The sequence below is a fragment of the Armatimonadota bacterium genome (assembly GCA_028871815.1).
Classification (GTDB): domain Bacteria; phylum Armatimonadota; class Chthonomonadetes; order Chthonomonadales; family Chthonomonadaceae; genus REEB205.
The window spans coordinates 56,131-286,816 of record JAGWMJ010000004.1; the positions used below are offsets into that span (position 1 = coordinate 56,131).

Sequence of the window (230,686 nt, forward strand, 5' to 3'; positions counted from 1 at the left end):
CAACGCCGCCCGGCGCCGCCACCGAGCCAACAGCCAGCAGGTAGGCGTGCGCCAAAGCCGCCAACCGCTCCGGCGCATCGGCATGCATTATCTCGAAACCGTGCGAGTTCTCCACGGGCATGCCCAGCGTAACAGGCCGTGCAACCAACCCGCGGGCCGCCGCGCAGGATGCGTCACTGCCGCCGCGTGAGAGGTACTGCCAGTGAATGTCGATACCGGCCCGGCTGGCGCACCGCTCGATAATCGCGCCGTCCTGGGCCTCCATTGCGGCGTACCCGTCGCGCACCCACACAACCGGGTTAGAATCGACGCCGAACTGGGCTTCCGGCGTAATGGGGGCTATTTCCAGCGCTACGCAGATGTCGCAATGAAGACGTGTAAGCAGATACTGTGCGCCGTCACCGCCCACTTCTTCCGACGCGGTGGCCGCAAAAACGAGTCGTCCGGCGGCCGGCGCCTCTCGCAGACGATTCAGCAGAAGCAGCCAGGACACCAAATCTGCGCGGTCGTCGAGGAAACAGGATGCCACGCACCCCGCGAACTCCGTAACCGAACGTCTGGATGGGCCCAGCACCACGCGCAGCCCGGGTCGTACTCCCAGTTCGACGAGCTGTCCGTGAGTTCGGCCGGTGAACAGCCAGACGCGGTCCCAGGTGAGTGGATTCCTGCGTGCGTGCTCAGCCGGGCTGTCCTCGGCATTTGTGTGGATGCTTCCAAACGAGAGGATGGCATCTATCGGCCCTTGTGGCGCCAGGATCTGCACCGGTCCCTCGCCCCACTTCCATGGATAGGCGCCGCCGGTGGCGGCCACCTTCAACGTTCCATCGTCCTCAACGCGCGTCACCATCAGCGCGATCTCGTCCAGATGCGCCGTCACAAGGATGGTAGGGCCCACTGACCCCGGCGGCGAGACATCCACCAGAAGGTTGCCTTTTGCATCGCAGCGAGAATCGAAGCCGAGTTCAGCAACCTGCGCAGAGATCCATCCGCGCACAGCCTCTTCCTCGCCGGGCGGGCCGGGTAATGCAACCAGTTCCTTCAGCCAGGCGAGCGGTTGACTCATCGGCGCCTCAGTCGCGGCAATCCAGCGCCGATGCCGCGGTTTTTCTCAAAGCGGGCAATTTCTTCCGGCAAATTACGCAGTTCCCTTGTAATAGGCTTATCAGTTCAGTATAATACCGGCCAGCACTCCATTCACCACACACTTGTAGGCGCATTTCATCCAGGTCAGCCGCCAGTGTTCCTCCGTTGGCGCCGCTGAATTGTTCCAATCTCTGTGATGGCGCGCACCTGCTATGTCTGTGGCTGCAAGAGGTTCCAGAGTGATCGTTGAACTTCATTCACATGCCTCGACGGTTCATGTCAAGTTCACGGATCTTGCTGACCGTGACGTGGTAGAACGAGCACAGCGAGGCGACGAATCCGCCTCCGAATTCCTGCTGTACAAGTACCGGAACCTGGTGCGGACCAAGGTGAAATCGTACTTCCTTGTCGGCGCGGAAAAGGAGGATCTGCTGCAGGTGGGCATGATCGGCTTGTGGCAGGCGATCATCGACTTTCGCAGCGACAAGGCGATCTCGTTTCCCGCGTTTGCCAAGGTCTGCATTCAACGGCACATCATCACAGCGATCAAGACCGCTACCCGCCAGAAACAGATGCCGCTGAACACCTCGCTGTCGCTGGAAAGTTCCAACGACGACACCGGAACCGATTGGAACCTGTCGGACATCATCCCCTGCACCGAATCGCAGGACCCTGAAGACTTGTTGATTGAAGGCGAGGATACGCGGGTTCTGCACGAAATGCTGCAGCAGATGCTATCCGAATTCGAGTGGCGGGTGCTGGCCGGGTACCAACTGGGCAAGTCGTATCGCGAGATTGCCGACGAACTGCGCTGCAAAACCAAGTCTGTGGATAATGCTCTGGCGCGCATCAAACGCAAGGTGTCCACGGTACCGCTCGGCTTCGCCGATCTCAGCCAGCTGCTGAGTCCCGTCGGATTGCATTAACCCCCTCTGCACCCCGCTCGGGCCCATTTGATGGAAGAGGAGTACGACGACGAAGAGTTGACCGCGGGCGCGCAGGCGCCTTTCGACGAAGAGGCGCTGGTGGACGAGGTGTTGGGCACAAATCCTCGTGCGGCAGAGATTGCCGGCTGGCGTGAGGTGCTGGAACAGCGCCTTGCCGGATTGCAGACCGAGTTGGCGCAGGCACTCGACGCTTCGGCCCAAAAGCTGTGGCGCCGCAGGATATCCGAACTTCGGGGCCAAATCGCCATCGCCGCGCAGGAAGAAGCCATCTCACGGTTTGTGGAGAACAGCGTGCGCGTTGCATTGCATAGGCCCGATGGCGACGGGCTGAATTAAGCCGGCCGAGGGTGCAAGCCGGTAGCTGCAATTGTTCACGCCATCGCTTCGACGGCGGCCAGCGTGGTCGAGTTGCCGTGACCCTCAGCGCCGTCAGGTCGCCGAATCCGTTCGTTCACGTGCGGCTTGGCACGCTCGGGCGCACGCTGAGGTTACCATAACGGTTAGCCGGCGCGCACCCGCTGGTGAGCTCCGGACGCGCGTGGACGTGCTGAGGCGTAGCGGCCGCGTCGCGCTCGTCGTTCCGGTCTATGCATGCGTGAACTGAAGAGCGGCCGCGGGCCTTCGTGTGGGACAGCCGCTGTGCGTTGCCGCCCCCGTCATCCCACGCCAACCATCTCGGGATAGCGGCGCACGCGTTCCGCCAGCATCGTAAACCGTTCGGTAACGTCGGCGTTTCGCACCGCGCGTGAGATGGCCCGCTTGTTGCCGACAAGCACGCACAGCTTTCGTGCCCTCGTCAGCCCGGTATAGAGCAGGTTTCGCTGCAGCATCACGTAGTGGCTGCTGTGGATGACCAGGATCACCGCGGGATATTCACTGCCCTGGCTTTTGTGAATGCTGAGAGCATACGCCAGCTGAAGGTCACCACAATCGGCGAACAGATACTCTACAGGCCTATCGTTGAACTGCACCGACAATGAGCGGCGTTCCGCGTCGATGCCGACGATCGTGCCGATATCGCCGTTGAACACGCCTTTGTCGTAGTTGTTCACGGTTTGGATTACGCGGTCGCCGGCGCGGAACGTGCGTGTGCCGAGCCCAAGCTCCAGCCGGTCCGACGCGGGCGGATTGAGCGCCTGCTGAAGCTGCGCGTTCAGATGGGCCACACCCAAATCTCCTCGGTGCATCGCCGAAAGTACCTGTATCTCCTCACGTGCGAAACCGAGGTTCGGGAGAGAAGTGCGCGCAAGCGCCACAACCTGCTCCGGCCCCTCTTCCGCCTCATCCACCTCAACCCATACGCAGTTGTTCTCGGCCCGGTCGCGCGGCGCCACCAGCACGGGAAACTCACCCTGACGCACGCGGTGGGCATTGGTTACGATCAGGCTGCGGGCCGCCTGACGAAAGACGTGTGTGAGCTGAACCGAGGCGATTCTGCCGCACGACAGCAGATCTGCCAGTACGTTTCCCGGACCAACCGATGGCAGTTGATCGGCATCGCCGACCAGCACAATCTGCGCGGTGCGCGGAATCGCCTTCATAAGGCTGGTCGCCAACTCGGTATCCAGCATGGAAACCTCGTCCACAATCACAGCGTCGCAGGCGATCGGATGCTCTTCATCTCGCAGAAAACCGAATGTGGCCGGATCGAACTTTAGCGCCATGTGGATGGTCTGTGCGTGCCGGTGTGTCACCTCCTGGAGCCGTCGCGCGGCCCGACCTGTGGGTGACAGCAGAACCACCTTTTTGTGTTGTGCCTCGAGCGCCGCGGCCACCAGGTTGGTTACGGTGGTTTTTCCGGTGCCCGGCCCTCCTGTGATAATCGTGATGGGATGCTGGAGCGTCAACGCCACGGCATCGTGCTGCTCCGCCGATAGCTCGATTCCCATCCTGGCCGTCTGCCGGGCCAGCCAGGCATCCAGCTTCTCACGAGAGATCGTCCTGGTAGGCGCCTCCAGCAGGCGCCGGCCGAACTCAGCGGCCAGGCTGGTCTCGGCCGCAAACAGCAGTGGATGGTAGACCGCGCGGAGTGCGCCATCCACCCGTCCGATTGCCGACACAACCACCTCATTCCTGTCGATGAGATCGCGCAGCGGCGGGCTGACGGCCGCAACCTCCAAACCCAGGAGGGCGGCAGCATCCATCGCCAGTTTGGGTTCCGGCAGAAACAGGTGTCCGTCGTTGGTCGCTTCGGAGAGCGTGTAGAGCAGGCCGGCCGCTATCCGATCCGGACTGTCTGGCGGCATACCCATTTTTCGCGCAATGGTGTCGGCCGTCTTAAACCCGATGCCGCGGATGTCGCGGGCCAGAACGAATGGATTCCGTGTCACCACGGAGATCGATGATGTGCCGTACTGGCGGAATATCCGAACCGCCAGCGCGGGCGACACCTCATACTCCTGCAGGAAGAGCATCAGTTCGCGAATTTCACGCTGCTCCGCCCACGCGCTGAGGATGCTTTCGGCGCGTGCCGCGCCCACGCCCTCCACTTCGGTAAGCCGGTCCGGTTCGTTCTCAATCACATCCAGCGTGTCAACACCAAACCGCGCGACCAACCGTTTTGCCATCACCTGGCCGACACCGTGGATCAAGCCGGACCCCAGGTACCTCTCAATGGCGAAAACGGTGGAGGGGCGCACCAACCGGTAAGAGTCAACTGAGAACTGCTGCCCGTAATCCTTGTGCGATGTCCATCGGCCGTCGCACTCCACCGACTCACCGATCACAGGGTTCTGAAAAGTGCCGACCACCGTAACCAGGTCATTTCTGCCCGGAACCGCCAGCTTGCATACGGTAAAGCCGGTATCTTCGGAATGGAAGGTGACGCGCTCGATGGTTCCGGTCAGCGAAGCTGTGCCGGCTGCGCCGGAAGGCGCCTCGATCGGTATTCGCGTCTGTCGTGCTCGCATCGTGGGTCAGTCAGCCGAAAGCCAGGGCGCAACCAGCCGCTGGATATCGACCGCGGCTCGGCTCACTCTATCCGGATCGGCAGGCGCCGCACCATTCCGATCAAACGGTTCAAAGGCGCCTCCACGCGTCATCATCACCTGTTTCCACAAAACCGTATGGTCGTGGCCGGCGCCCACGCGGAGCGCGGCGGCAACATCTGCCTCGGCGCGGCGCGCTCCCTCCAGATCACCCGCTCGGAAGCGTTCCGCCAGGCCGCGCAGTATCCATGGCCACATATTGCAGCCTTCACCGATTACACCACAGGCGCCCTGCTGCAGCGCTTTCAGATAGTAGGTCTCATCTCCCGCGATGAGAGAAAACGAGCTGCCGCGAGTGGAATCGGCGAGCGGGACGAAAACGTCATCGCTGGAGGTCGAAACCTTCATGCCGGCGATCCGTGGAAGCTCCAGCAGCCGCGACAACAGAGCGGTGGTCATCCGATTTTCGGCCCGGATAGAACCAGGCTGGTAGATCACCAAAGGGATATTCGTAGCATCATGGACGGAACGGAAGTAGCGGTAGTAGGCATCTTCCGTCGTCTCGCCTTCCCGCGGTGTGTAGGCCTCAGGCATCACGTGCACAGCGGCTTGTATGCCCAGATGCTCCATCTTCTGCGTAAGGCGCACAGCCTGCTCAAGGTATCGCTCCGGAACGCATGCCGGCCCGCCGCGCGCGATCTTATCGGTCCGTATGCCTGATGCCCCGGCGATTACATTGACTCGCCCGTTGGCGGCTGCAAGGGTTGTTTCGGCCAGTATCACGGCCTCGGTGGCGGTGAAGCTGTACATCTGGCCCATGCCGCTCCGCGCAAAGATCGTGTTGACTGCTCCAGTACGCGCCAGGTAGTCCACCATGCCGTGGATACCGGGCAGGCTCAGTTGGCCGGAGCGGTCCACAGGCGTGAACATCGGGGCGATAACGCCGGTGAGAAACTCCGGGTGGTGCATGCGGTCGGCTACTTCGGGCATCGGCTCAATCCCTCGCCAGCGTGCGCGGGCGGTATGCTATACTGAGGACCTAACGCTTCCATGAGTCACAATTCTCCGCAGGCCGGTATCCGGAACTTTTGCATTATCGCGCACGTGGATCATGGCAAGTCCACTCTTGCCGACCGGCTTCTGGAGACGACCAACACCATTAGCCAGCGCGCTATGCAGGCGCAGATGCTGGATACGATGGATTTGGAGCGCGAGCGCGGCATCACCATCAAGATGACTGCGGTACGGCTGCGTTATACCGCGCTTGACGGCCTGGAATACCAGTTCAACCTCATCGACACGCCGGGTCACGTAGATTTTACGTATGAGGTTTCACGCTCTTTGGCAGCCTGCGAGGGTGCCCTGCTGGTTGTGGATGCCGCGCAGGGAGTTGAGGCGCAAACCCTCGCGAACGTGAATCTTGCGTATCAGCATCATCTAGCCCTTATTCCGGTCATCAACAAGATAGACCTGCCTGCCGCAGACCCGGAGCGCGTTCGGGAAGAGATCGAGAACGTGCTGACGCTCGACGCGTCCGATGCCATACTCGCCAGCGCCAAACAGGGTGTGGGAATCCCCGAGATCCTAGAAGCGATTGTGCACCGCATTCCGCCTCCATCCGGGAATCCGGTTGCGCCCCTTCGCGCCCTGATCTTCGACAGCAAGTTCGATGCCTATCTGGGTGTCGTGTGCTACGTCCGTGTGGTCGATGGCGCCCTGGAGACGGGACAGCGTATTCGCTTCGCCGCATCCGGCGCCGAGTTTGAGGTTGACGAGGTGGGAACGTTTGCTCCGGAGCGAGTGATCGGCCGGCGCATCAATACCGGCGAGGTTGGCTTTGTGGCTGCCGGAGTCAAGACGATCGGCGATGCCCAGGTGGGTGACACGATCACGGAGGCCGGAAATCGCGACGTGCAGCCGCTGCCCGGCTACCGCACGGCAAAGCCCATGGTGTTTTGCGGCCTCTACCCCGTGGATGGCGCCGATTACCCAGACCTGAAGGAGGCGCTGCAGAGACTGCAGTTGAATGACGCTGCGCTCTCATTCGAGCCGGAAACTTCCGCCGCACTGGGTTTCGGCTATCGCTGCGGCTTCCTGGGACTTCTGCACATGGAGATTGTGCAGGAGCGGCTGGAGCGCGAGTTTGAGTTAGCGCTCATAGCAACATCGCCATCCGTGATCTACCGAATCTATCGCACCGATCAGAAGGTGCTGGAGATCGACAATCCGGCGCACTTTCCGAATCCCACCGGGATCACGCGGCTCGAGGAGCCGTTCGTGGCGGCGACGATACTGATGCCCAAGGAGTATGTGGGCACGATTATGGATCTTTGCCGCGATCGCCGCGGCGTATTCAAAAAGATGGAGTATCCCGCCACGGACCGCGTGATGTTGAGCTACGAACTCCCGATGGCCGAGATACTGATGGACTTCTTTGATCAACTGAAGTCGAGAACTCGCGGCTACGCCTCGTTTGATTATGAGCCGGCGGAGTATCTGGAATCGAACCTGGTGAAGATCGACATCCTGCTTAACGGGGAGCCCGTGGATGCGCTTTCGTTTATCACCCATCGTGACAAGGCGTACGGGCGCGGGCGGCAGTTTGCTGAGAAGTTGCGCGAGGTGGTGCCGCGCCAGCAGTTCGAGGTGCGGATACAGGCCGCAATCGGCGGCAAGGTGATAGCCGCCGAAACGGTCAAGCCCTTCCGCAAAAACGTGATTGCAAAGTGTTACGGCGGTGACATTACGCGTAAGCGCAAGCTGATGGAGAAGCAGAAAGAGGGCAAGAAGCGGATGAAGCAGGTAGGCAGCATCGAGATTCCGCAGGAGGCCTTCCTGAGTGTGCTGAAGATCGGCGGCTGACTGGCTGCGACCGTAAGAGAGAACGGTGATGATTCGCAAAAGTGAGACGATCAGCGGCATCCTGAGTGCGCAGCCTGGAGCGATTGTAACGGCGCATGGGTGGGTGCGAACACGGCGCGACAGCAAAGATGTGAGCTTTGCGCAGTTGAGTGATGGCAGCACGGCGCGGCACCTGCAGGTGGTTTTCGAGCGCGGATTCGAGCAGCAGGAAGAGCTTCGGAGCCTCACCACCGGCGCAGCTGTTGTGGTTACCGGTGAACTGGTGAACTCGCCATCCGGTGGCCAGCGAGTTGAGCTGCGCGCCTCTTCGCTGAGCGTGGTTGGGCCGGCCGACCCGACAACGTACCCGCTCCAGAAAAAAGGGCACACCATGGAGTTTCTGCGCGAGATTGCCCACCTGCGCACACGCTCCAACACCTTTGGCTCCGTATTTCGGGTTCGAAACGCGCTGGCCGCAGGTATCCACCGGTTTTTTCAGGATCGCGGTTTTTTGTACGTGCAGACGCCTATCATTTCAACTTCCGATTGCGAGGGCGCCGGCGCCATGTTCGGCGTTACCACCCTGGACCTTTTGAACGTTCCCCGCGAGGCCGGGGCCGGCTCGGTGGATTACGGTCGCGACTTTTTCGGTAAACCGGCGTGGCTCACCGTCAGCGGCCAGTTGGAGGCGGAGATTTTTGCGCTGGCCTTTACCAACGTCTACACTTTCGGGCCTACGTTCCGGGCGGAAAACTCCAACACTCCACGGCACCTGGCCGAGTTCTGGATGATTGAGCCGGAGATGGCCTTTTGCGACCTGGATGGTGATGCCGAACTCGCGGAAGAGTGTCTGCGGTGGGTTCTGCAGTACGTGCTGGATTCGTGCCTGCCCGATCTGGAGTTCTTTGATCAGCGCATCTGCCCAGGTGTGCTGGACACCGTCCGCCACGTAGCCGAGTCGACATTCGAGCGCCTCACCTACACACAGGCTGTGGAGCTGCTGGCAGCCAGTGGCCGCAACTGGGAGTTTCCGGCCCATTGGGGCGCCGATCTGCAAAGTGAGCACGAGCGGTACCTCACCGAGGAGGTGTGCAAACGTCCGGTGATCGTTACCGATTATCCCAGGGAGATCAAGGCGTTTTACATGCGTGCCAACGACGATGGACGCACGGTGCGGGCCATGGATGTGCTGGCACCACGAATCGGCGAAATCATCGGCGGAAGCCAACGCGAGGAGCGGTATGACGTGCTTCTGGAGAAGATCCGGCAGGCAGGCCTGGACGAGCGGGCTTACTGGTGGTATCTGGAGCTCCGCAAGTACGGATCTGCGCCGCATGCCGGCTTTGGGTTGGGGTTTGAGCGGCTGATGCTCTATCTCACCGGAATGGCGAACATCCGGGACGTGATCCCGTTTCCACGGGCGCCCGGCTCCGCGGAGTTTTAGCCCGGGCCCGTCAGGCGATCAGGCAAACATCCGCTCCACCTCGTCGGGTGCAATCGGCAGAGGCGGCCCAAGCCGCTGCAGGCCGGACTGCGTCACCAGGTAGTCATCCTCAAGGCGGATTCCAATGCGTTCCCGCGGCAGGTACAGCCCGGGTTCGATGGTTACCACGGCGCCTGGATAGAGGGCGTCGGTGCGAGCGCCCGGGTCGTGCACCTGCACGCCGAGGTGATGGCAAATGCCATGTGGCAGAAACCTATCCAGTGTCTGTTTTTCGCCCGAGGCATTCTCTGCCCGGAGGCCCGATTCGCGGTAGAACTCCTTACACCGATCCTCCAGGTCGAGAGGGCTGTCGATTCCGGCCACCGCACTCCCAACGACGCGCCGATGGGCCTCGGCGACGAGGCTGTACAACTCTCGCTGCCGCGGCGTAAAACGGCCCGAGATTGGCCATGTTCGCGTCACGTCGCCACAGTACCCGTGGAAGCGGGCGCCAATATCCAGAACAAGCAGGTCGCCGTCCTGCAGCGGCGCATCGTTCCTGTGGTAGTGGAGCACTGTGCCGTTTCGGCCACTGCCGACGATGGACGGAAAGGCCGGCCAGGCGTTGTGGCGCCGGTAGGTGGAGTAGATCAGGCCATCCAGTTCGGCTTCATTGGATACGCTTTTGGCTGCAAGCTCCTGCACAACGGCCCGGTGCGCTTCACCGGTGATGGCCACCGCTCGCTCGATCAGCGCAACTTCCGCGGATGACTTCAGCTTGCGCAGCTCCGTCAAGGTTGTGGTGGCGTCGCGCCAGCGAACCACCGGTGCGATTTCCGTAGTGCGGCGCATCATGGCGAATTCGCGTGTCAGGTTGGCGTGCGGACCGAAGGGCGTAACCGTGGCCAGCGTCTCATATTGAGCGGCCAGGGCCTGAAGCACGGCCCAGATGGAGCTCGAGTCGAGCGAATGTTCAATGCCTGTAGCGGCGGACGCGGATTTACCCGGCGAGAGTTGCGGTCCGGTCCACTGCTCCGCTGCAGCGCTGGCGCCCGGTAGAAAGATGACCTCGCGGACGGCTGCCGGCAACTGCCTGCTCAGCTTGCGCGTATCGGCGCCGGCCGGCAATATCAAGAGCCACGTGTCGGGCGTGTCGACGCCTGTTAGGTACTCCATAACGCTATTCTGGAGCATACCCGGCAGTGCTCCATCCAGCGTCTCGTCTGCCGCCACACCACGGAAGACAGCCGGCCATGGCGCCACGGCGGTGCGCACCGCGTCGCGCCGCGCAGCGTATTCAGCCGGACGGATGCGTCCCGGTTCTTCCGTGTTTTTCTGCGCGGTCAAAGTCGCCATGCATCAATCTCCGGTCCGATTATACGGCGCAGTCGTATCGGCTTCCTGCTGTTCGGCGCGGATCGGTCCGCCGAAGCGACGCCCGCGCTGCTATCGCGCTTGGCGCTGGGGTAGGCGTCCGCCAGATGGGACCAATGCGACATATAGGACATATAGGCCCAGACACGCGTGGCCGGCAAGCGGAGTAGCGGCGCTTGGCTGTGCGCAATGCTCCGGTTCCGAACCGCACAAGGCCTATCTATAGCATTTCAGCAAGCGTCCTGCCCTGCTATCGCGCTTGGCGCTGGGGTAGGCGTCCGCCAGATGGGACCAATGCGACATATAGGACATATAGGCCCAGACAGCCGTTTTCGGTCCCGCCTCAAGTGCGACCATCTCGTGCGGTTGTATTCCGACAAAGCTCTTTTACCTTTATTGTCCAAAAGCCTTGACGGCGCGAAAAAGGCGTTGTAGAATAATTCACATAGTGGCAAGTAAACATACGGCGTGCGGCGCCTCCGATTTCAACCGACCAAAATGACGGGCGGCACAACCGCCGTACGCAACAGTCACTCTCTTCTCTGAGAACAACAGCCGAGCTGGATGGTTTTCGCCGGGACACCTGGAGTCCTGGTGCGCCACGGTGAGCGCCGGCGTACCAGCGCAGGTGCTCGTCGGCGCCACGATCAACTTCACGCTCCTGAACCCTGTCGGAGCTCCGATCAATCTCAGCACGAACAGCGCCTTGACCAATAGCTGCGGCCAGGCAATCGTAACAGCCAGCGGATCCGCCCAAGGCGTAGCGACGCTACAGGCATCCTGGACTGGCCCGGACGGTACGGTGTACACGCAAGCCGGCGACGCGTATTGCCTCACCGCAACAACTAAGGACAACAGCGGGCCCGACGGGGAACTGTACCCACCGCTGACGGACCTTTGCGACGTCTGGTGGGCCTCAGAATCCAAATTCACCGCCGACATTGAGACCGCGCTGGAAAACTGGTATCTCAGCACGTGGGGGGACTTCTACTATGTGAATGACTACGACCCGTGGAACATTCTGTACTTCGACCAATGCGACGACAAGCTGAACGCCTACGCCAACACTACAGTGTCGGGGGTCGACCAGCGGAGTGTGGAGGTCAACACGCTATGGCTCGATCCGTGCGCAACCGGGGGCGGTGACGGCTGCCTGGCTTTTTTTCCGCCGGCCAGCGCCCGTCACCATCTGGTAGAGCTGTTCGCCCACGAGACCGGGCACGCGCTGGGCCTCGCGCACACCACCTATCCGACCGATCGGGCGGCGCTCATGTGGCCCGACATCTCCAACTGGTTTCTCTGTGGTACGGATGGGCCCGAGCCGGACGAAACGATGGGCATGCAGGCGCTGTACGGGCAACCGTGCCCGTAACCAAAAGGGGGACTCTGATGAAGAAGAAGCAACACGCTGTCGTTACCCTTGTGACCGGCGTAGCCGCTGCATTGGTTGCGTACGCCGCCGCCGCGAACCAGCGGGTGGGCACCGTCACGCCGGCGCCACCGTGGCGCATCGCGGTGGCGTTCCAGCGGACCCCTACGGGCTGGCGGTATGCCGGTGCGGCGGCGTTGTCGCCGCACCGCGATTACGCCGGCCTGCCGGCCGGGCGCGTTGTCGCCGACAACCTGCTCGAGCCACGGCCCGCGCGAGCCGATTATGAGGTCTGGTTGGAACGCGAAGGCGCTACGGGTATTGTGGACTGCGACTCTCACACCGGCGAGTGCCGGGCGCTCGTGGCCGGTGCGCACTGGCAGCCCGATCCGTGGCACATCGACCATCTGCTTGCCAGGCTGGCGCCAACCGTGGCCGGGCCGCCCCGGGCGGTCTCCCCGGCACTTAGTTCGGCCGAACTGCAGGCTCCGCCACTGAGTCTGGCGGAAGCCGTGTCGGACGCAGATGTGGTAGTTTCTGGGACGTTCGCAGCGCAGCTGTGCCAGCACCATGATCCGCGCGGATCCGGCTCGATCGACCAGAGTACCGTATATCTCCTGGCAGTCGATACGGCTATGAAGGGCTTTACGCGACCGCCGCCGTGGGTAATGAAAGTATCGGTGCCCAACGGCGACCTGCCGTGGACATTTATCCGCAATTCTGGAGCGGGCAGGCTGTTCGTGGACATGCCCGAGCCTGCTTTGGGCCGCCGGTACGTGGCGTTTCTGGATCGGGTCGGCGGCGCCTACGCCATGATGGGCATGTACGATCGGCTGGGATACATTCCGGGCGGCCGGCCCGGAAGGGAAGGTCGCGACGCCGAGTTGGACGAATACATCGTCGCGGACGCTGTCGAGGGCCTGGTGTTGGTGGAGCATGGGCTTGCCGTCGCCGCGCCGCTGCCGCAAGGGCGTGAGACTCTGCAGTGGCGATACGACATCGGGCCGCAACTACTCGGTCTACCGGTACAGTTTGCTTGCGAAAGGATTCGCGGTGCGGTGCGGGAGAACGCCGCAAAGGCGCGCGCACTCGACGCGGCCGCGCAGAACCATGTGCCCTCGGCGAGCGGTGCCAGCGGCGCGACCGGGATCCGCAAGCCGGGACGGTGATGCGAGGCCGGCTCGCATCATGGCCGGAGGGTTCGAGCGCGCTCTCGGCCGACTACGGTGAAGACGGTCACCTGCTGAGCCTGGCCGTGGGCGGCACAACCGCCTACGAATATGGCTATGCCTTCGACGGTGGACGGCGCTGGAAGAAAGACATTTCAGCTGCCGTCTGGACCTGGTTCCCATGTGGCGTCGCCTGCAGCGCCGGTGACCTGGTGGAGCAGACGAGCGACCTCACGGGCCAGTCATGGTCAACCAGCGCGGTCTACCTCCGCGGCATGGGCTGCGGCTCATCCATCTACAGGCGCAACTCGGAATGGCACCTCTTCGACGCCGGCGGAACGGCCGGCGTCATCACCGATGGCTCCGCCAACGTACTCAGCAACAACCTGTACGACGCGTTCGGCGTATTGATGTATGTAAGCGGCTCGGCCGCCACGCAGTGGCGCTTCGAGGGCCGGTTCGTTGAGGAGGGGCTGGTGGCAAGCGCCGGGGGCCGTGCGGACGTGTTGGTGGCGAGGGGAGCGGGAATCGGTGACCAACATCGCAACTGCCGCGGACTTTCGCAAGGTGCATGTTACGCGTGTGAGATGGCTCGAATGGCAGGCAAGGTGGACCCGACCTTGGCGTGCCTCGTCGCGAACCTCCACTGCGGCTCATGCAGACTGCACCCCACCGCCGGCGGCGGTGGGCTGCCGTTCGACAAGCTCAGATGCATGGGCTGGTGCGCAGAAGAGTGCGCGAGAAAATATCCGGTCGGACCGGCGTCCCTGTATGCGTTGTGCGTTACTTGGTGCTTTTGGCGCGAATGCGGGGTAACCGGCGATGCATAGACGCCGACACACCGAACATCGATCCCAAAATGGCGCGCGGTCACGCGGCTTGACCGCCGACTTCCACCGTCTGGGGGCTACACCGTATGAAGCAACAATGCGACGTTTTCGCGTCGTTTGAACCGATTGACGACGGATTCCTTAGGCGCGACTGGACGGTCGCTCAGCTGCCAGCTTCCTGGCTGGCCGAGTCCACCGAGCTCGCCGTTCAGCGCACACAGGAGCCGGCTGCGCGGCTTGACGTTCCTGTGCCGGGTGCTGCGCATCGACTGAACTGGCTCGCCGATGCGCTTCCGTCTATGGCGGTCCGGTTTCCGTGCGAGACACCGCCGGAGGAGCGGATGCCCGCCGACGTGTTGGCCGCGGTCCGTGGCATCACGCTGCGGCTCTTCCCCGACGCGCGGCCGGAAGAGTTATCCGATTCTGCGATGCTTGAGAATCTGGGCTGGCCCGATGTGTTCGAGTTAACTGCGGACATCGGCCGCGTCAGCCAGAGCATGGTATTCCGCGACGAGGCGGCGCTGCGGCACGCGGAGGGCGCGCTGAGCGGCTTGCTTGTGCACGGCCCGCTTACGGGTCCGACGCCGGCTGTACGCACCGCGCGTAGCCGCAAATTCACGTGCTTGGTAAGCGAGGCCATACCATGCGTGGTTTCGGTGTTGGCGCTATGCATGCCCACACCCCTTGCCGTCGATCTCGGACCGGTGTGGGCGGCGCTCGCGGCCGGAATTCTGCTAACGTGAGCGGTCGCGTCGCCTGCAGCGCCGGCGATCTGGTGGAGCAGACGAGCGACCTCACGGGCCAGTCATGGTCAACCAGCGCGCTCTATCTCCGCGGGATGGGCTGCGGCTCATCGATCTACCGGCGCAACTCGGAGTGGCACCTCTTCGACGCCGGCGGAACGGCCGGCGTCATTACCGACGGCTCCGGCCGGCACGCCGTCATGCCGCGTGCGACAATCCGGACTGCCCCTTCGATCAATGCCGCCTCCTGGCGATGTGCGACGACGCGGCAAGCGGACGGAATGGCGCCCGCACATGCAACCAGCGATGGCTGTGGTGAGCCCCATATGCCAGACACAAAAAGGTCCTTCATGCTGCCTGGCCGCCCCTGCGCCGCGAAAGCGACACAACCCCGCTCCGTCACGCATCCCCTCCTCGGTCATCCCGCGCGACGTCGCGCGCGCTGGTGATCGTCCCGGCGCCGCTGCCGGCCGGATAGACGGGTAGGCTGGCGCGCCGTCAAGTTAAATCGGGAAGGAATCCCGGTACATCCTCGCAAAATCTCTGCCATGGGGTCGCGTCCTGCCGGAAAGAGTGGCAGCTACACGGCTTCATTGAGACCGGCCGTGAGTTGTGCCGGCCCGGCCGTGCCGTGCCGCTTGAATACGCCTGCCGCAGGCGGGCGCCTCTACCGGCAGAATGCACCGGCAGGAGGAGATTGGTATGAAAAACGCCACACCGTGCGCAGTTTTTGGGGCACTGCTCTTCGTGGTTCTGCCATCGATAGCTCGTGCGGCGCCGCCACCGCCGCTCTACTCCGTCATCAATGTGAATCCGGTCGGGTCGTCAAGCGTGCTCGCATATGATCTCAACGACGACTATCAGGTTGTTGGTTACGGCTTCGCCGGCGCCAATGAACGTGGGTTCCTCTGGATGCCCGGCGTGCCATCTTTTGCTTACGACACGATCTCAGGCGACACCAAGTACGGCGCATACGCGATCAACGCCCTGGGGCAGATCGCAGGCGCCGGCTACAACTCCACGCTTAACAATGCGGCAAATGCAACTATCTGGGATCCCGTTGGATACCTGAGCACAGGCTACACAAAGGCGGTTGACCTCGCAGGCACGGGAACGTTTGGCTCAGCTTTTCACGGAATGGACCAGTTTGGTGAGGCCGTCGGCTGGCTCAGCGCAAGCAATACCACCGCAAACTCGCTCCTGTGGGCCAGCAACGCAGCCTCGCAGGGCGTGGCTGCCTATCGTCCATATGCCGTCAACTATTCCTATTTCGCGTCGTGTGGCTATAATCCGACCACAGGTCAGGCAACCTGGGCGCCGTCGCTCCAGTCGCCGGCGACCCCTACTCCGCTCACAGGCGGTACGTTTGGCGGCAGCACGTTCGCAAACTACTCCTATGCCTGGGCGCTCGATGAGGCAAACGATGTTGTTGGCGATTGCTTCAACAGCACGACAGCCGGCTACCAGGCGTTCGCATGGAACGGGATGACGGGCGCGCCATACGGCCCCCTCGGAAACCTGCCGAATACCAATACATCGCAGGCAGATGGCATCGATTCTGTAACCGGCCAGGTCGTCGGCCAGTCCGGCTACCACGCCTTTCTCTGGCAGGGAGATATCACCACCCCCTCCACCGGGACGATGACCGATCTGAACTCACTGATTGAAAACAACAGTGGCTGGCTCCTGGTGCACGCGTATGCGATCAACGACTATGGCGCCATTGTCGGGTATGGGTACTACCAGCATGCGGAGGCCGCTTTTCTCGCCATACCGGTGGTTGTCAGCAGTCTCACCATGGCCTCGCCATCCGTAGTTGGCGGCAATACGATTTCAGGTACCGTCACGCTGGACGCGCCGGCTCCGTTCGACATGAATGTCACCGTGAGTTCATACAGCTCCAAGGTGAACTTCGGCGCCGGCGTCTACTCAACCGGTGTGGTGATCTACTCCGGCAACACAAGCGCGGACTTCGTGGCGAACACCAGTACCGTCACGAGCGACACGCCGGCTGTACTGAAGGCCACGTTTGGCGGCTGGCGCCGGTACGCTACCATCCACGTCCTCCCTTAGCTCCCCGATACGGGTGATCACGGCTACGCCGTCATCATGTGCCGTGCGGCCGAGTTGTTCCGTCTGCGCCATAGCGCGCGATGGCTCTGGTGGCCGATCGAATCCGGCTGGCCCCCTCCGCGTCCGACAGCCGTCGCGGCAGTATAAGCTGGCGCTGCCGCTTGTGACAGGCGCGCATTCATGGCAAAACAGAGGAGCGCTCACGGGCCCCCGCGAACGGCTCCTCAGCATGGTGACCCGCCAAGAGATCGTGCGTATCGGCCGGGGCGTGCCGACCGAGTAGGGAACATCATGGTGCCCGCATGGAATACCGACTCGGTCACTGTAGTGTGCGTTGCTGCCGCTGTGTCGGCCACTTGCTATCGGTCATGCCCATCCGTTATCAAGGCGATCACCGTACGGGCAGGTGCCTGGGCTGCCCGTCACCGCGCCTTCACAGTGCGCACAGCATCGGTAACGGCAGACATGGCGAGTGCACCCAGCAGCCTCGTCACCGCGAAAGTACAGCACGGCAATCCGTTATCCAACGCCGCGGCCTCGGTTCGGCGTTCGGCTTCGCTATATGTGCGCAGGCGTCGTCAATGCGCCAGATTCGTGGCGCCATACTCCTTGGCAGCTTCAACCAGCGCTACGATATTTCCGAACGGCACATCGGGTTCAACCATGTGCGTTGGCGCCAGCAAGAGACCACCTCCGCGGCCGACGGACTCGATTCGTGCCCGCACCTCGCGCCGCACGTCGGCCGGTGTGCCGAATGGCATGGTGGTCTGTGTGCCGATCGTGCCCCAGAAGGCTAGATGGCCGCCATAGTGTCGCTTCAGCTCTGCCGGGTTCATGCACTCCGGCTGTACGGGATTGAGAATCTCGACGCCAATCTCAATGAGATCGGGGATGGCGTCGCGGACGTCGCCGTCACTGTGGTAGAAGATGAGGACATCCGGGCGTGCCGCGCGCGCCTCGGCGATCACCCGGGCAAGGCGAGGTTTGAGCCATCGGCGCCACATGGGAAGGCTCATCAACAGCCCACGCTGCGAGCCGATGTCGTCGCCGAACTGAACGATATCAACACCAAGTTCTGCGTACCGGCGTGCCTGGATCGTGCGCTTCTCGGTTATGCGGTCAAGGAGCGTTTCGGCGAACGCCGAGCCGTCCGAGAAGTCCATCAGCAGTCGCTCCATACTCCGCATATACCAGGCAACCTCAAAAACCGTACAGTGCATCATGGCGGAAACGGGAAACCCGGCCGCGTGCAGCTGTTCGATCTGCGCCGGCAGGTGAGCGTAGCGGTATTCGGCCTCGAAATCGGGAAGTGGGTAGTCGAGAGCGTCCTGGCGGCTCTGGAGATGAAGCATCGGGTAGAGGAAGCCGTCAAGGTGGGAGTGTCCCAACGCCTTGCTCTCCGTCGGCAGGTGGCCGATCCCCCACTCGTCAATCGTCGCGCGCGGCGGTAGATCGCGAAAGTAGCCGCGGAAGTCGGTTTGCAGCCGCGTCCGCGCTATGCCTACCGACCGGTGATCGGAGTCGAACCAGGCATTTGGGTCCGACTGTCCGGTGCGCCGCCGAAACTCCTCCAGCGCGGCTGGTGCGAAACCCAGACTGAAGTCGAACGGAACGCGGTCCGGCTCGAGGCGTCTCATCGCTCGGAGCACACGTTCCCGGTGACTCATGGCGCCTTGCAGTTTATCCAAGGTGGGCCGCTTCCTCACATGCGAAAAGATTGCGGTGGCGTCCCAGACAAAGCGGGACTCGCAGGGCCGAACGCGCCACCGGGATGACCGACACTACATGCTGTGCCGATAGCGGCGAAAAAGCCATCCGCCAAATGGCCGATTCTGCGCGAGGCGTAGCCATCCGGCATCCGCCACGATGACGACCGCGATTGCTCCTTGGCGCCGAGCCGCGCTGGAAGGCACACCGGTGGCGGCTTATGTGGGAGACTTGTGCGGCGCCGGGCCGATAGCCATTGCCATCGAATGGGTGTACGCGACGCCGGTCGCACTCACCATGTCCCGTTGCTGCTTGTTGCGGCCGCCCACCCATCAACCCAAGGGGCGGTCGGCTAGCTCCACAACCGGATCGTCAGGCGCCGTCCGGTATCGGCCGTCACGACCTCGCGCAGCGTAACCAGCGTGCGGCCCTCCGCGGTCGCCGAGGTGGCCGCCACCAACGTCCCGCCAATGTGGACCTCGGCATGGTCCCAGTCACCAGGCAGTCGAACCGTTGCCAGCCGCAGCCGTCCGTACTTCACATCCAGTGTGGCAAGCAGGCTCCTTGATGTCCGACGCTGGCTGTACGTTCCCCAGCCTTCGGCTGCCGTGAACGGCGCCCGGAAGTCTGCTCCGGGCATCCTGGGATCGAAGCCGATATGCCGTCGCGGGCCGCTGTATTCAAAGCCGCACGCGGTGATAAACGAGCCATAACTGGCCATCGCTCGCGAATAGTGGTCGCTGCACTCCACTTCGTTGAACGGATTCCGCCTGGCAGCGTGGTACCGGTCATGGATGGCGCGCGTAACCGCCAGCCCCTCGGTAAGCATGCCCTCGGCTATCATATGGCTGGCCGCTTGATGCTCAAATCCGCTCATGCACTCGTTGAAGTAGCCAAACTGCCAGGCGTTCGGATCGCCGAAGGCGTTGGGCGTATCCTGCGGGTTCGTCGCCATTATAAGCCCGGCGTCGCCCGCGAGCGCATAGGGCCGCCCCGCGGTGTACTTGCGGCGGAACGGGCCCACGTCCGGCGCGAAGTTGTAACGCCATAGCGAGCGGAGCGCGCTGACCGTTTTTTCGCGGTTCAGGATGCGTCCCAGGGCAACCTGCCAAGCCCAGCTCTGCCCGTGAACCTGGTCGATATGGCAGGTCTTGTACGTTCCCAGCGCGCCGGGATGCTCCGGGTCGGGAAGCTGGATGAAGTAGCGGCCATTGAACAGCTCGCTCTCCAGTGAGTTCCGAACCTGGTCGATCCTCTGTCGACACTGAGCAGCGAATTCACGATCCTGCATGTCGTCTGCCATGGCCTCGCCGGCATGCAGCGCGGCCAGGTAGAGTGAGCTGATCCATGCAATCTTGCCGAACCAGGCGGCGTCCAGCGTGTTATCTTGCGCGCCGCACAGCAGGCCATCGGTGCATGTACGCTTTTCCAGATACTCGATCGCCAGCTTCACATGCGGCCAAATCCGCGTCAGGAAACCACTATCCGCACTCATCTGGTGCTCGCGCAGGGCGCCGAGTATACGGCCAGCCTGACCATCCACTGCCTGGCCGGTGCCTTCACCGCGGTAGCCGATCATGCCGGTTCTGGTATCGAATGCCACGCCGAAATCGACCCGTTCCCGCGTGATGCGCTCCAGTTCGGGAAAGATTCGACCCATTGCCTGGGCGTAGTGCCACACGTGGCAGCAGGTCCCCTGGCAGCAGCCGACGCCCTCCCACGCCCAGAACCTTCCGCTGCCGAACCGGTGCGCGGTGCTTGTCGCCAGCGTGCAGGTGTTGCTGAATGTGCGCTCCAGGAACCACCATGGCAGCGTGGAGTTGTACCAGGTTCGGTTCCACGACATCGTGTCACGACGCAGTCGCCGGTATTCGCGCGCAACGTAGGCCGCGGCGGCGCCGGAATCGGCAAACCGCGCGGCATACCAGTTACCCGTCTCGGCATCGGTAACGGGCAGCCGCGTGTTCTTGAAGTGCCAGGTGACGGCAAACGACGCTGTACGCGTTGCGCCCGGCGGGATCCGCAGCTCGCTCGTGACCGCGCCGACCGGTCCTGGTGCGTCTGCCTGGCGTGAGGTTGTGTCGGCAGCCTCGTGGGCGAACAGCGCCGCCGGATCGGCGTCAGCGGTGGCGGTTCCACCGGATAAGCCGACCAGCGTCATCGTCCCCCAGTCGTGGCGAGCAGGTAACTGAAGGGGTGGGGCAGGACGATCGGTCTGCACGATGTCATCCACGCCAACGTTCCCCCAGCCGCCGGTTCCCGTGTCGTAAACCTGGATAACCGCCTCTTGCCCGGCAAACTCGGTGACGTCGAACTGAGCGAGCTGCATCTCGTTGGAATCGTGCCCCGAAGCCTGGCGTACGGTCTTGCCGTCTACCAGCAGGCGGATTCCTTCGTGGTTGGCGTCGGATCCGCCGCCGATGTAAAATGTGATGAAGTTGCGCTCGATGGTGAATGGCGGGCTGGTCAGCATGCCGGTCGCGGAGTCGCGCTGCTCCACGGTGCTGCCCGGCGCCGATGCGTGCGAATTGACCACGCGCGCGCCGATCCCGCCCAGGTTGCCCTGATACGCGGGTACGCTGGTTCGAAGAATAGGCCCCGATCCGAACGCGGCGCCTTCCACGTGCCACCTGCCGTAACCTTCGTGCTGAAAGTCGTCGATCGTCACGTCACGGCGGGCATTGACGCCTTCCGGCGGTGGTGGCAGCTCGAACCGGCATTCCAGCGCCGGCCTGTTGGCGATGGTGCGCGCCTGGTTTACGCGTTGGCCGCTGCCGGCTCTCGCGCTGTAACGGCTGCAGGCGTTCTGAAGCCAGCCGCCGACACGCACCGTAGTGGCGACCGCAGAGTGGTTGGTAACGGCAAACTCCATCACCGTCACCGGTAGCGACGAGTCGGCGGTGTTCAGCGGAATGAACGGTGTCCACGCGTTGAGCTTCACCGTCACCGGGCAGTCCGGGGCGGAGTACTCCACTTTGCCGGTGGGGTATTGGCCCTGGAATGTGATCTCACGCCAGTCCCCAGCCTCAAATCTGCGAAGGTGGCCGTCCACTTCAATCGCGAAGCCCTGATCGAATGGCGACTGCTCCAGGTGCGGCGCAACATAGGCGGCGCCGCTTCCGGCATCCACAGTTTCCATGTGTCCGGGCCGCGGATTATAGCCCGGCCATTTAGCGGTGCCGGGAATAACACCGAAAGGGTTGGCGTTGAAGACGTCCCAGTTCCACAAACGCCCGTCGCCGCCAAGGTACACCGTGCCGCAGCACAACCCGCCGACCGGCATACCGATATATCGCAGCTCGTTGCGGCTCAGCCGGTACGTGGTCGGCTCGCCGCGAGCATACAGTGCGCGAACCCAATCCGGATGCAGCTTCTTCTCCGGTGGGATCAGCGCGGCGAAGTCGGCGGCCTCAAACGGTCCCGCCATCACCGGCATCTTCAGCGCAGCCATCGACACGGCCGCTCCGCCCAGCTTGACAAAGTCTCGTCGTGGCATGCCAGACCGTTCGTTGTTGTTGCCTTCTTCCATTGCTGCACTTCCTACCGAATGCGCCAGGGCGCCATCGGGTACTATGCGATTTGCCGAACCTCTCCAATCCCACGAAGGAGCCAGCCGAATGACGACCGTGAGCGCCGACCCGATCGCACCATCCACCCAGTCCGATTCCCGCGAGTTTGAACGGCGACATATTGGCCCACGGCCCGCGGACGTGCAGCAGATGCTGCAGGCGCTCAACCTCGAATCGCTCGACGATCTGATCGCCGCGGCCATTCCACAGGATATTCTCCACGCCACGGTCCCGTACATGCCTGCAGTGGGAAACGGCATGTCGGAAGCCGAGAGCCTTGAGGAACTGCGCGATCTCGCCCGTCAAAACTCGGTGTGGACCAGTTGTATTGGCGCTGGATACAGTGGGACCATCACGCCGCCGGTTATCCAGCGGTGCCTCATCGAAGACCCACGCTGGTATACGCCATACACGCCCTATCAGGCGGAGGTTGCGCAAGGACGCCTGGAAGCCCTCCTCAACTTTCAGCAGATGGTGATGGATCTAACGGCCCTTCCGGTCGCCAACGCATCGCTGCTGGATGAATCGACAGCAGCCGCCGAAGCGATGGCGATGTGTCACGCGGTTTCGCGCAACAAAGATGCCCCGTTTCTCGCCGATATCGGGTGCCATCCCCAAACGTTGGCGGTTTTGCAGACCCGAGCCGATGCGCTCGGCCTGGAGCTGCTGGTTCGCAAGTTTAGCGATCGTCTGGACGAGCCGGCTTGCGGCATTTTGCTGCAATATCCTGCAACCGACGGAGCAATATACGACTATCGGGCGTTGATCGCCGATGCACACGAGCATGGCGCTGCGGTCGCCATGGCCTGTGACCTCCTGGCGCTCACCCTGATCACGCCGCCAGGTGAGCTTGGAGCCGACATAGCGATCGGCAGTGCCCAACGCTTCGGTGTGCCGCTGGGCTACGGTGGGCCACACGCCGCCTTCATGGCAGCAGCCGACGCGCTGAAGCGCCACCTTCCGGGACGCCTCGTGGGCGTCTCGCGTGATACCGAAGACCGGCCGGCTTTACGCCTGGCGCTCCAGACGCGTGAACAGCATATCCGGCGGGAAAAGGCCACCAGCAACATCTGCACGGCACAGGCGCTGCTCGCCAACGTGGCATCGATGTACGCCGTCTGGCACGGACCTGAAGGACTTAGAACCATCGCCGAACGCACTCGCGGTCTCGCGGTGAGCCTGGTTGCGGCGCTGCGAGGCGCCGGCATGGCGGTAACGAGCGAGCCCTTCTTTGACACGGTTCGCGTCGATATGGCGCACGAGGAGGCTGATCAGGCAGTGTTCCGGGCACACGCCATGCGCATCAATGTGCGCCGCCTTGGCCCAACCGCACTTGCCGTGGCGCTTGACGAGACCTCCGATGGCGAGCTGGTGGAGACTCTGATAAACGTGTTCACGGGCTGCCCGGTAGAAGCTTTGCCGGCAGCCTCACTTCCACTGCCGGAGTGGGCAGTCCGCACCTCGCCATTCCTCACACATCCCATCTTCAGCAGCATCCGGTCGGAGTCGGAGATGATGCGGTATCTCAACAGGTTGGCAAATCGCGACATCTCGCTGGCCGACTCGATGATTCCGCTCGGCTCGTGCACCATGAAGCTGAATGCAGCCGCTGAAATGCTGCCGATCACCTGGCCGGAGTTTGGCGCTGTTCACCCCTTCGCGGCAGAGGACCAGGCGCGAGGTTACGCCCGGCTGATCAAGAGGCTGGAGACGATGCTGTGCGAGATCACGGGCTTTGAGGCCTGCTCGCTCCAGCCGAACGCGGGTTCTCAGGGTGAATACGCCGGCCTGCTGGTCATCCGGAGATACCACACGGAACGTGGACAGGGTAACCGCGATCTCTGCCTGATTCCTGCCTCCGCGCATGGCACCAATCCGGCTTCCGCCGCCATGGCCGGCCTCCGGATCGTGGTGGTGAAAACCGATGCGGACGGAAACGTGGATATGGCGGATCTGAGAGCCAGGGCGGAAGAGCATCGAGAAGACCTGGCGGCGCTGATGATCACCTATCCATCTACCCACGGTGTGTTTGAGACCGGCATTCGCGAAATCTGCAGCATCGTGCACGCGTGCGGCGGGCAGGTCTACATGGATGGCGCAAACATGAATGCGCAGGTCGGTGTCTGCCGTCCGGGTGAGATTGGGCCGGATGTGTGTCACCTCAATCTGCACAAAACCTTCTGCATTCCCCATGGCGGCGGCGGACCCGGTATGGGACCCATCTGCGTGGCCGCCCACCTCGCGGCGTACCTGCCTTCACACCCCATGGCGGAAGTTGGCGGTGATAAGGCGATCGGCGCGGTCTCGGCCGCGCCCTGGGGAAGCCCCGGCATCCTGCCGATCTCTTACGCCTACATCCGCATGATGGGCGCCGAAGGTCTACGGACGGCCACGGCCACAGCCATTCTCAATGCCAACTACATGGCTGCCCGGCTGCAGCCGCACTACCCGGTGCTCTACCGCGGTCACCGCGGATTGGTGGCGCACGAGTGCATTCTGGACGTTCGTCCACTCCAGGATCGCTCCGGTGTGGACGCCACCGACGTCGCGAAGCGGCTTATGGATTACGGGTTCCACGCGCCAACAGTCTCGTTTCCGGTGGCAGGCACCCTCATGATCGAGCCGACGGAAAGCGAGTCGAAAGAAGAGATCGATCGATACTGTAATGCGTTGATTGCGATTCGGAGTGAAATCGAGGAGATCGCCAACGGAACGGCCGATCGAGACGACAACCTGTTGAAAAACGCGCCGCACACCATGACGCAGGCCGCGGCGGACAACTGGACGCATCCGTATTCGCGCGAACGCGCCGTTTTCCCCACAGACTGGACCCGGCGGCACAAATACTGGCCGCCCGTTAGCCGGGTCGACGGGGCGTATGGCGACCGTAATTTCGTTTGCGCTTGCCCGCCGATTGAAGAGTACGAGTAGCGTTCTCTTCAGATTTGCTCCGGGCGATTGTGCCGGCCACGCGCGTTCCGGCTTTGCCGCGCGCTCGGTGGCGCAAGCCGCCAACGTCAGCGCCTACGGTATTACCACGATGTGGGCATACTGCCGCCAACCACCAAACGTTGCCTTCAGTGTGACCGGCGTCGGTGCGGTAACCGTCGTAGTGCCGGCGGCGAAGCCGGCGCTGGTATCGCCTGCGTTTATGATGACGGACGTCGAGTAGATCCCGGCGCCGAAGTTCACCTTCGCGTTGTATGTCGTCAACGTGACGCTCATGTCAAACGGCGCCGGAGCGCTGAGCGTGATCGTGCCAGTGAAGGGCGATCCCTCGATCACCGTCGCTACGCTCAGCGTCATGCCATTGAGTACGGTGGGTATTGCCAGGAAGCCTGCCGGCGCCTGGTGATAGTATCCGGTGCCAACGATATCGCCGTAGTCATCAAGCGCCGTGGCGCGCCTCAGCAGCCAGCCGCTTCTGGGCTGGACCAGCGTGTTCAAATCGGTCATCGTTCCGGCAGTCGGATTGGTGAGGTCTCCCCGCCAGATGAACGCACGCTCGCCGGAAGATCCGACTACATAGCCGGCAACATCGTTCACGGCGTTGGCTTCGCTATCCGGAGCATGCGGCAACAACCCCAGCGGCCCATACGCCGCGAGCTGCAAGCCATTCCACGCATAGGCCTCCGGCTGGGTCGTGGTCAGGTTGTTCTGGTAACCTACAATGTCGTCGGCGGCGTCAATGCCTGACGACCGCGACGGCGCTGAGTAGGCGTTTCCGTTGAACGTACCGCCTACCGGCAGATCGCGGATTGCCGGAGTCGTGAACATATTGAGGCTGAATGCGGCCACTTCGCCGGTTGTATCATCCTGGATTGCAAGATCCTCATATACCGGGCTAACCCCGGTTGCCGTGCCGTACGGTCCTGTGACGACGCTCCCGGGTGGGACTTCAATCGTAGCATGCCCGTCAGCGTCCGAACTATCGGAAATCCTGCCTGCCGCCCAACCGTCGTCGTTGATCGCGAAGAAGGCACCCGGCGTGCCCGTGGTGGTGAGAAAATACCGCACCGCCAGCGAGTAAGCGGTTGAAAGATAGGCGGATGGCGCCCAGAGTGCTGGCTCGTATGTGGTCGCATTGAGCTCCGCGCCGCCGATCGTCCCCAGATTGTTGATCGCGTCGGCGGACCACTGTGTGGCGCCATCGGTATCGAAGTGGTACGACGGTACGCCAGGCATCCATACGAAGCCCTTTCCGGAGCTGTCGGTGCCCACAACCTGGCAGTCGTCATTGATTCCCGCCGGGGTGCCAACGAGGCCCACCGGGTTGATGTTGATAATCGAGTACTCCGGCAGCGCCTGGGCAAACGCGGACCGCGACAGCGCAGCCGCGGCAAGCAGCACAACGGCAAATGCCAACGCGGATTGCGATTTCATGCTAAGGACTCCTTTCAACACCGCGCTGCGCGCGGAGCGCTGGTCGGCAGCTTCCATGCGGCAGGCTCCTGGCGATGCGGTACCTGCCGCGCGTCGGCCATCCATCGCCGTTTGACGACAACTGCGATAACCGCATTCTACTTTAGCGCAAATGTAGCGCCGAACAGCACAAACCGCTGCAGCATTGCGTATACTAGACCTACGTATGATCAAAGTTCGTACAGTCGGTCGTCGGCCCGTAGTGTTGCGCATTTCCGCCGCCTGCCTGGCGACCGCCACCGTGGCAATGGGAATGCCATCACGCGCTGCGGTCTTGCAGTGCCCCGACGGCACGCGCTGCACGCCGCAAATGGCGTGCCGGCAGAGTCCGTCAACTTGCTCGATACCCGTGCGCACGCCGCGCTGCACGTGTACCTCTGCGGCACAAATGGGCGACTGCCCGAAATGCCATCCGTCTGCTGCCTATCACAACAGCAGCCGCGTTCAAGCGCGGGCCGAAGCGCGCCGTGGCTGTGTCTGTGTCGTTCGTCTGCCCCGCTCGCGCCAGCCGGCCTGGCTTAATGTTACCGGCCGGCTGACTGCCATCGCACTGCGCTATGCGCCCCTGCCGCAGCAGCCCTTCGCCTGCATCACGGGCAAGACAGTACGGTCGCCGGTTCGACCTCGCGCTCCGCCGGGAAACCGGTCTCGCCCCGCAACCGCCGCCCCTCCGCGCGCCCCGCCCACCCTGTAAGGCAGCTGACGGCTGATTTGCCGCGCCACCAACGGCTGCGACTGTATCACCTTGCTGCCTATCTGCACGATCGAGTCTATCCTCGCTCTTTGCCGGTCTCGCTACCACACCTGGCCTGCGGAGTGCGGCAGAGTGCGGAAGCACAGGGGGCCCGTTGAATGGGAACATCAGCACCGGAGAAAAAATGGCATCCATGGCGCACCGTTTTCGGTATCGCCATGCTGCTGGTTGCCTGGTTTGCCAGTGAATGGTTGGTAAAACGCTATACGCCGCCTGGCCACACAGATGTGATTGCCGCACAGGCGATGGACATGAGCGCCATTAGGCCGTCGACAGGCGCTGCTCCTGTGACGGTATCGACCGTCGTCTCAGGGTCGCTAGGCGCTACGGTCACCTACACGGGAGAGGCGCATAACGAAGCCTCCGTCATGATCGCCGCGCGCGTCGACGGCACGCTCACCGAGATGCCCTGGTATCCCGGCATGCACGTGAATGCCGGCGATCTGCTGGCGCGCATCGATCCGCGCGAGCTCGACTCACGCGTGCAGCAGCAGATCGCAGCCCTTTCGATGAGCCGGCACGAAGCGTTGATTGCCGGGATCAACGCTCGAGCCGCCCTGGCGACCAGCGCCGGCGCAGCCGCGGCCGTGGACACCGCGAAGGCAGAAGAAGCCCAGGCAGAGGCCGGAGTTGCCAATGCTCGGGCAGAGGCGGCCGCCGCGCTTTCCGATGTTTCAGCGGCGGAAGCGGCGCTTACCGCCGCAAAGACGGGAACGGTGAGTGCCCGGGCGGGCGTAAAGGCGGCGGCTGCCGCCGCACAGTCGGCAGCCGCTCAGGCAAGCCGCATGACGCTCCTCGTTGGGAAGGGCGTTGTATCTCAGCGTAAAGCCGACGTCGCGGCCGCCGAGAACGCCGACGCGCAGGCACGGCTGACACAAGCTACCGATGCTGTGGCGACCGCCGACGCATCGGTTGCGTCTGCAGCTGCGCAGGTGGCGCGCGCGAGAGCGATGGCGAAGGCTTCTAGTTCATCGGTTTCGGCTGCGCTTCAGGCAGGCGCATCTGCTCAAGCAAAAGTTCGGCAGGCGCGCGCTGCAGCCAGTGCAGCCCGCCAGAACGCGGCTGCCGTCGCACACGAGGTGCCACATACGCAGGCCGCCATCGCGCAGTCAGCCGCCAATCTGAACACCGCCAGCATTATCGCGGGCTACACGGTTATCCGTGCTCCGTTCTCCGGCGTGGTAACGGACCGCGATCTGGCGCAGGGAGCGCTGGTGCAGGCCGGCGCACCAATTCTGGATATCGCGCAGAACAGCATGATGCGCCTGCAAGCGAACGTCGCACAAAGCGACGCCTGGAGAATCCGGCCCGGCGACATTGTAACCGTCGATCTTCCGGGCGGCGGCGCACCCATTTCCACGCGGGTGAGCACGATCTTCCCGATCGCCGATCCAACGGCGCATACCTCGGTGGTGGAAGCCCTGGTACCCAATCCACAGGGTCGCATCCGATCCGGCGACTTCGTCACGATGCATATTCAGTTAGGTGAGGCGCGCACGGCTCTGTTGGCTCCGCTCTCCGCGATTGTGAAGGTTCCGGTCGCAACGACGCCCGTCCTGGCTACCGGTACGACGGCGGCCGTATGGACTGTGGTAGAGGGCAAGGCCGCCAAAACCATTTGGACCTGCTCGATGCACCCGCAAATCCGCGAGAACCACCCGGGCAAGTGCCCGATATGAGGGTGGAAGCTCATCCCACAGGCTGTGGGAGGAACGTTATCGGCGAAGTTGGTGCCCGTCACGCTCGGCAGCCATAACGGGAGCTTCGTGGATATACTGTCCGGCCTGGTGGCAGGGCAATCGGTGATCACGAGCGGCTACCGGAACCTCAAGGATGGAGACGCGATCACCACGGCCGGCGCGTCGGCGCCGCCACCGGCGGATCTGAAACGAAATACCCCAATGCCGGGAATGGCTGGGATGTCACAGTGAGTAGAGCACCGAACCCGCGCCGCGGTACCGGCGGCCTGAGTCGCATACCGCAGTGGTCCATCGAGCACCCGTATGTGGTAGTGCCGTTTTACGTTGCGGTGATCGCTGTAGCGATATTGTGCGTCCGGTCGGTGATACCGCGCAGGTTCGCGCCCTACGTCCCCAGCCCGGAGCTGGGCGTGGTGACTGCGATGCCCGGTCTCTCTGCCAAAGAGATGGAGCTTCAGGTTTCGGGCCCGCTCGAGCAGCAGCTCATCGACGTCCAGAACCTGCACTATGTGCGCAGTATCTCGGAAAACGGGATATCCATCGTTATTCTGGAGTTCAACTACGGCACCGATATGTCGAAGGCGCAGGCGAGCGTGCAAACGCTGCTTAATGTCGCACAGGCAAACCTGCCGGTCACCGGCGCCAACCTGAAGCCATCGTTCATCATCCCGGTTGATTCGTTGAATCTGCCGGTGATAACGTTCTCCCTCACCGGCGACGCGTCCCAGGGCTGGACGATGGCGAAGCTGCGTGAATTCGCCGACAACACGGTTGTAAGAAAGCTCAAGGCGCTTTCAGATGTCTTTGCCGTGGTGACGTTCGGCGGTTACCGCCGCCAGATCCAGGTGATCGTCGATCGAAACAAGCTCGCCGCATATGGTCTCTCCATCCTGAACGTTCGCGACGCCATCGATACATATAACGTCAGCGAGCCTGCAGGCACCATCACCACGAGCGCCACCGAGAGCATCATTCGGGTCGACAGTCGGGCGCGCTCGGCGGCCGACGTGGCAGCGTATCCGCTGACTGCGCACAACGGCGCCATTATACGTGTTGGTGATGTGGCCCATGTGGTCGATAGCTGGTGGGAACGGAAGAGCGCCTACAACTACCTGAGCCACGCGCCGGGAACAGCCGGCAGCGTAACGCCCTCCATCGAGGTCTCCGTTATCCAGAATCCGGGCGCCAGTTCGTATCAGGTGGTTCCCGGCGTCAACCGTGTCATTCATCAGGTGGAGCACCTGTATCCCGGCACACATTTTGCCGCCGCTTACGACAATGCCCACTTTGTCAACATCCTCTTCAACAACGTTTGGGAAGAGCTTGGCCTGGCCGTACTCCTCACGGCTTTGGTGGTGGTCTTCTTCCTCGGCGAGTGGCGGGGAACACTGATCGCGCTCATTACGCTGCCAACGGCGCTCGCTATGGCTGTATTGATGCTCGTTCCGTTCCACATGACGTTCAACAGCGGCACGCTCATTGGGCTGCTGCTTTCCATCGGACGCCTTACCGACGACACCATCATCGACATCCATTCTGTGGAACGGCACCTGAGAATGGGCAAAAACGCCAGAACGGCGACCATAGACGGCATTGCCGAAGTGCGGATGGCTGTGATCGGGTCCACGGTGGTGTTGATCCTCGCGCTATCGCCACTGCTGGTCTGCGGCGGCATCACCCAACTGATGTTTGTGGAACTGGTCTGGCCGATCATCTTTGGCCTGCTGGCTTCCATGCTCGTTTCATTTACGCTTACCGCGCTGCTGTGCGCCAACTGGCTGCGCCCCGAATCGGCGCGTGATGCCGACCGGAAGCACTGGCTGCTTCGGTGGCTCTACCTGCCGCTGGATCCGTTTCAGCACATGCTGGACCGGCTCGAGAAAGCCTATACACGAGCCATCCGGTCGCTGCTGCGCAACCGGTTCCTGAATGTCGCCGCCATCGGCGTCACCGTCATCATCGGTCTTACTGTCTATCACTTCATCGGCTCTGAAATGATGCCGCTGGCCGATGTGGGGCAGGCAAGTGGTGTGCTGGAGATGAAGCCGGGAACCAGCTTTGAGGCCACCGAAAACGCGGTCCACCAGCTGGAGCAGATTATGTTGAAGTACCCCGAGCTTCAGCGCGCCTCCATCGAAATCGGTACGGAAAACATGTTCGAGAGCTTCAGTCCCTACTTTACAGGGTATCAGATGCCGCAGGCCGACGGCGCTTCCATGATGCTCACTTTCATCGATAAGGATCAGCGACGCCGCAGCATCTGGCAGCTGATGGACGGTATACGGAAGCAGGCGCTCGCTACCATCCCCGGCATACGAAGGCTTCAACTCAAAGAGATGGGCGCCGACGTGATGGCTACGTCGGACGCGCCGGTTGATCTGATCATCTCGGGACCGAGCCTCAAGGAGCTTGCCGTGCTGGGGCGGCAAACCCGCGACATCGCCCGGCATACTCCGGGCCTGGTGCAAACCGCAACCACCTGGGCGATGGGTGTACCAGACTATGTGGTGCATGTGGATCCCGCGCGCGCGCAACAGGTGGGGCTTACGCCGGCGAGCATCGCGGAACAGACGTACTACGCCATGCATGGCGGAGTAGCGAGCCAGTTCTTCCAGCTGCCCAATATCCGGCAAGATACGATCGATATCCGTTACCGCGGGTCTCAGCGACTGACGCCGGATCAGTTGGGCCTGATGATGCTGGCCACGCCATCGGGAACCACAATCCCGCTTAAGGCGGTTGCAAGTGTGGAACTTCAGTCGGCGCCGACCGCCATCGAGCACGATGGCCTGCAGCGCGTCATCGGCGTTACCGGCTACTACCGCAAGGGGGGTCCGCCATCCATGGACCTGGCGATGAGCGTGATGATGAAGGCTATGGATACGCTGAACTTTCCACCGGGCTACAACATAGCGATGCGTGGCGATATGACGCAGATGATGGAGAGCTTCCGACGGCTGCTGTACGGTCTGCTCTTCGCACTGGTGCTGATGTATCTGGTTCTGGTTGCGCAGTTCCGTGGATTCCTACAGCCGCTCCAGATGCTGGCTTCGTTGCCGCTCGAACTCTCTGGTGTCTTCTTCGCGCTCTGGATTGCGCATCAGGCATTTTCAACTGTATCCATAATGGCCATCATAGTACTAAGCGGCATGGACATGACCGCGGCCATCCTCATGATCGATCTCGTGTCGAAGTACCGGGACCGCGGCATCCCGCGCGACCGGGCGATCGAGGAGGCATGCCCGCAGCGGCTGCGGCCCATCCTGATGACCGCGCTCATCACCATCGTGGTTATGGCGCCGGTGGCGCTGGCGCCCCGCACCGGTTTGGACGCTTATCAGCCGCTGGGCACCACCATTCTCGGCGGCCTCACGGTGGGCACACTCCTCAGCCTGTTCGAAATACCGCTGATGCACACGTACGTCGACGACCTGGTGAAATGGATCCAGAAAGTCTTCCTCAAACGTGACTGGACGTGGCCGGTTATCGATGAGAGCGCTGAAGAACGTGAAAGCGGGTAGGGCAAGCGCCGGCCACCCGTTGCCGGCGCAGCGTTGTCGTCAATGATTCGGCACCGGCCGCCTTACGTCTTCGCTTCGCTGCCCTGCGGCGGTGCTGGACCGTAGCGCTGCGCCCGGCCCCGCGCAAAACCGCTCGCCTTAAATCTGCGACCGATCCGACCGATTGGACCGATCGCGGTTACGCCCGTGTGTGGGGTTACCAGATATGTGAGACGGCAACCACTCTGCCCGCTTCTGCGCCTGAGTTGCGATCGCCGCCGCGAACCAATCTCAGCGGCATCGGTGCAGCGGAGGCAGGGCAGCCTTGCTCGGTCGTCCAGTTTCTGGGCGGTCATCACAACCAACACAGTTGGATCAACCGCTGATCGTTCCCTCGAGGCGCGCATCCCCAAAACAGCTTCCGGATGGCATGGCGATAACCACATCAGATACCGCGAGTCGCCAACGTCCGGGGAGGACAACACGGCGGCAATCTGGAACCGTACCTTTGCGCCGCCGTTCGGCTTCGGCGCCCGGTATTATCGGCACTCGCCACTCGCGGCCTTCGGTATCGGTATTCGCTGCCGCAGCCGTTTGCTGTTTAGAAAGGAAATCGACACCATGAAGTTTCGAAGACTTGGAACACTCATTGCTGTTGCCCTTGCGGCCATCGCAATTCCGCGCCCTGGCATCGCCCAGCAGTACTCGATCATCAATGTCAACCCGAGCGGCACAATCGGCACGCCAACCGGGGTCAACGATGACTACCAGGTTGTCGGGAACGATGGCACCGGTAAAGGGTTCGTCTGGATGCCGGGTGTGCCGTCGTTCCATTTCGATACGACCGTGTCGCATACACACTACTACGGCTATGCGATCAACAATCTGGGGGAGATCGGTGGAACCGCCTGGAACGCCACTGTGAGTGCCGCCGTTGCCCTCGGCGTGTGGGCTCCGATCGCGTACTTTAGCACCACGTATACGGTCGTTGAAAACCTGGGCGGCAGCAACGCTACGGATTGGCCCGGGGCCGCTCTCGGGATAAATGACGATGGCTACCTTTGCGGGACCATTCAGGATACCGCCAGGACGCCGGACACGTTCGATGGCATTGAATTCGCACCAGACACCAGCTACGCATACTATTTTGCGAACGATCAGTACACCGGCGTCTCGAACATATTTGAGGATATGTGCGGTACGGATATCGGCGTTACCCCGGCTCAGGCGGTATTCAGCTCCAACTTCTTTACCAAGGGATTCGGCGCCGTAGCGCTGACCGGAGGCAGTTTTGGCGGCGTGACGTACACCACACCCTCCACGGCAACCGGAATAGACGATTCCGATGACGTAGTCGGAAGCGCGCAGAGCAGCGTCACCGGCGCTGCCGAGGCATTTGCCTGGAATGGGCGGACGGGCGCGCCGTACGGTCCGCTTGGTTACCTGCACAACACCGACTACAGTGTAGCGAACGCCATCAATACGGCGAGTGGCATTGTCGTGGGACAATCGGGTAAGCATGCCTTCCTCTGGTCTGGTGATGTTACCAACCCGTCCGCAGGCACCATGACCGACCTGAACACGCTTGTAGAGAACAGCAGCGGCTGGCGCCTCGTCAACGCAACGGGTCTGAACGACTATGGCGCTATTGTAGGCACCGGTTACTATCAGCAGAAGCAGGCCGGCTTCCTGGCAATACCGGTAATCATCAGCAGCATCTCCACGACTTACCCAACCGTGGTAGGCGGCCAGACCATCAGCGGAACCGTAACGCTCGACGCACCCGCACCGTTCGATATGGACGTAACGGTGACGTCTTACAGCGGCAAACTGAACTTCGGCACCGGAGTCTACTCCACCGGCGTGCTGATTTCGGCCGGCAATACGAGTGCGGACTTTGTGGCAAATACCAGCACCGTCACTACCGACACGCCGGTTGTCCTCAAGGCTACGTTTGGTGGATGGCGGCGATACACCACGGTTCACATTCTGCCTTAGCATAGGACAGGTGTAAGCGCCTGATCCTTCGGCAGTCGATTCAGCGGCAGCTCGATGGATGGTGCATCGCCAGTACGATGGCTCGACCGGGGTTCGGGCGAGCCATCGATCTCAAATGTCGCGCCTGAGTCCTCAGGCAGGCGCCGGCGCGTCACCTCCCGTCTGTTCTTGACCGGCTAAACCGCCTGTGTTATAATGGAACGGCGGGCCACTCGTGCTGCATTGAGCGAGATTTCCTCAGGAGCCTTTGAAACTTTGACACAGGCCACCGTGTTTGACAGCGAGGATCAGCCCGGTCGTAGAATCGCCGAGCTGGAAGCGCAACTGGAGGAGGCCCGCCATCGCATGGCGGAGATGGAACGGGCAAGGCGCGCCGACGATGTTGGCGACTACACCGTGCCCATCAGCGAGTTCGAAGAGACGCTCCGCCGGCTGGTCCAGCGAACCGCCATGATCGTACAAGCTGAAAAGTGCGTGATCATGGTGCGCGATCGCGAAACCGGTGATTTGATAGCCCGGTCGCCGGCTTTCGGCATGACCGATGAAGAGGTGCGCACGTACCGTGTGCCGGTTGATATGGGCGTCTCCGGTATGGTGTTCCGCACCGGCGAGCCGACCATCTTCCACGATACCAACCACGACGACCGGCTGCTGCAGGAGCTGGTCGATCGCCTCAAAATACACAACGGCGTTACTGTTCCCCTTCTCGTGGAGCGGCGTGATGCCAGTGGAGCAACTGCGGAACGCATCGCCATCGGAGTGCTTCACTGTTTCAACAAGCGGTACGACGCGGAGTTTATCGACGAGGACGTGCGGCTGCTTGAACGCCTGTCGCGCAACGCGGCGTCGGTTATTGCGAACGCACAGGCATTTCGGGATGTACTCGAAGAAAAGCAGCAGCTGGTCCATACGCTGGAGAGCCTCACCGCGGGATTACTGCTGATCAACCACCGCGGGCGCATCGGCCAGATGAACGCCAAGGCGCGCGCCATGTTCTGCGTGGATGAGGCCATTGAGCCCATCGGCCGCGACTATCGGGAACTGATCCACCACGATGAGTGCCTCAGGATTCTCGACAATCTCCTGCAGCGCGCCGGGCTGCCGGCCGTAGCGCAGGAGCTGGACGACGACGGCAGCCGCCATGTAGATGAGATCACCGTAACAGGAGAAGAGGAGCAGTACTTCTACCAGGTGCATGCCGCCAATGTACGGGGCGATAACGATGAGGACATTGGCACCGCGTTCATCTTCAACGACGTGACCGACATTCGCAACGTGGAGCGCATGAAGACCGAGTTTGTCTCGATTGTATCGCATGAACTTCGCACACCACTCACCCCGATGAAGGGCTTCGTGAGCACGCTGCTCCAGGATCCTGATGAGGAGTTCTATACGCGCGCGGACCGGCGTGAGTTCTACGAAATCATCGATCAGAATGTTGACCGGCTGCGCCGGCTCATCGATGACCTCCTGAACGTTTCACGCATCGAAAAGACCGGAATCGCCGGGATCGAGATGACGTTCGAGATGGCCGATCTGCGCCAGGCCACCGACGAGGTTTTGGCAATTCAACGTGGGATGACCGACCGGCACACGCTCATCGCCGATTTTGATCCCGAACATATCCTGGCGGAGGTCGACCCCGACAAGATTCAGAACATCCTGCAGAACCTGGTCTCCAACGCCATCAAATACTCACCCGCTGGGGGCGAAGTGCGCGTCACCTGCAGGCTGGAGGCAGAAACGGAAACCGTGCTCATCGGCGTGAAGGATGAAGGCACCGGGATAGCGGAAGCCGCGCAGAAGAAGCTGTTCCAGAAGTTCTACCGTGTCGATAATAAGAGTACGCGCAAGGTCGGCGGCACCGGAATTGGCCTATTCCTGGTGAAAAACCTCGTGGAGGCTCACAACGGGTCTATCTGGGTGGATAGCAAGGCTGGCTGTGGATCCACGTTCTGGGTGCGCCTGCCCGTCCACCAACCCCGACCGGAAACCACCGCCGCAGCAGGGCAATGAGCGACGAAACGGCTAAGCCACCGCGCCTGGCGGTGCTCCGCGAAGCGTCGGCCCACGACTTGCAGCTGCCACGCTACGCAACGGCCGGCTCCGCTGGAATGGATCTCTGCGCCGACGTGCCGCGCGAAAGCCCCGTTGAGCTCCAGCCCGGCGAGTGGTGCACTGTCTCCACCGGCCTCCGAGTCCAGGTTCCTGTGGGCTTTGAGGCACAGGTTCGGGCACGCAGCGGCCTTGCGTCGCGGTCCGGTATCGGCCTGTTGAATGGGATCGGAACTATAGATTCCGATTATCGCGGCGTAGTTTCCGTCATCCTCATGAACTGGGGCCGAGAGAGTTTCGTAGTAAACCGTGGCGACCGCATCGCGCAGCTGGTTCTGGCTGCCGCCCCACAGGTCGAACTGGTAGAGGTAGCGGAACTCGCCGACACCAGTCGAGGCGATGGAGGCTTTGGCAGCACCGGCTGCGCCTCGCCGCGTTAAAACCAGCCTCCGGATCAAACCAATGCCAGCCTCCAACCGCTGCACGCAATGCAGTTCCACCAACGATGTTGACGCCGCGTTCTGTTCCCGTTGCGGCTCGCCTCTTACCGGCGGGGCGGGAACGACCGTTTCGGCAGGCCGGCCTGCTGTTGATGTTGCGGCAATTCTCGCCGCGGCAAATCTCAGCCGCGTCCGCAAAAGCTATCCGGAGGCCGTGGACCTCTGTGTGAACCTGCTGGAGGTCGCGCCTACAGACCGCGCTGCACACTCGCTGCTGGGCGACATCTACCGTGACATGGGCCGCCACCACGAAGCACAGAGGTGGTACCGGATGGCCGTCGACCTGGAACCGACAGACGGAGACCGCCGCAAACTGGCGGCAGCCGAACGTCGGGCAGGAATGGAAGCCACGACGCCGACGCCGGACTCGCTGAGCCGCATGGTTGCCGCAGATGGCTCGGTTATTGGCGGCACGGCGGCGCTGATGGGGCTGCCTCCGCAGCGGTGGTTACGGATTATAACTATTGCAGCTATAGCATTTTTAGCCACAATCGCCGTGATGATTCTCGTCATGGCGCCGAAGCAGAGGGCGGCGGCGCCACTGCCGCACGCGCTGGACCTTGCGCCATCTGGTCCGCCCATCATCGTCGGCTCGACAGGCACCGAAGGAGTAACCGCTCCGGACGATAACCAGCGTGCCGGCAGCAGATATTCGGCCGGCGGGTCCGGATTCGCACCGGATAGCGGGCCGCCAAACGGTGAGCAGCCGTCGGTGCAACCAGGCGCCGGCACGCCGGTTACCGCCGGCTCTGGCGCAGTCTTGCAGCCAGTCGCGCTACCGCAGGGCGTCACGATCACCTCACAGCGGACAGATAGTGGCGGACACACCACCAACATCACTGCCGAAGTGCAGGGGGTAACGCCGGATAGCATTAACGGCGCTCAACTGGCGCTGGCGCAGGGAGCGTTTGCCTGCGCCAGGAACGTGCTGTCGCAGGATCCTACGCTGCAATCGGCCGCGATTTCACTGGTGACACCCGCAGAGCCGGCCGGTAACCGGCTGCTGCTGAGCGGCACGATCAGTCGCGCTGCCGCTGCTTCAAACTTCCAGCAAATGACCGCCGACGCGCTGCTGGCACAAATCGACAACCTCCAATGGGGCAGCGGCGGGGAATCACCCTAGCAGGCAGCCAGCTTACGGTTCGTCGCCAGCATCGCTGTCGGCAACTCCCGGAATATCCAGCAAGTCGCCTTCCGACACCTCTTCCTCAGTATCCTCGTCGGTGTGAAGCCCGGATGCTACCCCGGACTCTAAGACAACGTCGGCTTCGTCCGCCACATCATCCGGGCTGGCGACGTGAGGAACCGGCGCCGGCATCGTCAGCAGCGCAGGACGTTCGGGCAGCGGAGGCAGGCCCGCTGCCGAGGTGTGTCGCTGCCGGACCTCCTCGCAGACGAACTTTACCTTCACGTCGGCCATCCATTGCGGAATCTTCGGCATCGCCTTGCCGGTTTCCGAGCACTTGACCTCTTTAACCTCTTTATCCGGTTCACGCATCTACCAGCATCTCCTGCAATGCGGCTACTTGCCGCGGACCTCTGTACCGTGCGCCGACGACTTGTCGCTGCTGACCCCACGTGCCTGCGGCGCGGATGGCGATTTGGCCGTGTGTGTCATCGAAAGATAGCCATTCAACAGCATCAGCGCACCGCCAAACAGATACACTATCGAACTCCAGGCGTCTACCGGGCGTCCGGGCGACTCAAGAAACTTTCCGCCGGTTGCAAAACTGATAAGGCTAATGGCTATTAAGGCAACACCAATAAGAACAAAGATATTCAGGTAACGCAGCATCTACTCCGCCTCGGACACAACTCGGGCACACATCGGCACAGGTTATTGTACCCTGCCGGCGCCCTCTGGCGCGCGATACGGTTTGGCCGGCGACTCCCGCTTACGCATTGGTTCACCGGATGGCCAGGCGGCCCAGCTATCGGCAGGCCGATCGAGGAACAGCGGTCCCAGGCTCTTTTGCGCCACATAGATGGCGCCGAATGCCTCATCGCGCGTTACCGGTTCGTTGGGCTGCAGCAGTAGATGGCCGTTGGGCGTCAGGGCGCTCCATGCGTCCCATAGCTCCGAGTCGATGCCCAGGCGCTCCAGTTCGGCGCCGGCGCGCGCGGTGGCCTGGTCATGAACGTCGGCGTACAGCGATGTGTCGACGCCGGCGCTGCTGAGGGCAAGGGTGGATGCAAGTTCACGCATGAACAGTGCGCGGGTCACAATCCCGGCGCCGCCGGGCCCCTGCAGCAGACGCACTGCCGCGGCGTTGGAAAGTGACTGCATCGGCCAACTTCCGCCATTCCACGCATCCGGAGCCGATCTGCCAAAGCCGTGCGCTGCAAGCACCCAAAGCAGCCGACCCAGCTCATGCCGCGTCAGGTTTGCGTGTGGCCGAAAGGCCGAGCCGGTGATCCGGAAGCCACGCACCGAGAGGCGCTGGATGGCGTCGAACCAGGGATCCTGGGGGGACACGTCGCGGTAGTACACCAGCCGCGCATCGGTTGCGCGTCCCGTCTCCGCCGCAGGCTGCAGCAGAATGTCCTGCACCTGTCGCGCCGGAACGCGGCATATCGGCAGCCCGTACCTCAGCGCCAGCCACGCCATTGCGCCGGCCGCATCGCCGCACTCCATGCGCACCATCTCCAGGCGATAGGTGCCAAATGCGGGATGTGTGGCCGAAACGGCTGTGGTGACCACCACGTTCTCCAGGTCGCGCGGAATAAGCATGCCCATCGGAAGCTCATGTACCGGCGTGTAGCGGTAGAGCCAGTACTCTCCCTCTCCCATGTCGGGCCGGGACCAGTCTGTCTTGGGCTCCACAGCATGGGAATCCATCGGATAGTCACCGATGCCGATACTGTCGCTGCGATCAAACTCGTTCGAGTCGGTCACATCCCATTCGTGCACCGTCTCTTCGCCTGCGATGCGACGGCCCTCGCGTACATAGAGCAGCGGCGGAAAACCTCCGCTGTCACGGTACTCATCGTCCGGCAGACCCAACTGCTTAAGGCCGAGCGCGGTCTGAAGATAGTAGAGGTAGCCGAGCATGTGCTGCCTGTAGATTGCCTCGATTCGCGCACGCTCCTGATAACTGCCGGCCGCATAGCCGTAATTGATGGCTTGAAGGTCGTTTCCTTGCGGATGCTGATTGAGCTCGAACTTGCCGTTTGGCATCCTCCCCGAAGTTACCGCCCACGATTGCTTCCATGGCGGCGTATGGATGTAATCGGCTTCGTGATAACCCGGCGGCTCCGGGATGGTGTGGTCCGTGCCGCTTCCGTAGTCCTTCACGGTGAGCAGATAGGCGTACGACATGATCCTGGCATCTGCAGCGCCGGTTGTGCCCGCCTCCAACCGGTCTGCCGCTCTGTCGTAGTAGATGACGCCATCGTGGGGGTCCAGCATGGAAGCTGCTTCGCGCCCGATGCGGAATCGAGCGCCGGCCATAGCGGCCAGGTCGCCACAGTCGGTTGCATCAACAAACACTCCGGCCTGCAGCAGCGCTCGTTGGCCGGTCGGCCTGCCGTCGGACCCAAGCTGCTGAATCACCACGCCGGTTACCCGGCGCCTTGGCGCCGGCGGCACGGTACGCTCTAACGAGTCAAACCACTCCGACGGCTCGCCAGAGGGGCTGCAGGCTCTCCGCAACTTCCTCCGGCCGAAACTGGATGTCTCTACCGACTCAAGCCGGGCAAGACGGTAGATCGTGATACCCGGCGTACCGTACAGAAGCGATTTCATCGCCTGCTGCGCTACACGCGGCTCGTACGAGAATCCGTTCGTGTGGATACCTTCAGCGGCGTAGATCCGCCGCACGCGCCTCGTAAACCGCAAAAGAAAGCCGGCGGCGTGGTAGTTTCGCCGGATATCGGTCGCGCTCAGTCCATTGACAGGCATGCCACCGAGCCGTGTTGTTGGCTCAACCAGCGCTACCTTCAAGCCCAGCTGCGCGGCCGAGATGGCTGCCGCCACGCCGCCTGAAGAGGCCTGCACAACTACTACGTCGAAGTGACGTGTGCCCATACGTCCGTGAGTTGCCGCCGGAAACTCCGCAAAGGTACGCTCTTCGTAGAGGGCCGGCGTGCTCCGCCCGTCGACGCCCTGCGCCGCGATGCAATATGTGTGCGTCGATCCGGGCGCCAATCCTTCGTCCGTCCAGATTCTGGCGCTGGACGGGAGGTGCGCCACTGTGCGTCCATCGCGAGTTATAACGTAGTCTGTCGCGCCGGCGTCGGCCGCCCAATAGAGGCGGATTTGCGTAGGAGAGGCAGCTATCGCTTCAAACTCGGCTGGCTGAGCGGGCGGCGCCGGCTGACCCCGAGCGCCGGCTGCAGCAAGCGGCGTCAACGCACCGAGGATTGCAACGGTGCGCTGGAGCGTTCGCGTCGAACCTGCGTGCATACCGGTGCGGGCTATCACACAGCGATGCCGTCCATGGTTTGGTGCCAGACGCGTGTCAACTCTGCCTGTTCGGCTGTTGTCGGCGGCCCGGCGCCGTATACCGCTGTGCCGACAGGCAGTCCGCGCATTGCAAGCAGGTACTTGATCGCAGCCACGGTTCCAAGTGGCTTAACCGCGTCACGCAACGCGGTCAGGCGGGGCTGCAGATTCCTTTCGCCGCTCCAGATACGCGAAACTAGCTCGGGAGCCACATTGGCCAGCGCCGAGATGAACCCCGCGGCTCCCAGCTCTGCAGCGCGGGCACAGAAGTGATCGCCGCCCGCGAATACGCGCGATCGCTCTCCGAACTTTTCAATCAACGTCGCCACTCGCCGTTCATCGCCTGATGAGTCCTTGATCCCGCTTAATATGCCGTCATCCGTCAGGCGGCCATAACTCTCCAGCGAAATGCCATTGATAGCCTGCTGAGGAATGTGGTACGCGAACACCGGCAGCGCGGCTGCGGCGGCGGCATCTGTGTACCACCGGTACACGTCGCAATCATCAACGGGATAGTAGATTGGGGGCTGCAGGAAGAGCGCGGCAGCGCCGGCGGCGGCCGCGGCCTGCGCAACACGGATCACGCCCGGCATGGTCGGCTGCCAGATGCCGGCGATAACCGGCACATTCGCCCCGGCAACAGCTACCAGCGACTGGTAAAGCCTGTACCGATCATGCTCATGTACAGCCAGGAACTCGCCGCTGCTGCCGCACGGGCACAGACCCCGCACGCCGCGCTCGAGGAGCCAGGAAGCATGTTGTGCTGCCGCAGAGCAATCCGCGGCCTCGCCATCAAATGGCGTCACAATCGCGGCATAGCAGCCGGCAAACCGGAACGGGTCGGAGTAGCTCATCTCGGTTCTGTCTGTTCGCGCGCCGGAGGCGCGGTTCCTGCACGGCCAGGCGCGCCCCGCCGGCCGGTTCCGGCCAGTCCAGCCGGTAAAATAAGCGCCAAGGCGCCACAGGCTCAAGCGGCCAAACTTTGTGGTTGCGCCAGGTGGGAAGCGATGCCGATCACGCAAAGGTACGGGGTTCGGGAGGAGCGTCGCTGCCGCCGGCCATGCTCGCTGGCCGCTTGAAAACGGCTGCTGCCGGCCGCATCGTCCTTCGTGTCGCAATCGGCCTTGCGGCAGCTTCCTCTCTGTTCGGCGCCGGGTGCAGCCCGCGTCGGTCTACCCCCGCCGGCACGTCGTTCACCGTCTGGTCGATGTGGAGTGGCCAGGAGGAGCGCAATTTCGAGGCGGTGCTCCAACGGTATGAACAGCTGCACCCCGGCGTGCACATCCGAAACCTGGGCGCCGTCGCAGACGACACCAAGACGATACGCGCGATAGTAGCGGGTGTGCCGCCCGACCTGTTCACACTCTCGGATCCCTCTTACCTCGGTCCGCTGGCGCGGGACGGCGCCCTGACACCGCTCGATTCGCGCTTTGCCGCATCCGGCATCAAAACTCACGACTATGTGCCGGCATCGCTGCGCCTGTGCATGTACAACGGCCATCTCTACGGCATTCCTTTTCTCATCGACGATGAGGCGCTGCTCTGGAACAAGGCCGAATTTCGCGCAGCAGGACTGAATCCCGACCGGCCACCACAGACACTGGGGGAGCTCGCCAACGACGCGGTACGGCTTACGAAGCGCACTCCCGCGGGCGCTATTGGCACGCTGGGAATGCGGCCCGTCAGCGATCTCTACACCATCTGCGCGCTCTTCGGTGGGCGGCTTGCCGATGCTTCCGGTCGGACGATAACGGCTGCAGACACAGGCAATATCGCTGCATTGACCTGGTACAAAAGGCTGGTTGATCGTGAGGGCGGCGCGGAGTCTGTGGACGCGTTCGCTACGGGATTCGGCAGCGATCAGGGCGGCAGCAATCCGTTCTTCACCGGCAAGGTAGCCATGATGATCAACGGCGAATGGAACCCCTACTGGATTTCGCGTTACGCTCCGAGCCTGGACTACGGTGTTGCACCGATTCCACCTCCGGCCGCCGATCCGCAACGGCTCGGAACGACCTGGGTGGGTGGCAACGTCTTTTGTATACCAAAGGAGAGCCGCCATCCACTGGCTGCCTGGCGGTTCCTGGTGTGGACGCAGTCGCGCGAGGCGCAGGTAATGTTCGCCCGCAGGATGAACAATGTGCCCAACATCCTGTCGGTGCTGAGCGATCCTGCGCTGCGTACCGGTGCGCCATTCCGCAGTCGTTACGCCATCTTTCTCAACCTGGCCGCTGGATCACAAACACTCTGCTTTCCACCCATGCCAGTGGCCAGCCTCTATAACAACCAGATGAGCAACGCGATTGAGCGCGTGCTTCTCGGAGATCTGTCGCCGACCGCAGCGCTTCAAGGTGTTCAAACACGTGTTCAGAGCGAGCTGAACCGCTCGTGACCACCGTGCCGGCACGGCGAACCTCCTCGCGGTCGGGGCAAGATGCCCGTGCGCTGCGCATTGGTCTTGTCTTCGTTTCGCCGTGGATCATTGGGTTTCTGATCTTTACGCTCTATCCGATTCTTGCATCGCTGTACTACAGCTTTTGCCAGTACCGTGTGCTTACCCCTCCGCACTGGGTTGGCGTGCGAAACTACGTCGATCTGTTCACCGATCGCGAATACTTCCTCCAGTCGCTCTGGAACACGTGCTTCATGTTTCTGGAGTTGCCTTTGTCGCTGGTTTTTGGTTTGGCGATAGCGCTGCTCCTCAACCAGAAGCTGAAAGGCATGGCCTGGTTTCGCACGCTGTACTACCTCCCTTCCGTGGTGCCAACGGTAGCCTCATCCATCTTGTGGCTGTGGTTGCTTAACCCGGAGTACGGCCTTGTTAACAAAACGCTTCAGGTGTTTCATATTCAGACCACCGCGTGGTTGGCAGACCGGATGTGGGCCAAACCCGGCTTTATTGTGATGGACTTGTGGTCCGTTGGCGGTGGAATGGTGATCTACCTCGCATCGCTTCAAGGCGTTCCCCAGCACCTTTACGAAGCCGCCGAGCTGGACGGCGCATCGCCCTGGCAAAAGCTGCTCAATGTGACGCTGCCGTCGATATCCCCCGTGATATTCTTTAATCTGATCCTTGGCGTAATTGGCACTTTTCAGTACTTCACGCAGGCCTTCGTGATGACCGGTTCGAACGGCAATGCCGGCGGGCCGGCGAACTCCACGCTGTTCTATGCCCTGTACCTCTACCAGAATGCGTTCCAGTACTTCCGCATGGGCTATGCATGCGCGATGGCATGGGTGCTTTTCGTTATCACTCTGGTTGCCGCATTGATCGTTTTTCGAACGTCGGCCAGATGGGTCTACTACGAAGGAGGTGGACGTTAACCGCACCGGCGGAACGTGTAATGCTGCGCTTCCTGGTGAAACAATTCAAGAAGGCCGCGCTTGGCGCCCGGCTCGCCGATGCCCTGGAAGAGCGCAACGGCCACGTTCGTCCTGCACCACCGGCGCCTGCCCGCACCGGCGTGGCGCCGCCGCTCGGCCGCGTAGAGGCGGTCGCCGGACCTCACGCCGGCGAGGTATTTCCGCTTCGACAGGGCGCCATCGTCGGCCGAGCCGCGGAGGCGCAGATATCGCTCTGCCGCGATAACTCCGTGAGCCGGCGCCACGCACGGATCATCGAGGAAGAGGGCCAGTGGCTGATCCAGGACGGCAAGAGTACGAATGGACTCTATGTAAACGGTGAGCGTGTCGCGGAGCACTGGCTGCGGTCGGGAGATCGCGTGACCATGGGCGTTACCACCCTGGTGATCACATGAGGGAGACGTGAAGCGGCCGGCCGACCCAACCCGGGAAGGCACTGAGCGAATCCAGGCGTTCAGCGACGGTGTCTTCGCCATTGCCATCACGCTGTTGATCCTGGATATCCACGTGCCCACTTTGCCAGCGAACGCGCCGCCGCATGCGCTGGCGCGGGCACTGGTCAACCAGTGGCCGGCGTACGGCGCCTACATCTTCACTTTCGTGATGATCGGCATCTACTGGGCGAACCACCACTACATTTTCCGCCTCTACGTCCGTACCAACCACGCCTTCAATCTGCTCAACGTGCTGTTTCTGATGTGCATCTGTTTTCTGCCATACCCCACGGCCGTGGTAGCGCAGTACTTTGCCGCGCCGAGCCAGCAAAGCGCCGCGGTTACCCTCTATGCGATCGGGCTGCTGCTGCCGGCAGCTACGTGGCTGCTCTGCTGGCTCTACGCCACGTCACGTCGCCGGTTGATTGATAAGCGCCTTACGCAGGGCTTTATCCGGCAGATGACCGTTCAATTCTGCGCTTCGTGCGCCGTATATGCGGTGGCGATTGCCGTGACGCAGGTAAGCCCTGGGGCCGGAATTGCCATTGCCCTGGGATTGACGCTGATCTACCTGCTGCCGCCACGCCCGCCGGAGTACGCCGGTTCAACCGTCGACGCCGGCGCCGGGCGCCCGTCGTAGACCGGTCACCTCAGGGCAGACGCCGGATGTAGATATTCTTGAACCACAACTGTGAGCCGTGGTGCTGCAGCTCGATCTGTTCTACCGGATAGATCGGCTTGCTGCGCTCCCAGTAGTTCTCCATCACAACGTTGTTGACCACCAGTTTGTGGTTCAGGTAGACCGTCACGCGGTCACCCACCATCACGATGCGGAAGTGGTTCCACTGGCCGATGGGATGATCGGCGAATACCAGCGGGTTGCTGGGTCCCTTGATGTTGTTGTAGAGGCCGCCCGATCCCAGCGGATTGTCCCAAATCTGAACCTGCGGGCTGCCGCGCAGGTAGATCCCGCTGTCACCCTTTGGGGGTATCTTCCAATCCACCATCATCTCAAAGTTGCCATACTGCTTGACGGTGCACAGGTTATTGTTGCGCCCGTCATACGTGATGGCCCCGTCTGCCACTTTCCAGTGCTGAAACGCCACGGCGGTCGCTTTCTTAGTGGCAGCGGCAAGCGCTTCGGGCGTCATCTTGTGCCGCGTTGGTGGATCTGCGACGAGGCCTTTCCAGCCGCGTAAGCTGTGCCCATCGAAGAGCGCCTTGAATCCTGCCGGCGGATGGTTGTCGCGCATCTGGTGGCCCAGGTCCTGCAGGTAGACGTTGCGAAACCATACGGTGCTTGGGCCGTGACCGAGGAAGCCAATGTGGCCTTGCGACCTCAGCATGCCGGGATGATCGGCCATCGTCTGTGGGTCCGTTACGCGGTTCAGCCATGCGTCCACCGTTGTGATGCCGTTGACGATTACCCGGATATGGCGGCCCTTTGCAACGATCTCTTCGGAGTTCCACTGGCCAACCGGGCGTTCGGCGCCACGCTTCGCCGGCCACACCTTATAGATGGAGCCGTGGTACTGCCCGGGCTCAAGGTGCGCGTAGTCCGGCGACGAGTCGTCTAACACCTGCACTTCCATACCCATGTAAGCCGCATCGCCCTGGAACGGAGCGCGAATGCCAATTCCGTTATTGCCGGCGGGGCTCAGCTTGAACTGGAAGCGAAACGCGAAGTCGCTGTAGTTCTTCTCGGTAAACAGGTTATCGTTGCAACCTGCCGGACACTCCAGCACGCCGCCGGGATCCACCTTGTAGGTGACCGCCGAGCCGCCGACCTCGCGCCAGCCGGCAAGGTCAGTGCCATTGAAAACGTGCACCCAGGGATGCTGCGCCGCAGCTGCGCTGCAGCAGGCGACCAAACACGCACCTGCCGCCGTCACGGCTCTCCAAAGACGAACCATATCTAAACTCCTTCTATAGCTCTGCGCCATTGACTATCAGGGCAAACCGGCACCCAAGTTTCTGGGCGGCCTTACGGCACATCGTCATTCGCATCACAAATATCTCAAAATACTCCATCACGGTAGCTTCACGGGTGTCAATATCCAGCCGCAAGCTCAGCAAGCGCTCGGAGCGGTTGACATCCATGTGCGACTTGCGGACAGCGAAGTTCACGCGATCGTGGATGTCGAATGTAGCGCGGTCCGGGTTCTGCACGCGCGTATAGTGCACGTCACTCTTGTCGGCCACAATCACCGCTGCGGCGATGTCCGTTATTGGCTCACCCTCCGGCTCCTCGTGATTTCCAATGGCTCCGATGATGGATGCCGTTTCGTAGGCCATCATAGCCATACCATCAAGCAGCTGAAACGCCATTACGGCGCCAATCTGCGGGTGGTATACGCGGTGTACGCAGTTGCCGATATCGTGCAGGTAACCGGCGATGCCGGCCAACTCGGCCTCGCGTTCCGCCATACCCAGATCGAGGCAGATGTTCCGCGCGATACCGGCAACCAGACCCGCGTGACGCAGCCCGTGCTCCGAGTAACCGATGACTGCCATTTGCTCGTTCGCCTTCTCGATATAGGCGTTCACCTTTCGACTGGAACGTACCTGTCGCAGCGTGACGAGGTTTGATGCCGCGTTCGGGACAGCATCAGCTGCTTCGTGCGATGTCACAGCTAAATCTCTCCCGCCGACGACGACGCCGCGCCAAACTTCGCGCCAAACTCCTCCGCAAACTGCCGCAGTCGGCCGGCCGCGATCTCCGCGCGGATCTGTTGCATAAGGTTTGCGTAGAATGCCAGGTTGTGGTAACTTGCCAATCGCGGTCCAAGCATTTCATTCGCCTTGAAGAGATGGTGGATATAGGCTCGCGTATACCGCTCGCATACCGCGCAGCTGCAGCCTGGATCTGGAGCGCAGAACTCGGTGGCAAATCGCGCATTCCTCAAATTGAGTGGTCCACTCGATGTGATCAGCTGCCCGTTACGCCCGTTGCGCGTCGGCAGCACACAGTCAAACATATCCACTCCCCGCAGCACGGCGTCAAGAATGTCCAGCGGTGTGCCCACACCCATCAGGTACCGTGGTCGCTCCTCCGGCAGAACCTCGCACGAAGATGCGACGGCGGCGCTGCGCATCTCGGGCGTTTCACCCACCGCCAGGCCGCCGATCGCATAGCCGGGAAAGTCCATCGCCACCAGTATCCGGCCGCTCTCCTGTCGCAATGTAGCGTCTACGCCGCCCTGAAGGATGCCGAAGAGCGCCTGCGCATCACCGCTTGCCGTCTTCATTCCCTGTGCGACCCACGCCTCCCTGCACCGTTCCGCCCAGCGATGCGTGCGATCTATTGCATTGCGCATCTCGTCCGGCTCGCAAGGGTAGGGCGGACACTCATCGAATGCCATGGCGATGTCGGCGCCAAGCATGTGCTGGATATGCATCACCGACGCCGGCGTGAAATGGCGTGGTGAGCCATCGATGTAGCTCTGAAACTCCACGCCATCATCATGGATTCGTCGCAGCCGCGCCAGACTGAAAACCTGAAATCCGCCGCTGTCGGTGAGCAGGGCGCCGTCCCAGCCCTCAAACCGGTGGAGGCCACCGACGGCTGCCACCAGCGCCTCACCCGGGCGCAAATGCAGGTGGTAGGTGTTGCCAAGGATGATACGGAAGGCCAGAGCATCGAGGTCACCGGCCGACATCGCCTTGACCGCGCCCTGCGTGCCCACCGGCATGAATACCGGCGTCTCCAGCTCGGCATGCGGCAGCGTCAGGCGCCCGCTGCGAGCCCGGCCGTCCCGGGCCAGCACCTCAAATCGCAGCCCGCTGTTCCTGTTCGGGCTGCTCACCGTCCAGCCAGCCAAAAGGCCAGCCCGACGGCAGCGGCAACCAGCGTTGCGGCGCAGAGCGCGATCTTCTCCTGTCGCTCGTACCGGAACTCTCTCGAGTGGCATATTATCACAACGAGAGCTATAGGCACTAGCGCCGGCAGCGCGATACCGGTCAGGTAAACCAGCGCGGAATACAAAGCCAGCACCACGTACATGATCCAGAACGTACGCCGTGCCGGTATGTGAAACCGCTTGAAGCACGCAAAAAAGAGCGCGATAAACAAAAAGTCCGCAAAACCGACGGTAAGAGCAATCGGGTGCGCCCCGTGCATCGCGCCATGAGTGGATGGAAGCTGTACCGTTAGGGTCTGCATGGCGTGAACAGCCGCTCCCGACTTCTTATGCACGGCTTGAGCCACGACTCCGCCACCGAACACGGCATACAGGTCCACGGCAGCCAGAACCACCGCCATCGGCAGCAGAAGTTTCACTTCGCCCACCAGGCGCGACACGGCAGCGCCAACTGCGGCCGCCAGCCAAATCTGAAGCAGGCCGCGCAGCCCCGGCACCATTGCTACCGCCAACCAGTACCAGCGTGTATCAGCCACCAGCGCCGGCCAACTCGACCAGTGCGGAAAGCGGAACAGCAGCAGCGGAACGGCGACAACCGGCAGTGCCAGCAGCAGCGTGGCCGGAAGGCTCAACCAGAGTATGCGCCGCTCCATCAAGGCGCGGCCGGCCCAGGCAGCAAACATAAGGGCCAGAAGCAGCGACAAAAAGGTGCTTGCGGCAACTACCGAAATGCTGCCGTTTGGTATTACCCCGGTAACGGTGTAGAACACCACATAAGCCAGCGCGGCCAGTGCGGCGAGGCCGGCGTCTGCGCCAGGGCCGGACTGCAGCGTCGCGCCATGGTCGGCAGTCGAATGCGACAGCGCCGCGATCGGCGTGGCTTCAGTATCGGAGTCGTTCGGCATACGGCAAAGGAGGAGCGCAGCGCGCGCGGCGATTCTATCCGGTTCCAGGCAATCGGTCAAGCGCACCGAGCGGGCGGACCGGGTTTGGGCTAACCAACGGGCGCGGGGCGCAGCCGCAAAGTGTCAGGCGCGTTCGGTGCTGGCGACCGGCGCCAGCAGGCATGGCCGTTCCGGCGGGCCGTCATCGCCGGCGGCCTTGCCTGTCTGCGCGCATCGGCCCCGCGATATGGCCCGAGTGATGACTCTTCACGTTGCCGTAAATGCTGCTATTTCACGGTGCCCGCGACACGAGCTTCGCATGTCGCCTTCGTGCTAGTCTGAAGCGCCTCCAAGATTGAAGAGCCGAGCAGCGTTGTCATGCACGATGCGGCGCATATCGGTCTCGGAGATCTCCGAATCGGTGAGCAAACCCAGCGCGGCCGCTGGATCGCAGTCGGGCGCTCCGCTTCCGAACAGGATCCGATGCGAACCCAGGGCAGCCACTGCGGCCGGAACCTTGGCGCGGTCCATTGGTCCGGATGTTTCCAATGTGATATTCACCGATTGGTGTGCTGCGGCGATGGCCGAGCGCCAGTCGGCTCCGCCCATGCCGAGGAAAACAAAGCGGTGCATGCTGTACTGCTTCGCCAGCTGCAGCGCCACTTCAACCCCCCTCGCATCGGCTGTCGGCACCAGAATGGGCTTCTGGAATCGGCGGCAGGCATTCAGGACTTCATCGGCAACCAGAACCGGCAGCGGTTCGCCCGGATGCGCCGGCTGCAGCGCCACCGCCAGAAACCGTCGACTGCCCAGCAAATCCCGAATGGCAATTACCGAATCCTCTACGCGGTTCAAATGAGCCACCACGCAACCGTACAGGCCCTCGGCGTGTTCCAGCATCGCATTCAGTATCCGATTTCCGGCGACCGGATCGGCCCACATGGCTCGACGTGAGGCGACGAGTGCCTGGTTCACGCCGGCATCCTTCAAAAAGGAGTTGAGCTGCTCCAGCGTGTTGGCCACGCCGTCGAGCGCATAGCCCTCAACTACGGTGTGGCAATCGAAAACCGCCATGGGGTCGCCTCCTTCGGATCAAGCGTCCAGTTTTAGAATGCGGCGTGCGTTGCCCGCTGCGATCTTTTGCGTGTCGCCTGGCGGCAGGGCTGCGCGCAGCAGAGCTGTCGCGGCGGCAGCCACGGGCTGCGCGGGAGCGCCGGTACCGAACACAAGGCGGTCCGCACCCAGTTGTTCCGCGAGCGCGGCGATCAGCCCGGTCGCGTGGAGCTGAGAGGTCTCAATGCTCCATGTCGGTTTGTCGGCAAGTGCAGCCACGGCTTCCGTCGCCAGCCTGAGGTCGATACCCACGAGAATGACGTCGCCGGTGCCGCCGACGGTGCGGGCCAGGTCACTCACCATGCCCGGCCGGTCTACCTGCACGGCAATCGGCAGCCCCTGCGCCGCTGCCTCGCGTGCCAAACCGGCGAAGGCCACCGAAGTTACCGGCCAGCCCTGTATATTTGGATAGAAGCGCAGCAACCGGAATCCCTGCTGCTTCAGACTTCGCACGGCTGCTGCGTTCGCCGTAAGGTGAGTTGGGTCTAGAGATGTGGCGGGCACCAGTTCCGAATGCTCCTTGCAGGCGGCGCCCGTAGCGGTATTACCGATCGCTGCATCCAGCAATACGGCCAGCGTCGACAGCGTGCAGGCGCGCTTGACACCGTGGCGCGCCATCAGTTGAAGCAGGCTGGCAGCAGTCATGTCGGCGCTCGCGATCGGCCACGGTCCAAACAGCGTGCTGATATCGATCAGGTCGGGTGCGATGGCGGCCAGCGCTCCGGGCTCTGTAGTCATGCGTCTCCTCCGGCCTCTACGGTGTCGGCACCGAGCGGAAGTTGTGATTGTACCGCAGCAAGTCGGCGGAGAACTCGGTCCCTCCCCAGTACGTCGAGGGTATCGAACAGTCCGGGACCTGTGGTTCTACCGGTAGCGGCTAACCGTGTGGTGTGCACCACTGGGCCAAATGGGAGGCCGAGGCTTTCCGCCGAAGCGTGCGTGATCTCCTCTAGGCGCTCAGGTGTCCATTCGTCGACCGCTTTAAATCCAAGCATCTGGCGCTCAAGAATGGATCCGGCAGAATCGGCCTTTAGCCACTTTCTTACGCCTTTGTCATCAAACTCGGCGGGAAACGCCGGTTCTTTGAAGAAGAACCGTACCAGGTCTGTGATCTCGCCGATTGTCTTGAGTCGCTCAATCTCTAGAGGCACCACCCGCCGTACATACGCTAACTCTTCTTCGGTTGGCCGGTCGGAGACGAGCCCGGCTTGGGAAAGATACGGCAGGCAAAGGCCAATGATGCGGCCGGGTTCGCTGGCTCGGATGTATTGACCGTTCATCCAGCGCAGTTTGTCGTAGTCGAAAACCGCGGGGTGTTCGGATAATCCCTCCAGACCGAACCGCTCGATGATCTCGGGCACAGAGAGCAGCTCAACCTGTTCACTACCGGGCGACCAACCGAGCAGCACCAGGAAGTTGAACAGCGCTTCCGGAAGGTAGCCGTCCCTTACGAATTCAGCGAACTGCGTTGAGCCGTGGCGCTTACCCAGCTTCTTGTGGTCGGGACCAACTATCAGAGAAGGATGGGCGAGCGGCGGCGGCTCCCAACCCAGCGCCCGAGATACCTGGACGAATTTCGGCGCGCTCGAAAGCCAGTCATCGCCCCGGATTACGTGCGTAATACCCATCAAGTGGTCGTCAACCACGCAGGCCAGAAAGTAGGTGGGGTATCCATCCGACTTTAAGAGCACCTGGTCGTCCTGCGATCGGTTGTCGTACCGGATTTCGCCGCGGATCAGGTCGTGAACCACCGTCTCGCCGTCCAACGGCATCGCCAATCGCACCACGGAGGGCGTGCCGGCTTTATCGAGGCGCGTGCGCTCTTCGACCGACAGGTTGCGACACCGCCGATCGTATCCGGTCGGCTGCTTCATCAACTGCTGCTCGGTGCGCATCGCTTCCAGCCGTTCGCGGGTGCAGTAACAGCGATATGCGCCGCCGCTTTGCAGCAGCTGTTCCGCGTACCCCAGATAGATGGGAAGCCGGCGGCTTTGCACGTAGGGCTCGTGTGGGCCTCCGGAAACCCACCACTCGTCCGGCACGATGCCGAGATACCGCATCGACGCCTCGAGGTCCCAAATACCCTCCGGCGAATAACGCTCTGCGGAGCGATCGGTATCCTCCAGACGCGCGATGAAGGTTCCCCCCATCTTTCGCGCGTACAGCCAGTTGTAGATCGCCGTGCGAACGTTGCCGACATGTGCCAGACCGGTTGGGCTCGGCGCGTACCGAACGCGAACCGTCAAGGCGAGTACACTTTGGGCCCGACCATCGCTTGAATTGCGGCTGAGCCCGTCATCATTGGTGGTCGACCTTGGCCACGTACTTCCTCTTCGACTTGTCGAAGCCCTGTGGCAGCTTCTTCAGGTCGAACACCCAACCGTTACCCCGCTGGACAAAGCACTGGTATTCGGAAAGCAGCGATGCGGTCAGGCGTCTACGCACGCGGCGAACCACATTAAGTTCGGCAAACAGAGTGCCAAACTCCGTTCCTTTTTTGTTGTGCTCCAGAATCTCGCGTACGATGTTAAAGGCGGGCATACCCTCGGCATCGGCGCGCTGCTGCAGTTCCAGAAGTTCAGTCAAGCGGTTCCGGCTGATAAACAGCGAGTGCTCGGACTCGTCGTTGTAGCTCACCCGGTACCGATCCGGCGCTTCCCGCTCCAGCATGAATGTGGCGCCGGAATCCATCGGAATAGACTTGAACCAGTCGAGGAGGCCATACGCGAGGCGCGTTTCATTATTGATATACACCTGAACACGATGGCCACCGCCCAAAAGGAATGTAGCCTCGATAATACTCGGCTCCGGTGGAAAGAATCCGGATGGGAACTGACACATCGGCATGGTGCCTAATTGCTTGTGATGATACTTGACCACCGCACGGGCGTTGGTCGGCGGATTTGGATCCGGCGGCGGCGGCGCCTCCTCGTCCAGCACATCCTGGCAGAATGGATCCAGAATCTCGCGCTGCAGGCCTGCTTCCAGCCCTTCATCATGCAGCAGGATGTCGACCGGCTGGCCTTCCGCATCCAGATATGCGGTGTCGGGAATGCGCAGCAACTGCGGCACACCGAAAACGTATGGTGGCACCACGCCAGGCTTGACGAATCGATCCGCGCCAACCCACGAGATACGCTTATCCTCTTGCAAGGCGCCAATCACAGTCTTCATATCGGTGGGATAGATGCGATAGTCCGGCGTGATCTCGAATACGTCCTCGAGAATCTGGCTTGCCGGCACCGACGTCTCGCTGTCCAGGATGATGCGCACGATCCGTTCTCGATCGTCGGGTGTCAGCTCCAGGGGGCGTGCGGCCTGTTCCGCCTCAGCTTCTGCAGCCTCGCTGACCTCCAGTTCGGAGAGCCGCGCAAATTCTGCCTCCAGCCGTGTGCGTAACTTCGACCCAATCCAGTGGCCGCTTGAAAGCAGGCTAATACCGGGAGCCAGCCACAAGGTTTGGTACAGAGCCTCGGCGTCAAACTCTGCCTGAAGATGTCGCCACGAAAGGGCCTGAAGTACCTTGTTGCTTACGGGCCGGTCCAGGTCATCCACCAACCGCGCTGTTGAGTCCGGCATAGCCGCCTGCCAGCCCAGCGCGTCTGCTTCACCAAGCAGCGCATCCATGGGCTCGTCCTCAAGAAAGTTCTCGAAGAGGATCTGATCCCAGGCAGCTTCCGGCTCCATTCCGGCAGCGCATTCCGTGTTCAGCAGCCAGGAACCGAGAGCCAGTTCGCCGCCGGGCATTACAAAAAACTGTCTGGATGTGCTCGCAAGGCGCTCCAGCATCGTCTCCAGTACTTCGACGGGTCGGCCATAGATGTGTCGCAGCTGACTCGCGATCAACGTCACTGCAAGCGGTACACCGGCCTCTTCCAGAATGCCGGTAATCGCGTTGTGAACGCTGGTCTCTCTAGGTACATCGCTGGCCCGGGTGCACCACTTGCGGTCGACGAGGCGGATCCGCCGATCCACCACAAGAGCAACCCGGCACAGGCGTGCATCGATCGCGGAGTTGTTGAGCGACCTGGCGATGTCACCTGTTTTTGCGATACCGTACAATTCCAGAACGGTATGATACACCTGATCGCCGACGAGCGTCAGCGCCAGAGCATCCAATGCGTCTACCGCCTCTGCGGTTTCTCGAACGGCTGTTGGCACGATTCTTCTCCTCTCGCTCTTTTCCGCGCCGAACGGCACTTTATGCCGCCGCGCAAGCTGCCGCCGAATCCGCTCTGTGCGGCAGAGCCGCACATCGGATATCGTAAGGGCCAGCTTCTGTTACTCGAACGCGCACAAATGTTCCGGGCGCCGCGGTGCAGCCGGTTACCAATGCTGAGCCATCTACTTCCGGAGCATCGCGCCACGTTCTGCCGATCCGGCAGCTCGGGTTGGCTGCATCGATGGCCTCAATCAGGACCTCCACCTCGGAGCCGACGAGAGCCTGGTTTCTGCGAAGTGAGATGGTTTGCTGGAGGCGCATAATGGCGCTGCGCCGTCGATGTTTCTCACGTGCGGGTACTCGTGGACGCAGCATCGCCGCAGGCGTGCCTTCCTCCACAGAGTACTCGAAGACACCCGCGTGGTCGAACGCCGCCTCCTCCACAAAACGCTCCAGCGTGCTGAACTGCTCCAGTGTTTCACCTGGAAAGCCCACGATGACCGTGGTTCGAAGCGCGATGTCCGGCACTGCCGCCCGCAGGCGCGCCACCAGCGCCAGGTTTCGCTGGTAGGAAAGCGGCCGACGCATGGCTTTCAGCACCGCGTCATCCGCATGCTGAAGTGGCATATCCAGGTAGTGGCAAACGTTTGGCACCGTGGCCATTGCGTGGATGAACGCCGCCGTAACGCGAGACGGATACGCGTAGAAGATTCGGATCCATCGAATCTGGTGGATGCGCCCCAACTCCTGCAGCAGCTCCGGCAGGCGCGGCTTGCCGTAGCGGTCGTACCCATATTGGGTTGTGTCCTGCGCGATGAGGTTGATCTCCCGAGCGCCGGACTCTGCGAGTGACGCAGCTTCCTGAACGATTACTTCGAATGGCTTGCTCTGGTGTTTGCCACGGAACGACGGGATGGCACAAAACGTGCATGCGTGGTCGCACCCCTCGGATATCTTCAGCCACGCGGACCACGGCGCGCCTATCCGGCGCCGCGTTGGAACATCCAGCCAGCGGTGATGCGGCAGCTCCGGCACGCCGGCGATAGCGTCCAACCGAATGAGCGTCGGTTCGGCAGCTGCAGCTGCGGCCTGCATTTGGCCCGTGCCTACAAATGCGTCAACCTCCGGCAACTCGGCGGCCAGGTCACGCGCGTACCGCTGCGCAAGGCAGCCGGCAACCACAACCCTACCAACCTCCCCACGCTTCTTCTTTTCTATCGCCTCAAGAATGGTATCCACGCTCTGCTGTTGCGCAGCGCGAATAAACGCACAGGTGTTGATAACCAGGGTATCGCAGTCGCCCTCGATGGAGGAGACATCATCGGCCGGTGTTGCCGCGTGTCCTGCCGCCTCCATGAGGCCAAGTATCTCCTCGGCATCTACCTCGTTCTTGGCGCATCCCAGATTGATCAGGCGAATTCGTGCCATGGTTAGTGTGCCAACAGACCAATGCGATGCGCCAGCGCCGATTGCAAAACGGCGCCGGGATCCAGTGCCTGTTTGTGTGCCAGGAACTGCCCCAGCGCTGCGTCGCCCAGCCAGGCGCGGGCCGCTGCCGGCGTGAGCGTGCTGTCCTTTGCCAGATAGAAGCGGCCATTTGCCTTTAGCACCGTTTCATTGAGCGCATCGGCCAGGCGCGCTAACCGGTTCCAGTCGGCGGGCACCGCGATGTCCAGCGCCAGCGAATACCCGTCAACACCGTGGCTGAGCAAAAACGAGTCGGCGCGGTGGCGTTTGATGACGCCAAGCCATGGCTCAAGGCGCAACCTGTGGCACACTTCGATCTGACGGCGAAAGCATGCGGCGGCCTCGGCCAGTGGAATGAAACTCTGGTACTGCACCAGCCCGCGCGCTCCATATATCCGCTTCCAATTCGGCACGTAGTCCAATAGGAATGCAAATGCTGCGTGCGACTGCCGGTAGCTGTTGGTCTTACCATGTGCGGCGCCAAAGCGCGCCGCGTTAAGTGCGCGGACACCCAGGCGGTTTGCCATTGGCCGCATCAGCCGCCACATCAGTGACTTGGGTAGCACTCCAAACAGCGTATCGGGCAGGTTCTGGCTGTCAATGCGCAGTGTTTGTGCCGGCTCTCGGTCCAGGCCCTCAGGCAGGTGCGCTGCTTCGTGCGCCAGCGTCCTGCCTGCGTGTGCGCCCGTTGTGAAGCAGTCGACCCAGCCTACCAGGTAGTCGGCCCGATCCAGGCGAGCCTCAAACGCGGCGATCGTCTCCTCAAAACTTCCGGTGGCGAATGGCGTTACGTGCAGCATGCCGGAATGCACGCGCTTCATCTGGATGCGCAATCGCGTGAACAGGCCAAGCAAGCCCGCGCCGCCGATGGCCGCACGCATCAGCGCCGATCCAGCGGCGCTGTCGAGGCTGTGAATGGTGCCATCCGGCGAAAGTAGGTCGGCCTCCAGGATGTGTTCACCAAATACGCCGGTACGCCAGTTGTTCTTGCCATGGATATTCATCGATGCGGCGCCACCGGCCGTTACGGCCATGGTGCCCGGTACCACGGGCGGCCACCATCCGTCACCTATTGAGGCGGCCCACATCGCCGCGAAGGTCACGCCCGGTTCAACATCCATAACGCCGGTTGTTGGATCCCATGCGAGTATGCGCGCCATGCGCGTTGTGTCGAGGCAAATCGCCTCAGCCAGCAGCGATGCGTCTCCGTAGCTGCAGCCGCCGCCGCGAAGAACCACCGGTATGCGGCGCCTTGTTGCAAGCTGAAACAACTCTCCGGCCGCTTCAACGGTGGATGGGCGGAATACGTACGCCATCGCGCTGGCATTATTACCCCACGAGTTAATCCGCTCCAGCCGGTCCACCGGTACGGCCCTGTTTCGCTCCACGCACGCAACTCCAGGTCTGGCCGGCATCATCGTGACCGAATACCTGCATGGATGCCCATAGCCAGGCAAGATGAAGGCATCACGACCTGATGACGCAAGCTAAATGCTCAGCTTTCGAAATACCGGCGAAGGGATAATGCGCAGCACCGGCGTCAAGGCGCCCCAGGCACGAGGCACGTACGCCTCGCGGCTGCGGCCATGCGCCGCCCGAAGTATCTGTTTTGCCGCTACATCGGCAGGAATAATTAATGGCAATTTTCCCATTCCCTCGGTCATCGGCGTGGCAACCGGGCCGGCTTTGATCGTCACCACGTTTACTCCGTAGCGCGTAAGGCTGTTTCGGAGCGACTCCAGGTATTGCGTAAGTGCGGCTTTCGCGGCGCCATAGGCGCGACTGCCTCGCCGTCCGCGCTCACCGGCCACGGAGGAGATGCCGATGATGGTGCCGGCGCGCGCAGCCTGAAAGCGAAGCGCCGCTTCGTTTAGCCATGCCATCGCGCCTAACAGGTTCACCTCCACCGCCTCTCGATCGATCTCGAAATCGTACTCGTCCGCACCAGTTACGCGCAAAACGCCGGTCGAGTAAATCACCATGTCCAGACCGCCAAGTTCGCGAGCGATCTCCTGAAACAGCCCGGGTACCTCGTCGAAGTGCCGGACGTCGTGAGAGTGCACAAACAGACGGCTGGTTCGGGAACGGGTAGAGCAGGCAGCTGCAACGAGGTCCAACTCAACCTGTCGCCGGGAGACCAGGGCGAGGTCGCATCCGCTATCTGCCAGCTGCAGCGCAAGCTGCTCGCCGATTCCGGACGAGGCGCCGATGATCAGGCATCGCTTCCATGCGGCGCTACCGGCAGGCATTTTCGAACCTCTCTCTAGAAAGCGCCGTGCGCTCTGGCTTAACCACTGTGTAACCGTACATTATACCCGTCCGTGGATTCATCGTGCTTTAGATACGTTACGTACCACACCGCCCATGGTACGCCTGCGGTAAAATGAAGACGGTACCGCTTTGCTTCAGGCGCGCAGCCTGCGCGCCGACGCATACCCCGCCTTTCCAATGCCATCTTTCACGCGATTTCGCGCGAACTTCGTCCTTCCGATTTCACAGCCGGCTCAGCGTGATGCCGAAGTGGTGGTGGGCAACGGGCTCGTTCACGCCGTACGGCCGGTGCAGCCGGCCGGCGCCGATGCGGTCGTGGATTTTGGCGATGCGATGCTTCTTCCCGGCTTGGTGAACGCGCACACGCACCTCGATTACACCGCGATGCGCGGAGCTGTTGAGGACCTGCCTTTCTTTCCCTGGATCCGCAGGTTGACGGCGATGCGAGCGGCGCTGGATCCCGATGACTGGGCAGCGTCGGCGGCGTGGGGCGCTTTGGAAGCGCTCACAGGCGGAGTAACTTCCGTCGGCGACTGCAGCCCAACCGGTGCGGCTGCGGATGCCTTGCGGAGCGCCGGGCTGGGCGGCGTTGTGTTTCACGAGGTGTTTGGTATTGGCAGCAAGGCTGGCATCCACGAAGCGCTCGTGCAGGTGGCAGGCGACGTGGAGCGTCTTCAGCGCACCACTGCTGGAACCGGAGTACAGATCGGCATCTCGCCGCACGCGCTCTATACGGTGCCGGCGGCCTGGTTCGGTGCGCTGCAGCAGTTTGCCGCCGGCCGTGGCTTGCGCGTCTGCACCCATGTGGCGGAATCGGTTGACGAATGTCGCCTGATACGCAGCGGAGAGGGCGAGTTCGCGACTATGCTGTCGCGGCGCGGATTCACGATTCAGCCGGGAGGCGGTACCTGCGTGGAGTATCTGGACGCCCACGGCGGAATCGGGCCGACCACGCTGCTCGTGCACGGCGTCCAGCTCTCAGAGCGGGATGCCGAAATCTGCCGGGGTAGCGGCGCCACCTGGGTGCACTGCCCGAAGTCGAATGCCAAGCTGGGAGCCGGCACCGCTTCGCTGGCGCTGCTTCGGCGGGCATCTTCCGGCGGTCCGGCCCTTGGTACCGACAGCGTGGTGAGCAATAACGGTATGGATATGTTCGAGGAGATGAGGTTCGGCGTGCTGGCGCAACGAGCCGCCACGCGGTGCGCAGAGTCGCCATCGCCGTCCGAGTTCCTGGAGATGGCGACGATCCATGGCGCACGCGCACTGGGCTTTACCGATCGTGGAACCCTGGACGCCGGAAACCGGGCCGATTTGTGCGCCGTATCGCTGGAACATCCGGGCATGCTTCCGTGCTATTCGCCCGAAGCTGCGCTCGTGTTTGCTGCGACTGCGCGCGACGTTGCGGCAGTCGCCGTGGGAGGCGAGATGCTCTATGATGCGAGCGCCGGCCCGAAACATGCGCAGCGGTTTCTGCGCGCCGACGCTCAAGCCGCCAGGATACGGCTGAACCGTGCGCAGGATCACATCCGTGAGTGGAGGGACCAAAATCGTGGCACATGAAATCGTCCGGGACCGGGAGGCGCCGCTGAGCGCAGTGATCGCCGGGTGCGGCTGGTTCGGCGGCGTTCATCGAGATCGCCTGGCGCACTTGCCGGGCGTGGAACTCGTTGGCGTCTGCGATCCCGACCCGACGGCGATGAGCAAGATGCTCTCACAGGGCACGGGTTCTTCTACCGGCAACGTGGTCACGACCACGAGTTATGATCAACTGCTGGACCTTGCGCCCGATTTCGTTTGCATCTGCACGCCAAATCCGTTTCACGTGCCGCAGATACTTGCCGCGCTCAAGCGTGGCATTCATGTCCTCTGCGAAAAGCCGCTCAGCCTGGATCCGGAAGAGGCACTGCAGGTGGTGACGGCTGCCGGAGAGAGCGGATTGCTGGTTGCCGTGTCGTACCAATCCCGGTACCGGCGCGCCGCCCGGTTACTCAAGGCTGCAATAGATTCAGGCAGGTGTGGGCGTGTAACCTCGGTGACGCTGTATGCCTCGGAGAACTGGGTTACGCCGAATGTAGGCACGTGGAGGCACGACCCGGAGAAGTGTCCGGGCGGCTACTTCGGCGATGCCAACGGCCACCAGATTGACGCGACGCTCTGGATGACCGGGCTGCACGCCACCGAAGTCCGCGCCGAGACGCACGGGCGTGGCACACCGGTGCCCATTTACACGATGGGCGAGGCCCGTCTTGCGGGGCCGCATGCCTGTCCCGCAGCACGGGCCTCCTTCGCGTTTGTTGGCGATGCGCGGATGTGGCGTGAGGAGATTGCTATACAGACGGAGGCTCTGGATTTTGTGATGCGTGACGGTTCGCTGTTGTTTAGCGATGGCAGCAAGCGCCTGGAACCCTATGACGGCTCCGCCAACGCACCGGCGCCGGTGGAGAGTAGCGACGAGCCCGACGAAGCGTTTGTTGCCGCGTTGCGCGGTGGTCCGGCGGTGCTTTCGCCGCCGGAATCTGTACTGCCGGTTATCCGTTTCACGCAGGCAGCGCTGACCTCAGCGCGGACCGGCGCAGATTGGACGCCGGCTGGTTGATGGCTGCGAAACCGGCGCCATGCGCATTGCGTACCAGTATTGGTAGCGTTAACGGGTCAGAGGGGATGCGACGACGAACACGCTGGGTACTGCCACAGATGCGGATCTCGTAAGGCAAACGCTGTGCGGTGCGAGCACCGCCTACGACTGCCTGATGAAGCGCTACCAGCGCCAGGTATATAATCTGGCGTTTCGCATGATCGGCAATGCCGAGGACGCGGGCGACCTGGTCCAGGAAACGTTTCTCCGCGCTTACTCTGCCCTGCCGTCCTTCCGTCAGGATGCCAGCTTCCTGACATGGCTGTACAAAATCGCCTCCAACCTCTGTATCGACCACCTGCGCTCACGCAAAACGCGCAGCGCTCTCTCACTCGACGTGGAGGTGGAAGAGGGTAGGGAACCCGCCGCCGACTCGCGCTCATGCGGGCCCGAGGATTGCGCCGTACGAGGCTCCATCCAGGAGATCGTTCAGCACGAGGTGCTCAACCTACCGGAGAAGTACCGTCTCGTAGTAGTGATGCGCCATTTGCAGGATATGAGTGTCGAGGAGATTGCCCAGGTGCTGGAGATACCGACGGGCACGGTTAAAACACATCTGTTTCGGGGACGAGATCTGCTGCGCAGCCGACTCCGCCCGATACTCGGAGGCGACGTGGATGGCCAATCGATTTGAACATGGGTCGCAGGAGGACCAAAACGCCTGGGGCAACTACGCCAGCCAGCCGGTTTATGGACTCGGCGCGGCCGCAAACTCCGAACATGCACTGTCGCTGTGTCTGCGTGTGAGCGAATTGCTGCCGGCGCTGGCGGAACAGGATCAACAGATTCGACCGGAGATGAGAAGTGCGCTGCTGGGCCACCTGGCAGTCTGCCCGGCCTGTACGCTGGAGTTTAACGAGATAAACCGGGTGATTCATCTCCTCTCCAGCGTTTCGCCCCTGCCCACGCCAACCGACTTTGCTTCAATAGTATCTGCGCACATCCGGTCGGAGTTCGGACCGATGGGCGGCGCCACTCACCCGTGGTCCGGGCTCCCGTCAGGCGCCGCGTACACAAGCGTCGCCGCCAAGCTCGTTGCCCGCCTTGCAGGCGCACTCAAGAAGGCCGGGCGACAGAGGCCTTAACCCCTTTGGTACGGCAGTGAGTCGCGGATTAGCCGGGGCCAACAACGTTCGGGTCACGCGAGGAGTGCGTACGGGGACTCCAGTACTTTCTTGAACTCCTGTAGGAACCGGGCGGAGACAACACCATCCAATACGCGGTGATCGGATGAGAGCGTCACCTTCATTATTGAGCGGAAGGCGACACCGGACTCGGTCTCCACAGCGGTGCGCTGCACGCCGCCGACCGCCAGGATCGCCGTCTCCGGCGGATTAATAATAGCTGTAAAAGCATCTACACCCATCATACCAAGGTTGGATGTACTGAACGTGCCCCCGCTGTACTCTTCGGGCTTCAACTGGTTTGCAAGCGCCTTCTTTTTCAACTCTGCCGCGTCCGCCGAGATTTGACGGAGCGTCTTTGCTTCACAGTTGCGTATAACGGGGATGATCAGCCCGTCTGGAATTCCGACCGCCATGCCGATATGGGCTGCGTGGTATTGGCGGACCACGCCCTCTTCGGAGATGGTGCTGTTGATGCGCGGTTCTGCACGCAGCGCCATGGCGCATGCCTTGATGATGGCGTCGTTGATAGTAACCTTTCCGGTCGACGTGTCGGCGTTCAGCTCCACCAGCATGGAAAGCGCGCGGTCCATATCAACGGCCATCGTCACGAAAAAGTGCGGTGCATTTTGAGCGCTCTGTACTGTGCGGCGGGCAATCGCCTCGCGCATCCGCGACGGCTTCACCTCGACATACTCCTCGGTCGCGACTTCGCGCCGGCTGGCAGCCGCCTGGTGCTCATGGCGCTCGACGGGCAGCGCCGTAAGGTCGCGCTCTACAATCCGTCCATTCGGTCCGGTTCCGGCGACGCCCGACAGGTCGATGCCTAACTGCTCAGCGATCTTACGCGCCAGAGGGGATGCCTTGACGCGTGCGGCAGCGACTTCGTCGTCTGCCGGCCGTGCTTTGATCGGCTGCGCGGCAGGCTCCGGAGCTGCATCGGCTGGCGCGGCTTTGCGCGGAACGGCGGCTTTGCGGGAAGATCCTGCGGTCTTGAATTCCGCGATCGTGGCGCCGACTGCTGCGATTTGACCGACAGTGACCACAATCCGGCCGAGCACGCCCGTCTCCTCCGCCGGTATCTCTACATTCGCCTTGTCGGTCTCAATCTCAGCGATCGACTCACCCTGAGTGACCGAGTCGCCTTCGTGCTTCAACCACTTCAGGATAGTGCCTTCCTGCATTCCGTCGCCCATCTTGGGCATCAGGATGTCGGCCATTATGTTTCCTTCTTGTCCGGAGTGTTATCAGTTGGCAAGGTCAGTCCGTGGCGCGTCGGACCGCCGCCACAACATCCATCTCACCGGGTATCGCTAAGCGCTCCAGAGGCTTGGAGTAAGGCATGGGAACGTACGGGCCACCGACACGCTCAACCGGCGCATCCAGATCGTCAAAGCTCGTTTCGTATATACGGCTTGCGAGCTCAGCGCCGAATCCGCACTGCTTCCAATCCTCGTGAACCACCACGGCTCGATGCGTTTTCGCCACGGAGGCGGCAATCGTGTCGATATCCAGCGGTACCAGCGTGCGAATATCGATCACCTCGCACTCAATTCCGTGCTGATCGGCCAAAACCTCTGCTGCCGTCAGACACTGGCCAACCGCGTGGGAGTATGTCACCACAGTTACATCACTGCCGGTGCGCCGCACCGCGGCAACCCCGAACGGTACAGTAAAGTCTGCGTCGTCCGAAACTTCGCCCTTCTGTGCATAGAGGCCGGCGTGCTCCATAAAGATCACGGGGTTGTCATCTCTTATCGCACTCTTTAGCAGGCCCTTGGCGTCTTCAGGCGTTGCCGGCATGACAACTTTGAGGCCCGGCATGTGCGTGTACCAGCACTCCAAACTCTGCGAGTGCTGGGCCGATAGCTGGTTGCCCGTGCCTGCCGGTCCGCGCAAGACCACCGGGACGTTGACAGAGCCGCTGCTCATGTAGCGGATTTTGGCGGTATGGTTGGCAATCTGATCCATTGCTACGAGCGCGAAAGACCACGTCATGAACTCAGCGACCGGCCGAAGCCCAGTCATGGCCGCGCCGGTAGCCAGCCCAACGATTCCCGCTTCGCTGATCGGTGTGTCCAGAACGCGCATCCCACCGCGCTCCGCCTGAAAATGGTCTGCCAGGCCCTCCGTCACGCGAAACGTTCCCTGGTACTGCGCAACCTCTTCGCCGCAGACAAATACATTGGGGTCGCGCTCCATCTCTTCCCGCATGGCGACGCGCAGCGCCTCCAGATATCGCATCGTGGTCATGGTGTGTGCCTACTGCCTTTCAGTTGCCGGACAAGACGTTTTCGAACAGGCTGTCCGGCGATGGGAATGGCGACTCTTCCGCAAACCTTATCGCTTCCTCCACGACGGCTTTTGCCTCGGCCTGCATCCGCTTGAAATCCGCTTCGGTGATATCACCGTGCTTCTCCATCAAGTGGTACAACTGGTCAATGGGATCGCGGTGGCGATACGCGTCAATCTCCTCGTCGGTGCGATAGAACTTCTGTTGCTGGGCATTGTCGGCAAAGCCGTGGCCGGCATACCGGTACGTAACGGCCTCCAGAAAGAACGGGCGCCCGTCTTCGCGCATCCGCTCCATTACCCGTTCGCCGGCAGCTCGTACTGCAAGAACGTCCATTCCGTCTACGCGCTCACCCTCGATGGCGTAGCCGTTGGTGACGCGCTTCACGAAATCGGTCTCTGCGGCATGGCGAGAGACGGAAGTCCCCATCGCATAGCCGTTGTTCTCGAGTACGAACAGGCACGGAACGTGGTAGAGTCCGGCCATATTCATGGCCTCGTGCACGGCGCCCTGTTCCATGGCGCCATCACCCAGAAAAGTAATGCACAGGTTTGGCATGTTGCGGTACTTGAGCGCGAACGCCGAACCAACCGCCAGCGGCACGCTGCCACCGACGATGCCGTAACCTCCGAGGAAGCCACGCGCCACGTCGTACAGGTGCATCGAGCCGCCTTTGCCGCCGGCACAACCTGTCGCCTTTCCGAACAACTCGGCCATGATCGACTGCGGCGAGGTTCCCAGGGCCAGGGCGTAGCCGTGGTCGCGATATGCTGTGATCATGGTATCGCCATTGCGGAGCAGCGGCACAAGCCCGGTGGCTACTGCCTCCTGCCCGTTATAGTAGTGGACATAGCCGCCGATTTTACCAGCGCGGTATTGCTGGTCGCATGGCGCCTCGAACTCGCGAATCAGCACCATCATGCGCAGCATTTCGAGTGCGCTGTTGCACTCCACGTGCGGCTTAGCCTGTTTTACTGCAACCGTTCCCATACACGCACCTCCTGGCGCCACCTTACGGCGTGCGCCGGCGTTCCTGTCGCTCGTCTAGTCGTTTCGGGCGAGTGAGCCGGTCCGGCCCGCGGCCATCAACACGTTGTTGGCGAGACGCGCTGCCGCGTCACTTTTGTTACCATTGTTCAGCGCTCGATCGTCATCGCTGTTGTTCGGAAGCAGGATGCTGTCGAGCAGGTCGATCACAGCTTGCGTTTGGGTCATAGCGCTGTCGCTTCGGACCTGTATCGAAAAGCCGTCCTCGGTGAACCGATGCCCGCGAAATGCGTGAGCCAACCGGTGCACCTGACCCGCATCCAGCATCGGCATAATGGCAAAACGTACCCGGAGAATCTCGTCCTTGTGGCGGATGGATGATACGCCGAGCCTGCGGCACTGCACGCGCATCCGAAGCACCGTCAGCGCGGTTTCCAACTCGGTGGGCAGCTTTCCAAATCGGTCGAGCAGCTCCTGCGCTATTTCGTCGATCTGTTCGCGAGTGCGGACCTGGGTCAGCTGGCGGTAGAAGTAGAGACGCTCCACATCGCCGGGTACGTAAGAAGGCGGTATGTTGGCCGTGACCGGCACATCGATCTCGGGCAGCAGCCGCAGCGGCGCCGTCTGTCCCTGCTCCTTGAGCAGCTCCTCCGACACCATGTCGCAGAACAGCTCGAATCCTACCTGCGCCATCACTCCGCTCTGCTCCCGGCCGAACAGATCGCCGGCGCCGCGGATTTCGAGGTCACGCATGGCCAACTGGTAACCGCTTCCCAGCGTGGCGAACTCGCGGATCGCCGTCAGTCGCAAATCGGCCGCCGGCCCTCGGGTGTCACGATGGTACATCATAAACGCGTATGCCTGCCGGTCGGACCGGCCGACTCGACCGCGAAGCTGGTGGAGCTGGCTGAGGCCAAGCTTATCGGCATGGTCGATGATGATGGTGTTCGCGTTGGGAATATCGAGGCCATTTTCGATAATCGTTGTGCAGAGCAGCACGTCGATTTCGTGATGGTAGAACTGATACATCACGCGCTCCAGCTTTTCCTCATCCATCTGGCCGTGGCCCACGCCAATCCGCGCGGCCGGTACAATTCGGCTGAGCTTTTGCGCGACAAAATCGATGCTCTCCACTCGATTGTGAACCAGGTAGACCTGACCACCGCGCTCCATTTCGCGCAGGATGGCGTCGGCAACGATGTCGTCGTCCCATCGACGTACTATGGTGTGAATGGGAGTTCGGCCCTCCGGCGCATCCGATATGACGCTCATCTGCCGTATGCCGGTCAGCGCCATTGAGAGCGTACGCGGAATCGGTGTCGCGGAGAGCGTCAACACATCGACCTCGGTGCGCAGCTGCTTGATACGCTCCTTGTGCCGAACTCCAAAGCGCTGCTCCTCATCCACAATCAGCAGTCCCAGGTCATCAAATACAACGTCCTTGCTCAAGAGCCGGTGCGTGCCGATGGCAATATCTACGCGTCCGTCGGCCAGGCCGGCGACGGTTTCGGCGATCTGCTCCCTTGTTCGGAACCGGCTCAGCAGGTCGATCTTCACCGGGTAGCCGGCCAGTCGTTCGTTAAATGTAACGTGATGCTGAGCTGCGAGTACCGTGGTCGGGCAGAGCACAGCTACCTGGCGGCCCGATGTGACGGCGATCATCGCCGCACGTACGGCGACTTCCGTCTTTCCGAAGCCGACATCGCCGCAGATAAGCCGATCCATGGGCCGCGCGTTGCTTAGATCCAGCTTTACGTCGGCAATCGCTCGCCGCTGGCTTCGCGTCTCGTCCCAGGGGAAAAGACTCTCAACCTCTTTGACCCACGGCCCGTCCGTGTCGTAAGCCGGCCTCTCGGTAGCGCTGCGAGCGGCGAACAGGCGGAGCAGCTCACCGGCCATCTCCTGCGCATGCTTCTGGACGCGCGCCTTGGTGCGTTCCCAGTCGCGCCCGCCAAGCCGATTGACTACCGGCACAGTGCCCTCAGTAGCCACGTAGCGCTGCACGCGGTCCACACAATCCGCCGGAACGAACACTTCCCCATTCTCATATGCGATCTTAAGGTAGTCGCGCTCGAAGCCCGCTTTGGACTCCCGCGTCAGACCCTGATAGAGACCGACGCCGTGATGGATGTGTATCACGTAGTTTCCGGGCGCCAGATCGAGTAGCGACGATGTCGCTACGCCACCTGCCGTGCGTCGTCGCGTGGATACAAACTGCGCTCCCTCAAACAGTTCGTGATCCGTGACAACGCAAATGCGGAGTGCATCCAGCTTGAATCCGTCGGAGAGCGCGGTGCCGGCCAGCGTTACGCGCTCGGAATGTTCGTCGCCTTCCACGCTCAACGGGATGGCAAGTTCAGCACAAAGATCGGCGACACGCGCCGGCCGGCTCGTGCAGATCAACACGCGACAGGCGTTCTGAAGCCATGTGCAAACATCGCTACCGAATACGTCCAACGCACCGGAATACTTGGGCGTGGCGGCAACATCAATGGCCACCGTGGCGCCGGCAAGAAACGGCCTGGAATTGAGCGCAAACGCCATGCTGGGTCGACATGCGGCGGCTCGCTGCAGCACTTCATACGGCTGCATCCGGATCGCTGGATCCAGAGCGTCACCCCGCTCCCACCGCCGAGTTCGCGCAGCCTGCAGCTCCGAAACAACCCGGTCGGCATGGATAAGGCACTGCTCAGGCTCGTCGAAAACGATCACCGCTCCGGCAGAGAGGTAATCCAGCGCACTGGTCACGGCTGGGTAGATGTATCCGAGGTAATCCTCAAGGCCATCAAAGTACGCACTCTGCGCGACGCCGACAAGGTCCGACTCCACGCGCTCTGTGAGTGTTACCAGCGCCTCTCGGTTTTGCTGCTCACGCAGTTCGGAGCACCGCGCTTCAAATGCGCTGCGTATCGCCGCGACCGCCTTTGCCGAGCGTTCCGCCTCCATGCGAACCTCGCGGGCCGGCCCGACGGTGGCGCTGGTAGTCGAGCGGACACTGCGCTGCGTGGTGACGTCGAACTCGCGAATCGACTCGATGGTATCTCCGAACAGGTCGATGCGGATCGGAGCCAGTGCGCTGCCGGGAAAAACGTCGAGAATGCCGCCGTGTCGGGCAAACTCTCCGGGCCTGGTCACGGTGGTGGCACGGGTGTAGCCCATGGCCACTAGGCTGTGAAGAGCGGCAGCGCTGTCGAATCGTTCGGCCACCGCGGCCGAAATCAGATGCGGAGTGATGTCGCAGGGGGGCGCCGTCTGCTGCAGAATAGCTTCGGGTGTGGCAATCACCACGCATGGCCGACCGCTGCTGAGCGCCATCAATGCCCGGATTCTCTCACCGATCTCGCGACTGTCGGTAAACGGATCATCCAGAAGGGCCGATTGGGAGACCGGCAGCTCCAGGGCTTGCTCCGGCTGCAGCCCGAGTCGCGTGAGCGTATCGGCGATGTGACCGACGCGCTCCGCTTGCCATGTAACCACCAGAATCGGCCGCTCCAACCGCTGCATCAACCGCGCGAGCACCAGCGCGCGCACAGGGTCTCGCGTGCCGGTGACACCGACGTGCACCGGCCCGGAGAGCTTGCCGACGAGCGTTTCAAACGCCGGTAAGGCGTCGAGCTCAGTGGGAAGGCCGGAGAGTGTTATTGCCATACGGTTCGACAGGCCAACGGAGCTTCCAGGTGAAACGCACAAAAAGACCGATCACCCGCGGCGTCTGCGTCGGCGCTACGTGTGGTCGGCAAAAACTGGATGCTTCGCCAACCAGTATTCTACCCCGAGCACGGCGCTTCGTGCAGCAGAAACAGTGCCTCAACAAGAGCCAGGTCCACGGATTGGGGCGCAGACGTCGAATTGCAGCGGCCAGCGTTCGCCGGTCCGCAGTCCGGCTCGAACGGCAGCCCGCCGCCCGCAGAACAGCAGCTTTGGCGCCCTGCGAATGGCGTACTCAGAATGTGAGGCAGCGAATGCCCGAAAACCAGATTCTTACTATAGGCGACGCGGCTCGGTGGCCCGCGCATCTCGCGACGCCGTGTGGTATACGAATGGGGAATGGTGCCGGTTCGCTCGGCGTCCCCGCCAGCCCCCAATGACCGGGACGACACACGAGCGTTACGTGTTGGCAAAGGGGGCAGCTTAAATGGTTATTCGATTGCCCGGCGTAATGTTCGTCCGGCCGCTTTCGTCTCTCTCTCTCTCTCTCTCTCTCTCTCTCTAGCGTGCGCTCGCTTTGTTTGTGTCGCACGGCTTAGGCGCCGCTCCCTCACACGCATAGCCGCCGCTGCCGCGACGCTTGGCGTCGCCGCCGCCACAACCAGCTGCGGCGGCGGCGGCGCACCGGCCGTTGCAGGCGCGGTGCGCACCACCATAAACTGGCCGCAGCGCTCCCGCGCCATCAACGCCCTCGCCTCCTCGCTGTCGCTGGTCGTCACGTTCAAGGGCGCCGCATCCAACGGCGGCGACTTCACGTGGACCATCAACCGCGCCGGCGGCGCCGGCGCATACAGCCAGCCGGCCGCCACACCGGGACCGGTGCATTACGGCAGTGTGCAGGTTTCTGTGAACTCTTTTGCCCAGCCGGACGGGCAGGGTTCTCAAACCGGTTCGGATTCCGGCACCGTGCTGCTCAAGCCCGGGGCGGGCGGGGCACAACTGCCAGGAATCCAATTGCCGACCGCGATTCAGGGCATCAGCGCTGGGTACGCTGGTGTGGTGCCGCCTTTCACCTACGTCCTCCTCCAGGTCCAGGTGACTGGGCCAGGAGCCGCTGGCGGGGCGGTCAAGTCCGGGACGCCGGTGCACCCCTTCGTGGTAACCCCCGGTTCACTTTTCTGGCGCCTGATCAGCCCCACCGACGGCAGCGTTAGCTTGACGCCGGACGGCGTGATCTTCAGCGACGGTACGCACGCTATAGCGACCGTGGCTGTCACCGCAGATGGGGTGTCTAGCGCACCAAGCGGTATCGCGCTGGAGACGCTCTCGCCGCCGTAAACGGGCGGCGGCGACTACGTGTGTCGGTGCCGACGGTCAGGTCGAAAAGCGCCGGAGCGGGTCGGCCATGAGGTTTCGCTTTAAGTCAAAGGCGCAAAGGCTATAGCGGGTTGCAAGTCACCCGCGGGCACTTGAAACGCCAACATAACGACTGGAGCACCTCGTGGCATATGGACGTTTGACGGGCGCACGTACCCGCCACGGAGCATCTCCTTCTGGCCGCGAGGAGTCCAAGTGCCCGTTCGACCCAACATGCCGATGCTGCGGTTCTCTCGCGTCGCGAGACCAGGGGCCGGCGTTTCTGGTATCTTGATTACAGTCGCCGTGCCGGGTCAGGTGCAGGGTCAAGCCGAGGATGTCTGCCTTTCCGTCTCATGTTTTTGTCTCGACCCAGCGTGTCTATTTCGACATGCTGGATCTGTTGGAGACACTGCACAATGCGCGTTTCCTGCTGCTGTTTGAGCGGGCGCGCACAGACTTTTGGCGTGAGGTAGGCGGCGGTCGCGCCGCGCACGATTTTGACTGGCCATATCTCGTGGCACGAAACGAGATTGACTACCGCGTACCAATCACAACGGAGCAGGACGTCCAGGTTACTGTGACCATAGAACGTATCGGCCGATCCAGCCTCACATTTGCGCACTCTGTTATTCTGGCCGACGAGCGCGTATCCGCGTCGGGGAAAACGGTCATCGTACGTGTTGACGCCAGTCATTTCCATCCAGTGCCATGGTCCGAAGGGTTCCGAAACATGCTGGCGGCGTGGGTCCAGCCGAAAGGGGGGTGACGCCATGAACCGATCTCGCCGATGGGCCGTTCCACTATTGTGGGTGCACCTTGGTTTCTGCCTGATCTGGCTGGCGGCGATGGCGCAGGTCCATCTTCCGCGATGGTCTGGTCACGTATGGCTCCTGAGCATTCTGGCCGTTCAGTTCACTTGGAGTTACACCACAGGAATCCTGATAGGCCCGCGCAGGAAGCGCCGGCCGCTGCTCTGGAGCTGTTTGCTGCTGGCGCCGATGCCGCTCTGGTTTACGTGGATGCTGACGCGCGTGTTCAGCATGGTGTTCGGACCGGCAGTGGCTGCAATGTACCTGGCGGTGATGCTTCTGGTGCTGGGCGCAGAGACCTGGTCCGGCTTGATGCTCGGCCTCAAGCATCACGCGCGGTTGGATGAGCGCACCTGACGCCGTGTGGTTACGGGGGCGGTTGGGGTCTGGTGGCCCTCGCGGTCTTCAAAACCGTTTGAGAGGCGGGCAACTCCCGTCTCTGGTGGGTTCGATTCCCACGCGCTCCCGCCAAAACTCTGCTCGAGGTACGACTGCCATTTGCCGGCGATTGTATTCGCTGGTTATCCAGCCGCGGCAGCGCGCCGCATCGCCATCAGGCAACGCGGCGCACTGAACGGCGAAACCGAGATCCGCTAAGGGGCGAACTGTTCGTTTGTTGCGGGATATGCCGCGAGCTGGTCCGGACCGACCTTGGCGCTCGTGTAGCTGCTTGCCCAGCCGCCTGGAGGCGATTGGCTATCCGGCACGCTATTCGCATTGGCCTTGATGCCGTGCTTCAGGTAGGCGACAATCGACCAGATATCGGCGTCCGTAAGGTGTCGGAAACTGGTCCACGGCATCGGTGGTGCGAGGTACACCGGCGCCGCCGGAAAGTTGCCGACGCCGGGCGTTGTGGAGGTTATAACCACATCGGGCGTGCTATCCGGCGCAAGGCCATAGCGCAGCGCATTGTATATCTGTCGGTCGGTATGCATGCCGATACCGTTGTTCATATCCGGCGTCAGGTTTTTGGCATAGGTGTGAAATGGCCCAATGTTAAAGGCGCCTGTGCCACTGCCACCGGCGGGACCGATGTAACCGGCGAGCCACGTAGCGCTGCTTGGGTCATCGACTCCACTGGCATGGCAATCCGCACAGCCGATGGTGGTGACGAGGTAACGGCCGTGCTCCACCTGTGTGAGGTTGGCCTTGCTGTTTGGCAGGCCGCCGCCGCTGCCGCTATTTGATGACGAGGACCCGCAGCCCCATGCTGCGGCTATTAAAAGAACCGATGCGCCGCCAATGAGTGCAAGCGCTCCACGGTACCCGTGTGCGTAATGTGCTTGAAAGTTCTCCACGGTGCCTCCGTTTGCGAGTTGTACGCGGCTGTCCACGACACCCGTTGGTGGTATGGCGCCTGCCGCGCCAGTCGGTATTTCGGGAGGGAGCGGCTCTCTACCTGCGCGCCGCGGGTTAGCCCGCACCGTGAGGCGCGCCGTTCGGCAAGCATCGGCGGCTTCTGCCATAATGTGCAGAACGGCAGCCACCGCGTGCCTTTGAACCTTGACCACGAAATCGCAGCATGCTTCGCATACCGCAGCCGCACTCCTGGAGGCGGTACGACCGAGGCAGTTCACGAAAAACCTGTTTGTATTCGCGGCGCCGCTGTTCGCCGGTCAGTTCCTCCATCCGACCCCGATGTTTCGAGGGCTGGAAGCATTCGTGGTGTTTTGCTGCACGGCCGGCGCCACCTATCTGCTGAATGACATTCTCGACCGCGAGGCCGACGGTCAGCATCCCCGGAAACGCGACCGTCCTATCGCCTCCGGGCGGCTGAGCGTGGTGACCGCGGCGTCAGCGGGCGGCATCCTGCTTCTCGCCGGATTGGGACTGGCAGCGGTGGTTTCGCTGCAGCTGTTGATGGTAACCGCGGCCTATGCCGTCCTGCAGAGTCTGTACTGTATCTGGATGAAGCATGTGCCGGTGCTGGACGTGTTTCTACTTGCCACCGGATTCGTGTTGAGGGCCGTTGCCGGCGGCGCCGCAGCGGCGCTTCCGATCTCACCATGGCTGCTTCTCTGCACGTTTGTTCTGGCGCTGTTTCTGGGCTTCGGCAAGCGGCGGCAGGAGCTGGTTTCACTCGGCGACGATGCGGCCTCGCACCGCCGGAATCTGGATGAGTACAGCCTCCCGTTCCTGGATCACGCCATCACGATGACGAGCACTCTCAGCGTTATCGCGTATGCCGTGTACTCCATCGAGTCGGCTACGGCGCAGCGTCATCCCGGCCTGTGGATCAGCACCCTGTTGGTGCTTTTTGGTGTATGCCGCTACCTGTGGCTGGTCTATCACAAAGGGCAGGGCGGGGCGCCTGACGAGTTGCTGCTTACCGATCGGGTGCTTCAGCTGGATACACTGGCGTGGCTGATTACCGTCGGATTGGTGCTGCGCGGAGTTTAGTCGCCGTGCGCGCTCTCGGCGGCTCCCCGGTTCGCGTACATCCGCTTGTAGTACTCCACGTACTCACCGGTCCGTGCCTTGCGGACCCAATCCAGGTGGTCGCGGTACCACAACGCCGTTTGGGTTAGCCCGCGGTCAAATTCCACGACGGGCGACCACGCCAGCTCACTCATGGCGCGCGAGCTGTCCATGGCATAACGGCGGTCGTGCCCGGGCCGATCCTCCACAAAGTGGATCAGGCGTTCGGGCTTATCGAGAGCTCCGAGCAGCGCCCGGACGATGCTCAGGTTGGTTGCCTCGTGATTGCCGCCGAGGTTGTAGCTGCGGCCCGGCGTGCCGCGCCGCAGAGCCGCGTCAATGCCACGTGCGTGATCTTCAACGTGAATCCAGTCGCGAATGTTCAGGCCATCGCCGTACACCGGCAGGCTCCGATCTTCCAGCGCGTTGCAGGCCATGAGTGGGATGAGCTTCTCAGGAAACTGGTACGGCCCATAGTTGTTGGAGCAGCGGGTGACGATTGCGGGAAACTGCCAGGTGCTGTGATAGGCCATGGCCAAAAGGTCCGCGGCCGCCTTGCTCGCTGCGTACGGGCTGTTCGGCGCTAGCGGGGTCGCTTCGGTAAATGGCGGATCATCCGGCCGCAGGCTGCCATAGACCTCGTCCGTCGATACCTGAATGAAGCGCTCCACGCTTGCGGCCCGGCTTTCGCGCAGCATCACCTCGGTGCCCAGAACGTTTGTACGCAGGAACCGCGCCGGATCCTCGATGCTGCGATCTACATGCGACTCGGCCGCGAAATGCACAACGGCCTCAACCGGGCCGTGCGCAAGTTGGCGCATCGCGTCAAATGCGGAGCGGACATCCTCCTCAACGCAGACATCGCCGCACACCAACTGGTAACGTCCGCTGGCTGCCCAGGGCTCAACATTATCCGGGTTTGCCGCATACGTCAGTTTGTCAAGGTTAACCACATGCAGATCCTGCCGCCGCGCAAGCGCCATGCGAATGTAAGCGCTGCCGACAAAGCCGGCGCCACCCGTTACCAGTATCCGTTTTGGATCAAGGTTGCTCACGATGGTGCATTCCTACTCCGGTCCGGCCGTCATTTCGTCTCCGCTACCGACGGGAATCGATCCCTTGGGAGGTCGGCCAGAGAAGGCAGGGCAGCATCCTTGGCCGATAGAATCGGATCTGCCCCCAGCCGCCAGGCAATGGAGATCGTGGGGTCGTTCCAGCACACGCCGCATTCGTCGCCGGGCGTGTAAAGGTTGTCGCACTTGTAGAGAAACTCCACATGGTCTGTGAGCGCCAGATAACCGTGCAGAAACCCTCGCGGCACATAGATCTGCCGAAAGTTCTCGGCAGAGAGTTCAACCGCAACCCAGCGGCCGAAGCACGGCGAGTCGCGCCGGACGTCCACGACGACATCCTGCACGGCGCCGGCCACCACCCGGCAGAGTTTCGCCTGCGCGTGTAGAATCTGAAGATGCATGCCTCGCAACACGCCCTTCCGAGACCGTGAGTGACAATCCTGCACGAATGGCCGCGTTATGCCGGCATCCGCGTAACGCGGCTGGCGCCAGCTCTCCAGGAAGAAACCGCGCTCGTCGTAGTAAACGTCGGGCTCGATGATCAGCACGCCCGGCAGGTCGGTGGCGGTCACATTCAAGGCGTGGCCGCCTCATCCACCACACGGCGTAACTGGTTGCCATAATCCGAGTTTCGCCACTCGCTGGCCTTCGATCGAAGCCGATCGAGGCCGATCCATCCCATCTTGTAGGCAATCTCCTCCAGGCATGCCACTGCCATGCCCTGGCGATGCTGCACGGCGCGGATAAAGTTAGCCGCTTCCAGCAGCGATTCGTGCGTGCCGGTGTCCAGCCAGGCGATGCCGCGGCCCAGTTTTTCGGCTCGCAGCGCTCCGCGCTCCAGGTAGGTGCGGTTCACGTCGGAGATTTCCAGCTCGCCGCGCTGGGAAGGCCGAATTGCTGCTGCGATGTCCGGCGCCATACGATCATAAAAGTAGAGGCCCACCACGGCCCAGCTTGATTTTGGCGACTGCGGCTTCTCCTCGATGGAGACCGGCGCGCCGGATGGTGAGAGCTCCAGCACTCCGTATCGCTGCGGATCTGTAACCTGATAACCGAATACGGTGGCGCCGTCGCTCTGATCGGCCGCCGCGCGCAGCGCCGGGGTGAGTCCGTGGCCGTAAAACAGGTTGTCGCCCAGGATGAGGCAGCAGCCTTCGCCGTCAAGCCAATCCCGTGCGATCAGGAGCGCCTGGGCGATGCCTTCCGGTCGCGGCTGTTCCGCGTACGTCAGCTCCATTCCCCATGCGGAGCCGTCGCCCAGAAGCTGCTCAAACAGCGGCAGGTCGTGCGGTGTGGATATCAACATCACCTCACGGATGCCGGCCAGCATCAGGGTTGACAGCGGATAGTAGACCATCGGCTTGTCGTAAACCGGAAGCAGCTGTTTGGATATCACTGCCGTTGCGGGGTGCAGGCGTGTGCCGCTTCCGCCGGCCAGCAGTATGCCTTTCATGATGTTGCCCATGTGCTTTCCGCCACACCAACCGGTGAGCGTCGAGCCACACATCGACTTTCGGCGTGTGACGCGGCGCCGGCACCCCGGATGCAAGTGGATACGTACGCTGGCGGGTAAAACGACGTCATCTGCCTGGAACCGGTATACTTTGTATCGATTGAAACCTGTTGGTTATGCCGGTCGTCTCTGCAACCGGAAGGGCGGCCGACAGCCGCGTGTGACGCAGAATACCGTGTTTGGGATACCCGAAGAAGCTGGTCCTTCCTGCCGACCAGATCCCTGGCTGCATGTTTCCCTTGTGGAGAGGAGATGCCATGAAGATAATCGCCACTCTCGGGATGCTGTTACTTTCCGCCGCTGCGCTGACGCCGGCCTCTGCGCAGCAGCCGGAACTGAAGACCTTTATCTCCGGCGCGGCCGCGCCGACTACCATGCAGTTGAAGGATCTCGATGCCACATGGAGCGTGGTCACGATTCCGTCACAGGCCGGCGCCGGCGACTTCATGTCGATGATTATGAGTATGTACTCTGGTGCCGGCGTCGGAGGCGCCAACCCGAACACCTACTATACCAAGGGCGACACGGTTAAAGTGGGCGGTGACCCGTACCTTATCGCCTGGCACGCCCATCTGCCTGCCATCGATCTCGCCAAATTGCAGCAGTTCAACCCCCTCAAGCCGCAGTTCAATCCGCCGCTTACGGGAGACACCACCATCTACCTCTCGCTGATCAATCTGCATACTGCGGGAGCCCTCGCCGACGTTCACGCGTTCGACCTGCAGCGCGAAGTGCAGGCCAGCGAGCCCGTCAAGCCGCCGCCCGATCCGGATGCCGATCTTTCGAACATCAAACAGCTGGATCAGGGGCTGCTCTTGTATGCAGAGGATTACGACGACCGCCTGCCTCCCATGACGTCCGCTCTGGCGGTTCAGCACCGGATCATGCCTTACATAAAGAATGCCGCCGTATTTACACAGCCGTCCAGCGGCATGCCGTACCTGGCAAACGCCGCGATCTCTGAGAAGAAGGTAAAAACGGTTGCGTCACCAGCCACAACGATAACCTTTTACGCGCCGCGGGCAAACCAGGCGGGGCTGCGCGCCGTTGCCTATCTGGATGGCCACGCGGCATTTGCTACCGCGACGGAATGGGCTGCGATCAGGAAGAGAGCCCATTTAAGGTAGCTGCGCGCTTGCGCACCTGTAACTCAGAATCGGTGCGCTGCTGCGATCGCTGGCGGTCATTGAGACCCGGGCGGGCTCCCGGGTGACTGCTCCTACCGGCGGTCAATTGGCCGCCGGTACCTCGGTTCCACATTGCCGCGCGGTTAAGGCGTGGCGCGCGCTTTTCGCGTGCGTTCAAGAAGCTCAATGACCACGCCGAGCCGCTCGCGTCCGTCAAAGTACGCATACTGCCCGTCGCCCATGTCGCCACGCTGCACCATGGGCACGCCCTGAGCTTTCAGGCTGTCGGCGCTCTTCTGCATGTCTTCGGTCCAAAACGCGATATGGTGCACCGATTCGCCCTGTTGGTCCAATCCCTCCTGCCAGGTGCTCGAGCCGCCCATCGGTTCGATGAGTTCCAGTTGTACGGGTCCAACGGAGAAGAGGGCCAGCTTGCACTGTGCGTTTGAGGGAACGCCCCGATATGTCATCGCCACCTCATCGCCGGGCTGAGTGACGATCACTTTGGCCGGCTCTTGCCCAAGGAGAGTGGCAAACCGATGCCTGGCCTCTTCGATGTCGCGAACGAGAATCGCTACCTGCGCCAGATTGGTGTTGTCCAAAGCTCGCTCCTGATCGCTACCTGCGCTTCAATAACCGCGAGTTCAATTTACCCGGTACGTGCAGAACTCCCCGCCGCCGCTCACCCCACCGGGCAGCATTCCGAGTTGATGGCCATCCGGCGACCAACAGAGGCCCGTCAGTGCCGGGCACCACTCGCAAGTCCAGGCGCCTGTCGTCGCCACGAACTCCCGCTGCTGTCCGGATTGAACCAGTGCCAGGTAGCAGCGCGAGATCAGGCGGAATCTGGAGGCATGCGCCGTCAACCGGCTATCCGGGCGCCTTGCGATCTGAGCATGAACCTGGCTTGCAAGGCCTGTATCCCAGCGTGTGACGACGTATGCCAAACGCTGCCCGTCCGGGGAGATGCGTGCCTGGTCAGCACTGGTAGACCAGGCGGTTTGGAGCGTGCGGACCAGCAGCGGCCGACCACCTCGATTGAGCGGCCAGTCGATGATGCGGATGACTGTGCGATCCGGTGTACACATCACGGTGCGAAGGCGCCCGCCGGGCAGCGCCACTGCGTCCGTGAATGTGCCATGAACAAGATTGCGGTCCGGCGACATTGAGATCCGGCGTACCGGCCGCTGCTGCTTTGGTCGCCAGACCGAGGCAGACCAGTCGCCTGCTTGAGTTATGTCGAGCGTGGCGAGTTCTGTGTTGCTCAACCAGGCTCCCGCTGCAGAGAGTGCGGTGTCGAACCGCGAGACGAGATTGCCATCCATGTCGGTAATGAACGTCGGGCCGACGTCGCTGCCAAACGCCAGCAGCAATCCAGACGGCGAAACTGCGGCCCACCGGGCGCCCAAATGTAAATCCCGCCGCAGATTGGCAAACAGCGATCCCGCGACCTGCGGCCTGGAGCTTGCAGGCGTATCCCACTGGGCCTCGCCCCACACCTCGTTGACACCCGACGGGGCGACTGCGAAACCGCCGAATGTATTGTCGAAGCAGAGGATGCCCCGCCCTGCGACCCAGTCGGCTGAGATCGTATCCTGCACCCTCCAGACATGCTCCGGCAACGGAGCCCCTTTCGGTGTGCATCTCAGGGAAACTGCCAAAGGCAGGCCCGCAGCCAGCAGCCACGTCCGCGCCACCACTACACCGCCCCAAATGCGGCGTGACCGCCGCGTTGGACAGCGGCCGATGCGGCAAAATCGGCACGGATATTCGCAAGGGATATTGTGGCCAGGCAGACGCGCCCGGCGCCGGCAACATTCTCTACAAGGAAGAAGGCCGGCGTGCCGCGGATGGCGAGTGCATCGCCGCAGGCGAGGTCCTGCCGGACGGCGCGCGTGCCAGGCAGAATGTGAGGCAAAGGCGCAGGATGCCGAGATGGCCCGACATCGATTACGGGCCGGACGGCGTGCCGCCCGCATAGCACATTTCGCCCGGCTGCTGTGCGAGGCAGGCCCCTTCCCCGGATGTGCAGGAGCCGCCGCTAACGCAATCACCGCTGAAAAGCGGATCAACGGCGCAGCACCAGCCGGACGATCTACAATTCACTTCTGTCGTACCACATCATGGCCACTGCCGCCATGAACTCCCAAAGCTGGATCTGCAGCATGTTGAGGCCGCGTCAGGCGCCGCTGCTGCTCTTTCCAACCTCCTCGAACGCTGTGAGGGCGTCATCCAGATCCTTGCGCGAGTGCATGGCGCTCGGCATGGTGCGGAGCCGCGCTTTGCCAAGGGCAACCGTGGGGAACACGATGGCAAGCGCCATCACCCCGCGGTCGAGCAGGTCACGCTGCATCTGCTGCGCGGCAGCCTCATCGCCGATCATGACAGGCGTGATGGGCGTCTGCGAAATCCCTGTGTCGAAACCAAGCTGCTGCAGACCGGACTTCCAGTACCGGGCGTTCTCCCACAACCGATCGGTCAGCGTGGTGTCGTGCTCCATCAGGTCGATGGCGGCAATGATGGCGGCCGCAACCGCCGGCGGCTGGGCCGTGCTGAACAGGTACGGCCTGCCGCGCTGCACCAACCAGTCGATCAGCGGGCCGCTTCCGGCAATATAGCCGCCCGTCAAACCGATGGCCTTGCTCAAGGTGCCGAGCTGGATGTCGATCTGTTGGTGCACGCCGAAGTGAAACGCGGTTCCGCGTCCGCCGCCCAGCACGCCGGAACCGTGCGCGTCATCCACCATGATGGCGGCGTCGTACTGCCGGGCGAGCGCCACGATATCGGGCAGCGGGGCGATGTCGCCATCCATGCTAAAGACACCATCCGTGATGATGAGGCGCTTTTTGGCATCGCGACTGCCGCGGAGCGCCTCCTCAAGCGAGTTCATGTCACAGTGCTGGTATATCTTTCGGCCGGCCTTCGACAGGCGAACACCGTCGATGATGCTCGCATGATTGAGAGAGTCGGTGATTATGACGTCTCCCTCCTCCGTCACCGTGGGTATCGTGCCGGCATTGGCCGTGAAACCGCTCTGAAAGACCAGCGACCCCTCTACATGCTTGAAAGCGGCAAGCCGCTTCTCCAACTCCAGGTGCACCGTCATCGTGCCGATGATCGGACGCACGGCGCCGGCGCCCGCGCCCCAGCGCTCCACGCCCTCGATCATCGCCCGCTTTACGGCGGGATGATCGGCCAATCCGAGGTAGTTGTTGCTGCTCAGGTTGATCACGTTGGGGCGGCCATTGACCGTGATGCGAGCGTCGGACGGCGTGTCCATGACAATGGGCGCCTTGTAGAGATTCTGCTGCTTGAGCGCGTCAAGCTGCTCGCCAAGCCAATTCTGCAGGGTCTGATCCATGTTAGGCCTCCGGCCGGTTCTCGCCGGCTCTATCCGATTTGTTGGGCCACTCCCCGGCGAAGTGGCAGGCGGCGAGGTGCGCGTCGCCATAACTCTTCAAGATTGGCGCTTCAATGGCGCACCGCTCTTTAGCCATGGGGCATCGCGTCCGGAAGCGACAGCCCGATGGGATTTGGAGGGCCGACGGCACATCACCTTCCGCGATCACACGCTTCTTGCGGTGGGTAGCGTCCAGCTCGGGCGCCGCGTCCAGGAGCGCCATGGTGTAAGGGTGCAGCGGCCGCTGGAAAACAGCGGATACCGGTCCCTGCTCCACGATGACACCCAGATACATAATGGCGATGCGGTGGCAAAAGTGGCGCAGAACGGAAAGGTCGTGCGCGATGAACAGATACGCGATGCCGCGCTCCTCCTGAAGTTCCTGCAGCAGGTTGAGAATCTGAGCGCGAATTGAGACGTCGAGTGCTGAGATCGGCTCGTCGAGAATGATGAGCTTTGGCTGCGTGGCGATAGCGCGAGCAATGCCGATGCGCTGCCGCTGCCCACCCGAAAACTCGTGGGGAAACCGTGAGACCACGGCTGCCGGCAGGCCAACGCGCTGAAGAAGCTCTCCGGCAGCGCGCCATGCCTCATTGCGATTGGTGCAGATGCGGTGCGCACGCAGCGGCTCAGACACGATATCGCCGATCATGGCGCGTGGATCGAATGCGGCAAACGGGTCCTGGAACACGATGCCGACGTCACGCCGGATGCGGCGCAGCGCTGCGCCGCCGGCCATGCGCAAATCGCTGTCGTTCAGCCGGATTTCGCCGGCGGTTGGTTCCACCAAACGAAGGATGGCGCGCCCCGCCGTGGTTTTGCCGCAGCCGCTCTCGCCCGCCAGCCCAAGCGTCTCTCCGGCACGAACTTCCAGTTCTATTCCGTCCACGGCGTGCACGGTCTCCGTGTGTGCACGCAAGCCCGCACGCCGCACCACGCGAAAGTTCTTCACCAACCCGTGGACGCTCAACACAACGGCCGGCTCCGCCTTTGTATCGCGAAGTTGCTCAGCCATCGGCATCCTGAACTTGCAGCCAGCACCTGGACGAGTGCGTGTCGATACTGCCGGTCAACGGAGGCGCCGTGTTGCTGCACTTGCCCGGTATAGCGTGGGGGCAGCGGGGGTGAAACGGACACCCCGATGGCAGGTTTGCAAGGTCCGGCGGCTGGCCCGGTATGCCGCGGAGGCTTGTGCGCTCGCCCGCGTGAAGGCTGGGAAGCGACTGCAGCAGGCCCTGCGTGTATGGATGGCGTGGATTCGACAGTATCTCATTGACCGGTCCGCTCTCCACGATCTCGCCGGCATACATCACCAGCACTCGGTCGCAGATTTCTGCCACCACACCCAGGTCATGTGTGATCAGGAGAATGCCGGTACCCGATTCCTGTTGAAGTTCGGCCATCAGGCTCAGCACCTGTGCCTGAACCGTGACATCGAGCGCGGTTGTCGGCTCGTCAGCAATCAGTAGCTCGGGTGAACACGAAAATGCCATGGCAATCATAACCCGCTGCCGCTGGCCCCCCGATACCTGATGCGGATACTGGTTGTACTGTACCTCCGGTGACGCGATGCGAACGCGGTGGAACAGCCTGAGCACGCGTTCGCGCGCCTCCTCGCGGCTTGCGCCGGTGTGCAGCAGAATCGGCTCCGCAACCTGCGCGCCGAGTGTCATCGTGGGGTTCAGCGAGGAAAAGGGGTCCTGAAACACCATCGCCATTCGAGCTCCGCGCACCGCCTGCCACGCGCGCCGCCCAAGCTGCAGCAGCTCCTGCCCGTCGAGCCGGATAGAGCCCGCTGTCACAACTCCTGGCGGTGACGGGATCAACCCCATCAAAGAGAGAGCCGTCGCACTCTTCCCGGAGCCGGATTCGCCGACGATTCCGAGGATCTGCCCCCGCTCCAGTTGAAAGGAGACGTCGCGGACGGCGTGCACCACGCCGCCCGGTGAATGGAAGTCGGTGCAGAGCCCTGCGACCTGCAGTAGCGGCGGTTGGGCCGGTGATTCGTCCTGCGTAGGCTGTGCGGAAACCACCGTCACAGCGCAATCCCCGCAAACGATTCGGCAAGAGCCTCCCGCGATCGTTTGGCTTCACGCTCACACCAGGCACGGTTAACGGCGCCGTTGTGCAGCACGATTCGGCTGAACCACTCGCAGGGTGCGCTGCCGTGGCTTTCGCCCACGGGTTCCAGATCGGCGCGGAACCCACCATCCGGTGAAACGCTCCAGCGCGGCGCGGCCTCACCACCCGGCAGACCTGTTGTGAGAAGAATCGTGGCAGGTTGACCGCCCGGCGCGCCCGTGGCAGCAATCCAGGACGACTTCACGTTGAACTCCGCCGGCGGATCATGGTCGCCATCCGGCGCCTGTATCACCGCCGCAGGCGATTCCAGCAGCGGGCCTGTGAACCAGCCGAACATGGCGGCGCTCAGCTTCGTCCTGCAAGCAACGGCTGCATCTTGCAAATCCCAAATCTGTACCAGCGTATCGATCGCGAGCGAGTACTCCGAGACCATCTCGAAGCGCACGGTCCGCTCCTCGCGGGCCAGAATGCTGCCGTGCCGTCGCCATTGGAGGCTCAGCTTGAGGCCACACGATACGCTGCCCCGCCGGCCCAGCAGTTCCGTGAGTTCCGCCTCACCGGCGCAACCGCTGACCTCGAATGCGCAGCCGGGACCAAGCCGGGAGCCGAGCAGCGGCGCGGTTTCGGGCGCGGCAGCGAACATCAGCGCGGGTGCTTCGGCCCCACCAACCCGATAGGACGCAACCTGGATGCCATCCGCCGTTACGAGGCAAGCGCCATCGCGGAAATGCAAAGTTGGACGAGCGTGCGGCGGCATGCTGGAGTAAAGCATACCAGGCCGTGTTTGTCAAAACCCTCCTCCGCCGGCGTGCTGCGATCTGCACCGGTATAATGATTTCGAGGCGCCTATAGATCCCGTCTGCGTGAGTCCGTGGCGCCACAGGAATATGGCGAGGTTAACCCCTAACTTCACAGACTCGGCAGTCCGCGAGCTGTCGCCGGATGACCTGCCTGCGCTGTCGCGTCTGTTCGCCTCCGATCCCACGCGGTTCCGGTCGATGGAAGCCGGTTTGGATATGTACGGTCTGGAAAGCCCCACAGTCCGGTTCTATTGCGTGCCGGACGGCTCGGGGGGCCGGATCCTCGGTGTGTTGATCCAATTGAGGACGACGGTGGTCTGTGCCGATCGCGATGGCGAGTGCGGTGGCGCAATCGCAGCCTTTGTCGATGAACAACCTGCTGTTACCGGGCTGAGAGGTTGCCTGGAGACGCTTGGGGCCGTCAAGGCGCGACTGCGTCGCTATCGGCCGACTCATTGGGAAGACAGCTGGTTCCTGGAGCTGCACTCCGCGCCGGTGCAAGCGCCGGCCGGACCAGCAGCCCGTCGAGCCGTCGCGCAGGACGTGGACGCCATTTCGGCCCTGTATGCATCGAGTCGGATGATGCCGCGATCCACACACGACCTTGATGCGCACATCGCAACCGGCCGCGTGTTTGTGGTGGACGACTTTCATTTGCGGAACTGCATTGCAGGCGCTGCAATGCTGAATGCCGAAGGGCGCAGCGCCTGCGTCATCGGCAGTGTCTATACGCGGCCCGAAGCGCGCGGACGCGGCTGCGCCACGGCATGCACGGGTGCAATCAGTCGAGACATTATCGACAGCGGCAAGCTTCCGTGCCTGTTTTATGAGAATGAAGCCGCAGGTCGCATCTACCACAGGCTGGGCTTCGAGCCGGCCGGAAGATGGGCGATTCTCTATGTGGACTCGGCGCGTTGAGCTCCTCGTTAGCCGCGGTATGGACCCTGCTGGCGCTGGTGCACACGGGTCCGACGTCGGCTCGAAGCCAGGCCCTTTCGCCGGCCCGCGACCGTGCTGCCGGCGTGATACACAACCTGAAGCTGAAGGTCGGTTTGCCGCTCGGCGGTATCGGCGCGGGCGCCGTCCGCATCCTCAGCGACGGCGAGTTCTCGCGGGGCGGCGACTCCACGCCGCTGCCGGGCTGTTTTGCAGCGGTGCGTGCCGGAAGCGGCGCCTGCGTGCTGGCGCTCCATAACGGCTGCGGGCTGCCGTGCGCGCCGCGCATAGACTTCAAGGGGCTGTTTCCCACAGCGACCGTCACGCCATCCGGCGCCGGCTTACCGCTGGACGTTTCCTGGGAGGCCTTCTCCCCGTTTGTTCCCGGCGACCTGCGCGACTCGTCGGAGCCCGGCGCCATCGTCGTGATAACTCTCCGGAATCCGTCGCAGCACGCCGTGCCGGCAGCCGCACTACTCTCGTGGCAGGGCATGCCGGCTCCAGGTGGGACTGCCGGGACTCCGGTGGTCTCCACCGTGCCCGTGCGTGACAACCTGTACGGGCTTCGGATCTCAAGCGGAACTCCCAGATTCGGCGAGACGACCCTGGCCTCAGCAGCTGTTGGTCCAGACAGCGTGGTGACGCGAACCGGATGGCGACCGGGAGCTGGACCGCCGTCCTGGTGGGCCGCGTTCGCGCAGACCGGCCGCCTTCCTCAGGATCAAGAGATTGGGTCCAGCGGTGCGATTGCTGTTTCCACATCGGTAGCGCCCGGCGCCACAGTACGAATTCCATTTGCGGTGACCTGGTTCGCATCCGACGCGACATCCACTTTAGGCGGCAGATACTACGGAAACTGGGCGAGCTCGTCGACAGATATCGCGCGCAATCTGCTGCAGGATTGGAGAAGCCTGCGCGTTCTGACGGACGAGTGGCATTTTGCGCTGATGACCAGCGATCTTCCGCCATGGCTGATACGCGCTGAGATCAACAGTCTGGCTGGTATGGTGACGCAAACAAGCCTCATGCGCGGCGGCGAATTTGCGTGGCGGCCGGCAACGTCGGCTTACGGCGCGTCGCCGGCGGGCGTAATGGCGAGATCTATCACCCTTGTTACGCTGTTTCCGCAGCTTGAGGCATTTCGGTTGGCGACCGATGCGGCAAACCTGGCGGGGGTAGGAAGCACCCGTATCGCGCTGCTGGCGCTCCGGCTAGCGCTCTACCAGAGGTGTACGGGCGATCGGACCCTGGCGCAGCTCACTGCCCGTCCGCTGGCCGAGGCCGCGCTGACCGCGGCCGGCCCCACGGATACGGCCGGGTGCGGCATTCAGATCACCGGTTGGCGCGCGCTTGCCCGGCTGCTGGCACAATCGGGCGAGACCTCCATGGCTCAGTCGCTGCTGAATCGAACTGCGCATCTGATGGTTCAGTACGCCGCCGGGCTGAAGAGCCAGTCTCCATCGTCCATGTCGGCCGGCTTGCTCGGAGTTTGGGCTGCCCGGCTGTTAGTGCTGCCGCCTCCGGCGCCGTCCACGCTGATTGCTCAAGCCCAGGCATCCGGCGCTGCGGGCAGCGCTCCAGGTCGGGATATGGCAGATTCGGTGATCTGCCGCGGTGATCTGGCGATTCGCACAGGCAGCGTGACGAGCGGTCTCGAAGTTCTGGACGCGATCGATACCTCCGCCTGGGAAAGTGAGGGAGGGCCTTTCGACGTTCAGGAAGTGGGACTGTTCTGGCCGGTACTCGCCGCGCTCGAGGGCGCGGGGATCCGCCTCAGCACCGGCGAGCTTGACCTCATTCCATCCATACCCGGCTCATGGCGCGAACTGAATGCACCCATCTTTCTTCCAACACTCACCGGTTGGATGCGTTTTCGCCCGTACGCCCATGGAGAGTCCTTCTCTTTGCGGGTGGATCGGCTGGTCGCTCCGCCGACATTAGGTCCGGCGCAGCGCCTGGTTCTGGCCCGGCTCCGGATACCCGCGCCGGTCGCAATCAAGGCGGCGCAGGAGGAAGAGGTACACGTGCTGTTGAACGGTAATCCCGCTCCCGCAAATGCGTCGCGTGTGGCCGGCGGCGTCATGCAGATTCGGTTCACGCCTTCGCTCAAGCTCAACGCCGGCGATACGGTTCGGGTGAGCATCCATTAGTTTGCAGTACTCCACAGGAAAGTCACGATGAAGTCTATCGGCAGAATCACGGTTCAGGCATCGATCTTTATGGCGATCTCGGTTGTCGCGCTGGTGACCGCGGCCGCGCTGGCCGCGCCAGGACCCAAACACCGTCAAACGCCACCGCCGCCGGTGAAGACGGCCGGCGAGGTGTTCAAGAACATCAAGGTACTCAACAAGCTTCCGGCCAGTCAGCTCCTGCCGATGATGCGCAAGATGAGCGACTCGCTTGGTGTTCGGTGTGACTACTGCCACGTGGAGGGCCCGAATCATTCCGGCTTCGAACTGGATACGAAAAAGCCGAAGGTCACAGCCCGCGCGATGATTCTGATGACCGAGCGGCTGAACAAAAACGAGAAGATCCTGCGGCACCAGGCCACCTGCTATATGTGCCATCGCGGCAGTCCGGAGCCTGAAACCCAGCTTCCCATGCCCGGCGGTCGGCAGGACTCGCACTGACGCCCCGCGCGTGGTAACCGAACAACGGTTGGGCCGCGTGGCTTGATGGCGGTCCCGGAGTGCGGAACCTCTAACCCGGCCGGTTGAGCGGCTCGCCGCCTAGGCGCCCACCGCGCTCTCGGTCAGAGTCAGCGTTCCGGCATCGGCATCCAGCCGTGCCACCGCGCCGAGAGGCAGGGTCAATGCGTTGGGTTCGTGGCCGCAGGGAAACCCTGTGATCACCGGCACGCCGAGGTCCGCCAGGTAATCGCGCCAGACATGCTCCAACTGGTTGGATGAGTCCGTCTGCTCGGCCCGCCTCCACGCCGTCACCGTTCCCACCACAAAGCCGGCGGCTTCGGACAGCAGTCCACAGGCCTTCAGCTGCGCCATCGATCGGTCGACGCCGTAGATGGCTTCACTCACGTCTTCCAGTACGACGATGCAGCCCCGCCATCGTGGCCGGTACGCCGTGCCGCAGGCGTGCGCAAGAAGGGTGAGACACCCACCGGCGAGGCGGCCCTCCGCCACGCCTCCGGTTACCGTCTCGGCATGCTCCCCGTCGAGAGGGAGGACCGGACGGTATGCCGGATCCTCCACAATTCTCCACCAATGATCGAGAGCCGGTTCCGACAGGTCGGTCAGCTTCGGCGGCATCACGCCGTAGTGAGTCACCTGGCGGGCGAACCGCGCGAATGCGAGGTGCAGCGTGGTGATGTCGCTGTAGCCCAAAAAGAGCCTGGCGCGATCCCGCTGCTCCGGCCAATGGATGCTCTCCACGATGCGCATCGCGCCATAACCCCCGCGTGCGCAGAAAATGCCGGCGAGATCCGTTCGGTCCAGCGCCCACTGCAGATCGGCCAGGCGTCCGGGGTCGGTACCGGCCAGATAATCATAGTCGGGATGGCGGTCGAGGACGTGGGGTCCAATCTCCACGGCATATCCACGCTCCTCCAGAGCGGCCACGCCAACCTGGAGCGCTGCATCCTCAATTGGCCCGGATGGCGCCACAATGCCGATACGGTCGCCCTGCCGCAGAGCACGTGGCTTGTTTACCAACCGTAGCGCTCCGGCCCCCACGGCCGCATCTCGGTCTCCTGTTTCAGCAGAACAAGCTGGCGGCTCGGAATATCGCGGTAGACGACCACACCCGCGCCTACACAGGTGTAGCAGCCAATCCGTACGCCCGGCTGGGTGATGACGTTGACTCCCGTCCGTGAATAGTCGCCAATATACGTGCAGTTCGCTCCGTCACGGGGATGCTCCCGGCGCCCGCCGATACGCGGCGTGGAGAGTCCGTCGTCAAACCGGAGCGTGCCGTAAACGGTGGCAGCGCCGATATCCACCGCTTCGCCGAGCACTCCGTAGATTTCGCAGTAGTGGTACAGGTAGCTGCGATAGAGCATAACGCCCTCAAACTCGGCGCCGTGACCGACAATGCACTCCTCACCGACCACGGATCCCGCGCTCAAGAGGCAATAGTCGCTCACGCGCGAGCGGGCGCCGATGACGCACCCGGCGCCAACGATGGCGCCATTGATTACGCGTGCGCCCGGCCCGATCCGGGCCGGGCCCTGCAGTGTGACCCGGTTGCCGATCTCCGCGCCGGGGCCAATGACTACCGGCCCGGATATCTCGGCGCCTGCTGCGATCCGCGCCGTAGCGTCGATGCTCTCCTTACAAATGGCAGCCATCTCGCGCAGGACGGCGGCCGTTGCCTCCATGATGTGCCAGGGCTTATCCATGTCGACGAGGCCTTGCGATGCGGCGACTGCATCCGGCATATCCCCATCATCGGCCAGCACGGCCAGCGCCTCGGCCAGCTCTCTCTCCGCTGGGGGCATACCACCGACCGGAACGTGGCGCATCACCGGTGGAACTTCGGCGAGCCGGGACCAGTGGCGCCGCGGAAGCGCGGTCACACCGGCCAGGCGCCACGCTGCATCGCGACTGTGTCCTTCAACTGAGGTCAGCCGGAGCGCGTCCCCTTCGCCATCGATCTCCGCGCAGAGCCAGTCGGTAGGTGCGCCGTTCAGCCGCTCGACCAGCACCGTGGCGTTCCCGGTCAGCTGGTAACGCGCCCATGTGGCAGCCAGGTCCTGGTCGGCGACCACGAGGTCGCCGGAGATGACCAGCGCGCCGGTGACCTCGCCATCAAGCGCGGCCAATCCGCACAGGGCAGCGTCGGCGGTGCCCGTCGGCTCCGCCTGTGTCACAAGCCGCGGCTGTAGGCCCGGCAGTCTGCGCAGCGCGGCCCGTATCGAGGAATCGGAGGCCGACGTCACCACGACAATCTGGCCAAAGCCCAGCGTGCCCAGCTGCCGGCAAAGGCGACGGATTACGGGCTCGTTGGCAATCGGAAAGGCGCACTTGTTGCGCACCTCGTTATACGGCCAGAAGCGCGCGCCCTTACCAGCCGCGAGGAGAACAGCAGCCGGAGGGGGCTTGCTTGGTGACATCGTGAGCGAAGGTGGGGATGTGGCGGGCCGGCCTAGTGGAGCGCCGGCGCCAGCGGAATGTAGGTGGCAGCCATGCTGCCTGAGGCGCTTTCGGTAACCTCGTGATACAGGCTGTCGCGCTCGATCGGTGTGCGTCCTGCCTCTTCGATCAGCTTTACCATCTGCGTGCGCGTCAGTACCTGCGTCTTGTTGCCTTGTTCACCATCTTTGTAGGTGATCTCGTACTCGTGGACCGTGCCGTCCACGTCGTCGGCGCCGTACCACAGAGCCAGCTGCGTGATCTGGGGTGAGTTCATGATCCAGAACGACTTGATGTGTTCAAAGTTATCCAGCATCAGGCGTGACACGGCGATGTTGCGCAGGTCGTCATAGCCGGTGGGATGGGGCGTATCGGCCAACTCCGTCCCTTCGGGATGAAACGAAAGCGGCGTCATCGTCACGAAATGGCCGGTCTCATCCTGCAGCGCGCGCATCTGGACCAGGTGGTCCACGCGCTCCTCCACGGTCTCGATGTGGCCATAGAGCATGGTGGCGTACTGCGTAAGCCCCGCCCGGGCCGCGGCGCGGGCGATGCCGATCCACTCCTCGCCATCCAGCTTTCTATCGAACAGTTCGTGATGAACCCGGTCCGACAGGATTTCGATGCCGCCGCCGGGCAGCGAATCGAGGCCCGCTTCCATTAACTCGTGTAAGACTTCGTCCAGCGGTTTGCCGGCCACGCGTTGAATCTCGGCGATCTCCACGGCCGTAAACGCCTTGATGTGAACGCCGGGCCGGGTTGCCTTCACCGTGCGGAGCAGGTCCAGGTAGTAGGTGTAAGGCAGCCGGGGATTGATGCCGCCGACCATGTGGACCTCGGTAATCGGCACATCCCCGTGCATGAGGAGCTTGCGCTTCACCTCCTCCAGATCCATCTGATACGGGGCCGGTCCGCCTTTTTTGGCGTAGAAGGAGCAGAACTTGCAGAACTTGTTGCAGATGTTGGTGTAGTTGATGTGCTGGTTGCGAACGTAGTAGGCCCTGTCGCCATGGCGCTGCTCTCGCACAAAGTTGGCGATTGCGCCTACCGCGGAGAGATCCGGAGTTTGGTACAGAAGAACGCCATCTTCAAATGTGAGGCGCTCTCCGGCTTCTGCCTTCCCAGCGATCGGACGCAATGCCTCCGGGATGATGCGGCTGTTGATGTGCGGTTTGCAGGCTGCTTCCGCGGGCGCCGTTGCCGTCATAACGCTCCTTGATCGGGCTTTGCCAAGTGGCGAGTTTGGCGCAAGTATACCACCGGTGCGCGTGGGTGGTGCGGCGCCGTTAAGATGTCGTAACTATTTGTCTGGTAGTTTTTCCGACATGCTTGACAGAATAAGCAGACTTTTGTATACTGGTTTGAACCGTCGGGATGGCCGAACTTCACCATGATGATCGCATGCATCTATATACCGCAGATAGGTATTGCTTGCGAGCGGAGGCTGCGCAAGCTGGAGAGTGGTGTTCCCGTGGCGCTTGCCGATGCAGAGGGACGGCTGCTGACCGTATCTCCGCAGGCTGAACGGTTTGGGGTGTGCCCGGGCATTTTGGCTTCGGGGGCACGGGCATTGTGTCCGGATCTGCAGATTGCGGCTTACCAGCGTGAACTTTATGAAGAGACGGCTGCGGGTATCTGGAATCTTCTGGCTGTGGAGAGCTCTTATGTAGAGCCGGAGACGCCGGAGCGCTGTTTTGCCGCTCTGGATGGGCGGCAGATTTCTCATCGCGTGCAAAAGCTGGTGGAGTCGGCCGGCGGCATCGTTGGCGCGCCGGTGTATGCCGCATTGGCCTCCAGCAAGCTGACTGCGGCTCAGTCTGCACGGCAGGCGGAGCCTGGCCGAGTGGAGCGGGTGCTGCCCGGAACCGAGGCGGAAGTATTGGCGCCCACGTTGCTGGGGGCTGTGCGGCAGATACCGGAAGCCACAGTGCGCCGCCTGGAGCGTTTGGGCGTGCGCACGCTGGGAGACCTGCTGCAGCTGCCGGTATGCGAACTGCAGCGGCAGTTTGCCGGTCCCGGCTTGTTGCTGCGACGGCTTGCTATGGGAGAAGATGGCGATTCCGTGCGGGCTTTGTGGCCACCGCGCGTGATCGAGCGTTCGGTAGCGTTTGATGATGAAGCGGTTTACGACACCACTATTTGGGCGGCGCTTTCCCGGTGTGCTGCCGGCATATCGGCAGGGCTGCTGCGTGGTGGTGACTATGCCCGCACCATCGCGCTGCAGGTGGAACTGGCGGATGGTTCAAGGCTGCAGATTTCCGAAAAGCCGCACGCCCCTCTGCAGAGCGCTGTCGATCTGCATCAGGCGGCTCTGCGCCTTCTGGCGCGCCTGGCGCTGCAGGCGCCGGTTGCCCGGGTTACGCTGCAGGCAGCCGGCCTGGGATCGGGTTCGGGAGTGCAGCTGGAGCTGCTGGATACGGCCGGCGTGCTGTTTGGCCTGCCTCACGAACGCCAGTCGCGCCTTGATGCTGCGCTGGAGCGGCTAAAGCGCCGGTATGGCGGCAAAACGATACAGACGGGGAGTGAGATATCGTCGCCGCTTCGCATCCGGCTCTGGGTTGGGCCGTTGGGCCGACGCCTTGATGAACCTGTGCAGGTAACTACCGATTCTCAGGGGGCGCCTCTCTGCTGCTGGCGGCGCGGCCGGCCCTGCCGGGTTGTGCATATTCAGAATATGTGGCGCGAAACGGAGTGGCAGGAGGGCGTCACCGCGCAGCAGAGTGTCTATCGTGTGGAAACCGATACCCTGGGAATGCTTGAACTGGTGCAGGCGGCTTCGGGATGGCGGCTGGGAGCCCTTGCCGATTGATGCCGGTATCTTTGCACAACCATACGCCATGGAGTTTTCTGGATGGCGCCTCCGATATTGATGCGCTGGTACGGCGCGCTGCCGGATTTGGCATGCCTGCGCTGGCGATGACCGATCACAACAGCGTATCTGCCGCCGTCAAGTTTACGCAGACCTGTATTTCGTGGGGCATCAGGCCCATTCTGGGGGCCGAAATCACCATGGAGGATGAATCACACCTCACGCTGCTGGCCCAGAACCGCATCGGCTACGGCAATTTGTGCCGGCTTCTATCGGCTGCCTACCAGTTTGGTGGGCGCCTGACTCCGGCGCTGCCATGGCAGGCGCTGGGTCTGCAGCCCACCGGTGGCGCCGATATGGCGATGCTGGATGTAACCGGCCTGTTCTGTCTTTCGGGCTGCCGTAAGGGGCGGTTGTGGCAGGTTGTTTGCGCACACAACTCTTCAGCAGCGCAGGCGCTCATCCGCGGCCTGCAGAGAGCCTTCGGCTCTCAGAACTTTTTTGTGGAGCTCCAGCAGGATTTTACGCCCGATTCCAGCCGTGTTAACAACGAGCTTGCCGGGGCGGCGCACGATGCACGGGCCGGCCTGGTGGCCACCAACAACGTGCACTATGCCACCCCGGAAGATTTTGCCGTTCACGACCTGCTGCGCTGCGTGGGGGCCGGTGTCAGCATCGCCCAGAACCACTCCGATCGGCCGCTGAACAACGAGCGGTATCTGCTTTCGCCGGATGAGATGCAGCGCCGGTTTTCCGCGATGCCGCAGGCCGTAGAGAACACACAGTACATTGCGGAGCGGTGCGAAGCGGCTTTACCGGATTGTGACGAGATTACACCGCGCTACACGCTGCCGCATGGTTATGCCGATGCCGCAGCCTATCTCTGCTCTCTTACCTGGCGCGGAGCGGAAGCACGCTACCGTCCGGTAACGCCGGCCGTAAAGAGGCGCATTGAACACGAGCTTGCCGTCATCGTAAACCTGGGTTATGCCGACTACTTTTTGATGGCGTGGCGCGTTGCGCTCTGGGCGCGGCGGCAGGGAATACGATGTACCGGACGCGGTTCTGCCGCCGACAGCTGCGTTGCCTTCTGCCTGATGCTCACGGATGTGGACGTGATATCGCGCGGGCTGCCCTTCGCCCGATTTCTTACAGAAGGCAAAACGCCCGATATCGATCTCGATTTTCCATCGGATCGGCGCGATGAGGTGTTTCAGCACATCACCCAATCCTACGGCGCGGCCAATGTGGCCTCGGTTTGCACGTTTCATACGTATCGTTCCAAATCAGCCGTGCGGGATATGGGCAAGGCGCTTGCCCTGCCGGCCCAGGCGCTGGAGTGGTTCTCCGGCCATCTATCCAGCTTTATTCATGCCGATGAGTTGCATGCCGCCTTTGAAAAGCAGCCGGAGCTGCGAGAGTATGCGGGTCTGCGCAACCGGTTTGATCTGCTGTTCCGGCTGTGCGCGCGCATAGCCGATTTTCCGCGGCATATCGGCACACACTCCTCCGGCATCGTCATCAGTCGAGTGCCATTAAGCCAGATCGCTCCGCTGCGGCCCAGCGCGCGCGGTGTAACGCAGATATGGGAGCTGGACAAGGACGACGCCGAAGCCGTGGGCGCTATCAAGCTGGATGTGCTGAGCCTGCGCACGCTTTCGGCCGTGAGCGATGCGGAGGCCACTCTGCAGCGGCAGGACCCGGCATTCCGGTACAACCGCATTCCCATCAGGGATGACGCAACCTATCAGCTGCTTCGAGCGGGCGCGGCAGTGGGCGCCTTTCAACTGGAATCGGCGGCGCAGCTCAGTCTGGCCGTTACGCTTCAGCCGGAACACTTTGAAGACCTGGTGGCCAGCGTGGCGCTCATTCGCCCGGGACCGGTGCGTGGTGATGCCGTTCAGCGCTTTGTGGCCTGCCGCAACGGCTCGATGCGCGCCGAGTTTTTGCACCCCTGCCTCGTTCCGATACTGGCTAAAACCTACGGAACCATCATCTTTCAGGAGCAGGCAATTCTGGTTATAGCCGCCATGACGGGTTGCAGTGAGGCCGATGCCGACCGGGTGCGCAAAAGCCTGGCAAAGCACGCCCGCCACAATACCATGCACGAGGTGCGAGAGGCTTTCGTGCGTGACTCGTGCCGGCGCCATCCCGATTTCGATGCCCGGCGCGCGAATCTGCTCTTCGATATGCTGGAGGGGTGGAGTGGTTATGGCTTTACCGAAGGCCATGCGGCCTCGTTTGCCATTACCGCCTGGCGCACCTCGTGGCTTACAGCCCATCACGTGGCGGCCTGGTACGCCGGCATGATGAGTCACCAGCCGATGGGGTTCTATTCTGCCAACTCCCTGGCGGCGGAGGCGCGCCGGCGGGGAGTGACCATTCTGCCGCTGGATATTAACGAGAGCGATGATCGCTGCACCGCGCCGGATGCGGAAACCATCCGGCTGGGGCTGCGTCTGGCGTCCGGCCTGCGCGAGGCAGACATCGCGGTGATACTGGCCGCGCGCCAAACAGAACGATTTCAAAGCCTGCTCGATTTTGCCGTTCGCGCGCCGCTGCATCGTGATGCGGTCGAAAACCTGGTGCTTTCAGGTGCTTTTGATGCGCTGCATCTGCACCGGCGCGGTCTGCTGTGGCGGCTGGATGAGACGCTGGCCCTGGCGCAGCAATGCCGCGTTGCGAGTACCGGCAGCGTACTGGTGATGCCGGCCATGATGGAGACGCCGCTGGCACAGGATGTGGCGCCCTTTTCACCGTGGGATGCCTATTTGTGGACCTGGCGGTTAACGGGTGTGTGCGCCGAGTGCCACGTGTTTGCCTGGATGCGTGAGGCATTGGCGGCACATGGCGTTATGACCACTGCCGACGCCATGCGGGAGCGTGCCGGATCCCTGGTTACGGTGGCCGGGCTCAACATTCGGCCCCACCGTCCGCCAACCAAAAGTGGAGCTCCCGTGCTCTTCAGTACGCTGGAAGATGAGTTCGGCCTGCTTCAAACGGTTTGTGTGGGCAAAGCCATCGATAGCTGTACGGCCACATTTCTCACGGCGGCCGCTATTGTGGCGCGTGGCGTTGTCGAACGCCGCGGCGTAGGCGTAACCCTGCGCATTCTGCAGGTCCGCCCGCTGCGCCTGCAGGAGTTCGTCCCGCACGAGGCCAATCGGCCGCTGGCCGCCGAACCGGCGCCCTGGCGCGCATACACCGGCACGCAAATCAGCGTCCAGACGCCTCACACCGTATAGATCTCCGGGCGCCGGTCTCCGATCGGGTCCATCTCGAATTCGCCGGGCGCCACCACCAGTCGCTTGCACCGGGCCTCAGCCGGCACAATAGCTGCGGCGATCGTTTCCGGTTCGTTACCGCCGGCCTCTGCCAGAACCCTGCCAGCCGGCGACACAATCTGGCTGCGGCCGATGAACCGAACGCCCCGCTCCGTGCCCACCCGGTTGCATGCCACAACCCAGATGCGATTCTCCCACGCGCGCGTTCTGGTCAGGAACTCCGGGGCGCTCTCGGCGCCCTGGTGCCAGTTGGTAGGCACCGCCAGCACGTCGGCCCCCTTCAGCGCCAGTGTCCGGCACGCTTCGGGAAACCGGATGTCGTAGCAAATCAGCACGCCAAGCCGGCAAAACGGCAGATCGAATACCGGAATCTCCTCGCCAGCGTGCACATACCGGTCTACACCTAGCAATGGTAGATGTGTCTTACGGTAGATACCCAGCAATCCGGAAGGCCCAATAACCGCGGCGGAGTTGTGCAGCCGGTCATCAAAACGCTCGAGAAACCCAGCCACGACCCAAACGTCGTGAGCTGCGCACGCCGCCTCCAGATGCCGCATCCAGCCGTGTCCAGGAGGCGCGGCCGCGTCTCGCGCCTCTCCAGCCCCGCCAAAAACGTAACCATTATGTGCACACTCGGGAAACACTACCAGTCGCGCGCCGCTTTCCGCGGCGGCGCTCAGGCGCTCCGCCATCACCGCGCTGTTGCGTGCAGGCAACCCCTGGATCACGTCCATCTGGACGGCGGCAACCACCACTTCGCGGTCGGCACTCTTGCTCATGCGCCAGGCTCCTGTTTCACCACGACGCCGGCGCCGTGCACGCGCCGCCGTGTTGCCAGCCAACACCACCGGTATACTGCCGGGCTACAGTACAGCTTATCACGATTGCCCCATGTCATCTGAAACTACCTATACACCAAACGGCTCGGAACGCAGTCCGGAAGCAGGCCTCCGCGAAGCTCTGGAGCACATGGAGCGGATTCGCGGCCCCGAACATGCCGATGTGGCCTGGCCCCTGATGGCTCTGGCCGATTACCTGCGCGGGCAGGGCAGCTGGGAAGAGGCTCTACAGACCTATACGCGCGCGCTGCGGATTCGCGAGTCGGCGCTGGGCGAGCAGCACCTTGAAGTCGCAAAGGTCTACAACGCAATAGGCAGCCTGCACCGCGCCCGTGGCCTCTATTCCGCGGCCGAGCCGTTCTTCCGGCACGCCCTGGAAATCCGGCAGCGCGCCGCCGGCCCGGCGAGCGAGTTGGCGGCCGCCAGCCTGAACAACCTCGGGGCGCTGCAGCACAGCCTCGGCCAATACGGCGAGGCGGACAAGCTGGTTCGCGAGGCGCTGCAGATTCGCGAGTCGATCTATGGCGTCACAGATCCGCGGCTCGCCTCTTGCGTCACGAACCTTGCCGTGGTTCAAGGCGATCTTGGCGACTATCGAGTCGCCCGGGAAACGGCCGAGCGCAGCCTTGCGCTTCGCGGTGGCGCGGTGCCTCCCGATGACGTGGATCGCGCCCTGAGCCTCATCGTCCTCTCCGGCGCCCACCACAGGATGGGCGAGTGGCAAGAAGCGGAACGGCTGGCGCGTCAGGCCTTGGCCATTCGGCAGAAGCAGTTAGGAGCCGAGCACTCCAGCGTCGCCGGGGCGCAGTTGGCGCTGGCGGAAGTGATGCTCGACACCGGCCGTGCGGGGGAGGCGCAGGCAGCGGCTTCCGCCGCGCTGGAGATACGGCAGGCACAGTTACCGGCTCAGCATCCCGATATCAAGCTGGCCCAGCTCGTGCTGGCGCGCGCGATGGCGGCGGGCAGCATGAAGGATGAAGCCGTCTCCCAACTTGAGCATCTTGCCGCCGAAGCCGGCAGCCCGGAGCATGCCTCGCATCCCGCAGTGGCAAACATCTGGCTGGCCCTGGCTGTTGCGCGCGGTGAAGCTCGCGAAGCGCTGGTGGCGGCACAGACAGGACTCGCGATCCGCGAGCGTCTGCTCGGCCCAATGCACCCCGCCACGGCGGAGGCCACCGCGATGGTGGCGCACCACCAGGTTCGGCGTGGCGAACTCGACGGCGCATGTGAACCGCTCCAGCATGCAATTGATGTGCTCGGCGGATTGCTGCCTGAGGGGCACCCAACACTCCGCTCTGCCCGCGCCGACCTTGCGCTGTGCATGATCAATTCCGGGAATCTGGTGCAGGCTGCCGGCGAGCTGCGGCTTGCCGATCGGCGGCTGGCCGGCGCGCCGCCCTCTATCGAGCTGGATGCCGCCATCGAGGCGATGCGCGATCAGTGCCTTAATGCACCGGCAACGGCCGCCGCAGCGGACTTTACGTCGCAGCCCCCTGCGGCGCCGGCGCAGCGACCGGCGGTTGCGCCGCTGTTGTATGAGGTAGGTGCGCCGGATCCGGCGGCCGTGCCGTTCGACATTCCCGAGCCGTCAGGCTTTCGCGTTTCACCGGAGGTGACCGCCGCCGTGCCGCCGTCGCAGCACGCAGATTACGCTCCTGCAGCGCCGTTGTACGATCCGGAACCGGAGGAGGTCGCAGCTTCGTCGACCGAATCGGACGGCGGTTCAACGGCCGTGGAATCGGCGGCGCCGGATCCGTGGAGTGCAGAGACTGCCGATCAGCCGGTGAACCAGAGCGCTGAAGAGGCAGTCGAGCCGGCTGCGGTCCAACCCGACGCCACCGAGCCCCTGTACGTGCGACCATTAGCGGACTATGGCGCCGATCCCGCAATCGCCGGTGCGCCGCCGGTCGAGGAGACGCGCGCAAATCCGGATCCCCCCGCCGCGACCACTCCCGAGGAGCCGGCTCCGCCGGCTGCCACGCGACAACCGGAACGCCACGAACCCGACCCCGCGCCGGTGTTCACAGCCGCTCCCGGCATTCAAGGAGAGGACACCACCAGCCAGCCTCCGACCGAAGTGGCTGAGGTTTCCGGGCCGCTGGACGACCCGGAAGCGGCGGGTATGGTCGACGATGCCGATTTGAGCGATGCCGAGGCCAGGATAACCGGCCTCATACGGCAATATGCAGCGCAATCGGGCGCGAATTCGCCGCATGTTGCCGACGCGATGATGTTGCTTGGCAGGCTTCGTTCCACACAGGGCCGCCACGATGAGGCAGCCGGGCTGTATCGTCACAGCCTTGCGATCCACCGGGCGGCTGCCGCGCCGGATGATGCGGCGGTGGCCAGTGCGCTGTCACGCCTGGCGGGCGAACTCGTGCGTCTGGAGGGGCAGGGCGCGGTACGCGAACTCGTCGATGCCGAACTCAGACGGCTGCAGCGCCGCTACGGCGCCGAGAGCCGCCTGTACGCCGCCCGCGCCCAGAACCTTGCCGTCCTTTGTGAAGCCGTTGGCGCCTCCGGGCGCTGAAACGCGCGGTTCGGGCCATTCGACCTTGCGCTGATCCAGCCGGAATTGCGGCCGCCTGGCGCTGCCCTTCGCCGATTTTAAGGGGGTAAGTGGCAGTGTGCCGTTCACGCGCGCGGCGAGTTTTTGCGTCCAATATGCCGTCTACTAATCTATGGCCAGTGACTTGACAGTCTCGCTGAGTTTCTATACACTGTGGACAGTCTTTCTAGCCTTACCGGCCTGACGCTGTCAACTTCTCTTTCCCGGGGGGCGATGCGAGTCAGTTACGCGAGAGTCGCAACGCAAGACCTGAATCTTGAGCTTCAGAGACATGCGCTCACTAACGCGAAGTGCGAGCCCATCCTCGAAGACAAACAGAGCGGTGCTAACGCTGACACTCCGGGGCTGGTCGACGCGGTCGCCTCCATGCGTTCCGGACGGCCGGATGGACCGCGAACGGGCCAAGTTAGGCTACGAGATCAACTTCAACCGTCTGCTTATCGTGCACAAGCTTCCTCGCCCCACTACAAGAGATCGGCGCCGAGCTGAGGGACCTGGAGGCCAAGCCCGTCGTGAAGCCCAGCTCGGGCAAGAAAGGGGTACCGCTTGAGCGACCTTAAGCTATTCCAACTGTCAGCCGACCAAGCCGCCGAAATCAAGGGCGAAGCCTCCGACCTTGAGAAGCCACTTCAAACGCTCATCGAGCAAAACCTCGAGACGCTCCTGGCAGTGCGGTTCCTCGCGACCGAACACTCCACTGGCAAGGAGCACGCCGGACGAATCGATACGCTTGGCCTGGACGAGAACATGAGCCCGGTGATCCTCGAATACAAGCGTTCTCTTAACGAAAACGTGATCAACCAGGGCCTCTTCTATTTGGACTGGCTAATGGGTCACCAAGCCGACTTCACGCTGCTTGTCCAAAATCGTTACGGCAAGGAAACCGCAGACGCCGTAGATTGGACCGGCCCTCGGCTTATCTGCATCGCCGGAGACTTCACGAAGTATGACGAGCACGCCGTCAATCAGATGGGCCGTAACATCGCGCTAATCCGCTACCGCAGGTTCGGTCCCAACTTGCTGCTGTTGGAACTCGTGAACTCTACTGTCACCTCCACGCACTCGCAAGGCAAGACCGGACCCGCGAAGTCCGGCCTGTCCGATTGGAGCGCGGACTGGAGCGCCTGCTGGGCCAAACATCCGACGATGCATGAACTGTATCTGACGATAGAGGCCTATATCCTATCGTTGGGGGACGACGTCCGAGTTAACCAGGCGAAGATGTACATCGCCTTCAAACGGATCAAGAACTTCGCGGAGCTTTCCGTTACCCAGCAGAGGATCCTGTTGCATCTCCACCTGGACCCTGAAAAGTACGCTGTGCCACCGGAACAGGGTCGCGATGTCAGAAACATTGGCACCTATGCGCCGGGCCTTCTGCAGCTGTTTATCCGTGGCCGGGAGGACATAGACCGAGCGAAGCCTCTTATCCTGAGGAGTTACGAAGGTGGTTGACCGCGTTGCGCTGCAGCGCCGCTACGGCGCCGAGAGCCGCCTGTACGCCGCCCGCACCCAGAACCTTGCCGTCCTTTGTGAAGCCGTTGGCGCCTCCGGGCGCTGAAACGCGCGATTCAGCCCATTCTACCTTGCGCTAATCCAGCCGGAATTGCGGCCGCGTGGCGCTGCCCTTCGCCGATTGTAAGGGGGTTAGTGGCAGTGGCCGTTCACGCGCGCGGCGCATCAGGCGCGATCTAAACCGGTTCAGAACGCGCCAAACTTGGCAGGGAACTGGACACAATCAGCGCGGCGAGGCACTTGCGCCACGCCCGAGGCCGGCGGCGCGCTGCTGGTGCAGCGAGCGAGGATATCCAGCGCTCAAGCAGAAATGAAGCGGATACCGCATTTGCCGCTGCAGCGACAGCAGGTTGATGTAGACACGGTATCGTGCTACAATGCCAAGCGAACGCGGCCTGACAGCGCTCGTTCCCGGCCGAACCGCTGAGACGTTCCAACACGAAATTCTCGCCCGCGACCGGCGCTGAGTGCTCTGGCAGCCCAGGCAATCGCTCGCCGCATGGAGCGGGACCTCGCGTTCCGCCGGCGCTTGTGGCGATTGTCGAGGCGCGCAGGTTCTAAGGCATGCTCTAGTCGCGGGTCAGCCTGAGGCGCCGCGGCCGAACAACGGGCCCGCGCCAGGTTCGTTGCGCACATAATCCGGATAACGCAAAAGGCTTACGCAGGGTTCGTGCAAGCCTGCAGAATCCCACGCAGCCATAAGCTTAACACTCGAACGGGCCGCGTCGCGCGAGGGGTACCTAATGGACGTTTTTGACCTCCGTCACCGCCTGATCGATGACTATGCTTCCTACATAAGCAGCTTCATTCGAATCCACGATCAGCGCATTCGGGACCATGTGAATGACAGTCTGGACAATGGTCTGCTTTGGCCCGATCCCCTGATCCAGCTCAACCCGTCGTTTGAGCCGGGTGCGTGGATTGACGACCTCGTTAAAGACAAGACACTCCACGAAGAGTGCAGTCGGATCTTCCGCATCAAGCCCAAGCGCGAGAGCGCCGGGAATCCAATGCGCTTACACAAACACCAGTCCGATGCGGTCGAGGTCGCGCGCAGCGATAACCACTACGTTCTCACCACTGGTACCGGATCTGGAAAGAGCCTTGCCTACATCGTACCCATCGTCGACTCCGTGCTCCGTCGCGGCACAGGTAGAGGCATCCAGGCGATCGTCGTCTATCCGATGAATGCGCTCGCGAACAGCCAGGCGGGCGAACTGGAGAAGTTCCTCAGCTACGGCTATCCCGAGCACAAGGAACCCGTTACGTACGCCCGTTACACCGGGCAGGAGAGCGATGCCGAACGCGCTGAGATACTGGCGCATCCGCCGGACATTCTCCTTACAAACTACGTCATGCTGGAACTCATCCTGACCCGACCATTCGAGAAGCCGCTCATCGATCGCGCCCAGGGCTTACGGTTCTTCGTGCTTGACGAGATGCACACCTACCGGGGACGTCAGGGATCGGATGTCGCCCTCCTGGTGAGACGAGTCCGTGAGGCGCTGCGCGCGCCCGAGATGCAGTGTGTCGGCACCTCCGCCACGCTGGTTACCGACGGCGTCTACATCACTCAGCAGGAGGAGGTTGCGGGAGTCGCATCGCAGCTCTTCGGCGTCGAGGTCAAGCCCGCAAACGTGATCGGCGAGACGTTGCGCCGTGCCACGCCGAACCGTAGCCTCGTGGACCCGTCGTTCGTGACGGAATTGACTCGTCGTGTGGCGGACCAGTCTCTTAAACCTCCCGTCACCTACGACGACTTTGTGTCTGATCCGCTGTCCGTCTGGATAGAGAGCACATTCGGGGTGTTTGAGGAGCCGGACACCGCTCGGCTGACCCGCATGAGGCCGAGGAACCTGACGGGCGATGGCGGAGCCGCATCGGAACTCGCTGACGTAACAGGTCAACCACAGGATCAATGCGAGTCCGCCATCAAGGACGGGCTTCAAGGAGGCTACATATGCGAACGGAATCCGGAGACCGGATTGCCGGCATTCGCATTCCGTCTCCATCAGTTCATCTCTCGCGGCGATTCCGTATATTCGAGCCTTGAAAGTGAAGTCGACCGGCATATCACGGTCAACGGTCAGCAATTCGTACCGGGAGATCGAAGTCGCGTTCTGCTTCCGATGGTCTTTTGCCGCGAATGCGGTCAGGAGTACTATTCCGTCCGGCGCAACGAGGACTCTCAATCGAATGCCGTCCAGTACACTCCCCGCGATCTGTCTGACCAATACGATGACGACGACGGCAAACCCGGTTTTCTTCACGTCAGCGTCAGCGAGCCGTGGCCCACGACCGAGTACGAATATCTAGACCGCTTGCCGGAGGATTGGGTTGAGGTAGCAAACGGCACAACCCGCGTTCGGCGAGATCGGCGGGACGAGCTTCCTGCGGCGGTCCGGGTCGGCCCACTCGGCCGAGAGACGACGGATGGACTTCCAGCCCACTACCTTGCCGCACCATTCCGATTCTGTCTGCGCTGCGGCGTATCTTACTCTGCTACCCAACGGAGTGACTTTTCAAAACTCTCATCGCTGTCGTCAGAAGGTCGGAGCACTGCAACAACCATCCTATCCCTGGCCGCGATCCGCAATCTCCGTGGACAGTCGGACCTGGGCGCAGAAGCGCGAAAGCTCCTGTCCTTTACGGATAACCGGCAGGACGCCGCCTTGCAGGCGGGCCACTTCAACGACTTCGTAGAGATCTCACTTCTCCGCTCAGCGCTCTTTGCTGCCGTCGCCAAGGCTGGTCCACACGGACTACGTCATGATAAGCTTACCCAGCGCACGTTTGAGGCGCTCGCGCTGCCAAAGGAGCTCTATTCCGCGAACCCCGGCGAGAGATTCCAGGCCGAGCACGATACCGAACGGGCCTTTCGCAACTTGCTCGGCTACCGACTCTACCGCGACCTGAAGCGCGGATGGCGCGTCACGGCTCCGAACCTGGAACAGTGCGGCCTGCTCCAGATCCAATACGACTCCCTGGACGACGCCTGTAACGCTGACGATCTCTGGCAGGGCGCTCATCCAGCGCTGGTGATGGCCGCGCCAGACACGCGGTTCCGCATAGCGAAAACGCTGCTCGACTTCATGAGGCGCGCACTTGCCATCAAGGTTGACTACCTGGATGGTCGCTTCCAGGAACAACTTGAGCAGCAGAGCAGCCAGCGACTCCGCGAACCGTGGGCGATCGACGAGGAGGAGAAACTGGAAACCAGTTCGATTCTCCTTCCAAGGTCCCGACGGCGGAACGACTATGGAGGCAACGTCTATCTGTCCGCTCGTGGGGGATATGGGCGGTATCTCTGCGGGGTTAAGGCCTTCCCGGAGTACTCGGAGGCCGGAAAGCGACTGAAAACGGACGATGCTCAGGCAATCGTGTTGCAAGTCCTTGAGGCTCTCACCGTAGCCGGCATCATCGAGCGCGTTTCCGAACCCAGTGCGGAGGAGCAAGTACCGGGGTTCCAGGTAGTTGCGGGATCACTTCGATGGATCGCGGGCACTGGTGACAAGGCGTTCCACGACCCAATACGAACACCTCGGCCGCCAGCGGAAGGCAGTACCACCAATCCATTCTTCGTTGCCTTCTACAAGACCGTGGCCAGCGATCTGCACGGGCTGGAAGCGCGCGAGCACACCGCGCAAGTGCCGTATGACGAGCGGCAGGACCGAGAGTATCGGTTCCGGACGGGAGAGCTCCCGGTTCTCTACTGCTCACCGACCATGGAACTGGGCGTGGATATCTCCCGCCTGAACGTGGTTAATATGCGCAATGTTCCGCCGACGCCGGCGAATTACGCCCAGCGAAGCGGTCGTGCCGGAAGAAGCGGGCAGCCGGCACTTGTGTTCTCATACTGCACAACAGGCAGCCCGCACGACCAGTACTTCTTCAAACGACCGGACCGTATGGTTGCCGGCGCCGTTACGCCGCCGCGTCTCGATCTCGCGAATGAGGATCTTGTTCGAGCTCATGTTCATGCGATTTGGCTGGCCGAGACCGGGTATGCCGGCCATGCCCTGTCGCTCGGCAAGTCGCTTAAAGACCTGCTCGACCTGACAGGCAGTCCTCCGCCGCTCCGGCTTCTGGACTTCGTGCAGGCTGCGCTGGACGATCCCAAAGCCCGAGAAAGGGCAAAGCTGAGCGCGGAGCGCGTCCTCGCTACCTTCGATGGAGCGCTCCGTTCCTCCGATTGGTGGAGTCCTCGTTGGCTTGACGATGTTCTTCTTCAGGTTGGACGCAGCTTCGAGGCCGCGTGCCGGCGTTGGCGCGAGCTCTACCTTTCGGCGCTTAAGCAGCAGGAGGTACAGAACGCCATCGTCCTGGACGCATCGCGCCCGCCTGCCGCCAAGCAATTGGCGAAAAGACTCCGTGGAGAAGCCGAACAGCAGTTGAAGCTTCTCATAGAGATCGGGAACGTCACACAGTCTGATTTCTACTCGTATCGCTACTTTGCCGGCGAGGGCTTCCTGCCGGGCTACAACTTCCCGCGCTTGCCGCTCTCGGCACACATTCCGAGCCGCTCCAGGAAGCAGCGAGATGAGTTCCTGTCGCGTCCGCGGTTCCTGGCAATCTCGGAATTCGGCCCTCGGTCCATCGTTTACCACGACGGCGCCCGATACGAGATCAACAAAGTCATTCGCCCAGTTGCGGAGCGCGAAGGTGACGACGAGCTGTTCACCGGTAGCGCGAAACTGTGTCCGTACTGCGGCTATCTGCACCCGGTTTCCAGCAGCGACTCGTTCGATACGTGCGAACGGTGCTCAACGCAGCTCGACGCTTCGATAACCAACCTGTTCCGCCTGCAAAACGTCGCTACTCGTCGACGTGAGCGGATCTCGTGCGACGAGGAAGAGCGGATGCGCATGGGTTACGATATGCGGACGGGCGTTCGCTTTGCCGACTATGGAGCAGGACCGGTCTACCGCATCGCCTCCGTGCTGGTTAACGGTGAACCGCTTGCAGAGCTCGCATACGGAAACGCCGCCACCCTATGGCGGATCAACCAGGGCTGGACGCGCCGGAAGAACAAGCAACAGCTTGGATTCATGCTCGACATCGAGCGTGGTTTCTGGGCGAGAAACGAGAACGAGACTCCTGAAGGGCCGGATGCTGACCCAATCTCGGTACGTGTCGAGAGAGTGATTCCCTACGTCGATGACCGCCGTAACTGCTTACTCCTCACGTTGCCGGACCAGCAGCCGGCAAATGTCATGGCCTCCCTCCAGGCCGCGCTCAAGAGCGCGATACAGGTCACCTACCAGTTGGAGGACAGCGAGCTCGCCGCCGAGCCGCTTCCCGGTCCGGGCGAGCGGAATCTGCTTCTCTTCTATGAAGCTGCCGAAGGTGGCGCCGGAGTACTGCGCCGCCTGCTGGACAATCCCTCCGCTGTGCCGGATGTCGCCACAGAAGCGCTCCGCATCTGTCACTTTGACCCGGTAACCGGAGACGATCTGAGGCGAGCACCACACGCTCGCGAGGACTGCGAGGCAGCCTGCTACGATTGTCTGATGAGTTACGCGAACCAGCGGGATCACGAACTGCTCGACCGCAAGGCCATCGCTCCAGTCCTCCTTGCGCTCCGCAACGCGACGGTCTCGACATCGCCGGCATCGGTGCCGCGATCGGCGCATCGTGACTCGCTATTGGATCGCTGCGGATCGCAGCTGGAGCGCCTGTGGGTCAGCCACATGGACACAAAGGGTTATCACCTTCCGACGGACAGTCAGAAGGTCATCGATCAGTGCGCAACATGCCCTGACTTTCTTTATCTCGACCACGGCCATCAGGCAGCCATCTACGTTGACGGACCCCCTCACGACTTTCCCGACCGACAGGCCAGGGACGAGCGACAAACCGTCTGTATGGAGGACCAGGGCTACATCGTTATCCGGTTTCATCATCAGGACAACTGGGATGAGATCATCGCGAAGTTTCCGTCCCTGTTCGGGAGGCCGGAATGAGCTTCGCCGTCGGATCGTTGGTGAAGGCGCGCGGGCGTGAGTGGGTGGTGTTGCCCGAGTCCGAAGGCGAGCTCCTGGTTCTCCGTCCGCTTGGCGGAACGGAAGACGAGGTCTCGGGCATCTTCCTGCCACTGGAGAAGGTTGAGCCGGCATCGTTCGACCTGCCGGACCCCGCGCAGAATGGAGACTTCCGCTCTTGCAGACTTCTGCGAGATGCGGTGCGTCTCGGCTTCCGGTCCAGCGCGGGTCCGTTTCGCTCATTTGCCCGGATCGCCGTAGAGCCGCGAGCGTATCAGATCGTTCCGCTGCTCATGGCGCTGAAGATGGAGACCGTTCGCCTCTTGATCGCCGACGACGTCGGCATAGGCAAGACTGTTGAAGCCGGTCTTGTAGCCAGGGAGCTTCTAGATCGAGGGGAAGTCACCCGTCTTGCGGTCCTGTGTTTGCCGCAGATAGCGGAACAGTGGCAGGCCGAGCTCCGAGACAAGTTCCATATCGATGCGGAGCTGGTACTCCCGTCTACTGCCTCGCGATTGGAGAGAAATTGCCGCGTTGGGCAATCGCTGTTCGATATCTACCCGTTCGTCGTCGTATCCACGGACTTCATTAAGTCCGACCGCCGGCTGGACGAGTTTCTACGCACGTGTCCTGAGCTGGTTATTGTGGACGAAGCCCATACGTGCGCCCGGAGCGGGGAGGGCCGAGGCGGGCGCCACCAACGCCATCGATTGGTGGCCGAGCTCGCGAAGCGCCCGGAGCGTCACCTCATCCTCGTGACTGCGACCCCGCATAGCGGCAACGAAAACGCATTTCGCTCACTGCTCGGTCTCCTGAAACCCGAATTCGGCGAGCTGCCGGACGACCTTTCGGGACCGGAGAACGAGCGGCATAGGAGAACGCTTGCCGCTCACTTCGTTCAGCGGCGCCGGGCGGACATTCGATCTTATTTAAGCGACGAGACGCCCTTCCCAGGTCGCGATGAAGCGGAAGAGACCTACAAGCTGTCCGAGCCCTATCGCAAGCTCTTTGAAAAGGTGCTTCGCTACGCTCGCGAGACCGTCGCCGATCAAACCGGTGGAGAGCACCGCCAGAGAGTTCGGTGGTGGTCAGCCCTGGCACTGCTCCGGTCCATTGCATCCAGCCCGGCGGCGGCTGCGGCGACCTTAAGAAGCCGAGCATCTACGGCCGACACGGCGACCGTTGAGGAGGCCGACGCGGTCGGACGCCGGTCGGTACTCGACCTGCCGGGTGATGAGTCTGTAGAGGATGCGGACGTAACACCTGGCAGCATCGAAGGAATGGAAGACGACGAATCGCAGCCCAATCGGCGGCGGCTGCTGGATCTGGCGCGAGAGGCAGACGCGCTCAAGGGAGCAGACGACTTCAAGCTTCAGAAGGCGATCACGCTCCTCAAGAAGGTCGTTCAGGACGGATTTCGACCGATCGTCTTCTGCCGCTTTATCGACACCGCAGACTACGTGGCGCAAGCCCTCAGGGAGAAGCTCCCGAAGGAGATCGAGGTTACATCGATCACCGGCACACTTCCTCCGGCAGAGCGTGAAGCCCGAGTTGCCGAACTCATTCAAGCGCCGAAGCACATTCTCGTGTGCACGGACTGCCTGTCGGAAGGCATCAACCTCCAGGAGGGCTTCGACGCCGTCGTTCACTACGACCTGTCGTGGAACCCCACTCGCCATGAGCAGCGCGAGGGCCGAGTCGATCGATACGGCCAACCCTCAGGCACGGTTCGAGCGCTGACCTACTACGGAGTAGACAACCAGATCGACGGGATCGTCCTCGACGTGCTGCTTCGCAAGCACAAAATGATCCGAAACAGCCTCGGCATCTCGGTGCCGGTTCCCGTGAACTCCGACCAGGTTGTGGAAGCCATCTTCGAGGGCCTGCTGCTGCGCGGAGCAACGGGTGTCAACTCCTCGCAGCTCTCCCTGCAGTTTGACGAGTTTATTGCCCGGCAATCGCACGATCTCCATACGGAGTGGGAGGCCACAACAGAACGCGAGAAGAGGTCTCGCACGCTCTTTGCCCAGGCAACGATCCAGGTTGCAGAGGTCGCTAGCGAACTTGACGCCGTACGCGGTGCCATCGGGTCGAGCGCGACGGTGGAGGCATTCCTGCGCGAGTCGATTCGCGCCAACGGCGGCACGGTCTCAGGCTCCGGCGCTCTTGACGCGGACCTCAGCAGTTGTTCGCAGGCGGTCCAGGATGCCGTCGGAGGCGCAACCAGGTTCCGGGCACGGTTCTCCCTACCGGTCGGCAAAGGCGAGATCTACCTGTCGCGCACCCATCCGATCGTGGAAGGTCTCGCGACCTATACGATGGATTCGGCGCTCGACCCTCTGGGGAACGGAGTGGCCCGGCGCTGTGGCGTTATCCGCACCGATGACGTGGAGCGTCGAACGACCCTGTTGATGCTCAGGCTGCGATTTCACATCGTGAGCGGGAGCGGAGCGGACGAACGGCAGCTTCTGGCGGAGGACCTCGCGCTCGTTGCATTCGAGGGTTCGCCCCAGAGCCCGCTCTGGTTAGACGCCCAGCGGACGGAGTCTCTCCTAAACGCTGAACCGAAGGGCAACATACCGCCCGCCGACGCGCAGGCTTTCCTCCAGCGCGTGATAGACGACTTCGATCACCTTCGGCCGGCTCTGGACACGACGGCTCAGGAGTGCGCCGACGAATTGCTGAGCTCGCATCGGCGCGTTCGCGCCGCGTCGAAGCAACGCGAAAGCACCTATCGAGTCGAGCCGCAACTACCACCGGACCTACTCGGACTATTCGTCTTCTTGCCTGCAAGCTAAGGAGGATTTCTGATGAACGGACCGGCACAGGGAAAGCCCGCGCTCGGGCGGCTTGAACAACTGGACATCAAGACTTATTGGCAAAATGAAGCCTCCGAATTCACACCATGGCTCGCTCAGGAAGAGAACCTCGGCCTCTTGGGAGAGGCTATTGGCCTGGAACTAGAGCTCGTATCCACCGAGCAGGCGGTCGGCCCGTTCGCCGCAGACATTGTATGCAAGCGTCGCGCCGACGCGCAGAAGGTCGTGATCGAAAACCAGATCGAAAAGACGGACCACACTCATCTGGGTCAGATTATCACTTACGCGGCCGGATTGCACGCTACGACGGTCATCTGGATCGCTCGACAGTTTACAGATGAACATCGCGCTGCACTGGATTGGCTCAACGAGCATACGCCCGCAGAAGTTGCATTCTTCGCTGTAACCGTGGAGCTGTGGATGATTGGGCGTTCGGCTCCGGCACCACGATTCAACGTTGTTGCTCGTCCGAACGTCTGGACAAAGCCGGCAGCTCAGCCATCGCCGTTAACAGACCGGGATAAGTCGATGTTGGAGTACTGGGGAGAGCTCGGAAAGGTCGTCAACGACAATCCCGGCCCCTTGCGTGCTCCGGCTCCTTCAACGGGGAACTCGGTGAACTTCGCCATCGGCAAATCCGGAGTCGCGCTCGCGGCTGTGATTAACCCTACGAATAAGTGGATCAGAATCGAGATATACCTGAACGGCGGTTCGGCGAAGGCCCGGTTTGATCAACTCTACTCACAGAAGACCATTGCGGACGCCAAGATCAGCGGGCTCGAGTGGCAGCGACTAGATGGCAAGCAGGATTGTCGAATTGCCCTCTTCAAACACGAAACTGATCCCGCCAACCGCTCAGACTGGGCGAAGCAACATAGTTGGCTTCGCGATACGGCAAAGCAATTCGACGCGGTATTTCGACCGCTCGTCAAACAACTCAAGGATTCACCACCGGCTACGGTCAGCACAGCGGGTAATGGCGTTGATACTAGCGGAGTCGAAGCAAGCGGCTGACCGTATTCCTGTCGCAACGAATCGCTTCAATGCAAACCAGACGCCGAGAAATCTTCACAACGGTTCGCACCGAAGGCGGCATTCTCCCAGCCGACCTCTTGCAGCGCGTCGTCTCTGCTGACCGGAGCGTTGAGGGGCTTTCGCCGGAAGACTATCACCTACCGCCAGGCGAGAAGATCAACGAGGGCATCAACCGCGCCTGGAACCGGCTGCAGGGCTCGTGGGAGACGTTCCGCGCCGCCGTGAAGAAGCTGCAGAAAGGCGATCCCGGAACGCGCGTCACGCGCGAGCGCTGGCTGCTTCCGCTGTTTCAGGAGCTCGGCTACGGCCGCTTGCAGACGGCAAAGGCGGTCGAGATCGACGGAAAGTCGTACGCCGTCTCACACTCGTGGGGACATGCACCCATCCACCTGGTAAGCTGCCTGGTCAAGCTGGATACGCCGACGCCCGGAGTGGCCGGTGCGGCGAAATCCAGCCCTCACAGCCTGACTCAGGAGCTTCTCAATCGCTCAGACGATCACCTTTGGGCTTTCGTCTCGAATGGGAAGCGACTGCGAATCCTGCGCGACAACAGGAGCCTGACGCGGCAGTCCTATGTCGAATTCGACCTCGAGTCGATGATGGAGGGTGAGGCCTACGCAGACTTCGTCCTGTTGTGGCTGCTCTGCCATGAGTCGCGCGTGGAGGCGGAGCGCCCTGAGCAGTGCTGGCTTGAGAAATGGTCGCAGGCCGCGCAGGAGCAGGGGACGCGCGCCCTGGACCAGCTTCGCGACGGCGTCGAGAAGGCGATCACCGCGCTCGGCAAAGGCTTCCTCGCGCATCCCGCCAACCGCGATCTTCGCGATAGCCTCCGGTCCGGATCGCTCTCAACTCAGGAGTACTACCGTCAGCTGCTTCGCGTCGTGTACCGTCTGTTGTTCCTCTTTGTTGCCGAAGACCGCGAGCTGCTCCTCGACACCGCAGCTCCCGACGAAGCGCGAGCACGGTACCTCCGATTCTACGCTTCGTCGCGCCTGCGCCGGCTGGCGGAACGCCAGCGCGGAACCCGGCATAGCGATCTCTACGCCGGCTTGCGCATCGTTCTCGACAACCTCTTTGCCGGCCTCCCCGCGCTTGGGTTGCCGGCGCTAGGCAGCTTCCTTTTCTCCGCGGACGCCACGCAGGACCTGAATGCCTGCGAGATCGCGAACCACGACCTGCTCGACGCCATCCGCGCGCTTGCCTTTACGCTGGACGGCCGCATCCGGCGCGCCGTGGACTACAAGAACCTTCGATCTGAAGAGCTTGGCAGCGTCTACGAAGCTCTGCTTGAGCTCCACCCCGAGCTGAACGCTGACGCCGGCACTTTCGGTCTTGGTACAGCGGGCGGAAGCGAGCGCAAGACAACCGGCTCTTACTACACACCCGACAGCCTGGTGCAATGCCTGCTGGATAGTGCGCTCGAACCCATAGTTGACGAGGCTGTCAAGAAGCCAAATCCTGAGCAGGCGATCCTCGACCTGAAGGTCTGCGATCCAGCCTGCGGCAGCGGCCACTTCCTGATCGCCGCGGCGCACCGGATGGCGAAGCGGCTCGCGTCCGTTCGAACCGGCGACGAGGAGCCTTCGCCCGAAGCCACCCGCACGGCGCTGCGCCACATCATCGGGCGGTGCGTCTACGGCGTAGACGTTAACCCAATGGCAGTCGAGCTGTGCAAGGTTGCCCTCTGGATGGAGGCGCTGGAACCCGGCCGGCCGCTCTCGTTCCTCGATCACCATATCCAGTGCGGTAATAGCCTGCTTGGTACGACACCCGCTCTGATTAAAGAGGGAATCCCGGACGCCGCATTCGACCCCATCGAAGGCGACGACAAAGCCGTCTGCGCCGAGTTCAAGCGGCGCAATCGCACGGAGCGCGAAGGGCAGGGCACTCTCTACGACGCGAACCTGCAGCCCTGGAACCGGCTAGGGGACCTTGCGACGGGCATCCTGCAGATCAGCGACGTGCCCGACGACACTCTGGACGGAGTTCAGGCAAGGCAAAGACAGTACGAGGATCTTGTTCGGTCGCAAGGCTACGAGAATGGACGGCTGTTGGCGGACGCCTGGTGCGCCGCGTTCGTCTGGCCGAAGACCCGCGAGGAGGACCGCTACCCGCTCACGACGGCTCACCTTCACCGCATCCTGCACAACCCGCACAGCCTGGACCACTCGATGCGAGCGGAGGTCAGGCGACTTGCCAGAGAGTACAGGTTCCTCCACTGGCACCTCGCGTTTCCGGGTGTGTTCCAGACTGCCGGCGCCTCAACCGGGACAGAAGGCAAGAACGAAGCGGTGCAGGGATGGTCGGGCGGATTCGACCTCATGATCGGCAATCCGCCGTGGGAGCGCGTAAAGCTCCAGGAGAAAGAGTGGTTTGCGGCGCGCTCCCCAGAGATTGCCAACGCAGCCAATTCAGCGCTCCGGCAGCGGATGATCGCTGCGCTCAAGACCGAGGACCGCACTCTCTATGATGCGTTCCAGGCGGACCGCCGCCGGGCCGAAGGAGAAAGTCAGTATCTGCGTCGCTCGGGTCGATATCCGCTGTGCGGCCGTGGAGACGTAAACACGTACGCCGTGTTTGCGGAGCTGTTTCGCTCCCTGCTTTCGCCGACGGGTGCAGCGGGCGTAATCGTTCCAACCGGGATCGCCACGGACGACACGACGAAGTTCTTCTTTGCCGATATCACAAACGCGCGTGCCCTGAAGAGCCTCTATGATTTCGAGAACCGGAAGGCGTTGTTTCCGGCCGTCGACAGCCGCATGAAGTTCAGCCTGTTGACTATGGTGGGCGTGGGTGCAGCTGTCACGGCGGCAGAATTCGTGTTCTTTGCTCATGGCACGGAGGACCTCGCCGATCCGCAGCGCCGGTTCACTCTCACTGCCGAAGACATTGCCCTGCTAAATCCCAACACCAGGACGTGTCCGGTCTTCCGCTCGAAGAGAGACGCAGAGCTAACCAAATCAATCTACCGCCGCGTACCGATCCTCATTCGCGACAGCGATCCACGAGGAAATCCCTGGCGCATTAAACTGAGCAGGATGTTTGACATGTCCACCGACTCCCACCTGTTTCGCACCCGCGACGAGCTTCATGCGGCACACGGCGTCATGCATGGTAACAGTTGGCAAGTCACCACAACAGTAGAAGTGAATGGGCGTGACGTATCGGAAGGCCGCTGGCTGCCGCTGTACGAGGCGAAGCTCTTCCACCAGTTCGATCATCGGTTTGCCACGTATGCTCCCTCCGATAGCAATGCGGTCCAGATTGAGGACGATAGGAAGACTGATCCCACCGTGCAGGTCATGCCGCGATATTGGGTGCACGAGGACGAAGTTGCTGAACAGCTAGACATTTGTACAGAGAGAGAGAGAGAGAGAGAGAGAGAGAGAGAGAGCAACTGCCTGGTCGTCCGCCTCATATCCCGATCGACGGATATCCGAACAATCATATCAGCGGTCATACCAACCGGACCGGTCGGACACAAAGCGGCACTTATCAGGACGGGGGTTGGATGCTGACGCTTCGGCTAATCACGAACGTCACCAACCAAAGGACGGTGATCGTCTCCTTCCTCCCGCTCGGTGCAATCGGTCACAAGGCAGCACTCATTCAAACGGGCGATGGCTTGCCGGGTGGCGAAAGACAACGAATTCAACCAACCAGCGGTCCGTCATTTCCTGCTTCACACCGAGTACCGCAATGAGCGACAAGGGATGTCTGTATAGCGTAGCCGACGCCGGAGCTGCCGCTGTTCTGACCTCGATGCTGAATAGCTTCGTGGTTGATTACGTCGCCCGAACCGCGGTCGGTGGAACAGACCTTAGCTTCTTCATATTGAAGCAATTGCCGCTTTTGTCACCCAGTGCTTTCACCAGAGCTTGCTCATGGGAAGACGCAGTCGCGACGTGTGATTGGATCGGACCTCACGTGCTTGAATTGACTTACACCGCCCATGACATCAGTGCTGTAGCTCGTCACCTCGGCTTCGACGGCCCTCCATTCCGGTGGGACGACGATCGTCGGTTTGTGTTGAGATGTGAGCTCGACGCTGCCTTTTTCCACCTCTACGGCATCGAGCGCGACGACGTGGACTATATCATGGAGACCTTTCCAATCGTTAAGCGGAAGGACAAAGCGGAGCACGGCGAGTACCGCACCAAACGGGTCATCCTCGAAATCTACGACGAAATGCAGCTGGCCATTGAGACCGGCGTCCCATACCAGGCCCGGCTCGATCCGCCGCCGGCGAACGGATGGACACCGCCGGAGGAGCTGCTGAAGGAAGCGTTCGCTATGGACGCGGCCGACATGCCTCCCACGGCACGGACGCCGGCTGTTGGCCAGGAGCCCGCGGAGCTTGCGCTCGTGTCGCCGCCGGGCACGCCGCAGCCCATGCTGGATAAGAACGGCGAGATCTTGCGGGTGCGGGTGTACACAGCGGAGGGCGAAATCGCGCTGAATCGAGGTGTTGCCTTAGAACGCCGCAAGAACGGCGACGTGACGACGTGGACGGTGCTGGCGGACGGTGAAACAGTCGCGCGGCAGTTTCAGACCCCGCCGGCGGTGTTGAGGAGGTTGAGGGTGAAGATATGAGGAGCGGACGCACAAGGCCAACAAGCGAGCCTCAACGAGCACGAATCGTGCTCAAAGCACCGGAGTATGAGCTCGCTTGGGTACGCGTCGTCGACCCGGCCCGCGAACTGGCGTACAGGCTCTATTCGATCTGCGAACGGAAGAAGCGCAGCGCGGACGGGCAGCGGTACAACGCGCTGGTATCCAGTTGGCCGGCGCTGGTTCGCTTGGCGCAGAACCTGGCCGCCGGACGGCCGTCGGCCCCAACCACAGGAGACATCTTCGCGGAGGTTCAGGAATAGTCGATGACTGTTGTCAAGCGGATCGTCTGTCTTGCCAATTCGCGAAAGCTCAGTGGTCGCTGCATAGCGGGTATCGAGCTCGTCAATGGTGCACGCGTAGGCTGGATCCGTCCCGTTAGTGCGCGAGAGCATGAAGAGGTGTCTGAATACGAGCGCCAATTCGAGGACGGTTCCGATCCGCAAGTACTCGATATCATCGACGTGCCACTGCTCGGCCCGCGTCCAAAGGACTTCCAACGGGAGAACTGGCTACTGGATCCGGATTCCTATTGGCGGCGCGCTGACCGCCTGGGATGGGATGACTTGTCTACGCTCGCCGATCGGGTCGAGAGGTTGTGGGATGTCGGGTTGAGCGAAAACAACCAAAGGACCGACCGCGTCGCCGAGGATCAATTGCCTGGGATACCGAATTCGCTGCGTCTGATTCATACGAGCAATGTGAAAATGACTGTGTGTAGTCCAGGCGCGGCGTTTGGCAATCCGAAGCGCCGTGTCCAAGGGCATTTCGTTCACGCGGGTGTGGATTACCGACTATGGATCACCGATCCGAACTGCGAGAGGGCTTACCTCGCCAAAGCCGATGGAGAATATTCTATCGGCGAAAGCTATATTACCGTGAGCTTGGGCGAACCATATGAAGGCTTTGCTTACAAGTTGATTGCTGCGATAATGGAACGAGCCGGAGTACCTAAACAATGACTGGATCGGATCCCGGCGTCTTTTCCATCGGTCACTCTACGCACACGTTGGACCGATTCACCGACTTGGCCGCGCGGCACAAGGTAGTAGCCGTGGCCGACGTGCGCTCGTCGCCTTACAGCCGGTACAACCCGCAGTTCAACAAGGACGTTCTCCAAGGAGCTCTCGTCGCCCGCGGCATCGAGTACCACTTCCTTGGTAACAACCTTGGCGCGCGGCCGCCAGATCGGTCCCTATACGAAGGCGGTCGCGTCAAATATGCTCGACTTGCTGAGACGGAGCTGTTTGCTGTCGGCATCAAGCGCGTTATTGAGCTAGCGAGCCGACGTCGGGTCGCGTTAATGTGCGCCGAGAAGGACCCTCTGGAATGCCACCGGACGCTGCTGGTAGCTCGGGCACTGGAGGAACAGGGAGTGACGGTGAACCACATCCTTGTTGATGGCCGGCTCGAGTCCCAACAGGAAGTGTTGGAGCGCCTGTTAAGCGTCATCGGTCTTCCGTACCACGACATGTTCAGTACCCACGAGGAGATGATCCTCGAAGCAATGGCACGCCAGGAAGAGAGGATTGCCTACGTGGACAACAGCCAGTTAGCGACCGGGCAACGAGCAAAGCAATGAAGATGTTCACCATCGGGTTTACGAAGAAGTCCGCCCGGCAGTTCTTTGAGTTGTTGCGCGCATCTGGCGCACGGCGCATTGTGGATGTACGCCTGAACAATGTCTCGCAGCTTGCCGGATTCGCAAAGAAGGATGACTTGGCCTACTTCGCCGGGCAGGTCTGCAATATGGATTACGTCCACATTCCCGCCCTAGCGCCCACTCAGGAGATGCTCGATCGGTACAAGAAAAACGGTGGCGATTGGCGGGACTACGAAACTGAGTTCATTCACCTCATGGTAGAGCGTCGCATCGAGGAAACGGTATCCGCCGATACCATCGCCGACGGGTGCCTCCTTTGTAGCGAGGACACTCCCGAGCACTGCCACCGCCGCCTTGTAGCCGAGTACCTTAAGGCGCATTGGGGCGACGTGGAGATCGTTCACCTTGCATAGGCACGAAAGCGAATCGCTATCACCAACCACGAGTGTGCCGGCGAGGTGCTCGACCTGCTTCGCCAGGGACTTGGTCCCTATGTCGAGCGTGCATTCGTCTCGCGCTGCGCCAAGGACGATGCGCTATCGATGATCAATCAGGCGCTCGATGAGGTTCTCGCACACCAGGAGGGCGACTTCGATTCCGACACTCGCTGGGCGCTTGCGTGGTTCGAGCAGTACGGGTTTGCCGAGGGAGACTACGGCGTGGCAGAGACTCCATCCAAGGCGAAGAACACGAGCGTGGGGGGAATCGTAGAGGCCCGCATCGGAACGTCCGGCAAGGGTAAGGTACGGCTCTTCAGACCGGAGGAAGTGCCGCCGGACTGGTCGCCGGACACGGACAAGCGGCTGACGGTGTGGGAGATCGTTCATCATCTCATCCGCAGGCTTGAGTTCGGAGAGGAATCGGCAGCGGCGCTCATGGCGCAACTGGGAGGGCGCGCGGACCCGGCCAGAGAGCTGGCGTACAGGCTCTATTCGATCTGTGACCGGAAGAATCGCAGCGCGGACGGGCAGCGGTACAACGCACTCGTCTCCAGTTGGCCAGAGCTGGTTCGCCTGGCGCAGCGCGCGCCGAGGCCGCTACCAGCTCCCACTCTGGAGATCTAGCGGTATGGAGGCATGACCAGGACAGTGGGTTCTAATTCGCTGCGTCCTCACACCGATTCTCTATCCCCTATCTTCCGCGCCTGGTGTTTTTATGCTAAAACGCAGCCATGCGAACAACGATCGACTTACCAGATAACCTCCTTCGGCGCGCCAAGGCCACGGCTGCCCTGCGCGGAATCAAGCTCAAGGAGTTCATTGCCGGCAGTATCCAAGCAGCCTTGAACCGCGCGACGGCATCGACAATCCCCACCGAGCGTCCGAAGCGAAGCCTGCCGCCGTTGATCGCGAAGGCCATGACGGGAGTGCAGATACCAGCGCTGACAAAAGAAGAGATCGCTGAGATCGAAATGGAGGAAGACCTCGATAAGCTCCGTCGATCTTTTGGACGTTAACGTCTGGCTGGCGATCTCCACGCCGGACAGTCCTCATCACGAGCGCGCTCGCCGCTACTGGCATTTCGAGTCCGGTGAGCGGGTCGCCCTATGTCGCGTAACTGCCCTGGCGATCCTCCGCGAGTGGACGAACTCCCGAATCATGCGCCACGCTGTTCTCACCAGCGCCGAAGCCTGGGTTGAGCACGAGCGCTGGCTAGCCTTGCCGGTGGTCATAGCACTCGGAGAGCAGGATGGCCTGGATTCGTCCTTTGGCTCCTACGCCACAACTCTGACACTCGGCGAGGTTTCCTGGACGGACGCCTATCTGGCAGCGTTGTGCGTCGCAAGCCGACGCCGAATGATCTCGTTCGACGTCGGCCTTCGCCGGTACACGGGTCTCGACCTGCTGCATTTGAAGGCATAGATCGATGGCTATCACCAACCACGAGCGTGTCGGCAAGACGCTTGACTTGCTGCGCGATGGTCTCGGACCGTTCGTCGAGCGAGAGATGAAGTCTGTTCATGGGTCGGATTGGTTCCGCTCCATGAGAAACGCCGTCAGCGAAATGCAAGCGTCGATGCTTGGAGATGAGGACAATCCCCAGTACGACTCGCGGTCGTTACTGGCCATCATGTGGAACCAGTGGGAGCCAGTATTCCGACGGACGCTCAGCTTCACCGACCGCAGCATCATTAGCGAGATTCGGGACTTCGGGAACAGGTGGGCGCATCAGGAAGCGTTCAGCTCCCGAGACGTGCTCAGGTTTTTAGACTCCTCGACACGCCTACTCACATCCGTTGCCGCAGAACAGGCCGATGCTGCAGATCGAATGTACCACGAGCTGAACCGCCTCATTATCGACGAACAGCTTCGCAACGAGAAAAAGAAGGAGGCGCGCGGAGCCGTCGACTCAACGGTCACCGGCGCGCTCACGCCATGGCGGGAGGTGGTCACTCCGCATCCCGACGTAGCTAGCGGACGCTATCAGCAGGCCGAGTTCGCCGCCGACCTCTGGCAAGTCCACCTTGGAGAGGGCTCCGCCGAGTACCGGGATCCCGCCGAGTTCTTCCGTCGTACCTTCATGACCGAGAGCCTCACCAAGCTCCTCATCGACGCCGTTCTCCGGTTGACCGGCGCCGGTGGGGACCCGGTTGTCCAGCTCCAGACCAACTTCGGCGGCGGCAAGACACACTCCATGCTCGCGCTCTACCACCTCGCTTCGGGCGCCAATCCCGGCGAGCTTCTCGGTGTTGATCGCGTGATGACGGAGGCTGGCGCGGCGAAATTGCCGGCAGTCAGGCGCGTGGTTCTTGTCGGCAACAAAATCTCACCCGGCAATCCGGTTGTCAAAGCCGACGGCACCGTTGTTCGTACATTATGGGGCGAGCTTGCCTACCAGCTTGGCGGCAAGGAGGCGTACGACCAGATCCGCGCGGACGACGAGCTCGCCACCAGCCCGGGAGACAAGCTCCGGGAGCTGCTCAATCAGTACGGGCCGGCGCTGGTTCTGATCGATGAGTGGGTTGCTTATGCCCGCCAGCTGCACGCAGCGAGCGATCTGCCGGGCGGGAGCTTCGAGACCCAGTTCTCCTTTGCCCAGGCGCTCACAGAGTCTGCAAAGTTAGCGAAGAACTGCCTCCTGGTCATCAGCCTTCCGGCCAGCGACACGCCGACCTCTCCACACGCTCAAGGAGACGACATCGAAGTCGGCGGCCAGCGAGGCCGCGAGGCGCTGGAGCGACTGCGCAATGTGGTCGGCCGTGTTGAATCATCCTGGAGACCGGCCAGCGCTGAAGAAGGGTTCGAGATTGTCCGGCGGCGTCTGTTCGAACCGCTGGTAGCGGATGACTAGTACAAGAAGCGCGACTATGTCGCCACGTCTTTCTACGACACGTACCGGACGCAGCATCAGGAGTTTCCGCCGGAGTGTCGCGACGCCGAATACGAGCAGCGCATCCGCGCCGCATATCCCATCCATCCCGAGGTCTTCGACCGGCTTTACACCGACTGGTCGAGCCTTGCCAAGTTCCAGCGGACGCGCGGCGTTCTGCGTCTCATGGCGGCGGTCATCCACAGTCTGTGGGAGAATGGCGACCGCAATCCCCTCATTCTGCCCTGCAGCATCCCCATCGACGATCCGACCGTGCAGTTCGAGCTGACGCGCTACCTGCCGGACAACTGGGTTCCGGTTATCGAGAAGGACGTGGACGGGCCGATCTCCCTGCCGATCAGGATCGATCGCGAGGCGCCCAATCTCGGTCGCTACCACGCGACCCGCCGCGTCGCGCGAACGGTCTACATGGGTTCCGCGCCGACTACCACGGCGGCGAATCCGGGACTTGACGACCGCAGAGTTAAGCTCGGCTGCGCTATGCCGGGTGAGCAGCCGCCGATCTTCGGCGATGCGCTTCGCAGGCTCGCCGCATCCGCCACCTATCTCTATCAGGACGGCCCCCGGTACTGGTACTCGACGCAGCCCACGGTGACCAAACTTGCCGAGGATCGTGCCGAGCAGCTCAAGCGCGACACCGATTCGGTTTCCCAGGAGATCGAGAAACGCGTGAAGCTCGACCTGCGAAGCGTTGGCGATTTCTCGCGCGTCCATCCGTTCCCGCAATCCAGCGCCGACGTGGCAGACGACCGCGACGCCAGACTTGTCGTCCTGGACGTCGATCATCCTCACAGCAAGGAAGACACGAGCCCCGCCGAAACGTTCGCCCGGGAGATTCTGCGGACCCGAGGCAGCGCGCCCAGGCTCTACCAGAATACGCTCGCGTTTCTCGCGGTGGACAACACCAGGCTGCAAGACCTGAACGAAGCAACGCGCCGTTTCCTCGCGTGGGAGTCCATAGTCGCCGAGCGTGATGCGCTTGACCTATCCGCCCATCAAGTGAGACAGGCCGAGGCACAGAAGGCCAACGCCGACAGCGCGGTCAACGCGCGAGTGCCGGAGGTCTTTCAATGGCTCCTCGTACCCACCCAGGAAGAGAACAATCCGGCCGCGCCGATCGTTTGGGAGACGCATCAGCTCAAGGGCGACGGGTCTCTCGCCCAGCGCGCTTCGAGGAAGCTCCGCGACAAGGACCTGCTGTATGTTTCGCTATCTCCTTCCCGACTGCGGATGGAGCTCGACCGCATTCCGCTATGGGAGGGCAGCAACAAGAGCCACGTCGCGGTTCCAGACCTCGTGGACTACTTCGCGAAGTACCTCTATCTGCCCAGGCTCAAGTCGCCGGCGCTCCTGGTCAACGCGATTCAGGATGGGATCAAGCTCCTCACATGGAGCCAGGATTCCTTCGCGTATGCCGATTCGTACGACGAGGCGGCGAACCGCTACCGCAGCCTGGTAACCGGCCGCGCGATCACGTTCCAGGCGGCACTTCCCGACGGCCTCCTCGTGAAGGCGGACGTTGCGCACCAACAGCTGCAGGCAGAAGCGCCACCGGCAACGCAACCGGGGACACGTTCACCGACGGACACTCCACGGCCGGGAGCCGAGCCGGTCGGCGGTCGCCTCTCCGAGCCTGAAGCGGTACAAGCGCCCGCGCGCCTCAATCGGTTCTACGGCTCAGTTTCGCTCGACTCGACGCGCGTCGGCCGCGACGCGGGCAGAGTAGCCGACGAAGTCATCAGTCACCTCTCCGGTATCGTAGGAGCAAACGTCAAAGTAACGCTGGAGATCGAGGCGGAGATACCGGACGGCGCCCCGGACGAGGTTGTCCGGGTTGTTACGCAGAACAGCCGTGACTTGAAGTTCGATTCGCAGGGGTTTGAGGGGAGCTGAGACCATGAGCTACGCGCGTCCTGTGCGGCCATACGCGCAGGATAAGGTTGTCTCGACGGCTCCAACGACAGGCGATTGGCCCATCACATTACCTGGATCACCTCTTAGTCGCTGTTACAACCGATAGCAGGGGCTATCGCTGCCATCATAATACCGTCATGCCGCGCAGACTAGGATCTGACAAGATACGCCGGGCCTACGCATTCCTTGTAGCGGCCGAGGGCGAGGGGCGCATATTCACGCTGGCGGAGCTTCAAGTAGAAAGCGGCTGGTCGAATGAGACTTTCCGCGCCAACCTGTCCAAGAAGCTCGGCCCGTACTTGAGTCAATTTGCTGGGGGCTACAAGGCGCTCGGCGTTCGCAGCATGACCGAGGAGGCGTTCTGTCGCATTTGCTCTCAGAAAGCAGCCCTTGCGCGGGATCCGACCAAGCCACTGCTTGACGAGGACGTCGAACCGTTGGTCAACAAAGCGCGAGACGCAGCGCTCGCGGCGGTCCAGCACTACAACAACCCGACCGCCCTCTTCAAGAGCGACACGTTTATCGTACTCATGGTGATCGCGAGTACGGCCTTGTTCCACGCGATCTTCGAGCGAGACGGCACTGACTACACTGCCAGGAATCCCAATGGCTCTCCGCGGACGCTGGATGACGAGCCAATGCTGTGGGGCCTCCGGGAGTGCGTACGCCACTACGAAGGAGGCAAAACCACGCAAATGGCCGCTAACGTGGACCTGCTCCTACACATACGCCACAAGATCGAGCACCGCTTCATGCCGCCGCTCGACGACAAGATCGCGGGACACTGCCAGTCATTTCTAACGAACTTCGAGCAGCTCCTTGTCAAGGAATTCACATCCTACTACTCGCTCAATGCGTCGCTTTGTCTGCCGCTGTATTTGTCGACCCAGCGGACGCCGGAAGCGATCGAGGCACTGAGACGCTTCCAGACCGCCGAATACGGCGACGTATGCAAATTCATTGACGACTACCGCACCGCGCTGCCCGCTGAGATCCGCGACGACCAGGCCTTTGCCTTTCGCGTTTACCTGATTCCCAAAACCGCCAACAGCGCTCGGTCATATGATAAGGCTGTCGAGTTCATCCGGGTGAGCGAGTGCAGCGCGGAACTCCTGCAGGAGCTCGACCGGGGCGGTCGTCCACGCAGATTTCTTCGCAATTGAGGCCCGGATCCGCGGTGCAACCGAGAAGCACAACGCCTACCTTCAGGAGCTTGGGCTGCCCCAGCTGCCTATGGGTGAATTTCGCGAGCCTAGATTAGCCCGGTGAAGTGAAGCACTACCAGTTCGGCGCGCACACTTGACGTATGGTCTTGACAACGAGGAAGACAGCGTGTACGCTGGTCGGCGTACTAAGTAAACTAAGCTGAGGCGACATGCTTGGAGATATGATCAGAAATGCCCGAGTCAAGAAGGGCGTCTCACTCCGCACTTTCGCGGGGCAGCTCGACATTACCCCGTCGTATCAAAGCGATATCGAGAACGATCGCCGCATTCCGGCTGAGGACGTCCTAAGGCGGACGGCAGCTTTGCTTGCCTTGGATGTGGACGACCTTTTGGATAGAGCTGGCCGCTTGGGCGATCAAACCGAACGCTACTTGCGCGATCAGCCGACGGCCTATAGGCTCTTTCGACGAATCTCCCAACGCAACCTAAACGAGGATGAACTACAGGAATTGCTCCGTAGGATCGAGCAAGACCAGCAAGGGGGCGAGTAGTGCGGGCCGTCGTAGCAGATGTTCCCTTCATCGAGGCGGACATCATCGAGCGGACGATGGACGACCACCTTCGACGGGCTAGCCTCCTTCCAACGGCTCATAAACCTGCCGTAGATGTTGAAGTTCTCCTTGAGAGCTTCTTGAAAGTCAAGCTGGATCAACATGCCGACCTCCCGACCGATGTACTCGGCGTGACGCACTTTACGCCAGGAAAGGCACCTCGCGTCGAAATAAACAGGGACCTTACAAGCTCTGCAGACTCAGAATCCTCTCCTTCGTGGGTTCGAGGACGGCTTCGAAGCACCATGGCCCATGAGGGCGCACATGTGATACTTCATCGTCAGGATGCGGAAAGCCGAGCGGCCCAGTTCTCTTTGTTTGGAGACGAAGACGACGAGTTAAGGCAACAGGGAGATGTCTGCCTCAAAAGGGATTTTGGGGTAATTCGCCCTCAGCTGAACCGACGAGAGTACCAGGCAAATGTCGGTATGGCAGCTATCTTAATGCCTAAGTCCATTTTTGTAGAGGTGGCCGAATCCTTTATGCCAAACGCAAACCTGAAGTGCCCGCGGCCCCAAGATTTGGTCTTTAGCGAATCAGTGATAGCAAAGCTCGCCCAACGTTTTCAGGTCTCGAAGCAGGCTGCTGGGATTCGCGTAAAGACGCTAGGGCTGAGTACCCTGGCAAACCAAACCCGGATGCTCGATGAGGTAATCGATCAGCTCGCCGAGCGTGAGTGACTTTTTTTTCGCGGAGTGTTGACAAGTCGGCGTACAATGCGTATACTAATAACGGATGAGCTGCGAAACGGCGCTGCTCTTCACTAACGAACCCATCATGGAGGCTTACACGTGAACACAGAAGTCGCTGCTCAGCCACTGGCCGAGCAGCATGTCAAAGAATTCCATATCAAGGTGAATAGCGGAGAAAAAACGGTGGACCACAACCAACTGACCTTCAAAGAGGTTGTTGGCTTGGCATATCCCAACCCCGTGTTCAACGACCGGATCCAGTACACGGTAATCTACGATCGAGCCGACCAGACACCAGAACGCGGTTCGCTGATCGCCGGCCAGACATTGATCGTGAAGAACGGAACCTCTATAAATGTCGACAGAACTGATCGCTCGTAGTTCTGACCTCAAGCGGCTTCGGGACGAAGGATACGACATCGACCTCCGAAATGGCTACCTCCTGGTTAAGAATGTACCCTATGTCACAGCTAACCGGGAGCTAGCGCACGGCATTCTGGTGTCCGCGCTCGATCTCGAGGTAGATCAAACAAAGACGCCAGGTACGCACGTGGCGTTCTTTTGCGGCGCTCACCCTTGCAACCCCGACGGCTCTGAGATTGCACAAATCAAGCACGGCAGCCAGCGCCAGGAGATTTTCCCTGGGTTCTTTATAGATCATTCGTTGTCCAACAAGCCGGCGGCTGGTTACTCTGACTACTACGCGAAGATAACCACGTATGTTCGGATCATCTCAGCACCAGCTCAGGCGATCGACACCAGCGCCACGGCGATTACCAAGCCTGTAATCGGCCCGGTCGAGGAAGAATACTCGGTCTTCCATTATGCCGACACTGCCGCCACGCACGCGAACATCCTGATGACTTCGCGCAAGCTGCAGGTTAACAAGGTCGCCATCGTCGGCCTCGGTGGGACAGGCTCTTACGTTCTTGACCTGATCGCCAAGACATTGATACGGGAAATCCACCTCTACGACGGGGACGTGCTCGAGCAGCGGAACGCATTCCGGGCGCCAGGGGCGCCCTCTGCTGAAGACTTAAAGTCCAAGCCGCTCAAGGTGGAGTACTATGCTGGGCGTTATGCCCCAATGCGAAAGGGCATTTCCTATCATAGTTATTCCATCACAACTCACAACGTTCACGAACTGGACGAGATGGATTTTGTCTTCATATGTGTAGACAAGGGGGGCGCTCGACGGGTGATCGTCGATGCATTGGAGGCGGCAGGCCGACCGTTTATTGATGTCGGAATAGGGGTGACGGTGGTCGATCACCGCATACGCGGCAGTGTTCGGTCAACTCTTTCCGTCCCCGGACATCGCGACCATTTCCGCGAGCGTGCCTCCTTCGCCGAAACTGAAGATGAAGATGATTACGATCTCAACATTCAGATTGCCGATCTGAATGCTCTGAATGCCACACTCGCGGTAATCAGGTGGAAGAAGCTGTTTGGATATTACGTCGATGAACGAGCAGAGCTGGACTGTACGTACACGATCAACAACAATTTGATATTCAACAACGGTGCTAATGGGCCGACTGAATAGCGTTCGGTCCGAGTTCGTTGAGAGCGTACCGGAGAAACTGGAGCCGGGGACCCTCTACGTCTCTATGTCCTCCAAGACAGCCATTCATGCATGTTGCTGCGGCTGCGGGGAAGAGGTGGTTACGCCAATATCACCTGCTCGATGGCAATTGACTTTTGATGGCGATACCATATCGCTGCAACCCTCGATTGGAAACTGGAGCCTTCCATGCCGATCCCATTACTGGATTAGACGGAATACGGTTCAATGGGCCGAGCAGTGGTCGGAAGAGCGCATTGCTGCCGGTAGAGCGCGCGATAAGAGCGTCGTGAAGCTGCATCCCGATACCGCTGCAATGCCAGCGGCGGCGCAAACCCATGCAATACCGGAAACTCGGAATCGATTGTGGGACCGCATTAAGAGCCGGCTCGGCATTTGACTTGGTGAACACGCAAGGTCGCGTGCCATTTCATCTCGGCTGACGGCCCTCTCAGCGCCCGGTTACCCCAATCGAGGGGAACGTCGCCAACCATCGTGTACACCGCCCGGCGAAAAAGGGCATTCTTTGTCCCATGGACGACGACCGGGCAAGGTCAGGACTCATTCGGGCGGGCGGGCGCAAAAACCACGCGGAATGCAAAGGCAGCGCATCTGCAACGGTCGAAATGCTCGACGCTTTCGCGAGCGCGGGCGCGAAGGAACTTGACCTCACGCTCGCTTCAGAGCTAGGGGAGAAGGTCAATTTCCCACACCTTCTTATCCCGCGAATCTCCGACTCCTGCCATGGAATGGGAACCCATCCGGCTCTATGGCGTATAATACCTAGGTGAATGTTCAATGCATTTACCATCACGGCATGAAGCATGACTGAACCTAATGTCACAACCGGAGCAGCGATCGGCGCGCCGCCGCTGGAACGCGATCCGCTCGTCCGTGAAAAGGTGGCGCGGATCGTTGGTCCTGCCGATGCGCGAACGCTGCTGGCCGCCGAAACCGCCGCAAACCTTGTGAAGACATACAACCTGCTTCACGACGCGCTCAACGCCGCGCTCGGACCGCTCGACCTTTCGCTGGCCAAGCTCAATCTGCTGGTGCTGCTGCGCGACTCGGAATCGGAAGCCGGCTCCATGTGCCAGCTCAGTCAGCGCATGAGCGTCACGCCCACGAACGTCACAAGGTTGGTCGACGGCCTGGAGAAGGCGGGACTGGTGCGTCGCATCCGGCAGCGCTCCGACCGTCGCGTTCTGCATGTGGAGCTGAGCGAGCGCGGGCGCAGCCGTCTGGATGCCGGCCTTGCCGAGTATCGTGAAGCCGTACGCCGCGTATGTGGAACGCTCGATGACACGGACTGTTTTGCAATGATATCACTAATGACCAGATTTCGAACGAACCTGCTTGCCGCGGCCTCACCGGCGCCGCCGGCAAAACCTGCCCGCAAGGCAGTGCACGCCACTGGGAGCGCCCAATGAGCGAAACAACAACGCGCGAGCCGCTGGATGCCGGTCACCACGCGCCGGCTCCAAATGGCGCGGACGGGCACGGCCCAGTGTCGGCCGCGGGCACGTCGCCCGATCTAAGCGGCGTGGAAGCTTCCGCAACTCAAAGGCCGCCTTGGGGAAAGCGCCTGCTCATCTCCGGCATCTCGATTGCAGCCATCCTGCTCATCACGATAGGTATTCGCCACCTCCTCTACATGCAGACGCACCCGTCCACCGATGATGCCTATTGTACGACGGATGTCTACCAGATAACACCGCAGGTGCCGGGAGCTGTGATCCAGGTGCTGGTAAACGACAACCAGAAGGTGACTAAGGGGCAGCTGCTGGCTGTTATCGACCCAAGCACCTTCGAGGCAGCGGTCGAGAGCGCGCGGGCCGATCTTGCCGTGGCGCAGGCCGCCGCGGGCGGCGCGGCAGATACCGTGGGCGTCACGCAGCAGAGTGGGGCGGCGGAGCTGCTTGCGGCTGCCGGATCGGTAGCCCAGGCCGGCAGCGCAACCGCCGGCGCGGAAGCCGACGCCAATACTGCGCGCGCGGTTGTCACAGGTGCGGTAGCGGGTGTCGGCTCGGCGCAGGCCGCCGTTGATGGCGCTAACGCCAATCTGCGGGCCCAGCAGGCATCCGAGGCACGGCTGCAGCAGGTGGCAGCCGCCGCGCGTGCCGACGTGGCAGCCGCTCGTGCCGCCGCCGGCGCTTCGCAAGCCGCCGTCACCGCCGCGGCATCCAATCTGGGCAAGGCACAGCGCGATGCAGAGCGCTACCGGACCCTTCACGACCAACAGGCGATCAGTGACCAGACGTACGATGCTGCAGTGGCTGCCGCCACTGCGGCACAGGCTCAGCGCGACAGCGCCGTCCAGGAGGCCTCAGCGGCGACAGCCATGATCGCGCAGAAGCAGGCCGCGCTTGCCGCCGCGCTCGCAGCCGTGAAGGCGCAGACTTCGGCGGTGGTTCAGGCGCGCGACCAGGTGACCGCGGCAAAACACGCGGCGGCGTCTGCATACTCCCTGGTGGTGCAGGCCCAGAGCCGCGTGGACTCGGCACGGCAGTCGGTTCTGCAGGATCATGCCAAACAGCAGCAGGCCGAGGCGAAACTGGCGATTGCCCGGGAAGCGCCACAGCAGCTGCAGGTGACGCAGCACGGCAGCCAGGTTGCAAACGCGCGCGTTGCGGCCGCTAAGGCGGAGCTGGATACAGCCCTGATTGCACTGCGGAATACGCGCATCCTTGCCCCCATAACGGGCCGCATCAGCAAGAAGAACATCGATATTGGAGAGCACGTGGCGATCGGCCAGCCACTCATGGCGCTCGTTCCGGATCGTGACGTTTGGGTTGATGCCAACTTTGACGAGACGCAGCTCAAGGGAATGCAGGCCGGAGAACAGGCCGAAATCCAGGTGGATGCCATCCCGGGCGTCACATTCCGCGGCCATCTCGACTCGATCTCGGCCGCCACAGGCGCCACATTTGCCCTTTTGCCGCCCGACAACGCAACCGGAAACTTTACCAAAGTGGTTCAGCGCGTGCCGGTGAAGGTGACATTTGATGCCGGCCAGCCCAACCTCAACCGGCTGCGCGGCGGTCTCTCTGCCTCGGTCACGGTGGATACGGGCAGCGCTCATTGAGCGCTGCGGAAGCACAACCGGCTCCCGCAATCGCGCCGCGGCGCGGCCTTGCCTACACGCTGAGCATGCCGCAAAAGGCGGCAATCATGTTTGCCATCGTGGCGGCAACGATTATGGAGGTCCTCGACACCTCCATCGTCAACGTCGCGCTGCCCGACATGATGGGCAACCTGGGCGCCACGTTGGATCAGATCGGTTGGGTGGCTACAGGTTATATAATCTCAAATGTAATTATACTGCCGCTTACCGGCTGGCTGTCCGACTTCTTCGGGCGCAAAAAGTACCTGTTCCTCTCCGTCTGCCTCTTCACCCTCGCATCGTTTATGTGCGGCACCAGCCGCACCCTCTCGGAGTTGGTGCTGTGGAGGATCGTGCAGGGGATGGGCGGCGCGGCATTCCTCTCTACTGCCCAGGCCACCTTGATGGAGATCTTCCGGCCGGATCAGCGCGGGTTTGCCCAGGCGCTCTTCGGCATCGGCGTTATCGCGGCGCCAACCCTTGGGCCCACGCTGGGCGGATTCATCACCGATCGGTTCACCTGGCCGTGGATCTTCTTTGTAAACGTCCCGGTGGGAATAGCTGCCGCCGCACTGACGCTGCTCTATGTGCCCGATTCGCCGGATGCCCGGGCGAGGCGCACGGCGGATTTCGTCGGCATTGGTTTTCTGGCTCTAGGGCTCGGTGCGCTGCAGACCGTGCTGGAACGCGGCGAGGCGGACGATTGGCTCAAGTCGAATTTTATTGCAGCTCTGGCGCTTACCGCATTTGTGGGTACGGCCATGTTCATCTGGTGGGAGCTGCGGCCCGGTAACCGGTCGCCGGCGGTAGACCTGCGTGTGCTCAAGAACCGGAACATGGCGGCCGGGACCGTTTTTGCGTTCGCCCTCGGATTCGCGCTCTACGGAGGGGTTTTTGCGCTGCCGCAGTTCTTTCAGAACGTGCAGGGATACACGGCTGAGAAGACGGGGCTGCTGCTGATGCCCGGAGGGCTTGCATCGGCAGCAATGATGCCTGTGGTGGGGCAGTTGTCAAACCGGATGGACAAGCGGCGGCTGATCTTTATCGGTAACCTGATATTTATTATGGCGATGTATCAGTTTGCGGTGCGGATCACACTCACCGCGCCGGCAAACTCCATGTACTGGCCACTCATCCTGCGCGGCAGCGGAGTTGGTCTGCAGTTCGTGCCGCTCTCGCTCGTAGCTCTGGGTACGCTGCCGGCCCGTGACCTCGGCTCGGGCGCCGGCCTTTACAACCTTGCGCGGCAGCTCGGCGGCTCCCTCGGCATCGCGATGCTGGCCACACTGGTCGACCGGCGAATGAAACTGCACTACGCAAGGCTGAGCGACCACGTAAGCATCTACCACCCCGCAACCCAGCACCGGCTGGCAGCCATTGAAGGATTCCTGCGCTCAAGCGGCAAAAGTCCGGCCGACGCGACGGCGGGAGCCTACAGCTTGTTGAACCACTCGATGATGGCGCAGGCTGCGACGATGACCTATGCCGACGTTTTCCACATGATGGCCTGGGTGGGAATGGGCGTAATGGTGCTCCTGCTGTTGTTTGAACGGCCGGCTCGAAGAGGCGGTGGGGCGCCGGTTCATTGATCCATCGCTGCCGACGCCCGTTGCTTCCTGCAGTAATGCAGTCGGCGGCGTTGGACGCTTAGTGGCTGCCGCCGGTGAGGCGCCGGAGTGGCGCGACCAGTTGTGGCTGGAGCAGAGGCTGGCGCTGCTTTGCCGAACCGCCTTTTCGGATGTAGCGGATGGGGCGGTCGTGATCCGGTTCGGTACCCCGGCGCTGCGACGGTTAGGCAGCATTGCCCGGCATGGCGCCCGCTCACAGATCCGTATCAACCCGCTTCTGGCCCACCCGGATGCGCCGGAGTACGTTACCGATGGAATTATCGCGCACGAGCTGGCGCACTACTGCCATGGCTTCGGATCCGCACTGCCGCGCCGTTACCGTCACCCGCACCAGGGTGGAGTGGTAGAGCAGGAGTTGGAACGTCGCTCATTGGGAGCGCTGAACGCCCAGACGGACCTCTGGTTGAAGAACGATTGGAACGCGCACTACCAGCGCTGCCATCCGGCCGGGCCGGCACGGGCCGCGGCGCGGCACGATGTCCGCAGTTCGATCTGGCAGGCGTTTCTTGCTCGCCCGGGGATGTGCGCGGAGCCGGCCATCCAGACGCGGCTGGAGGCGATTGCGGAGTGGTACGGCATGCAGGGCTTCGGCTTGCGTACCTGTTGGTTTCACGCAGGAGTTCGGCACGAAGGCATTTCGTGGTACCAGCCCAAAACCAAAACGATCCTCGTCCATGGCGTGCTGGCTACGCCCGCAGTGCCTGCTTGCGTCATTGATGAAGCGCTCAGATACTGGGTTATCCGGCGAGCGCCAAAAACCCCCTTACCGGCGGCGTTTGCAGCGGAGCGGTTGGCCCTGGAGGCCGGCCAGGCACGTTCAGCGAGCTGGCTGCGAAGGCACTGGTCGACGATGCTTCGGCAGGAGCATCCGCTGCGCGGAGTCCGCATTGTGACGGCTGGGCGCAAGTAGTCTCGCCGGACAGCGGTCCAGCTTCGCCGCACGGTAACCGCGTTGCCCGCGTCGGCTGCCCAAGATTGCACGATATCGAACCGCTGGGCAAACAGAACGAGCCGCCGATCTACGAATAGACCGCGGCTCGTCTGCTGCCAAATCGATGGCGGCGCCGGCGATCTTACCAGGAGATGCCTTCCGGCGCGGGCCGGTGTCCCGGGAACAGCTCGTCCAGGCGCTTTGTGGTAGCCGGTGAAAGGGATATCTCCAGGGCGCGCAGCGTATCATCCAACTGGGCCGTGGTGCGAGGTCCGATGATCGGCGCCGTGACGGCAGGTTGGTGGAGCAGCCATGCCAGCGCCACATTCGCCGGGTTTTCGCCCAACCGCCGGCAGAGATTCTCCCACATTGTGAGCTTCCGGCGGTTTGCCGTTATCTGTTTCTGCATCTGTTCGCTTGCCCGGCGCCCCTCCTCAATCTTCTGGAGTACGCCGCCAAGCAGTCCGCCGCCCAGCGGGCTCCAGGGCAAAACGCCAACTCCGTACCCCTGGGCGGCCGGCAGTACCTCAAGCTCCACCTTCCGGGCATTGAGGTTGTACAGACACTGTTCGGAGACAAGGCCCAGCGAGTGCCGGCCATTTGCCGCCTCGTTCGCGCGGGCGATGTGCCAGCCGGCGAAGTTGCTCGAACCTACGTAGAGCACCTTCCCCTGCTGAACCAGCAGGTCCATCGCCTGCCACACCTCCTCCCACGGAGCGTCACGCCAGATATGGTGCATCTGGTAAAGATCGATGTAGTCGGTCTGCAGGCGCTTCAGGCTATCGTCGCACGCTTTCCGGATATGCAGGGCCGAGAGACGGCTTGTGTTCGGCCAGGCACCCATATCTCCGTAGACCTTGGTGGCGAGCACCACCTTATCGCGCCGGCCACCGCCCTTCGCGAACCATCGTCCGATGATCTGTTCGGTAACTCCCTCGCCTTTCTGCCAACCGTAGACATTCGCCGTATCGAAGAAGTTGATCTCGTGCTCGAGAGCACGGTCCATGATCACAAAGCTGTCGGCCTCGCTGGTTTGCGGGCCGAAGTTCATGGTTCCCAGGCACAAGCGACTGACGCGCAGCGCCGTTCTTCCGAGATTGGTATGTTTCAATGCTTCTCCTTGATTCTCACAGCCTCTATCCGAAGTGCTGTGGCACTCACCTGCCTGTTCGGTCAACCTCCACCCATCGCCGCTGCTCACCGGCAGCCACAACCGCATCAATCACCTGCTGGGCGCGCCACCCATCAGCGAAAGTGGGCGACGCGGAGCGATCGCCGTTGGCTATCGCCTCCACAAAGCGCCATGTGGTGCTCGTGGAGTCGTGCCGGCCCGGCCGAAAGAGGTCTTCGTCTGCCAGCCCGGCGGACGGGTCCGTTACACCCTCCAGCTCCAGCGTGTCCCACTCCGTGACGCCGATGGGCATTCTGCGCAGATAGCTGCCTTTGTGTGTGGCGAGAAACTCAATCCGGCCCCCGGTGCCATAGGCCTCAAGCCGCTGGTGCTGGTGGTATGCGCCCTGGTGTGCCAGCCAGCTGGTGTGCAGTATGGCCTGGCTTCCGTTACTGAGCGCTGCGATGAACGCGCAGGAGTCGTCGTTTCGCTCGCCGGCCTCCGGCGAAGAGGTCGGTACACGCGCCGGCGCGCCGTCCGGCTTTCGGTTCAGTGTCAGCAGGCTGGCGGTTACCGCGTCGAACTCAAGGCCCGTAACGTACCGCGTGAGGTCGATCAGGTGCGAGCCCAGGTCGCCCAAAATGCCGGCGCCGCTGCGTTCGCGCAGTCCACGCCAGCCCGGCCAGCCGCGCAGCCCAAAGCCACCGTGATACTCCCCAGTGATGTGGACCATGTCGCCGATGGCGCCCTCCGCGAGCAGCCGGCGAAATGCGTTCACGCAGGGATTGGCCCGGTATGGAAAGTTCGTCATACCGATCAAGCCGGCCTCTTCCGCCGCACGGGTCATGGTTTTCGCCTGCTCGGCATTCAGCGCAAGCGGCTTTTCGCAGATCACGTGAATGCCGCGCTCCAGAGCTTCCATCGTGCTCGGAAAGTGCAGGTCGTTTGGTGTACAAACTACCACTCCGACTGGATGCGTCTCATCCAGCATGCTGGATGCACGGGTAAAGTATCGAACGGATTCACCGAACTTGGTGGCTACCTCGTGCGGCGGCCGATCCTTTGCGCCGGCGACTCCGGTTATTCTTGCCCGAGGGTGGCGCAGAAGCGCCGGCAGATGCCAGTAATCTACCCACCAGCTTGGGCCGATGATGCCGATCCGAACTTCCTTCAGCTCAGGTGCCGCCACGTAAACTCCTTCAGAGCGCAAACCGCCTGCCAAACGTATGAACGTCGCCCTGTTCTCCGAATGCTACCTGCCCATCACCAATGGCGTCGTCACGTCGATGTGTACGTTACGCCAGGCATTGGAGGAGCAGGGGCACCATGTGGCGATATTTGCTCCGGGTGACCCGCTTCCAGACGATGGACCCGACGTCTACCGCTTGCCGGCGCTGCCTTTTCCACGCCATCCATACCACTGGGCGAGGCCGTTCCCGCGCGTGCCGCTGAACATTGACGAACTCCGCCTGGAGGTGGTCCATTGCCAGCATCCATTCACCATCGGGCGGCTCGGCGCGGTTTTTGCCGCACGGCACGCGCTGCCCATGGTGTATACCGCACATACGCTCTACGACACAATGGCGGGCCAGCTGCGCGTACCACTTGCGCGGAACCTGACGGAGCATGCCGTCCGCAGCCTGGTGCGGAGCTTCTGTCAGCGTGCCGAAATCGTGGTGGCGCCGTCAGCCGTCACCGTTCGGCAGCTGCGCCGGAACGGGGTGCGATCGCGGATGGAGTTGGTGCCGAGCAGCGTGATTCCGCCCAGGTGCACCGTGGGCGGCCGGGCACGTCTGCGCAGCTCGCTGGGTATCGACGAGCACGATCGCGTCATCCTGACTTTGGGCCGATTAGGCGTAGAGAAGCGCGTAGACATCGTGTTGGAGGCCATGGCGCTCTTGCTCCGACGGCGTGATCTGCGATCCACCACCCATCTCCTGGTCGTGGGTGGTGGTCCCTGCGCCGACGACCTGCGGACCCAGGCGGCCGACCTTGGCCTTGGCCGCCACGTGCACTTTGCCGGCTCTCAGCCCCATAACCGGATCGGAGACTGGTACGCGGCTGCCGATCTCTTCACCCTGGCTTCGCCGGTGGAGACGCAGGGGTTGGTGGTGCTGGAGGCAATGTGCTGCGGGCTGCCGGTCGTGCTGGTCGATGAAGGCGGGGCGCGGGAGTTCGTTCGCGACGGTGTTGACGGCCTGCGCGTTCCACTGGATGCCGTGGCATTATCCGAGGGATGGGGTTACGTACTCTCCGACCAGGACCTCCGTTTGAGGTTGGCGCAGGAAGCGCAGCGGCGATCGGGAGATTTTACTCCAGCCGCGATGGCGGGCAGGATGCTCGAGGTCTATCGCGCTGCAATCGAGTCCCGACGAATCCGCACACCGCGCCAGCGCAGGCCGATGCGGAGTAGATGGCGACCGCGTCGATAGTCCTGTAGGGCCTCCGGCGCGCTGACCGACCGGTTCAAGCCGATACGGTTGGCTGCAGCCTGGCCCAGCGCTCGGCGTTGTCCGGCGCCCGGAGCACGGGACGAAAACCAAGTGACCAGTAGAGCCGGAGCGCGGCGGTGCGCGTATCGTCCGTTTCGAGCACGGCTGCGTTGGAGCCGGCGGTCCGGAAAGCGTTCAGTACCGCGATGGTGACTGCGCGGCCCAAGCCCAATCCGCGATGAGCCGGATCGGCAGCAACCCAGTGCAGATACCCGGCGTCTGGAAACTGGGCCGGGATGTACCGCTCGGTGGCCGTCGCCGTCAACTGACCGGCGCACTCGATCACGAATGTGGTGCGAACGCCGGAGTCGTCGAGGAGGTCGTTCGTCACGCGCTCGGCATGCCACTCCATCTCGGGGAACGCGCCGGTCATCAGCCGCGCCAGTTCGTTGGCGTCGGCATCGGATGCGGTGCGCATCGAGTACCCGGTCGGCAGCTTCGGCTCGCCGCACGCATTCAAACCATTCAAACGCATTAGTAGCTGATCCAACCTGCCGCCTTTCCAGCCCGCGGACGCGGGTCAACCTGCCGCGATTTCCGCGTGAAAGCCGCGTTATCCTTCTCGTGCCGCCTCGGTAAACGCCGGGGTGCGCCTGCCGGGCGCGGTGGTATACTACACCGTTAAGATACGGCAGGATGCACTGCATCCAATACCATCCAGATTTGTGCACTGCAGCCGTCCTGCACCGGAGTAACCTACCACTCTATGACCGCGATCCCTTCGCTCATCAACCGCTTCTTTGACAGTACCGCGCGCGATATTGCCCGGTATCGCCAGGTCGTGCTGCGCATCAACGCGCTTGAACCGGAATACGAACGCCTTTCGGACGAACAGATCGGCGAGAAGACGGCGCAGCTGCGCGAACGCGTCCAAACCGAATACAAGCCGAAATACGAAGCAGCGGCGCCGAGTTGGGACCAGTTGAACGATCAGCAAAAGCGCGACGAAGATCGGCGGATATTCGACCCGATTCTTGATGCCGTTCTGCCCGAGGCATTCGCTCTGGTGCGGGAAGCTTCGAAGCGCACACTCGGTTTGCGGCACTACGACGTGCAGATGATTGGCGGAATGGTGCTTCACGATGGACGCATCGCCGAGATGCGGACCGGCGAGGGCAAAACCCTCGTTGCCACGTGCCCGATCTTTCTGAACGCGCTGCTCGGCAAGGGCGCGCACCTGGTGACCGTAAACGATTACCTGTCCAAGCGAGACGCAATCTGGAATGGCCCGATTTACCACCTGTTAGGCATGACGCTCGGTATCATCCAGGGTCAGTCGCCGGAAACCGGAGACGAGGGCGGCTCGTACATCTACGATCCGGAATACGAACTTGACGATCCACGGCATGCCTACGCGCGGCCATGCGAGCGTCACGAAGCGTACATGTGCGACATCACGTACGGCACCAACAACGAGTTTGGCTTTGACTATCTGCGCGACAACATGGAGTTCAGCGCCGAAGGGCTCCGGCAGCGCGAACGGCAGTTCGCCATTGTGGACGAGGTCGACTCGATCCTTATTGACGAGGCGCGCACGCCGCTGATCATCTCGGGCATGGTCGAGCAGTCGTCCGATATGTACCGCAAGATCGACGATATCGTTGCGCGGATGAAGCGTGGAGTCGACGACCCAAAAGGTGACAAGGATAATCCCGACGCGGATAAGCACAATCCCAATGTGCACTATATCGTGGATGAAAAGCAGAAAACCTCCACGATAACCGACGCCGGCGTCGCCTTTGTGGAGAAGGCGCTGAATACCGCCAACCTGGCTGACGATCGGGAGCTGATGCACTATCTCACGCCGGCGCTGAAGGCGCATGGCGTGTCGCGCAGAGACGTGGACTACGTGGTCAAGGACGTCGGCAAGGGGATGGAGATCATCATCGTTGATGAGAACACCGGCCGCCTGATGTACGGGCGCCGGTACAACGATGGCCTTCATCAGGCGCTTGAGGCAAAAGAGCACGTCGAGATCAAGCATGAAAGCCAGACTCTAGCTACAATTACGTTTCAGAACTACTTCCGGCTTTATACCAAACTGGCCGGTATGACCGGCACGGCCAAAACCGAAGAGGACGAATTCCGCAAGATCTATGCGCTGGATGTTGTGGAGGTGCCCACCAACAAACCGGTGGTGCGTAAGGATCATGCCGACGTTGTTTACAAGCTGGAAGAGCATAAGTTCCGCGGCATCGCCGCGGAAGTGCTGCGTCTGTATTGCAAGCAGCAGCCGGTTCTGGTGGGAACGCGCTCCATCGAGATGAGTGAGCGCGTCAGTGCGCTGATTCAGCCGGCGCCCCTCTCTACGCTGTGCCTGTTGGAGTTGCTGCGCGTGGTATTTGAGGAGACCAAATCCGTATCGGGCGAGCAGCGCAAGGCCTACACGGCGCAGATCAACAAGCCGCTGAGCACCCTCAGTGTGGTCGGGCTTAAGCCGCTGTGCCGGGAACTGCGCGTGGAGCCGGACCCGTTGGCGCCGCTAAACATGAACCGCATCGCCGAAATCTTCGAAGTGGCCGATTCGGGGCTGGAGTATCTGGAGGAGGCCTTAACCCACGGCATACCCCACAACATCCTGAATGCGAAGTTTCACGAGCAGGAGGCCGTCGTAATCGCCGAGGCCGGACGCAAGGGTGGGGTGACCATTGCCACGAATATGGCGGGTCGCGGCGTCGACATTCTTCTTGGTGGAATGCGCACCGACGTGGATATCACCAATGTGGATGGCAGCGCCGGCTCGTTGAAAGCTGCCGAGAAGACGGCCGAAGCGTCGGACGTCAACGTGGATGCTGACGAACAAGGCGGCGAGGATGGCGAGGCAGCGGAGAACACGAACTTCCGGCGCGGCGGTCGCCCTCGCGTTCTGGAAGCCGTAATCTCCGGCGCGCTCAGCGACGAGGAGCACAAACGCCTGGCCGACGAGGTATGCAAGCTTGGCGGTCTCTTCATTCTTGGCACGGAGCGGCACGAAAGCCGGCGAATCGATAACCAGCTGCGAGGTCGATCCGGGCGCCAGGGAGACCCGGGCGAAAGTCGCTTCTTCGTCTCCATGGAGGACGAACTCTGGCGCCTGTTTGGCGACAAGGTGAACAACCCGCTGCTGCGAACGTGGGAAGACCACCTCTCGATGAACGTCCGGCTGCTCTCCCGGATGATTGAGCGCGCCCAGAAGAAGGTGGAAGAGCACTACTTTGAGGCGCGCAAATACACGCTGGATTACGACGATGTCATGAACCGCCAGCGTGAAGTTATCTACAAGGAGCGCCGGCGCATCCTGCTTGGCGAGGACCTCAAGGAGACGGTGCTGCACTACATCCGCGAGACCATCGTGGATGCCGTCGCGCTCTATGCTCCGGCCGACGCCGCGCCGCACGAATGGGAGCTCGATCACCTGTATCGCGAGCTGGACGAATACTTCATGCTCGCACCGGCAGTCACTCTGCAATCCTTCGATGGAAAGACCCGTGACCAGATCGAGGATTTCCTGCAGGAGCATGTGCTGGCGGCGTACGAAAGTCGCGATGCCGAGTTTCAGGCGATACAGCCGGGCGCGATGCGGGATCTTGAGCGTTGGATGGCGCTGCGCGCTATCAACGCGAGCTGGATGGAGCACCTCGCGAACATGGACTATCTCCGCGAGGGCATACAGCTCCGCGGGTACGAGCAGAAGGATCCGCTGCTGATCTATCAAAAGGAGGCGTTCGACGAATTCGAGCGGATGCAGGCAGCGATTCAGGATGACATCGTTCGACAGGTTTTCCGCGTACAGATAGTTGCAGAGCCTCCACAAGGCGCGCAGCCGCCTCCGCTGGGTCAGATTCCCGACTCGCTGCGCAGTTATAACCAGACGGACGACTTCGACGCCATCCGCGACATTGAGATGAGTGGGGGCGGTCTGAGCCGGCCCGAAGCGGTTCGCAAGGATGGCGCTCCGGCCGACTGGAAAGGTGGTCGCAACGATCCTTGTTGGTGTGGAAGCGGCCTGAAGTACAAAAAGTGCCACGGCAAGTAATTCCGGAATGCCACGATAATCATGATCGCCGCCAGTGCGCCGGACCGAACAGCAAATAGCGCGTCGGTAACGTTTCTTTTCACCGACATCTCCGGCTCATCCCGACTCTGGGAGCAGCACGGTGACGCCTGGATTGCGGTCTGGCAGGCGCACGACGCCGTGATCCGTGATGCAATCACGCGGTTCAATGGTCACGAGGTCAAAACCGAAGGCGACGCATTCATGGTTGCCTTTCGTAACCCGGTAGATGCTGTCAAGTGCGCGCTCTTTGCCCAGGCGTCGCTTCTCCGCTACCCCTGGCCCACCGATATCGGCGCCGTCAAGGTCCGCATGGGTCTCGATACCGGCGTGCCGCTGGTGCTTAACAACGACTACTTTGGTCCGGCGGTGAATCGTGCTGCGCACATCTGCGCCTCAGCGCGTGGTGGTCAGGTCCTGCTGTCGTGCCGAACAGCCGAAAAGCTGCAGGCCCTGGCCTGCCCGGAGCTGGCGGTTACCAGTCTGGGCGACTTCCGACTGAAGGATATGGGCGAGCCGGTGCCACTCTACACCGCATCCATCGTGGGTGAAGCTCCAGTTGGGGTCGCGGTACCGCCCGATACGCTCGACGCTCAACCCAATAACCTGCCACTACAGCGCACGAGCTTTGTTGGTCGGGCGAGGGAGATTGAACAGATTGCGGGGTTTCTGGCTGCCGGCAATCAGCCGGTGCTTACAGTAACCGGGCCGGGTGGTGTTGGCAAGACGCGACTGACCTTGCAGGCAGCGGCCTCGCAGAGCGGTTGGTTCCCGGATGGCGTGTGGTACGTTCAACTGAAAGGCGCCGGCGGGGTCGACGCGGCTGCCGCGCAAGTGGCGAACGCCATCGGCATCAAGGTAACTCCAGGGAGCAATGCCCTCGAACCGGTACGAACCTGGCTGGCCGAGCGGCACTGCCTGTTGGTGCTGGACGACGCCGACGGTGTGTCGGACGCCCATGCGTTCCTGCGTGAACTGATCTCAGGGTCGGGCAACTTGAGGTGCCTCGCTACCGCCCGTCACAGCCTTCAGATTGAGCACGGCGCGGAGTTGGAGATTGGCGGCATGGAGCATGGCCTGCCTGCAGAGACCGGGGCAGGCAAGCCGGCCGGCGCCGTGTCTGCCTCCGCGCGCTTGATGATCGAACGCGCACTGGATAGCAATCCCGGCATCACGCTCTCGTCTGGCGAACTCGATGCAATCGAGCGGGTGGTCGCTCGCCTGCAGGGCGTACCGGCGAACATCGAGAGCGCGGCCCGCGCAATTGAGAGCTATACCACGCAGAATCTGCTCGGCTGGCTGGAACGGAAGCTCGGTGTTCCGGAGCCTGCCGACGCCGCGGAACCTGGCCAGAACCGGTTTCGCCAGATCATTCGGACCGGAGCGCAGCGCGTCCGCGCCACGGTGGAAGAGTCGACAAGGCTCCCAGGCGTGTTCCAGGGCAAGACCGCTGCCGGCAGCGATGACGGCGATTCCGGCGAACTGCAGCGCTGCCATGCCGCGCTTGCTGCGGCCCGTGCCTCCGGCGATGAGTTGGCTACCGGCACGGCCCTGCGCAACCTTGCCGCCGCATATAAGAAGCAGCTGAACTTCTCGACGGCGGTTGCGCTGCTATCTGTTGCCGATGATATCTTTCGCCGCCGCGGTTTAGCCGAGCATGCGGAAACCTCGCGCGAACTGGCGGAGTTGCGCGTCGCCGCCCAGCTGCCCATCAGCGCTGAAGCAGATGCTTCTCCCGATGCGCGCGCGGGCCAGCCGGCGCCGGAGTAACAGACAGTGCCCCTTTGCAACATTCCGGCAGACGCAGCTCGCAGATGGCCCGATAACCCGGCCCTGATCTTCCGCGATGAGCCGATTTCGTTCGCCCAGCTCGACGGCGCCATAACTGCGCTCGCAGCCGGATTCGTGGGCATCGGCCTTCGCCCTGGTGACCGCATCGCTCTTCTGCTTCCAAATTCACCAGCATTCGTTATCGCCTACTATGCGGCAAGCCGCGCCGCGCTCCAGGTGGTGCCCTGCAACCCGATGTTCCGGCCGCCGGAGCTGGCGTATATCTGGCGCGATGCCTCCGTTCGCACCGTTATCACGGTCTCGCCGTTGACTCCGCTTGCGCGCGAAGCCGCCCAGGATGCCGGCGCTTTGATACAGTTGGTTGTTGCGGGCGACTCGGCCGGCATCGTGGGAGACGATGTCAGGTCATTCGACTCGGTATTAGCTCTGGGTTCGGCGGGCCTGAAAAACGGAAGCATTGCGCTGCCGGAGCCGCCGGATGATGGCGAATGCGCCGTGATCATGTATACCTCCGGGACAACCGGGCATCCCAAGGGCGCGATGCTGAGTCACCGCAACTTGCAGGCGAACGTGGCGCAGGTTCAGGACGCGTTGGAGTTTGACCACCGCGATCGGTTTATTACGGTGCTGCCTCTGTTTCACTCGTTCTCAGGCACCGTATGCATGAATACGGCGCTCAGCGCCGGATGCGCATCGGTACTGCATGAATCGTTTGCGCCGGCCAACGTACTGGCAAGCATGGAGCGGCACAAGGTGAGCATCTACGCCGGTGTACCGTCGATGCATTTCGCGCTTCTTCAACAGCACGCGGCCGGCAAGGCGGACCTCGGTTCGCTTCGTCTCATCGCTTCCGGAGGATCGCCGCTGCCCGCCGATTTGCTTCACGACCTTGAAGAGCGCTTCGGTGTGCCGGTGCTGGAAGGCGACGGTCCAACCGAATGCAGCCCGGTGACCTCGGTCAACCGACTGGAGGGTCCACGCAAGATTGGAAGTGTGGGACCGCCGCTGCGCGGTGTTGAGATCCAGATATGGGATGACGCGGATCAGGCGATGCCGACCGGAGAACTTGGCGAGATAGTAGTTCGGGGCGACAACGTCATGCTTGGCTACCTTAACCAGCCCGAGGCAACCGCCGAAGCCATGCGCGGCGGTTGGTACCACACCGGCGATGTCGGCCGGCTGGATGAGGAGGGCTTCCTCTTCATCGTAGACCGCATCAAGGATATGATCATCACGGGTGGGTTGAATGTCTATCCTCGCGAGGTTGAAGAGGTCCTGCTGCAGCATCCGGCCGTCCAAGACGCTGCCGTGATCGGTATGCCGGACGCACTGCGTGGCGAGGCGGTGACCGCGGTGATCGTGCTCAAGCCTGATTGCACCGCTGCGGCGGATGCGCTTAGAAGCCACTGCGAGCAGCGGCTGGCGAAGTACAAAACACCTCGCAAGTTTCTCATTCGTGAAACCCTGCCGCGAACCGCTACCGGCAAAGTGCTGAAACGAATGCTCCGCAAGGAGCTTGAGCTGGGCTACGAGGCATGACGTAAATGAAGTACCTTACCCAGCTACTGAACAAGCGGGTCATCCAGCCCGACGGGCAGCTGGTTGGACGGGTTAGCGACGTGGTTGCCGAATTGAAAGGTCGCCTGCCGCGTGTGTGCGCCATGGCTGTGAAGACCGACGGTGGTGAACTGCTCCTTCCTTACTCTGCGCTGCGGATTGAAACCGATGGGTCACATCCGGCCGGTACCGGCGATATCCGTGGCGATATCGGTGTTGAAACGACGCTTGCCGAGGCTGCCAGATACGTCGCTTCGGAAGAGGACATGTTCCTGCGTCGCGATGTGCTGGACAAGCAGATCGTTGACGTGCAGGATCGGCGCGTGGTCCGCGTGAGCGACGTGAGGTTGGCGCCGTTTGGCGATGGCTACTGCGTGATTGGCGTGGATGCCAGCCTCCGCGCCACCTTGAGGCGCCTCGGCGCGCTTGGTGCGCCGATCGAACTCATAGCGCGCAAGCTCCGCCGTCCGCTTCGGGCAAATCTGATTGGGTGGGACGACGTGCAGACGCTCGATCCCGGTAGCGAGGGCGGCAGAATCCGGCTGCGCGTGTCGCACGACAAGATTGCCAAACTTCATCCTGCAGATATTGCCGATATCGTGGAGCAGCTCTCCCCGCAGCAGGGCGCCGATGTTATCAAATCGCTCGACATGGAGACGGCCGCGGATGCCATCGCCGAGGCCGAGCCCGAGGTTCAGGTGCAGATCATGCAGCATCTGGATCAGGAACGTCGCGCAGACATTATCGAGGAGATGGAGCCGGACGAAGCAGCCGATCTGCTGGACGGCCTGCCCGACTTCCAAATGACCGAAATACTGGATCAGATGGAACCGGACGACGCCAAGGACCTGCAGGAGTTGATGGCCTACGACGAAGATACCGCCGGCGGCCTGATGACCACCGAGCTGGTTTCGATACGGGAAGAGCTAACGTGCGAAGAGACGATTGACAAGCTGAGGAAGCTGGCACCGCGCGCCGAAACCATCTACTACGTCTATGTGGTGGATGAAGAAGACAGGCTGGTGGGCGTATTGAGCCTTCGCGACCTTGTGATTTCGCCGCCCTCCACTCCGGTTCGCCAGATTATGGTTCGGAATGTACTTCATGTGTATCTGGAGGACCATGCCAACCAGGTGGCGCAGGTGATAGGTCGATACAATCTGCTGGCTGTTCCCGTAGTGAGCGACGATGAGAAGCTGGTCGGCATCATTACCGTGGACGATACCATGGAGCGGCTCCTTCCGCCCGAGCGGCGGCGGAAGCTCCCAACCCCTGCGCTTACCGATGGCGTCTGACGGGACGGTACTGCCCGACCGCTATGCTATACTACACACGAGGCCGAAGCCGGTCGCACCACGCAATGAACGGTTGATTTAATGCCATCTTCTCCCGATCAGCCGCAGATCGTCCTGCAGTACTACACGCCCAATCAGCGACTGCGCCGGCTGCTATTGATGGTGCTGGTGCTGCTGTTTGTAGTCTTTATTATCCTGCACAACGCGGCGCCGCTGTTCGTCGATTGGCTCTGGTTTGGTGAGGTCGGTTACCGTCAGGTTTTCATCAACACAATTCTGGCCAAAACCGAGTTGTACGCGATGTTTGCCGTGTTCTTCTTTGCCTTCTTTTACGGCAACGTGGCGATTGCCCGCCGGTGCGCACCGGATACGTTCATCACGTTCCTGGCATCGCGCATGGGCCGGCAGGCAAGTGGCCTGCTGAACAGGGGAGTCACCTGGCTGTTACTGGCGGTAAGCGCCTTCGTATCGCTTTGGGCCGGGCGCATAGCATCCGACTACTGGATCACCTGGCTGCAATTCCGTCACGCCGCGCTGTTCCACACCGTAGACCCCGTCTTCCATCACGATGTGAGCTTTTACGTTCTCAAGCTGCCGTTTATTCAGTTCCTGCAGGGCTTTTGTCTCGCCGCGATCGTTGTGTCTTCCATCGCCGTGGTAGCCATTACGTTCGTAAGCCGCATGGCGGAGGTGACAACCGGCCTACCGACGCTGGGCGCCGCGGTCCGCGCCCACCTGACGGTTCTCGCCGGCCTCTTCGCCCTCGTGATGGCCTGGGGCTCGCGGCTCTCGGCCTGGGGCTTACTCACCACCGACAACGGAGTGTTCAGCGGACCGGGGTACGTGGATTTGCGCTATCGGCTGCTCTCACTCAACATCGCATTGGTCGTTCTGGTCGCTAGTGGTTTAGGTGCAATCTCGCTCTGCCGATCTCGTCGTGGCCCTATTATTGTTGGCGTCGGAGTTGGGCTATGGCTGGCCGACCAGCTGCTCATTGGCGGCATGCTGGCATCCGCATCGCAGAAGTTTACGGTTGAACCCAACCAGCTGGCGCTTGAATCGCGCTATATTGCGCGCAACATCAAGTTCACGCGACTCGGTTTCGGCTTGGGGGACGTGCGCCAGATCGACAGTTTCCCTGCGGATGACAGCCTGACGGCAGCGGCGCTTCGGCAGAACGCGGCAACCACCAACAACGTAAGGCTCTGGGACTACAACTATCTTGGCAAGGTCTACTCACAGCTGCAGTCGGTGAAAACGTACTACAAGTTCGACAAGCAGTCGTCCACGGGTGACCAGGTCTTCAACATTGATATCGACCGGTATCCGGTTGATGGCGCCGAACGTCAGGTGATGCTTGCGCCGCGGGAAATGGACCCCAGCGGGCTGCCGCAATCGGCCCAGACCTGGCAAAACCAGAAGGAGAGCTTCACGCACGGTTATGGCCTGGTCATGAGCCCCGTCAACCGGGATGTGGACGGCGCGCCCAGCTACCTGATCAAGGATATTCCGCTAACCGACACCGACCCGTCACCCTCACTCCGCGTGACGCAACCCGACATCTACTACGGAATGCTGACGGATGGTTACGTTTTTACCAACACCAATCAGAAGGAGTTTGACTACCCTTCCACCAGCAGCACTACCAACGCCCAGGATCAATACACCACGTACACGGGCACCGGCGGCATCAAGATCGGCGACTCGTTCTGGCGCAAGTTGGCGTTCAGTCTGGTACTTCCCGACATCAACATCTTCCTGGCACATAACTTTACAGACAGCACCCGCGTCCTCTACCGGCGCGAGGTCCGCGATCGGATCCGCACGATTGCGCCATTCCTCCAGATGGACGGCGATCCGTATATCGTGATCGATCCCGATACGGGACACCTGGTCTGGATGATCGATTGCTATACGCTGTCGGACCAGTATCCATACTCCACGCCGGAGCCGATGGCGGTTAGCCAGGATTCGTACATCGCGCCGAATTACATTCGTAACAGCATCAAGGCGACCGTGGATGCCTACGATGGCAGGGTGAACTTTTATCTCGTCGACCCAAAGGATCCCATCGCGCAGTCGTTTTCCGCCATGTTTCCCGGGATGCTGAAGCCGTTCTCCGCCATGCCCGCCGGCCTGCGCGCGCACATCCGGTATCCGGAAGACCTGTTTCGGCTGCAGCGCTCGGTGTACGCTTCGTACCATGTCCAGGATCCGCGTGTTTTCTATCTTAAAGAGGATGCCTGGGCCACTCCAACGGTGCCAAGCTCCGACTCCTCCGATCCCACTCCAAACCCGATGGAGCCTTACTATGTGGTAATGCGGCTGCCGGGATTGGGTGACTCCGACTCGCAAACCGGGCAGCAAGAGGAGTTTGTTCTGATGAGCCCGCTTGCACCAATCAACCGTGAAGATAAGAACATTCTCGGTTGGATGTGCGCCCGGTGCGATGGAAACGAGTATGGCCAGCTGGTGCTGTACCGGTTCCCGCAAGCCGCCTCGGTGAATGGTCCGTCGCAGATCCTTTCCCTGATTAACAGCGATCCGACCATATCCTCGCAGTTGGCGCTTTGGCGCACCGGCGGTTCCAGCGCTACGTTTGGCAACCTGCTCGTTATCCCTGTGGAGCATTCGCTGCTCTATATTGCGCCTCTCTACATCGAGTCGACCAGTGGCGATAACAAACTGCCTCAGCTGCAAAAGGTTGTCGTGGCGTTCGGCTCGCGCGAGGCGCGGGTGGCAATGGGCAATACGCTGGAAGATGCACTGACGCAACTCTTCCCGGGCTATACAGGCGGAACCGCGCCCTCATCACCGGCTCATGCAGTTCCGAACGCACCAGGCGCCGGCGCCGCCGGCCAAACAGCCGCCGTACCGCAGTCGGTACGGTCACTGGTGCTGAGCGCAGATCAGGCTTACACGACGGCGCAGAAGCAACTCCGCGCCGGAGATTTTGCCGGATATGGCGCCAGTATGAAACAGTTGAAGCAAGCCATTGACGCGCTTGCAGCCAGCACCGCCGCTGCCAACAGAACTCAGCGCGGGCATTGAACCGTTGATTGATCGGTTACGGTCCCTCATTCCAGCCACGGTTGCTCTTTTCATTGCGGGCGTTATCGTCTATAGCGAGGTCATTGTTCGGCCCCGGCCGCCAGGCAGGCGCATTCATGTGAAGTATTGGGAAAAGTGGACCGGCTTCGAGGGTGAGGCGATGCGGCAGGTGGTGAACGCCTACAACCACTCGCAGAACCGGATTCACGTCGACCTGCTGACGATCAGCGGCATCGAAAACAAAACCCTCTTCGCGATATCCGGTGGCGATCCGCCGGACGTTGCCGGGCTCTACGGGCCGAATGTGGCGCAGTATGTGGATGATCACGCCATCGAGCCGCTGGACAAGTACTGTGCGGCGGCCGGTATCAATGCGTCGCAGTACATACCTGCGTACTGGCGAATCGGTACGCTGCGCGGCCACATCTGGGCGCTGCCGAGCACGCCTGCTTCCACCGCGCTTCACTACAATATCGATATGCTGAAGGCTGCGGGTATCAGCCGGCCGCCAAGGACAATTGAAGAGCTGGATGCCGACAGCGCGAAGATCACGAAGTTTGGCCCAAATGGCCGCGTTCTCATCGCCGGCTTCATACCGCAGGAACCCGGCTGGTGGAATTCGGAGTGGGGCTTCATCTTTGGCGGGCGACTCTGGGATGGCCACGATCGGATTACCGCCAACGACCCAGGAAACATCCGGGCGCTCACCTGGATCCAGTCGTTTTCCAGGCAGTACGGCACGCAGGCTCTCTCGGTGTTTCGCAGCGGTTTCGGAACCTTCTCATCCCCGCAGAATGCCTTTCTCGGCGGCAAGGTTGCGATGGAGCTGCAAGGCGTATGGATGAGCAACTACATCCACATGTTCAGCCCCAAACTGCACTGGGGCGCGGTGCCGTTTCCCTACCCGGCAGATCGACCCGACTTAGCGAACAGTACGTTTGTCGATGAGGATGTGCTCGTTATTCCTCGCGGTGCGAAGCATCCCCGCGCTGCCTTTGACTTCATCAAGTATGTAGAGTCGCAGAAGGGGATGGAGATGCTTTGCCTCTTGCAGCGGAAACACACGCCGCTCATTAAAGTGAGCGAATACTTTATAAAGCACTCCGAAAACCCGTATATCCGGCTGTTTGCCTCCCTGCCACGCGGCAAGAATACGTTCTTTCCACCGCAAATCGGCATCTGGCCGGAGTACTCCGCCGCGCTGAACAATGCGGTGGATGAGGTTACGCTCCTGCGCGAAACGCCTAAGCAGGCGCTGGACGACGTTCAGGTTCGCATTCAGAGGTCGTTCAACGAGTATCTGGAACGCAAGCGGATGCGTGGGGAGGCTTTGTGACCGCCAAACGCCGGGAGTTCTGGACCGCCATGGCGTTTGTGTCGCCCTGGATCATCGGGTTCCTCATCTTCATGGTCTACCCGTTGAGCGCATCCATCTACTACAGCTTTTGCGATTACTCCGTCTTGCGATCACCGATCTGGATCGGCTTCCAGAACTACACCGATCTCGTCCGCGACAACCTGTTTTGGACCAGCCTCGAAAACACATTCATCTTTGCGATGCTTGCGCTGCCGCTAGGCACTTTCGTGTGTCTCTCACTCGCGATGCTGCTGAACATGAAGGTCCGGTTCATGTCGGTCTATCGCACCATATTCTTTCTACCCTCTCTGGTGCCCACGGTCGCGATGGCCGTGTTGTGGCTCTGGATACTTAATGGCGACCTGGGGGTGCTGAACCAGGCACTTCGCCCAATACTATCGGTCGTCAGCATCGTACTGACGCATCTGCTTGGCCCGATACTGGGCCCGATTCGCCTCAAGCCGCCAAACTGGTTGAGCGATCCAGGCTGGACCAAGCCCGCGCTGGTGCTCCTTTCGGTATGGAGCGGCGGCAACACGATGGTGATCTATCTCGCCGGGCTGCAGGATGTGCCGCGTCAACTCTATGAAGCTGCCGATCTCGATGGGGCAGGCTGGTGGGCGAGGACGCTGCACGTCACCCTGCCGATGTTGTCGCCGGTGATTCTGTTTAACGTCATCATGGGGATAATCGGTTCCCTGCAGGTATTCACGCTGCCGTATATCATGTTTGGGTCGGGTGGAGCGCCGGCTAACTCCACCTATTTCTATGTGATGTATCTGTTCGATAATGCCTTCATCTATCACAAAATGGGTTTGGCATGCGCCATGGGCTGGATCATGTTCGTGATTATCATGGTGTTGACGCTTGCCTCGCTGCGCGCGTCCAGGCGGCACGTGCACTACAGCGGAGGCTAGCCGGTGACGCAGGCGATTGGGCGCGTACGGTTTAAAATGGTGCTCGCCACGGGCGTGCTGCTGGCGCTTTCGGCCCTGTTCCTGTTCCCGCTTGTCTGGATGGTCGATACCTCGATCAAGCCGATCACGGAGACGATGCGGATTCCGCCGACATGGATTCCGTCGCACTGGCTCTGGAGCGATTATCCTCAGGCATTCACCTACGGAAGCAAGTCCCTTGGCTACATTCCGTTTCTCGTCTATGGCCGAAACACGCTGGTGCTCTGCATCCTTACGGTGGCCGGAACGGTGATCTCCAATGCCCTGGTCGCCTACGGATTCTCACGTATCGATTGGCGCGGCCGAGACAAGGTCTTCGCCGTAGTGCTCGGCACAATGATGGTGCCGTTTCCTGTGCTTATGGTGCCCATGTACGGCCTGTTCCGGAACATGGGCTGGATTGGAACCTTCCGGCCGCTGTGGGTGCCGGCATGGTTCGCCGGCGCGTTCAACATATTCCTTTTGAGGCAGTTCTTTAGGACGATACCTTTTGAGTTGTCGGAAGCTGCGCGCATCGATGGGTGTTCGCATTGGCAGATATTCCGACTGATTATCGCGCCGCTCGCGCGTCCCGCACTGGCGGTAGTTGCCCTGTTCCAGTTCCTGGCCACATGGAACGATTTTCTTGGGCCGCTCATCTACCTCCTCAACCAGAAGACCTTTACTCTTTCACTCGGTCTGCAGGTATTCCAGAGCCAGAACGGGGGCACGCCATGGAACCTACTGATGGCGGCCTCAACCATCGTTATCGCACCGATCATTATTCTATTCTTCTTCACGCAGCGGCAGTTCATAGAGGGCATTGCGATTACCGGTTTGAAGGGCTGATCCCGCTGAATCGAATCTTTTTTTGTAAATCTTCGGAAATAACCCCGGATCGCTTGCATTCCCCGAATAGTCTTGCTATACTAATTGTGTAGTGAGACTAGACTGGTCTAGTCAGGTTGTACAAACCGGGCAAACATTTCGGTCGGCGCGCCAATGGCGGCCGACCTGCAAGCGAGCTACACCAACGTCTGGGGGGCGGAGGGGTAGCCGGCGCCCTTCGGAAGTCGCAGCGGTTCTTCTGGTGCGGCCCTGAAGGGAAAATCAAACCGGGCGGAGCGACTCTGGGGGGATGTCGCTCCGCCCATCTGATTCCACGTTTCGCACTATTGCCATTTATGCCTAAGGCGACCGGGATCCGTGCTCGATCGTGGCTCTCTGCTATAGTTAGGCGATGAGCATTCCGTTGGCAGCGTCGGAGGTCTGTGCTGGTTACGGGCGCGAACCGGTTCTTCGAGGCGTATCGCTCGACGTCCACCCTGGTGACCGCGTTGCGCTGGTAGGTCCCAATGGCTCTGGTAAGTCCAGCCTTATCCGGGCTCTCTCCGGCGCTCTGCCCTTGCAGCAGGGCAGGGTGGTGGTAGAAGGTCGGCCGCTTCTGGAGTGGCCACAGAAACAACTGGCGCGGGTTGTCGCCGTGGTCTCGCAGTCCGAAACGCCGGCATTTGCGTTCACGGTTCGCGACGTGGTTATGATGGGCCGGTATGCACACCTGGCGAATGGCCGTACGGAGCGCTCACACGATTACGAGGTCGCCGAAGGCGCCATGGCCGCGACCGACGTACTCCATCTGGCCTCGCGCGTAGTCACCGAGCTTTCTGGCGGTGAGTACCAGCGCGTAATACTGGCCCGTGCGTTGGCTCAGCAGCCACGCATCCTGCTGTTGGATGAGCCGACGGCCCATCTGGACCTCGCCCATCAGGCCGATATTCTATCGCTGGTCAGGCGGCAATCGGTGGAGCTGGGGCTAGCGGTGGTTATGGCCGTGCACGAACTTGGCCTTGCCGCGGAGTATTGCGACACGCTGCTGTGGATGGCGGACGGTGCGGTTGCTGCGCAAGGTACGCCGGAGGAGACCATCAATGCCGAGACGATCCGGCTCGTATACCGCGCCGAGGTGACGGTTGCCGCGAACCCCATCACGGGAAAGCCGATGATCGCGTCGTCACGGCGAATCGAGCCGATTGACCGCCGATCTGTAAAGGTACACCTGATTTGCGGCGGCGGCTCCGGACTCGAGTGGGTTCGTGGCATGCTGCGCGCCGGCGCTACCGTTTCGGTTGGCGTTGTGAACCAGTTTGATACCGATGAAGCGGCCGCACAGGCACTTTCATTGGAGGCGGCGGTGGAGGCGCCATTCTCGGCGGTGAGTGACGATGCGGCGGCACTTTGTCGTAAGTTGATGTTCGCCGCCGAACTCATCATGGTGGCGGCCGCTCCGTTCGGGCACGGCAATGTTCGCAACCTCGAACTGGCGCTGGACGCTCAAGCTCATGGCATCCCTGTGGCGATTGCCGAAGCCGGGCCCGATCTCGCGCGCGACTTTACCGGCGGTATCGCCACCGGCCTGCTCGAGCGGCTGCGCGAACGCGGCGCCTCAACCGTTTCAACGGTAGCGGAGCTTTTAGACGTGCTGCCTTGCTCCGGGTGAGGCTTGCAGCTGAGGCCTATTCACGAGCCGGTTGATCGGTGCGCCCGTTCGGGTGCCCGCCGTTCCAGTTATAGATGTGCCCGCCGATGCGCCCATAGAGCGAGTCGTGCGGTCCACTGGCGGCCGTGTAGTGGCTCACGACAACCGAGAGCGCATGCCCGTCCATGGCCACCAGTGCAAGCCGGTTACCGTGCAGGCTGGGATATGCAAACAGGCTGCTGTACCGGTCCTCAGTATCGCCATACGTCAGCTTTGCAATGTGCCCGTGACTGGCGCCGACCGTTTCTGAAGGAACCGGTGCCGACCACATCGGCCCGGCTTCCACAAACATCGCCGTTCTCTCCGGTAACTCCAGGTTGTCGAGCGGAAACGGTCCGGGTGAAAACACGCCCCATACGCGTCTGTTGAGCGCGTACGATGTGGAAACCGCATACCTGCGAGAAGGGTCCTCCAGTGGGTGGTCCGGATCGATGCGGTTGGATGGATTGCTGAGAACGCTGTGTCCGGTAATGTACCCACGCAGGTCATCCGGCCACAACTGCCAGCCCGAAGCCAAAGGTCGAGCAGGCTCCATGGGATGGTCGTCCCAATCTTGTGAATACTCCAGAAACGCGTTGGCCAACTGCCGGAGGTTGCTGATGCTTTCGGTACGTTGTGACTCCAGCTGCTGCCAGCGATATAGGGGTCCAACCGCAATGGACATAATAACGACTAGAGCTACAACAACTGCAATTCCAGTGCGCGCGCCGGGACCGCGCCGGCTCGCCGGCGCGTTTGCGCCCGGGCCGTCAGACATAACGTAGCAACGGCGCTATGAGTGGTTCCATTCGTATCCGTTAAGTCGCCGTGATCCAAGCACTACCGGCATGGCTGCCAGCGTGACCGTCATGGCGCAAAAGACCAGTACGGCGCCGGCATAGACCCAGCCGGTGACATCCCTGAATGCTGGGCTGGTGGCCACGAACCAGGCCGTTCCAAACAGTACGCCGCTGATCAGCAGATAACCGCTGGAGCCCAAAAAGCCCAGTATCAAGGCCCAAGCGCTGACTCTGTGTGCCGGATTCTCGTACGCAAAGCGCGGCATCATCGCCGATAACCCTACGCCAAGGCAGCACAGAGTGCTCGCCGCGACGGCGATGAACACCGCAGCGACCGCGACGGTGTGCGTCGAACCGGGGCACACCGCAGTCGTTATGCCACACAGCGCCAATCCGGCGCCACCTGTGACGGCTGTGCTAAGCAGTACCTTACTCCGCACAACCATACTCGCCCTGATCGGCGCAGCCAGCAAGAGCCAGAAGCTCTGTCCTTCCAATCCCAGGGAGGTGAGCGACAGAATGCTGGTCTGCATAAACACCACAACTGCCGTCATGGCCAACAGAAACGGCAGCAGAGCGCCGTGCGGCAGTCCGGGGCGTGCTCGCGCCGCTACGGGAAACGGCACCAGGTAGAGAATCATCGGCATCGCGAGTTGAGATTTGAGAATGGCGTCTCTGGAGCTCAGCATCACATCCTTGCCGATCAGCGCGCCCAGCACAGAGCGGCGACGCGGCTGCCGTCCAGTTCTGCCGGCCAGTGCGCCGGTCACACGCGCCTCCTGATCGACGAGCGCCTCAGGTGAAATGGTTCGTGCTCCGAGAAACACGGCGAGCAGTCCGATGACCAGTACCAGGGAAAGCGCTCGCGCGAGGCTGATCCAGAGCGTGGAGGGATCGCCGCCGCTACCCGACGCCAGCACCGCGTCGGCGAACAGAGCGGATGGAGCCTTACTCGCCATCGCGGAGTGGTAATCCGGCGCGGCGCTTGCAGTCGTCAGTCCCTCGCCGCGCGCCAGTGCCGCGGCCGGAAACTGCTGCGCTTCGGCCACCATGGTAAAGCAGACGCTTATCGCGAGAATCGCATTGAGTATTCCGATGCAGGCGCGGAGGCGCCTAGAGCCTATTACGGCTATTAGCGCGCAGAGTAGAACTGCGGTAATACAGGCCGGCAGCAGCACATACGCCGAAACGATTACCGGCAGCAGTGCCCAGCCGGCAGCGGAGTTGTGGCTGACATAGGTGGCCGCAACCATTGCCGGAAGCCCAAGGGCCAGAAACTGGACGGCGTTCGCCACCGCGGCATCCAGCAATCGGGCGGCAATGAGCGAACGCGGATGGGCGGGCGATGCAAATAGAAGCGTGTAGTCCTTCGCAAACAGCAGCGCAGAGGCTACAAACGGTACGCTGCCGGCGATCAGGAATAGAAACAGGAAGAAGAACACCTGGCGCACCGCTTCGTCAAGCTGATGGACTTGCGAAGCGACGTCAAAAAAGTACGTAAACCCCAGCAGAACGGTACCGAAGACCACGGCACCCGCGATGGCAATCAGGCCGGCCACGGCAGGTCGCTGCCGAAACGCCTCGATGACCACGTTCCGCGCGCTAAGAAACCGCTGCCGCAGCAACACAAACAGCATAGGGAGCAGTATACCGCCGAGCGCCGCGAAGGAGCCGGTTGAGTGCGTTTATGTCACAATGGGCGGTCGGCCGGCCGGACGGCCCCTGCAGGCTACCGTTAGCCATGGCGTGCACAATCTGGAGCGTATGCATTTCGACCGGCGTAGTAACAGTGTAACGCGCATATTCAACAGGCGCCAGCCGATGGCCATGGGGCCCGAGAGGAGAGCAACATGCCGATTTACGAATACTTTTGTCCAGACTGCCGCAAGCCATACTCCAGGCTGGTCCGCACGTCTGGAATAGCGGCGCCGGCATGTCCGGCCTGCGGCGGTAGCTCGGCCCGCCGGCTCATTTCGGCGCCGGCGCTGGCGTTCAAGCAGGCTCAAGAACCCGCCCCATGCTGCGGTGGCGGTGCGTGCGGCGTCGGTCAGGGCAGCTGCGCATGCGCGGCCGGTTTGGATGACTGAACAGCTGGCCGCCGACAAACTGATGGGAGGGTGTGATGGCGAACATGAATAACCCCGATATACCAGGCCCGGACCGCGTGCCGGCCGACGGCGTGGGTGGCGAGCCGGTTGCCGTGTGGGAGGCCGCGAGTGAAGAAGAGGCCGAGGTGGTGACCGCTACGCTGCAGGCAGCCGGAATCCCGGCGGAGCTGGAGCGACCGGAGCCGACCGCCGGCATGGGTACGGTTGGCGAGGGAGTGGCCGCTGTGTGGCGGAACCGGGTTTTCGTTGCGCCGGAGCAGGCCGAGGCGGCACGCGCGGTTTTAAGCGCGATTCCGTTTACCACGGCTGAGTTAACCGCTGAGGAAGAGGCCGATCCTGAGACCCTGGAGCACGCCGAGGCCCGCGTACATGATGCGTAATCGCTGCGCCCCCGGAAGATGACGAAGCCGTACTATGTAACTACGCCCATCTACTACGTAAATGGGATGCCCCACATCGGCGCCGCTCTCACGACTATCGCTTGTGATGCCATCGCTCGCTACCAGCGGATGCTGGGCTCGGATGCCTTCCTGCTGACCGGAACCGATGAAAACGCCGCCAAGGTTCTGGCGGCGGCGGAGCAGCAGGGCGAGGATCCGGCCGAGTTTGTTTGCGGACTGGCGGCCGAATTCCGGTCGTGCTGGAACGCGCTCCACGTGGAGTACAGCGACTTTATTCGCACCACGGAGGCTCGCCACACACTCGCAGTCCAGGAATGCGTCAGGCGATTGATTGCCACGGGTGATATCTATCGCGGTGAGTACGAAGGCTGGTACAGCATCAGCGACGAGACCTTCTTTCGCGACAGTGAGGTGGATAACGGTTTCGCCAACGAGACCGGCAAGCCGGTGGTGCGGGTCTCGGAGCCCGGCTACTACTTTCGACTGTCGGCCTTCGCCGATCGCTTACTGCAGCACATCAATAGCAATCCGCAGTTTTTGCAGCCTGAGTCGCGCCGCAACGAGGTGACGAGTTACATCAGCGAAGGCTTGCGCGATATGTACATCACGCGACCCAATCGCGGTTGGGGCATCACCGTGCCAGGCGATGAGTCCTGTGTGGTCTACGTCTGGCTGGATGCCCTGGTCAACTACCTGGCGGCAGCCGGTTGGCCGGATGAGATGGAAGCGCGTAACTTGTGGCCGGCCGACCTGCATATGGTTGGCAAAGAGATTTTTGTTCGTTTCCATGCCACGCTGTGGCCGGCGATGTTGATGGCGCTGAACTTACCGCTGCCGAAACAGATATTCGCGCACGGCTGGTTCACGGTTCATGGCGCCAAGGGTGGCAAGACCGGGCCAAGCTTGCCACATCCGGTTCGGCTCGCCGAATTCATCCGCGACCGATCCGGTTGCACGATTGCGGCTGCAGTTGATGCCGAACGGTACCTACTGTGCCGGACGATGAGTTTCGCCGGAGACAGCGAGTTCAGCGTCTCTGCATGTCTACAGCGATTCAACATCGATCTCGCCAATGATCTCGGCAACCTGGTGAATCGTACCGTGAACATGACGTGCCGCTATTGTGGTGGTCTGGTTCCACAGCCAAGCGATGCGCCGCAGCCCTTGGCGGAGTTCGTCGCCACAGTTGCCCACGACGTGGCCGCCGCGATGGAATCGGTTCGGTTGAACGTGTCGCTGGATGCCGCGTGGCAGCTGGTGAGCCGTATGAACAAGTATCTCGACGAGCATGCACCCTGGGCGCTGGCCCCACGCGCGGCGGCTGGCGACGCAGTGGCTGCGGAGCAGCTTGGAGATGTACTGTATGCGGGGTTGGAAGCGTCGCGCGTCGCCTCGGTGCTTCTGTATCCCTTCATGCCGGAGGTGTCGAGAGCTATTCGGCAGCAGATCGGTGGGGAATGTGGCGCATCGCCACCAACCTGGGCCGAGGCCGCCTGGGGCGGGCTTAAGCCCGGTAGCCGGTTAGGGTCAGCGGAGCCGATATTCCCTCGGATCCGGGAGACCAACGTATCACACACTGAATTGGAGGACCTGGCAAGCCGCCGCAGCCCTGTGCGGCAAAGCGGTCAGGCTGGAACAACCGTGACTAACGAATCAGCGCCCGCACCTGTTGGGCAAGAGCCTATCACCATCGAAGAGTTTGGCCGCATCGACCTGCGAGTGGCCGAGGTTTTGGCGGCCGAGCCTGTTACCGGCGCCACGCGGCTGCTTCGGCTGACCGTGCACCTTGGTGGCGACGATACCCGGACGATTCTCGCCGGCATTGCCGAGGCGTACCGACCCGAGGAGCTCGAGGGGAAGCGTGTTGTGGTCGTCGCAAACCTTCAGCCTCGCGTTATGCGGGGAATCGAGTCGAAGGGCATGCTGCTTGCGGCCGATAGCGACGGGAAGGCGATTCTGATTGAGCCCGATCAGTCCGCCCCCTTGGGAGCCAGGGTTCGCTGAGTAGCGCGCAGTAACGACTTCGGGTGCGCTAGTTGGGCTACGAAGTCGTACGATTTGGCATCGACGCGGCGGAGTGCAATGGGCCGTCTGACGTACCACGCGAACGCCTCAGCAAACCCCTCCTGTGGCGACGCGTCCGCGTAGGTCGTAATCAGGCCACCAAGTTCCACTCGTGACTTCCAGAGCGCGCGGTAGGCCTCGCGCTGCGTTCGAGTAAGCTCGGTCTGCCAAACGTAGTGGCCAAGCTCGTGTGTGAACACCAATCCGGCCAGCATGCCGCGCAAGCCCTGCCTTACCATCACCTCCGCCGGGGTATCCTGTGCATCCGGTGGTGGTAAGTACAGTCCATCCACCGGTCCATCGCCGTCGGCCGCAACGGCGGTCGCCGAGACGGCTGCAGATGCGATCGCAGCCTGCGTTGTCTCAACTACCCGGATACCGGGACCGCGCCGGAAAGCCGTCGGCAAATACGTTACGATGCGCTGCCAAAGCGCGGCCTGCCCGGAAGGCGCCGCAACCACCAAGAAGGCCTTTGGGTTCTTCGTCGAATGAGTTCCATGCCCTGCGTCCAAACCGGGAGAGGCGAACGCTGGAGCACACAGACACACCGAGGCTGCAAACGTTGATGCGATTTGGCGCAGCGCGATACTTTTCATAGGTTGTAACCGTCTTATCCTCTCGGAGCGTTTCGTGCCCGCAACCAAATCAGACAGCGGCTTCGAGCATCGGCTGATATTGCGGCTCCGAGGTGGTGACCGTGCGGCTTGGAGTACCGCCTTCGATCTATACGGAGATCGCATCTACGGATACGCCCGGCGTGCGCTTGGACATCGGGAAGATGCTGAGGATGTAGCAGCCGAAACCTTCCAACGGGCGATCGAGAGGATCGGTGCGTTTCGGGGAGACTCACCGCTGATCGCCTGGCTGTTCGCGATTGCCCGGAATCTCTGCCTCGACCGGCAGCGGCAGCCGAGGCTGCTCGGCCTGGAACTGGAAGAGGAGCTGGCTGATGATACCGCGACCGAGGAGCGCCTTGAAACGCGCATACTCGTGCGCCAGGCGCTTGAGCGGTTGACGGCGGAGCATCGAATGGTACTTCTACTCTGTGATGTGGATCAATGGGATGCTAAAGAGGTTATGGTGGCGTTGAACCGGTCTCTTGCATCCACAAAGTCGATGTTGTATCGAGCACGCAGGAATCTGCGCGACCGTTTGGCGGAGTCCGGGATGGGCGAGGAGTGCGCGTGATGCAATGCGAGGCCTGTCGGCTTCTACTGGACGAGGCGATGGAAGCGGAATTGGGAGAAGAGGCACAGCGCGCCGTAGACCTGCATCTGCTGCGGTGCCATGCGTGCGCCCACGAACTCAAGAGCCTTGAAACAGCAAGAGAGCTGCTGCGCAACGCCGTGCCTCAGGCCGCGATTGGTCCGGCAATGCGTGATCGGATCGAGACGCGCTTGAACCTTGGCGAGCCTGCTCTTGGTAAAACCGAGGCGTTACTCCAGTGGACGCTTCCTCTCCACGAAGGCGCAACCGGCGACCCGGACGACCCGCGCTGACTGCGCGATCGTGGCGCTAGACTGCTGGAGGTCTAGCGAGGTTCAACGAGAGCGGCCGCGGCAACATACTCCGGAGCTACTCCGAACGCCAGAATCAGCGCGGCTGCCGAGATGCCGGAATCGTTAAGCAGGAGGGCGGCCGCAGCGGCGATAGCCAGCGGTAACGGGAGGAACCAGCCCGTTCTATGGCTCCGACGCCGCAATAGCGAGATGGCGACGCCGGCTGCCAGGAGCTCCAGCGTCCAGACACTGTGGAGCACCAGCCAGCCTTCCATCGCGAGCTTCCGCACGGCGATGCGCATGATCGTACTGTAATGCTGCGAGGCCGCCCGCGCAATATGCGTGCGGCTGACGGCGGATGCAGCAGAATCCAGCTTAACGGCAGCCACCAGGAGTAGCCCGCCCGCGAGTGCCCCGAACGCCGCGCCTTTCCATGCGCCTTTTCCGGATCTCATGGATCCTAAAAAGGCGAATAGCGCAATGCAGCCTGTAGGGGCGGCGCCGGCCTTCGCGCCCATTATCGGCAGCGCCATGGCCGTCGAAAGCGCTGCCGCGCCGGAGTACGCCAGTCCCGGGATGAGCGCATTGGTGCGGCGAGTTACAGTCTCGAAGCGCCAGAACTGGATGAGTGCGCACCCTGCGCCGATTGCTGTACCCATCATTTCGTTACCGATCCCGTAAAAGCGCGCCCCCTCCGTGATCGTGTAACTCATCCAGGCGCGCTGCATCAGGTGGGCGCCGGTAATCAGATCGATGAAGATGACCAGGGTCGTCACCGCAAGCAGCGCCACGATGGTGTTGCGGAGCCCAAAGCGCTCGACTGCACAGAGGCTGAATACCGCTGCCGCGACCGTGGCAGCCGCGAAGAGCGTCGCGCAGACGGGCGGGCTTCCGAAACCTGCCTGGGGAAGCAGTATGGAGCTCAAAGGCATCCAAAGTACCATAAGCAGTGCAGTACGGGCAACGCGGCTACCGGAAGGCAGCAGGGCTGCTGTAAGGAGCAGGACCGCCTGAAGAATCGGCCAGCCACCGAGGAGGTCCGCCGCGCGTGATTCCTCTATGACGTTCGCCCAAAACGCCGTAGTGGCGGTCGGCCGGCCGTGGTGCCGACCTGCGGCTGCGAGCCGAAGTGGACTTGCCTGATTCAGGTTGAGCATCGCCGCGAGCGCCGGTTCTATGTCTGTCACCGTGAGGACGCCGGATCGATGTGTAGAGGCCGAGACAAGTCGCGCGGCCTGGCTGTTCGGCGCACTAACGGCGCACACGCCGAGCCGACTCGCCGGATCCGGCGCAGCTCGATCCGGCAGGCCGATCACAATCAAAGCGTGCGGCTCCTTGGCGCTCCGCACCTGGGCGTTGATCTGACCAATCGCGCGATCGACGGCGCGTACTGCGGCGGCATGTTGCGCCGCGGCCTGACGCGGCAGGCACCGGTCAGCGTAGCGATCGGCCCGGTAGAGGTCTCCGAGTGTTATAACAACAAGGCGCGCGGACGCAAGAGCGTGGTTGAGCGACACCAGGATCGCATGGCTGTCGTCGCGGATGCCGAATGGCCAGGTAGCGGCGGCTTCGCCACGAACCGGCGGCGCCGCCACGACGCACTCTCCAGCGCCGTCTATCGCCATCAGCAGTCCCGGCTCGCAGCCATCGTCGGCGCTTCCGCTGCCGATGGACTCAACGACTCCGCCGGCGGCCCGGACTTCGTCGCCGAGCCGCCCGGCAACGACCGGGTGGTCCAATCGGTCGTTGATGCGCTGTATTGTGCTGGCCGCCTGGGCAGTGCCGGCCAGCCACAGGTGCGGCGGTGCAGCTGCTCGCGATCCGGCGCCCAGAGTAATGCCTATGGCGTTCAGCCGCTGCGGGCTGCTTGTTGGCGTGCGATCCGCTGTCCTGATGGCTACAACGCCAAACGCAGCCGTCTTCATCAGGCTCGCCCACGCTGGTGACCGGCTGGCCGTGGTCGAAGACCAACCAGGAATCAGAACCACCACCACTCCGGCCACCTTCGGAAGAGGATGGAGTGGAGCCGTTGTGCTGCATCCGGCCAGGAGGAGAATCAGCCCTCCGGCCAGAGCCGGGAGTGCGGCGCGGCGCCATCGCTGGTGGCGCTTGGCCCGCTCCAGATAGTAGACAAATTGTGTGTACAGTGGCATAATGCGCCGAAGACCGGAGCGGGTTCGCTCTACCCGGCGGGGACCGAAGTTGCGCAAAAACACACAGGATACCGAGCGGGTTGTCTCTGCTGCCCCGTGCGACGATGATCTCGCCGATCTGTCGTTGCGCCCGCGGCGCCTGCGGGAGATGATCGGCCAGCTTCGCGTCAAAGAGAATCTTTCAGTTTTCATCGACGCAGCGCGCGGCCGTGAGGAGCCGCTGGATCACATTCTGCTGCATGGGCCGCCCGGACTCGGCAAGACAACGCTGAGCAATATCGTGGCCAATGAGATGCAGACCCGCATTCGCGTAACGTCCGGCCCGGCGATTGAGAAACCCGGGGACCTTGCAGCGATTCTTACCAGCCTCGAGCCCGATTCGGTTTTCTTCATCGATGAGATCCACCGCCTGAACCGAACCGTAGAAGAGATCCTATATCCGGCAATGGAGGACTTCAAGCTGGATATCGTCATCGGACGTGGGCCATCCGCGCGTACCGTGCGGTTGGATGTGCCGGCTTTTACGCTGATTGGCGCCACAACCCGGTCTGGCCTACTCTCTTCACCACTGCGGGATCGCTTCGGCATCCAGTTGGCGTTTGAACTATACCAGCCCGAAGAGCTTGAAACGATCGTCCTCCGTTCGGCCACGATCCTGAACATCCCGATCGACCACGACAGCGCGGCGGAGATTGCGTGCCGTTCGCGCGGCACGCCGCGGGTGGCGAACCGGATACTCAAGCGGGTTCGCGACTACGCTCAGGCACGAGCAGATGGCCGGATCAACCGGTCGGTAGCCGACCAGGCACTGAGGATGCTGGACGTGGACGAATTGGGTCTGGAAGCTTTCGACCGGCGGTTTCTGCGCGCTATCGCCACCAAGTTTGACGCAGGCCCGGTGGGGCTGGAAACGCTCGCGGCGATGCTCGGCGAGGAGTCAGCCACGATTGAGGATGTCTACGAGCCGTTTCTGCTCCAGATTGGATTCTTGAATCGAACGAGCAGAGGGCGGTGCACGACGCGGGCAGCACACCTCTACCTGGATCTGCCGTGGCGTGAGCGCCCGGACGCCACGGCTGTGCCGGTAGAGCCCGGTACGCTGTTCAGCAACTGAGCCGGAGCATGGCTAAGCCGGTCTCGGCTCCACAGGCGTGTTCAGACCCGTTCGAGGAGTTGGTCGTTGGCGCTCGCGTTGTCCTTGCCGGCTCCGGTGTTGCCGCGGGACAGCGGCTGTTGGTTGGCGTCTCGGGTGGCGCTGACTCTTCGGCGCTCCTATGCGTGCTGGCACGCATTGCCGAAGAGGATGGTCTTCTACTGACCGCGGCGCATTTGGACCATGGCCTGCGGGCCAACGCCCACGAGGACGCCAGCTGTGCGGAGATGATGTGCCGGCGGCTCGGCGTTCCGCTGGTTTCCAACCGCGAAGACGTAGATGCGATTCGCCATCGCGCCAGGTGCTCCATTGAAGAGGCGGCCCGTTTGGCGCGGCACCGGTTTTTACGCCGCGCTGCCACCGACAGCGGTGCGGCGTTGATTGCCGTTGGACACACGCGCGATGATGTGGTAGAGACCGTGCTGCTAAACCTGCTTCGGGGATCCGGTTTGCGCGGTATAGCGGCGATGCGCGCCCTCGATCCTCCGATCATCCGGCCCCTGATCGCTGCAACCCATCGCATGACGATTGCGTGCTGCATCCAGGCCAAGCTGGCTTGGCGTGAAGACGAGTCCAACCAGGATATCCGGTTCACGAGGAACTGGCTTCGGCATGCTGTGCTCCCGATGCTGCGCGAGCATCTTGGCGATGCTGTCGACGGGAACATCGCGCGGTTTGGCGCCATAGCTGGTTCGGAGGAAGCGGCTATGGAGGAACGTGCGACCTCTGAGTTTGCCGCGATGGCCTCCGAAGAGGATGATGGCTGTGTCGGATTGCCCGCGGAACGACTGGCCGGGCTTTCCGACGCCGTTGCGCGACGCGTGGTGCGACGGGCAATCGCCGCGGTGCGTGGGAACCTTGACGACGTGACCTTTGCTGACGTACAGCGTGCGCTTGCAATTGCACGCGGCGAGCGTCCGGCGGCAGAACTGAGCTGGTGCGATGGCGCATCGCAGATGATCGTACTGCGGCGCGGACACCTGTGTGTCACGCCGGTGAGCGCTCCACTCAAACACGTGCCGTGGCAGGCCGAGCTTGGCATTGGCCGATCCTTACATGTACCTGCAATCGGCTTGGACGTAACGCTCCTGCCGCGAGGCGGGAGTGCGCTGCCGGATGGCGCGCTCCTTACGGTACCGGTGCCTGCCTGGGCGTCGGCGCCGATGAGCGTGGAGCTTTGGCGGAGTGGTGATCGAATAGGCGATAGTTCAGGCGGCAGTGGGAGCAAGGTTGCCGACCTGTTGACCCGCGCCGGATTGAAGGGCGCAGCGCGGCGCAAAGCGGTGGTCATGCGCGCGAACGATGGGCGGTGCGCCATCGTAATATGGTTAGGCGCCCATGAGGAGCCCGCGGCGATGTCAGCGCCTGGCGATGCCGGTGACCTGCACCTGGTGGTACGGTTACCCCTCGATCGACCCGGCAACAACCGAACGACTGGCCCCACGAGGAGCCGTGTGCTATAATGAGCGGCATGTCGGGCCAAACCGCCGGCTGCCGCAGAGGATGACGTATTGAAATCGACGAACAGCGGAGCGCGATGGCTCGTGCTCATTGTGGTTGCCGTACTGGTGATACTCCTGTTTCAGACGGGGGTATTCAAGGGCTTCGGGTCGTCGACCAAAACGTTAACGTATAGTGAGCTGCTGACCAAAATACATTCTCAGCCTCAGACGATAGCGCAAATCACGTTTGAAAAGGACCAGGCGACCGGAACGTTCCGGAATACCGAGCAGGTAATACCGGGCGACGAGCACGCCCAATTTGAGGTGAATCTGCCGGATTCACCGGAGGCGCGCAGCAAGCTGATCGATTTGCTGCAGGCCAATTCAGTCACCTTTCAGTTTAAGCAGTCGCTGCTTTCAGACTGGCTACAGGGCATGTTCAGCATGATCCTGCTGCCTGTCATCTTCATCGCGATCTTTTGGATCCTGCTCATGCGGCAGAGCCAGAGCGGCGGCAACCAGGCGCTTAACTTTGGCCGGAGCCGCGCCAAGCGCCTCACCGAAACGGTGCCCAAGGTGACTTTCGGAGAAGTCGCAGGCGTCGACGAGGCGAAGCAGGAACTCGAGGAGATTGTTGAGTTCCTGAAGAACGCCAAAAAGTTTCAGAATTTGGGCGCAAAGATCCCTAAGGGCGTGCTTTTGCTGGGCCCTCCCGGCTGCGGTAAGACCATGCTGGCGCGCGCCGTCGCGGGCGAGGCCGGCGTTCCTTTCTTTCACATCTCCGGCTCCGACTTTGTGGAGATGTTTGTGGGCGTAGGCGCTAGCCGAGTTCGGGACCTGTTCGAAACGGCCAAAACAAATCGGCCCAGCCTCATTTTCATCGACGAGATTGACGCCGTTGGGCGCCAGCGCGGAGCGGGTCTCGGCGGCGGCCATGACGAGCGCGAACAGACACTCAACCAGCTATTGGTGGAGATGGACGGATTCGATCCGAATGCTGGCGTCATCATGATCGCTGCCACCAACCGGCCGGATGTGCTCGATCCAGCCTTGCTGCGGCCCGGGCGGTTTGATCGTCGGATCGTGGTCGACGCGCCGGACGTAGTGGGCCGAAAGGCAATCTTTGAGGTTCACCTGCGAGGTAAACCGGTGGATACGGATGTGAACGTCGACACGCTCGCACGCCTTACTCCCGGCTTTACCGGCGCAGACATTATGAATGTGGTGAACGAGGCGGCTATTCTTGCCGCTCGGCGCGACAAGAGCAAGATATCCATGGCCGAGTTCGATGAAGCTCGCGACCGCGTGCTGATGGGACCGGAGCGCAAGACACGGATGAACAGCAAGCTCAAGCTGAAGGTGGTCGCTTACCACGAGCTTGGTCACGCTATTGTTGCCGCGAAGATCCCGAATGCCGACCCGGTTTACAAGATCACCGTGATTCCGCGCGGCATGAGTGGTGGCGCGACCTGGTTCCTGCCCAAGGAAGAGACACTGGAGACACGGCAGGATATGCTGGACGACATCACGGCCTCCCTGGGTGGCCGGGTTGCCGAACAGCTGGTGTTTGGCGATGTAACCACCGGCGCCTCCGCCGACCTGGACCAGGCGACCAACATAGCGCGCGCCATGGTGTGTGAATACGGAATGAGCGAGCGACTCGGCCCGCTCCGACTTGGCCGCCGGCACGGTAACCCGTTCCTTGGCCGCGATATCATGGAAGATCGCGACTACAGTGAGGAGGTTGCGCGGGCGATCGACGAGGAGGTCCGCGCCTTTATCGATCAGGGATATACACGGGCGGTGGCGATCCTCACGGAGTTTCGCGACAAAATGGACGAGATCGCCGACGTGCTTATGGTCAAAGAGACGCTGACGCGGGAAGAGTTTCTTGCTCTCCTGAACGGAGAGGCAACCGGGGAACAGGTGATGTCCGGCATGTTCCTGCCGCCACCACCACCGCCGCCGACGGGTACAACCACGACCGTTGAGCCGGACCTCCCGCGACTTCCTCCACAGTTGCGCCCAGAGCCGGCGTAACCGCGGGCCAGATCGTAGCGCTGTGCCGGCGCACAGTTGACAGCCCGCGCAGGGAGCCGGTATGATTTCGTGCGGTGCCGAAGACCTGACGAGCCAACGCTGGCCCCTGGTCTGTCGTAATCGCGCTTGCTCATGAACCAATCCAGCCAGTTCTGCGGGCCCAACGCCGCATGGGCCCTTGATCTTTACGAGCGCTATCTTCAGGACCCCAACTCCGTCGACGAAGCGACGCGTCGCGCTTTTGCAGCCGGCGCTCCGGGTTTGCCAGCCGCCTCTTCGGTCGATTCTGAGCCGGCCCCAGCAGGTGTGGCCGGCGAGCGACTTGTGCGGCGCGTGGCGGCCGCCGCTCGGTACGCACGCATCATCCGTCAACAAGGGCATCTCGGCGCGCATGTAAATCCCCTGGATGCGGAGACTGCCGTTCCTCCAGAACTTGGTTTCGCAGCCAACGGCCTGGAAGTCGGCGACCTTGACGATCTGCCCGCGAGCGTGGTCGGCGGTCCGCTTGCCGAAACCGCCTCGAACGCGGCCGAAGCGGTAGATAGGCTTCGCGGCGTCTATTCCGGGTCGATTGGCTATGACCTGGAGCATGTTACAAATGCCGAGGAACGCTACTGGCTGCGCGATGCGGCTGAGAGTGGCGCATTCCAGAAAGACTTCGACGCGGCTGACAGTCGCAAAATGCTCAAATCGCTCACCGAGGTGGAGGCCTTTGAGCAGTATCTGCACCAGACATATGCCGGCGCCAAGCGATTTTCCGTAGAAGGCACCGACATGCTGGTGCCGATGCTCTCGGAACTGCTCCAGGAAGCCGCTGCCGCCGGTGCTCGTGAATGGGTCCTCGGTATGGCGCATCGCGGTCGCTTGAACGTACTGGCGCACATTCTCTGCAAGCCGTATGAGATGATCCTGTCGGAGTTTCATGAAGCCGGCGCCGTGGAGGAGGCGCAGGACGCTGCCACTGAGACTGCTGCCGGTTGGTCCGGCGACGTGAAGTATCACCTCGGAGCACGTGGCGCCTTTCATGAAAACGGCACGAGCGAGATGCAGCTGACGCTGCTGCCAAACCCCAGCCACCTGGAGTTTGTCAATCCCGTGGTAGAGGGCCACACCCGCGCGGCGCAGGACCTCCGCCAGGGGCCAGGGGCGCCGAGCCAGGAGACCGGCCGCGCGCTTGCCGTGCTGGTCCATGGCGATGCTGCATTTCCCGGACAGGGCATCGTTGCAGAAACGCTCAACCTCTCGCGCCTGTTCGGTTACAACACCGGCGGCACGATCCATATCATTGCAAATAATCAGATCGGCTTTACGACAGACCCCGACGACGGCCGATCCACCCTGTACGCTTCGGACCTTGCCAAGGGATTTGAGGTGCCAATCGTTCACGTGAACGCCGACGACCCGGCCGCCTGCACGGCCGTGGCTCACATGGCGTTCGCCTATCGCGAACGCTTCCACAAGGATTTCCTGATCGATCTGATTGGCTACCGGCGATACGGGCACAACGAGGGCGACGAGCCGGCATTTACACAACCGGTGCTGTACGAGGCAATTCGTAACCATCCCACGGTCCGGATGTTGTGGCTGCATCGATTGGTGTCGGAAGGCATTGTCACGTTAGCAGACGGTGAAGCGCAGTTGGCGGCCGTACGTGCGCGGCTCCAGGTCGCTCGCGCCGCAGCGCGCGGCCAGGAAGACTCCGATATTCCTGTCGACGACCGCAGCTCGGCGAGTGTAAGCCCGCGTGCCGTAACCAAGGAAGAGTTGGAAAGCTGGAACGATGCGCTGCTACAGCGCCCGGAGTCGTTTCACCGTAACGTCAAACTCGAAGAGCAGGGCGCCAACGCGCTTCAAAAGCGCCGCGAGTTGCTGCACGCGGTCGGCGGCATACAGTGGGCGCATGCCGAAGCCCTGGCGTTTGCCGCGGTACTTACCGACGGTACGGCAGTTCGCATGTCGGGGCAGGACACCCAGCGAGGTACCTTCAGCCAGCGGCACCTGGTACTGCGAGATAGCGTTACCGGTGACGGCTACGTGCCGCTTCAGCATCTGCCAAGTGCTAAAGCGCCGTTCGCTATATATAACTCCCCGCTCTCCGAGAATGCATGTCTGGGCTTTGAGTACGGGTACAGCATGCATGCCCCGGGCGTGCTGGTACTGTGGGAGGCGCAATTTGGAGACTTCGCCAACTCGGCGCAGGTGATCATTGACCAGTTTATCGTTTCAGGCAGCGCGAAGTGGCGGCAGACACCCTCATTGGTGCTGCTGCTGCCACATGGATACGAGGGGCAGGGTTCCGAGCACTCGAGCGCTCGTCTGGAGCGGTATCTTCAACTCGCCGCAGACAGAAACATCTGCGTCGTCAACTGCACAACCCCCGGACAGTACTTTCATCTTCTCCGACGGCATGTGGCGTCGCTGCTTACAGCACCCCGCCCGCTGATTGTTATGGCCCCGAAAAAACTACTGCGCCTGTCTCCAGCCATGCAGAAGGATGCCAGGCTCGGCACCTCCCTGGACGATCTGGTTAGTGGCGCCTTCCAGCCGGTGATACGCGACCGCGAGGCCGAGCGCCGGGCACGTTCAATCAGCCGATTGATCCTCTGCACCGGCAAGGTGTACGCCGAACTGATCCAGGAGAAGCGCTTCATCGAGTCGAAGCGAGCCGCGGCCGTGCGAATCGAGGAGCTGTATCCGTTTCCTGGGGCTGAGATTCGCGATGCCATCGCAGCGTTCCCAAATCTCATAGAGCTCGTATGGCTTCAGGAAGAGCCGCGTAATATGGGTGCGTGGAGCTATATCGCTCCGCGTATCCTGGCCGAGAGCGGCTGGCAGGGTACGCTCACGTACATAGGTCGTCCCGAATCGGCGAGCCCGGCCGAGGGTTCGCAGGCACGGCACGATGCAGAGCAGCGGCGGGTGCTCGATGAAGCGACGTCTGACGCGCCGGCGCCGGCAGAGTTGGAGATTGCCCGGGCCGGTTAGTTTGGCCAGGCTGTGGCTGGAACTACAAAACTGGCGTGCACTGCATGTCGCAGATCAGGAGCTGACGATCCATGTCGGTTGATATTCGCGTGCCAACCATGGGCGAATCGGTTGCCGAGGCCACGGTAGGGCGCTGGCTGAAGCAGCTCGGCGACACGGTAACCGTGGGCGAGCCGGTCGTGGAGCTTGAAACGGACAAGGTCAACCTCGAGGCATTTGCCGATTCGGCCGGCACGATCGAGAAAATCGCTGTGCAAACGGGCGCCTCGGTGAAGGCCGGAGACTTGTTGGCAACCATTGCTTCAGATGCCACTGTTTCCGCCGAACAACCTGCGCCAGCACCGGCACCGAAGACCGTGCCACCCGTTCCGGAAGAGCCACGCCATGCCGATGAGCATCGGCCGTCGGCAACGCCGGTTGCCGCGCGGATGGCGGAAAGAGCTGGGCTGGATGTTGCGGCGATGACCGGATCGGGCACAAGCGGCAAAGTTCAGAAGGCCGATGTAGCACGTGCGCTGCAAGCGCCGCCTGCTGCGCCGGTGGCTTCCACGCCCACGGCGCTAGCAGTCCTGGCCCCGACGGCGGACCGCGAAGAGCGCGTCCGAATCACCCGGAGACGCCAGACCATCATGGTCCGCCTCAAGGAGGCGCAGAATACGGCAGCGATGCTGACCACCTTCAATGAGGTGGATATGTCGGCGATTATAGATATCCGCAAGCGGCGCAAAGAACAGTTTCTGGAAAAGTGGGGCGTCGGCCTCGGATTCATGTCGTTCTTCACGCGGGCGAGTGTTGGAGCGCTGCGTGAGTTTCCCGTAGTAAATGGCGAGATCCGCGACGGCGAGATCGTGCTGAAGCACTACTACGACATCGGCATCGCGGTGGCGACGCCCGACGGGTTGGTCGTGCCCGTTGTACGCGATGCCGATCGCAAGACCTTTGCCCAGATTGAGCGAGAGATCGGTGCGCTGGCGGCGCGGGCGCGGGAGAACCGGCTGACGCTGGACGACATATCGGGCGGTACGTTCACCATTACGAACGGTGGTGTGTTCGGCTCACTGCTCTCGACACCTATCCTGAATACGCCCCAGGTAGGCATTCTCGGTATGCATACCATTCAGGAACGGCCGGTGGTGCGTGGCGGCGAGGTGGTGGCGCGCCCGATGATGTATCTGGCGCTCTCATACGATCACCGCCTGGTAGATGGTAGTGATGCGGTTCGATTTCTTGTGCGGGTCAAGGAGTTCCTGGAGGACCCGGAACAGCTGTTACTGGCCGGTTAGGCGCAATAAGGCAGCTTGCCCGGTTGCTTCCGCAGGATAGGACAGCACAGAGCAGGATATCCGCTGGATTTGGTCGAATACAGCTTGCAAGTTGTGATGCTGTCTGCTATAATTCACGAGGGTGTGATAGATTCCGCAGCGTGATGGCATCGTGCTGCACGCTGTTGGGAGCAACGGGCGAGGATATGCTTGCCTGACGGGGTGATATGGGCTGCCGGGAGAGGTTCCGCACTATTCGGGCGCGGATGCGGCCGCACACAATCTTAACTACTGCTCGAAAGGAGCATGGCTCGATGCGAAAGCTAAAGGCTTTTACGCTGATTGAACTTCTAGTTGTCATCGCCATTATCGCCATACTGGCAGCAATCCTCTTTCCGGTGTTCGCGCAAGCACGCGAGAAGGCGCGCCAGACGGCTTGCCTCAGCAACACCAAGCAGATTCTGCTGGCGATTATCCAGTACGATCAAGACTACGACGAGATGCTTCCGCGCCTCCAGGTCGGCCCGATCAACTGGGACGGCAACATCAACACGGACGATGAAGGCATCGGCATGGAGAACGAGCTGGAGCCCTACATCAAGGCTGGTGTTACGTGGGGGCCGGAGCGCAAATCGAGCGTATGGGCGTGTCCCAGCGACAGTGTGCTCCGTGACGATTGTGATGGCGCTCCGGGGGTTGGCGTCGGCTACGACATCAGCTACGGCTACACGTATTACAATCCCGCGGACCCAACGCGCGACTACGGCGTGTTTGCTGGTGACGAGGGTGTCGATTCCCTGACCGATGCCGGCATCGGCGCGCCCTCCGATACCATCATCCAGTTTGAGTGGTGGGAACCCAATAACTACTCGCGCTTCATCGCCAACTATCGCGACAACAACGCCGATATCGCAACGTTCCCAGCGTGGCCGGGCTTCCTGAGCATCGGCAACTACTGCGGTGATGGCTACCAGTGGCACTTCTCCATCGGCGCCCACAATGGCCAGACTAACATGGGTTTCATGGACGGTCACGCGAAATCCATGAATCACACGCGCGTCATGAACACCACATGTCCCACGCCTGGCTGTTTGTGGAACGGTCTTGCACCTAACCTGATCCACTACGACGCGCAATACCACACAGACTGACGCGCGGCGCAAGGAAGTAGTACAATGGGCAAAGCAAGCCAGAAGGATAGAGGGATGCTCGGCTGTGCTGTTGTGCTGATATTGCTCGCAATCGTAGCGATTGCCTGGCAGGTGCACAGCAGCACGACTGGGCATCAGGTTGGGCCTACGATGAACATCGGTCATTCCCCAAAGCTTGACTACATGAAGGCCCACCCGGCCGGTGGGGCCGCAAGTGGCTCTGGAAAGGCCATGGGCGGCAACTAAAGCCGGAGCTCGATCAGGCCAGACCGGCCGCAGTCAAACGTTAGCAGGGTCCTTGCCGATACACCAGGCATCATGCACTTACCGGCAGGGACCCTCATCTGTATTTGTGCTCGATTCATGCCCGTATCTTCCGTTGCGCCCGGCGGCGACAGATTGCGCCGTAACCGTATCACATCGGCCGTTGCCATCGCCGCGCTCGGCTCGGTCATGCTGGCTGTGTGGGTGGCTTCTGCTTCGTGGCGTGAGCGGCAGTTCCTGAAACACGCCTCCCTGAGCCAGCTCCAGCGAGCGGCGGCGCAGCAGCCTTACGATGCGGCAGTCTATCGGTACCTCGGCATCAAACAGCGCGCCGAGGGCGATGCGGCCGCGGCGGCTAGATCATTCCAGCATGCCGCCACCATCGACCCAAACGACGAGGAAAGCTGGCTTGGCTGGTCCAGCGCTACGGCGCAAGTAACCGGAACGCGCGATGCGACCGCAATTCTAATGCTGTACCTCACTAGGCACGGGCGCAGCAGTCGCGGTCACCTGGCGCTGGCCCGGCTGTACCACCGCAACAACCTCACTTCGGCCGCTGCGGCAGAGGCCGTGCGCGCGTACCGTCTCGATCCCGCTCTTTCGGATGCCGCGCTTCTGGCCGCAGAGGACCTGAACAAGGAGCACGCGTACGAGGAGTCTCAAAGCATCTTGACTGCGGCCATAAAGGCGCATCCTGACGATTGGCGGCTGCAGCAGGCGATGGGCGATCTGCTGTTCGAAGAGAATCTCGTTCCGGATAGCATCCCGTTCTACACAAGGGCTGTTCGGCTCAGACCTCGGGAAGGAGTTGCGCTTCTAGGCCTGGGCAGAGCTCTGTTGACGGCCGGTGGCACGCAGCAGGTCCAACAGTCATTGAGCGTGCTCCAGAGCGCGGAAGCGATCATGCCTGCGGACCCCCGCGTATGGCTTGCCCTCGGCCAGAGCCTGGCGTTGAATGGCCGGCCGGCGGATGCGCGCACCCAGCTGGATCGGGCCGAGGCAGCGGCGCCGCAGAGCCTTATCGTACATTACCAACTCGCGCGCGTCGATCTGCAGCTTGGCGATCGCGCCGCTTCCGCGAAGGAGGCACAGCTCCACGAGTCTCTCCTGGCGCTTCACAATCAGCGCGTGACACTCACGGGTCTGGTAAACGCACAGCCGCGCGACGCGTCGCTCTGGCTGCGGCTGGCACAGGTCTGTGATCGACAGCGCGACATCACGGCAGCCAGGGCCGCATGTGCCGATGCTTTGGCGATTGCCCCACATCTTGGCGCCGCGATATCGCTTTCGAGATCACTCAACCGCCTCCCACCGGTTGAGACGAACAAAGGAGATTGAAGTCTTTGAAGGCAACGGCGTGCATTTGCCCTTGTCTGGCGCTCGCTGTCCTGGCTGGCTGCCATTCTACGGCTACGGGCAAGCAACCGCTGCGGATCGCTGTTGCGGCGGATGCAGCCGGTGCTGCGAGGGATATTGGGACCGCCTTTACCGCCCAAACCGGCATTCCCACGGTGGTAGTGCCCGGTGCCAGCGGCGTCCTGGAGCAGCAGATTGCCGGTGGCGCGCCATACGGCGTATTCCTGTCGGCCGACAGCTCGTTTGTCGACAAGCTGATCCACTCCGGACAGGGCGATGCGGCCTCGGCAGCCGTGTATTCACACGGCACGCTCGTGCTGGTATCACGCACGGGTCTCCCTGATGTGCGTACAGTGCGCGATCTTGCCAATGCTCGCTACCAGCATATATCGGTTGCCAATCCCGCTGTGGCGCCCTACGGTGCGGCCGCGGTGCAGGCGCTGCACACTGCGGGCATCTGGCCCCAGGTGAAGTCGCGTGTGGTGTATGCTGGGAACGTCATCGAGGCGCTTCAGCAGGTTTCTACCGGCAACTCCGACGCGGCGTTCACCAGTCTTACGCTTACCATCAATCGTAAGCCGCCAGCCATGGTCGTGCCCGCAGCGCAGTACCGCCCGATCGCCCAGAAAATGTGCGTTACCAAATACGGCGATCGGTCGCCGGCGGCCCTGCAGTGGGTGAAGGTGCTTATGAGTCGGCAGGGCACTGCCATTCTGGCTGCACATGGGCTGAAGCGATAACCTGACGGTGGATGGCGCCGCCCTGTTTCTCAGTCTGAAGGTGTCGGCCGCAGCCACCGCGATCTCCATTAGCGTTGGTCTGCCGCTCGCCTGGCTGTCCGCGCGCAGACGCGTCGTGCTCCGCCCGCTCTTCGACGGGCTTCTGCTAATGCCACTGGTGCTGCCACCCACGGTGCTGGGGTACTACCTCCTTGTTGCGCTGGGGCCAAGGAGCCCGCTCGGCATCGCGATCCACACGGTACTTGGGCATAGCCTGGTATTTACGTGGCAGGGAGCTGCCGTAGCGGCCGCCGCCGTCAGTTGCCCACTGCTGCTGCTGACCGCGCGGGCCGCATTTGCATCGATTGACCCGGACCTATTGAGTGCAGCGCAGCAACTTGGAGCGAATGAATTGCAGGCCGTATGGTTCGTGGCGCTGCCGCTGGCGCGCCGCGGCATTACGGCGGGTATTGTCCTGGCGTTTGCCCGGGCGCTGGGAGATTTTGGCGCGACACTGATGGTAGCCGGCGATATTCCGGGCGTAACGCGCACGATGCCGCTCGCCGTGTACGACGCCTACTATGGTACGTCTGGCGGATCGGCGCTCGGATTGGTCCTTCTATTGACGGCAGTTGCGTTTGTGGTGGCCGGCGCTGCCGGATGGCTTGGCGCCACTTCCAGTGTGCTGCAGCGCCGGGAGCATCGATCGCTGTAGAAGCAGGTGGTAACCACCCGCCGTCACCGAATCTCGAGCGCCTGCAGCACTGCGCTGCACCGGCTGTCGGCCTTCACCTGGATGACGATGTTGCCCTGCGCGTCTGGTTCCACACCCGTCGTCCGCAGGTCGCATGCCATTCCCGTTTGCCCCGCCGCGGATCCGGGATCCCAATGCCGCCATATCGTTTCGTTGTTAATTCGGATGTCCATCGGCCTGCGACCCGGCGTGTGGTTCCATAACTCCGCGAACTTCAAATGAACCGTGTAGAGGCCGGCTGGCAGCGGCACCCGAAAAGTTAGCAGTCGGCCGGCGATGCCGGTCTGGTACAGGCCTTGATCGTAGAGTGTTGGCGACGCCTGCGTCACCGCTCGCACGGTTCGGATTGTGTGCGCACCAGGGGGAGCCTGCGCCGGTCGCCAGATGTCACCATCCCAATCGACGTAAGGTTTGGTGGCGCCGGCATCGAGCAGGACGGCCGGCCGGAATTCCGGCAGGATCTCGATCCCCTGGACGGTTGCTTCGTGTGATACCTGCAGAGGGTCCCATCCGGTATGAAAGCCAATGTCGATCCGGCCGTTACGATTCGGAACCACATACCGAAACACGCGACTGACCGCGATATGCCGGCCGTGCGCGGCCTGGCATATGTCGAAGTTCCGCAGGCGCTGCTCACCATTGATTGACACGTCAAACGGTCGTTGAAACGACCATCGCAGTCTCGGCTCTGCAAACAGCAGCCGAACCGAGTAGATGCCATCCCCTACGGGAATGGAATATCGAAAGTCACTGCCGGATCGCCCGCGCTCGTAAAGTGCAGGCGTGGCGGGTAGTGACGGCATAGCGAATCGCGCCGCGGGCTGGCGGGCCAATCTGTGGCCGCCGCGAAACCAGCGATCGGCCGACCAACGGTTTCCGCTGCTGTCGATTACCGAGCGCCGCGAACCGCACCAAACGCGAATCGCGCGCGGCCTGCCGTCGATGGCGGCGCGCCGGCGGTAGACAATTCGCGGCATCCACGCGATTACGCAGCCGTGCGGATTCTGTGAGTGGTCCAGCGTGAACCAGATCGTGTCCCCGGCGACTACCTTCAGTTCCAGCCGGTGGGTCACGCCCTGCAGGTCATTGTTGCGGATCCGCGCCCATCCCGTCGCTGGCCAAACCTGGCGCTCGTTCAGGCTTATGCGTACGCGCAGCGTATCGCCCGTATTCCGGCGGTAATACTCCTTCATTACCCGCCCAACCACCGACACTCTGCCGCCGCGCGATGCGGTCCATCCTCGGCAGCAAGCGTCCGCATCGCCGGCGCGCTGCCAGCCCCTTCCAACTCGCGCGCCACCAGAGCCTTGCCAGTACCCCTCGGCGCCCCCCGGCTGGTTTGGCGTTCCGTTCGCGTCACCGGCTGGGCTTGCCGCCGGCGCAATCCAACTCATTTTCGTAAACTCGCCATTTGCAGACTGCGTGGCGGCAGACCAGCCGCTTCTCCCCTGGCGGCTGAAAAAGCCGCCAAGGGCACAAGCCTGCACCGGTTCCCCATCGAGACGCAGCGCAGTGACCCAATCGCTTCGATTTCCATCACCGTCGACGGTTCGCACTGCATAGTCTGCCCGCGCCCGTGCGGTGGCGGAGTGGTCGAAGAAGTAGAGGCCGGTGCTCACCGAGCCGATCACAACATGGTTGCGGCTTACCTCATACCGACTTACCCAGTTATTGTCTGTTCCTGCCGACCAGTAGATCCCCACACCGCTGTGACCGATGTTCGTCTCCTGTCGGCAATATGCTCGCCCGGGAGCGCTCGGCCGGGTGTGATCAAGGCCGCTGCCCGGGCGGTTCGGCAGGTTGAGGTAGATCAGCTCGCCGGGTGGCGTGTGCAGCAGTACGATGCCGGATTGCATCAACGATCTGCCGGTGCGGATGGTCGTTTTGCGAGTGGAGGCGAATCCGACGCGATACCTCATTCCGGGCACCAGGCCCGCCGGACGGATCGTGACGGCGCCGGATGGTCGGTTCTTCAGAATGATGCACGCGCGGGTGGCGCCATAGTTGATGCGCTCGAACACATCCGATTCGTTATCGCCTTTAACTTTTGGTCGCAGTGCATACGACCAGCGTCCCGCTACACCCGTGGCAAGAAGATAGTGGTAAATCTCCGCGATCTGCCTCAGCTGCTCCTGATCGGCCACAGAGGCATACAGGTCCCAGCATGGTGTCATCGTAAGTAGCTGGCGCCCCGTATCCGGATCGTACCGACCGCCGGTTTTGAAAGACGGCATCAAATCCATCCACTTGTCGGGAGTTTCAAGGTACGAGAGCCACGTGTTGGTCTGTGCTCCTTCGCCGGGATCGGAGAACATGTTCACATCGGCATACTCCTGAGTGCTGAAGGTGTGGCCAAAGCTGCCGCCACCATTGCACGTCTGAAAAGAGCTGCCTGGGAACCGCAGACGGAACGCGGTGATCCACGCGCGGAACATGGCGTCGGTCCGGAGGTTGAATGCCGGCAGACCATCGGTACGCCACTGAAAGTCACCCCATGCGCCGACTTTGGAGGCCATCAACCCCGGCGTGGGTAGGTGGCAAAACCATAACGCCCAGTTCATGCCCATCTTGCGCAAGTAGCGCTGCGTCAGGCTGAAGTCGGGTCCTTCCCGGCTCGGCGACCAGATGTCTGGATTCTCGCTCCAGCCGGCGTCGTCCCACAGGGTTTCCATTCCCACCGTTCGCATCATGTCCGGGAAATCCATATCGAGCTGGCCGAGGCGGCCTGTAAAGTTCTCCTGGAGGTTACGCGCGTCGTTGTACCAGGCTGTGTCCCACTCCATTCGATCTACTTTGTCGGCCTGTGAATAGCCCCATAAGTACTGGTATTGCCAGTCGTACAACCGGCGACTCATGTCGTCCAGGCTTTGATGGAAAAGGCCGAATGTGGTGACTGGAAGGTTGAATTGAATGTGCGGAAGCAGATTCAACGGGCCGGGATCGGTGACTTCACTTCGCAGTATTGGGCCACCCAAGCGGGACGGTTGCAGCGCGAACCGCCAGGAGCCGATGTAGTCCAGCGCCATGAACAGACCGTCGGGGTGATGCCCCTCACGAATTGCAGCCAACCACGGCCAATACTCACGCCCCATTTCGGATTGAATCGTCCAGGACGTAGCGCGGCTAAGCCCTTTGCTGGCCAGATCACCTTGCCCGGCGCCGTTGGTGCCGCCATGCAGCCAGTATTGACGCCACCTGGCTTGCCCAATCGCGAGCGCGGATTGAAACGGGCGAACCAACCGTACGGGAGTCATCATTGGCGACCCGTTGATCAGCGTGAGCCACGTCCGCACGACGGCAGTATGCGGAAAGGCAAGAGTGTGGAAGACCGCTTTAACCGGATAGTGATCCAGGAATATACGCAGCTCTGCCGCGGGACGCCCTCCGGCGCTCACGAGGAGCGCCTGCGAGCCTGTCACCTTCCAAACGCTTTGTGAAGGTTTGCGGGCGCGCGGACGGGACTTGATGAGTAGTACCGCGATATCCACCACGTGATAGCCACGCAAATGGCGCGCGATGCCGTGGACGGTCACAACACCATCTCTTGGCGCCGTCCATAGGCGAACAGCGTCCATCCCGGCGCCGGGATGCATCATCGTCGCGCCTACATGTGGCACATCGCCCGGAGATCGCAACCCACTGGCTTGCGCGGCGATACGCACGCGTTCACGAGCGTTCGCCTGGTACTCCACGCTGTCCAGTGGTATGAGGCGCGACGATGTGGGCATCCAAACGCAATACCGCCAGATTGGCCCCTGGTTCAGTGACGCGCCCTGCGAACTGAACGTCTGCCCGTTTCGGTATTGCACCGAAGTGATCCACTGCATCTGGTCGCCGCGATAGTCACCGTGCGGTCCTACAGCGAAGCCGATGGCGTCGCCGCGACGCACCCGGATCGGCCCGACGGCTGAGCCGGGATCGGCTGTGTCGTTCGAAGGCACAGCTTGACGCCACAGGGTAGCGGCTGGGACTTGCCCGGGCCCATGCCGGAACCGGACGCGGAAGATCGGCATCCCGTCTCCCCGGGCCATTAGCACAGGCTGACCATCGAATCGGCTGTAGAGGCCGGAGAGCGTTATTCCGCCGCCTGTTGCGTGGTAAGCGAGTGTGTATTCGGGTGAGGCAATTGACCAGCTCCTGTCATCGCTCGCGGTGGTGATATGGACATCGGCACACTGCACGATGCGCCGGTGATTCGGATGCGCAGAGGCGGCGGAGGCAAGCGTTGAAAGTGCAAGCGTGGCGAAGAGCGGGGCCGAACAAGGTCGGTACATTGCGTCTCCACAGCGAAGCCGGGCGGATGGAGGGATGGTACCCGGCCCAGAGCGCAGTTAGGCCGCATTGCTGCCCTGGTCGCGTGAAGGCGGACCGCGTCAATGCCGGAGGCGAGAACTGTAACCCGCGATTATGGCTGGAAGGGATACGGCTGGAACACGGGCCGATGAACCAAACGTCGCGGCCGTTCGGTGATCCGCAGCGTCATCGATACGTTTCGACCGGCACGTAATACGGTCGCCGGTACTTCGGCGCCGGGTCGCAGCGAAACAGACAGCGCGCGCACCTGGCTCGACGTGGTGATTATGACGCCGTTGATCGAGACGAACGCATCACCCGGCTCAATGCCGCTCGTATACGCTGGCGAACCTGGGAAGACACCGATTACCAGAACGCGTCGAGCAGCATCGAGCACGCCGTTGTGCCAATCCTCTTTTGCCTGTTCACGGGGAATCACGCCGATCCATCCCCTCTTGATGGGTTTGCCGCTCCGCAGGTCGGCGATGGTGCCCTTGAGGCTGTTGATCGGCACCGCAAATCCTGCGCTGCTGACGGGCAGGGCAAAGAAGCTGAACACGCCGTTCTGCGGTGGCGCACCCGGCGTTCCGGGCAAGGGCCGCACGGTCACGGTTGTGGACGTATCGCGGTCGCCGCCTGCACCGGCCGGTGGACCGGGTCTCGGTGGAACAGCACCGCCGGTGCGGCCACTTCTCGCCCGTGACTCGTCCCTTCCGCCGGTGGCGCCGGGTCGAGGTCCCAGACCGGCAAAAAGGTTCTGTGGGAAGTAGTGGTCACCGGGAACTGCAACTACAATTCCCACTACATCACCATCGGCATCCAGTAGCGGCGCGCCGCTTGTCCCGGCCCCTATGGTACCTGCCACCTGAATCAATGCTGGATAGAAGTGCCCGCCGGAGAATGCGCCATTGTTGCGAATGCCGCCTACCAGGTTCAGCGAGGCCGAGTTGTGTTCGCCGTTCTGGTTTCCAATAGAGATGGTGAAGTTACCGACGGCAAGGGTGCTGGAGTCGCCGAGCCGCAGCGCCGGAAGGTTGACCTTGCCCTGCAGCTGGAGCAAGCCGACATTAAGCACCGAGTCGATACCAAGAGTCCGCGCCTTCACGCGCACGCCCTGGTCGGTGACGATTACGGGATTCGTCATGCCCTCCAAAACATCGGCCGAGGTAAGCACATAGCCATCGCCGATGCAAAACCCCGTACCCGATTTTGGCGGTGCCGGCAGCGCCGGCCGGCGCGCCGGACCCGGTGGTCTTGGTGCGGCCGGCTGTGTGGCGCCGGCGGGCTGGGCAGGAGCGACTCCTGGTTGAATTGGCCGCGCTCGCTCCAGCGCTATCATGGTGATGGGTCGGTCATCGTACACGGTAACCACCGATGGCCGGCAGCGCGTTACGATCTGCGCGACATCGGCGCCGAGTTGACTTAGCAGTGATTGAGCGCCCGCCGCCGGACAAAGCGCAACCAATATGGAGCAGATAGCGCAAATGCGCGCTGCACGGCAACTTACCATGCGGTGGAATCTCCCGATTCCGGCGACCATGACGCCGTGGTTGGAGTTACGTTACCGGCGCCATAGCCGCCGATCACATAGTGGCGCTGCGGCTGCTGCTCTGCAGACATCGAGACAGGCGCCATTACGTACTCAAACCGCGACCTGGGCTCTTGCTGGCCGGCGCCGTCGAGTGACGCAAGCTCCATCTGGCTGTTGTTGCCGGGCGAGAGGCGGCTGCGCAGCGCCTTTTTGGCAGTGGCACCTACAGTTGACCGCGGGTGAAAGACGGCATTCTGTACCGAAACGTGATGACGCGTGGGTAACATGGCAAGCCGTATCGGCGGGTGCACCACGGCGCGTGGCTGTCGATGTGTGTCAGCGGCAATTACAACCTTAGGATGGCTCCGCACAGGTACGACCGCCGACGAGCCGGCTGAGTTCGGTGCAACCGTGGCGAATCTCGTTCCTCCGAAATTGTGCGTAGATGCCAACTGTGGTGCTTGTGATCGAACAACCAACAGAAGTGCGACGGCCAATGCACCGCAAAGGCTGCCGGCGCCGGTGAGGAGAATGGTACGGCGCGAATGGCCCCTCGCTGCCGGCTGTAGGTGAGGAAGAATGGCGGCGAAGTTACCGGCGCAGGTTGGCAATGGCCGCGAGCGGGCGGCGGCAAACGTTGCCGTGAGCCGCTGTTCCAAGGCTAGCTCTTGGCGGCAGCGTGCGCAGCCGACCAGATGCTCCTCCAGGCGTACTTTGCTTGCGCCGTGCAGCTCGCCGGTTGCATAGTCCCACAACTGCGGTGCAAAGTGCCGACACCGTTGCGTGCGAAGATGGATCATTGTGCGTCACCCGTGCGGTAGACCGATTCCAGCCGCTCCCTCAGCCGTTTGCGTGCCCGAAAAATCCTCAGTTTGGCGCTGGCGGCCGAAATACCAAGTATCGAACCGATTTCGCTGCAGCTCATTCCTTCCAGTTCGTGCATTACAATCAGATTACGGGCATCGTGCGGCATATTCTTAACGATGCGCATGAGAAGGTCCGCATCGTCCGCGCTTACCGTGGCATCGAATGGGTCAACTCCCCCTTCAACAGTGCGGACATACTCTGGGGGATCAACCGGATCGTACAGGACCTCAGCTCGTCGCTCCCGGATTTTGGCTCGATCACGGCAGACGTTGCTGCAAATCGTCAACAGCCACGTTAGCAGGCTGCAATCATTTCGGAACCGGGGAAACGCGCGAAATGCGCGTATGAAAGTCTCCTGGCGAGCGTCGTCGGCATCGTCGCGATCATTCAACAGGTACCAGGCATGCCGGAACACCTGCGCTCCATACTGGGCGTAGACTTGCGAGAATGCCTCGGTATCGCCGGCGCGGCAACGTACAACGAGTTGATCGTCGGCTATCCGCACGCGTACCTCTTGAACCGCGAGTGTCGTCACAAAAGCGCCCCCCGTCTTGTACATTAGACGATGGCGCGGCGGATCGGTATCGCGTAAAGTATAGACGAGCCGTTAGCGTGGAGCGTGTCGAATTCAGCACAATCCGTGTCGCAGGCAGGTGGCAACGCAAAGGAGGCTAGGGCAGCAGCTAGACCAGCGAGGCATTTTGCCATGGTGGCGCCATTATACTGCCGATACGCGTGAGTTTTGCGAGTGTTTGTTCGGAAACCTGTGGTCGCGGAGCAACTGGCCGACCGTTACCTGCCGCCAGTGGTGCTGGCCCATCCAGTCAAAGATCGCGCCAAGGGCATGCCCTGACTCGGGGCATGCAACGTGCATCAGCGTAATGTCGCCGGCACGCAGTTTCGCCCGGAAGCGATTTGCAATGAACGCCGGTGTTTTGCGCTGCTGGAAGGCGTCCAGCGAATCGAGTGCCCAGCCAATTGGCTGGTAGCCGGCTTTTGCCACCAGCTTCAGCGTCCGCTTGTCGCAGTCGCCGTACGGGAACCGGAACAGAGGCGACGGTTTGGCGCCCGTAGCGCGCCGGATAGCGCTGGACGCCTCGGTCAACTGCTGCAGCACCTGCGCGTCCGTAAGTTTCGTAAAGTGCGGGTGTGAATATGAATGGCTGCCGATCTCCATTCCTGCCTCCGCAATCTCGCGGCATGCGGCGGGGTACTTCTTGCAGAAGACGCCGGTGAGGAAAAACGTAGCGTGGTAGCCATGCTGTTGCAGCTGAGAGAGAATCGCCGAAACGCCACTGTCATCGCTGCCGGCGTCAAACGATACCGCAACTTCGTCGCCGCGCTGACGGCCGTTGAAAACCTTTGGAAGGGCTGCGGGAATGACCGCAGAAGTAAGCGGCTGTACCTTGTTTGGGTTGAGGAAATCCGGCCGCATCCCTGCGGCCGCTACGTGTGGACGCGAGTGACAGCCGGATGCCACGACGGCCAGCATCAGGCAAACGGAACCGGCAATCCGTTCCAACCCCCGTGCGTGTTTACTCGTTACCAACCTAGTTGGCCGGGCCGGGCGCAACGTTTCCGGCCAGCCGCGCTCGCAGTATCTGCAGAGCCTTGTCAAGCTGCAGGTCGTGGGTCTTATCGGTAACGCCCTTCCAGCCTGCCGGCTGGGTTACGGCAACATTCGGCAGCACGCCACCGGTACCAGGAACCTTATTCCCGTCGTTATCGTGTGTAAAGCTCAAATCGTAACCGCTTGGCGGAAAGTAGAGCTGCGTTGTGAGGCGAAGCGCACTGCCGTCATCCATCGGGAACAGAGTCTGAACTTCGCCCTTGCCGTATGTACGTTCGCCGACAACCGTTCCGGCGCCGTAGTCTTTGATCGCGGCCGTAACAATCTCGGCTGCGGAGGCACTGCTGCCGTTTGCCAGCACGACCAGTGGCATGGGATGGTAAAGCGGGTCTGGGTCGACCAGCTTCTCGTACTGTACATTGCCGGCTGCGTCACGAATGGAGATGACCGCGTTGTGATAGGCCGCGTGCATGCGGCCGCGGATAAAGACGCTGGCGACCTGTAACGCTACGTCGAGCAGGCCGCCGGGATTTCCACGCACGTCAAACACCAGCCCGCGCATCCCCTGGGCGTCCAACGCCCGGAAAGCCACGTCCATCTGCTGCATGCTTTTTTCGTTGAATTCGCTCAGGGCAAGATGTCCGATTTTGGCTTTCGGGTCTTCCATCCAATACTGAACTACGGGAGGCTCGACGAGCGCGCGCGTGATATCAAATGGCAGCTGCTTCTTATCCCGCAGGATGGTGAGATGAACGATGGTGCCTTTTGGTCCCTTAATCAGCTTGACCACGTCGTCGATGTTCTTACCGATGGCCGGAACCCCATCGACCTTGGCGATAATGTCGTTCGCCTTGATGCCGGCTTTCTCGGCGGGCCCACCCTGAATGGGCTCGGCCACCATGGTGTTCGGGCCGTCTTGTTGCAGCATCGCGCCGATGCCTTCGAAGTCACCCTGAGTGGTGATCGTCATTTGGCCCCATTCGCTGGGATCAAGGAACGTGGTGAACATATCCTTCAGGCTGGCGAGCATCCCTCGAATGGCGGCATAGGTCAACAACCGCTTCTGCTTGGCGTCGATGACCGTTCCATAGTGGTACTTGGCAAGAAGGCGCAGAGCGGTTTCGTAATTCTGCACCGGGTCGTCTGGCGTTACCTGGTCGCCGGCGTACGAAACTGCCGGATCTGCCGACTTCGTGGTAGCAAGGTCGCGGTCGTTCCGCGAAGCAAGCCGGATCGGCGCGCCACCGGCATTGCTATGCCAGTTACTGCTCGCATAGCCGGATAGGATGGAGAAGCCGAGCAGGAGCGCGGCGCCCGGCACTGCTAGAAGCGCGCCGCCACGCCACGATCGACCCCTGGTTTGAACTCGGCTGGATTCGGGTTGAGACATCGCTACGCGGCCTCCAGCACGCTGGCTGCTCGCTGCAGCGCGCCCTCGGTATCCACCAGATCGGCAGCCAGCAGAACGTCTGGCGTTACGCCCGAGGCAATGGATGCGCCGGTTTGCGTGCGCACGTGCGCCCACGCGATCTCTATTCCGGCTCCGTTCGCCATCTGTTCGTATCGCCGAATAACCGGATCGCCAAATGTTCGCGATCCCACAATGCGAGCCCCGGCATGCCTTAACGCAACTGCTGCCAACTCGGCCAGGTTGGACGTGCCGCCGTCAACCAGCACGGCAATCCGAAAGTGGTGTGACTGCGAAACCGGAATGGAAAACGGCTCGGTGTGTTTCGGCGCTGTAGCCAGCAGCGCTTCTGGTCCACCGGCGGTGAGACGAGCCAACAGAGCGCGCTCGGCACCGAGTCCATCCAGCTCGGGCGTAGTGGATGCCCACACGCCGCCTGGGTTACCACGGAGATCGATTACAAGGTTCCTGGCATTCGATCGGCCAATGGCGTCCAGCGCCACGCCCCATGCGTGTTTCGCCGCGCCATCAAACTGCCTGACCTGGAGGTACGCCGTATGCGGGTCGATGTTACGCCAAACGACTGGCTGTACCGTGGTCACGCCGGTTGTAATCGTTATCGCGGATGGAACGGTTTTACCGTCTCGTGTAATTCGGATGGAGTAGCTCGTGCCGGCGCCGGTAGTCAGCATCGACATAGCTTTGGAAATGAGGTAGCCGGAGATGAAACGTGCCTCGATGATCTTGGCTTCCGCAGCTATCTTCTGGATATTGGCGCCCGGCTGCCGCTCCTCATCCTGAAGGTGGGTGTAGTCCACGAGAGGGCTGTACGAGATAATCCAGTGCTTTCCGATATCGGTGATCCGGTCACCCGCGTGCAGCCCGGCCCGCGCCGCCGGCCCACTGGGCGCCAGATCCATTACCGTGAGGTAGCTGTAGGCCACCTTGGAGCCATACTCGGTCGCCGTGGCGCCCCGCACTTCAAGGTCTGCGCCGATGCCGTGGTACGTTCCCGACAACATCGCCGCCTCATTGATGCGCGCGGGGCCATCCATGTACCATGTTGCAGGATCATCGAGGGAAGCAACCATGGCGGTAAGCGCGCCTTTGGTGAGGCGACTGTCGGTTGCCATTTCAGGGTGAACGTACTGATGCTGAACCCGGTCCAGCACGATTTCATAGACCGCTTCAGGTGGCGTTGATGAGGGGTCCTGGTGCATCAGGCCTGCCAGACCCAACTCGGCTCCGGTCTTGGAGATTAGCCTTGCAAGCGAGTGAAACCGTGAACCCGGACGGTTCAGCGCAAATCCTACCCGCCTGCCCCACGCGAAACCGCCGACCGCCAACAAGGCGGCGGAAATGGCGATCCACCGATGTGCAGCAACTCTAGCCACGTAATACTCTCCGGCTCACGGTCACCAGGCTGTATCCTTCATTATACCGCGCCGCGTAAGAAGCGGCTGGAGCACGAGCCAAACAATACGGAATACGCAATCAAGAAGAACCCGGTGCCCGAGCCGGCAACATCGACAGAATCTCGGCCGTCGCTCCCACTGAACCCCTTCGAAGTGAGATGTCCGGCGCCATTCACAGACTACCAATTACGTATGCCCGCGAGGCAGCCGGTGCACCAACGATGTGCGACAATGGATAGCCCCTGGTGGGAGCGACGTCGCGATCTGACGGCTGAAACGCGACGCGGATGTCGTTCGTCTGACAATTCAAGCCGCAGATCGCACCGGCAACCTGGAGACTAAACTGAGATGCGAATCGTAATGGCCATCGTGGCGCTGATTCTTGTGCTGATCGTGTGGAGGGTGGTGGTCGGCTTGCTGGTCGGCGTTCTCGCTCTGGCATTCCACCTCATTATGCTGGCCGTTTTCATTGCAGCTGTGTACTATGTGTACACGCTTCTGGTTGGCAACAAGCGCAACGTGCTGTAGCAAGCGGAGAGGTTACGCCGAGCTTGCCAGTTTCAGCGGCCACCGGGCTGCCGATCCCTCGACGTCCAGCACCGGCACTATCTCGGACGTATTGACGGCGGAGCACCAGCCAAAGTCTGCGCCGAGGCCGGCATTAGCGAGTTCCGCGGCGTGGCTGGCCTCCATCAGGCTGCGCGGCACGTTTTGGTCTGCCGCCCAAATGCGGCGGCAGATAACCGCGCTGTCCGTTGGTTCCGCGCACTCCGCCTCGTCGGAACAGGCCGTGAGCTCCTCGATCAAGAGGCCCGCGGCTGCGGAGTCCTCCAGGCACGGCGTTCCTTCTCCCGAGGCACAGATTATCAATATCTGTTCAGCGCCCAGGGTGAGCGCCGCGTCCCAACAGTGACGCGCTGCCGCACGGGCATTTCTGAAGCACGCTGTAACCAGAAGCAGGGCGCTGCTGGCTGCAGCAACGGCACGCGTCCCGTTGGTTGTGCTCAGTATCGCATGGCGGTCCGTGAAGTCCTCCGTCGAGAGTTCCTCCGGTGAGTTTCCGAAATGGAAACCGGGCGGTTTGAGCCCGGCCGTCTCACCGCATAGGATGCCGCTACTGCGTGCCGCAGCCGACCGCGCCTCGTCGTGAGAAGCGGCTACGGTAACGCTTCGGCATCCGCGCGAAAACAGCACATCGATGACCGTTGTTGCGCGGAACACATCTACCACCATGCACACGCTGCCGGCGGTATTCACCGCAAGCTCCGGAACCATTGCCACATCGGTGCGCAATGGCCTACGCGTGCACGACCGCGCCATGGGTCCCGTCCGCGTGACGGTGGAGCGCGGCGGTCACCAAGCCGGCTGAGTCGGCGTCCCACAGCCAGATTCGAACCGTCTGCATCCGCTCGCCGATTTCACGAACCGTTGCGGCTAGAATCCGGGCAGAGAGCTCCGCGAACTCCGCACGCTGCTCGGGGCGCAGCCAATTTGGCGATGGGCACAAGTGCGCCGTCAAATCCGGCAGGATCACGGACCTTGCGTGCTGGCGGTATGCCCCGTCGGCGGCCGCTACCAGTCCTCGCTGAACCAACTGGGCATTCGTGGTCATGTTCTCATCAAAGATAACGGCGAGCGCCGTCCAGCGAAAACGATAGCGGGCTCCCGCGCCGAGCAGCGCGCTCCCGGGTTCCAGCGGCGCAACACGTTCCGCCTCACGCTGGATACGATCTGCGCCGAAGTCACGCGCCAGTTTCGACGCACCGGTTACCATGCGAAGGTCCGGTGCAACAGGCGCCACAAGGCAGTCTGCGCGCAGAAGGATGGGAATGTGGCGCGGCGCGTTCCATATCTCCACACGCCGGCCGTCGATCCGGAGTGTCTCTGCCGCTCGTTCCAGAATGGACAATTCATTCTCCTTTGTCGTCAGTTGGCCTATGTTCCGTACAGGCGATCACCGAAATCGCCCAGACCGGGAAGTATGTACTTTCGGCAATCCAGACCGCGATCCACGGCAGCGGCGATGATGGACACATCCGGATGCTCGCGGGAAACGCGGTCGATACCTTCAGGCGCAGCCACGATGCAGATCAGGCTTCGGCTTTTGCATCCTGAGCCATCAACCGCCGCCAGAGCAGCACAGGCGGAGCCGCCTGTAGCCAGCATGGGATCGAGCACCATAACATCGTTTCCGTCCACTGGTGGCAACTTGCGGTAGTATTCGCTGCATCGTGCCGTCGCCTCGTCGCGTTCCAGGCCAATGAAGCCAACAGCTGCGCCCGGCAGCAGCTCAAGGGCCGCCTCCAGCATCCCGAGACCAGCCCGCAGCACGGGAACCAGAACTACGCCGGCTTTGAGCGTGACGCCGTCGGTCGGCTCCAGTGGCGTCTGCACCTGACGGGTACTGGTCGACAAGGCGCTGGCCGACTCAGCAATCAGCAGCGCTGTAACGGCACGTGCGCATCGACGGAACTCATCGGGATCCGTGTCCCGCGACCGCAGACGGGTCACCAAAACGTGGACCAGCGGATGGTGGTGCTGAACTAATGGCATGAAGCAACCTGCCGGCTCGGAGGACTACCGGCCTCTTGGGCCTGAATCTCGCGAATCCAGTCCATCACAATCTCGGCGGCTTCCACACGCGAGATCTGAGCCGGCAACCGCCGCGGCTCTCCGAAGACGACGCGCAGGCGCGACCGCCTGAGTGAATTCCGATGTGCTGGGAGCATTTGCCAGCTTCCGAATACAGCAACAGGAACTATAGGGACATTAGATTTAAGAGCAATAAAACCTAACCCCTGTTCCGGCGCCTGCAGCTTGCCGTCTGGGCTCCGGCCACCTTCCGGAAACAGCAGCACCGCCTCGCCATGCTCCAGCCACAGCAATACCCGGCGGATCGCCGCGAAATCGCCACTGTGCCGCCTGACCGGGCTGGCGCCGACCTGATCAAGGAACCACGCTACCAATCTGGAGCGCCATAGCTCCGACTTCGCGACGGAGCGCGTAAAGCGGTATCTGTACAGGGCTGCCAGCACCATTATCGGGTCCAAATAGCTCACGTGGTTACACGCCAGCAGCAGCGGCCCAGTGCGCGGCACGTTCTCAACTCCCTCGACGGTGCAGTGTCCATACAAACGTAGGAAGAGCCGAAGGAGCCGCGCGGCAACATGATAGACCAGCGTGTGGCCGGCATGAGGGTGGGGCTGCCAACCGCTGGCGGGTTCGCTCGGCGCAAGCCGGCGCTCCGGCTCACTCCCATTCTCCGCGCTTTCAGGCATCGCCGTCCGGAAGATCTGCCAGCATCTCCACGGCTTCATCGATGGCCTCGTCGATGGCGCGCAGCGCTTCGTCAATTTCGTCGGCTGTTACGACCAGCGGCGGCTCCATGCGAATCACGCACGGGTTGTTGAGCGTATATGCGGCAATTACCCCGCGACGGACCATGCCATTGATCGTAACCTCGGCATAGTCCTGCTTGGTGAACTCGATGCCGGTCATGAGTCCAAGGCCGCGAACGTTGGCGACGGCGTCATGGTGGCGCGCCTTTACGCTGTTTAGCCCGGCAAGCAACTGCTCACCGCGAATGGCCGCGGCTGCAGCCAGATCCTCGTCTTCAATGACCTGGATCGCGGCAAGTCCGGCAGCACAGGCCAACTGATTGCCGCCGAATGTACTCGAATGAACATACGGATTCGTTGTGAACGCCCGGTTCCAAACCTCCTCCGTGCCCATCGTTGCTCCAATCGGCATAACGCCACCACCAAGCGCTTTTGCCAATGTAAGCAGGTCTGGAGCCACTCCCTCGTGTTCGCATGCAAACATCCGCCCTGTGCGGCCAAGGCCGGTCTGCACCTCGTCCACGATGAGCAGAATGCCGGCAGCATCGCAGATTCGCCTCAAGCCTGCCAGGTAGCCGCGGCGCGGCGTAACAATTCCGCCCTCACCCTGAACCGGCTCAATGATTATGGCGGCAGTACGCTCATCAACTGCAGCGGCGGCGGCGTCCAGATTGTCGTAGGGTACGTGACAGCAGCCTGGCACGAGAGGTTCAAACGGCTGACGAAACTTGTCGCGTCCTGTTGCCGCAAGGCTCCCCATACTCTTGCCGTGGTAGGCGCCGATCGTGCTGACGAAGTTCGTTTTGCCTGTAGCGATGCGAGCTATTTTGAGCGCCGCCTCCACAGCCTCGGTCCCGCTGTTGCTAAAGAACGTATAGGTGAGGTTGCCGGGCGCCACATCTGCAAGGCGCTCCGCCAGCCGGGCCTGCGGCTCTTGAAAGAAGGTTCGCGTTGAAAGCGGCATACGGTCGAGTTGTGCATGCACCGCTTGAACCACGGCTGGATGGCGGTGACCCAGCGAGAAGACGCCGAACCCACCCAGAAAATCGAGGTACCTCCTGCCGGATGCCGTCATTACGTGGCAGCCGGAGGCCGAGACCTCCAGATCGTCAAAGCCGCCGAACTGAAGCAGACGGGCCAGCCCGGGATTGATGTGTGCTTTGTAGAGATCAATTACCGATTCGGCGCTCGAACGCGCTTCGGCGGTGACTGTGTCCGATTCTGTCTGCACCACGACGCTCATGATACGGATGCCCCCTGAGTGGACCAAACCCGTCGGGTTGTCGCGCTTCAGTATAGCATTCCGCCCAAGCCACCGATGGCCGGCGCCGGAGTGCACGGTGCCTTTTGTGCGTCGGTTCCAGCTACGGCAAATGCGTTACACCGAGCACAGTACGCTGTGCGGGAGTTAATCCGTCCCAGGTTGCCGGCCGCAGGTACTGCTGTTGATTCAACTGCTGCGGCTGGTTCCGGCGGCAGAAGTAACCGTGCAGAACCCTGCGGGACCGGCCCGAAGTGTTGAGCGTGCCACCGTGCCACACGTGGCTGTTTACCACCACAACATCGCCGGGATCACCGCGGAGCACCACCTCATCCGGATGCGTCGCCGACGTCTCTTCCATAACGTCACCCGGAAGTTGCGTACCACGATGGCTGCCGGGCACAAGTCGGGTTGCGCCATTCTCTGGACCAAAGTCATCCAGCAGCCAGAAGGAGTTGCACACCTGGTAGCCGGGCGTCTCTCTGCGGCCCCAATCAGCGTGCAGCGACTGCAGTCCCTGGCCGGGGAGCGCGTTACGGCTGTTAAGCGATGACAACTGAAGGTCGTAATCCAAAACGTGCGCCACAGCCGCCAGCACGCGTGGGTGAGAAATCACGATCCAGAATTCCGATCCCTTGTTGATCAAGTCGGAGAGCCGCTCCGTTCCACCCTCCTGGTGCACTTCGAGCCCAGCGCGGTCCTGCTCCTCCGCCATCAGCGCGCCAATCCGGTTTCGGAGCGCTTCCACGGTGCTGCTGGCCATAAGCCTGGGAAAGCGCACATAGCCGTCCCGATCAAGGCGTTCGCGGTCGTCCGCGGTGATGGTGTCATCACCAACTCCAAGCTCGACCAGTGCCTCGCGTATCTCCATAGAGTCAAACCTCCGTTGTCGCCAGCGCAGTGCTACTCCGTGCCGGTGTGTGAAGTGAACCAGGTGGCTAGGTCATCCGGCGATAGCGCATCGGGTGTCAACTCGGCCCTGCGTGCCTGGCCAAGATTGTGATATACGCGCATTATCGCGGCAGCGGGCGAGAAGCCGGAGTCGGCGCGCATTACCAGTAACGGGTGTGGTGCGGCAAGCAGCGCCGCGGTGGTGAAGTCGCCCATTTTTCGCAGCAGCGGACTGTACAGGTCGTTCGTCAGCAGCGCAGCATCAGTCCTCAAGTCCAGGTTACCCGCATCACACATCGCTGCATCTGCGTCCGGCGCGGCAAGCAACGCCGGCAGTCCGCACCAGCCGGTCCCAGCTATCGCGACACGGGCGCCATGAAAGCGCTGGCGGAGCCATGACATCGCCGTAACGCAGTCCTGCACGCGATCCTGCAAGAGCGTGCGATTGTAACAGGTGAAGTAACCGTTCCACGGATCATAGCCTCGGGCCGTTTCCGCTGCCGCCGTAAGTGGATGAAAGATAAGAACCTCTGCCCCACGCCGCAGAAGCGCCTTTGCAACGTCCGTTGGCGCCGTGTTTAAAGGGTTCCAGTCTGAGTCGGCCAGCGCCACAACCGGTAGTGCCGGGTTGCGTCGCGCCGGCGAGTACAACATGCACTCGATTCTGTCGCCGAAACCGGCGCGACCAATGGCAAGTCGCTGCCCTTGAACATCCGCACCCATCGGTGTCGGCGCTGTTCCGAGCGTGCGTAGCTCTCCGGGCCCGGGAGCGCGAGCCTGGAGCGTGTCCCTCCAAACGGGGAGCCACCGTTGGTTGAACCGTTTTAAACTCGCGGCGTCGTGGGGCTCATCCGCGGCGAGGAGCGCACGCGCTTCGGCAATTCGCGCCGCGGTGTATTCGGCCGGCCCGGCGGCATCGGCTGGCATTCCGTTAGGGAAAACCCGGAGTTCGGCGAGCGGAGGCATCGTATATGGCGGTTCGATGTACGAGTCTGCCTTCGGCCGGTGCAGCAGCCACTTGCCGAAGAAGCGATCTACTGCCGTTCGACTCTCTCGATTGATGTTATGCGGCGCGTCGACGATGGTGGTAGCGAGCCGGTCGGCGTGGTGATAGAGTTGGTATATGCTTCGCACGGCCGGACCTTCCACCGTCATCATGGTGCGCGTCCAATCGCCAGTGGCGCCAACCATGATCTGTGGTTTCGGTGCCGCGCATGCCGCCAACTCCATGTTCGAGAACCGAATTCGAAGTTCCGGACCATTTTCACAGAGGCAGCCGCCTTGCATCGTATGCGACACCATGACGCATGGCGCAACCGCTGCAAGGCGGTCATCCACGGCGGTGAGGAGCATCGTTTGCGAACCGCCGCCGCTCTCACCGGTAATGGCCAGCCGGTTGCCATCAACCTCAGGAAGCGCTTTCAGAAAGTCGAGGCACCGGATACTGTTCCACGTCTGCAGCCCGATGAGCGTGACGCCCCACAACCAGTGTTCACGGTCATCGCCAAAGGAGTGATCCAGCTGGCGCGTGTCGTTATAGCCAACCATATCGTAACTGAACGCCACGCAGCCCATTCTGGCGAAGGTAATGCAGCGGGCCGGAATGGAACCGATGTCGCTGTTCTGGAGCCGGCCATCGGCCCAGTGCCCGTGGGCTACCAGAATTCCCGGCCATTTGCCGTGCGGCGGCTGCCCGAGCGGTGTGTACAGGTTTCCGGCCAGGTAGAAGTGCGGGTAAGTCTCAATGGCTACTTTAGCGACACGATATCCCGGGTGGTCGGTCCAGTCGAAGACTTTCGCGTTCAGCCGAGTCCGTCGGGGCAGTGGGTACAATCCGCACGAAACCAGGACCTGACGCCGAATAGCAGCGCGCCGTCTGCGCCACGCAGCCAGCGTCGTCACCACCGGGAAGGTGCGCGGTGTGTTGAGCGTTACCGGTGGCTGCACGAGCCGTAAGTCGCTCTGGGGCAGCGTCGGTGGTGTGGTGGCGGCCATTGTAGCAGCAATCAGAAATGGCAGATGAAGCGGCATAGGTTAGGCCAGGAATGGTGCGTGGCGCAGGGCGTTTCCAGATTTCGGCATCGGTTGCGTGCGAACCTGCGCATGTCCGGTTTGGATCGGCCAGTACGGAGCAGGCAGAATGCAAGAGTCCGGCGTCGGTGTCATCGGCTTTGGCTTTATCGGACGCGTTCACGCGCACGCACACTTAAGCCTCCCACTGTTTTATGATCCTTTACCGCTTCGAACGCGTTTGACAGCGGTTTGCGCGCCGTCGGAATCGTCACGCCGGCGTGCGCTTCTGCAGGCGCCATTCGTTGCTGCCGAAAAAGAGGTCTCCACTCTGCTGGCGCGCGACGATGTGCAGCTGGTGCACATCTGTACGCCCAACGATTCGCATGCGGATGTAGCGATACAGGCCCTTGCGGCCGGCAAGCATGTTTACTGCGACAAGCCGTTGGCCCGAACATTGGCGGAGGCGGAGAGCATTGCCGCAGCGGCTGCGGCCAGTGACCGGGTTTTTCAGTTGACGTATAACTACCGTTTCCTGCCGGCGACAATGCGCGCGCGCGAGCTTGTAGAGGACGGGATTCTTGGTCGCTTGCTGTCGTTTCGCGTGGCATATCTTCATGCCGGCTATGTTTCCAGGGATCGGCCCTGGACATGGCGAACGTCGTTTGCCCGGAGTGGAGGTGGCGCCTGTATGGACCTCGGCACGCACGCTGTGGATCTGCTCCGGTATTTGACCGGGACCGAAACAGCCCTAGAAGGCGGCGGAGAAATCGAGGCCGTCACCGCTGTGATGGCCACGCACACAACGACGCGACGGGACGCAGATGGAGAGCAACATAGCGTGGACGTGGACGACCTGACGCTGGCAACTCTGCGCCTGGAGGGCGGCGCGGTTGGATCGGTGGAAGCTTCGCGGATCGCTACGGGCGCACAGGATGAGCTGCGCCTGGAGCTGCACGGGGAGGCTGGAGCAATTCGCTTCAACCTCATGGAACCTGGTTGGCTGGACGTTTACGACAACCGACTGCCGGAAGCGCCGGGTGGCGGGGATCGCGGGTTTAAGAGACTTGAGGCCGCAATGCGTTTCCCTCCGCCGTATCAGCTTGGGGCTACCAAGAACCCGATCGGCTGGCTAAACAGTCACATTCACTCCGTTTATCGATTTGTAGAGAACGTGGCGCGAAGCGAGAACGGCTTACCGGTAACGGCTGGTACTCCCACCGTATGGGACGGCCTTGCCGCCCAGCGCGTCATCGACGCCTGTCTCCGCTCTGCCGCGGAAGGAGGGGTGTGGGTGAGCACTGGGTCCGACGCAGGTCGGCCGTGGTAACTACCGGCCTGGCTTGCGCCGACTAGGCTGGTACCTCAAGCTCTCGGAGAGCAGCTTCGCGTACCGGCGCCGCTTCATCTTCGGTCAGCCGTTTCAGAGCTGCCCGGCAAGAGTCGCCACCACGCCTGGCGAGCGCTGCGGCCGTAGCGGCCCTGACCGGACTGCGCTCGTGTGACGATAGCTCCAGAAGCGCCTTACCGGCGTTGTCGCTGCGATGTCCCACAAGGCCAAGAACGGCTGCTGCAAGCGGCGCTCCGGTGAGTCGGTTCGCAGATGCCACGATCAGTTCCGGCGCGTCGGCGAGCTGGGCATTCGCCATTGTGATCAAGGCGCACGCGGCAAGGCCGTCGTCGTGGCCCTGCAGGTATGGCACCAATACTCGCTGCAGGTGCTCGGCTTCCAGTTGGGCTAGTGAGGTCATGCACTCCATAAGCACGTCGGGGTCCGGCTCAAGCGCTGGGAGGCGCAGCTTCACGACCAACGGTGTAATTGCCGATGCATCGCACATTCGGCCCAATGCAGTGGCGGCTGCCTTGCGCACACCATTTGCCATCGCGATTATCTGGAACAGCAGAACAGCAATGTCAGGAATCGACCACACATCCCGGTATTCCGACAAAGACAAGGCACAGGTTCCCCGCAGGTGAGCGGCGGTATCGTACGGCTGACCGCCAATCGGTTCGATCTGGACGATAGTCAGCGACGAGCGGAGCGCGTCGACCGCAGCGGTATGGCGCAGTCTTCCGAAGCATATGGCCAGGCTGTTCCGAATGTGGCAGCCAGGGTCGCGTTTCAGACCGTCTGCCATGAGCCAGAGGTACGTTTCGAGGAGTCTGTCGCCCTCCTCTAGCCCGGCGCTCTCTTCAAGATAATGTGCCGCCAGCGCTGCAACATAGGTCGACCTGTCGCGCAGCAGCTTGAGAAGTATCTCGCGCTGCCGCGGTACATCCAGGCGACGGGCACGGTGGCAGGCACGGATCCTTTCTGCGGCATCCTTCGACGCGAGCATGCGATCGAAGTCATCCACCGCATGCTGGAATGCGCCCGTGCCTCCCGTCAATCGGTGAGCGAAATAACGGGCGCCGGCACGAGTATGGAGCCGGGATTCGGCCAGGCTCGCACGGCAGTGCCTATCGAGAAGAACTCGATCACATGGCTGCCCCACGCATAGTTGGATTCCTGTACGCGCTGCCCGATGATGCCGTCGGCATTCCGTGCCTCGGCTTCTGCTTGAATACGCGAAAGCGCCAACTCACGAGCGTCGTAGAGCGCCTGCGTGTAGTTATCCATCTCCACGTTGCGACCCATCTGCTTCAGCGCCTTGAGGACCCCCTGGTAGGCTACAAAGTAAACGCAGGCGCCCATCACCAACGCCAGTGGACGGTAGCCCGTCCGAAGGAGTGTCCAGAAGTCCTGGCCACTCAGATCCGAGGTGAACGGCTTGCCGTCGTCGCAGCGAAACGACTGTCCGTCGCTCCGCTTGATCGCGGTTCCGATCGCCATGAACTCCGCCAGACCCTCGCCCCATGCCGACTGGTTCACCACCAGGCGCACGCCAACCACGCCGTCGGCGCCGAGGAGGGATGCCTCTTCCTCCATCCGTGTCATCGCCAGTTCGCGCGCCTGATACATCGCCTGCGTCAGTACCGAAAGCTCCTGACTCTGAAAGATTCCGGTCATCTGGAAGCCGATGTGATAGATAGAGCTGCCCATAACCAGCCCGAGCGGTTCAAATCCAGACTCCCGAACCAGGGTCAGCTCGTTCACCGAGAGATCGCTCGTGAACAGTCCCTTTTTGGTTGCGCTGGGCAGCATCTCGCCCAGGCGGCGCAGTGCGGCCTCCGGCAATCCTGCGGTTGACATCGGTTCGTTCGACATGGACATGCTCCTCGATTATCCGTTAATGAATGTGTTTAGCGCATCACGTGCCTGTGTGCTCAGTTTTGCCTGTTCTTCCAGAGCGCGCGACACCTCTTCCAACCAATCCTCCACGCTTAAAGGCGCTGTCTTGATGGCGATTCCACGCACCACGTGCGTCCGCTCAGCGACGAGTGGCCCCCGCGATGGGCTGCGCAGCGTGTAAACGAGCTCGCCCACGCTTAGCGATACGGCCACGGGCCGCTTCTCTCCAAACAGCGATCCACGCCTTTCAACGCGCGCCGAGCCGACCGGCAGCCGCTCAAACAGATCTGTCAACTGCTGCATAAACGTTGCCTGATCGGCACGAACCGCTGCCTGCAGAGCGGCAGCTACGCCTGTTCGCAACCAACCTGCCTCGTCCGATCCGTTATTGGGCATTGGGTCTCACTTTACCTTCCCGCCTACCTTCGCGACGTGAGAGTCAACACCGTTCGGTCGTGCACCGGTGTTATCTCAACCAGGTAGGTCTCGGTGCCCGTCCTTTGCAGATCCGCCTCCACCGCAGCCTCCTTGCCGCCCGCTTCACGCACGAACAGCCGGAGGCGGCGACCCCCAGCCGGAGCGCGAATCTGGAGCCTCACAGCGATGCACGCCGCATTCCAAACTTCCCATGAGGTACTCACGTGCTTCCGCGGCCCCGGATGCTGCGTCGTTATCGAAACCTCCGCCGCGGTCGGCATGCCAATTGGACTTCGCGAGGTTACCGTAAGCGACGAGCGGGCGCCCAGCTTCGCTCCGACGTCACCAATCTCGATCGGCGGGTGTGCCCATCCCCAGGGACATTCCGTAGCACCGGTTCTAACAGCCCACGCAGAATCGCCATAGGAGTAGTGCCAGTATTCGTCGCGGCAGTTTGAGAATCCCGCCGAAAGCATTGCGTCAACGAGCAGCCCCCGATTGCGGCGAGCGGCGGAAGATAGCCCCCGAACTGCCGTTTGCGCGGCCGCCCAGCCCTCCAGAGGAGTGGAAACGTCCAACGCCTTTCCATCTGCGTCAACCAGCTGTACGTCTACCGCACCGCCCGTGCAGTGACCCGGTGGCGCCTTCTGATCGTATGGCGCGAAAAAGCGGTTCGTTGCCCTGCACAGGGCAGAGAGCGGCCAATGAGGGTGGGCGCTTTTCATCTGCGCGAAGTACGCGTCCCAACCGGCCATCTGCATCCGCCGTGTTCTAACTGCAGACATCACGCGCAGTCGCAGACCGGTGGGAAGACGCGACTCCGCCGTCACGAGCATCTCCACCGCGGTGGGACGAAGCCACGGGCACACCCAATCAGCCAGCAGTATGTGTGGTGCGGCTCGATAGAGAGGCACCAGATGCTCCCGTCTATCGTACGGAACACCGTACTCCATAATCGTTACGCGGTTCAATGCGGCGATTGGCTCCGCGGCGCCAGGTCGCATGCGCTACTCTTCTCGCTCTGCGTCGTCGTCCTCAATATCCTCGGAGGCGCCGCTGCAATCGGTATAGCGGCTGATCTGCGCCGCGCGAAACACGTGCGCCACGAAATCCTCGCGATCGAATCGTGCAAGGTAGCTGGAGACGATATCGTCGTCGATCTGTGCCAGCAGCAGTTGCTCGTCATCCACTGAAAAATCGACCTCGAAAATCACGGTGGCGTGGATAGTATCGAGCGCAAAGTGAACGTCAACCTGGCCAACGCGCTTCTCGCCATCCCAAATCAGGTGAATCTCGGACGAGTTTGTGCGCACGAGACGGGTTAACTTATAGTGCGTGTCCACATAGGTCTCCTGCCGATTGTGCAGTCACATGACGCGCCGTCATCGTCACGCCGCCGATCGCAGCCATCTGGCAAACCAATGGAGAGTACGTTCCCACGACAGGTGCGCTGCCTCGGGGCGGTACATGGGCCGCGTATCGTTGTTGAAGGCGTGGCCAGCTCCCGCGTATTCGTACAACTCGAAGCTCTTATGGGCGGCTTTCAGTGCATCGCGCAGCCTGCCGACGTCGGCCACGGGAATTGACGTATCTTCCGCACCGAAATGGCCGATGAGCGGGGCATGCATGCTCGCGACCACATCGAGCGGAGCCATCTTCTGGTCGCCACCTCCGGCCGCGATTCGACCGTACCACGCCGCGGCGGCGTTGACCAGCGGGCACTCAGCGGCTGAAAGCATGGCGAATCTACCGCCATAGCAAAAGCCGGCGACACCGATCCTCCCGCTCGAATTCGAAAGGCTATTGAGATACGCGGCAGCAGAGTCGATATCGCCCAGCACCTGTTTATCAGGAATACGGTTTACGAATTCCATCAGGGGCTGAAAGCCGCCGGCCGCATCCGGCGGCGCGCCTTTGCGTGAGAAGAAATCCGGCGCGACCGCCGTATAGCCGGCCTCCGCGAACCTGCACGCGATGCTCTTTATGTGATCCGTAACGCCGAATATCTCGTGAATGACGATCACGCCTGCCCGCTTGCCCTTGCGGTGCGGCTCGGCCAGGAAGCCGTTGATGGTGGCGCGGTCAGAAGCAGACGGGCCGGGAGGTATCGCGCAATTAGCATGTGCAATTGAGGAATCGGCGAGAGCACGCTCCGTCGGTGTCATTTCCCTGTCGGTCTGGCCGCTGCCGGCTCGCACCAGCACGGAAGCCGCCGCACCAGCGAGGAGGTCCCGCCGCGTTGCCGTGGTCTCCGCACTATCCGCCTTCTTGTCGTTGTTGTGAGACGTCATTCTAAAACCCCCCGCCCAGCAACCGGGCTAACAGCACGCATGGCTTCCTGTCTCCTGCAGGATTCGCAGGTACTTCGGCCGAAAAAGCCCGTGTATGCGCATCTGGGTACCTATCGCTCTCTCCGCGGTCTGCATCTCGGCTTACCTGTTTGATCAACACACTGCAGCGGCCGTGGTTCCGCAAGGCGCGAATCCCCCATCAGGCTGGAGCTGGATTTGGGCCGCAGGTAAAGGCCCTTCACCAGATACCATTTTCTGTCGCACCCATTTCAGGGTACCGCAACAGATACACTCTGTGCGCCTCCTGATTACCGCCGACAGCACCTATACAGCGTGGATAGATGGCGCCAGCCAGCCGGCCGCAAGCGGCCATGACTGGTCGCTGGTTAACCGGTACGATATCACCGCCAGCGTCCGCCCAGGTGACAACCTGCTCTGCGTGGAGGCGACCTCGGGTCGTACGCAGGGTGGCTTGATATTCGCCATAACCGGGTCGATTCATGGTAGCAGAGTGACGCTGGCCGCATCCGGCGACACCGTCCGGGCCAGCCGCAGAGTACCAGCGATATGGCGGGCGGTGCAAACGGACGACTCGCAGTGGCCGGTGGCGGCTGTTGTGGCGCCGGCCGGTGGGGGACCGTGGAAAACGCTGCAGGCGGCGCCGGCGACCGACTATACGCACCTGGCTCCGGTATGGGATATACGTAACGGCGACAAACCCGGCGTCGATCCGTATTCAGCCGATCGAACCGACGGGCAGCGGATGCTATTGAGCGCCAGTGTTGCGCCGGTGCCCGAGATGCAACTGCTTGCGGCGGTTGGCTTCACCCTCTTTCAGAGCGACTCGGATCATCTCTCCACCGAAGAGACCTCCCCCGGCCACTGGGATTGGCAAAGACAGCTTGCCGAAAGCCGGGCAGCACATGGCCTCGGGCTTGACTGGGCGTACTTCGAGCACGAGGCGTTTCCGCCGCCTTGGGCCAGGAATGCGCCCGGCTTCGTTCCGATATCGTGTCTGGAGCATAATCAGCCCGTCGAGGCTTGGTCCCCGTGGGCGCCGGCGTGGGCCGACTTCATCGACCGAGGTTACACGGCGCTTGGCGCGGCGTTTACCGGCCCAACGGCGCCGGCGACTAGCCGTAAGCCTACGCTAAACGCGTTGTGCGTGGGGATACACGGTGACTATGGCGAGGCCGGCTTTTTCACCGGCGCGCGCGTGTCAGTGCCAATCCAGCGCGATGACTGGTTGAAGCGCTTCGGAAACCTGCATGATCATCTTGGATGGTGGTGCAACGATCCGGACGCCCGTGCCGACTTTCAGAAGTCGATGATCGCAAAATATGCCGGGATCAAGAGTCTGGACGCTGCATGGAAACGCGACTGGACGGCGCCGGCACAGATCGCGTATCCCGTGGGAGAAAAGGCGGTCACCAACCGCGAATGGCTCGACTTTACCGGCTGGTACAGCGAAGCGATAATCCATGCGATCGATCTGAACGTGGCAGCGGCGCGGCGCGCCTTCCCTCATACGCTGCTCATGGTGCCCGCCGGCCTGGCCGACGAGAACCCGCGTGGCGGGGCTGATCTCAGTCAGATTGTCAAGGAGGCGTCCACACTGGGCGTTACGGTGCGCTCAACGCACGGCGGATTCCGCCCGTTTGCTGAGAATGCCTCAACGATGTTTGGCCGCCTCGGTAGTGCTTGCCGCTTCTACGGCGTACCGTTTTGGTCGGAGCCGCCCGGCATTATAAGTCCGCGCCACGAAGTCGCGCGTATCTTCGAGGCGCTTTCGCAAGGGTGCACCGGCTATTTTGACTGGAGTTCGAACGCCGTAGCCGCCAGCGAGGTCTACTACCGCTACGGGAGCCTGTTGACGATTGACAAGCCGGTGGTGGACGTGGCGATGTTCTATCCTGCCGAAGCGCAGCGGACTCGGCCGGACGAGGGGTATGCACCGCTGTTTGCCCGTGCCTGCGCGTTCCTGCGCGATGCGGCCAATTTCGATCTCGTTGACGACCGGATGGTGGACGATGGCTGTCTGAGTAAATACCGCATCCTGGTTCTCTGGCAGGGCACGCGCTGCGGTGACGCCACACTCCTGCGTATTCGAGACTGGGTCAACCAGGGTGGGGTGCTGATGGCTTATGACTTCGGCAAGATCGAGGACTTTGACGGCAGCACCAAATGGTTTCACGATCTATTCGGCTACGTTCAGCAGTTGGCTCCGGCGCATGTGACCGACGTCTACTCCGGCGCTGTTCCCGACCAATACCGCATCGCGGTTGCCGATGGAGCGATGAGTCCGTATCTCAGCGGCAACTGGATGGCGCCTGAGACGGTGGAGGGCATGAGCCGCCGCTGGATCTCATCCGGAGCAACGGTGAGGGTGCCGGTGGTTCCGGAACAGAAGTATATCATTGCCATAAGGGCGTGGGTGCCACCCAGCGCCGCGACCCTCAAGCGCCAGCTGCTCATCAACGGTCGCATCATCGGCGATTTGGAAGCCACCGGCGATGTTACTTATCGGTTCCTGGTCTCGAGCGACGCGCTGGTCGATCATCCGCTCACCGACGTCACATTCCGATGCGAGACGTTTGCCCGGCCAGGTGGTATGCCGGGAGCGCCTGCCGAGAACGTGAGCATGGCGATTGCCTGGGTGCAGATGATCCGGTTCGGCACCGCCGAAACAGTCGACTCCGGACCGCCGCCCGGCAGCATCGTTCGCGAACTGGATATGCAACGGCTGGCCACCGACTGGGCGCAGCGATACGGCAAGGGTCTAACAATCTACTTTCCAGCAAATCGCGATAATATTGATGGGTTTATCGAGGTGGTTCGTCACGTGATCTACCACCTCAGCGCCTTGCTGCCCGGTTCCCGCGACGCGCTGCCGTTCGACACCGGCTATGATGGCGTGTATGCTACGCTGTTCCCGGATCGTGTCCTCTTCTATAACTCGACTGCCGAGCCGGTATCACGTACCGTCACTGTGCCGCGCGCGCTCTTTGCGCAGTGGCGTGGTGTGGTACAGACGCCGGACACCGACAGTTGGAAGCTGGATATCGCACCGTACGGCCTCGCAGCGATCTACTTTTCGCCGACGCCGGTTCAGTTGCTTTTCGAGTGCGAGCAGTTTCTACATCTTGGCCACGCCAGGGCATCTGCAAATCCGCTCTGCAGCCCAGGTACCGGTGCAACGTGTGTCCGCCTGAAACCTGGCGATGCCATCTCCACATCGGTAAGCGTGGATCAAGCCGGCCTCTACCGCGTGTTCACGCGTTGCATCCGTAACGGCCAGCCTGTCGCTGTAGACGTATCCATTGATGGCTCGCCGCTGCAGCCACTCAATCGGCTTGCCGGCGCCACCATGCTCAGCGGTATGCTCAAATTGACGCGTGGCCCACACACCATCACGGTTCGGCCTTACGCCGGAAAGCAGGTGCTGGCGGACTTTGTTGCCCTGAGCGATGACGCGAACGTGGCTGGTTACGCGTTTGCACTCCGGACACCACCGTTAGATTAGCGCCAGCCGCATGCTTACGGGCGCTTCTCGGGCTTAGGCGCCTGCGGAATGAAGAGCAGAATCGCGCCGGAATGGGGAGGAAGCACAACCTGATGGACTACCGGCCCGGTCGGTAGGCGCATGCCGCCGGCCAGGTCCACCGTCACGGTTCGGCCGTCGCTCGAGTTTACGTAGACTGCGCCAAACTCGAAGGCACGGCGCCAAACACCGCCACCGATACCGATCACCTGGTGTCGCTCCTGAATCGCGGCGCCAAGCGGGGCGTTAAACCAGGCTGAGTTGCGCTTGATTTCGTTTTGAAACACGCTGAGGTCGAGACCGGCGTCCACAGCCTGGCCCGGGGCTAGCGGCATTGGCTGAAACACAAAGCGTGAGCTCCTGCGGGCAACCAGCAGGTAACTGGCAAGTGCATACACAAGTTCGCGTGTGTTGCGATAGGCGGCGTCGGCGATGAATACCTGGCCGCTCTTGGCAGCCCGGTCGGCTGCCTCCATCTCCACCTCCCAGTCAGCTTCCGGCAGCGGTGCGTTGGCCCAGTACGGCCGAACCCATCCTTCGGCCCAACAGCCGTCCATCTCAGGATAGAACTCGTCCCATAAGCGCCCGCGCAGGTTTCGCTCCGATGCCGCGCCGGCAATCGGCAGGGTTGCCTGGCCCACCAACAAGTCGAATCCGGCGGAGGATGGCGCCAGAAGGTAGTATCCGCGATCATAAGTCGCTCGTAGAAAGTCTGCTGTCGCGCGGATGAGATCGGCGCGACCATCGTAGTGCAGCAGGTGAGACGGCACGTAAGTATTGCCGATCGGCAGATCGGCTGCGACCACGCCCTGCGCGCCGGTCTGCTGCATGAGCCGGATCGCGCGTGCCTTCCAGAACGCTTCCCAAGCCGGGAGCGTGTAGTCCATCCAATGACCCTTTGGGGCAAGGTACGGTACGGGTTTACCGTTCTGCCCAAGCAACTGCCACTTCTTCATCGCCGGCTGCCAGTCGCCGACCATACCCATGGCCGACGAGTCCTCGCTGTTCGAACTGGCATGCAGGTAGAGCAGCGGCGTAAACGCCGGGTGCGCCCGTACCGCTGGTGCGAATGCCCCGGGCGGGAGCAGCTGCGGTGGAATCGCGATAACATCACAATTATTCGCCAGCCATGTCAGCTTTGTGGCGGAGAGCAGACGGTCAAACGGTTGATCGCCGAGGCCGTGCAAGAAAACGCCGCCGAGGCGCACTGGGCTGTCTGGCCGTACCAACTCCGTGATGTGGAGGGGAGGCGAGGAGGGTTTGGGCGCTTGAGCAGCGGCGCGTTGAGCGCCGGCGAACGCAGCAAGGAGCAGGGCTATTGCCAGAACTGGTACGTTGGCAGTCCGCGAATGATGCCGAAAATGTTCAACAGGCTGCCGACCGTAAACTGACCCAGCATCAGGCCCACGAAGAATGGAAGCGCCCGATGAAACCCGCGTCTGCCACCGTAACGCAAGATCAGCGACTTGAATATCCAGGCCAGGAATAGCGGTCCCCATACCAGGTTGATCTCCCACGAAGAGGTTACGGCAAAAGCCAGCGGATGCAGTGGCCACCACGGAAATCGCGTACGGAGCCACTGCAGCAGAAACGCGATACCGAAACCAACGCAGATCGCCATGAACTGCTGGAAGTTTCCGTGAGCGGGTGTGTTGAGCCAGCCCTGCAACTGATCATACGACTCGGATCCAAAGGTAAGTTTGGACTTAGCCTCAGCTCCGTAGTGATACATCAAGAAAAGCATTGCCCAGAATGCGATGAAAATGGCTAACGTACTTAAGACGACCATAGCGATATGCCACCGCCGATAGTCACTTCGCGTCTGCTCGGCCATCTTGTACGCTTCCAGCTGCTGCGGCATGGCGTGGCCGCGATAGGCGCGGTTAAACCAGAAGTAGAGTGACATTACCGTCAGGTTAGAGGTACTGAATACTTTTGTGCCGCCGACGCGTGTCAGCACCTGGTCAGGGCCCGTAAAGTGCAGATCGTGAATTGGCGTGCCGAGCTCCGCCCGCATTCGTGTAATCGCGACGGCAAGCGCGAAGTACATCACGAAGAAGGCAATTGCAAGCCACCATGACATGCCGAGGATCATTGAGTAGATCACGAGACCACTGAAGCCAATCACGATTCCGACAATTGCCCACCGGTAACGCATGGGCTCCAGCGAGTCGTCCAGTGGCGACGGTCGGCCCAGGGCACATAGAACCACATCCCGCAAGTACCGGCGGCTGATCCAGATCGCGAAGAAGCAAAACGACATGTAGGCGCCGAACGACTGGCTTTGCGTATACGGAAAAAGCGGGTCGTGATCCAGGGCCAGAGCTACAGCCGCCACATCCTCCATCTTCCACATCCAGTAGAAGAACACGCACGAGAAGAGAAAGTCGAGTGGCATAAACATGCCCAGGCCGATCATGAACGGATAAAACGATATCGGCGTCCATCCGATGGCGTTCCACGGCTTGCTGGTTACAAACTGCCCAATGTCGGTGAAGCTCTGGCCAAAGCCGGGCGTCAGCACCGTTGGAACCGACGGATAGTAGTAGTTGATGCTGTTGATAATGTCGATGCCGGCCGCTATAGCGAAGCCGATCCAGAAAAGCCGATTTCGAAACAGGCCGCCAGTCTGAAATGCCGCGGGGTTGGTAATAATCAACGGCACCTGTACGATTGGGTAGGTCAGTCGTTCATGATCCGTCCACTGCTTCCGCAGAATAGCGTTGATGCAGATAAACACCCATAGCAGGAGTGCCACGAAGCCGGTCCAGATAAGAACTACCGGCAGCCATGCGCGCACATATTTGACCCGCCAAATCGTGTCGTTTCCGGTGTAGTAGGTCTTATAGATCGCCGGATTGGTAACGAAAAAGTGGGGGTTGAGATGCGGGATAATGAGGTGCAGCCAGTTGTTTGAGGCACTCGCATGCTTGTAGGGCCAACTGAGCATTGGGACGAGAATCTCGAGGAAGTCGTGGCCGCCGACGCATGAGCCGATGCAAAGGATGGCGTACACCAAAAGCAGCTCTGCGCGCGTAAGTGGGGTCAGGCGCGTTTTGCATGCCACCAGCTGGTTCAGGCAAGTGAACACGAAGAGCAGAAAGACGGTATTGAAGAGAATGGAGATGGTGGTGGGATGGGCGGAGTACCGCACGACCTCCATCTGCATGACCCAATAGGAGTTGAGAGGCAGCAGAACAACACAGATTGCAGCCGAGCGCCACGTCAGCGCGCGGGTAAACCGTCGAGGCGCCGATGGCGTGGCGCCGGCTGTAACCGGGCTTTCCGTCCAATTCGAGCCGGTCTCTTGGCGATGTACGGTCATACGGTACGCAGGATCCAACGAACCGATGCGCTGACCGAGGCCGCGAAGCCGGTACGTAGGTCGAAACGGAGCTGGTTGTTAACCCGGCGCGAAGTCGTACGTCCGGATGTTGATGTAACGGCCGTGGTTGAGCAAAACCGAGAGCAGGCTCCAGAACGCGCCAACGCCGTATTCACCGAGGATCACCCCGAACATGAATGGCATTACCTTGCGGTTCAGCTTGTAGCCGCCGTAGCGCAACACAAAGTACTTCACCACGCTTGCGATCAGCAGGCACGACCAGTAGTACTCGGCGCCGAAGTTCAACGATATGGCATAACCTGCCGGGTGAAACGGCCACCAATCGTACCGCAGACGCATCAACATCATACCCATAGCCGCCAGAAAGCCGACCCCCAGCCATATCTGGCCCCAAAAATCGGGTCGCAGCGGGCTGCTGCTCCATGATTTGAGGTACTGGAACTGGGGCCAGTTGTGATCGGTCATCACGTTGACACCCGCTCCGTACTGCAAGTGCAGCGCGGCCCAAAAACTGGCAATACCGCCGACCAACATTGCCAGCATCATCGCCCCACCCATGCCGCGCATGCTCACACCTGCCTGCCGGCTCATTTTCATCGCCTCCAACTGGCACGGCATGGCATTACTGCGGTATCCGCGCCCAGAGAACCACCAGAACATGCCCATCATGCTCAGAGCCTGCATACCCACTCCACCGGTACCGGCGAACAGAGTGAGCAAGAACGACCCGTTCATGTTGCCGGCCATTTCATGCGCCGGCGGACCTAGCTCTGCCCGCACTCTCGTGATCGCGATGGAGAGCAGGAAAAAGAACCCGAAATAGCCCAGGATGATCGGCAGAGACATGCCGGCACGCATGCAAAACCAGGTAAGGAAGAGCCCGCCGGCGGCGATACCAATCAGTGCCGTTCGGTACGATAGCGGCTCGTCATGATCGCTCAGTTGGCTGCTGGCCGGATGCACCGCCTTGACCCATACAGCGTGCAGATGGTGGCGCGCGGTCCAGAGCGATGCTACCACGATAGCGAACCAGGCGCCAAATGCCTGCTGGCCGAGATACGGAAAGCTGCTGAGTTGACCGGGCTGAGTGCCAATTGCCGCCGCCAGCACCAGCAGCGCCTTCTTGAACAGAAAGAAGAACCAGATTGAAAAGGAGAGGTCGAGCGGTAGAAAGTATCCAAGTGCGATCAGAAATGGATAGAGTGGCAGTGGCAGCCAGCCGACGGCGTTCCAGGGCGGGGCGGTAAACAGCGCTCCGAGATCCCGGCCCGGTGCGTCGTGGCGGACGACGATGAGGGGCAGTGTGTGATAGAGAGTCGCGATCCCATTGTAGAGATCGAGACTTGCCGCCAGCGCGATGCCGATCCAAAGCGGGCGATTGCGAAAGAACTCCAGTCGACCGCCGCCTTCGGACAGCGCCATGGGAAGCTGGATTATCGGATAGGAGAGCCGCTCGTTATCCATCCACTGCTTACGGAGGATGACGTTGAGGCAGATCATCACGGTGCCGAGCGCCAGGATGAACAGGCACCAGATTGCCACCGGCGCCGCCCAGGCGTCCCATGCGGCGCGCGTGTAGAGAAGCTGTGAACCCAACCCTTCGTACAACGGCCGCAGCACGTTGATGTCCTTGACCATTGCCCACTTTGGAAAGTACCTGGTGAACGCATCCCAGCCCAGGCTGGGCTGCTCATGCTGGAACCAGACTGGAAAGCCCTCCACGGCCGGTATTCCTAACTGAAGCGAGTCATGCCCGGCCAGCGCCGAACCAATCGTCATCATCACGTAGCATGTGATCAACTCGCCTTGTGTGAAGGCCTTCCGAGGGAAGAATCGCTTGAGTACGAAGATATTCACCAGCACCATGAGCAGGAGAAAGAAGACGGTATTCCAGAACAGCGACATCGCTGTGGCGTGATTGGTGTGCCAAATACCTTCAACCTCGATGATCCAGTAACAATTCACAAAGATCAGCAGCGTTCCGAGGAGCAAAATCCGCGGCGTAACGGCGTCCGCCTGTAAGGGCGCAGTGTCGGAGGGTACGCCGTCTGGCGCCGGCGGCGATTGGGCCGAATGGGGTTGTGGAGGGGTGGCCGCTGGCTCCAGGGTTCAAGCCTCCTGTGCCGGTATTGGGTTGGAGGAGCAGGCTCCCGGTGGATTCAGCGCGCTCTCGGCATATACCTGCAAGGCAAGCGCAGCGCTAGGATTCCTGTAGACGAATGACGACCTTGCCGAAGTGCGAACCGCTCGCAAAATACTCGAACGCACGAACAGCCTCGTCAAATAGAAAGACCCTGTCAATACACGGGTGCATCGATGCCGCTTCCATAGCTCGATTGAGGCTCTGGAAATGCTCGCGCGAACCAACCCAAACGCCCTGGATCCGTACAGCCTTGTTGAGAACCGGTGTTAGATTGACCTCGCCGGTGATACCCGCGAGGGCGCCAATCAGTGAGATTGTGCCCCCGGGCGCCACCGCCTTGAGGGACTGTTCCAGCGTTCCGGACCCACCCAGTTCTACCACGTGATCAACACCGCCATCGCACATCTTTCTAACGGTCGACCCCCAATTCTCGTCTTCGGAGTAGTTGATCACGGCATCCGAACCCAGGGATCGGGCACGGTCCAGTTTGGAACCGCTGCTGCTGGAAACCAGAACTCTTGCGCCGGCTTGGTGGGCCAACTGCAGCGCGAAAAGACTGACGCCGCCGGTACCCAGCGTTGCCACCCACTCTCCCGGCTGAATACAGCCGGAGCCAAACAACGCATTCCATGCCGTGACAGCCGCGCAGGGCAGGGCGGCCGTTTCCACGGCGTCCAGATGCGCCGGCGCCCGCACGACGCCGGCTGCCGGCAGCACGGCGTATTCACGGAGCATTCCCGGGAGCGGACCGCCGAGCGTTGCACGTGACGCCTCATGAGTCATTCGCCCGGAGGTCCATAGCGGCATAAAGCAGCCGGCCACTCTATCGCCAACCGACCAACCGGCGGTACCAGGACCAACCGACGCGATGGTACCGGCGCCGTCGGAGAGCGGCACGAGTGGCAGCGGCTGTCTCGGATTGTACGCGCCCTGAACCATCCGCACGTCTCGGGAGTTCAGGCTGGCAGCCTCAATGCGAACGAGGACCTCGCCATAACCAGGTTCTGGAACGGTGGCTTCGGTGAAGTTGAGATGCTGAAATCCAAATCCGCCTGCAAGTTCAACCTGCCGCATGGTAATTGCTCCGCCGATACGACCCTATTCCGCACGAGGAAAAGAAGCTTATCAGTGCAAATGCAAGCCCGCTGAGGTATAGCCCCAGTCTGTAGCTCGCTGGTTGGTACGCAAACCTCACGTTGTGAACACCGGCCGGCACCGCTACCATCCGGAAGATACCGTCGGGTCCAGCCGGCTCTATGCGCTGCCTTCTACCATCCACCATTGCGCGCCATCCGGGGAAGCGTGCGTCGCGCAGGATCAGCACCGCCTGTTGCGGTGTGGAAACAGATAGATCGACGCGCGTTGCGGCGTCCTTAAGCCATGTGCAGCGAGCTCCGGCAACCGCTGGGCCGCGGTCGGTGACGCAGACCGAGGCTCGCGGCAAACCGTCCACGTGGTAGATGCTCATTTCACCTTGCGCGCTGAGAGCAGGCGTCGTTCCGACGGAAGGCAGCGCGGACCCTTCGGCGTTGGCCGGAAGCCTAACCATCCACCGTACGGCCATCTGCCGGCCCAGCGCGGAGGCAGGGTCTTGAATGAAAACCATATTGCCTACTTCCGCGGGGCTCGAGTCGCGCAACCCTGCACGGTTCGGCAGCGCCGCGGTATCGGCCGCATGCTTGTATAATCCGCTGAAGAGCGAATCGTACCCCTGAACATCCCGCAAGCCGTAGACGGTACAGGCGTTTGGTGGAAGTACTGCAGGTGGCGTTTGGTAAAGGCTCCACTGCTGGTTTACCGGCCAGACGCGGCTGTGCCCGGCGTGCTGCTGCAGATACCGAATCGAATCGGTCACAGGATAAACCGCTCGAGCCGGGCTGGTTGGATTGATACCCCAACCGGCGCGCATCAGCTCCAGCACCACAAGTACGGCAACGGCCATCGGCGCCCGTGCGGGATGCCGGGATGAGAAGAGCGTAGCGCCGAGTACCGCGATGACCGCGACGGCGACCGCGAGCCAATCTGCGCCCGTATGACCTATTGCCTGGGCCAGTGATGGCGCCCCCTGTGGGCGCATCGCCAGCTCGCCTACCGTGAGGCGAAGCGCCACGCACAGCGCCAGGACCGCGCCTCCGAAGACAAGGAGCATTTCGCGTCGCGTAGGCTGCCTTTCGGCAACTGCATCCACGCCGACAGCTGCAAGCAGCGCGATGCCCAGCGTAAAGATAACGAGTACACGTGCCGGTGACCCGGTGGAGGAGAAGCCGGGCACTACAAAGTAGAACAGCCGGTTGATCGGTGTTCCGAGCGCCATGAGTAGCGCCGTACCACTCAACAAGCTGGCTCCAGCTGCCAACCATCGTGCGTGATGGCGGCGCAACATCGCCAGTATACCGAAGCCGGCCAGCAGTAGCGGCGCTACGCCAACGTATATCGCCGTTTCGGCCGCGTTATGGCGCACCGGTAAACTGACACCGGGCGCGATCGACTGTTGGTAGAACCCCCAATATGGCCAGGAACGGTTGGTGTCACTGCCGAAGAACTGCGGCAGGAAGGCGCCGATCAGCTCGCCCGGCTGCAGGGCATACTCGCTGTAAGCCTGGTATCCGACCCCGGTTGCCGGTGCGGTTCGGTGCGACAGCCGCGCCAGCTCCATACCAGGTAACACCTGGCACATGCCCAGCAGGGCTCCAACGGATGCAAATCCAACCACGGCGGCCGCGAGTGCCAGGCATCGCCGCGGATTTGTGTCGCGTGCCGCCCGAACCATCAGCGCCATCAGCCATAACCCGCCTGCCAGAAAGCCGTAGAATGCGATCTGCAGGTGCCCGGCTAGCAGCATGCAACCCGTGCCCGCGGCAATACAGGCGCCGTGCAGCCAAAAGCTCCCGCGGCGCTGATAGACAGCCAGCATCGCAGCCAGAATGAGCGGTATCCAGCACGAGGTCTCCAGGAATGTTGGAAGTTGCAGCCACTGCACCTCCCAGGCGCCAAATGCCATTACCGTCCCGGCGGTAAACGCGGCTGCAAAGCTGCATCCGCCTCGGCGTGCGAGGAGCCACGTAAACCAGCCGCACAATGCAAGGTGAACAAGCGCCGACGCGTTGAATGCCGCTGCCGTGTGGAGAATCCAGAAGAGCGCGTTGAGTGGGTAGAACACCGCGCTCTGACTGTTTGCAAGAAACGGTGTGCCGCAAAACTGGTAGGGGTTCCAAAGCGGCACAAAGCCGGTATGCAGAGTTCGCGCCGCGAACAGGCGCCACGGATAGAACTGGGCAACGCTATCCCATCGCAGCGGATTCCACAACTCCGTAGCCGAAGCCGAATGCCACGGGTACATACCGCTCAACAGGCCCGCGGGAACAAAAACACGGCCCGCAAATGTGCTGCGCCAAAGCAGGCACGCGGCGATTGCGAGATACAGGAAGGCTGCGGTGGCGGACTGGATGCCGGGCCGTTGCCACTCCGCGCCGCGTAACCAAGGCTTAAGAAATCGTCCGGAGGGCGTCGTGGCGTTATGCCGGTGCGTCACGCAAGATCAACGAAATACTGAAGCTGTTCCTGCGCCTTTGCGTTCGATGGGTCGACGCTGAGAACCTCGTTAAACTCGGCACGCGCTTCATCATACATCCCGAGTGTGGCGTACGTAAGGCCCAAATCATTGCGGATCTCCACCGCATCTGGAGCCAGATCTCTCGCGTGCTTCAGCGTAGCCAGTGACTCATCAAACATACCGCTGAAGTACTGCACAAGGCCCATCTGGTGACGAACCTCGGCCCAGTCGGGGTTCTCTACGAGCAGTTCCGTGAGGATTTTGAGCGCCTCCTCGTACTTGCCCGACTGCTTAAGCGCTACCGCCTGCTCAAGTTGGTCAGATGTCAATCTGGAAGTCATATTCAGCAGTGGTGCCTCCCTATGCGCCTAGCCAGCAAATGAGACGCGCAATCGATCGCCGTGCATTACGATCGGTATGGAGTTCGTGCGCAGGCATTGTATCACGATACGAATCCATAAAGCAAGCCGGATGAGGTGCGAGCGCGGGCCGAGTGATTCGGCTCCGCAAACATCCGGCGCTGTCAGCGACCAGGCTCGTTTGCCGACCCGTTTTGCAGCTCTCGCTCCAATGCCTCTGCGTGCGCGCGCCAGGGCGAGTGCGGAAATCGCCGTGTGAAGTGCGCCATAAGAATGCGCGCTTCCGGTCTCCGGTGCAACTGATAGGTGTAGAGCGTAATTGCCTTGATCAACGCCGGCTCAGCGTCGGCGGCATCGCTCCACGACATTGCGCCTTGCTCGAGGATTTGAGCCGCGGCGCTGAACTCTTCGCGCTCTTCCAGTCCAGCCGCCAGAATCTGCCACTCTCTTGGGGTTAGTATTGCACCCGGATTACGTCGCAACAGCAACTCGCATGCCGGCGTGGAAGCGGCCCACAGTCGCGCCGCTTCGGCGCGACTGCCACGATCGAGCAGCATCTTCTGCGCTTTCGCCAGCGCTTCCGCTGCGGCGCGCTCATCGCCGAGCGCCAGCCACGCCGGTACCAGCGCGGAGGTTGCCTGGATGTCGTTGGGAGCTTGTGCGAGCACACGGTCAAGTCGCCGGATTGCCGCCGCCGGCGAACCCGCCGCGAGCGCCTTCTCCGCATCCTCCTGTAAGTACGAGTTGCCGGCTTGTTGCTGCAGGTGCAGCATTCTAGCCACGATGAGGCCAATCAGGAAGCCGCCTACATGCGCCCAGTGCGCCACGCCGGTAGCCTGCTCGCCATGAAGCACGCTGTACAAACCGCCGGCCATCTCCAGGAAGAGGAGCAGGCTGATAACCGAGACGACATGGGGCTTCCAGGGGATACCGATCAGTGATAACCGCGCCCGGTAGTATCGTAGAGAAAATGCTCCCATGAGCGCGGCGCAGCCGGCCGATGCGCCGACGATAGGCATCCCTCGCTGCTCAGGCGCCAGGGTCAACGCACCAAAAGCCCACTGGAGTATGCCTCCAGCCGCCCCGCCGATCATGAAGATAGCCAGCATCCGCTTCCAGCCAACAGCATCTTCCACGCCGGAGCCAAAGACCCATAAATAGAACGCATTTACCAGGAAGTGCGCCAGACCTACGTGGACCAGCATGTACGTCAGCGGCGACCAGGCGTGCGGTGCAACAGCGGAGATGCCCAGCGCATTCACGATGGCGGTAACCGCGTTGGCGCGCCCTGTGAGCTGCATGGCTTGAAGCACCAGAGCCAGCGCGCCTGTAAGAGCTATCAGAATCCACGAAACAACGGGGCGGCCGCGCACCTGCCGATCCGAATCAAAAGGAATAATCACGGAGTGGCTCGCAACCGGTAACTCATCACAGGTGCCTACGTATCGCCGTATTCGGCGAATAGCGGTGTTGAGAGGTAGCGTTCACCCGTAGAAGGCAGTATCGTCACAATGAGACGCCCGTCCATTTCCGACCGCGCTGCCGCGGTGAGCGCCGCCCATGTGGCTGCGCCTGAGGAGATGCCGGCGAAAATCCCCTCTTCGCGCGCCAGACGCCGCGAGCACTCCATGGCGTCTTCGGGCGTAACGGCGATCACTTCATCGTAACAGCTTGTGTTGAGAACCGCGGGTACAAAACCGGCGCCCAGGCCCTGGATTGATGGAGGCGCAGGTGCTCCGCCGCTGAGCACGGCGGAATCGGCCGGCTCCACGGCAATCGCGTAGAACTCCGGTTTACGGGACTTTATGACCTCCGCAACGCCGGTGATTGTGCCGCCGGTGCCCACACCGGCCACCAGTACGTCACACTGGCCATCTGTGTCGCGCCAAATCTCTTCCGCGGTCGTACGCCGGTGGATCTCCGGGTTGGCCGGATTCTCAAATTGCTGAGGGAGGAAGTAACTGCCCGGCTGGGTCGCGGCAACTTCCTCGGCTTTGCTGATCGCGCCAAACATACCCTCTTCCCCCGGAGTCAAAATGAGCTCCGCGCCGAGTGCGCGGAGGAGTGCACGACGCTCGCGAGACATTGTGTCGGGCATCACGAGGATGCACCGGTAGCCACGGGCGGCGCAGACAAAGGCCAGCGCGATGCCGGTGTTGCCGCTGGTCGGTTCGATAACGGTAACGCCCGGCTTGAGCACGCCCGTTTGCTCGGCAGCATCGATCATCGCGACGCCAATTCGGTCTTTGACACTCGACAGAGGATTGAAATACTCGAGCTTGCAGACCACCCTTGCCCGCAGGCCTGCTGCCATCCGGTTGAGTTGAACCAGCGGCGTGTCGCCGACCAACTCGGTAACATCGTGGGCTATTCGCATAACAGGCCAACCGAGCTCAACTGCCCGGGTTCATATTCCATGGCGCATCGTGAGGCGTGCATCGCCTCGCTGTTTTTTTGCCGCCAGTGCGGCAATTGTTGTGCTGCGAAGACCCTCGATGACCCGCTGCTGAACATCCTCTTCGAGTCCCTTCAACACCGCGTTGACGCACTGGCCCGGCACTGCTGAACTGGACTCACCATCACAATGAAACAGGTTCTCGCCTTCAGTAACGGCAGATACCACGTCCAGTACGGTAAGGCGGTCGCTGGGGGCGGCAAGCACATAACCTCCGCCCGCACCCCGGACACTCCGTACGATGCCGGCCGCCTTGAGCGCTGAGAGGATTTGACCGAGGTAGGGCGCAGGTATCTGCTGCCGGCGCGATATATCACGGCTCTGGACAGGCCGGTCGCCCGGCTGCATGGCAAGGTCCACCGCAGCTGCGAGGGCGTAACGGATTCGTGCGTTGAACAGACCCATATTGTTGTCGGAAGTCGGTTTCGGTGACGGCGCTCAGTGGGTGCGGCGCGGTTCACAGCCGGCGAAGTATACGCGCCATCGCGCCTGTTGAAAGTCTACCCTGCCACCTGACCGGCTCTGTCCGCAGATGTGGACTCAGCCTGCTTCGCCGCGCGCCAGAGCTCGTCCCAGCTCGTCGGTGAGAGCGCTTCTAGAGCGTCGCCGCGCCGCGCGGCCTCGGCCTCCATCCACCTAAAGCGGCCCGTGAAGCGATGTACCATATCGCGCAGCGCCATTTCCGCGCTAATGTGCCGCCAGCGGGCAATCTGGATCACGGCGAAGAGGAGATCGCCCAGTTCAGCCGCGGTCTCCTCCTGCGAGCCCAGGTTTACCGCCTCCTTAAGTTCGGCAAGCTCCTCCTCCACCTTCTCCCAAACGCCCGCTATGTCACTCCATTCGAAGCCGGCGCGCGCCGCCCGCTCGCTCACTTTCTGGGCATGCTGCAGCGCGGGCAGGCTGGATGCAATGCCGGTCATTACCGACGCCGCAGGTAGATCGGACGCCCGCTTCTCCTCACGTTTGATGCGTGTCCAATTCGTGAGGACCTCGTCGCTACCGGAAACGGTCAAGGCGCCAAAGACGTGAGGATGCCGGCGCACCAGTTTGGCAACTATCTCAGCCATTACATCATCCAACGTGAACCGGCCGGACTCGCTGGCAAGCTGAGCATGGAATACCACCTGCAGGGCAAGGTCGCCGAGTTCTTCCTTCATCGCTTCGGCATCGTCGGAATCTATGGCGTCCAGGACTTCATACGTCTCCTCGATGAGGTACTCGCGTAGAGAAGCGTGGTCCTGCTCCAGGTCCCATGGGCACCCTTTAGGCGACCGGAGCCGCGCCATGACGCCGGCAAGGTCACGGAAGCCCGGTTTACGGTCCTGTGCGATCACCGCCGGCACCAGAACTGCCGTAAGGTGGTCGAACGGGCGCCGATCCAGTTGGTACAACGGACCCCACTCAACCACCGGGTGGTCGCTAGCGCCTGCACCCTGCAGGACGGCGACGCGGTGGCTGTCGCTATACCACCGCATCAGCGCGAGCTTGACCTCCGACGCAAGCGCGGTGTCGTACACCTGAAAGATCAGCATTGGGCGAGTGGTGTCGGGGTCGGCGCCAGGCGCCAGTCCGAAGTCATCGGCGACGCAGTTCGCCTGCAGAGAATGCGCATCGCGAATATCGCAACCATCTGGAAGGTCGCAGCCGGCCGCCATCAGTGCAGCTTCCCAAAAGCTGCTGGCCGGCACGATCTCTACCGGGATGCCACGCTCGGCGCTCAGCGCGCGCACCTCCGCCACAGCCACCTCGCCAAGCAAAGGACTACCGGGTACGGCATACGTTACGTGGCAGTCGGCGGCTGCCTGCACCAAAGACGCCGATATGGCCCTGTACACCTCCGCAAAGGTGGAGTGCCGCGCATACAACTCGTCAAAGGTCTCGAAAACGAGGCCCCAATCGCGAATGAGGCTTACAACCGGATGGCGAGCCGTTCGCAGCAGCAGCTTTCGCCCGGTGGCGCCCGGGTCTCCTGCCAGTCGCAGTGCCTTCTCGGCGCCGCGGGTCAGCCAATCGCCGGAGCCCGGGCCAAGGCCAACCAGCGTTATCGCCCCCATAGTGTTCTCTACTTGTGCGGCACCGCAATCTGCTTCGGCGGAGCCTGCGGAGCAACGGATACCGCACTGGTTTCCGGTGGGACGATATAGGTGCTAACCAGCGGCTGGTACCGGTCGATATAGATACGGATCGTGGAGCTGCGCGCGAAAGTGCCGATTTCGTCCGTTGCGTGCTGCACCCAGTTGGGAAACTTCTGCTGCAGCAACTGCTGGTCTAAAGCCATACTGACTTCATCCAACGATGGGATACGCGATGGCGTTGTAGACACCATCTGCGCCAGCACGTACACCGTCTGCGGCGCGCCTCCATTCTGGGCCGGCACCGAGATCTCGATTGGGGCAGCGGCAAACTGCCCTGGAGTCAAATGCGCCAGCGCTGCCTGCAGGTTTGGCGGTGCGGTGGTGCTATCGATTACGGAGGTCTGACCCACCAGGCTGGCAGCGGCGGCAGGCAACCCCGCCGCAGCAGCCGCCGCCTTGAAATCTCCGCTCTGTCTCAGTTGGGGAAGTACCTGGGTTCCGATCGCAAGGCTGCCGACCGGCATCGTGCGGATCGTCCACATTTCCGGTATGGCCAATTGCGCCGAGTGGCCTTTGTAGTACTGGGCAATCTCGCTGGCATCTACGTGCGCGCCGTCCGTTCCAATGCCAAGTTGCTCCCACTCGGTCTTGATCTGCCGGTCGAGGCCGGACTGGGATAACTGACCGGTCTTCAATTGGTCCTGAAGGGTCGGATTGCGACTCGTGAAATACGTGGCGTATTTCGCGATGTCCTCTGCAGAGGGTACGGCATGGCGCTGGGCCGCTAACTGGTCGACCAGCTCGCTTTTAACAACGTTAATCAGAGCAACGCCACCGGCATCGAGATTGGCGCCGGCGGGGATGGTGCCAACGCGCATGAGCTGTGGCACGTACTCGTCATATGTGATCGCACGATTGTTCACTCTTGCAATAATCTTCTCGCCCTGACAGCCGGTTAGCGCGGCAAGGGCACTGGCGCACAGCAACGCCGCCGGAATGCGGCTAGATAGGCGAAACATGCAAACTCCTCGTTTGGATAGTGCCACGCGGGGCAGTGAAGTATAGCATACGGCCGCCGCGCCCACTTCGGGCAGTGCTGGTCGGTCGATTGCTTGACACACGTTGGGTTCGCCCTCATAATGCCGGATATGACAGTACGGGCGGGCAGCTCCGATGGGCGCATACCGCGGCGTAGAGGCGCTAACCGGCGGCGGTCTCCAATCCGCACCTTCATTTCCCTCGCGTTTCTAGTAATCGAGGGCGTTGTGGCCGTCGGTGTGGTTGCGTTTTTGGGCATATTCTGGAAGTTCTCATCGAACCTACCCAGTGTTGCCAACCTCAACATAGATTCCAAGCCGCCGGTGGCGACCACGATATGGTCCAGCGATGGCGTACTGCTCGGTAGCCTCGAAGTTCAAAACCGCGTGCCCGTCAAGCTCGCCGAAGTGCCACGAAGTGTTCAGCTGGCTACAATAGGAATAGAGGATCACCGCTTCTACGAGCACAAGGGCATCGATATTATTGGAATCATGCGCGCAATGTGGGCGAACCTGCGCGGTGAGAACCTGACATCACAGGGCGGCAGCACGCTCACACAGCAACTGGTGCGCCACATCAAGCAGTTTGGTGTTTCACGCCAGAAGCTTTACAGCAGAAAGATCCGCGAGGCGCTTTACGCGATCCGGCTGGAGCAGGTCTACAGCAAGGCCGAGATTCTCCAGATGTACCTCAATGCTGTGTACTACGGCGGCGGCGCATGGGGCATTCAGGCGGCGGCGGAGACGTACTTCGGTAAGCCGGTCTACCGATTGGACCTCGCAGAGGCTGCCCTGCTTGCCGGGCTGCCACAGCGACCGGCTGCGTTTACTCCCTTTGAACATCCAAATGCCGCAATCCAGCGCCGCAACGAGGTGCTGGACCATATGCATCAGTACGGGTATATCACCGACGAGGAGTGGAGCCAGGCGCGTGCCGAGGTACCTCACTTTGCCCCTCATCGCGCCCATCGTAACTGGTTGAGCTTCAAGGCGCCGTACTTCGTCACTTACGTACTCAACTACCTTACACGTAAGTACGGCTCCGATTTTGTGTACTCCGGGCTCAAGATCCAGACGACACTGAACTACAGAATGCAGGTCCTGGCGCAGAAGGCATTTGATGACGGCCTGCGCAGAGCATCGGGATATGGCGCGAACCAGGGCGCACTGGTGGCAATTGACAATCGCACCGGATTTATCCGGGCGATGATCGGCGGTCGGGCTTTCCGCACCAGCCAATTCAACAACGTGACGCAGGGTATGCGCCAACCAGGTTCCGCGTTCAAGCTGTTCGATTACGCCGCGGCATTCGATACCGGAGCCGCCACGCTCCGAACTACCTTCGTTGATCGACCCGTGCCATACCCCGGCGATCCCAAGCATCGGGTGGTCAAGAACTACGAGAACCGGTACTCATATCATAGTATCAGCTGCCTTAGCGCAATCAAATTCTCCATGAATACGATTGCCGTGCAGGTGGCGATGCGTACCGGGATTGGGACCACGATCGCATACGCGAAGAACATGGGCATCACCACGCCGCTTGCCCCGGTTCTTCCCACGGCGCTTGGCGCATCCTCGGTCCGGCCTCTCGATCTCTGCTCCGCCTATTCGGTTGTGGCCGATTCCGGCTCGCGCATGCTGCCGATGGCGCTGAAGAGCGTAACCGATGCAAGCGGCGACGTCATCGAGGAGCATGCGCCCCATGAAATCACCGGAATCCTTCAGCCTGGCACTGTGGACCAGTTGAACACCGCGTTCGAGGCGGTGGTGCGCGGCGGTACCGGCACGGCGGCGCGGGGGAACAGCTCCAACGGAATCATCGACCAGGCACGAGGTAAAACCGGCACAACCAGCGACAACCGGGACTCATGGTTTGCCGGATATACCCCGGAACTCACCTGTGTGATCTGGCTCGCCAGTGTGCATCACAACAGCAAGGGGTCGGTGGAGTATTTGCCAATGCCGCGGGCAACGGGTGGCGACATCTGTGCGCCGATCTGGCATGACTTTATGATCCAGGCGTTGCCGATCGAGCAGAAATGGTTGAATACGTTTGCTGCACCGGGCGCGGCAACTCCCGTGGCTACGCCAAAGTCCGCAACGAATTCGAACGCTAAGGGAGCGGATGTTGATACAGGCGCCGCGAACTCCGCGACGTCGCCATCCGGCAAATCGTCGACACCCGGGATAATCGTGCCGTCAGACACCCAAACCACGCCGTTTGGAAGCGTACCATCGCCACCATCGCCGGATTCTGGCGCCGCTGACGCTACGCCGGCGGATACCGGCCTCGCACCGGCACCGGCTCGCCAGCCGGCCAGTACCTCCAGCCAATCCGAACTCGTGCCTGTCAGCATCTGCGTGGAGTCCGGCAAGCGCGCAACAGAGTGGTGCCCAGTAGTGAAAACGGTGATGATGTCTCGTCGCCGGGCAGCTCGGCTGGGAGTCTGTACGCTCCACAAGGCGCCTCCTGGCGAGTAGAACAAAGCTTTCGCAGCCGTCGCCGGTGCGCGGCGGGCTTGACAGGTCTTTGGATAGCGCGATACACTCATGCCGCAAGCGGCGTTGCCGCGCCGCCGCCCGTGGCCCCTTACAGGTTTGCTTTGCCGTGTGGAGCGCGCGGGCCGAAACGCCGTTATGATTCAGCTTTGCCACATATCCGTCGGTTATCCGAGCGGTGCGATGGCGCTGGACGATGTATCACTCTCCATTGCACCCAACGAGTTTGTCTTCCTGGTAGGGCATACGGGAGCGGGTAAGTCGACACTGCTCAAGCTGCTTTATGCTGCGCAACACCCCACCTCCGGGCAGGTCCGTGTCGCCGGCCTGGACGTGTCAAGCCTGCGCGATCGCGACGTTCCCTGGCTGCGGCGCCGGCTTGGCGTGGTTGTTCAGGATTTCGGACTGCTCCCCGATAAAACCGTCTACGAGAATGTGGCATTTGCGCTGCGCGTAACCGGCGCCGGCTGGCGAGAAGTGCGCAAGCGCGTACCGCAAGTGTTGGAGATGGTTGGCGTGATGCACCGCCCGGACGCGTTTCCTCACCAGCTTTCCGGCGGTGAACAGCAGCGGGTGGCCATAGCCCGCGCGCTGGTGCACGAGCCGGCTGTACTCCTGGCGGACGAGCCTACCGGCAATCTGGATCCGGCTACCTCTGCGGGAATCATCCAGCTGCTAGAGTACATCAACAAGCGCAATACCACCGTTGTGGTGGCTACACATGACGCCGCGATCGTGGATATGATGCAGCGCAGGGTTGTGGCGCTGGCCGGCGGTAAGATCGTTCGCGACGATGCCATGGGCTCGTACCATGAGCAAGCGCCAGACGTGGGCGAGGCGGCAATTTGCGGCTGAACAGCGTACCATTCTTGATTGGTGAGTGCCTCCAAAGCGTGCGCCGGAACGGCTTGATGTCGATAGCCGCGCTGGGAACGGTAACCGTAGCGATTACGGTGCTGGGTGCTACGCTGCTGGCGGCCGGCCGGGTTAAAGCGCTGGCTGACGCACAGCCGGCACGGTTTAACGAAATCAACGTGTTTCTGCATACCAGTGTCGACCGACGCGACGCGCTCAAGCTGGCAGATGCGCTCCGGCAGCTTCCGCAGGTTAGCGGAGTCCGCTTGCTGAAGCGCGAAGATGCATGGGCCCGTATCCAGCGTCGCGAGCCCTCCCTCGCGCAGAATGTTGCCGGCAACCCGCTGCCGGACGCACTCGCGATTTCAGCAGTTGAGCCGGGCGAGCTGCCGGCGCTGGCTGGCAAACTGCGAAATACGGCGTTATATCCACAAATAGCCAACGTTACCGATGCAAGCAGCGAGGTCCGCGCCATGCTGGGCTTTTCGCGAGTAATTCGGGTTATGGGCAGCCTTGCTGCGATTGGTCTTTTCATTGCCACACTTTTCATCGTCTACAACACCATCCGCTTGACGTTGATCGCGCGGCAGAAGGAGATCAAGATCATGCAACTGGTAGGCGCTACTGCCGGATTCATCAGACTGCCGATGGTGCTTGAAGGCGTGCTCTACGGATTCACCGGCGGCCTGATTGCATCGGTAATTCTGCTTTTGGCAAGTCTGGAGGTTGGGCGCTTTCTGAGCAGCCTGAAGTCGCCGCTGCTCGACTCCGGCGCCGCCGGGCTAACCGGTTCACAAATCACGCTGTTTCTTGTGGTGCTTGGCGCAAGCATTGGCGCCATCGGTAGCCATCTTGCAATTCGGCGTTTCTTGAGGGTGCTCTAGTGAGGCTCGGCGCTGTATGTGCCTGCGCTTTCATGTTGAGCCTGGCAGGCGGCGTGCAGGCACAGCGGCCCAGGTCGCACGGTACGGCAAACAAGGAGGCAACCCGCATCAAGCGCGCGGCGCTTGTACGCAAGCTCCATACCGTCCGGGTGAAAGCGCACGCCGCCCATGCACGCCTGGTTTCCGCCCGAAGCCATGAGGCGATCATTCGCACCGGCCTGCGTCAGGTGCGCGCTAACATAACGGGCGTAACGGCCCGGCTGAACTTCATCGGTAACCGCTTGAGTGAGCTTGCAGACTCCCACGTGAGGGTGCGCGTTCGAATCGCAGACCGCGAGAACGAACTCGCCACCCGGCGCCAACTGCTCGCTGCTCGCATTCGCGAGGAGTATGAGCGCGGCGACACGACGTACACGGAGGTACTGCTGCAGTCACGCTCACTCAGCGACCTGCTTTCTCGCGGCTACTACGTTCGGCGCATTGTTCACAGTGATACCGCGTTGATGGCGAGCGTTCGCCGCGCACTCGACGCCATTCAGGCGGATGAGCACACGATCGAAGTGCAGCAGCAGGCCGAACAGCAGTTGGCGGGGCAATACGAGCAGCAGAAGTCCACGCTGGCCGCTGACCTGCAGCAGCGCGGCGTGCTGCTGAACGCGGCGCACCTAAGGGCTGCGCAAGCGCAGCAGGACTTCGAGGATCTGGAGCAAGAGTCGCGTGAGATGACGGGCAGGATCCGTGAACTCACCGGCGCGCTGACCGAGTCCGGCATATCGCTGCCGGCGTTTCATGGTCACTTCATCTGGCCATGCGCCGGGCGGATCACTTCGCCGTTTGGTATGCGGTTCCATCCCATCCTGCATCGCTGGCGAATGCACACCGGTGTGGACATCGGCGCACACTACGGTACACCAATTCACGCTGCTGCCGCTGGTGTCGTGATTATGGCCGCCTACGAACGCGGTTATGGCAACTGTGTGATCATCGCGCACGGCGGCGGCATGTCAACGTTGTACGGGCACTGCTCGGTGCTGCTTGTGCACTACCACGAGCAGGTCAGCCAGGGGCAGGTTATTGCCCGGGTTGGCGCCACGGGCATGGCCACAGGCCCGCACCTTCACTTTGAAGTCCGGCGCAATGGCGTGCCGATTCGACCTTGAGCTTGCCGAGTCAGGCGCGTTTGCGACCAAGCAGTTCCATAAACTCGGCGCGGGTCCGCTGGCTCTCCCGAAAGCGGCCAAGCACATGGCTTGTAACCATATCGGTGCTCTGCTTTTCCACTCCACGGGCCATCATGCAAAGATGCTGTGCCTGAAGGACGACAGCAACGCCGGCCGGCTCAAGCACGGTTTGGATGGCGTCGGCAATCTCAACCGTCAGCCGCTCCTGCACCTGGAGACGACGCGCGTACATGTCGGTGATCCGGGCGAATTTTGAGAGTCCCAGGATCTTGCCGTTTGGTATGTAGGCTACGCTGGCGTATCCAAAGAACGGAAAGAGATGATGCTCACACATTGAGAAGAATTCAATGTCTCGAACGATGACCATGTCGTCCGCTGTTGCTTCGAACACGGCGCCGTTCACAATCTGCTCCAGGCTCTGGCCGTAACCCTGCGTTACATACCGAAGTGCCCTGGCAGCGCGCTCCGGGGTGCGAACTAGACCCTCGCGCTCCGGGTTCTCCCCAATGTCACGAATTGCTTCCTTCAGCAACTGCTCCAGCTTGTCGCTCATTCGGTGGTGCTCTCCTGAATGGTGAACGCATTGCTTCGCGTTTCGTGCAATGTGATCTTGTGGAGGCGAACCGGACTGGGGATCAGCGGCGAGAGTACGTCCCACATTCGCTGAACAATGTTTTCCGACGATGGGATCGTATCCTTGAACTCAGGCAGGTCCAGGTTCAGGTTCCGATGATCATAACGATCAACGACGGCGGTGTGTACAATGGCGTCGAGCGCGCCAGGCTCAATCACCTTGCCCGTGGCGTCATCCATTGGGCCGGCGACGGTAACATCAAGCACGTAGTTGTGGCCATGGCCATTAGGATTGTTGCACTTGCCGAACAGCGCTTCATTCTCGTCCGGTGAGAGCTTGGCACTGTACAGCCGGTGGGCGGCCGAGAACTCGTAGGTGTGCGTAACCAGCAACACGACAGGCTCCTTTGCATATGGATCGTTAGCGGGCAATTCAGCCGTAAATAGAGCACCTGGTGCTTCCAGGATCAGTTCATGGAGCCTGGCTTTCTGCGGCAGCTCGGTGGTAAGAGCTCGAACCATCCATAGAAGCAGCCGCTCATGTGTAAATCCGCCTGGGGTCGCTCCTGTTCGGGCGTTGAGTTGCATCCCTGTCAATGGATCAACCACTGCATCGCGCAGACACCGATTCAGATCGGTGATGTTGATCACGAGCCCCGTTCGGGAGTCGACGCGGCCGGTGACCGAAGCAGCTACCACGAGTCCAGCGCCGAACCACCTCGGCGCCGACGGATCGCCATTGGACCATGCCACGGAGAGCTGCACCCGGCGTACGAGGCTTATCATGCTAATCTCCGGAACGGGCGACCGAGATCGGCCGGAGACCGGCTCCAGAGTCCGCCGGCAGCAAGCGCAATGAGCGTTGCAGCATAGGGTAGGGCGAGGAACAAATCGTAGGGCAGGTGGGCATTGAACGCCTGAAACTGGAACTGCAGCGCATTGGCTGCGCCGAAAACCAGCGCAGCCACCATACAGCCCCACGGGTTCCAGGCTCCGCTGGTTACCACTGCCAGCACAATAAACCCGCGTCCGGCGGTCATGTTCTCAACAAACGTATTGTTTTCACCAACGGCGAGGTAGGCGCCGCCCAGCGAGGCCATTGCGCCGCAGAACAGCAGCGCGCCAACACGAATCCGCTGGACCGGCACTCCGGCTGCAGCGGCCGCGAACGCGCTCTCCCCGCAGGCGCGAAGGAGCAGCCCTGTGCGCGTACGGAACAGGAACCAGGCGATTACCGGCGTGAGAGCGAACGCAAACAAAACCAACGCATCCTGACCGAAGAGAACGACGCGCAGTTGTGCCGTCTGCAGAAAAGTACCGGTCGCACCAAACATCGAGCGGTAGACGACGCCTGTGACGCCAAGCGCAAGTAGATTTACGACCACGCCGACCACAACCTGATCGGCGCTGAGCCAAATGACGAAAATGGCCGTAAATGCGGCGACGAGTATTCCGGTGACGGCGCCGACAAACACGCCGGTCCATGCGCTGTGGCTGGCACGTGCGGCAATTGCGGCCGCAAAGGCGCCGGAGAGCATCAAGCCTTCTAGCCCAACATTAATCACCCCCGCTCTCTCGCTGACGACCTCACCGAGCGCAGCGAGCATTAGAGGCGCCGCCATGCTGACCATGGCAGCGATAACACCGAAAAGAATGGTCACCGGAGATTGTGCAGCAGCTGGTGCGTTATGATGGATCAACCCTCCTGCGCTTTACGTCGCTCGTTCCACGCGCGTGCGGCCACGATGGCCAGTACGGCCGCGGCCTGGACCACGTAGATGATTACGGACGATACATGTGTATTTCGTTCGAGGTTGCCACTGCCGGCCGTCAGCGCGCCAAAGAACAGCGCCGAAGCTGCAATGCCCCCCGGGCTCAGTCCGCCGAGCAGCGCGACCGGAATCGCAGTATAACCCCAACCCGGTGAAAAAGGCGCATACAACCGCCCGGTGATCCCAAGGAGCTCTACAGATCCGGCCAGCCCTGCCAGTGCGCCCGAAACCAGCATCGCCTGCATCCGAACGCGTGCAACGCGGATACCGGCCGATCGCGCGGCTTCGGCATTGGCGCCCACAATGCGAAGCCGAAGCCCGGGCAGCGTCCACCAGATATAGGTCGCGGTCAGTGGCGCCATGGCAAATGCCAGGAGCACGCCGGTGTGCAGCCTCGTCGCGATTCCGTTTGTTATTTCGGGCGGAAGCATCCGGGCGAACAGTACGCTATTGGGCAGTGCACGCGATTGCGGCATGTGCCGGCCCGGCTCCTGGAGCGGACCTCGAACCAGCCAGCTGACAAGGTGGATGGCGAGATAGTTCAGCATTATGGTGCTGATAACTTCCTGAACGCGCCGCCACCTGCGCAGCGCTTCGGCTGCAGCGCTCCAGAGTGCGCCGGCGAACGCGCCGGCTGCCACCAGCGCGAAACTGCCGGCGGGACCGTGCATGGCACGGCACGAGACGCCGATGGTCGCTGCTGCCGCTGCTCCAACCAGAAGCTGGCCATCAGCGCCGATCGTAAAGATGCCGCACCGCCAACCGACCATAACGCTCAGGGCGGTCAGCAGGAGCGGCGTCGTTTCCACCAGCGTCTCGGAGAGGGCGTTCAGATGTCCGCCCGCCGTTCCAAAGGCACCTTCTCCCAACAACCTTAGCCCAACTACCGGCGAAACGCCGAGCGCGGCCAGTGTCGCTGCGATCAGCGCCAGCAGCCCCATGGCATAAAGAGCGATATTTGCAAGTCGGTATGTGGCGGACAGGATCCGCGACTTCGGCTGATGCATCTCTGCCACGGTCATGCGGTGTCGCTGTGCGTGGAGGAAGCGCCGCCAATCAGCATGCCGAGACCGGCTCCGGTATTCCAGGAGCCCTCTGCGTGCCGGAGCTCTCCTGCCGCTACAATGGCTAACTGGTCGGCGTACGCGCGCAGTTCGTCCAGGTCGGTTGAGAAGAGGATCACTGCGGCGCCGGCCCTGGCTGCGGACGCAATGCTATCAAGTACGAACTTGCTGGCGCCGATGTCGAGCCCGCGGGCGGGATTCACCGCGATGAGAAGGTCGGGTCGGGCATGCAACGCGCGCGCCACCACAATCTTCTGCTGATTGCCGCCGGAGAGCTTTGAGGTGGTGGTATCGATCGATCCGGCGCGTATATCGTAATCCTGCATCATCTGACGCGCCAGTGCGCGCAGCCGCCCAATGCGCAGCAAACCGCACCGGGCATATTCCGGCTGTGCCGCGGCATCCCACACCAGGTTGATCCAAACCGGCAAATCAACGGCAAGTCCGGCGTGACGCCGGTCCGGTGGTACGTAGGCGACTCGCGGCGGAGCTTTCGAAGGCTCCAAACCCGACCACGAGAGCGAACCGATTTGCGGCCACCGTATGCCGGCCAACAGTTCAGCCAGCTCTGCCTGTCCGTTTCCATCCACTCCGCCAATGCCGTAAACCTGCCCACCAGGCGCGGAGAACGAGACGTTCGTCAGAATGGCGCGTCCGTCTTCGCTCAGTACCGTAAGGTTGGATACGGTGAACTTCCGCGATGATGCACTGTCCGGTTGTGGCGTGATTGTCGCGCCGGCTGGAGGTGGTGCAGTTCCAACCATAGACGCGGCCAATTCGGAGGTACTCGTCTCCTTCATTCGTCCGCTGAAGACGCGCCGACCTTGCCGCAGTACGGTCACGCGGTCGGCTATTGCGGTTATCTCATTCAGCTTGTGCGCGATGAGCAGAACCGAAGCGCCACCATCGCGCAGTTGGCGCAGAACCCGGAATAGCTCGCCGACCTCGTCGACACTCAGAACTGCAGTCGGTTCGTCAAAAATCACGCATCTGGCGCCAAACGCCAATGCTTTTGCGATCTCAACACGCTGCTGCGTGCCAACCGGCAGCGACTCCGTAATCGCTTGTGGCTCCAGCGTCCAACCCAACTCAGCCGCCTTCCGCAGTGCTGGTTTGGCAGCATTGAGCACACCACCGGCGACTCGGCGCTCCGGTGCACGGTTTCCGGGTTGGAGCAGCGCATCCAGGCTCAGGTTTTCGGCTACCGTAAACGCCGGAACGAGGGAGAAATGCTGATGCACCATGCTGATGCCAAGGCGTCGGGCTGCCCTTGCGGAATCGATCTGCGCCGGAATGCCCGCCAGGCGAATTGCGCCCTCATCCGGCTGGATCAGGCCGGCGAGTATATGCATCAACGTACTCTTACCGGCGCCGTTCTCGCCGAGGACGGCGTGGATCTCACCCAACCCCGCTTCCAGGTCAACCGCGTCGAGCGCCTGCGTCTGGCCAAAGCGCTTCGATATGCCCGAGGCCACCAGCCACGGATCGGCGCCACTCGGCTGCGGAGCGACCGCGTTCACGTCTGCTCCTGCGCCCCGTATTCCCTGCTGACCGTGTTCAATTCGCTTGCGGAATCACAAGTTTACCGGTGACAATTGCCTGTTGGGTTGAAGCGAGCCGCGCCTCAAGTCTTGGCGGTATTTCGGTTCGCAGTTCGGGGTTAATTACAAATCCGATCACACCGGATGCCATGTCAAATGGCCGTGAATTCGGTTTGAAGGTACCGTTTTTGGTGGCTTGCGCAATCTGCAGGAAGGCGGCGCCGATATTGATCGGCGCACTTGCCAGAACAACATTGGGCGCCACGCCATTCTGATCACTGTTCGTTCCCAGCGCATAGATGCGGTGTGTCGCCGCGTCGCGCTCCTTTACGGCTTGAAAAACGCCGGCGGCCGCCGCATCCAGGTCCTGAATCACCACGTCGGCGCCTTGATCAATGAGTGCGAGCGTGGCTTGCTTTGCCTTGCCGACATCGTCCCAGTCACCGGTAAAGACAGGTGGCGCCACAATCACGCTCGGGCTGACGGCATGCGCACCGGCCGCGTAGGCCGAGAATACGCTCTCCAGCGGCACAATCTTCTCGGCGCCTACAGCGCCGATTCGCCCACTTTTCGACATGCCGGCGGCGAGCATCCCTTCGAGGTAGGCGCCATCCTCCAGCTTCAGTACAATCGGCGTCGTGTTTACTCCAACCCGTCGTCCGGATGAGATAACGAACAGAGTCTTTGGAAATTCCGACTCCATCCTGATGGCCGCGGACTCGTATTCCGCGCCGTGGCCAATCACAATGTTGTAACCCTGGCTGGCAAAGGCTCGCAGATTCTCCTGTTGAGCTCCCGGCGTAGGCGCTTCAACATTCTCAACCTGTGCGCCCAGTTTCGACTTCAGGAGTTGAAGGCCGGCATATGCGCCGGCATTCCAGCCGTTGTCGCTTGTGGGTCCTGAAGTAATAAGGGCTACACGAAACGCGGAGCTAGTCCCGGCTCCGGCCTTACCGCCTCCAATAGCCGACGCCGGCTGACGCCCGCAGCCTGTCGCAGCAAAAGCCACTGCCGATAGAGTAAACGTAAGGAATAAGCGGCTTGAAGCCATAACGTCTGACCTTCTCTGCATATCGGGCTGGCCGTCCTCCAGTCTGCGCCGTATTTGGCGCGTCAAGAGTCTACCAGATTGCAGACGAGCGTTCAGGCAACACCGCACTTCACGGAGCGACGGTTCGGTGCGGTATCTGGCCGGCAAGCGCCAAGCCGCACGCTGTGACGGCGATTGTGATCACCAGCAGAGAGGGAATACCGCCGATTGCCGCATGCTGAAGTCGCCATACGATGACTCCTCCCAGCCACGGGAATATGGCGGACGGCACGAACAGAAGACTCAGCATTGCGATGAGGAGTGCCCGATCCTCCTCGGGCGCGTGAACCAGGAGATAGTGGTTGGTCGCGATCCACAATGCCCAGCCGAGGCTTCCTCCAAGGAGGAAGAAGACGCCGCAGAATAGCCATACCGACAGGCTTCCTGCCAACAAACCAACCGCCGGTGTTGCCACACATGCCACGGCCACAGCACGGATAGCCGCTGCTGCCCCTCTCCGCTCGGCCAGTACCGTCCAGCAGGGAATCAGCACCATGGCGCCCAAGGCGGCGGCAGCCTGGAAAACGGCTCCCCAGTCGTCACTCAGGCGGTACCTGCTAGCCGCGTACAGCACGTAAAACGGCGCAGCCGCCATGCCGAAGCTGATGAGCATCTGCGCAGCGGCAAGTCGCCGAAATGCCTGATCGGTGCGCACGACGCCGAGGATGCGTGAGCGGTACATACGGAGGGACGGTCGGGCCGGAGGCAGGTGGCCTGATGGTGCGAGCGGCTCGTGGACGAAGGCGATGCCGATCAGCGAGACCATATACATAAAAGCGGCGCCTGCCGCGAGCACCGCGTAGTTTGCAGCGAATGGCAAACGCGGATTGTGGAGAATAGCGCGTACGACGAGGCCGGCGACCAGTGCAACCACGATCCCCGTCAGAATCTGCGTGCCGGCAAAGAACCTTCCGCGAGTTTTGTCGGTGAATGCGCGGGCTACGATCTCCATCCAGAAAACGTATCCCAAACCATCGCCTAACGCCCACAAGCTCAATAGAATCACAACCGCGACCAATGCCTGATGCCGCCCGGAGCTCATGGTCGCCCGCATCAGGGCGAACGGCAACAGCAGCAGTGGGCCGCGCGTAGCAGCGCAGATTGCTATCAGTGCCGGTTTCTGTCGACGCAGCGACGGGGCAAACCAGGCAACAGCCACCTGGAGTCCATTAAAGCCAAGAAACCGGATCGCCGCGAATGCGCCGATGACCACGCCGGAGGCGCCTAGCCGCCGGCAAAGGAGCGGCAGCACGGCATTCTCATCGAGGAATGCCATTCCGATAGCGAACGCGGTCACATCGACCGTCAGCGCGAAGAGGTTGCGCCGCACAACTGCATTGGTGCGCCAGCCGGCGTGTGCATCGCCAGGCGCGGCATCGGAGCCCGGCACTGCCTGAACGGCCGGAGGTGCGTCGAATTGCATGCGGTAAATGTGACGTCACGCGCTAAGACGGCCCGCCTACGAATAGGCGGGCCGGCAAACCGGGCATAGCAGCTACCGGCCTAACCCACTATAAGGACCACCCGAACCACGATCCAGAAGATAACGAGCGGCCAGGAAACATGGAACGGGCGTCCAACACGGTTTCCGGCAGGGCGCACCTGCTCGGTCGAGAGTGGTGTGTT

178 protein-coding genes, 1 tRNA gene and 1 pseudogene (1 of these 180 cut by a window edge) are annotated in these 230,686 nt (G+C 61.8%); 95 read left to right on the forward strand and 85 right to left on the reverse strand.

Annotated features, from left to right (window positions below; genetic code table 11):
* A protein-coding gene (locus KGJ62_06305; protein MDE2126182.1) for a M20/M25/M40 family metallo-hydrolase crosses the window boundary here: on the reverse strand, positions 1-1,063 show its 5' portion. 8 nt of this gene lie to the left of the window's left edge; 1,063 of the gene's 1,071 nt are visible here — the first part of the coding sequence; it begins with the start codon at positions 1,061-1,063; its stop codon lies off the left edge, out of view.
* 232 nt (positions 1,064-1,295) lie between these two features.
* On the opposite strand from KGJ62_06305, the gene sigH reads away from it, so the two are divergent.
* A complete protein-coding gene (sigH, locus tag KGJ62_06310; protein ID MDE2126183.1) occupies positions 1,296-2,009 on the forward strand; it encodes an RNA polymerase sporulation sigma factor SigH in 714 nt (237 codons plus the stop codon).
* A 30-nt stretch (positions 2,010-2,039) separates the two neighbouring features.
* A complete protein-coding gene (locus KGJ62_06315; protein MDE2126184.1) occupies positions 2,040-2,366 on the forward strand; it encodes a hypothetical protein in 327 nt (108 codons plus the stop codon).
* 320 nt (positions 2,367-2,686) lie between these two features.
* On the opposite strand, the gene KGJ62_06320 is transcribed toward KGJ62_06315, so the two are convergent.
* The gene (locus tag KGJ62_06320; GenBank protein ID MDE2126185.1) at positions 2,687-4,939 is read right to left on the reverse strand and encodes an ATP-dependent RecD-like DNA helicase; all 2,253 of its coding nucleotides are present in this window, start codon (positions 4,937-4,939) and stop codon (positions 2,687-2,689) included.
* 6 nt (positions 4,940-4,945) lie between these two features.
* On the reverse strand, positions 4,946-5,947 hold the full coding sequence (locus KGJ62_06325; protein ID MDE2126186.1) for a dihydrodipicolinate synthase family protein: 1,002 nt from the start codon (positions 5,945-5,947) through the stop codon (positions 4,946-4,948).
* Positions 5,948-6,007: 60 nt separating this feature from the next.
* Between KGJ62_06325 and lepA the strand changes: the two genes are divergently transcribed.
* Positions 6,008-7,819: a translation elongation factor 4 gene (gene lepA, locus KGJ62_06330; GenBank protein MDE2126187.1), complete on the forward strand. Its 1,812-nt coding sequence runs from the start codon at positions 6,008-6,010 to the stop codon at positions 7,817-7,819.
* Between the two features lie 28 nt (positions 7,820-7,847).
* Positions 7,848-9,242, forward strand: coding sequence for an asparagine--tRNA ligase (asnS, locus tag KGJ62_06335; GenBank protein MDE2126188.1), 1,395 nt, complete (start codon positions 7,848-7,850; stop codon positions 9,240-9,242).
* Positions 9,243-9,260: 18 nt separating this feature from the next.
* Here asnS and KGJ62_06340 read toward each other — a convergent pair whose 3' ends face one another.
* The gene (locus KGJ62_06340) at positions 9,261-10,577 is read right to left on the reverse strand and encodes an aminopeptidase P N-terminal domain-containing protein (GenBank protein MDE2126189.1); all 1,317 of its coding nucleotides are present in this window, start codon (positions 10,575-10,577) and stop codon (positions 9,261-9,263) included.
* A gap of 622 nt (positions 10,578-11,199) precedes the next feature.
* On the opposite strand from KGJ62_06340, the gene KGJ62_06345 reads away from it, so the two are divergent.
* The 6 genes from KGJ62_06345 (at position 11,200) to KGJ62_06370 (ending at position 16,779) form a co-directional block, all read left to right on the forward strand.
* Positions 11,200-11,967 carry a matrixin family metalloprotease gene (locus KGJ62_06345; protein MDE2126190.1) on the forward strand — a complete coding sequence of 256 codons (768 nt, stop codon included), beginning with the start codon at positions 11,200-11,202 and terminating at the stop codon, positions 11,965-11,967.
* Positions 11,968-11,984: 17 nt separating this feature from the next.
* Positions 11,985-13,133: a hypothetical protein gene (locus KGJ62_06350; protein ID MDE2126191.1), complete on the forward strand. Its 1,149-nt coding sequence runs from the start codon at positions 11,985-11,987 to the stop codon at positions 13,131-13,133.
* The gene (locus KGJ62_06355; GenBank protein MDE2126192.1) at positions 13,133-13,963 is read left to right on the forward strand and encodes a hypothetical protein; all 831 of its coding nucleotides are present in this window, start codon (positions 13,133-13,135) and stop codon (positions 13,961-13,963) included. The genes KGJ62_06350 and KGJ62_06355 overlap by 1 nt, the downstream gene beginning before the upstream one ends.
* Positions 13,964-14,049: 86 nt before the next feature.
* The gene (locus KGJ62_06360; protein MDE2126193.1) at positions 14,050-14,706 is read left to right on the forward strand and encodes a hypothetical protein; all 657 of its coding nucleotides are present in this window, start codon (positions 14,050-14,052) and stop codon (positions 14,704-14,706) included.
* On the forward strand, positions 14,703-15,155 hold the full coding sequence (locus KGJ62_06365) for a hypothetical protein (GenBank protein ID MDE2126194.1): 453 nt from the start codon (positions 14,703-14,705) through the stop codon (positions 15,153-15,155). The genes KGJ62_06360 and KGJ62_06365 overlap by 4 nt, the downstream gene beginning before the upstream one ends.
* Before the next feature lie 253 nt (positions 15,156-15,408).
* The gene (locus KGJ62_06370; GenBank protein ID MDE2126195.1) at positions 15,409-16,779 is read left to right on the forward strand and encodes a hypothetical protein; all 1,371 of its coding nucleotides are present in this window, start codon (positions 15,409-15,411) and stop codon (positions 16,777-16,779) included.
* A gap of 578 nt (positions 16,780-17,357) precedes the next feature.
* Here the strand turns inward: KGJ62_06370 and KGJ62_06375 are convergent.
* The gene (locus tag KGJ62_06375) at positions 17,358-18,467 is read right to left on the reverse strand and encodes a hypothetical protein (protein ID MDE2126196.1); all 1,110 of its coding nucleotides are present in this window, start codon (positions 18,465-18,467) and stop codon (positions 17,358-17,360) included.
* A 371-nt stretch (positions 18,468-18,838) separates the two neighbouring features.
* On the reverse strand, positions 18,839-21,982 hold the full coding sequence (locus tag KGJ62_06380) for a hypothetical protein (protein ID MDE2126197.1): 3,144 nt from the start codon (positions 21,980-21,982) through the stop codon (positions 18,839-18,841).
* Between the two features lie 121 nt (positions 21,983-22,103).
* Between KGJ62_06380 and gcvP the strand changes: the two genes are divergently transcribed.
* A complete protein-coding gene (gene gcvP / locus KGJ62_06385; GenBank protein MDE2126198.1) occupies positions 22,104-24,986 on the forward strand; it encodes an aminomethyl-transferring glycine dehydrogenase in 2,883 nt (960 codons plus the stop codon).
* 93 nt (positions 24,987-25,079) lie between these two features.
* On the opposite strand, the gene KGJ62_06390 is transcribed toward gcvP, so the two are convergent.
* The gene (locus KGJ62_06390; protein ID MDE2126199.1) at positions 25,080-26,438 is read right to left on the reverse strand and encodes a hypothetical protein; all 1,359 of its coding nucleotides are present in this window, start codon (positions 26,436-26,438) and stop codon (positions 25,080-25,082) included.
* Between the two features lie 891 nt (positions 26,439-27,329).
* Between KGJ62_06390 and KGJ62_06395 the strand changes: the two genes are divergently transcribed.
* The 7 genes from KGJ62_06395 (at position 27,330) to KGJ62_06425 (ending at position 38,107) form a co-directional block, all read left to right on the forward strand.
* On the forward strand, positions 27,330-28,910 hold the full coding sequence (locus KGJ62_06395) for an efflux RND transporter periplasmic adaptor subunit (protein ID MDE2126200.1): 1,581 nt from the start codon (positions 27,330-27,332) through the stop codon (positions 28,908-28,910).
* A 48-nt stretch (positions 28,911-28,958) separates the two neighbouring features.
* Entirely contained in the window at positions 28,959-29,162 is a 204-nt protein-coding gene (locus KGJ62_06400) for a hypothetical protein (protein ID MDE2126201.1), read from the forward strand.
* Positions 29,159-32,452, forward strand: a complete 3,294-nt coding sequence (locus tag KGJ62_06405; GenBank protein ID MDE2126202.1) for an efflux RND transporter permease subunit — start codon at positions 29,159-29,161, stop codon at positions 32,450-32,452. The genes KGJ62_06400 and KGJ62_06405 overlap by 4 nt, the downstream gene beginning before the upstream one ends.
* A 600-nt stretch (positions 32,453-33,052) precedes the next feature.
* Positions 33,053-34,429 carry a hypothetical protein gene (locus tag KGJ62_06410; protein MDE2126203.1) on the forward strand — a complete coding sequence of 459 codons (1,377 nt, stop codon included), beginning with the start codon at positions 33,053-33,055 and terminating at the stop codon, positions 34,427-34,429.
* Positions 34,430-34,684: 255 nt separating this feature from the next.
* Positions 34,685-36,445 carry a GAF domain-containing protein gene (locus KGJ62_06415; protein MDE2126204.1) on the forward strand — a complete coding sequence of 587 codons (1,761 nt, stop codon included), beginning with the start codon at positions 34,685-34,687 and terminating at the stop codon, positions 36,443-36,445.
* Positions 36,442-36,924, forward strand: a complete 483-nt coding sequence (gene dut, locus KGJ62_06420; GenBank protein ID MDE2126205.1) for a dUTP diphosphatase — start codon at positions 36,442-36,444, stop codon at positions 36,922-36,924. Before KGJ62_06415 ends, dut begins: the two co-directional genes overlap by 4 nt.
* Before the next feature lie 22 nt (positions 36,925-36,946).
* Positions 36,947-38,107 (forward strand): hypothetical protein, encoded by a 1,161-nt coding sequence (locus KGJ62_06425; protein ID MDE2126206.1) that lies wholly within the window; start codon positions 36,947-36,949, stop codon positions 38,105-38,107.
* Positions 38,108-38,119: 12 nt separating this feature from the next.
* On the opposite strand, the gene KGJ62_06430 is transcribed toward KGJ62_06425, so the two are convergent.
* Genes KGJ62_06430 through KGJ62_06445 form a run of 4 tightly spaced genes read right to left on the reverse strand, consistent with a single transcriptional unit; the run spans position 38,120 to position 42,282 of the window.
* Entirely contained in the window at positions 38,120-38,482 is a 363-nt protein-coding gene (locus KGJ62_06430) for a hypothetical protein (GenBank protein ID MDE2126207.1), read from the reverse strand.
* Between the two features lie 24 nt (positions 38,483-38,506).
* Complete coding sequence (locus KGJ62_06435) at positions 38,507-38,779, reverse strand: hypothetical protein (protein ID MDE2126208.1); 273 nt, start codon at positions 38,777-38,779, stop codon at positions 38,507-38,509.
* A 42-nt stretch (positions 38,780-38,821) separates the two neighbouring features.
* On the reverse strand, positions 38,822-41,407 hold the full coding sequence (locus KGJ62_06440; protein MDE2126209.1) for an FAD-dependent oxidoreductase: 2,586 nt from the start codon (positions 41,405-41,407) through the stop codon (positions 38,822-38,824).
* Positions 41,404-42,282: a dihydrodipicolinate synthase family protein gene (locus tag KGJ62_06445; protein ID MDE2126210.1), complete on the reverse strand. Its 879-nt coding sequence runs from the start codon at positions 42,280-42,282 to the stop codon at positions 41,404-41,406. The genes KGJ62_06440 and KGJ62_06445 overlap by 4 nt, the downstream gene beginning before the upstream one ends.
* Positions 42,283-42,425: 143 nt before the next feature.
* Here KGJ62_06445 and KGJ62_06450 point away from each other — a divergent pair, with 143 nt between their 5' ends.
* From KGJ62_06450 to KGJ62_06465, 4 genes are read left to right on the forward strand one after another with little or no spacing between them, the layout of a single operon-like run.
* Entirely contained in the window at positions 42,426-43,820 is a 1,395-nt protein-coding gene (locus tag KGJ62_06450) for an ABC transporter substrate-binding protein (GenBank protein ID MDE2126211.1), read from the forward strand.
* Positions 43,821-43,825: 5 nt separating this feature from the next.
* A complete protein-coding gene (locus tag KGJ62_06455) occupies positions 43,826-44,752 on the forward strand; it encodes a sugar ABC transporter permease (GenBank protein MDE2126212.1) in 927 nt (308 codons plus the stop codon).
* Between the two features lie 20 nt (positions 44,753-44,772).
* A complete protein-coding gene (locus KGJ62_06460; protein MDE2126213.1) occupies positions 44,773-45,186 on the forward strand; it encodes an FHA domain-containing protein in 414 nt (137 codons plus the stop codon).
* 7 nt (positions 45,187-45,193) lie between these two features.
* The gene (locus KGJ62_06465) at positions 45,194-45,865 is read left to right on the forward strand and encodes a DUF1211 domain-containing protein (protein MDE2126214.1); all 672 of its coding nucleotides are present in this window, start codon (positions 45,194-45,196) and stop codon (positions 45,863-45,865) included.
* Positions 45,866-45,875: 10 nt separating this feature from the next.
* Here KGJ62_06465 and KGJ62_06470 read toward each other — a convergent pair whose 3' ends face one another.
* The 11 genes from KGJ62_06470 to KGJ62_06520 form a co-directional block, all read right to left on the reverse strand.
* On the reverse strand, positions 45,876-47,138 hold the full coding sequence (locus KGJ62_06470; GenBank protein MDE2126215.1) for a DUF1080 domain-containing protein: 1,263 nt from the start codon (positions 47,136-47,138) through the stop codon (positions 45,876-45,878).
* A gap of 13 nt (positions 47,139-47,151) precedes the next feature.
* Entirely contained in the window at positions 47,152-47,739 is a 588-nt protein-coding gene (locus tag KGJ62_06475; protein ID MDE2126216.1) for an HD domain-containing protein, read from the reverse strand.
* Positions 47,740-47,858: 119 nt separating this feature from the next.
* Complete coding sequence (tgt, locus tag KGJ62_06480) at positions 47,859-49,136, reverse strand: tRNA guanosine(34) transglycosylase Tgt (GenBank protein ID MDE2126217.1); 1,278 nt, start codon at positions 49,134-49,136, stop codon at positions 47,859-47,861.
* Complete coding sequence (locus tag KGJ62_06485) at positions 49,028-50,050, reverse strand: hypothetical protein (protein MDE2126218.1); 1,023 nt, start codon at positions 50,048-50,050, stop codon at positions 49,028-49,030. Before KGJ62_06485 ends, tgt begins: the two co-directional genes overlap by 109 nt.
* A 252-nt stretch (positions 50,051-50,302) precedes the next feature.
* Positions 50,303-51,043 carry an amidohydrolase family protein gene (locus KGJ62_06490; GenBank protein ID MDE2126219.1) on the reverse strand — a complete coding sequence of 247 codons (741 nt, stop codon included), beginning with the start codon at positions 51,041-51,043 and terminating at the stop codon, positions 50,303-50,305.
* Between the two features lie 18 nt (positions 51,044-51,061).
* Entirely contained in the window at positions 51,062-51,820 is a 759-nt protein-coding gene (locus KGJ62_06495) for an amidohydrolase family protein (protein MDE2126220.1), read from the reverse strand.
* Positions 51,817-53,328, reverse strand: coding sequence for a glutamate--tRNA ligase (locus KGJ62_06500; protein MDE2126221.1), 1,512 nt, complete (start codon positions 53,326-53,328; stop codon positions 51,817-51,819). The genes KGJ62_06495 and KGJ62_06500 overlap by 4 nt, the downstream gene beginning before the upstream one ends.
* A gap of 52 nt (positions 53,329-53,380) precedes the next feature.
* On the reverse strand, positions 53,381-55,243 hold the full coding sequence (locus tag KGJ62_06505) for a hypothetical protein (GenBank protein ID MDE2126222.1): 1,863 nt from the start codon (positions 55,241-55,243) through the stop codon (positions 53,381-53,383).
* 40 nt (positions 55,244-55,283) lie between these two features.
* Positions 55,284-56,672 (reverse strand): 30S ribosomal protein S12 methylthiotransferase RimO, encoded by a 1,389-nt coding sequence (rimO, locus tag KGJ62_06510; GenBank protein ID MDE2126223.1) that lies wholly within the window; start codon positions 56,670-56,672, stop codon positions 55,284-55,286.
* Positions 56,673-56,674: 2 nt separating this feature from the next.
* Positions 56,675-58,129 (reverse strand): FAD-binding oxidoreductase, encoded by a 1,455-nt coding sequence (locus KGJ62_06515; protein MDE2126224.1) that lies wholly within the window; start codon positions 58,127-58,129, stop codon positions 56,675-56,677.
* Positions 58,130-58,198: 69 nt separating this feature from the next.
* Positions 58,199-58,960: an SDR family NAD(P)-dependent oxidoreductase gene (locus KGJ62_06520; protein ID MDE2126225.1), complete on the reverse strand. Its 762-nt coding sequence runs from the start codon at positions 58,958-58,960 to the stop codon at positions 58,199-58,201.
* Positions 58,961-59,159: 199 nt separating this feature from the next.
* Here KGJ62_06520 and KGJ62_06525 point away from each other — a divergent pair, with 199 nt between their 5' ends.
* The 4 genes from KGJ62_06525 (at position 59,160) to KGJ62_06540 (ending at position 62,702) form a co-directional block, all read left to right on the forward strand.
* On the forward strand, positions 59,160-60,542 hold the full coding sequence (locus KGJ62_06525; protein MDE2126226.1) for an amidohydrolase family protein: 1,383 nt from the start codon (positions 59,160-59,162) through the stop codon (positions 60,540-60,542).
* Positions 60,532-61,578: a Gfo/Idh/MocA family oxidoreductase gene (locus KGJ62_06530; GenBank protein ID MDE2126227.1), complete on the forward strand. Its 1,047-nt coding sequence runs from the start codon at positions 60,532-60,534 to the stop codon at positions 61,576-61,578. Before KGJ62_06525 ends, KGJ62_06530 begins: the two co-directional genes overlap by 11 nt.
* Positions 61,579-61,660: 82 nt before the next feature.
* Positions 61,661-62,251, forward strand: coding sequence for a sigma-70 family RNA polymerase sigma factor (locus KGJ62_06535; GenBank protein MDE2126228.1), 591 nt, complete (start codon positions 61,661-61,663; stop codon positions 62,249-62,251).
* A complete protein-coding gene (locus KGJ62_06540) occupies positions 62,235-62,702 on the forward strand; it encodes a hypothetical protein (GenBank protein MDE2126229.1) in 468 nt (155 codons plus the stop codon). The genes KGJ62_06535 and KGJ62_06540 overlap by 17 nt, the downstream gene beginning before the upstream one ends.
* A 53-nt stretch (positions 62,703-62,755) precedes the next feature.
* Here KGJ62_06540 and KGJ62_06545 read toward each other — a convergent pair whose 3' ends face one another.
* The 4 genes from KGJ62_06545 to mfd are packed head-to-tail and all read right to left on the reverse strand — an operon-like array spanning position 62,756 to position 69,669.
* Entirely contained in the window at positions 62,756-63,961 is a 1,206-nt protein-coding gene (locus tag KGJ62_06545) for a 2-oxo acid dehydrogenase subunit E2 (GenBank protein ID MDE2126230.1), read from the reverse strand.
* 40 nt (positions 63,962-64,001) lie between these two features.
* Positions 64,002-64,994 carry an alpha-ketoacid dehydrogenase subunit beta gene (locus tag KGJ62_06550; GenBank protein MDE2126231.1) on the reverse strand — a complete coding sequence of 331 codons (993 nt, stop codon included), beginning with the start codon at positions 64,992-64,994 and terminating at the stop codon, positions 64,002-64,004.
* Between the two features lie 19 nt (positions 64,995-65,013).
* Positions 65,014-66,024 (reverse strand): pyruvate dehydrogenase (acetyl-transferring) E1 component subunit alpha, encoded by a 1,011-nt coding sequence (gene pdhA, locus KGJ62_06555; protein ID MDE2126232.1) that lies wholly within the window; start codon positions 66,022-66,024, stop codon positions 65,014-65,016.
* Positions 66,025-66,078: 54 nt separating this feature from the next.
* A complete protein-coding gene (mfd, locus tag KGJ62_06560; protein MDE2126233.1) occupies positions 66,079-69,669 on the reverse strand; it encodes a transcription-repair coupling factor in 3,591 nt (1,196 codons plus the stop codon).
* Positions 69,670-70,371: 702 nt separating this feature from the next.
* Here mfd and KGJ62_06565 point away from each other — a divergent pair.
* The 4 genes from KGJ62_06565 to KGJ62_06580 all read left to right on the forward strand — a co-directional run bounded on the left by KGJ62_06565 (position 70,372) and on the right by KGJ62_06580 (position 72,308).
* Entirely contained in the window at positions 70,372-71,007 is a 636-nt protein-coding gene (locus KGJ62_06565; protein ID MDE2126234.1) for a hypothetical protein, read from the forward strand.
* 355 nt (positions 71,008-71,362) lie between these two features.
* Positions 71,363-71,794 (forward strand): acyl-CoA thioesterase, encoded by a 432-nt coding sequence (locus tag KGJ62_06570; protein ID MDE2126235.1) that lies wholly within the window; start codon positions 71,363-71,365, stop codon positions 71,792-71,794.
* Between the two features lie 4 nt (positions 71,795-71,798).
* On the forward strand, positions 71,799-72,194 hold the full coding sequence (locus KGJ62_06575) for a hypothetical protein (GenBank protein ID MDE2126236.1): 396 nt from the start codon (positions 71,799-71,801) through the stop codon (positions 72,192-72,194).
* Between the two features lie 14 nt (positions 72,195-72,208).
* Positions 72,209-72,308 (forward strand) — tRNA-Sec (locus tag KGJ62_06580).
* Positions 72,309-72,430: 122 nt separating this feature from the next.
* Here KGJ62_06580 and KGJ62_06585 read toward each other — a convergent pair.
* Positions 72,431-73,135, reverse strand: coding sequence for a hypothetical protein (locus KGJ62_06585; GenBank protein MDE2126237.1), 705 nt, complete (start codon positions 73,133-73,135; stop codon positions 72,431-72,433).
* Between the two features lie 205 nt (positions 73,136-73,340).
* On the opposite strand from KGJ62_06585, the gene KGJ62_06590 reads away from it, so the two are divergent.
* Positions 73,341-74,237 (forward strand): decaprenyl-phosphate phosphoribosyltransferase, encoded by an 897-nt coding sequence (locus KGJ62_06590; GenBank protein ID MDE2126238.1) that lies wholly within the window; start codon positions 73,341-73,343, stop codon positions 74,235-74,237.
* Here the strand turns inward: KGJ62_06590 and rfbB are convergent.
* From rfbB to rfbA, 3 genes are read right to left on the reverse strand one after another with little or no spacing between them, the layout of a single operon-like run.
* Positions 74,234-75,310 (reverse strand): dTDP-glucose 4,6-dehydratase, encoded by a 1,077-nt coding sequence (gene rfbB / locus KGJ62_06595; GenBank protein MDE2126239.1) that lies wholly within the window; start codon positions 75,308-75,310, stop codon positions 74,234-74,236. The genes KGJ62_06590 and rfbB overlap by 4 nt on opposite strands.
* 29 nt (positions 75,311-75,339) lie before the next feature.
* On the reverse strand, positions 75,340-75,906 hold the full coding sequence (gene rfbC / locus KGJ62_06600) for a dTDP-4-dehydrorhamnose 3,5-epimerase (protein MDE2126240.1): 567 nt from the start codon (positions 75,904-75,906) through the stop codon (positions 75,340-75,342).
* A complete protein-coding gene (rfbA, locus tag KGJ62_06605) occupies positions 75,903-76,781 on the reverse strand; it encodes a glucose-1-phosphate thymidylyltransferase RfbA (protein ID MDE2126241.1) in 879 nt (292 codons plus the stop codon). Before rfbA ends, rfbC begins: the two co-directional genes overlap by 4 nt.
* Positions 76,782-77,098: 317 nt before the next feature.
* Here rfbA and KGJ62_06610 point away from each other — a divergent pair, with 317 nt between their 5' ends.
* The gene (locus tag KGJ62_06610; protein ID MDE2126242.1) at positions 77,099-77,968 is read left to right on the forward strand and encodes a hypothetical protein; all 870 of its coding nucleotides are present in this window, start codon (positions 77,099-77,101) and stop codon (positions 77,966-77,968) included.
* A gap of 143 nt (positions 77,969-78,111) precedes the next feature.
* Here the strand turns inward: KGJ62_06610 and KGJ62_06615 are convergent, their stop codons facing one another.
* Complete coding sequence (locus tag KGJ62_06615) at positions 78,112-78,570, reverse strand: VOC family protein (GenBank protein MDE2126243.1); 459 nt, start codon at positions 78,568-78,570, stop codon at positions 78,112-78,114.
* 42 nt (positions 78,571-78,612) lie between these two features.
* The gene (locus tag KGJ62_06620) at positions 78,613-79,590 is read right to left on the reverse strand and encodes a PD40 domain-containing protein (protein MDE2126244.1); all 978 of its coding nucleotides are present in this window, start codon (positions 79,588-79,590) and stop codon (positions 78,613-78,615) included.
* Positions 79,591-79,688: 98 nt separating this feature from the next.
* On the opposite strand from KGJ62_06620, the gene KGJ62_06625 reads away from it, so the two are divergent.
* Positions 79,689-79,949 (forward strand): hypothetical protein, encoded by a 261-nt coding sequence (locus tag KGJ62_06625; GenBank protein ID MDE2126245.1) that lies wholly within the window; start codon positions 79,689-79,691, stop codon positions 79,947-79,949.
* A 198-nt stretch (positions 79,950-80,147) separates the two neighbouring features.
* On the opposite strand, the gene KGJ62_06630 is transcribed toward KGJ62_06625, so the two are convergent.
* The 4 genes from KGJ62_06630 to KGJ62_06645 are packed head-to-tail and all read right to left on the reverse strand — an operon-like array spanning position 80,148 to position 84,207.
* Complete coding sequence (locus KGJ62_06630) at positions 80,148-81,329, reverse strand: glycine C-acetyltransferase (GenBank protein MDE2126246.1); 1,182 nt, start codon at positions 81,327-81,329, stop codon at positions 80,148-80,150.
* Position 81,330: 1 nt separating this feature from the next.
* Positions 81,331-82,383 (reverse strand): ABC transporter ATP-binding protein, encoded by a 1,053-nt coding sequence (locus KGJ62_06635; protein ID MDE2126247.1) that lies wholly within the window; start codon positions 82,381-82,383, stop codon positions 81,331-81,333.
* On the reverse strand, positions 82,376-83,407 hold the full coding sequence (locus KGJ62_06640; protein ID MDE2126248.1) for an ABC transporter ATP-binding protein: 1,032 nt from the start codon (positions 83,405-83,407) through the stop codon (positions 82,376-82,378). Before KGJ62_06640 ends, KGJ62_06635 begins: the two co-directional genes overlap by 8 nt.
* A complete protein-coding gene (locus tag KGJ62_06645) occupies positions 83,404-84,207 on the reverse strand; it encodes a hypothetical protein (GenBank protein ID MDE2126249.1) in 804 nt (267 codons plus the stop codon). Before KGJ62_06645 ends, KGJ62_06640 begins: the two co-directional genes overlap by 4 nt.
* A gap of 130 nt (positions 84,208-84,337) precedes the next feature.
* Between KGJ62_06645 and KGJ62_06650 the strand changes: the two genes are divergently transcribed.
* From KGJ62_06650 to KGJ62_06660, 3 genes are read left to right on the forward strand one after another with little or no spacing between them, the layout of a single operon-like run.
* Positions 84,338-85,168, forward strand: coding sequence for a hypothetical protein (locus tag KGJ62_06650; protein ID MDE2126250.1), 831 nt, complete (start codon positions 84,338-84,340; stop codon positions 85,166-85,168).
* Positions 85,165-87,336 (forward strand): hypothetical protein, encoded by a 2,172-nt coding sequence (locus KGJ62_06655; protein ID MDE2126251.1) that lies wholly within the window; start codon positions 85,165-85,167, stop codon positions 87,334-87,336. Before KGJ62_06650 ends, KGJ62_06655 begins: the two co-directional genes overlap by 4 nt.
* A 27-nt stretch (positions 87,337-87,363) precedes the next feature.
* Positions 87,364-87,816 (forward strand): c-type cytochrome, encoded by a 453-nt coding sequence (locus KGJ62_06660; GenBank protein MDE2126252.1) that lies wholly within the window; start codon positions 87,364-87,366, stop codon positions 87,814-87,816.
* A 99-nt stretch (positions 87,817-87,915) separates the two neighbouring features.
* Here KGJ62_06660 and KGJ62_06665 read toward each other — a convergent pair whose 3' ends face one another.
* The 3 genes from KGJ62_06665 to mqnE are packed head-to-tail and all read right to left on the reverse strand — an operon-like array spanning position 87,916 to position 91,480.
* Entirely contained in the window at positions 87,916-88,854 is a 939-nt protein-coding gene (locus tag KGJ62_06665; protein ID MDE2126253.1) for an LD-carboxypeptidase, read from the reverse strand.
* Positions 88,848-90,254, reverse strand: a complete 1,407-nt coding sequence (locus tag KGJ62_06670; GenBank protein ID MDE2126254.1) for an NTP transferase domain-containing protein — start codon at positions 90,252-90,254, stop codon at positions 88,848-88,850. Before KGJ62_06670 ends, KGJ62_06665 begins: the two co-directional genes overlap by 7 nt.
* Positions 90,255-90,286: 32 nt before the next feature.
* A complete protein-coding gene (mqnE, locus tag KGJ62_06675) occupies positions 90,287-91,480 on the reverse strand; it encodes an aminofutalosine synthase MqnE (protein ID MDE2126255.1) in 1,194 nt (397 codons plus the stop codon).
* A 183-nt stretch (positions 91,481-91,663) separates the two neighbouring features.
* Between mqnE and KGJ62_06680 the strand changes: the two genes are divergently transcribed.
* The gene (locus tag KGJ62_06680; GenBank protein MDE2126256.1) at positions 91,664-93,082 is read left to right on the forward strand and encodes a hypothetical protein; all 1,419 of its coding nucleotides are present in this window, start codon (positions 91,664-91,666) and stop codon (positions 93,080-93,082) included.
* A complete protein-coding gene (locus tag KGJ62_06685) occupies positions 93,082-96,327 on the forward strand; it encodes a DNA polymerase III subunit alpha (protein MDE2126257.1) in 3,246 nt (1,081 codons plus the stop codon). Before KGJ62_06680 ends, KGJ62_06685 begins: the two co-directional genes overlap by 1 nt.
* Here KGJ62_06685 and KGJ62_06690 read toward each other — a convergent pair.
* Positions 96,315-97,145 (reverse strand): carbon-nitrogen hydrolase family protein, encoded by an 831-nt coding sequence (locus tag KGJ62_06690; GenBank protein MDE2126258.1) that lies wholly within the window; start codon positions 97,143-97,145, stop codon positions 96,315-96,317. The genes KGJ62_06685 and KGJ62_06690 overlap by 13 nt on opposite strands.
* Before the next feature lie 112 nt (positions 97,146-97,257).
* Here KGJ62_06690 and KGJ62_06695 point away from each other — a divergent pair, with 112 nt between their 5' ends.
* The 25 genes and pseudogenes from KGJ62_06695 (at position 97,258) to KGJ62_06815 (ending at position 132,256) form a co-directional block, all read left to right on the forward strand.
* Complete coding sequence (locus tag KGJ62_06695; protein ID MDE2126259.1) at positions 97,258-99,735, forward strand: tetratricopeptide repeat protein; 2,478 nt, start codon at positions 97,258-97,260, stop codon at positions 99,733-99,735.
* Between the two features lie 252 nt (positions 99,736-99,987).
* Positions 99,988-100,263 (forward strand): recombinase family protein, encoded by a 276-nt coding sequence (locus KGJ62_06700; protein ID MDE2126260.1) that lies wholly within the window; start codon positions 99,988-99,990, stop codon positions 100,261-100,263.
* Between the two features lie 57 nt (positions 100,264-100,320).
* Positions 100,321-101,229 carry a DUF91 domain-containing protein gene (locus KGJ62_06705; GenBank protein MDE2126261.1) on the forward strand — a complete coding sequence of 303 codons (909 nt, stop codon included), beginning with the start codon at positions 100,321-100,323 and terminating at the stop codon, positions 101,227-101,229.
* 803 nt (positions 101,230-102,032) lie between these two features.
* Positions 102,033-107,252: a DEAD/DEAH box helicase gene (locus KGJ62_06710; protein MDE2126262.1), complete on the forward strand. Its 5,220-nt coding sequence runs from the start codon at positions 102,033-102,035 to the stop codon at positions 107,250-107,252.
* Positions 107,249-110,068, forward strand: a complete 2,820-nt coding sequence (locus KGJ62_06715; protein MDE2126263.1) for a DEAD/DEAH box helicase — start codon at positions 107,249-107,251, stop codon at positions 110,066-110,068. Before KGJ62_06710 ends, KGJ62_06715 begins: the two co-directional genes overlap by 4 nt.
* A 12-nt stretch (positions 110,069-110,080) precedes the next feature.
* Entirely contained in the window at positions 110,081-111,103 is a 1,023-nt protein-coding gene (locus KGJ62_06720) for a DUF4268 domain-containing protein (GenBank protein ID MDE2126264.1), read from the forward strand.
* Between the two features lie 29 nt (positions 111,104-111,132).
* Positions 111,133-114,642 (forward strand): N-6 DNA methylase, encoded by a 3,510-nt coding sequence (locus KGJ62_06725; GenBank protein ID MDE2126265.1) that lies wholly within the window; start codon positions 111,133-111,135, stop codon positions 114,640-114,642.
* Positions 114,643-115,051: 409 nt separating this feature from the next.
* Entirely contained in the window at positions 115,052-115,717 is a 666-nt protein-coding gene (locus KGJ62_06730; GenBank protein MDE2126266.1) for a hypothetical protein, read from the forward strand.
* A gap of 47 nt (positions 115,718-115,764) precedes the next feature.
* Positions 115,765-115,998: a hypothetical protein gene (locus KGJ62_06735; protein ID MDE2126267.1), complete on the forward strand. Its 234-nt coding sequence runs from the start codon at positions 115,765-115,767 to the stop codon at positions 115,996-115,998.
* A 3-nt stretch (positions 115,999-116,001) separates the two neighbouring features.
* On the forward strand, positions 116,002-116,697 hold the full coding sequence (locus KGJ62_06740) for a hypothetical protein (GenBank protein MDE2126268.1): 696 nt from the start codon (positions 116,002-116,004) through the stop codon (positions 116,695-116,697).
* Positions 116,694-117,317, forward strand: a complete 624-nt coding sequence (locus tag KGJ62_06745) for a DUF488 domain-containing protein (protein ID MDE2126269.1) — start codon at positions 116,694-116,696, stop codon at positions 117,315-117,317. Before KGJ62_06740 ends, KGJ62_06745 begins: the two co-directional genes overlap by 4 nt.
* Positions 117,314-117,751 (forward strand): DUF488 domain-containing protein, encoded by a 438-nt coding sequence (locus KGJ62_06750; protein MDE2126270.1) that lies wholly within the window; start codon positions 117,314-117,316, stop codon positions 117,749-117,751. The genes KGJ62_06745 and KGJ62_06750 overlap by 4 nt, the downstream gene beginning before the upstream one ends.
* 45 nt (positions 117,752-117,796) lie before the next feature.
* Positions 117,797-118,402: a hypothetical protein gene (locus tag KGJ62_06755; protein ID MDE2126271.1), complete on the forward strand. Its 606-nt coding sequence runs from the start codon at positions 117,797-117,799 to the stop codon at positions 118,400-118,402.
* Positions 118,403-118,509: 107 nt separating this feature from the next.
* Positions 118,510-118,794 carry a hypothetical protein gene (locus KGJ62_06760; protein MDE2126272.1) on the forward strand — a complete coding sequence of 95 codons (285 nt, stop codon included), beginning with the start codon at positions 118,510-118,512 and terminating at the stop codon, positions 118,792-118,794.
* Positions 118,784-119,200 carry a hypothetical protein gene (locus KGJ62_06765; protein ID MDE2126273.1) on the forward strand — a complete coding sequence of 139 codons (417 nt, stop codon included), beginning with the start codon at positions 118,784-118,786 and terminating at the stop codon, positions 119,198-119,200. Before KGJ62_06760 ends, KGJ62_06765 begins: the two co-directional genes overlap by 11 nt.
* 4 nt (positions 119,201-119,204) lie before the next feature.
* Positions 119,205-122,561, forward strand: a pseudogene (locus tag KGJ62_06770) (DUF499 domain-containing protein).
* A 47-nt stretch (positions 122,562-122,608) separates the two neighbouring features.
* Entirely contained in the window at positions 122,609-123,745 is a 1,137-nt protein-coding gene (locus KGJ62_06775; protein ID MDE2126274.1) for a DUF3644 domain-containing protein, read from the forward strand.
* Between the two features lie 224 nt (positions 123,746-123,969).
* Positions 123,970-124,299, forward strand: coding sequence for a helix-turn-helix transcriptional regulator (locus KGJ62_06780; GenBank protein ID MDE2126275.1), 330 nt, complete (start codon positions 123,970-123,972; stop codon positions 124,297-124,299).
* Positions 124,299-125,039 (forward strand): ImmA/IrrE family metallo-endopeptidase, encoded by a 741-nt coding sequence (locus KGJ62_06785; GenBank protein MDE2126276.1) that lies wholly within the window; start codon positions 124,299-124,301, stop codon positions 125,037-125,039. Before KGJ62_06780 ends, KGJ62_06785 begins: the two co-directional genes overlap by 1 nt.
* Before the next feature lie 111 nt (positions 125,040-125,150).
* Positions 125,151-125,432, forward strand: a complete 282-nt coding sequence (locus tag KGJ62_06790; GenBank protein ID MDE2126277.1) for a multiubiquitin domain-containing protein — start codon at positions 125,151-125,153, stop codon at positions 125,430-125,432.
* On the forward strand, positions 125,407-126,597 hold the full coding sequence (locus tag KGJ62_06795; GenBank protein ID MDE2126278.1) for a ThiF family adenylyltransferase: 1,191 nt from the start codon (positions 125,407-125,409) through the stop codon (positions 126,595-126,597). Before KGJ62_06790 ends, KGJ62_06795 begins: the two co-directional genes overlap by 26 nt.
* Positions 126,598-127,439: 842 nt before the next feature.
* Positions 127,440-128,045 carry a MarR family transcriptional regulator gene (locus KGJ62_06800; GenBank protein MDE2126279.1) on the forward strand — a complete coding sequence of 202 codons (606 nt, stop codon included), beginning with the start codon at positions 127,440-127,442 and terminating at the stop codon, positions 128,043-128,045.
* Positions 128,042-129,700 carry an HlyD family secretion protein gene (locus KGJ62_06805; GenBank protein MDE2126280.1) on the forward strand — a complete coding sequence of 553 codons (1,659 nt, stop codon included), beginning with the start codon at positions 128,042-128,044 and terminating at the stop codon, positions 129,698-129,700. Before KGJ62_06800 ends, KGJ62_06805 begins: the two co-directional genes overlap by 4 nt.
* Entirely contained in the window at positions 129,697-131,307 is a 1,611-nt protein-coding gene (locus KGJ62_06810) for a DHA2 family efflux MFS transporter permease subunit (protein MDE2126281.1), read from the forward strand. Before KGJ62_06805 ends, KGJ62_06810 begins: the two co-directional genes overlap by 4 nt.
* A gap of 61 nt (positions 131,308-131,368) precedes the next feature.
* Positions 131,369-132,256, forward strand: coding sequence for a hypothetical protein (locus KGJ62_06815; protein MDE2126282.1), 888 nt, complete (start codon positions 131,369-131,371; stop codon positions 132,254-132,256).
* Between the two features lie 163 nt (positions 132,257-132,419).
* Here the strand turns inward: KGJ62_06815 and KGJ62_06820 are convergent, their stop codons facing one another.
* Positions 132,420-133,388, reverse strand: coding sequence for an aldo/keto reductase (locus KGJ62_06820; protein MDE2126283.1), 969 nt, complete (start codon positions 133,386-133,388; stop codon positions 132,420-132,422).
* Positions 133,389-133,434: 46 nt separating this feature from the next.
* Entirely contained in the window at positions 133,435-134,577 is a 1,143-nt protein-coding gene (locus tag KGJ62_06825) for a Gfo/Idh/MocA family oxidoreductase (GenBank protein MDE2126284.1), read from the reverse strand.
* Between the two features lie 37 nt (positions 134,578-134,614).
* Between KGJ62_06825 and KGJ62_06830 the strand changes: the two genes are divergently transcribed.
* Positions 134,615-135,820: a glycosyltransferase gene (locus KGJ62_06830; GenBank protein ID MDE2126285.1), complete on the forward strand. Its 1,206-nt coding sequence runs from the start codon at positions 134,615-134,617 to the stop codon at positions 135,818-135,820.
* 34 nt (positions 135,821-135,854) lie between these two features.
* On the opposite strand, the gene KGJ62_06835 is transcribed toward KGJ62_06830, so the two are convergent.
* Positions 135,855-136,370, reverse strand: coding sequence for a GNAT family N-acetyltransferase (locus tag KGJ62_06835; GenBank protein ID MDE2126286.1), 516 nt, complete (start codon positions 136,368-136,370; stop codon positions 135,855-135,857).
* A 216-nt stretch (positions 136,371-136,586) separates the two neighbouring features.
* On the opposite strand from KGJ62_06835, the gene KGJ62_06840 reads away from it, so the two are divergent.
* From KGJ62_06840 to KGJ62_06880, 9 genes are all read left to right on the forward strand, one after another.
* The gene (locus KGJ62_06840; GenBank protein ID MDE2126287.1) at positions 136,587-139,895 is read left to right on the forward strand and encodes a preprotein translocase subunit SecA; all 3,309 of its coding nucleotides are present in this window, start codon (positions 136,587-136,589) and stop codon (positions 139,893-139,895) included.
* A 21-nt stretch (positions 139,896-139,916) separates the two neighbouring features.
* Positions 139,917-141,683, forward strand: coding sequence for an adenylate/guanylate cyclase domain-containing protein (locus KGJ62_06845; protein MDE2126288.1), 1,767 nt, complete (start codon positions 139,917-139,919; stop codon positions 141,681-141,683).
* A gap of 6 nt (positions 141,684-141,689) precedes the next feature.
* On the forward strand, positions 141,690-143,243 hold the full coding sequence (locus tag KGJ62_06850; GenBank protein ID MDE2126289.1) for a long-chain fatty acid--CoA ligase: 1,554 nt from the start codon (positions 141,690-141,692) through the stop codon (positions 143,241-143,243).
* A 5-nt stretch (positions 143,244-143,248) separates the two neighbouring features.
* Positions 143,249-144,556, forward strand: coding sequence for a magnesium transporter (locus tag KGJ62_06855; GenBank protein ID MDE2126290.1), 1,308 nt, complete (start codon positions 143,249-143,251; stop codon positions 144,554-144,556).
* A gap of 81 nt (positions 144,557-144,637) precedes the next feature.
* Positions 144,638-147,607, forward strand: a complete 2,970-nt coding sequence (locus tag KGJ62_06860; GenBank protein MDE2126291.1) for a UPF0182 family protein — start codon at positions 144,638-144,640, stop codon at positions 147,605-147,607.
* A 118-nt stretch (positions 147,608-147,725) separates the two neighbouring features.
* Positions 147,726-148,943, forward strand: a complete 1,218-nt coding sequence (locus KGJ62_06865; protein MDE2126292.1) for an ABC transporter substrate-binding protein — start codon at positions 147,726-147,728, stop codon at positions 148,941-148,943.
* The gene (locus tag KGJ62_06870; protein MDE2126293.1) at positions 148,940-149,881 is read left to right on the forward strand and encodes a sugar ABC transporter permease; all 942 of its coding nucleotides are present in this window, start codon (positions 148,940-148,942) and stop codon (positions 149,879-149,881) included. Before KGJ62_06865 ends, KGJ62_06870 begins: the two co-directional genes overlap by 4 nt.
* 36 nt (positions 149,882-149,917) lie before the next feature.
* Positions 149,918-150,748 carry a carbohydrate ABC transporter permease gene (locus tag KGJ62_06875; protein MDE2126294.1) on the forward strand — a complete coding sequence of 277 codons (831 nt, stop codon included), beginning with the start codon at positions 149,918-149,920 and terminating at the stop codon, positions 150,746-150,748.
* A gap of 391 nt (positions 150,749-151,139) precedes the next feature.
* The gene (locus tag KGJ62_06880) at positions 151,140-152,396 is read left to right on the forward strand and encodes an ABC transporter ATP-binding protein (GenBank protein ID MDE2126295.1); all 1,257 of its coding nucleotides are present in this window, start codon (positions 151,140-151,142) and stop codon (positions 152,394-152,396) included.
* 16 nt (positions 152,397-152,412) lie between these two features.
* Here the strand turns inward: KGJ62_06880 and KGJ62_06885 are convergent, their stop codons facing one another.
* Both KGJ62_06885 and KGJ62_06890 read right to left on the reverse strand, forming a co-directional pair.
* A complete protein-coding gene (locus KGJ62_06885) occupies positions 152,413-153,192 on the reverse strand; it encodes a hypothetical protein (protein MDE2126296.1) in 780 nt (259 codons plus the stop codon).
* 15 nt (positions 153,193-153,207) lie between these two features.
* Entirely contained in the window at positions 153,208-154,851 is a 1,644-nt protein-coding gene (locus tag KGJ62_06890; protein ID MDE2126297.1) for a hypothetical protein, read from the reverse strand.
* 213 nt (positions 154,852-155,064) lie between these two features.
* Between KGJ62_06890 and KGJ62_06895 the strand changes: the two genes are divergently transcribed.
* Genes KGJ62_06895 through metG form a run of 3 tightly spaced genes read left to right on the forward strand, consistent with a single transcriptional unit; the run spans position 155,065 to position 157,727 of the window.
* On the forward strand, positions 155,065-155,301 hold the full coding sequence (locus KGJ62_06895; protein ID MDE2126298.1) for a zinc ribbon domain-containing protein: 237 nt from the start codon (positions 155,065-155,067) through the stop codon (positions 155,299-155,301).
* Between the two features lie 35 nt (positions 155,302-155,336).
* The gene (locus KGJ62_06900; GenBank protein ID MDE2126299.1) at positions 155,337-155,702 is read left to right on the forward strand and encodes a hypothetical protein; all 366 of its coding nucleotides are present in this window, start codon (positions 155,337-155,339) and stop codon (positions 155,700-155,702) included.
* Between the two features lie 18 nt (positions 155,703-155,720).
* Positions 155,721-157,727, forward strand: coding sequence for a methionine--tRNA ligase (metG, locus tag KGJ62_06905; protein ID MDE2126300.1), 2,007 nt, complete (start codon positions 155,721-155,723; stop codon positions 157,725-157,727).
* Here the strand turns inward: metG and KGJ62_06910 are convergent.
* Positions 157,694-158,383 (reverse strand): hypothetical protein, encoded by a 690-nt coding sequence (locus KGJ62_06910; GenBank protein ID MDE2126301.1) that lies wholly within the window; start codon positions 158,381-158,383, stop codon positions 157,694-157,696. The two genes, metG and KGJ62_06910, sit on opposite strands and share 34 nt — an antisense overlap.
* 34 nt (positions 158,384-158,417) lie before the next feature.
* Between KGJ62_06910 and KGJ62_06915 the strand changes: the two genes are divergently transcribed.
* Both KGJ62_06915 and KGJ62_06920 read left to right on the forward strand, forming a co-directional pair.
* Positions 158,418-158,975, forward strand: a complete 558-nt coding sequence (locus KGJ62_06915; GenBank protein ID MDE2126302.1) for an RNA polymerase sigma factor — start codon at positions 158,418-158,420, stop codon at positions 158,973-158,975.
* Positions 158,975-159,286, forward strand: coding sequence for a hypothetical protein (locus KGJ62_06920; protein MDE2126303.1), 312 nt, complete (start codon positions 158,975-158,977; stop codon positions 159,284-159,286). Before KGJ62_06915 ends, KGJ62_06920 begins: the two co-directional genes overlap by 1 nt.
* Before the next feature lie 32 nt (positions 159,287-159,318).
* On the opposite strand, the gene KGJ62_06925 is transcribed toward KGJ62_06920, so the two are convergent.
* Complete coding sequence (locus KGJ62_06925) at positions 159,319-161,439, reverse strand: hypothetical protein (protein ID MDE2126304.1); 2,121 nt, start codon at positions 161,437-161,439, stop codon at positions 159,319-159,321.
* 1 nt (position 161,440) lies between these two features.
* Here KGJ62_06925 and ruvB point away from each other — a divergent pair, with 1 nt between their 5' ends.
* The 10 genes from ruvB to modB all read left to right on the forward strand — a co-directional run bounded on the left by ruvB (position 161,441) and on the right by modB (position 174,526).
* The gene (gene ruvB, locus KGJ62_06930) at positions 161,441-162,553 is read left to right on the forward strand and encodes a Holliday junction branch migration DNA helicase RuvB (GenBank protein MDE2126305.1); all 1,113 of its coding nucleotides are present in this window, start codon (positions 161,441-161,443) and stop codon (positions 162,551-162,553) included.
* Between the two features lie 8 nt (positions 162,554-162,561).
* Complete coding sequence (tilS, locus tag KGJ62_06935; protein ID MDE2126306.1) at positions 162,562-164,055, forward strand: tRNA lysidine(34) synthetase TilS; 1,494 nt, start codon at positions 162,562-162,564, stop codon at positions 164,053-164,055.
* A gap of 105 nt (positions 164,056-164,160) precedes the next feature.
* Entirely contained in the window at positions 164,161-166,074 is a 1,914-nt protein-coding gene (gene ftsH / locus KGJ62_06940) for an ATP-dependent zinc metalloprotease FtsH (GenBank protein ID MDE2126307.1), read from the forward strand.
* Between the two features lie 132 nt (positions 166,075-166,206).
* The gene (locus KGJ62_06945) at positions 166,207-169,059 is read left to right on the forward strand and encodes a 2-oxoglutarate dehydrogenase E1 component (GenBank protein MDE2126308.1); all 2,853 of its coding nucleotides are present in this window, start codon (positions 166,207-166,209) and stop codon (positions 169,057-169,059) included.
* Between the two features lie 71 nt (positions 169,060-169,130).
* On the forward strand, positions 169,131-170,342 hold the full coding sequence (odhB, locus tag KGJ62_06950) for a 2-oxoglutarate dehydrogenase complex dihydrolipoyllysine-residue succinyltransferase (GenBank protein MDE2126309.1): 1,212 nt from the start codon (positions 169,131-169,133) through the stop codon (positions 170,340-170,342).
* A 293-nt stretch (positions 170,343-170,635) separates the two neighbouring features.
* Complete coding sequence (locus tag KGJ62_06955; protein ID MDE2126310.1) at positions 170,636-171,472, forward strand: prepilin-type N-terminal cleavage/methylation domain-containing protein; 837 nt, start codon at positions 170,636-170,638, stop codon at positions 171,470-171,472.
* Between the two features lie 24 nt (positions 171,473-171,496).
* A complete protein-coding gene (locus tag KGJ62_06960; GenBank protein MDE2126311.1) occupies positions 171,497-171,718 on the forward strand; it encodes a hypothetical protein in 222 nt (73 codons plus the stop codon).
* 153 nt (positions 171,719-171,871) lie between these two features.
* Positions 171,872-173,074, forward strand: a complete 1,203-nt coding sequence (locus KGJ62_06965) for a tetratricopeptide repeat protein (GenBank protein ID MDE2126312.1) — start codon at positions 171,872-171,874, stop codon at positions 173,072-173,074.
* A 5-nt stretch (positions 173,075-173,079) separates the two neighbouring features.
* Positions 173,080-173,832 (forward strand): molybdate ABC transporter substrate-binding protein, encoded by a 753-nt coding sequence (gene modA, locus KGJ62_06970; protein MDE2126313.1) that lies wholly within the window; start codon positions 173,080-173,082, stop codon positions 173,830-173,832.
* A gap of 1 nt (position 173,833) precedes the next feature.
* Positions 173,834-174,526, forward strand: coding sequence for a molybdate ABC transporter permease subunit (gene modB, locus KGJ62_06975; protein MDE2126314.1), 693 nt, complete (start codon positions 173,834-173,836; stop codon positions 174,524-174,526).
* 23 nt (positions 174,527-174,549) lie between these two features.
* On the opposite strand, the gene KGJ62_06980 is transcribed toward modB, so the two are convergent.
* From KGJ62_06980 to KGJ62_07010, 7 genes are all read right to left on the reverse strand, one after another.
* Positions 174,550-178,839 (reverse strand): hypothetical protein, encoded by a 4,290-nt coding sequence (locus KGJ62_06980; protein MDE2126315.1) that lies wholly within the window; start codon positions 178,837-178,839, stop codon positions 174,550-174,552.
* 131 nt (positions 178,840-178,970) lie between these two features.
* Complete coding sequence (locus tag KGJ62_06985; protein MDE2126316.1) at positions 178,971-180,368, reverse strand: trypsin-like peptidase domain-containing protein; 1,398 nt, start codon at positions 180,366-180,368, stop codon at positions 178,971-178,973.
* On the reverse strand, positions 180,362-181,189 hold the full coding sequence (locus KGJ62_06990; protein MDE2126317.1) for a zf-HC2 domain-containing protein: 828 nt from the start codon (positions 181,187-181,189) through the stop codon (positions 180,362-180,364). The genes KGJ62_06985 and KGJ62_06990 overlap by 7 nt, the downstream gene beginning before the upstream one ends.
* Positions 181,186-181,791, reverse strand: a complete 606-nt coding sequence (locus tag KGJ62_06995) for a sigma-70 family RNA polymerase sigma factor (protein MDE2126318.1) — start codon at positions 181,789-181,791, stop codon at positions 181,186-181,188. The genes KGJ62_06990 and KGJ62_06995 overlap by 4 nt, the downstream gene beginning before the upstream one ends.
* 183 nt (positions 181,792-181,974) lie before the next feature.
* Positions 181,975-182,778, reverse strand: coding sequence for a polysaccharide deacetylase family protein (locus KGJ62_07000; protein MDE2126319.1), 804 nt, complete (start codon positions 182,776-182,778; stop codon positions 181,975-181,977).
* Between the two features lie 28 nt (positions 182,779-182,806).
* The gene (locus tag KGJ62_07005; GenBank protein ID MDE2126320.1) at positions 182,807-184,216 is read right to left on the reverse strand and encodes a S41 family peptidase; all 1,410 of its coding nucleotides are present in this window, start codon (positions 184,214-184,216) and stop codon (positions 182,807-182,809) included.
* A gap of 2 nt (positions 184,217-184,218) precedes the next feature.
* Positions 184,219-185,628 (reverse strand): hypothetical protein, encoded by a 1,410-nt coding sequence (locus KGJ62_07010; protein ID MDE2126321.1) that lies wholly within the window; start codon positions 185,626-185,628, stop codon positions 184,219-184,221.
* A 369-nt stretch (positions 185,629-185,997) separates the two neighbouring features.
* Here KGJ62_07010 and KGJ62_07015 point away from each other — a divergent pair, with 369 nt between their 5' ends.
* Positions 185,998-186,177: a hypothetical protein gene (locus tag KGJ62_07015; GenBank protein ID MDE2126322.1), complete on the forward strand. Its 180-nt coding sequence runs from the start codon at positions 185,998-186,000 to the stop codon at positions 186,175-186,177.
* Between the two features lie 12 nt (positions 186,178-186,189).
* Here KGJ62_07015 and KGJ62_07020 read toward each other — a convergent pair whose 3' ends face one another.
* The 7 genes from KGJ62_07020 to KGJ62_07050 form a co-directional block, all read right to left on the reverse strand.
* Positions 186,190-186,924 carry a 2-phosphosulfolactate phosphatase gene (locus tag KGJ62_07020; protein MDE2126323.1) on the reverse strand — a complete coding sequence of 245 codons (735 nt, stop codon included), beginning with the start codon at positions 186,922-186,924 and terminating at the stop codon, positions 186,190-186,192.
* Between the two features lie 22 nt (positions 186,925-186,946).
* Complete coding sequence (locus KGJ62_07025) at positions 186,947-187,558, reverse strand: hypothetical protein (protein ID MDE2126324.1); 612 nt, start codon at positions 187,556-187,558, stop codon at positions 186,947-186,949.
* A gap of 26 nt (positions 187,559-187,584) precedes the next feature.
* The gene (gene upp / locus KGJ62_07030) at positions 187,585-188,202 is read right to left on the reverse strand and encodes a uracil phosphoribosyltransferase (protein ID MDE2126325.1); all 618 of its coding nucleotides are present in this window, start codon (positions 188,200-188,202) and stop codon (positions 187,585-187,587) included.
* Positions 188,193-188,966 carry a 1-acyl-sn-glycerol-3-phosphate acyltransferase gene (locus KGJ62_07035; protein MDE2126326.1) on the reverse strand — a complete coding sequence of 258 codons (774 nt, stop codon included), beginning with the start codon at positions 188,964-188,966 and terminating at the stop codon, positions 188,193-188,195. The genes upp and KGJ62_07035 overlap by 10 nt, the downstream gene beginning before the upstream one ends.
* On the reverse strand, positions 188,920-190,230 hold the full coding sequence (locus tag KGJ62_07040) for an aminotransferase class III-fold pyridoxal phosphate-dependent enzyme (GenBank protein MDE2126327.1): 1,311 nt from the start codon (positions 190,228-190,230) through the stop codon (positions 188,920-188,922). Before KGJ62_07040 ends, KGJ62_07035 begins: the two co-directional genes overlap by 47 nt.
* 121 nt (positions 190,231-190,351) lie before the next feature.
* Entirely contained in the window at positions 190,352-191,119 is a 768-nt protein-coding gene (locus KGJ62_07045; GenBank protein MDE2126328.1) for a phytanoyl-CoA dioxygenase family protein, read from the reverse strand.
* Between the two features lie 32 nt (positions 191,120-191,151).
* Positions 191,152-193,170, reverse strand: coding sequence for a hypothetical protein (locus tag KGJ62_07050; protein MDE2126329.1), 2,019 nt, complete (start codon positions 193,168-193,170; stop codon positions 191,152-191,154).
* Between the two features lie 109 nt (positions 193,171-193,279).
* Between KGJ62_07050 and KGJ62_07055 the strand changes: the two genes are divergently transcribed.
* Positions 193,280-194,479, forward strand: a complete 1,200-nt coding sequence (locus KGJ62_07055; GenBank protein MDE2126330.1) for a Gfo/Idh/MocA family oxidoreductase — start codon at positions 193,280-193,282, stop codon at positions 194,477-194,479.
* Positions 194,480-194,501: 22 nt separating this feature from the next.
* On the opposite strand, the gene KGJ62_07060 is transcribed toward KGJ62_07055, so the two are convergent.
* Genes KGJ62_07060 through KGJ62_07085 form a run of 6 tightly spaced genes read right to left on the reverse strand, consistent with a single transcriptional unit; the run spans position 194,502 to position 199,089 of the window.
* Positions 194,502-195,539: a hypothetical protein gene (locus tag KGJ62_07060; GenBank protein MDE2126331.1), complete on the reverse strand. Its 1,038-nt coding sequence runs from the start codon at positions 195,537-195,539 to the stop codon at positions 194,502-194,504.
* Positions 195,536-196,357, reverse strand: a complete 822-nt coding sequence (locus tag KGJ62_07065) for a heavy metal-binding domain-containing protein (protein ID MDE2126332.1) — start codon at positions 196,355-196,357, stop codon at positions 195,536-195,538. Before KGJ62_07065 ends, KGJ62_07060 begins: the two co-directional genes overlap by 4 nt.
* Before the next feature lie 15 nt (positions 196,358-196,372).
* Positions 196,373-196,777 carry a hypothetical protein gene (locus KGJ62_07070; GenBank protein ID MDE2126333.1) on the reverse strand — a complete coding sequence of 135 codons (405 nt, stop codon included), beginning with the start codon at positions 196,775-196,777 and terminating at the stop codon, positions 196,373-196,375.
* 23 nt (positions 196,778-196,800) lie between these two features.
* Entirely contained in the window at positions 196,801-197,802 is a 1,002-nt protein-coding gene (locus tag KGJ62_07075) for a hypothetical protein (protein ID MDE2126334.1), read from the reverse strand.
* Positions 197,803-197,805: 3 nt separating this feature from the next.
* A complete protein-coding gene (locus KGJ62_07080) occupies positions 197,806-198,141 on the reverse strand; it encodes a hypothetical protein (GenBank protein MDE2126335.1) in 336 nt (111 codons plus the stop codon).
* A gap of 45 nt (positions 198,142-198,186) precedes the next feature.
* Positions 198,187-199,089: a dienelactone hydrolase family protein gene (locus KGJ62_07085; GenBank protein MDE2126336.1), complete on the reverse strand. Its 903-nt coding sequence runs from the start codon at positions 199,087-199,089 to the stop codon at positions 198,187-198,189.
* 295 nt (positions 199,090-199,384) lie between these two features.
* Between KGJ62_07085 and KGJ62_07090 the strand changes: the two genes are divergently transcribed.
* Positions 199,385-202,612 (forward strand): hypothetical protein, encoded by a 3,228-nt coding sequence (locus KGJ62_07090; protein ID MDE2126337.1) that lies wholly within the window; start codon positions 199,385-199,387, stop codon positions 202,610-202,612.
* 14 nt (positions 202,613-202,626) lie between these two features.
* Here the strand turns inward: KGJ62_07090 and KGJ62_07095 are convergent, their stop codons facing one another.
* The 11 genes from KGJ62_07095 to KGJ62_07145 all read right to left on the reverse strand — a co-directional run bounded on the left by KGJ62_07095 (position 202,627) and on the right by KGJ62_07145 (position 217,580).
* Positions 202,627-203,817: a hypothetical protein gene (locus tag KGJ62_07095; protein MDE2126338.1), complete on the reverse strand. Its 1,191-nt coding sequence runs from the start codon at positions 203,815-203,817 to the stop codon at positions 202,627-202,629.
* Positions 203,818-203,945: 128 nt separating this feature from the next.
* Positions 203,946-205,955 (reverse strand): hypothetical protein, encoded by a 2,010-nt coding sequence (locus tag KGJ62_07100; GenBank protein ID MDE2126339.1) that lies wholly within the window; start codon positions 205,953-205,955, stop codon positions 203,946-203,948.
* Between the two features lie 78 nt (positions 205,956-206,033).
* Entirely contained in the window at positions 206,034-207,968 is a 1,935-nt protein-coding gene (locus KGJ62_07105; protein ID MDE2126340.1) for a hypothetical protein, read from the reverse strand.
* 208 nt (positions 207,969-208,176) lie between these two features.
* Entirely contained in the window at positions 208,177-209,193 is a 1,017-nt protein-coding gene (locus KGJ62_07110; protein MDE2126341.1) for an NAD(P)-dependent alcohol dehydrogenase, read from the reverse strand.
* On the reverse strand, positions 209,180-211,459 hold the full coding sequence (locus KGJ62_07115) for a hypothetical protein (GenBank protein ID MDE2126342.1): 2,280 nt from the start codon (positions 211,457-211,459) through the stop codon (positions 209,180-209,182). Before KGJ62_07115 ends, KGJ62_07110 begins: the two co-directional genes overlap by 14 nt.
* A gap of 188 nt (positions 211,460-211,647) precedes the next feature.
* A complete protein-coding gene (locus KGJ62_07120) occupies positions 211,648-212,001 on the reverse strand; it encodes a tetratricopeptide repeat protein (GenBank protein ID MDE2126343.1) in 354 nt (117 codons plus the stop codon).
* Positions 212,002-212,195: 194 nt separating this feature from the next.
* Positions 212,196-213,404, reverse strand: a complete 1,209-nt coding sequence (locus tag KGJ62_07125; protein MDE2126344.1) for a rhomboid family intramembrane serine protease — start codon at positions 213,402-213,404, stop codon at positions 212,196-212,198.
* A gap of 65 nt (positions 213,405-213,469) precedes the next feature.
* Positions 213,470-214,408, reverse strand: a complete 939-nt coding sequence (gene cysK, locus KGJ62_07130) for a cysteine synthase A (GenBank protein ID MDE2126345.1) — start codon at positions 214,406-214,408, stop codon at positions 213,470-213,472.
* 30 nt (positions 214,409-214,438) lie between these two features.
* Positions 214,439-214,891, reverse strand: coding sequence for an Rrf2 family transcriptional regulator (locus KGJ62_07135; GenBank protein MDE2126346.1), 453 nt, complete (start codon positions 214,889-214,891; stop codon positions 214,439-214,441).
* 95 nt (positions 214,892-214,986) lie between these two features.
* The gene (gene mazG, locus KGJ62_07140; protein MDE2126347.1) at positions 214,987-216,540 is read right to left on the reverse strand and encodes a nucleoside triphosphate pyrophosphohydrolase; all 1,554 of its coding nucleotides are present in this window, start codon (positions 216,538-216,540) and stop codon (positions 214,987-214,989) included.
* 8 nt (positions 216,541-216,548) lie between these two features.
* A complete protein-coding gene (locus KGJ62_07145) occupies positions 216,549-217,580 on the reverse strand; it encodes a peptidyl-prolyl cis-trans isomerase (protein ID MDE2126348.1) in 1,032 nt (343 codons plus the stop codon).
* A 246-nt stretch (positions 217,581-217,826) separates the two neighbouring features.
* On the opposite strand from KGJ62_07145, the gene KGJ62_07150 reads away from it, so the two are divergent.
* From KGJ62_07150 to KGJ62_07165, 4 genes are all read left to right on the forward strand, one after another.
* Positions 217,827-220,082 (forward strand): PBP1A family penicillin-binding protein, encoded by a 2,256-nt coding sequence (locus KGJ62_07150; GenBank protein ID MDE2126349.1) that lies wholly within the window; start codon positions 217,827-217,829, stop codon positions 220,080-220,082.
* A gap of 156 nt (positions 220,083-220,238) precedes the next feature.
* A complete protein-coding gene (ftsE, locus tag KGJ62_07155) occupies positions 220,239-220,955 on the forward strand; it encodes a cell division ATP-binding protein FtsE (protein MDE2126350.1) in 717 nt (238 codons plus the stop codon).
* Positions 220,956-221,011: 56 nt separating this feature from the next.
* Entirely contained in the window at positions 221,012-221,839 is an 828-nt protein-coding gene (locus KGJ62_07160) for an ABC transporter permease (protein MDE2126351.1), read from the forward strand.
* Positions 221,840-221,871: 32 nt separating this feature from the next.
* Entirely contained in the window at positions 221,872-222,999 is a 1,128-nt protein-coding gene (locus KGJ62_07165) for a peptidoglycan DD-metalloendopeptidase family protein (protein MDE2126352.1), read from the forward strand.
* Between the two features lie 10 nt (positions 223,000-223,009).
* On the opposite strand, the gene folE is transcribed toward KGJ62_07165, so the two are convergent.
* The 7 genes from folE to KGJ62_07200 form a co-directional block, all read right to left on the reverse strand.
* Entirely contained in the window at positions 223,010-223,573 is a 564-nt protein-coding gene (gene folE, locus KGJ62_07170) for a GTP cyclohydrolase I FolE (protein MDE2126353.1), read from the reverse strand.
* Positions 223,570-224,379, reverse strand: a complete 810-nt coding sequence (locus tag KGJ62_07175; GenBank protein ID MDE2126354.1) for a 6-carboxytetrahydropterin synthase — start codon at positions 224,377-224,379, stop codon at positions 223,570-223,572. Before KGJ62_07175 ends, folE begins: the two co-directional genes overlap by 4 nt.
* The gene (locus KGJ62_07180) at positions 224,376-225,254 is read right to left on the reverse strand and encodes an ABC transporter permease (GenBank protein ID MDE2126355.1); all 879 of its coding nucleotides are present in this window, start codon (positions 225,252-225,254) and stop codon (positions 224,376-224,378) included. The genes KGJ62_07175 and KGJ62_07180 overlap by 4 nt, the downstream gene beginning before the upstream one ends.
* A 35-nt stretch (positions 225,255-225,289) precedes the next feature.
* Entirely contained in the window at positions 225,290-226,387 is a 1,098-nt protein-coding gene (locus KGJ62_07185; GenBank protein MDE2126356.1) for an ABC transporter permease, read from the reverse strand.
* A complete protein-coding gene (locus tag KGJ62_07190) occupies positions 226,384-227,949 on the reverse strand; it encodes an ATP-binding cassette domain-containing protein (GenBank protein MDE2126357.1) in 1,566 nt (521 codons plus the stop codon). Before KGJ62_07190 ends, KGJ62_07185 begins: the two co-directional genes overlap by 4 nt.
* Before the next feature lie 37 nt (positions 227,950-227,986).
* The gene (locus KGJ62_07195; protein ID MDE2126358.1) at positions 227,987-229,021 is read right to left on the reverse strand and encodes a BMP family protein; all 1,035 of its coding nucleotides are present in this window, start codon (positions 229,019-229,021) and stop codon (positions 227,987-227,989) included.
* Between the two features lie 109 nt (positions 229,022-229,130).
* Positions 229,131-230,483 (reverse strand): hypothetical protein, encoded by a 1,353-nt coding sequence (locus KGJ62_07200; protein ID MDE2126359.1) that lies wholly within the window; start codon positions 230,481-230,483, stop codon positions 229,131-229,133.
* Between the last annotated feature and the right edge of the window lie 203 nt (positions 230,484-230,686).

Coding starts and splice junctions, on each gene's coding strand:
- sigH (MDE2126183.1), top strand. CDS start 1,296: ATGTCTGTGGCTGCAAGAGGTTCCAGAGTGATCGTTGAACTTCATTCA.
- KGJ62_06315 (MDE2126184.1), top strand. CDS start 2,040: ATGGAAGAGGAGTACGACGACGAAGAGTTGACCGCGGGCGCGCAGGCG.
- KGJ62_06320 (MDE2126185.1), bottom strand. CDS start 4,939: ATGCGAGCACGACAGACGCGAATACCGATCGAGGCGCCTTCCGGCGCA.
- KGJ62_06325 (MDE2126186.1), bottom strand. CDS start 5,947: ATGCCCGAAGTAGCCGACCGCATGCACCACCCGGAGTTTCTCACCGGC.
- lepA (MDE2126187.1), top strand. CDS start 6,008: ATGAGTCACAATTCTCCGCAGGCCGGTATCCGGAACTTTTGCATTATC.
- asnS (MDE2126188.1), top strand. CDS start 7,848: ATGATTCGCAAAAGTGAGACGATCAGCGGCATCCTGAGTGCGCAGCCT.
- KGJ62_06340 (MDE2126189.1), bottom strand. CDS start 10,577: ATGGCGACTTTGACCGCGCAGAAAAACACGGAAGAACCGGGACGCATC.
- KGJ62_06350 (MDE2126191.1), top strand. CDS start 11,985: ATGAAGAAGAAGCAACACGCTGTCGTTACCCTTGTGACCGGCGTAGCC.
- KGJ62_06355 (MDE2126192.1), top strand. CDS start 13,133: ATGCGAGGCCGGCTCGCATCATGGCCGGAGGGTTCGAGCGCGCTCTCG.
- KGJ62_06360 (MDE2126193.1), top strand. CDS start 14,050: ATGAAGCAACAATGCGACGTTTTCGCGTCGTTTGAACCGATTGACGAC.
- KGJ62_06370 (MDE2126195.1), top strand. CDS start 15,409: ATGAAAAACGCCACACCGTGCGCAGTTTTTGGGGCACTGCTCTTCGTG.
- KGJ62_06380 (MDE2126197.1), bottom strand. CDS start 21,982: ATGCCACGACGAGACTTTGTCAAGCTGGGCGGAGCGGCCGTGTCGATG.
- gcvP (MDE2126198.1), top strand. CDS start 22,104: ATGACGACCGTGAGCGCCGACCCGATCGCACCATCCACCCAGTCCGAT.
- KGJ62_06390 (MDE2126199.1), bottom strand. CDS start 26,438: ATGAAATCGCAATCCGCGTTGGCATTTGCCGTTGTGCTGCTTGCCGCG.
- KGJ62_06395 (MDE2126200.1), top strand. CDS start 27,330: ATGGGAACATCAGCACCGGAGAAAAAATGGCATCCATGGCGCACCGTT.
- KGJ62_06410 (MDE2126203.1), top strand. CDS start 33,053: ATGAAGTTTCGAAGACTTGGAACACTCATTGCTGTTGCCCTTGCGGCC.
- dut (MDE2126205.1), top strand. CDS start 36,442: ATGAGCGACGAAACGGCTAAGCCACCGCGCCTGGCGGTGCTCCGCGAA.
- KGJ62_06425 (MDE2126206.1), top strand. CDS start 36,947: ATGCCAGCCTCCAACCGCTGCACGCAATGCAGTTCCACCAACGATGTT.
- KGJ62_06430 (MDE2126207.1), bottom strand. CDS start 38,482: ATGCGTGAACCGGATAAAGAGGTTAAAGAGGTCAAGTGCTCGGAAACC.
- KGJ62_06435 (MDE2126208.1), bottom strand. CDS start 38,779: ATGCTGCGTTACCTGAATATCTTTGTTCTTATTGGTGTTGCCTTAATA.
- KGJ62_06445 (MDE2126210.1), bottom strand. CDS start 42,282: ATGAGCTACTCCGACCCGTTCCGGTTTGCCGGCTGCTATGCCGCGATT.
- KGJ62_06460 (MDE2126213.1), top strand. CDS start 44,773: ATGCTGCGCTTCCTGGTGAAACAATTCAAGAAGGCCGCGCTTGGCGCC.
- KGJ62_06470 (MDE2126215.1), bottom strand. CDS start 47,138: ATGGTTCGTCTTTGGAGAGCCGTGACGGCGGCAGGTGCGTGTTTGGTC.
- KGJ62_06475 (MDE2126216.1), bottom strand. CDS start 47,739: ATGGCAGTCATCGGTTACTCGGAGCACGGGCTGCGTCACGCGGGTCTG.
- tgt (MDE2126217.1), bottom strand. CDS start 49,136: ATGCCACTCGAGAGAGTTCCGGTACGAGCGACAGGAGAAGATCGCGCT.
- KGJ62_06490 (MDE2126219.1), bottom strand. CDS start 51,043: ATGGCGGTTTTCGATTGCCACACCGTAGTTGAGGGCTATGCGCTCGAC.
- KGJ62_06495 (MDE2126220.1), bottom strand. CDS start 51,820: ATGACTACAGAGCCCGGAGCGCTGGCCGCCATCGCACCCGACCTGATC.
- rimO (MDE2126223.1), bottom strand. CDS start 56,672: ATGGCACGAATTCGCCTGATCAATCTGGGATGCGCCAAGAACGAGGTA.
- KGJ62_06515 (MDE2126224.1), bottom strand. CDS start 58,129: ATGATGCCGGCCAGACCTGGAGTTGCGTGCGTGGAGCGAAACAGGGCC.
- KGJ62_06520 (MDE2126225.1), bottom strand. CDS start 58,960: ATGCCTGCCGGTAGCGCCGCATGGAAGCGATGCCTGATCATCGGCGCC.
- KGJ62_06525 (MDE2126226.1), top strand. CDS start 59,160: ATGCCATCTTTCACGCGATTTCGCGCGAACTTCGTCCTTCCGATTTCA.
- KGJ62_06540 (MDE2126229.1), top strand. CDS start 62,235: ATGGCCAATCGATTTGAACATGGGTCGCAGGAGGACCAAAACGCCTGG.
- KGJ62_06545 (MDE2126230.1), bottom strand. CDS start 63,961: ATGGCCGACATCCTGATGCCCAAGATGGGCGACGGAATGCAGGAAGGC.
- KGJ62_06550 (MDE2126231.1), bottom strand. CDS start 64,994: ATGACCACGATGCGATATCTGGAGGCGCTGCGCGTCGCCATGCGGGAA.
- pdhA (MDE2126232.1), bottom strand. CDS start 66,024: ATGGGAACGGTTGCAGTAAAACAGGCTAAGCCGCACGTGGAGTGCAAC.
- mfd (MDE2126233.1), bottom strand. CDS start 69,669: ATGGCAATAACACTCTCCGGCCTTCCCACTGAGCTCGACGCCTTACCG.
- KGJ62_06570 (MDE2126235.1), top strand. CDS start 71,363: ATGTCTGCCTTTCCGTCTCATGTTTTTGTCTCGACCCAGCGTGTCTAT.
- KGJ62_06575 (MDE2126236.1), top strand. CDS start 71,799: ATGAACCGATCTCGCCGATGGGCCGTTCCACTATTGTGGGTGCACCTT.
- rfbA (MDE2126241.1), bottom strand. CDS start 76,781: ATGAAAGGCATACTGCTGGCCGGCGGAAGCGGCACACGCCTGCACCCC.
- KGJ62_06610 (MDE2126242.1), top strand. CDS start 77,099: ATGAAGATAATCGCCACTCTCGGGATGCTGTTACTTTCCGCCGCTGCG.
- KGJ62_06630 (MDE2126246.1), bottom strand. CDS start 81,329: ATGGATCAGACCCTGCAGAATTGGCTTGGCGAGCAGCTTGACGCGCTC.
- KGJ62_06635 (MDE2126247.1), bottom strand. CDS start 82,383: ATGGCTGAGCAACTTCGCGATACAAAGGCGGAGCCGGCCGTTGTGTTG.
- KGJ62_06645 (MDE2126249.1), bottom strand. CDS start 84,207: ATGCCGCCGCACGCTCGTCCAACTTTGCATTTCCGCGATGGCGCTTGC.
- KGJ62_06650 (MDE2126250.1), top strand. CDS start 84,338: ATGGCGAGGTTAACCCCTAACTTCACAGACTCGGCAGTCCGCGAGCTG.
- KGJ62_06660 (MDE2126252.1), top strand. CDS start 87,364: ATGAAGTCTATCGGCAGAATCACGGTTCAGGCATCGATCTTTATGGCG.
- KGJ62_06670 (MDE2126254.1), bottom strand. CDS start 90,254: ATGTCACCAAGCAAGCCCCCTCCGGCTGCTGTTCTCCTCGCGGCTGGT.
- mqnE (MDE2126255.1), bottom strand. CDS start 91,480: ATGACGGCAACGGCGCCCGCGGAAGCAGCCTGCAAACCGCACATCAAC.
- KGJ62_06680 (MDE2126256.1), top strand. CDS start 91,664: ATGATGATCGCATGCATCTATATACCGCAGATAGGTATTGCTTGCGAG.
- KGJ62_06685 (MDE2126257.1), top strand. CDS start 93,082: ATGCCGGTATCTTTGCACAACCATACGCCATGGAGTTTTCTGGATGGC.
- KGJ62_06690 (MDE2126258.1), bottom strand. CDS start 97,145: ATGAGCAAGAGTGCCGACCGCGAAGTGGTGGTTGCCGCCGTCCAGATG.
- KGJ62_06695 (MDE2126259.1), top strand. CDS start 97,258: ATGTCATCTGAAACTACCTATACACCAAACGGCTCGGAACGCAGTCCG.
- KGJ62_06700 (MDE2126260.1), top strand. CDS start 99,988: ATGCGAGTCAGTTACGCGAGAGTCGCAACGCAAGACCTGAATCTTGAG.
- KGJ62_06710 (MDE2126262.1), top strand. CDS start 102,033: ATGGACGTTTTTGACCTCCGTCACCGCCTGATCGATGACTATGCTTCC.
- KGJ62_06715 (MDE2126263.1), top strand. CDS start 107,249: ATGAGCTTCGCCGTCGGATCGTTGGTGAAGGCGCGCGGGCGTGAGTGG.
- KGJ62_06720 (MDE2126264.1), top strand. CDS start 110,081: ATGAACGGACCGGCACAGGGAAAGCCCGCGCTCGGGCGGCTTGAACAA.
- KGJ62_06725 (MDE2126265.1), top strand. CDS start 111,133: ATGCAAACCAGACGCCGAGAAATCTTCACAACGGTTCGCACCGAAGGC.
- KGJ62_06740 (MDE2126268.1), top strand. CDS start 116,002: ATGACTGTTGTCAAGCGGATCGTCTGTCTTGCCAATTCGCGAAAGCTC.
- KGJ62_06745 (MDE2126269.1), top strand. CDS start 116,694: ATGACTGGATCGGATCCCGGCGTCTTTTCCATCGGTCACTCTACGCAC.
- KGJ62_06750 (MDE2126270.1), top strand. CDS start 117,314: ATGAAGATGTTCACCATCGGGTTTACGAAGAAGTCCGCCCGGCAGTTC.
- KGJ62_06760 (MDE2126272.1), top strand. CDS start 118,510: ATGCGAACAACGATCGACTTACCAGATAACCTCCTTCGGCGCGCCAAG.
- KGJ62_06780 (MDE2126275.1), top strand. CDS start 123,970: ATGATCAGAAATGCCCGAGTCAAGAAGGGCGTCTCACTCCGCACTTTC.
- KGJ62_06795 (MDE2126278.1), top strand. CDS start 125,407: ATGTCGACAGAACTGATCGCTCGTAGTTCTGACCTCAAGCGGCTTCGG.
- KGJ62_06800 (MDE2126279.1), top strand. CDS start 127,440: ATGACTGAACCTAATGTCACAACCGGAGCAGCGATCGGCGCGCCGCCG.
- KGJ62_06805 (MDE2126280.1), top strand. CDS start 128,042: ATGAGCGAAACAACAACGCGCGAGCCGCTGGATGCCGGTCACCACGCG.
- KGJ62_06830 (MDE2126285.1), top strand. CDS start 134,615: ATGAACGTCGCCCTGTTCTCCGAATGCTACCTGCCCATCACCAATGGC.
- KGJ62_06840 (MDE2126287.1), top strand. CDS start 136,587: ATGACCGCGATCCCTTCGCTCATCAACCGCTTCTTTGACAGTACCGCG.
- KGJ62_06845 (MDE2126288.1), top strand. CDS start 139,917: ATGATCGCCGCCAGTGCGCCGGACCGAACAGCAAATAGCGCGTCGGTA.
- KGJ62_06855 (MDE2126290.1), top strand. CDS start 143,249: ATGAAGTACCTTACCCAGCTACTGAACAAGCGGGTCATCCAGCCCGAC.
- KGJ62_06860 (MDE2126291.1), top strand. CDS start 144,638: ATGCCATCTTCTCCCGATCAGCCGCAGATCGTCCTGCAGTACTACACG.
- KGJ62_06875 (MDE2126294.1), top strand. CDS start 149,918: ATGGTGCTCGCCACGGGCGTGCTGCTGGCGCTTTCGGCCCTGTTCCTG.
- KGJ62_06880 (MDE2126295.1), top strand. CDS start 151,140: ATGAGCATTCCGTTGGCAGCGTCGGAGGTCTGTGCTGGTTACGGGCGC.
- KGJ62_06885 (MDE2126296.1), bottom strand. CDS start 153,192: ATGTCTGACGGCCCGGGCGCAAACGCGCCGGCGAGCCGGCGCGGTCCC.
- KGJ62_06890 (MDE2126297.1), bottom strand. CDS start 154,851: ATGCTGTTTGTGTTGCTGCGGCAGCGGTTTCTTAGCGCGCGGAACGTG.
- KGJ62_06895 (MDE2126298.1), top strand. CDS start 155,065: ATGCCGATTTACGAATACTTTTGTCCAGACTGCCGCAAGCCATACTCC.
- KGJ62_06900 (MDE2126299.1), top strand. CDS start 155,337: ATGGCGAACATGAATAACCCCGATATACCAGGCCCGGACCGCGTGCCG.
- metG (MDE2126300.1), top strand. CDS start 155,721: ATGACGAAGCCGTACTATGTAACTACGCCCATCTACTACGTAAATGGG.
- KGJ62_06910 (MDE2126301.1), bottom strand. CDS start 158,383: ATGAAAAGTATCGCGCTGCGCCAAATCGCATCAACGTTTGCAGCCTCG.
- KGJ62_06920 (MDE2126303.1), top strand. CDS start 158,975: ATGCAATGCGAGGCCTGTCGGCTTCTACTGGACGAGGCGATGGAAGCG.
- KGJ62_06925 (MDE2126304.1), bottom strand. CDS start 161,439: ATGCCACTGTACACACAATTTGTCTACTATCTGGAGCGGGCCAAGCGC.
- ruvB (MDE2126305.1), top strand. CDS start 161,441: ATGCGCCGAAGACCGGAGCGGGTTCGCTCTACCCGGCGGGGACCGAAG.
- tilS (MDE2126306.1), top strand. CDS start 162,562: ATGGCTAAGCCGGTCTCGGCTCCACAGGCGTGTTCAGACCCGTTCGAG.
- KGJ62_06945 (MDE2126308.1), top strand. CDS start 166,207: ATGAACCAATCCAGCCAGTTCTGCGGGCCCAACGCCGCATGGGCCCTT.
- odhB (MDE2126309.1), top strand. CDS start 169,131: ATGTCGGTTGATATTCGCGTGCCAACCATGGGCGAATCGGTTGCCGAG.
- KGJ62_06955 (MDE2126310.1), top strand. CDS start 170,636: ATGCGAAAGCTAAAGGCTTTTACGCTGATTGAACTTCTAGTTGTCATC.
- KGJ62_06960 (MDE2126311.1), top strand. CDS start 171,497: ATGGGCAAAGCAAGCCAGAAGGATAGAGGGATGCTCGGCTGTGCTGTT.
- KGJ62_06980 (MDE2126315.1), bottom strand. CDS start 178,839: ATGTACCGACCTTGTTCGGCCCCGCTCTTCGCCACGCTTGCACTTTCA.
- KGJ62_06985 (MDE2126316.1), bottom strand. CDS start 180,368: ATGGTAAGTTGCCGTGCAGCGCGCATTTGCGCTATCTGCTCCATATTG.
- KGJ62_06990 (MDE2126317.1), bottom strand. CDS start 181,189: ATGATCCATCTTCGCACGCAACGGTGTCGGCACTTTGCACCGCAGTTG.
- KGJ62_07005 (MDE2126320.1), bottom strand. CDS start 184,216: ATGTCTCAACCCGAATCCAGCCGAGTTCAAACCAGGGGTCGATCGTGG.
- KGJ62_07015 (MDE2126322.1), top strand. CDS start 185,998: ATGCGAATCGTAATGGCCATCGTGGCGCTGATTCTTGTGCTGATCGTG.
- KGJ62_07020 (MDE2126323.1), bottom strand. CDS start 186,924: ATGGTTCCGGAGCTTGCGGTGAATACCGCCGGCAGCGTGTGCATGGTG.
- upp (MDE2126325.1), bottom strand. CDS start 188,202: ATGCCATTAGTTCAGCACCACCATCCGCTGGTCCACGTTTTGGTGACC.
- KGJ62_07035 (MDE2126326.1), bottom strand. CDS start 188,966: ATGAAGCCGTGGAGATGCTGGCAGATCTTCCGGACGGCGATGCCTGAA.
- KGJ62_07040 (MDE2126327.1), bottom strand. CDS start 190,230: ATGAGCGTCGTGGTGCAGACAGAATCGGACACAGTCACCGCCGAAGCG.
- KGJ62_07045 (MDE2126328.1), bottom strand. CDS start 191,119: ATGGAGATACGCGAGGCACTGGTCGAGCTTGGAGTTGGTGATGACACC.
- KGJ62_07050 (MDE2126329.1), bottom strand. CDS start 193,170: ATGCCGCTTCATCTGCCATTTCTGATTGCTGCTACAATGGCCGCCACC.
- KGJ62_07055 (MDE2126330.1), top strand. CDS start 193,280: ATGCAAGAGTCCGGCGTCGGTGTCATCGGCTTTGGCTTTATCGGACGC.
- KGJ62_07065 (MDE2126332.1), bottom strand. CDS start 196,357: ATGTCGAACGAACCGATGTCAACCGCAGGATTGCCGGAGGCCGCACTG.
- KGJ62_07070 (MDE2126333.1), bottom strand. CDS start 196,777: ATGCCCAATAACGGATCGGACGAGGCAGGTTGGTTGCGAACAGGCGTA.
- KGJ62_07075 (MDE2126334.1), bottom strand. CDS start 197,802: ATGCGACCTGGCGCCGCGGAGCCAATCGCCGCATTGAACCGCGTAACG.
- KGJ62_07085 (MDE2126336.1), bottom strand. CDS start 199,089: ATGACGTCTCACAACAACGACAAGAAGGCGGATAGTGCGGAGACCACG.
- KGJ62_07100 (MDE2126339.1), bottom strand. CDS start 205,955: ATGACCGTACATCGCCAAGAGACCGGCTCGAATTGGACGGAAAGCCCG.
- KGJ62_07110 (MDE2126341.1), bottom strand. CDS start 209,193: ATGCGGCAGGTTGAACTTGCAGGCGGATTTGGATTTCAGCATCTCAAC.
- KGJ62_07115 (MDE2126342.1), bottom strand. CDS start 211,459: ATGTACCCGTGGCATTCGGCTTCGGCTACGGAGTTGTGGAATCCGCTG.
- cysK (MDE2126345.1), bottom strand. CDS start 214,408: ATGCGAATAGCCCACGATGTTACCGAGTTGGTCGGCGACACGCCGCTG.
- KGJ62_07135 (MDE2126346.1), bottom strand. CDS start 214,891: ATGGGTCTGTTCAACGCACGAATCCGTTACGCCCTCGCAGCTGCGGTG.
- mazG (MDE2126347.1), bottom strand. CDS start 216,540: ATGGGGGCGATAACGCTGGTTGGCCTTGGCCCGGGCTCCGGCGATTGG.
- KGJ62_07145 (MDE2126348.1), bottom strand. CDS start 217,580: ATGTTTCGCCTATCTAGCCGCATTCCGGCGGCGTTGCTGTGCGCCAGT.
- ftsE (MDE2126350.1), top strand. CDS start 220,239: ATGATTCAGCTTTGCCACATATCCGTCGGTTATCCGAGCGGTGCGATG.
- KGJ62_07160 (MDE2126351.1), top strand. CDS start 221,012: ATGTCGATAGCCGCGCTGGGAACGGTAACCGTAGCGATTACGGTGCTG.
- KGJ62_07165 (MDE2126352.1), top strand. CDS start 221,872: ATGTTGAGCCTGGCAGGCGGCGTGCAGGCACAGCGGCCCAGGTCGCAC.
- folE (MDE2126353.1), bottom strand. CDS start 223,573: ATGAGCGACAAGCTGGAGCAGTTGCTGAAGGAAGCAATTCGTGACATT.
- KGJ62_07175 (MDE2126354.1), bottom strand. CDS start 224,379: ATGATAAGCCTCGTACGCCGGGTGCAGCTCTCCGTGGCATGGTCCAAT.
- KGJ62_07185 (MDE2126356.1), bottom strand. CDS start 226,387: ATGACCGTGGCAGAGATGCATCAGCCGAAGTCGCGGATCCTGTCCGCC.
- KGJ62_07195 (MDE2126358.1), bottom strand. CDS start 229,021: ATGGCTTCAAGCCGCTTATTCCTTACGTTTACTCTATCGGCAGTGGCT.
- KGJ62_07200 (MDE2126359.1), bottom strand. CDS start 230,483: ATGCAATTCGACGCACCTCCGGCCGTTCAGGCAGTGCCGGGCTCCGAT.